Origin of the sequence: Microbacterium sp. BH-3-3-3, from assembly GCF_007679045.1 — a bacterium.
GTDB classification, from domain to species: Bacteria; Actinomycetota; Actinomycetes; order Actinomycetales; family Microbacteriaceae; genus Microbacterium; species Microbacterium algihabitans.
Window position 1 is genome coordinate 1 of record NZ_VEFS01000001.1, and the last position, 181,421, is coordinate 181,421.

General features: G+C 70.8%; 185 protein-coding genes and 1 tRNA gene. 71 read left to right on the plus strand and 115 right to left on the minus strand.

Annotated features, from left to right (window positions below):
- Positions 1-402 precede the first annotated feature (402 nt).
- Together FS769_RS16700 and rpsA are read right to left on the minus strand one after the other, a co-directional pair.
- Positions 403-576, minus strand: coding sequence for a hypothetical protein (locus FS769_RS16700; RefSeq protein ID WP_186325360.1), 174 nt, complete (start codon positions 574-576; stop codon positions 403-405).
- 104 nt (positions 577-680) lie between these two features.
- The gene (gene rpsA / locus FS769_RS00005) at positions 681-2,135 is read right to left on the minus strand and encodes a 30S ribosomal protein S1 (RefSeq protein ID WP_056227982.1); all 1,455 of its coding nucleotides are present in this window, start codon (positions 2,133-2,135) and stop codon (positions 681-683) included.
- 461 nt (positions 2,136-2,596) lie between these two features.
- On the opposite strand from rpsA, the gene FS769_RS00010 reads away from it, so the two are divergent.
- Positions 2,597-3,631 (plus strand): lytic transglycosylase domain-containing protein, encoded by a 1,035-nt coding sequence (locus tag FS769_RS00010; protein ID WP_186325361.1) that lies wholly within the window; start codon positions 2,597-2,599, stop codon positions 3,629-3,631.
- A 4-nt stretch (positions 3,632-3,635) separates the two neighbouring features.
- On the opposite strand, the gene FS769_RS00015 is transcribed toward FS769_RS00010, so the two are convergent.
- The gene (locus FS769_RS00015) at positions 3,636-6,632 is read right to left on the minus strand and encodes a DEAD/DEAH box helicase family protein (protein ID WP_144827728.1); all 2,997 of its coding nucleotides are present in this window, start codon (positions 6,630-6,632) and stop codon (positions 3,636-3,638) included.
- A 60-nt stretch (positions 6,633-6,692) separates the two neighbouring features.
- Between FS769_RS00015 and FS769_RS00020 the strand changes: the two genes are divergently transcribed.
- Entirely contained in the window at positions 6,693-7,814 is a 1,122-nt protein-coding gene (locus tag FS769_RS00020) for a hypothetical protein (protein WP_144827731.1), read from the plus strand.
- Positions 7,815-7,863: 49 nt separating this feature from the next.
- On the opposite strand, the gene FS769_RS00025 is transcribed toward FS769_RS00020, so the two are convergent.
- The 9 genes from FS769_RS00025 to FS769_RS00065 all read right to left on the minus strand — a co-directional run bounded on the left by FS769_RS00025 (position 7,864) and on the right by FS769_RS00065 (position 16,657).
- Positions 7,864-9,561, minus strand: coding sequence for an AarF/ABC1/UbiB kinase family protein (locus FS769_RS00025; protein ID WP_144827734.1), 1,698 nt, complete (start codon positions 9,559-9,561; stop codon positions 7,864-7,866).
- A gap of 52 nt (positions 9,562-9,613) precedes the next feature.
- Complete coding sequence (locus FS769_RS00030) at positions 9,614-10,192, minus strand: PadR family transcriptional regulator (RefSeq protein ID WP_144827737.1); 579 nt, start codon at positions 10,190-10,192, stop codon at positions 9,614-9,616.
- A 174-nt stretch (positions 10,193-10,366) separates the two neighbouring features.
- A complete protein-coding gene (locus tag FS769_RS00035; protein ID WP_260979647.1) occupies positions 10,367-11,356 on the minus strand; it encodes a phospholipase in 990 nt (329 codons plus the stop codon).
- Positions 11,357-11,665: 309 nt separating this feature from the next.
- The gene (gene pgi / locus FS769_RS00040; protein ID WP_144827740.1) at positions 11,666-13,366 is read right to left on the minus strand and encodes a glucose-6-phosphate isomerase; all 1,701 of its coding nucleotides are present in this window, start codon (positions 13,364-13,366) and stop codon (positions 11,666-11,668) included.
- Between the two features lie 42 nt (positions 13,367-13,408).
- Positions 13,409-14,110 (minus strand): CoA pyrophosphatase, encoded by a 702-nt coding sequence (locus FS769_RS00045; RefSeq protein ID WP_144827743.1) that lies wholly within the window; start codon positions 14,108-14,110, stop codon positions 13,409-13,411.
- A gap of 9 nt (positions 14,111-14,119) precedes the next feature.
- The gene (locus FS769_RS00050; protein ID WP_186325362.1) at positions 14,120-14,623 is read right to left on the minus strand and encodes a Sec-independent protein translocase TatB; all 504 of its coding nucleotides are present in this window, start codon (positions 14,621-14,623) and stop codon (positions 14,120-14,122) included.
- Positions 14,611-15,420 carry a twin-arginine translocase subunit TatC gene (gene tatC, locus FS769_RS00055; RefSeq protein WP_260979648.1) on the minus strand — a complete coding sequence of 270 codons (810 nt, stop codon included), beginning with the start codon at positions 15,418-15,420 and terminating at the stop codon, positions 14,611-14,613. Before tatC ends, FS769_RS00050 begins: the two co-directional genes overlap by 13 nt.
- Positions 15,417-15,650 (minus strand): twin-arginine translocase TatA/TatE family subunit, encoded by a 234-nt coding sequence (gene tatA / locus FS769_RS00060; RefSeq protein WP_144827746.1) that lies wholly within the window; start codon positions 15,648-15,650, stop codon positions 15,417-15,419. The genes tatC and tatA overlap by 4 nt, the downstream gene beginning before the upstream one ends.
- Before the next feature lie 26 nt (positions 15,651-15,676).
- Positions 15,677-16,657 carry a 3,4-dioxygenase subunit beta gene (locus tag FS769_RS00065; protein WP_144827749.1) on the minus strand — a complete coding sequence of 327 codons (981 nt, stop codon included), beginning with the start codon at positions 16,655-16,657 and terminating at the stop codon, positions 15,677-15,679.
- Positions 16,658-16,843: 186 nt separating this feature from the next.
- On the opposite strand from FS769_RS00065, the gene FS769_RS00070 reads away from it, so the two are divergent.
- The 3 genes from FS769_RS00070 to FS769_RS00080 are packed head-to-tail and all read left to right on the plus strand — an operon-like array spanning position 16,844 to position 18,773.
- Positions 16,844-17,134 carry a hypothetical protein gene (locus tag FS769_RS00070; RefSeq protein WP_260979649.1) on the plus strand — a complete coding sequence of 97 codons (291 nt, stop codon included), beginning with the start codon at positions 16,844-16,846 and terminating at the stop codon, positions 17,132-17,134.
- On the plus strand, positions 17,131-17,808 hold the full coding sequence (locus tag FS769_RS00075; RefSeq protein ID WP_144827755.1) for a response regulator transcription factor: 678 nt from the start codon (positions 17,131-17,133) through the stop codon (positions 17,806-17,808). Before FS769_RS00070 ends, FS769_RS00075 begins: the two co-directional genes overlap by 4 nt.
- Entirely contained in the window at positions 17,805-18,773 is a 969-nt protein-coding gene (locus tag FS769_RS00080; RefSeq protein WP_144827758.1) for a HAMP domain-containing sensor histidine kinase, read from the plus strand. The genes FS769_RS00075 and FS769_RS00080 overlap by 4 nt, the downstream gene beginning before the upstream one ends.
- Before the next feature lie 10 nt (positions 18,774-18,783).
- Here the strand turns inward: FS769_RS00080 and FS769_RS00085 are convergent, their stop codons facing one another.
- From FS769_RS00085 to FS769_RS00105, 5 genes are all read right to left on the minus strand, one after another.
- Positions 18,784-19,569 carry an FAD:protein FMN transferase gene (locus FS769_RS00085; RefSeq protein ID WP_144827761.1) on the minus strand — a complete coding sequence of 262 codons (786 nt, stop codon included), beginning with the start codon at positions 19,567-19,569 and terminating at the stop codon, positions 18,784-18,786.
- A complete protein-coding gene (locus FS769_RS00090; RefSeq protein WP_144827764.1) occupies positions 19,566-20,078 on the minus strand; it encodes an FMN-binding protein in 513 nt (170 codons plus the stop codon). Before FS769_RS00090 ends, FS769_RS00085 begins: the two co-directional genes overlap by 4 nt.
- Positions 20,079-20,088: 10 nt before the next feature.
- On the minus strand, positions 20,089-21,519 hold the full coding sequence (locus FS769_RS00095) for a ferredoxin reductase family protein (RefSeq protein ID WP_144827767.1): 1,431 nt from the start codon (positions 21,517-21,519) through the stop codon (positions 20,089-20,091).
- A 116-nt stretch (positions 21,520-21,635) separates the two neighbouring features.
- Positions 21,636-22,010 carry a VOC family protein gene (locus tag FS769_RS00100; RefSeq protein WP_144827770.1) on the minus strand — a complete coding sequence of 125 codons (375 nt, stop codon included), beginning with the start codon at positions 22,008-22,010 and terminating at the stop codon, positions 21,636-21,638.
- A 93-nt stretch (positions 22,011-22,103) separates the two neighbouring features.
- The gene (locus FS769_RS00105; protein ID WP_144827773.1) at positions 22,104-22,799 is read right to left on the minus strand and encodes a YafY family protein; all 696 of its coding nucleotides are present in this window, start codon (positions 22,797-22,799) and stop codon (positions 22,104-22,106) included.
- 89 nt (positions 22,800-22,888) lie between these two features.
- Here FS769_RS00105 and FS769_RS00110 point away from each other — a divergent pair, with 89 nt between their 5' ends.
- The 3 genes from FS769_RS00110 to FS769_RS00120 are packed head-to-tail and all read left to right on the plus strand — an operon-like array spanning position 22,889 to position 25,531.
- A complete protein-coding gene (locus FS769_RS00110) occupies positions 22,889-23,251 on the plus strand; it encodes a metalloregulator ArsR/SmtB family transcription factor (RefSeq protein ID WP_260979650.1) in 363 nt (120 codons plus the stop codon).
- Complete coding sequence (locus FS769_RS00115; protein WP_144827776.1) at positions 23,248-24,324, plus strand: cation diffusion facilitator family transporter; 1,077 nt, start codon at positions 23,248-23,250, stop codon at positions 24,322-24,324. Before FS769_RS00110 ends, FS769_RS00115 begins: the two co-directional genes overlap by 4 nt.
- Positions 24,308-25,531 (plus strand): MFS transporter, encoded by a 1,224-nt coding sequence (locus FS769_RS00120; protein WP_144827779.1) that lies wholly within the window; start codon positions 24,308-24,310, stop codon positions 25,529-25,531. Before FS769_RS00115 ends, FS769_RS00120 begins: the two co-directional genes overlap by 17 nt.
- A 73-nt stretch (positions 25,532-25,604) precedes the next feature.
- Here the strand turns inward: FS769_RS00120 and FS769_RS00125 are convergent, their stop codons facing one another.
- On the minus strand, positions 25,605-26,432 hold the full coding sequence (locus FS769_RS00125) for an SDR family NAD(P)-dependent oxidoreductase (protein ID WP_144827781.1): 828 nt from the start codon (positions 26,430-26,432) through the stop codon (positions 25,605-25,607).
- Between the two features lie 189 nt (positions 26,433-26,621).
- Here FS769_RS00125 and msrB point away from each other — a divergent pair, with 189 nt between their 5' ends.
- Both msrB and msrA read left to right on the plus strand, forming a co-directional pair.
- Entirely contained in the window at positions 26,622-27,080 is a 459-nt protein-coding gene (msrB, locus tag FS769_RS00130; protein ID WP_144781908.1) for a peptide-methionine (R)-S-oxide reductase MsrB, read from the plus strand.
- A gap of 53 nt (positions 27,081-27,133) precedes the next feature.
- Complete coding sequence (gene msrA / locus FS769_RS00135) at positions 27,134-27,688, plus strand: peptide-methionine (S)-S-oxide reductase MsrA (RefSeq protein ID WP_144784491.1); 555 nt, start codon at positions 27,134-27,136, stop codon at positions 27,686-27,688.
- A 46-nt stretch (positions 27,689-27,734) separates the two neighbouring features.
- Here the strand turns inward: msrA and FS769_RS00140 are convergent, their stop codons facing one another.
- From FS769_RS00140 to FS769_RS00150, 3 genes are read right to left on the minus strand one after another with little or no spacing between them, the layout of a single operon-like run.
- Entirely contained in the window at positions 27,735-28,262 is a 528-nt protein-coding gene (locus FS769_RS00140; protein WP_260979651.1) for a GNAT family N-acetyltransferase, read from the minus strand.
- The gene (locus FS769_RS00145) at positions 28,229-29,524 is read right to left on the minus strand and encodes an FAD-dependent oxidoreductase (protein WP_144827784.1); all 1,296 of its coding nucleotides are present in this window, start codon (positions 29,522-29,524) and stop codon (positions 28,229-28,231) included. The genes FS769_RS00140 and FS769_RS00145 overlap by 34 nt, the downstream gene beginning before the upstream one ends.
- Complete coding sequence (locus FS769_RS00150; protein WP_144827787.1) at positions 29,521-29,928, minus strand: arsenate reductase ArsC; 408 nt, start codon at positions 29,926-29,928, stop codon at positions 29,521-29,523. The genes FS769_RS00145 and FS769_RS00150 overlap by 4 nt, the downstream gene beginning before the upstream one ends.
- Positions 29,929-30,028: 100 nt before the next feature.
- Here FS769_RS00150 and FS769_RS00155 point away from each other — a divergent pair, with 100 nt between their 5' ends.
- Positions 30,029-30,379, plus strand: coding sequence for a helix-turn-helix transcriptional regulator (locus tag FS769_RS00155; RefSeq protein ID WP_144784495.1), 351 nt, complete (start codon positions 30,029-30,031; stop codon positions 30,377-30,379).
- A 49-nt stretch (positions 30,380-30,428) separates the two neighbouring features.
- Positions 30,429-31,664 carry an NAD(P)/FAD-dependent oxidoreductase gene (locus tag FS769_RS00160; protein WP_144827790.1) on the plus strand — a complete coding sequence of 412 codons (1,236 nt, stop codon included), beginning with the start codon at positions 30,429-30,431 and terminating at the stop codon, positions 31,662-31,664.
- Between the two features lie 155 nt (positions 31,665-31,819).
- On the opposite strand, the gene FS769_RS00165 is transcribed toward FS769_RS00160, so the two are convergent.
- Genes FS769_RS00165 through FS769_RS00175 form a run of 3 tightly spaced genes read right to left on the minus strand, consistent with a single transcriptional unit; the run spans position 31,820 to position 34,009 of the window.
- Complete coding sequence (locus FS769_RS00165; protein ID WP_144827793.1) at positions 31,820-32,320, minus strand: GNAT family N-acetyltransferase; 501 nt, start codon at positions 32,318-32,320, stop codon at positions 31,820-31,822.
- Positions 32,317-33,270: a dipeptidase gene (locus tag FS769_RS00170; protein WP_144827796.1), complete on the minus strand. Its 954-nt coding sequence runs from the start codon at positions 33,268-33,270 to the stop codon at positions 32,317-32,319. The genes FS769_RS00165 and FS769_RS00170 overlap by 4 nt, the downstream gene beginning before the upstream one ends.
- A gap of 1 nt (position 33,271) precedes the next feature.
- Complete coding sequence (locus FS769_RS00175) at positions 33,272-34,009, minus strand: sulfurtransferase (protein WP_144827799.1); 738 nt, start codon at positions 34,007-34,009, stop codon at positions 33,272-33,274.
- A gap of 116 nt (positions 34,010-34,125) precedes the next feature.
- Between FS769_RS00175 and FS769_RS00180 the strand changes: the two genes are divergently transcribed.
- The 3 genes from FS769_RS00180 to FS769_RS00190 are packed head-to-tail and all read left to right on the plus strand — an operon-like array spanning position 34,126 to position 36,324.
- Complete coding sequence (locus FS769_RS00180) at positions 34,126-34,893, plus strand: glycosyltransferase family A protein (RefSeq protein ID WP_144827802.1); 768 nt, start codon at positions 34,126-34,128, stop codon at positions 34,891-34,893.
- The gene (locus FS769_RS00185) at positions 34,890-35,723 is read left to right on the plus strand and encodes an endonuclease/exonuclease/phosphatase family protein (protein ID WP_144827805.1); all 834 of its coding nucleotides are present in this window, start codon (positions 34,890-34,892) and stop codon (positions 35,721-35,723) included. The genes FS769_RS00180 and FS769_RS00185 overlap by 4 nt, the downstream gene beginning before the upstream one ends.
- Positions 35,724-35,748: 25 nt before the next feature.
- Complete coding sequence (locus FS769_RS00190) at positions 35,749-36,324, plus strand: hypothetical protein (protein ID WP_260979652.1); 576 nt, start codon at positions 35,749-35,751, stop codon at positions 36,322-36,324.
- 175 nt (positions 36,325-36,499) lie between these two features.
- On the opposite strand, the gene FS769_RS00195 is transcribed toward FS769_RS00190, so the two are convergent.
- Positions 36,500-36,754, minus strand: coding sequence for a hypothetical protein (locus tag FS769_RS00195; RefSeq protein WP_144827811.1), 255 nt, complete (start codon positions 36,752-36,754; stop codon positions 36,500-36,502).
- A gap of 80 nt (positions 36,755-36,834) precedes the next feature.
- Positions 36,835-37,329 carry a VanZ family protein gene (locus tag FS769_RS00200; RefSeq protein ID WP_186325364.1) on the minus strand — a complete coding sequence of 165 codons (495 nt, stop codon included), beginning with the start codon at positions 37,327-37,329 and terminating at the stop codon, positions 36,835-36,837.
- Between the two features lie 179 nt (positions 37,330-37,508).
- Between FS769_RS00200 and FS769_RS00205 the strand changes: the two genes are divergently transcribed.
- Positions 37,509-37,724, plus strand: a complete 216-nt coding sequence (locus tag FS769_RS00205) for a DUF2945 domain-containing protein (protein WP_144827817.1) — start codon at positions 37,509-37,511, stop codon at positions 37,722-37,724.
- Positions 37,725-38,116: 392 nt separating this feature from the next.
- Here FS769_RS00205 and FS769_RS00210 read toward each other — a convergent pair whose 3' ends face one another.
- Together FS769_RS00210 and FS769_RS17215 are read right to left on the minus strand one after the other, a co-directional pair.
- The gene (locus FS769_RS00210) at positions 38,117-39,556 is read right to left on the minus strand and encodes a cryptochrome/photolyase family protein (protein WP_144827820.1); all 1,440 of its coding nucleotides are present in this window, start codon (positions 39,554-39,556) and stop codon (positions 38,117-38,119) included.
- Positions 39,553-39,708 carry a DUF2256 domain-containing protein gene (locus FS769_RS17215; RefSeq protein WP_144827823.1) on the minus strand — a complete coding sequence of 52 codons (156 nt, stop codon included), beginning with the start codon at positions 39,706-39,708 and terminating at the stop codon, positions 39,553-39,555. The genes FS769_RS00210 and FS769_RS17215 overlap by 4 nt, the downstream gene beginning before the upstream one ends.
- A gap of 111 nt (positions 39,709-39,819) precedes the next feature.
- Here FS769_RS17215 and FS769_RS16995 point away from each other — a divergent pair, with 111 nt between their 5' ends.
- A complete protein-coding gene (locus FS769_RS16995) occupies positions 39,820-39,951 on the plus strand; it encodes a hypothetical protein (protein WP_260979653.1) in 132 nt (43 codons plus the stop codon).
- A gap of 38 nt (positions 39,952-39,989) precedes the next feature.
- Here FS769_RS16995 and FS769_RS00220 read toward each other — a convergent pair whose 3' ends face one another.
- Positions 39,990-40,481: a pyridoxamine 5'-phosphate oxidase family protein gene (locus tag FS769_RS00220; protein ID WP_144827826.1), complete on the minus strand. Its 492-nt coding sequence runs from the start codon at positions 40,479-40,481 to the stop codon at positions 39,990-39,992.
- 54 nt (positions 40,482-40,535) lie between these two features.
- Complete coding sequence (locus FS769_RS00225; RefSeq protein ID WP_144827829.1) at positions 40,536-40,874, minus strand: biopolymer transporter Tol; 339 nt, start codon at positions 40,872-40,874, stop codon at positions 40,536-40,538.
- 229 nt (positions 40,875-41,103) lie between these two features.
- Between FS769_RS00225 and FS769_RS00230 the strand changes: the two genes are divergently transcribed.
- From FS769_RS00230 to FS769_RS00240, 3 genes are all read left to right on the plus strand, one after another.
- Positions 41,104-41,388: a hypothetical protein gene (locus tag FS769_RS00230; RefSeq protein ID WP_144827832.1), complete on the plus strand. Its 285-nt coding sequence runs from the start codon at positions 41,104-41,106 to the stop codon at positions 41,386-41,388.
- A 16-nt stretch (positions 41,389-41,404) separates the two neighbouring features.
- A complete protein-coding gene (locus tag FS769_RS00235; protein WP_094733682.1) occupies positions 41,405-41,608 on the plus strand; it encodes a cold-shock protein in 204 nt (67 codons plus the stop codon).
- 218 nt (positions 41,609-41,826) lie between these two features.
- Positions 41,827-43,011 carry an acyl-CoA desaturase gene (locus FS769_RS00240; RefSeq protein ID WP_144827835.1) on the plus strand — a complete coding sequence of 395 codons (1,185 nt, stop codon included), beginning with the start codon at positions 41,827-41,829 and terminating at the stop codon, positions 43,009-43,011.
- A gap of 47 nt (positions 43,012-43,058) precedes the next feature.
- Here FS769_RS00240 and FS769_RS00245 read toward each other — a convergent pair whose 3' ends face one another.
- Both FS769_RS00245 and FS769_RS00250 read right to left on the minus strand, forming a co-directional pair.
- Complete coding sequence (locus tag FS769_RS00245) at positions 43,059-43,664, minus strand: M15 family metallopeptidase (protein WP_144827837.1); 606 nt, start codon at positions 43,662-43,664, stop codon at positions 43,059-43,061.
- 80 nt (positions 43,665-43,744) lie between these two features.
- Positions 43,745-44,248 (minus strand): metallophosphoesterase family protein, encoded by a 504-nt coding sequence (locus tag FS769_RS00250; RefSeq protein WP_144827839.1) that lies wholly within the window; start codon positions 44,246-44,248, stop codon positions 43,745-43,747.
- 78 nt (positions 44,249-44,326) lie between these two features.
- Here FS769_RS00250 and FS769_RS00255 point away from each other — a divergent pair, with 78 nt between their 5' ends.
- Positions 44,327-44,995 (plus strand): response regulator transcription factor, encoded by a 669-nt coding sequence (locus tag FS769_RS00255; RefSeq protein ID WP_144827842.1) that lies wholly within the window; start codon positions 44,327-44,329, stop codon positions 44,993-44,995.
- Positions 44,988-46,070, plus strand: coding sequence for a HAMP domain-containing sensor histidine kinase (locus tag FS769_RS00260; RefSeq protein WP_144827845.1), 1,083 nt, complete (start codon positions 44,988-44,990; stop codon positions 46,068-46,070). Before FS769_RS00255 ends, FS769_RS00260 begins: the two co-directional genes overlap by 8 nt.
- Before the next feature lie 116 nt (positions 46,071-46,186).
- On the opposite strand, the gene FS769_RS00265 is transcribed toward FS769_RS00260, so the two are convergent.
- Positions 46,187-46,612 carry a VanZ family protein gene (locus FS769_RS00265; RefSeq protein WP_186325365.1) on the minus strand — a complete coding sequence of 142 codons (426 nt, stop codon included), beginning with the start codon at positions 46,610-46,612 and terminating at the stop codon, positions 46,187-46,189.
- A gap of 111 nt (positions 46,613-46,723) precedes the next feature.
- On the opposite strand from FS769_RS00265, the gene FS769_RS17000 reads away from it, so the two are divergent.
- Entirely contained in the window at positions 46,724-47,107 is a 384-nt protein-coding gene (locus tag FS769_RS17000; RefSeq protein WP_186325366.1) for a DUF3054 domain-containing protein, read from the plus strand.
- 36 nt (positions 47,108-47,143) lie between these two features.
- Here the strand turns inward: FS769_RS17000 and FS769_RS00275 are convergent, their stop codons facing one another.
- Positions 47,144-47,656 (minus strand): glycine cleavage system protein R, encoded by a 513-nt coding sequence (locus FS769_RS00275; protein ID WP_144827851.1) that lies wholly within the window; start codon positions 47,654-47,656, stop codon positions 47,144-47,146.
- A 64-nt stretch (positions 47,657-47,720) separates the two neighbouring features.
- Between FS769_RS00275 and FS769_RS00280 the strand changes: the two genes are divergently transcribed.
- Positions 47,721-47,999 carry a DUF6412 domain-containing protein gene (locus tag FS769_RS00280; protein WP_144827854.1) on the plus strand — a complete coding sequence of 93 codons (279 nt, stop codon included), beginning with the start codon at positions 47,721-47,723 and terminating at the stop codon, positions 47,997-47,999.
- A 115-nt stretch (positions 48,000-48,114) separates the two neighbouring features.
- A complete protein-coding gene (locus FS769_RS00285) occupies positions 48,115-48,846 on the plus strand; it encodes a membrane protein insertase YidC (RefSeq protein WP_144827856.1) in 732 nt (243 codons plus the stop codon).
- On the opposite strand, the gene FS769_RS00290 is transcribed toward FS769_RS00285, so the two are convergent.
- The 3 genes from FS769_RS00290 to FS769_RS00300 all read right to left on the minus strand — a co-directional run bounded on the left by FS769_RS00290 (position 48,818) and on the right by FS769_RS00300 (position 50,816).
- Complete coding sequence (locus FS769_RS00290; RefSeq protein ID WP_144827859.1) at positions 48,818-50,095, minus strand: MFS transporter; 1,278 nt, start codon at positions 50,093-50,095, stop codon at positions 48,818-48,820. The two genes, FS769_RS00285 and FS769_RS00290, sit on opposite strands and share 29 nt — an antisense overlap.
- A 125-nt stretch (positions 50,096-50,220) precedes the next feature.
- Positions 50,221-50,436, minus strand: coding sequence for an SCO4848 family membrane protein (locus FS769_RS00295; protein WP_144827862.1), 216 nt, complete (start codon positions 50,434-50,436; stop codon positions 50,221-50,223).
- A gap of 38 nt (positions 50,437-50,474) precedes the next feature.
- Positions 50,475-50,816: a TraR/DksA C4-type zinc finger protein gene (locus FS769_RS00300; RefSeq protein WP_144827864.1), complete on the minus strand. Its 342-nt coding sequence runs from the start codon at positions 50,814-50,816 to the stop codon at positions 50,475-50,477.
- 52 nt (positions 50,817-50,868) lie between these two features.
- On the opposite strand from FS769_RS00300, the gene FS769_RS00305 reads away from it, so the two are divergent.
- The gene (locus FS769_RS00305; RefSeq protein ID WP_144827867.1) at positions 50,869-51,228 is read left to right on the plus strand and encodes a DUF2834 domain-containing protein; all 360 of its coding nucleotides are present in this window, start codon (positions 50,869-50,871) and stop codon (positions 51,226-51,228) included.
- Positions 51,229-51,302: 74 nt separating this feature from the next.
- Here the strand turns inward: FS769_RS00305 and FS769_RS00310 are convergent, their stop codons facing one another.
- Positions 51,303-52,163: an SDR family oxidoreductase gene (locus FS769_RS00310; RefSeq protein WP_144827870.1), complete on the minus strand. Its 861-nt coding sequence runs from the start codon at positions 52,161-52,163 to the stop codon at positions 51,303-51,305.
- Between the two features lie 93 nt (positions 52,164-52,256).
- On the opposite strand from FS769_RS00310, the gene FS769_RS00315 reads away from it, so the two are divergent.
- The 3 genes from FS769_RS00315 to FS769_RS00325 all read left to right on the plus strand — a co-directional run bounded on the left by FS769_RS00315 (position 52,257) and on the right by FS769_RS00325 (position 54,473).
- Positions 52,257-52,625: a helix-turn-helix domain-containing protein gene (locus FS769_RS00315; protein WP_144827872.1), complete on the plus strand. Its 369-nt coding sequence runs from the start codon at positions 52,257-52,259 to the stop codon at positions 52,623-52,625.
- Between the two features lie 2 nt (positions 52,626-52,627).
- Entirely contained in the window at positions 52,628-53,683 is a 1,056-nt protein-coding gene (locus FS769_RS00320; protein WP_260979654.1) for an aromatic acid exporter family protein, read from the plus strand.
- 130 nt (positions 53,684-53,813) lie between these two features.
- Positions 53,814-54,473, plus strand: coding sequence for an LON peptidase substrate-binding domain-containing protein (locus FS769_RS00325; RefSeq protein WP_144827875.1), 660 nt, complete (start codon positions 53,814-53,816; stop codon positions 54,471-54,473).
- An 11-nt stretch (positions 54,474-54,484) separates the two neighbouring features.
- Here the strand turns inward: FS769_RS00325 and FS769_RS00330 are convergent, their stop codons facing one another.
- Genes FS769_RS00330 through FS769_RS17155 form a run of 3 tightly spaced genes read right to left on the minus strand, consistent with a single transcriptional unit; the run spans position 54,485 to position 56,815 of the window.
- The gene (locus FS769_RS00330; RefSeq protein WP_144827878.1) at positions 54,485-55,261 is read right to left on the minus strand and encodes an isocitrate lyase/phosphoenolpyruvate mutase family protein; all 777 of its coding nucleotides are present in this window, start codon (positions 55,259-55,261) and stop codon (positions 54,485-54,487) included.
- Positions 55,258-55,932, minus strand: coding sequence for an SDR family oxidoreductase (locus FS769_RS00335; RefSeq protein ID WP_144827880.1), 675 nt, complete (start codon positions 55,930-55,932; stop codon positions 55,258-55,260). The genes FS769_RS00330 and FS769_RS00335 overlap by 4 nt, the downstream gene beginning before the upstream one ends.
- Position 55,933: 1 nt before the next feature.
- On the minus strand, positions 55,934-56,815 hold the full coding sequence (locus FS769_RS17155) for a TIGR03618 family F420-dependent PPOX class oxidoreductase (RefSeq protein WP_313959264.1): 882 nt from the start codon (positions 56,813-56,815) through the stop codon (positions 55,934-55,936).
- Between the two features lie 49 nt (positions 56,816-56,864).
- On the opposite strand from FS769_RS17155, the gene FS769_RS00350 reads away from it, so the two are divergent.
- Positions 56,865-57,776, plus strand: a complete 912-nt coding sequence (locus tag FS769_RS00350; RefSeq protein WP_144827883.1) for a 5'-3' exonuclease — start codon at positions 56,865-56,867, stop codon at positions 57,774-57,776.
- A 3-nt stretch (positions 57,777-57,779) separates the two neighbouring features.
- On the opposite strand, the gene FS769_RS00355 is transcribed toward FS769_RS00350, so the two are convergent.
- Entirely contained in the window at positions 57,780-58,772 is a 993-nt protein-coding gene (locus tag FS769_RS00355; protein WP_144827886.1) for a PHP domain-containing protein, read from the minus strand.
- Between the two features lie 3 nt (positions 58,773-58,775).
- Positions 58,776-59,837 (minus strand): anthranilate phosphoribosyltransferase, encoded by a 1,062-nt coding sequence (gene trpD, locus FS769_RS00360; RefSeq protein WP_144827888.1) that lies wholly within the window; start codon positions 59,835-59,837, stop codon positions 58,776-58,778.
- 181 nt (positions 59,838-60,018) lie between these two features.
- On the opposite strand from trpD, the gene FS769_RS00365 reads away from it, so the two are divergent.
- The 7 genes from FS769_RS00365 to FS769_RS00395 all read left to right on the plus strand — a co-directional run bounded on the left by FS769_RS00365 (position 60,019) and on the right by FS769_RS00395 (position 66,629).
- The gene (locus FS769_RS00365) at positions 60,019-60,654 is read left to right on the plus strand and encodes a heme-copper oxidase subunit III (RefSeq protein ID WP_144827891.1); all 636 of its coding nucleotides are present in this window, start codon (positions 60,019-60,021) and stop codon (positions 60,652-60,654) included.
- Positions 60,655-60,669: 15 nt separating this feature from the next.
- A complete protein-coding gene (locus tag FS769_RS00370) occupies positions 60,670-61,482 on the plus strand; it encodes a c-type cytochrome (protein WP_144827894.1) in 813 nt (270 codons plus the stop codon).
- 39 nt (positions 61,483-61,521) lie between these two features.
- Entirely contained in the window at positions 61,522-62,580 is a 1,059-nt protein-coding gene (locus FS769_RS00375) for a ubiquinol-cytochrome c reductase iron-sulfur subunit (protein ID WP_144827897.1), read from the plus strand.
- The gene (locus FS769_RS00380) at positions 62,577-64,421 is read left to right on the plus strand and encodes a cytochrome bc complex cytochrome b subunit (RefSeq protein ID WP_144827899.1); all 1,845 of its coding nucleotides are present in this window, start codon (positions 62,577-62,579) and stop codon (positions 64,419-64,421) included. Before FS769_RS00375 ends, FS769_RS00380 begins: the two co-directional genes overlap by 4 nt.
- A gap of 143 nt (positions 64,422-64,564) precedes the next feature.
- Positions 64,565-64,972, plus strand: a complete 408-nt coding sequence (locus FS769_RS00385) for a rhodanese-like domain-containing protein (protein WP_144827902.1) — start codon at positions 64,565-64,567, stop codon at positions 64,970-64,972.
- 38 nt (positions 64,973-65,010) lie between these two features.
- A complete protein-coding gene (locus FS769_RS00390; RefSeq protein ID WP_144827905.1) occupies positions 65,011-65,961 on the plus strand; it encodes an alpha/beta fold hydrolase in 951 nt (316 codons plus the stop codon).
- Positions 65,962-66,068: 107 nt separating this feature from the next.
- Positions 66,069-66,629 (plus strand): SdpI family protein, encoded by a 561-nt coding sequence (locus tag FS769_RS00395; protein WP_144827908.1) that lies wholly within the window; start codon positions 66,069-66,071, stop codon positions 66,627-66,629.
- Between the two features lie 67 nt (positions 66,630-66,696).
- Here the strand turns inward: FS769_RS00395 and FS769_RS00400 are convergent, their stop codons facing one another.
- From FS769_RS00400 to FS769_RS00425, 6 genes are all read right to left on the minus strand, one after another.
- On the minus strand, positions 66,697-67,488 hold the full coding sequence (locus FS769_RS00400) for a PP2C family serine/threonine-protein phosphatase (protein ID WP_144827911.1): 792 nt from the start codon (positions 67,486-67,488) through the stop codon (positions 66,697-66,699).
- 4 nt (positions 67,489-67,492) lie between these two features.
- Positions 67,493-67,909 (minus strand): cytochrome c oxidase subunit 4, encoded by a 417-nt coding sequence (locus FS769_RS00405; RefSeq protein ID WP_144827913.1) that lies wholly within the window; start codon positions 67,907-67,909, stop codon positions 67,493-67,495.
- A 4-nt stretch (positions 67,910-67,913) separates the two neighbouring features.
- Positions 67,914-69,677: a cytochrome c oxidase subunit I gene (gene ctaD / locus FS769_RS00410; RefSeq protein ID WP_144827916.1), complete on the minus strand. Its 1,764-nt coding sequence runs from the start codon at positions 69,675-69,677 to the stop codon at positions 67,914-67,916.
- Positions 69,678-69,679: 2 nt separating this feature from the next.
- Positions 69,680-70,564 carry a cytochrome c oxidase subunit II gene (gene coxB, locus FS769_RS00415; RefSeq protein WP_144827919.1) on the minus strand — a complete coding sequence of 295 codons (885 nt, stop codon included), beginning with the start codon at positions 70,562-70,564 and terminating at the stop codon, positions 69,680-69,682.
- A 165-nt stretch (positions 70,565-70,729) separates the two neighbouring features.
- On the minus strand, positions 70,730-71,095 hold the full coding sequence (gene erpA / locus FS769_RS00420; RefSeq protein ID WP_056227791.1) for an iron-sulfur cluster insertion protein ErpA: 366 nt from the start codon (positions 71,093-71,095) through the stop codon (positions 70,730-70,732).
- Between the two features lie 72 nt (positions 71,096-71,167).
- Positions 71,168-72,562, minus strand: a complete 1,395-nt coding sequence (locus FS769_RS00425) for a dipeptidase (protein WP_144827923.1) — start codon at positions 72,560-72,562, stop codon at positions 71,168-71,170.
- Between the two features lie 46 nt (positions 72,563-72,608).
- Between FS769_RS00425 and FS769_RS00430 the strand changes: the two genes are divergently transcribed.
- Positions 72,609-73,181: a DUF3043 domain-containing protein gene (locus FS769_RS00430; protein WP_144827925.1), complete on the plus strand. Its 573-nt coding sequence runs from the start codon at positions 72,609-72,611 to the stop codon at positions 73,179-73,181.
- Positions 73,182-73,375: 194 nt separating this feature from the next.
- On the opposite strand, the gene FS769_RS00435 is transcribed toward FS769_RS00430, so the two are convergent.
- The 24 genes from FS769_RS00435 to FS769_RS00550 all read right to left on the minus strand — a co-directional run bounded on the left by FS769_RS00435 (position 73,376) and on the right by FS769_RS00550 (position 100,481).
- The gene (locus FS769_RS00435; protein WP_144827927.1) at positions 73,376-74,401 is read right to left on the minus strand and encodes a quinone-dependent dihydroorotate dehydrogenase; all 1,026 of its coding nucleotides are present in this window, start codon (positions 74,399-74,401) and stop codon (positions 73,376-73,378) included.
- Positions 74,402-74,411: 10 nt separating this feature from the next.
- Positions 74,412-74,924: a transcriptional regulator NrdR gene (gene nrdR, locus FS769_RS00440; RefSeq protein WP_144827930.1), complete on the minus strand. Its 513-nt coding sequence runs from the start codon at positions 74,922-74,924 to the stop codon at positions 74,412-74,414.
- 12 nt (positions 74,925-74,936) lie between these two features.
- Entirely contained in the window at positions 74,937-76,238 is a 1,302-nt protein-coding gene (gene hisD / locus FS769_RS00445) for a histidinol dehydrogenase (protein ID WP_144827934.1), read from the minus strand.
- A 211-nt stretch (positions 76,239-76,449) separates the two neighbouring features.
- Positions 76,450-77,790 carry a hypothetical protein gene (locus FS769_RS17005; RefSeq protein ID WP_260979655.1) on the minus strand — a complete coding sequence of 447 codons (1,341 nt, stop codon included), beginning with the start codon at positions 77,788-77,790 and terminating at the stop codon, positions 76,450-76,452.
- A gap of 107 nt (positions 77,791-77,897) precedes the next feature.
- Positions 77,898-81,362 carry a DNA polymerase III subunit alpha gene (dnaE, locus tag FS769_RS00455; protein WP_396652410.1) on the minus strand — a complete coding sequence of 1,155 codons (3,465 nt, stop codon included), beginning with the start codon at positions 81,360-81,362 and terminating at the stop codon, positions 77,898-77,900.
- 184 nt (positions 81,363-81,546) lie between these two features.
- Complete coding sequence (locus tag FS769_RS00460; protein WP_144827940.1) at positions 81,547-82,470, minus strand: RluA family pseudouridine synthase; 924 nt, start codon at positions 82,468-82,470, stop codon at positions 81,547-81,549.
- 1 nt (position 82,471) lies between these two features.
- Positions 82,472-83,056 carry a signal peptidase II gene (gene lspA, locus FS769_RS00465; protein ID WP_144827943.1) on the minus strand — a complete coding sequence of 195 codons (585 nt, stop codon included), beginning with the start codon at positions 83,054-83,056 and terminating at the stop codon, positions 82,472-82,474.
- 9 nt (positions 83,057-83,065) lie between these two features.
- Positions 83,066-83,698: a DivIVA domain-containing protein gene (locus FS769_RS00470; RefSeq protein ID WP_144827946.1), complete on the minus strand. Its 633-nt coding sequence runs from the start codon at positions 83,696-83,698 to the stop codon at positions 83,066-83,068.
- A gap of 134 nt (positions 83,699-83,832) precedes the next feature.
- A complete protein-coding gene (locus FS769_RS00475; RefSeq protein ID WP_144827949.1) occupies positions 83,833-84,135 on the minus strand; it encodes a YggT family protein in 303 nt (100 codons plus the stop codon).
- A gap of 2 nt (positions 84,136-84,137) precedes the next feature.
- Positions 84,138-84,608, minus strand: a complete 471-nt coding sequence (locus tag FS769_RS00480) for a cell division protein SepF (protein WP_144827952.1) — start codon at positions 84,606-84,608, stop codon at positions 84,138-84,140.
- A 31-nt stretch (positions 84,609-84,639) separates the two neighbouring features.
- Positions 84,640-85,326, minus strand: coding sequence for a YggS family pyridoxal phosphate-dependent enzyme (locus tag FS769_RS00485; RefSeq protein ID WP_144827954.1), 687 nt, complete (start codon positions 85,324-85,326; stop codon positions 84,640-84,642).
- Between the two features lie 66 nt (positions 85,327-85,392).
- Positions 85,393-86,580 (minus strand): cell division protein FtsZ, encoded by a 1,188-nt coding sequence (ftsZ, locus tag FS769_RS00490; protein WP_144827957.1) that lies wholly within the window; start codon positions 86,578-86,580, stop codon positions 85,393-85,395.
- A 151-nt stretch (positions 86,581-86,731) separates the two neighbouring features.
- Positions 86,732-87,658, minus strand: coding sequence for an FtsQ-type POTRA domain-containing protein (locus tag FS769_RS00495; RefSeq protein ID WP_144827960.1), 927 nt, complete (start codon positions 87,656-87,658; stop codon positions 86,732-86,734).
- Between the two features lie 2 nt (positions 87,659-87,660).
- Positions 87,661-89,067: a UDP-N-acetylmuramate--L-alanine ligase gene (gene murC, locus FS769_RS00500; RefSeq protein ID WP_144827963.1), complete on the minus strand. Its 1,407-nt coding sequence runs from the start codon at positions 89,065-89,067 to the stop codon at positions 87,661-87,663.
- 238 nt (positions 89,068-89,305) lie between these two features.
- Positions 89,306-90,379 (minus strand): glycosyltransferase, encoded by a 1,074-nt coding sequence (locus FS769_RS00505; RefSeq protein WP_144827966.1) that lies wholly within the window; start codon positions 90,377-90,379, stop codon positions 89,306-89,308.
- Positions 90,380-90,465: 86 nt separating this feature from the next.
- Positions 90,466-91,716, minus strand: a complete 1,251-nt coding sequence (gene ftsW / locus FS769_RS00510; RefSeq protein ID WP_144827969.1) for a putative lipid II flippase FtsW — start codon at positions 91,714-91,716, stop codon at positions 90,466-90,468.
- A gap of 10 nt (positions 91,717-91,726) precedes the next feature.
- Positions 91,727-93,244, minus strand: coding sequence for a UDP-N-acetylmuramoyl-L-alanine--D-glutamate ligase (gene murD, locus FS769_RS00515; RefSeq protein ID WP_144827972.1), 1,518 nt, complete (start codon positions 93,242-93,244; stop codon positions 91,727-91,729).
- Positions 93,241-94,347, minus strand: coding sequence for a phospho-N-acetylmuramoyl-pentapeptide-transferase (gene mraY / locus FS769_RS00520; protein WP_144827974.1), 1,107 nt, complete (start codon positions 94,345-94,347; stop codon positions 93,241-93,243). Before mraY ends, murD begins: the two co-directional genes overlap by 4 nt.
- Positions 94,344-95,756 (minus strand): UDP-N-acetylmuramoyl-tripeptide--D-alanyl-D-alanine ligase, encoded by a 1,413-nt coding sequence (gene murF / locus FS769_RS00525; protein WP_144827977.1) that lies wholly within the window; start codon positions 95,754-95,756, stop codon positions 94,344-94,346. Before murF ends, mraY begins: the two co-directional genes overlap by 4 nt.
- 64 nt (positions 95,757-95,820) lie before the next feature.
- Entirely contained in the window at positions 95,821-97,620 is a 1,800-nt protein-coding gene (locus FS769_RS00530; RefSeq protein WP_144827980.1) for a penicillin-binding protein 2, read from the minus strand.
- 5 nt (positions 97,621-97,625) lie between these two features.
- On the minus strand, positions 97,626-98,255 hold the full coding sequence (locus tag FS769_RS00535; RefSeq protein WP_144827983.1) for a hypothetical protein: 630 nt from the start codon (positions 98,253-98,255) through the stop codon (positions 97,626-97,628).
- Positions 98,252-99,205, minus strand: a complete 954-nt coding sequence (gene rsmH, locus FS769_RS00540; RefSeq protein ID WP_186325367.1) for a 16S rRNA (cytosine(1402)-N(4))-methyltransferase RsmH — start codon at positions 99,203-99,205, stop codon at positions 98,252-98,254. Before rsmH ends, FS769_RS00535 begins: the two co-directional genes overlap by 4 nt.
- Positions 99,206-99,303: 98 nt before the next feature.
- Complete coding sequence (mraZ, locus tag FS769_RS00545; protein ID WP_013583202.1) at positions 99,304-99,735, minus strand: division/cell wall cluster transcriptional repressor MraZ; 432 nt, start codon at positions 99,733-99,735, stop codon at positions 99,304-99,306.
- A gap of 365 nt (positions 99,736-100,100) precedes the next feature.
- Positions 100,101-100,481 (minus strand): DUF3040 domain-containing protein, encoded by a 381-nt coding sequence (locus tag FS769_RS00550; protein ID WP_144827989.1) that lies wholly within the window; start codon positions 100,479-100,481, stop codon positions 100,101-100,103.
- 64 nt (positions 100,482-100,545) lie between these two features.
- Between FS769_RS00550 and FS769_RS00555 the strand changes: the two genes are divergently transcribed.
- Entirely contained in the window at positions 100,546-101,628 is a 1,083-nt protein-coding gene (locus FS769_RS00555) for a polyprenyl synthetase family protein (protein ID WP_144827992.1), read from the plus strand.
- A 68-nt stretch (positions 101,629-101,696) separates the two neighbouring features.
- On the opposite strand, the gene FS769_RS00560 is transcribed toward FS769_RS00555, so the two are convergent.
- The gene (locus FS769_RS00560) at positions 101,697-102,041 is read right to left on the minus strand and encodes an Rv2175c family DNA-binding protein (RefSeq protein WP_144827995.1); all 345 of its coding nucleotides are present in this window, start codon (positions 102,039-102,041) and stop codon (positions 101,697-101,699) included.
- A 136-nt stretch (positions 102,042-102,177) separates the two neighbouring features.
- Between FS769_RS00560 and FS769_RS00565 the strand changes: the two genes are divergently transcribed.
- Together FS769_RS00565 and pknB are read left to right on the plus strand one after the other, a co-directional pair.
- Entirely contained in the window at positions 102,178-103,173 is a 996-nt protein-coding gene (locus tag FS769_RS00565; RefSeq protein ID WP_144827999.1) for a LysM peptidoglycan-binding domain-containing protein, read from the plus strand.
- Positions 103,174-103,245: 72 nt separating this feature from the next.
- Positions 103,246-105,195: a Stk1 family PASTA domain-containing Ser/Thr kinase gene (gene pknB / locus FS769_RS00570; RefSeq protein ID WP_144828001.1), complete on the plus strand. Its 1,950-nt coding sequence runs from the start codon at positions 103,246-103,248 to the stop codon at positions 105,193-105,195.
- Between the two features lie 137 nt (positions 105,196-105,332).
- On the opposite strand, the gene FS769_RS00575 is transcribed toward pknB, so the two are convergent.
- From FS769_RS00575 to FS769_RS00585, 3 genes are read right to left on the minus strand one after another with little or no spacing between them, the layout of a single operon-like run.
- Positions 105,333-106,670 (minus strand): class II 3-deoxy-7-phosphoheptulonate synthase, encoded by a 1,338-nt coding sequence (locus FS769_RS00575; RefSeq protein WP_144828004.1) that lies wholly within the window; start codon positions 106,668-106,670, stop codon positions 105,333-105,335.
- Between the two features lie 9 nt (positions 106,671-106,679).
- Positions 106,680-107,393: a 1-acyl-sn-glycerol-3-phosphate acyltransferase gene (locus FS769_RS00580; RefSeq protein WP_144828007.1), complete on the minus strand. Its 714-nt coding sequence runs from the start codon at positions 107,391-107,393 to the stop codon at positions 106,680-106,682.
- A 2-nt stretch (positions 107,394-107,395) separates the two neighbouring features.
- Positions 107,396-108,331, minus strand: coding sequence for an ROK family glucokinase (locus tag FS769_RS00585; RefSeq protein WP_144828010.1), 936 nt, complete (start codon positions 108,329-108,331; stop codon positions 107,396-107,398).
- A gap of 156 nt (positions 108,332-108,487) precedes the next feature.
- On the opposite strand from FS769_RS00585, the gene FS769_RS00590 reads away from it, so the two are divergent.
- Positions 108,488-110,314: a long-chain fatty acid--CoA ligase gene (locus FS769_RS00590; protein WP_144828013.1), complete on the plus strand. Its 1,827-nt coding sequence runs from the start codon at positions 108,488-108,490 to the stop codon at positions 110,312-110,314.
- Positions 110,315-110,617: 303 nt separating this feature from the next.
- Here the strand turns inward: FS769_RS00590 and def are convergent, their stop codons facing one another.
- The 3 genes from def to FS769_RS00605 are packed head-to-tail and all read right to left on the minus strand — an operon-like array spanning position 110,618 to position 117,136.
- Positions 110,618-111,109: a peptide deformylase gene (gene def / locus FS769_RS00595; RefSeq protein WP_144828016.1), complete on the minus strand. Its 492-nt coding sequence runs from the start codon at positions 111,107-111,109 to the stop codon at positions 110,618-110,620.
- Complete coding sequence (locus FS769_RS16940) at positions 111,106-113,682, minus strand: hypothetical protein (protein WP_260979656.1); 2,577 nt, start codon at positions 113,680-113,682, stop codon at positions 111,106-111,108. The genes def and FS769_RS16940 overlap by 4 nt, the downstream gene beginning before the upstream one ends.
- Before the next feature lie 46 nt (positions 113,683-113,728).
- Entirely contained in the window at positions 113,729-117,136 is a 3,408-nt protein-coding gene (locus FS769_RS00605) for a pyruvate carboxylase (protein ID WP_144828018.1), read from the minus strand.
- A gap of 68 nt (positions 117,137-117,204) precedes the next feature.
- Between FS769_RS00605 and FS769_RS00610 the strand changes: the two genes are divergently transcribed.
- The gene (locus tag FS769_RS00610; RefSeq protein ID WP_144781970.1) at positions 117,205-118,017 is read left to right on the plus strand and encodes a ParA family protein; all 813 of its coding nucleotides are present in this window, start codon (positions 117,205-117,207) and stop codon (positions 118,015-118,017) included.
- Positions 118,018-118,375: 358 nt separating this feature from the next.
- On the opposite strand, the gene FS769_RS00615 is transcribed toward FS769_RS00610, so the two are convergent.
- From FS769_RS00615 to FS769_RS00625, 3 genes are all read right to left on the minus strand, one after another.
- Positions 118,376-118,921 (minus strand): MerR family transcriptional regulator, encoded by a 546-nt coding sequence (locus tag FS769_RS00615; protein ID WP_136587758.1) that lies wholly within the window; start codon positions 118,919-118,921, stop codon positions 118,376-118,378.
- Positions 118,922-119,015: 94 nt separating this feature from the next.
- On the minus strand, positions 119,016-119,702 hold the full coding sequence (locus FS769_RS00620) for a MerR family transcriptional regulator (protein ID WP_144828021.1): 687 nt from the start codon (positions 119,700-119,702) through the stop codon (positions 119,016-119,018).
- Positions 119,702-120,190 carry an FHA domain-containing protein gene (locus FS769_RS00625; RefSeq protein WP_144828024.1) on the minus strand — a complete coding sequence of 163 codons (489 nt, stop codon included), beginning with the start codon at positions 120,188-120,190 and terminating at the stop codon, positions 119,702-119,704. Before FS769_RS00625 ends, FS769_RS00620 begins: the two co-directional genes overlap by 1 nt.
- A 294-nt stretch (positions 120,191-120,484) precedes the next feature.
- On the opposite strand from FS769_RS00625, the gene FS769_RS00630 reads away from it, so the two are divergent.
- Both FS769_RS00630 and lpdA read left to right on the plus strand, forming a co-directional pair.
- Entirely contained in the window at positions 120,485-121,147 is a 663-nt protein-coding gene (locus tag FS769_RS00630; RefSeq protein ID WP_260979657.1) for a copper resistance CopC family protein, read from the plus strand.
- Positions 121,148-121,156: 9 nt separating this feature from the next.
- On the plus strand, positions 121,157-122,554 hold the full coding sequence (gene lpdA, locus FS769_RS00635) for a dihydrolipoyl dehydrogenase (RefSeq protein WP_144828027.1): 1,398 nt from the start codon (positions 121,157-121,159) through the stop codon (positions 122,552-122,554).
- Between the two features lie 251 nt (positions 122,555-122,805).
- Here the strand turns inward: lpdA and FS769_RS00640 are convergent, their stop codons facing one another.
- Together FS769_RS00640 and FS769_RS00645 are read right to left on the minus strand one after the other, a co-directional pair.
- Positions 122,806-123,465, minus strand: coding sequence for a CYTH domain-containing protein (locus tag FS769_RS00640; RefSeq protein WP_144828031.1), 660 nt, complete (start codon positions 123,463-123,465; stop codon positions 122,806-122,808).
- Complete coding sequence (locus FS769_RS00645) at positions 123,462-123,689, minus strand: response regulator (RefSeq protein ID WP_144828034.1); 228 nt, start codon at positions 123,687-123,689, stop codon at positions 123,462-123,464. Before FS769_RS00645 ends, FS769_RS00640 begins: the two co-directional genes overlap by 4 nt.
- A 68-nt stretch (positions 123,690-123,757) precedes the next feature.
- On the opposite strand from FS769_RS00645, the gene FS769_RS00650 reads away from it, so the two are divergent.
- Complete coding sequence (locus tag FS769_RS00650) at positions 123,758-124,513, plus strand: glutamine amidotransferase (protein WP_144828037.1); 756 nt, start codon at positions 123,758-123,760, stop codon at positions 124,511-124,513.
- A gap of 22 nt (positions 124,514-124,535) precedes the next feature.
- Here the strand turns inward: FS769_RS00650 and FS769_RS00655 are convergent, their stop codons facing one another.
- The 6 genes from FS769_RS00655 to FS769_RS00680 all read right to left on the minus strand — a co-directional run bounded on the left by FS769_RS00655 (position 124,536) and on the right by FS769_RS00680 (position 128,179).
- The gene (locus FS769_RS00655) at positions 124,536-125,258 is read right to left on the minus strand and encodes an NAD(P)H-hydrate epimerase (protein WP_144828040.1); all 723 of its coding nucleotides are present in this window, start codon (positions 125,256-125,258) and stop codon (positions 124,536-124,538) included.
- On the minus strand, positions 125,251-126,309 hold the full coding sequence (locus FS769_RS00660; RefSeq protein ID WP_144828043.1) for a YihY/virulence factor BrkB family protein: 1,059 nt from the start codon (positions 126,307-126,309) through the stop codon (positions 125,251-125,253). The genes FS769_RS00655 and FS769_RS00660 overlap by 8 nt, the downstream gene beginning before the upstream one ends.
- 80 nt (positions 126,310-126,389) lie before the next feature.
- Positions 126,390-126,845, minus strand: a complete 456-nt coding sequence (locus FS769_RS00665; protein ID WP_186325368.1) for a prepilin peptidase — start codon at positions 126,843-126,845, stop codon at positions 126,390-126,392.
- 12 nt (positions 126,846-126,857) lie between these two features.
- Complete coding sequence (locus tag FS769_RS00670) at positions 126,858-127,154, minus strand: DUF1905 domain-containing protein (protein ID WP_144828049.1); 297 nt, start codon at positions 127,152-127,154, stop codon at positions 126,858-126,860.
- 48 nt (positions 127,155-127,202) lie between these two features.
- Entirely contained in the window at positions 127,203-127,616 is a 414-nt protein-coding gene (locus FS769_RS00675) for a DUF2809 domain-containing protein (protein ID WP_144828053.1), read from the minus strand.
- Positions 127,613-128,179 (minus strand): mismatch-specific DNA-glycosylase, encoded by a 567-nt coding sequence (locus tag FS769_RS00680; protein WP_144828055.1) that lies wholly within the window; start codon positions 128,177-128,179, stop codon positions 127,613-127,615. The genes FS769_RS00675 and FS769_RS00680 overlap by 4 nt, the downstream gene beginning before the upstream one ends.
- A gap of 57 nt (positions 128,180-128,236) precedes the next feature.
- Here FS769_RS00680 and FS769_RS00685 point away from each other — a divergent pair, with 57 nt between their 5' ends.
- Positions 128,237-129,028: an alpha/beta fold hydrolase gene (locus FS769_RS00685; protein WP_144828057.1), complete on the plus strand. Its 792-nt coding sequence runs from the start codon at positions 128,237-128,239 to the stop codon at positions 129,026-129,028.
- A 15-nt stretch (positions 129,029-129,043) separates the two neighbouring features.
- On the opposite strand, the gene FS769_RS00690 is transcribed toward FS769_RS00685, so the two are convergent.
- Together FS769_RS00690 and FS769_RS00695 are read right to left on the minus strand one after the other, a co-directional pair.
- A complete protein-coding gene (locus FS769_RS00690) occupies positions 129,044-131,035 on the minus strand; it encodes a glycosyltransferase family 39 protein (RefSeq protein WP_144828060.1) in 1,992 nt (663 codons plus the stop codon).
- A gap of 148 nt (positions 131,036-131,183) precedes the next feature.
- Positions 131,184-132,830, minus strand: coding sequence for a cellulase family glycosylhydrolase (locus tag FS769_RS00695; protein WP_144831696.1), 1,647 nt, complete (start codon positions 132,828-132,830; stop codon positions 131,184-131,186).
- Positions 132,831-133,054: 224 nt separating this feature from the next.
- Here FS769_RS00695 and FS769_RS00700 point away from each other — a divergent pair, with 224 nt between their 5' ends.
- The 4 genes from FS769_RS00700 to FS769_RS00715 all read left to right on the plus strand — a co-directional run bounded on the left by FS769_RS00700 (position 133,055) and on the right by FS769_RS00715 (position 138,734).
- Positions 133,055-133,525, plus strand: coding sequence for an Lrp/AsnC family transcriptional regulator (locus FS769_RS00700; protein WP_144828063.1), 471 nt, complete (start codon positions 133,055-133,057; stop codon positions 133,523-133,525).
- Positions 133,522-134,916: an aspartate aminotransferase family protein gene (locus tag FS769_RS00705; protein ID WP_144828065.1), complete on the plus strand. Its 1,395-nt coding sequence runs from the start codon at positions 133,522-133,524 to the stop codon at positions 134,914-134,916. The genes FS769_RS00700 and FS769_RS00705 overlap by 4 nt, the downstream gene beginning before the upstream one ends.
- A gap of 86 nt (positions 134,917-135,002) precedes the next feature.
- Positions 135,003-136,505, plus strand: a complete 1,503-nt coding sequence (locus FS769_RS00710; protein WP_260979658.1) for an APC family permease — start codon at positions 135,003-135,005, stop codon at positions 136,503-136,505.
- Between the two features lie 249 nt (positions 136,506-136,754).
- Positions 136,755-138,734, plus strand: coding sequence for a glycosyltransferase family 39 protein (locus tag FS769_RS00715; protein WP_144828068.1), 1,980 nt, complete (start codon positions 136,755-136,757; stop codon positions 138,732-138,734).
- A 12-nt stretch (positions 138,735-138,746) separates the two neighbouring features.
- Here FS769_RS00715 and FS769_RS00720 read toward each other — a convergent pair whose 3' ends face one another.
- Genes FS769_RS00720 through FS769_RS00740 form a run of 5 tightly spaced genes read right to left on the minus strand, consistent with a single transcriptional unit; the run spans position 138,747 to position 146,504 of the window.
- Positions 138,747-140,309: a S8 family peptidase gene (locus tag FS769_RS00720; RefSeq protein WP_144828071.1), complete on the minus strand. Its 1,563-nt coding sequence runs from the start codon at positions 140,307-140,309 to the stop codon at positions 138,747-138,749.
- 46 nt (positions 140,310-140,355) lie between these two features.
- Positions 140,356-141,909, minus strand: coding sequence for a S8 family peptidase (locus FS769_RS00725; RefSeq protein WP_144828075.1), 1,554 nt, complete (start codon positions 141,907-141,909; stop codon positions 140,356-140,358).
- 13 nt (positions 141,910-141,922) lie between these two features.
- Positions 141,923-143,509: a S8 family peptidase gene (locus FS769_RS00730; RefSeq protein ID WP_144828078.1), complete on the minus strand. Its 1,587-nt coding sequence runs from the start codon at positions 143,507-143,509 to the stop codon at positions 141,923-141,925.
- A gap of 17 nt (positions 143,510-143,526) precedes the next feature.
- Entirely contained in the window at positions 143,527-145,155 is a 1,629-nt protein-coding gene (locus FS769_RS00735) for a S8 family peptidase (RefSeq protein ID WP_144828081.1), read from the minus strand.
- Positions 145,149-146,504: a hypothetical protein gene (locus FS769_RS00740; protein ID WP_144828083.1), complete on the minus strand. Its 1,356-nt coding sequence runs from the start codon at positions 146,502-146,504 to the stop codon at positions 145,149-145,151. Before FS769_RS00740 ends, FS769_RS00735 begins: the two co-directional genes overlap by 7 nt.
- A 275-nt stretch (positions 146,505-146,779) precedes the next feature.
- On the opposite strand from FS769_RS00740, the gene FS769_RS00745 reads away from it, so the two are divergent.
- The 10 genes from FS769_RS00745 to FS769_RS00790 all read left to right on the plus strand — a co-directional run bounded on the left by FS769_RS00745 (position 146,780) and on the right by FS769_RS00790 (position 160,427).
- Entirely contained in the window at positions 146,780-148,255 is a 1,476-nt protein-coding gene (locus FS769_RS00745) for a DUF3375 domain-containing protein (RefSeq protein ID WP_144828086.1), read from the plus strand.
- On the plus strand, positions 148,248-148,949 hold the full coding sequence (locus FS769_RS00750; RefSeq protein WP_144828090.1) for a DUF4194 domain-containing protein: 702 nt from the start codon (positions 148,248-148,250) through the stop codon (positions 148,947-148,949). Before FS769_RS00745 ends, FS769_RS00750 begins: the two co-directional genes overlap by 8 nt.
- Entirely contained in the window at positions 148,946-152,293 is a 3,348-nt protein-coding gene (locus FS769_RS00755; protein WP_144828093.1) for an ATP-binding protein, read from the plus strand. The genes FS769_RS00750 and FS769_RS00755 overlap by 4 nt, the downstream gene beginning before the upstream one ends.
- 274 nt (positions 152,294-152,567) lie before the next feature.
- Positions 152,568-154,343, plus strand: a complete 1,776-nt coding sequence (locus FS769_RS00760) for a Na+/H+ antiporter (protein ID WP_144828097.1) — start codon at positions 152,568-152,570, stop codon at positions 154,341-154,343.
- 144 nt (positions 154,344-154,487) lie between these two features.
- Positions 154,488-155,462 carry an alpha/beta hydrolase gene (locus tag FS769_RS00765; RefSeq protein ID WP_260979659.1) on the plus strand — a complete coding sequence of 325 codons (975 nt, stop codon included), beginning with the start codon at positions 154,488-154,490 and terminating at the stop codon, positions 155,460-155,462.
- A 38-nt stretch (positions 155,463-155,500) separates the two neighbouring features.
- The gene (locus tag FS769_RS00770; RefSeq protein WP_144828100.1) at positions 155,501-156,448 is read left to right on the plus strand and encodes a hypothetical protein; all 948 of its coding nucleotides are present in this window, start codon (positions 155,501-155,503) and stop codon (positions 156,446-156,448) included.
- 173 nt (positions 156,449-156,621) lie between these two features.
- The gene (locus FS769_RS00775; RefSeq protein ID WP_144828103.1) at positions 156,622-157,542 is read left to right on the plus strand and encodes an ABC transporter substrate-binding protein; all 921 of its coding nucleotides are present in this window, start codon (positions 156,622-156,624) and stop codon (positions 157,540-157,542) included.
- Positions 157,539-158,579, plus strand: coding sequence for an iron ABC transporter permease (locus FS769_RS00780; RefSeq protein ID WP_144828106.1), 1,041 nt, complete (start codon positions 157,539-157,541; stop codon positions 158,577-158,579). Before FS769_RS00775 ends, FS769_RS00780 begins: the two co-directional genes overlap by 4 nt.
- A complete protein-coding gene (locus tag FS769_RS00785) occupies positions 158,576-159,607 on the plus strand; it encodes an iron chelate uptake ABC transporter family permease subunit (protein ID WP_144828109.1) in 1,032 nt (343 codons plus the stop codon). Before FS769_RS00780 ends, FS769_RS00785 begins: the two co-directional genes overlap by 4 nt.
- Positions 159,600-160,427 carry a siderophore-interacting protein gene (locus FS769_RS00790; RefSeq protein WP_222123884.1) on the plus strand — a complete coding sequence of 276 codons (828 nt, stop codon included), beginning with the start codon at positions 159,600-159,602 and terminating at the stop codon, positions 160,425-160,427. The genes FS769_RS00785 and FS769_RS00790 overlap by 8 nt, the downstream gene beginning before the upstream one ends.
- Before the next feature lie 12 nt (positions 160,428-160,439).
- Here FS769_RS00790 and FS769_RS00795 read toward each other — a convergent pair whose 3' ends face one another.
- Both FS769_RS00795 and FS769_RS00800 read right to left on the minus strand, forming a co-directional pair.
- Positions 160,440-160,835 (minus strand): ribonuclease inhibitor, encoded by a 396-nt coding sequence (locus tag FS769_RS00795; protein ID WP_144828110.1) that lies wholly within the window; start codon positions 160,833-160,835, stop codon positions 160,440-160,442.
- Entirely contained in the window at positions 160,832-161,623 is a 792-nt protein-coding gene (locus tag FS769_RS00800; protein ID WP_144828113.1) for an AraC family transcriptional regulator, read from the minus strand. Before FS769_RS00800 ends, FS769_RS00795 begins: the two co-directional genes overlap by 4 nt.
- Positions 161,624-161,720: 97 nt before the next feature.
- On the opposite strand from FS769_RS00800, the gene FS769_RS00805 reads away from it, so the two are divergent.
- Complete coding sequence (locus tag FS769_RS00805) at positions 161,721-162,107, plus strand: DUF2000 domain-containing protein (RefSeq protein WP_144831708.1); 387 nt, start codon at positions 161,721-161,723, stop codon at positions 162,105-162,107.
- 7 nt (positions 162,108-162,114) lie between these two features.
- Here FS769_RS00805 and FS769_RS00810 read toward each other — a convergent pair whose 3' ends face one another.
- Positions 162,115-162,780, minus strand: coding sequence for a response regulator transcription factor (locus FS769_RS00810; RefSeq protein WP_144828116.1), 666 nt, complete (start codon positions 162,778-162,780; stop codon positions 162,115-162,117).
- On the minus strand, positions 162,777-163,970 hold the full coding sequence (locus tag FS769_RS00815) for a histidine kinase (RefSeq protein WP_186325369.1): 1,194 nt from the start codon (positions 163,968-163,970) through the stop codon (positions 162,777-162,779). Before FS769_RS00815 ends, FS769_RS00810 begins: the two co-directional genes overlap by 4 nt.
- 132 nt (positions 163,971-164,102) lie before the next feature.
- Here FS769_RS00815 and FS769_RS00820 point away from each other — a divergent pair, with 132 nt between their 5' ends.
- The 3 genes from FS769_RS00820 (at position 164,103) to FS769_RS00830 (ending at position 166,708) form a co-directional block, all read left to right on the plus strand.
- Entirely contained in the window at positions 164,103-164,810 is a 708-nt protein-coding gene (locus tag FS769_RS00820) for an ABC transporter ATP-binding protein (protein ID WP_144828121.1), read from the plus strand.
- Positions 164,807-166,111, plus strand: a complete 1,305-nt coding sequence (locus FS769_RS00825) for an ABC transporter permease (RefSeq protein ID WP_144828124.1) — start codon at positions 164,807-164,809, stop codon at positions 166,109-166,111. Before FS769_RS00820 ends, FS769_RS00825 begins: the two co-directional genes overlap by 4 nt.
- A 402-nt stretch (positions 166,112-166,513) precedes the next feature.
- On the plus strand, positions 166,514-166,708 hold the full coding sequence (locus FS769_RS00830) for an alternative tryptophan synthase beta-subunit (protein ID WP_230704428.1): 195 nt from the start codon (positions 166,514-166,516) through the stop codon (positions 166,706-166,708).
- Positions 166,709-166,715: 7 nt separating this feature from the next.
- On the opposite strand, the gene FS769_RS00835 is transcribed toward FS769_RS00830, so the two are convergent.
- Positions 166,716-167,063 (minus strand): YnfA family protein, encoded by a 348-nt coding sequence (locus tag FS769_RS00835; protein ID WP_144828131.1) that lies wholly within the window; start codon positions 167,061-167,063, stop codon positions 166,716-166,718.
- Between the two features lie 133 nt (positions 167,064-167,196).
- Here FS769_RS00835 and FS769_RS00840 point away from each other — a divergent pair, with 133 nt between their 5' ends.
- The gene (locus FS769_RS00840) at positions 167,197-167,436 is read left to right on the plus strand and encodes an alternative tryptophan synthase beta-subunit (RefSeq protein ID WP_144828133.1); all 240 of its coding nucleotides are present in this window, start codon (positions 167,197-167,199) and stop codon (positions 167,434-167,436) included.
- 97 nt (positions 167,437-167,533) lie between these two features.
- Here the strand turns inward: FS769_RS00840 and FS769_RS00845 are convergent, their stop codons facing one another.
- Together FS769_RS00845 and FS769_RS00850 are read right to left on the minus strand one after the other, a co-directional pair.
- The gene (locus FS769_RS00845) at positions 167,534-168,640 is read right to left on the minus strand and encodes an acyl-CoA desaturase (protein ID WP_186325370.1); all 1,107 of its coding nucleotides are present in this window, start codon (positions 168,638-168,640) and stop codon (positions 167,534-167,536) included.
- A 216-nt stretch (positions 168,641-168,856) separates the two neighbouring features.
- Positions 168,857-169,564, minus strand: a complete 708-nt coding sequence (locus tag FS769_RS00850) for a hypothetical protein (protein ID WP_144828137.1) — start codon at positions 169,562-169,564, stop codon at positions 168,857-168,859.
- A gap of 127 nt (positions 169,565-169,691) precedes the next feature.
- On the opposite strand from FS769_RS00850, the gene FS769_RS00855 reads away from it, so the two are divergent.
- A complete protein-coding gene (locus tag FS769_RS00855; protein ID WP_144828139.1) occupies positions 169,692-170,306 on the plus strand; it encodes a hypothetical protein in 615 nt (204 codons plus the stop codon).
- A 22-nt stretch (positions 170,307-170,328) separates the two neighbouring features.
- A complete protein-coding gene (locus FS769_RS00860; RefSeq protein ID WP_144828142.1) occupies positions 170,329-170,598 on the plus strand; it encodes a hypothetical protein in 270 nt (89 codons plus the stop codon).
- Between the two features lie 100 nt (positions 170,599-170,698).
- On the opposite strand, the gene FS769_RS00865 is transcribed toward FS769_RS00860, so the two are convergent.
- Positions 170,699-170,772 (minus strand) — tRNA-Pro (locus FS769_RS00865).
- Between the two features lie 123 nt (positions 170,773-170,895).
- Between FS769_RS00865 and FS769_RS00870 the strand changes: the two genes are divergently transcribed.
- Both FS769_RS00870 and FS769_RS00875 read left to right on the plus strand, forming a co-directional pair.
- The gene (locus tag FS769_RS00870) at positions 170,896-171,474 is read left to right on the plus strand and encodes a GNAT family N-acetyltransferase (protein ID WP_144828145.1); all 579 of its coding nucleotides are present in this window, start codon (positions 170,896-170,898) and stop codon (positions 171,472-171,474) included.
- A 42-nt stretch (positions 171,475-171,516) separates the two neighbouring features.
- Positions 171,517-171,900: an RNA-binding S4 domain-containing protein gene (locus FS769_RS00875; protein WP_144828148.1), complete on the plus strand. Its 384-nt coding sequence runs from the start codon at positions 171,517-171,519 to the stop codon at positions 171,898-171,900.
- A gap of 542 nt (positions 171,901-172,442) precedes the next feature.
- Here FS769_RS00875 and FS769_RS00880 read toward each other — a convergent pair.
- Positions 172,443-173,345 (minus strand): NUDIX hydrolase, encoded by a 903-nt coding sequence (locus FS769_RS00880; RefSeq protein WP_144828151.1) that lies wholly within the window; start codon positions 173,343-173,345, stop codon positions 172,443-172,445.
- A gap of 86 nt (positions 173,346-173,431) precedes the next feature.
- Between FS769_RS00880 and FS769_RS00885 the strand changes: the two genes are divergently transcribed.
- Positions 173,432-173,845 carry a GNAT family N-acetyltransferase gene (locus FS769_RS00885; protein WP_144828154.1) on the plus strand — a complete coding sequence of 138 codons (414 nt, stop codon included), beginning with the start codon at positions 173,432-173,434 and terminating at the stop codon, positions 173,843-173,845.
- Positions 173,846-174,135: 290 nt separating this feature from the next.
- Here FS769_RS00885 and FS769_RS00890 read toward each other — a convergent pair whose 3' ends face one another.
- The 8 genes from FS769_RS00890 to FS769_RS00925 all read right to left on the minus strand — a co-directional run bounded on the left by FS769_RS00890 (position 174,136) and on the right by FS769_RS00925 (position 181,127).
- Complete coding sequence (locus FS769_RS00890; protein WP_144828157.1) at positions 174,136-174,582, minus strand: DUF805 domain-containing protein; 447 nt, start codon at positions 174,580-174,582, stop codon at positions 174,136-174,138.
- A 105-nt stretch (positions 174,583-174,687) separates the two neighbouring features.
- A complete protein-coding gene (locus tag FS769_RS00895; RefSeq protein WP_144828161.1) occupies positions 174,688-175,125 on the minus strand; it encodes a DUF805 domain-containing protein in 438 nt (145 codons plus the stop codon).
- A gap of 339 nt (positions 175,126-175,464) precedes the next feature.
- Positions 175,465-176,988, minus strand: a complete 1,524-nt coding sequence (gene der, locus FS769_RS00900; RefSeq protein WP_144828164.1) for a ribosome biogenesis GTPase Der — start codon at positions 176,986-176,988, stop codon at positions 175,465-175,467.
- Positions 176,978-177,736 carry a (d)CMP kinase gene (gene cmk / locus FS769_RS00905; protein ID WP_260979661.1) on the minus strand — a complete coding sequence of 253 codons (759 nt, stop codon included), beginning with the start codon at positions 177,734-177,736 and terminating at the stop codon, positions 176,978-176,980. The genes der and cmk overlap by 11 nt, the downstream gene beginning before the upstream one ends.
- The gene (locus tag FS769_RS00910) at positions 177,729-178,862 is read right to left on the minus strand and encodes a prephenate dehydrogenase (protein WP_144828167.1); all 1,134 of its coding nucleotides are present in this window, start codon (positions 178,860-178,862) and stop codon (positions 177,729-177,731) included. The genes cmk and FS769_RS00910 overlap by 8 nt, the downstream gene beginning before the upstream one ends.
- A 54-nt stretch (positions 178,863-178,916) precedes the next feature.
- Positions 178,917-179,753 carry a pseudouridine synthase gene (locus FS769_RS00915; protein ID WP_260979662.1) on the minus strand — a complete coding sequence of 279 codons (837 nt, stop codon included), beginning with the start codon at positions 179,751-179,753 and terminating at the stop codon, positions 178,917-178,919.
- A complete protein-coding gene (scpB, locus tag FS769_RS00920) occupies positions 179,750-180,376 on the minus strand; it encodes an SMC-Scp complex subunit ScpB (protein ID WP_144828170.1) in 627 nt (208 codons plus the stop codon). The genes FS769_RS00915 and scpB overlap by 4 nt, the downstream gene beginning before the upstream one ends.
- On the minus strand, positions 180,366-181,127 hold the full coding sequence (locus FS769_RS00925; RefSeq protein WP_144831716.1) for a ScpA family protein: 762 nt from the start codon (positions 181,125-181,127) through the stop codon (positions 180,366-180,368). Before FS769_RS00925 ends, scpB begins: the two co-directional genes overlap by 11 nt.
- Positions 181,128-181,421: the final 294 nt, after the last annotated feature.

Consider the following 181,421-nt stretch of genomic DNA (forward strand, 5'->3'; position numbering starts at 1 on the left):
AGTGCACGCTGTTGAGTTCTCAAGGAACGGACGCACCCACAGGAAACAGTCTTCCGACCTACCCGTGAGGCAGTTCACTACCTTCACCGGCCACTCAGCACTCGATTCCGCAGTGGGACCTCACGGAGAGATCAACCTCGGGAACCGGTCGAATGGCCAGAACCAAAACCTTACACCATTCGGTGGGGTTCTGGGTGGTTCACCGCGTGAGAGGGAGCGTGGCCTTCCGGCCTTCCCGCTCTCCCCTGTGGGGCGAACAAGTAATAAGTTACGCGCGAGGCGGCGACCCGTCGAATCCGGGCGCCTCCCGGGCGTGTCGGGGGCGTGGAACCGCGGAATCCTGCGGAAACGACGAAGGGCTCGAGCGACGGTGTCGTCGCCCGAGCCCTTCCGCGTCGCCGGTCAGGCGGCGAGGTGCACCGGCGCCACCGCGGACGCCGCCTCGGAGAAGCCGCCGTAGAACTCGATGCCCCCGAAGAACATCGCGCCGATCACGAGGGCGAAGACGAACAGGATCGAGAGGAACAGCACGGCGACGCCGGCGAGGGTGATGAGAAGCGGAAGTCGAGAGGCCATGACTCCATCTTGCCCTGCTCCCCCACCTCGCGCGGGGGATTGCGCCCGGAAACGACCGAAGGCCGGCACCTCCGAAGAGGTACCGGCCTTCGATACGGGACGGATCAGCGGCCGGAGAGCTTCTCGCGAAGCGCAGCCAGCGACTCGTCGTCGGCGAGGGTGCCCTGGGCGGGCGTCTCCGACGAGAACGATCCACCGAACGAACCGGCGTCCGTCGGGTTGGCGGCCTCGGCCTCGAGGGCCTTGGCGACGGCAGCCTTGTGGGCTTCCCAGCGACCCTGAGCAGCGGCGTACTCCTGCTCCCAGGCCTCGCGCTGAGTGTCGAAGCCCTCGAGCCACGCACCCGACTCGGGGTCGAAGCCCTCGGGGTACTTGTACTCGCCACGCTCGTCGTACTCGGTCGCCATGCCGTAGAGGGCCGGGTCGAACTCGGTGCCGTTGGGGTCGACCGACTCGTTGGCCTGCTTGAGCGACAGCGAGATGCGGCGACGCTCGAGGTCGATGTCGATGATCTTGACGAAGACCTCTTCGCCGACCGACACGACCTGCTCGGCGAGCTCGACGTGCTTGCCCGACAGCTCGGAGATGTGCACGAGGCCCTCGATGCCGTCGGCCACGCGGACGAACGCACCGAAGGGAACGAGCTTGGTGACCTTGCCCGGCGCGATCTGACCGATCGCGTGGGTACGGGCGAACACCTGCCACGGGTCTTCCTGCGTCGCCTTGAGCGAGAGCGACACGCGCTCGCGATCGAGGTCGACCTCGAGGATCTCGACGGTGACCTCCTGGCCCACCTCGACGACCTCGGAGGCGTGCTCGATGTGCTTCCAGGAGAGCTCGGAGACGTGGACGAGACCGTCGACGCCACCCAGGTCGACGAACGCACCGAAGTTGACGATCGACGAGACCGTGCCCTTGCGGACCTGGCCCTTGTGGAGGTTGTTGAGGAACGTGGTGCGCGACTCGGACTGCGTCTGCTCGAGCAGGGCGCGGCGCGACAGCACGACGTTGTTGCGGTTCTTGTCGAGCTCGAGGATCTTGGCCTCGATCTCCTGGCCGAGGTACGGCGTGAGGTCGCGGACGCGGCGCAGCTCGATGAGCGACGCCGGGAGGAAGCCGCGGAGGCCGATGTCGACGATGAGACCACCCTTGACGACCTCGATCACGGAACCGGTGACAACACCGTCGTTCTCCTTGATCTTCTCGACGTCGCCCCACGCACGCTCGTACTGCGCGCGCTTCTTGGACAGGATGAGGCGGCCTTCCTTGTCCTCCTTCTGGAGAACGAGGGCCTCGACGTGGTCGCCGACGTTGACGACCTCGTTGGGGTCGACGTCGTGCTTGATCGAGAGCTCGCGGGAGGGGATGACACCCTCGGTCTTGTAGCCGACGTCGAGGAGGACCTCGTCGCGGTCGATCTTCACGACGGTGCCCTCGATGAGGTCTCCGTCGTTGAAGAACTTGAGCGTCTTCTCGACCGCGGCCAGGAAGTCTTCGGCCGAGCCGATGTCGTTGATCGCGACCTGCTTGGTAGCCGGGGCGGTCGTTGCGGTAGTCATGTAGTGGGTTGTCCTAGTTGGGTGTGGTGTCGGGCTCCGACTCCTGTGCCAGTGGTCCGGCGGACCATGGCCTTCGGGCATTCGGCCGCCCATGGGCGAACGAATACCGCGAGTCGAAGCGAAGCGGATTTGTTCGTGCGATGCCACGGGCTCACTCGGGAAACGAGCAGAGCCATACGTGTGACACCTCAGTTTAGCGCACCGACCGTCCGCCCCGCTCCGTGGGCCGGCGTGACCGGCTCTGCGAGTCGCCTGAGTCGGCGCACGCGGGGCGAACGGCATCCGGAGGCCGGGAAACGGCGTGATCGATTCGCCCCGGATCGGCACTTTTCTCGGGCCGATCGAGAGCGTTACGCCCAGGTGGCATCCAGACTGCCGTGCCAGGCTCCCGATTTCGTACCCGCCGTGCGCGGGCCGGACGGTGACACCCGCACCGTCCTCCCTCACGTGAAACCGGTTCTATGCGCTCTGATTCGACGCCCCCTACCAATCGTCGCGCCCGTCGCCTGGCCACCCGTCGCACCCGTCGTCGTCCTGTGACGGCCATGGGCGCCCTCGTGGTCGGAGTCGTCGCGGCAGCGGCCCTCACCGGCACCGTCCCGGCGGCGACGGCCTCCCCCGCCGACCTGTCGACCGCCACCTTCTCGCTCGCCTCGGCGACCACCCCCGTCGCCCTCGCGGCCTCCGCCGGACCCGAGATCTCCGAAGCGCGCGCGGCCACCGCCGCCGCCTCGACCTCTCTCGGCGCCGCCACGCAGGTGCAGGGCGACATCGCGGCATCCGGTCTCGACATCGGCCAGCCCGCCACCGTCGACACCACGGCCCTCGAGGCCGCGACTGACCGTCTCGAGAAGGCGTACGTGCTGCCCGAGACCTTCCTGCCCGCGCTCACTGAGAACGTCACCGCCGCCTCGGCGACGGTCGATCAGCGCGTGTCGGAGCTGCGCGGCGGCCTCGACGCCGCCGTCGCCAAGAAGGCCGAAGAGGAAGCCGCCGCCGAGAAGGCGCGCCAGGAGGCCGAAGCGGCCGCTGCCGCAGCCGCCGCGGAGAAGGCCGCCGCCGAGCAGCAGGCCGCCAAGAGATCCAGCAGCTCCAACAGCGGAAGCAGCAGCAGCAGCAACAAGAGCAGTGGGGGCGGCGGCACGTCGTCGGCTCCCCCGGCCTCGAGCGGCGGCGGATCGGGTGACAACAGCCCCGCCGGTGCCCAGGCGACCGCCCGCGGCATGCTCGCCGGGTGGGGATGGGGCGACGACCAGTTCAGCTGCCTCGTCTCGCTCTGGAACAAGGAGTCGGGCTGGAACTACAAGGCCTACAACGCCGGCAGCGGCGCCACGGGCATTCCGCAGGCCCTTCCCGGCAGCAAGATGGCGTCGGCCGGCGCCGACTGGCAGACCAACGCCGCCACGCAGATCGCCTGGGGCTTCGGCTACATCTCGGGCCGCTACGGCACCCCCTGCGCCGCGTGGGGCCACTCGCAGTCGGTCGGCTGGTACTGACCCGTCAGTCCCAGCGCATCACGGAGCGCGCCGCCTCGGAGAATCCTCCGGAGCGGCGCGCTTCGCTCATGAGGGCGAGGTGTTCGACTCCTGAGACCTCGCGGAGGGCTGCGGGACCGACCTGCGTCCGCCACAGCGCGGCGAAGCGCACGGCGTCGTCGCGTCGACGACCGATCTCGGCGGGGACGGCCACGAAGGTGCGGGCACGACCGCGCCCGGCCCGGCCCAGCACCGCGCGCACCAGGAACGGCCCTGCGCCGCGATCGATCTCGAGGACGAACCGCGGGGAGCGGATCGGCGCGGTGAGCTCCTCGAGCGCTGCGGCCAGCGTGCGCTGAGCCGGCACCGGCGCGCTCGGCACGCGGATCCGGGCTCGCACGCGAGCGCCCTCGAGCGGCTCGGTCTCGACGATCGGGCGATCTGGCACCGGGGCGACCCGGCCGGCGGCGACGAGGGCGTCCCACACCACGCCCGCGATGCGGCGGAGCGTCTCGGGGGCGTCGTTCACCTGACGACGCGTGCGGACCCAGGCGCGGCCGAACGGGACGGCGGCGACAGCCCCGCACAGCGCGACGAGCGCGGCGACGGGCGAGCCCACCGGGTGCGGCAGGAGCACCGCCGCCCCCAGCCCCAGCACGACCAGCGCAACCGCGGCGCCCAGGCTCGACCCGAGCGCCCGCGCGGCGACGACCGAGGTCGAGAACGCCGGGGCCCCGCGCGGACGTTCGATGACGGATGCTGCTTCTTCGCGGTCGACGTAGGGCGTGCCGACGCGCCACTCGGCACGCGTCTGCGCCCGCGGCGGCACGGCGTCGAGACCGGAGAGGGGCGCGTGCGAAGCGCCGGCGGTCTTCTCGCGCACCGCGTCGAGAGCCCGCCGGCGCTCCGCCCCCAGCGCCGCGCCGATTCCGCGGACCACCTCGGTGGGTCTGTCGACGTCGAGCCCCCAGAGGCGAGCGTGCTTGCGGGTCAGGCGAGCGGCATCCGGCTGCGCCTGCAACGACGACGAGGGAGGCAGCATCGCGGTGATCGTCCAGTTGTGCGCGACCTTCTCGGGCCACGCGGGGTCGAGGCGAAGGGTGCGCCCGCGCAGCTGCTGCGTCGCCGACGCCGTGGCCACCGCCGTCAGGTCGATCAGCGTGTTGACCGCGGGGCAGTCCCACCCCTCGCCGAAGAGGCCCCGCGTGCCGACGACGACATCAACGGCTCCCGAGGCGAGCAGTCGCGCCGCCGCGCGGACGATGCCCGCCCCTGCGATCCCCCGCACCTCGAGGGCGGCGGGGTCGTCGTCGCAGGGCGCTGTGGTCGCCTCGACCCCCAGCTCGGCGGAGAGGACCGGCAGGAGGACATCGGCGTCGACGGCCGCGATGCGCACCGTCGACGAGGTGACCAGCACGACTCGCAGGCCCTGGGTCGCGGCATCCGTGATCACGACCGAGAACGTGCGCACGGCGCCCGCGCTGCCGAGCAGACCCCCGTGCGTGTTGCCGTGGGTGACGAAGTCGGTCACGACGAGGGCCCGCAGACGCGTGCCCAGCTCGGCGCGCTCGCGGGCGAGCACGTCGCAGGCTCCGCGGTCCTTCGCGAGCGACGACGACAGCACCGTGTCGATCGCGTCGCGGGACCGGCGCACTCCCCGGTCGGTCAAGGCGTATCCGAAGTCGGCGAGCAGGCGCTTCAGCCGCTGCCAATCGGGTTCGCGCGAGGGGTCGGGCAGTACGTGTTCGAGGGCGTAGCGCCCGATCAGACGCACCGTCTCGTCGGTCGAGGGGGCGCGTCGCGCGACGGCGGGCATCCGCGCGACCACCGGATGGCCGGGCGCGGTGAGCGCGAGCATCGCGGCGGCGGCCTCGGCGCCCGCGAAATCGGCCGCGAACGCCAGGGCGAGGCGGCGGTCGATCGCGGCGGCTTCGGCATCGCTGTCGTCCGGGGCGGCTGCGGGCGGAGGCGCGAGCGGGCCGGAGGGCGTCTCCGCGGCGGTGTGCGCAGGCGTACCCGCCGACGGGGGATCGAGGGGCGCCGCGGGCGCCTCGGGGGGCTGCAGGGCGCGGAGCAGGAAGTCGCGGCCCTCGCCGACCGAGAAGGTCGTGTGCAGGGCCACCTGCAGCGCTTCGGCGTGGGCACCGAGGAACGCCTGCTCCTCGGCGGTGGGGGCGACGACGTGCACGAGATCGCGGTACGGCGCGAGGTCGCCCTCGCGCACCACCGCCGGGACCGGGACCTCCAGGTCGACGTCTCCGAGCAGCGAGACGTAGTTGTCGTACTCGTCGGCGTCGTCGGGCGAAGGAAGCGTCGCGGTCAGACCGATCACGAGCGGGGCGCGCCCCGCCGCGCGGAGCCGCGCGAGCAGGGCGGCCACCACGAGCGCCCAGTGGTCGAGCAGGTGATGGCACTCGTCGAGGATCACCGTTTCGACCCCGACGTCGACGAGCCGATCGATCAGCTCACGGGCGTGCGGGTGCAGCGACGCCATGAGCGCCTCGGCGTCGTGTCGCGCGAGCGAGCGCCGTAGGGCACGGGAGCGGGACCGGATGCCGCGCCGGTGCGCGGGCGGGTTGCTCGACGCGAGCGCGTCGAGCCAGCGCTCGGCCTCGCCGGGCGTGCGCGCGTCGGCCTCCAGTTCGTCGAGCCAGCGCCGCCGGGCGAGACCGGCGAACGGGTCGGCGGAGTCGACGACGCTGATCGCCTGGTAGGTCAGCGCGGTGAGGACGGCCGGGGTCTCGGGGTCGTCGGAGACGGCGGCGGAGTCGGGCGCGAGCCCCCGGGCGGCCGAAACCCACTGCGCGCGGATCGCCGTGGTCGGGGCGAACACCACCGCGCGTCCGCCCCGGCGCATCGCCAGTAGCAGACCGAGCAGGGTCTTACCCGCCCCGGGCGGGGCGACGAGGTGCAGAGGCTCGCCGGCATCGACGTCGACGCGGTCGAGGGCATCGGCCTGGTACGCGCGGAGCGTCCCGTCGAACCGCCACGCCGACAGGGGACGCTGCGGATCGGTCGACACCGCGCCAGTCTAGGGAGGCGCTGCGCCGCGACACGGCGCAGGCCCGGAGAGGACGTGCACGTGGACCTGAGGTGGCTCGACGCCCCTGCCGACGAGGTGGCCGCCGCCCTGGCATCCGCCGCTCCCCGCCCCCGACCGGACTGGGTGCCCACGGGGCGCCAGGTGCTGCTGCACGTGAACAACACCGTGCTGCTGTGGGCGCTGTTCGTGGTCTTCTTCTCGATCGGGGTCGCGGTCGACGGTTACGGCGACGGGACCGTGGGCCCCCGCGAGGCCACCGCGTTCTGGTGGGCCGTCGGCGTCTTCGTCGTATGGTTCACCCTCACCGTCGCGCTCTGGCGCTGGTCTCTGCAGCCCCTCGCGACCCGCGCGCGGCTGCGGCAGGGGCGACGCGAGCTCACCGCGCTCGTCAACGGCTTCCGCCCCGAGGCGAGCGGACACGCGACCTTCGCCTCGCTGGTGACCGACCACAGCGTCGGTGTGCGGGAGTATCCGCGGTTCGTCGCGGCCGGCGCCGAGTTCGGGACCGTGCGGGCGCGGGCTCCGCGGGCGCGCCCGTGGCAGTACCTCCTCGTGCGGCTCGCCTCGCCGCTCCCCCACCTCGTGCTGGACTCCCGCCGCAACGACGGCTGGGGCGCGGGCCTTCCGGCCGCGGTCGCCCGTCATCAGCAACTCTCGCTCGAGGGCGACTTCGACCGGTCGTTCCGCACCTTCGCCCCCGACGGGTATGGCCCCGACGCGCTCTACGTGCTCACTCCCGACGTCATGGGCGCCCTCGTCGATCACGCGGCGGACTTCGACGTCGAGATGCGCGACGACACCGTTGTCTTCTTCCGGCAGCTCGACGCGGACTACACCCGCGCAGCCGACTGGGAGCGGGTGGATGCCGCGCTGACGCACGTCGTTCCGCGTCTCGCCGCGATCTCGCGCCGCTACGTCGACGAGCACGTGCCCGGGCAAGGGGCGGTGGAGATCTCCGCCGCCGCGCGCGAGGTCGCGACCTGGCGACCGCCGTCGCCACTGATCGGCCGCGACGGCAGACGCCTCGACGCCCGAACGCCCCAGACGGGACGGCTCCCGGTCATCGCGAAGATCACGTGGATCGTCGTGCGCACGGGGCTCTACGTCGTGCCGGGGGTCTTCGCGTTCGCCGGCTTCATGTCGATCGTCGACGGGCGCTGAGCCCGGCGGCATCCGGAACCGTCTTCACCCCCGCCGGCGCTGCCCCGGGTCAGAGGCCGTTGCGGCGAGCGACCCACCCCGCGAGCAGCGCGTGCGAGAGCGGCGCGATCGACACGATCATGAGGATCGTGCCCAGCACCGCCTGCTCGGCCTGCAGCAGCACGCCGCCGATGAGCAGGCCCGTGAACAGCACCGACGAGACGACCCGGCGCACCATGCGCTCGAGATCGCGCATGCGGCGCTCGATGCGCGGCGTCTGCACCGAGACCGAGCCGTCTTCGAAACGCGAGATGAGGTTGTCGGCGCGGCGCGGCAGGCGCGCGGTCACGGCGGCCACCGCTCCGACCTCGCGCACGAAGGCCTGGGCGGTGTTGCCGCTCTCTTCGCGGATGAGGCGCTGGGCGTAGGGCTCGACGGCGTCCCAGATGTTGAAGGCGGGGTCGAGCGCGCTGCACATGCCGCTGGTGAGCGACATCGCACGCACGATCAGCAGGAAGTTCTCGGGCAACTGGAACGGCAGCGATCGCACGACGTCGCCGAACTCGATCGCGAACGCGCGGAACTCGCGGGGATCGACCTCTTGCAGCTCGGCGAAGCCCATTCCGCCGAAGCGGGAGAACAGGCCCGTCATCGCGCGCTCCAGCTGCACGGTGTCGGCCGAGGGCAGCAGCACGCCGACATCGCGGATGCCGTCGACCAGACCCTTTCCGTCGCGCGAGGCCGCCGCGATGAGCACGCGGCGCAGCCCCCGGCGCAGGCTCGGCGGGACTTCGCCCATCATGCCGAAGTCGATGAAGGTGAAGCGCCAGGCCGGGGTGCCGGCGTCGGTCGTGCCCTCGAGGGGCGTGACGAAGACGTTTCCGGGGTGCGGGTCGGCGTGGAAGAAGCCGTCGTCGAACAGCTGGTCGAACATCACCCGCGCGAAGCGGGCGGCGACCTCGGAGGGGTCGATGCCGGCGGCGCGGAGGGCGTCGACGTCGTTGATCTTGATCGCGGTGACGTCTTGGAGGGTCAGCACACGACGGGTGGTGCGCTCCCACACGACCTCGGGCACGGCCACGCCGTCGGGTCCGCCGAAGTCGGCGGCGAAGCGCTCGGAGTTGGCCGCCTCGTGCAGATAGTCGATCTCTTCGAGGCTCGTGATCGCGAACTCCTCGACGAGCGAGGGCATGTCGACTCGGTCACGGACGAGGGCGACCTTGCTGAGCCACACCCCGACCTTGCGGAGGGCGCGAAGATCGACGTCGACGATCCGGTCGATGCCCGGCCGCTGGATCTTCAGCACGACAGCGCTCAACCCGGTCTCGGCCGCCAGGTCGTCGGTCAGCACGGCGCGGTGCGCCTGGCCCAGCGACGCCGCCGCGAGGGGCCGCTCGTCGACGCTCGCGAACGCACGCTCCAGCGGCATCCCGAGCTCTGCTTCGGCACGGGCGCGCATCTGCACGAACGGAACCGCGGGTACCTCGTCTTGCAGGCCCTCGAGCTGTTTCGTGATCGAGGGCGGCAGCACGTCGAGGCGCGACGACATGAATTGCCCGACCTTGATCATGAGACCGCCGAGGTCGACCGCGAGCACGTGGAAGCGCTGCGCGATGCGCTCGAGACGCCGGGTGCGGCCCCGGGCGGAGATCCACCCGAGGCCGAACCGCGGCAGGAACAGCTCGTACCACCACGCCTGCACGAGGTAGCGTGCGGCAAAACGCGTGATGCGGCGGTAACGGGCCTTCATGAGGGCGTCGTCGGTCATCGAATCTCCTGGATGCCGACGTGCGCCCCGCACGCGTCGAACGCGGTGAACCTCACCCCTGGGCGAGGATGGAGTAGAGCTTACGGCGCGCCTCTTCGAGGATCTCGACCGCTTGCGCGATCTGCTCCTTGTCGCCCGTGCGGCCGACCTGCGCCGCCGCCTGAGCCAGCTCGATACCGGCCTTGGGCAGCGCGGTCATGCGACCGCCGTCGCGGGATCCGGCCGACTCCCACGGCGCGGTGCGCTCGGTGGTCTCGTCGCCGGCCGCGGCGCGACCCTCGGCGGTGAGCGAGTAGGTCTTGCGACCGTTCGACTCCTCGGCCTGCACGAGACCCTCGTCGGTCAGCAGCTGCAGCGTGGGGTACACCGAGCCGGGGCTCGGCTTCCACGAGCCGCCGCTGCGGTCTTCGATCTCGCGGATGATCTGGTAGCCGTGCATCGGCTGCTCGAGCAGCAGCGAGAGCACGGCCGAACGCACGTCGCCCTTGTTCATGCGGGGCGTCGTCGAGGCCTTCTGCTCGAACTGCGTGCGCAGCTGTTCGAGACCCTCGAGGATGTTGGACATCGGCCAGCCGGGGGTGTTGTTGCCGCCGCGTCCGCCGAACGCGTCTCCCAGGAATGAACCACTCATGACGACCTCCTTCGCGCGGACCCGACCTGAGTCAGCGATACATAACGATATATCGCTGAACGCCCCTCGAGGCTGGGAATCGGCCCGCGATCGCTCGACGTCGAGGCACCGCCGAAACGAGCGCTGCGCTCCCCCGACGACGGGGAAGCGCAGCGTTCGTGCAGAGAAAAGGACTCAGTACCAGTTCATCGCCTGCGAGTGGCTCCAGGCACTGCAGGGAGCCCCGTAGGCGCGATCGATGTAGTCGAGACCCCACTGGATCTGCGTGGCGGCGTTGGTCTGCCAGTCGGCGCCGAAGGTCGCCATCTTGCTCCCGGGGAGCGACTGCGGGATGCCGGTGGCACCACCGTCATTGTTGTAGGCCTTGTAGTTCCAGCCCGACTCCTTGTTCCACAGCGACGACAAGCACGAGAACTGGTCGCTACCCCAGCCGTACTTCTGCGCCATGAACTGCTGGGCGTACGCCCGAGCACCGTCGGGGGTGTTGACGCGGGCGAGCGCGGCGGCGGCATCGGCCTTGGCCTGCGCTTCGGCGGCCGCGGCGGCCGCTGCCACGGCCTCCGCCTGACGCTGCGCCTCAGCCGCGGCATCCGCCGCCGCCTTCTCGGTCTTCGCCTGCTCGAGGCTGCCCTTGACCTCGGCGACACGGGCCGAGACGCGCTCGGCCTCGGTCTGCGCGTTCTGGCTGAGCGCGGGGACGAGCAGCACGGGCAGCATGTCGCGCGAGTCGAGGCGGGTGACCGCGTCTCGCAGGGCCGAGGTGTCGACCGTCGCGTCGCCGATCGAGAGCGGGAGGCCGGTCGCGGCGACGTCGGCCTGCACGGCCTCGGCATCCGACAACGTCGACTGCGCGTCGTCGAGAGCGGAGGTCGCGCCGGTCACGACGGCGTCGATCGTGGGGGCGTTCGCCACCGAGAGCGTCGCGGCCGGGGCGGGGAAGGTCGCGGCCGACGCGTCGGGCAACGACACCGGCGCGGCGAAGGCCAGACCCGTGGTGGCGACGAGGCCGAGGGCGAGACCCGCGCAGGTGGCGGCGGTGACGAGGGTGCGCCGGGCGCGGTTGACGTGAGTGATCTTGAGGTCGGAACGCAGCAAAAGTAATGGTCTTTCGTCGGGGGCACGCTCGTCGGGTTCGAGCGAGAGATGTGTCGTTCGGGTCGACACAAGTCCCCGAGTGTGGGGGCCGGTTCTGAGCGTTATCTCTTCGTTACCTGAAAGGCCCATGAAAGCGAGGCGCGTCGGGCGGGGTGCGCAGACACGCGGAAGACCGCGGAATCGGCATCCGTTCGCCCCCTGCGTTCACGGGCGAAGAAACAGCATCTGAGCTGGTCTTTCTCCGAGCCGACGACCCGCGCGGGGAACCTCCGGCCGACGCGGCACCCACGGGGCCGCGCGCCGCCGAAACGAAAGGGCCGATCCGGCGGAGAAAAATCCGCCGAATCGGCCCCGTGAGCCCCGGGGAGCCCCGATCTCTCAGCCGCGGTGGGCGCGGTAGTAGTCCAGCAGCGCGCGCGTCGAGGCATCCTGAGACGCCAGGGCGTCGGCGTCGCCCTCGATCGCGGGCGCGATCTGCAGGGCGAGCTGCTTGCCCAGCTCGACGCCCCACTGGTCGAAGGAGTTGATTCCCCAGATCGTGCCCTGCGTGAACACGATGTGCTCGTACAGCGCGATGAGCTGCCCCAGCACCGACGGGGTCAGCGACGGCGCGAAGATCGACGTCGTCGGGCGGTTGCCCGGGAACGTGCGCGCGGCGACGAGGGCTCCGGTCGTGCCCTCGGCCTCGACCTCTTCGGCCGTCTTGCCGAACGCGAGGGCCTTGGTCTGCGCGAGGAAGTTGGCCAGGAACAGCCCGTGCACATCGCGCCCGTCGTCGGCCAGCGGGTACGCGGGGTTGACGAAGGCGATGAAGTCGGCCGGGATCAGGCGCGTGCCCTGGTGGATGAGCTGGTAGAACGCGTGCTGACCGTTGGTGCCGGGCTCCCCCCAGAAGACCTCTCCGGTGTCGGTGGTGACGGGCGAGCCGTCCCACCGCACGGACTTGCCGTTCGACTCCATCGTGAGCTGCTGCAGGTACGCGGCGAAGCGGTGCAGTTGCTGGGCGTAGGGCAGCACGGCGTGCGACTGCGCGCCGAGGAAGTTCGTGTACCAGACGTTGAGGAGTCCCATCAGGACCGGCACGTTCTGTTCGAGCGGGGTGGATGCCACGTGCTCGTCGACCGTGTGGAACCCGGCCAGCAGCTCGCGGAAGACGTCGGGCCCGAGGGCGATCGCCAGCGACAGGCCGATGGCGGAGTCGACGGAGTAGCGCCCGCCCACCCAGTCCCAGAAACCGAACGCGTTGGTCGGGTCGATGCCGAACGCCTCGACCTTGTCGAGAGCGGTCGACACGGCGACGAAGTGGTGGGCCACGGCGTCGGTGCGGGCCTCGTCGGAGTCGGCGATCGCGCCCTTCTCGGCGAGCTGCGCCCACAGCCAGTCGCGCGCGAGGCGGGCGTTGGTCAGCGTCTCGAGGGTGGTGAACGTCTTCGACGCGACGATGAACAGCGTCGTCTCGGGGTCGAGGTCGGCGGTCTTCTGCGCGATGTCGGTGGGATCGATGTTCGACACGAACCGCGCGTGGATGCCGGCGTCGGCGTACGGGAGCAGAGCCTCGTAGACCATGACGGGGCCGAGGTCGCTGCCGCCGATGCCGATGTTGACGACGTGCGTGACCTTCTTGCCGGTGACGCCGCGCCACTCGCCCGAGCGCACACGGTCGGCGAAGGCGCTCAGCCGGTCGAGCACCTCGTGCACGTCGTGGTCGATCTGCTGACCGTCGACGACGAGTGCGGGCTCGGCGCCGGCCGGGCGGCGGAGGGCGGTGTGCAGCACGGCCCGGTCTTCGCTGGTGTTGAGGTGCACGCCGCGGAGCATGTCGGCGAAGCGCTCGCGCACGCCCGTCTCGTCGGCGAGCGCGAGGAGGGCCTCGAGCACCTCGGGGGTGACGAGGTTCTTCGACAGGTCGACGTGCAGGTCGCCCATCGTGCGGGTGAGGGTCGCGGCACGGTCGGCGTCGGCGGCGAACCAGCCGCGCAGGTCGGGCTCGAACCCGTCGCGCAGAGCGGTGAGGCGGGACCAGGCGGAGGTGGAGGTGGGGTCGATAGGCGCAGTCACAGACCCCACGCTAGCGAGCATCGGGCCGGCGCGCGGGCCGGATGACGAACACCGCGCGACGCGCTAGGCGCGCGCGGCCGACGGGGGCACCGGAAGGGCGATCTTGCGCGCGTCGTCCCACGGTTCGGTCCACCCGAGCCGGTCGAACAGGCCGTCGAGGAGCATCGCGGTGAAGCCCCAGACGGTCTGGGGTCCGCGCGGCGTCTCGAGCGAGAACGCGGGGCCGCGCCACTCGCGGCCGTCGCGGCGGATGACGGTGACCCCGCGCTGGTCGGGGTCGAGCAGGTCGGCGACGGGGGCGCGGAACACCTCGGCCGATTCGGCGGCGTCGACCGCGCGCACGGGCGTCGGGCGGGTCCACCACCCCAGCACCGGGGTCACCTCGTGACGGGAGAACGCCAGTGGGACGTTCTCGAGCGTCCCCAGCACGTCGACGCCGCTCGGGTCGAGCCCCGTCTCTTCTCGCGCTTCGCGCAGCGCCGCCGCCACGGCATCCGCGTCTTCGGGATCGAGCCGGCCACCGGGGAACGCGACCTGCCCGGGGTGGGCGCGCAGGGTGCTCGCTCGCGCGAGCAGGAGGACGTCGAGATCGCTCGGGACGGTGCTCGACGCCCGGCGGCTGGGCACCCCGTCGAGCACGCCGAAGAGGATGAGCACCGCCGCCGCCCGCGCCTCGCCCTCGACCGGCAGCGCCTGCAACGCCGGGGAGACGTCGCCGAGGCCGCGCGCGAGCAGGGCTTCGAGCTGGGCGCGGGGCGAGGACATGCCTCGAGGCTATGCCGTGACGCCGACCCGCGCGGTCGCTTCCCCGTCCGTGGCGGCCGGTGCATCGGAGGCGAGAGCGGCCGGCTCGGACGCGTCGGGCACCTCGATCCAGCGCGGGTGGGCGGAGCTTCCGACCCGCACGCGACGCATCGGGGCGCTCGGGGGCTCGGGCGTGACGGGACCGGCGGTGTCCGCGGCATCCGGAACCGACTGCTCGATCGGGACGGGGGCGGATGCCGTGTCGGCGGCGATCGCGATGGGCGGTGCCGCGAGGGCCTCGGCGATGATGCGACGCGGGTCGTACCGCCGGGGGTCGAGGGCGCGCCATTCGGTCACGTCGGCGGGGACCCCGAGCTCGGTCGCGGCGCGGTGCCGCGCGGCATCCACCGTTGCGCGAAGCCCTTTAAGGAGGGACGCGAGGCGCGCGACCACCGCGGGCAGGCGCTGCGGGCCGATGACCACCGCGGCGATGAGCCCCACGAGCAGGAGCTTCTCGAGAGTCAGGCCGAACATGAGGTCTCCTCCGACGCCGACGCCCGGGCGAGGGCGCGGTCGTGCAGGGCGGCGATCGCGAGCGCCGCGGCGTACAGAGCGGTCATCGGAACGGCGACGACGAACATCGACATCACATCGGCCGACGGCGTCGCGAGCGCGCTGAAGAGCACGATCGCCACGACCGCGTACCGCCAGCTGCGCGCGAGCGCGCGGGCCGAGACGATGCCCGCGAGATTCACCACCACCAGCACGACCGGCAGGACGAAGGCGAGGCCCGTCGCGATGACGATCTTCAGGGCGAAGTCGATGTAGGCGCCCGCGTCGAGGATCGTGGAGTCGTCGCTCGAGGCGAAGCCCGCCAGCACCGACACCATGTGCGGGAACAGCAGCAGTCCCGTCGCGCACCCGGCGGCGAACAGCGGAACCGCGGCCCCGACCGAGCCGAGGACGTACCGCCGCTCGCGCCGCGTGAGCCCCGGGAGCACGAACGCGAAGAGCTCGTACAGCCAGACCGGACTCGACAGGACGAATCCGGCGATCAGGGCCACGCGAAGGCGCAGGTCGAAGGCCCCGGTGACGCTGTCGAAGTTGAGGCTCGCGTTGCGCTCCGCCGCGATCTGCGCGATCGGGGCGCGGACCAGGTCCATCACCGGTTCGTACAGGAACCAGCCGGCGAGGGCGCAGACCGCGAGGGCGACCGCCGCCCGCACCGCCCGTCGCGTCGCCTCGTCGAGATGCGCCGCGACGGGCATGGCGGCCGACCGGGGAGCCTCGGCTCGAGGAGACGCGACGGTGGGAGCGGCGGCGGAGGTCACGGCGTGCTCGGGGGTGCGAGGACGGGTGCGGCGGACTCGGCCCGCGCCGGGGCCGGGGCCTGCGGGTCGGCTCCCGTCGCCTCGGCGCGGGAGTCACTCACCTCGGTCTTGAGGATGCGCACCGACTGACCGAGGCTGCGAGCGAGGGCGGGGAGCTTGGCGGCTCCGAAGATGAGGACGATGACCGCCAGCACGATCAGCGCGTGCCAGCCGGTGAGGTTCTGCAGCATGAGAGGGGTTCCTTTCGAGGGAGGGGTCAGCGCCCGCCGGGCGCACCGCCGGGCATCGCGCCCGCGGTCGGGGTGGTGGTGGTGTCGACGCGGACGCCGAGGGCGACCGTCCACCCGGTGGTGTTGTCGCCGGTGGCGGTGGCGAGCTCGAGGGCTCCCCCGTCGTCGCCGAAGACGTTGTCGCTCTCCAGCGACACCCGGGTGAGGTTGGATGCCGAGGACGGGTAGGCCGCGTCGGCGTAGACCACGTCGCAGGCGGCCTGCGGCAGGGCGACCTGCGAGGTGGCGATCGCGTTCGCGGCGTCGGTGATGGCATCCACATTCGGGTACACCTCGAAGTGGATGTGCGGCCACCGGCCGTCGTAGCAGCCGGGGAAGATCGAGGTGAACGACACGACGCCGTCGCTGCCGACCACCTGGACGCCGCGGAGGTAGCTCTCGTTCTCGATGCCCGAGGAGTACATCGAGTAGCGTCCCTGGTCGTCGCAGTGCCAGACGTAGACGGCGGCACCCGCGAAGGGCACGTCGCCGTTCGCGGAGTCGAAGATCGTGAGGTTCAGGGTCATCGGCACGCCCGTGGCCGTGGCTCCGCCGTCGAGGCTCGATCGGAGGTTGCTGCGGACGATGCCGGACTGCTCGAGGATGTCGGGGCCGTTCGAGCCGTCGCCCGGGTAGGGGCCGGCGGTCTCGTCGGGGATCTCGCCCGAGGGGAGGGCGGCGGCCGCGCTCGTCGCGATGGCGCTCGGGGTCGCGCTCGCCGTGGGCGTCGCGGTCGGGGTCGCCGTCGCGGCGGTCGTCGCGGCGCCGGAGGCCGACGGAGCGCACGCGGCCAGAGTGGCGGTGCCGGCGCCCAGCACGACGAGGCCCAGGATGCCGCGCCGCGAGACCAGCGTGCGGATGTCGAAGGGCGCGCCCTGGTCGACGACGGGTTCGTCGGCGCGGTCGAGCAGACGGCCTTCGTAGGCGGGGCCGTCGGGGGTCATCTGGGTGTCGGGGATTCTGCTCACGGTCTGCTCCATCGGTCGAGGCGGGTGTCGATGAAGCGACGATGACGCAGGGACCCTGCCCCCTCCCTCACCGAATCTATGGACCGGCTATGCGCGGCGGATCCGCCCGGGATCCACCGTCCCCGCCCCCGATGCACGTGTCAGGATGAACGAGGGAGGTACGCGATGCCCGGGACACTGCACGCCGTGACCCTCGTCGTGAACATGCCGATCACCAAGATCGACGCCCTCGACGCGATCGCCTTCGCCGCCGACGGGGGTGTCGACGGTGCGGGCACGATGAGCCCGCGCGTCTGGCTCGCCCCGCACGCGTGGGCCGAGGTCGAGATCCCCAAGTTCGCTGATCCCCCGCCGTTCGCGATCGACGTGTACTCCGACGTGTCGGGCGCGGTGGCGTGGGCGCAGGCCCGGCGCCTGTTCGACGCCCTCGAGCGCTTCGGCTGGAACGTGAGCCCGCCGCGCGCGGGCGTGCAGTGAGCGAGACCGCCGCGCCGCGGCCGCGTCTGCTCTACGTCGAGGACGACGCCGAGATCGCCGCGATGACGCTCGAGGTGCTCCGCGAGACCTACGACGTCGTGCACGAGGCCGACGGGCTGGCGGGTCGCGATCGGGCGCTGCGCGACAGCTTCGAGGTCATCCTGCTCGACCGCCGTCTTCCCGGCCGCGACGGCGCCGAGATCGTGCGCGACCTGCGCACCGCGCACATCACGACCCCCGTGCTGCTGCTCACGGCGCTGGGTGCCGTCGCCGACCGCGTCGAGGGACTGGATGCCGGCGCGAACGACTACCTGCTCAAGCCCTTCGACTTCGACGAGCTGCTCGCGCGGCTGCGGGCACTGCGGCGGGGGTTCCGTGCCGAGGGGCGTCGACGCGCGGTCGCCGACTGGACCTACCTCCCCGACACGGCCGTCGTCTATGGCCCCTCCGGCGAGCGCATCGCCCTCACCTCGACCGAGAACGCCGTGCTCGAACTGCTCACCCGCAGCCCCGACCACGTCTTCTCGCGCGAGGAGATCGCCCGCGGGGTGTTCTCGTCTCCGGATGCCGTGACCACCGTCGACACGTACGTGCACTACCTGCGCCGCAAGACGGCGACCGATCTGGTCGAGACCGTGCGCGGGCGCGGGTATCGGGCCGGGGCCGAGCGGTGAGCGCCGACGACGACCGGCGGGTCGTCCGCCGGGCCGCGCTACGGGTGGGCACGCTGGTCGCGGGCGCCTCGGCCGTCGCGATTGCCGTGGGGGTCGGCATCCTGATCTCGGTGCTCATCGCGCAGGCCCGCACCGAGGGCGGTGGTCGGCACGGCCCGGGCGGCGCCCCCGTGGGCGATCGGTTCGTGGTCGACCTCGACGACGTCCTGCCGTGGATCATCGGCCTGGGTCTGGTCGGGGTCGTGGTGCTCGGGCTGGTCGGCTGGGCCGCGGCCCGCTGGTCGGTGCGCCCGTTGGACGAGGCCCTGCGCCGCCAGCGCGCGTTCGTCTCGGATGCGAGCCACGAGCTGCGCACGCCCCTGACCGCCCTGACCAGTCGCATTCAGATCGTGCAGCGACGCCTGCACCGCGGCGAACCGGCCGACGACCCCCTCGATCAGTTGCGGCGCGATGCGCAGATCATGGACGACGTGCTGGCCGACATGCTGCTGACCGCCGAGGGCGAGGTACACACGGGAACCGCGCGGGTCGACGACAGCGTGCGGGCGGCGACGGCGGCGCTGGGGTCGCTCGCCGACGACGCGGGGGTGCACCTGCGCCCGGCCCGGCTGACGACCGCGACCGTCGCGGTGCCCGCGGTCACCGTCGTACGCATGTGCACCGCCCTGCTCGACAATGCCATCGGGCACACGCCCGCGGGCTCCACAGTCACGGTCACCGCCGACGCCGACGAGCGCGACGTCGTCATCCGCGTGGAGGACGGGGGAAGCGGCATCCGCGACGACGATCTGCCCCGCATCTTCGAACGCTTCGCACGCGGGGCGGAGTCGGGTCGGCGCCGGGGGTTCGGTCTCGGGCTGGCGCTCGTCCGCGAGGCGGCGACCCGCTACGGCGGCAGCATCGAGGTCGAGCGCACCTCTCCCACGGGCACGGTGTTCGCCCTGCGCCTCCCCCGCGCCCGCTGACCGCTCGGGCTCAGCCGACGAGCGCGTCGTGGAACGCCGACACCTCGACCCGGCCGGCGAAGCGGCGCGTGCGTCCGTGTTCCCAGACGATCCCGGATGCCAGGGGGGCCACCGGCATCCAGTCGAGGTCGTCGATCCCGGCGATGGCCGCCACCGTGGCCCAGGCGTCGGCGGTGGTGAGGTCGTCGGCGATGACCGTCGCGCTCACGGGACCCGCGAGGTGCACGCCCGTGCGCGGATCGACGAGGTGCGCGCCGCGCTCGGACGTGCCCGAGGTGGCCACGGCCCCGTCGACGACCTCGACCGTGGCCAGCAGCTCGCCCTCGTGGGTCGGGTGCGCGATGCCGATGCGCCACACGTGGTCGCTCGTCGCTGCCGTGCGCAAGCGCATGTCTCCCCCCACGTTGACGCCGACCGCCTCGATCTCGCCGTCGGCGAGCAGCTCGTCGAAAGCCCGGGTCGCGGCATCCGTCGACCATCCCTTCACGTACCCGGTCGGGTCGAACCAACCCCGCCAGTGCGCGTCGAAGCGGCCGCCGCTGCGCTCGCGCAGATCGCGGCACTGCGTGGCGACCTCGGCCACCCGCGGGTCGACGTCGCCGAGTTCGAGCCCCTCGTCGCGCAGCCGCGAGATGTCGGAGTCGTCGCGGTACGTCGAGAACACGCGCTCGTCATCGCGCAGGCGCGCCACGCACGCGGCGATCGCCCGCTCCACCCGGTCGGTGCGCTCGCCGATGACGGTGATCGAGGCGACCGTTCCCATCACGGGCTCGACGACCGTGAACGCCCCGGTCATGCGCGGGCCTGATCGAGGGCGGACTGCAGAGAGGTGCGGTACCCGGTGCTGGTGTAGGTGGCACCAGAGACCATGTCGACCTGGGCGCTCTGCGCCTGCACGGTCTCTTTCACCAGCACGGGCAGCGCGCGCGAGTTGATCTGCTGGTCGCGTCCGCTCTCGGAGGGGTACTGCGGCACCTGCACGTCGGCGATCGCGCCGCCCGACACGGTGATCTGCACCTGCACGGGACCGAAGCGGGTGTTCGCCGCCTGCCCGGTGTAGGTGCCGTCGGTGAGGCCGCTCGACGAGGTCTGCGCGCCCGAGGTCGAGCCGCTCGAGGTCGAACCGGAGGAGGCGGATGCCGAGGGGCTCGGCGTCGTCGCCGTGGTCTTCGGAACCGTGGCGACCCCCGACGAGGGGGCGTCGGCGAGCGCGCTCGTCGACTCGGGGACCGTCGAGGTGCGGTAGCTGAACAGCAGCACGAGGCCGGTGACGGTCGCCATGAGGGCGTAGACGATCTTCTTCATCGGAATCTCCTCAGACGGTGAAGGCTTCGAGGTGGACGCGCTCGGCGGGAACGCCGGCGCGGCGAAGGTCGGCGCGCACGGCATCCATCCACGGCTGGGGGCCGCAGAGGAACACGTCGGTGTCGGCGGGTCGTGGCGAGACGTAGCGGATGAGGTCGGCCCCCGCCCACTGCGCGTGAGAGGTCGGCAGCCACGACGAGGTGGTCGGTGCGCGACGGCCGGGCAGCGGCGCGTGACGCAGGCCGCGCTCCCGCACGAGGCGGTCGATCGCGTCGGCGCGCAGGGCGTCGGCGGCGGTGTGGTCGCGCACGATGAGCGTCGCCTCGCCCGGGGCCCAGTCGGCCTCTTCGAGCATCGCGACCAGCGGCGCGACACCCGCACCGGCGCCGATCATGAGCAGGTGTCCGCCGCGGCGCTCGTCGGCGGTCATCGTGCCGTACGGGCCCTCGATGAGCACGCGCGTACCGGGGCGGAGTGCGGCGAGGCGCTGCGTGCCGTCGCCGACGAAACGGGCCGAGATGACGAGCTCGCCGTCGGCCGGGTCGGTGGCGAGCGAGAAGGGGTGCCCGCGCGTCCAGCCCGCCCCATCGAGGAAGCGCCAGATGAAGAACTGTCCGCCGCGGGCCTTCAGCGCGTCGATCCGGCGCCCGGTCATGCGCACCGAGACGCCGCTCTGGCCGTCGCGTTCGACGGCGCTGACCCGGATGCCGTGGCGCAACGACTTCGTCAGCGGAAGCCCGAGGCGGAAGACGACGACCGTCGCCACGGTCACACCCCACATCGCCCACCAGTACACGGTGGCGGCGGGAGAGACGGTGAAGTCGGCGCCCGTCCACAGCATGTGCGGAATGGCGAGACCGACGCCGAGGTAGCCGTACAGGTGCAGCAGGTGCCACGACTCGTACCGCAGGCGCTTGCGAGCCTTGCGCACCGAGGTGACCACGACCAGCAGCAACAGGGCGGTGCCCGCGGTCGCCAACAGCATGCCCGGGTAGTCCCACACGAACTGCCACGCCTGCACCACGGGGTTGATGCCCGCCTGCACCGCGTAGCCGAGGATCTGCAGCCCGATGTGCGCCGCGAACAGCGCGAACGACCAGAATCCGACGATGCGGTGCATGCGGGTGATGCCGTCGCGGCCGAACCCCCGCTCGAACAGCGGCACGCGCGCCATCAGCAGCACCTGGTAGAAGAGCAGGTTCGCGGATGCCAGGCCCGCGGCGCGACCGAGGGAGTTCAGCGAGTCGGCTCCCCCGGCCAGCAGCGACTGCACTTCGCCGCCCGCGACCCACACGGCCACGACGACGAGGCTCGTCGCCCAGATGACGACGATCGCGGCGAGGTTCCACAGCGGACGGGTGTCCGGCCTTCTCCGCGAGACCTGGCGAGCGCGGCGCACGGCGGCGGCGGGCGGGGCGGCGAGGGCGGGTGCTGCGGTCATGCGCTCAGCGTGCCCGCGCGCTCCCCAGACGGCTCCAAGAATGGGGCGCCCGGGGGTGATGCATAGGGAACACGTAGATTGCGGCTTCGCTCGTTCAAAGAGCGGGCGCCGAGGCGTTACCTCGCGGCGGGCGGGCTGAACAGGTTGACGACGTTGCCGTCGGGGTCGCGGACCAGTGCGGATCGATTGCCCCACGGCATCGTGGTCGGTTCGAGGACGACGTCCTGTCGGGGCGTCTGGAGCACGGCGAACGCGGCGTCGACATCGTCGACCTCGAACTCGATGAACACCGATCGGTTGGCCGCGGGAACGAGAGCCCCGTTCAGCATCGCGACGGTGTCCGTGCTCGCGATCGCGAGGGTCGCGCCGGGACCGCGGAACTGGGCGAAGACGGGAGCGGGCCGTTCGGCCTGCTGGCCGGTGACGCGCTCGTAGAAGGCGACGAGGGCGTCGAGGTCAGCGGTCACGATGCGGATGGAGGCGAACGGCATGGGTTTCCTTCGGTGATGTCGACGGGATGAGAACCCCAGCCTCCCCCGGCATCGCGACACCGTCCTGTCGGTGTTTCGCGAAGTCCCGTGAGATCAGTCCTCGACGACCGACCGCAACCGTCCGTACGGGATCGCGAGGTCGGCGGCACGCAGAGCCCGCTGCGGGGGGCGCTCCTCGGTCACCTCGATCGACAGCATCCGGTCTCCCCGGAACGCCCGCACCCCGTCGCGCAGACGGCACCATGCGAGGAGGTACCACTGCCCGTCTTTGCCGATCGACCCCAGTGGTTCGACGTCGCGGCTCGACTCGGCACCCTCGGCGTCTTGATAGCGGATGCGCACGACGCGATCCGCGCGCAGGGCTGCGGCGAACTCGGCAGGCACGACGGCCTCGTCCTCGCTCTCGAGGACGTGCACGCGGGAGGCGAGCGCCCGGGCACGCGCGGCTTCCCCCTCCGGCATGACCGCCAGCATCTTGCGGGCCGCCGTGCGTGCGGACTGCCGGAACGGGCTGCGCCCAAGGGTTCCGAGCCCGATCAGCACCGCGAGCGCCTCGTCGAGGGTGAACCCCGCCGGCCCCAGCGTCGCGGACGCATCGATGACGTACCCGCCGGAGCGGCCGGGCTCCGCCCAGATCGGCACGCCCGCCTCCTGCAACGCCGACAGGTCCCTCTCGATGGTGCGCACCGACACCTCGAACCGCTCCGCCAGACGACGCGCACTGCGCGGTCGCGGCGAGACGGCCCGCAATTCCTCCACCAGGCCGTAGAGACGATCGGTGCGGTTCACGTCCCCATCATCCGGCACGTCTTCACGCGGATCCCTCCGGGCACGTCTCCTGGGTCCTCTCGCCGCGGCATCCGGGCTACTATTTTCGTGTGCACGTAGATAAGCAGATAAGCGGGCTCGGCCCGGATTCCGAGTACGTCGAGCTCGCCGTCGAGGTGTTCGCGATGCTCGCGGACGCCACCCGGGTGAAGATCATCCTCGCGCTGCGCAACGAGGGCGAAGCGAGCGTGAACCACCTCGCCGAGATGGTCGACAAGAGTGCGGCCGGGGTGTCGCAGCATCTCGCGAAGCTGCGCATGGCGCGAATGGTGTCGACCCGACGTGACGGCACGACGGTGTTCTACCGCTTGACCGACGAGCACGCGTCGGAACTCGTGATGGATGCCGTGAAGCAGGCCGAACACGTGCTGGGGCACCCGTCGCACCACACCGCGACGGAGGCCCTGTCATGACCGGGAACGTGCACCCGCACACGCACGGTCACGAGGACGGACACGCGCACGACCACGACCACGACCACGACCACGACCATCATCAGGACCATCATCACGACCACGCGCACGCGCACCCGCACGGAGGCGTGAAGGGCTTCCTGTACGACCTGTTCGTGCCGCACACCCACGACTCCGCCGACTCGATCGACGACGCGATGGAGGCCAGCACCGCCGGCATCCGGGCGCTGAAGATCAGTCTGCTGATCCTGCTGGCCACGACCGTTCTCCAGGCGATCGTCGTGGGTTTCACCGGGTCGGTCGCGCTGCTGGCCGACACGATCCACAACTTCGCCGACGCGCTCACCGCCGTGCCCCTGTGGATCGCGTTCGTTCTCGGCCGCCGGGTCGCCGATCGCCGCCACACCTACGGGTTCGGCCGCGCGGAAGACCTGGCCGGCATGTTCATCGTGTTCGTCGTCGCCCTCTCCGCCGTCGTGGCGGGGTGGCAGGCGATCGACCGGTTCGTGAATCCCCGCCCCATCGATTTCCCGTGGTTGCTCATCGCGGCCGGTCTGATCGGGTTCGCCGGCAACGAAGCGGTCGCAATCTACCGCATCCGCGTCGGGCGCAAGATTGGCTCCGCGGCGCTCGTGGCCGACGGCGTGCACGCTCGACTCGACGGATTCACGTCGCTGTCGGTCGTCCTGGGCGCGATCGGCGTGCTGCTCGGCTTCCCCCTCGCCGACCCCCTCATCGGCCTGTTGATCTCCGCGTCGATCATGGTCCTGCTCTGGGGCACGGTGAAGTCGATCGGTGCCCGCCTGATGGATGCCATCGACCCCGCCCTCGTGAACACCGCGGAGCACGCACTCGCCCGCACCGCGGGCGTCGAGGCGATCCGCGATCTGCGGCTGCGGTGGGTCGGACATCGCTTGACCGGCTCGGCCACCGTCGAGGTCGATACGACCGATCTGCACGCCGCCGAACACGTGGCCGCGCGCGCGGCCGCGGCCGTGCGCGCAGCCATCGGCAATGTCGACGTCTTCACCGTCACCCCCGCCTCCTCTGTCGCTCATGTCGCGCCGCACTGACTCCCGCGCCCCCCGCGATCCGCGGCTCGACCCCCGGCCCCGGCTGGGGCCGCTGTATCTCGCCGGCTTCACCACGGCGTTCGGAGCTCACGGCGTCGCCGCGGCGCTGGGAACCGAATCCGAGAACATCGGGCTCACCCTGTGGGGGCTCGGGCTCATCCTGGCGCTCTACGACATCGCCGAGGTCGTTCTGAAGCCCGTCTTCGGCGCCCTCAGCGACCGCATCGGCACCAAGCCGGTGATCGTCGGCGGACTCCTCGTGTTCGCCGCCGCCTCGGCGCTGGGGGTCTTCGCGGCCAGCCCTGCTCTGCTCGCCCTCGCGCGCCTCGCGCAGGGCGGCGCGGCTGCGGCCTTCTCCCCCGCGTCGTCGTCGGCCGTCGCTCGGATGGTCGGCCCCGGGCAAGCGGGTCGGTACTTCGGCAAGTACGGCTCGTGGAAGAGCCTCGGCTACGCCGGCGGGCCGCTCATTGGCGGAGCGCTCATCCTCTGGCTGGGGTTGCCGGCGCTCTTCGTCGTGCTCGCCGTGCTCGCCGCCGTCGCCGCGATCGCCACCGCGTGGCGCGTGCCCGCTCTCCCCGTGCTCCCCAAGCAGCGGGTCACCGTCGTCGAGCTGTTCCGACAGTCCACCGCACCGGCGTTCCTCGGACCGGTCACCCTCCTCGCCGTCGCCACCTCCACCCTCGGCATCGCGGTCGGGTTCTTCCCCCTCATCGGAGCCCAGCTGGGCCTGAACCCCATCGTGGGGATGGGCCTCGTCAGCGTCATCGCGGTCATCTCCGCCGCCGTCCAGCCGCGCATCGGTCGGCTGCACGACGAAGCCGCTCACCGGGCCGGTCCGCTGATGGCGGCAGGCTCCGTGGCACTGGTGTTGTCGCTCGTGCTCGCGGGGGCGATCCCGGCCCTTCCCATTCTGATCGTCGCGGCGGTACTCGTCGGAGCAGGGGTCGGCATCGTCACGCCCCTGGGCTTCGCCCGCCTGGCCGCCACCACCCCGCCCGATCGGATGGGCCGGACGATGGGCAGCGCCGAACTCGGGAGGGAGATCGGAGACGCCGGCGGCCCGATCCTCGTCGGCGCGGTCGCGGCCGCAGCGAGTCTTCCGCTCGCCCTCGTCGTCGTGTCGATCGCGACAGCGGCCTCGGCCGCGCTGGGGGCGACCTGGGCGGGACGAGGCACACCGGCCGCGGCCGAGGACGACCGAGGGTGACGCACCCGGGGGCGAGACCGGTCGCCTCGCCCCGGGTCGCGGGGTCGGGGCGGGAAACCGCCCGAGCCGCCGCTCAGTCGTCGAGACCGACCAGCGCTGCGCTCCGCTCCCACAGCACCTTCGCCACGGCCGGGTCGTCGGCGATGCGGTTGGTCTTCGCGGGCTTGTTGCTGGAGTAAAAACCGCCGCGCTCCCAGTCGACGCCGGGCTTCCCGAGCGCGAGCCAGGTCAGACGTGCGCCGCCCACGGCGGTCGAGGTCATGAGGCTCTTGGCGAGCGGGCCGCCGTAGAGGAACTTCCAGGGGCCGTCGCTCGACGATCCGAAGTTCGAGGCGATCACGCCCGGGTGGAACGCCACGGCCGACACCCCCTGGTCGCCGAAGCGCCGGTTGAGCTCCTTCGTGAACAGCACGTTCGCGAGCTTCGCGTTGCCGTAGGCCGCGGTGGAGGAGTAGCGCCGCTCGCCCTGCAGGTCGTTCAGGTCGAAACGCGGGAACAGCTTGGCCGCGGCGCTCGAGGTCTGGATGACCGAGGCGTCCGACTCGATGAGGCGCTCGCGCAGCAGGTTGGTGAGCAGGAACGGCGCGAGGTGGTTCACCTGGAACGTCGTCTCGTAGCCGTCCTTCGTCAGCGTGCGCTCGCCGAAGACGCCGCCGGCGTTGTTGGCGAGCACGTCGATGCGCGGGTATTTCTCGAGGAGGGATGCCGCGAGCTCCCGCACCTGCGCCAGGTCGCTGAAGTCGGCGACGAACGAGTCCACCCCCAGCGAGCGCGCGACGCGGGCGGTCTTGTCGGGGTTGCGGCCCACCACGACCACCTCTTCGCCCACCTGGGTGAGCTGCTTCGCCGATGCGGCGCCGATGCCGTCGCTGGCTCCGGTGATGACGATGGTGCGGGTCATGCGAACCTCCTGGGTCGAAGAGCGCCACGCTACTGCGGGCTCCGATGTGAACGTCAGGGCTTGCCCGTGGCATCCGGTCCCGAAAAGAACTCACAGCCCGCTCCCAGCCCCACGGGACCAAATCCGGCCGCCCCCGCGTTCTCCTCACTGACGCCCGACACAGGGCGACATGACGAAGGGATACGCACCGTGAGCACGGAGTACCGGAAGACGTCGGAGGCGCTCAGCCGCCTCACCGACCGCCAGTTCGCCGTCACGCAGGACGACGCCACCGAACCGCCGTTCCGCAACGAGTACTGGGACAACCACGAGGACGGCATCTACGTCGATGTCGTGTCGGGACAGCCGCTGTTCTCCTCGACCGACAAGTTCGAGAGCGGATCGGGCTGGCCGAGCTTCACCAAGCCCATCGACGACGCCGCCGTCGTGAACAAGACCGACCGCTCGCTGTGGATGACGCGCACCGAAGTGCGCTCGGCCGGAGCCGACAGCCACCTCGGACACCTGTTCGACGACGGCCCGCGCGACGCCGGCGGGCTGAGATACTGCATGAACTCGGCGGCGATGCGCTTCGTGCCCGTCAGCGAGCTCGAGGCCCAGGGGTACGGCGCGTACCTCCCCCTGTTCCGCGAAAGCCGAGCCTCATGAACCTCTTCTCTTTCCTCACCCGCAGCAGCGTCAACCGCAGAAGGAGCACCACCATGACCAGCGGATCCACCGACACCGGCGAGATCACCCGTCGCCCCGGCACCGAGACCGCCGTCCTCGCGGGCGGATGCTTCTGGGGCGTCGAAGACCTCATCCGCCGTCAGCCCGGCGTGCTCGACACGCGCGTCGGCTACACCGGCGGTCAGAACGACCACGCGACGTACCGCAACCACCCCGGTCACGCGGAGGCCGTCGAGATCGTCTTCGACCCCACGCAGACGTCGTACCGCGACATCCTGGCGTTCTTCTTCCAGATCCACGACCCGTCGACCCTGAACCGTCAAGGCAACGACATCGGCACGAGCTACCGCTCGGCGATCTTCCCCCTTTCGCCCGAGCAGGAGAAGGTCGCGCGCGACACGATCGCCGACGTCGACGCGTCGGGCATCTGGCCCGCGAAGGTCGTCACCACGATCGAGCCCGAGGCGCCCTTCTGGGAGGCCGAGCCCGAGCACCAGGACTACCTGATCCGCATCCCCAACGGCTACACGTGCCACTTCGTGCGTCCCGGTTGGGTGCTGCCCAAGCGCGAGCAAGCCTCCGCGTAAGCGTTAGGAGGGCCCGGATGCCATGGCATCCGGGCCCTTCGTCATGTCAGGCGACAGTGGGACTGCGTCTCTCGATCAGCACGGTGTCGCGCCAGATGCCGGCGACGTCGCGGGCGATGCGTTCGCGCACGCCGACGGTGCGGAATCCATGGTGCGCGTGCAGGGCGAGCGAGGCGTGGTTGTCGGCGAAGATCGACGACTGGATCGTCCAGACACCAGCGGCCTCCGTCGAGGCGATGAGGGCGTCGAGCAGCAGGTGACCGATCCCCCGGCCGCGGGCGTCGGCCTCGACGTAGACCGAGTGCTCCACGACTCCGCGGTAGACGGGGCGCGACGACACGGCGGCGACGGCCGCCCAACCTATGACCCGGTCGTCGCTCACGGCGACGAGCCGATGCGCGGCCAGCTTCGCCCCATCGAACTCCTCCCATGTCGCCGGGGGCGCCGTCTCGAAAGTCGCGTGACCGGTCGCGATGCCCTCCGCGTAGATGCGGTACACCTCCGGCCAGTCGGCCGCGGCGAGCGGGCGCAGCGACACGCTCACGCGCAGCAGGACCCCGCGTCGGTCGTGCACACGCCCGTCTCGGGCAGCACGAGATCGACCTGCCGTGCCCCCGCCCGGTCGCCGGCGAGTTCCGCCGCGATCGAGCGCACCTGCTCGTATCCGGTGAGCAGCAGGAACGTGGGCGCCCGCCCGTACGACTTCATGCCCGCGAGGTAGAAGTCGGGCTCGGGATGCGTCAGTTCGGCGACCCCGTGCGGCGGCACGGAGCCGCACGAGTGCAGGTTCGGGTCGATCAGCGGGGCGAGCGCCCGCGGTGCCTCGACGATCTCGTCGAGCCCCACGCGGATCTCGCGCAGCATCGTCAGGTCGGGACGGAATCCGGTGGCGTTGACGACCACGTCGACCTCGAGGGCGAACGTCTCACCCGCGCGGCGGCCGCTGACGCGCACGCCGTCGTCGCAGAGCCGCACGTCGTCGATCTCGAACGAGGCGATCTGCTCGACTGAACCATCGGCGACCAGGTCGTGGACCGCCGTGCCGAGGCGTCCGCGCGCGGCGAGGTCGTCGGCGGCGTCGGCGGCCAGACGCGCGGTGCCGTCGTTGCGCACCGCCCACGACACCCGCGTCGCCGGCTCGTCGCGCGCGAGGGCGGCGAGGGCGATCAGGGTGTTCGCCGCCGAGTGCCCCGCACCGACGACGAGCACGCGCCGACCGGCGAAGCGGTCGCGGTCGCGTCCGCGCACATCGGGGAGCGCCGTCGTCACGCGATCACCGAGGTCGTCGTGCGCGAGACCCGACGACAGCAGAGACCGCGGCGAGCTCGTGGTGCCGGAGGTGTCGATGACGGCGCGAGCCGTGGCATCCGCCACGCCCTCCTCCGTGTGCAGTCGCAGGACGAAGGGGGTGGCCGCCCGACCCACCGACCGCGTGCGGTCCATGCCCTGGCGGGCCACGGCCTCGACGCGCGTGCCGTACCGGATGACGGATGCCAGGGCGGCGGTGCGCGCGAGGGGTTCGAGGTAGCCGTCGACCAGCTCGTCTCCGGTGGGCAGGCCCTCGGCATCCGGAGCCGTCCACCCCTCGGCCTCGAGCAGGCGTCGCGCGGCGGCGTCGACGACGTAGCGCCACGGTGAGAAGAGACGGGTGTGCCCCCACGCGCGAACGGCCGCGCCGGCGGTGTCGCCCGCTTCGAAGACGACAACGGGCAGCCCGCGTTCGATGAGGTGCGCGGCGGCCGCCAGGCCGACGGGGCCGGCGCCGATGATCGCGATGGGCAGACCCGCGCGGCGATCGGCCACGGGACGCGGTGGGAAGGTGAGGGTCAGGCTCATGCGTCGATCCCGAGCTCGCGCAGCAGCGTGGTCACCCGCGACTTGATGTCGTCGCGGATCGGGCGCACCTCGTCGAGGCCTTTGCCCGCCGGGTCGGTCAGCTCCCAGTCTTCGTAGCGCTTGCCGGGGAAGATCGGGCACGCGTCTCCGCAGCCCATCGTGATGACCGCGTCAGAGGCACGCACATCGTCGGTGAGCAGCAGCTGCGGCACCTCGGCGCTGATGTCGATCCCCTCTTCGGCCATCGCGGCCACCGCCATGGGGTTGAGGGCGTCGCCGGGGGCGCTGCCGCCGGACAGCACGCGCACGCGGTCGCCGCCCAGGGTGCGGGCGTAGCCGGCGGCCATCTGCGAGCGGCCGGCGTTGTGCACGCAGACGAAGAGGATGGTGGCGGTGTCGGACATGGCGCTTCTTTCGGGTCGGGTCGAACGGGAACAGCATGACGCAACACATCGACGCTCGTCAATATTGACGTTCATCGATGTGAAGGCGATGATGGATGCCATGACCTCGACCATCGCCCTGCCCCTGCTCGACGCCCCCTGCTGCGTCTCGTCGGGCGACGCGGCGATGGCCCCGGCCGAAGCGGAGACGCTGGCGAAGACGCTCAAGGCGCTCGCCGATCCGGCGCGCCTGCGGATCGTGTCGATCATCGCCGCGCAAGACGCCGGCGCCACGTGCGCGTGCGACCTGCAGGAGCCTCTCGGCCTCTCGCAGCCCACGGTCTCGCATCACACGAAGGTGCTGGTGGATGCCGGCATCCTGACCCGCGAGAAGCGCGGCACCTGGGCGTACTTCTCGCTCGTGCCGGGCGCTCTCGACAGCGTCGCCGCGGCCATCGCGCCCCGTCGCTGACGCTCGCAACCCCCGCGTCCGCTCGCGTTCGCCTGCCTAGGCTCGCGGCATGAGCGAGTACGACGTCGTCGTGGTGGGAGCAGGGCTTGCCGGACTCCGCGCCGCGACCCGCCTGGCCGAGGCCGGGCGCGATGTCGTGGTGCTCGAGGCGAACGACGCGGTCGGCGGACGCGAGCGCACCGACATCGTCGACGGGTTCCGCCTCGACCTCGGCTTCCACGTGCTGAACCCGGCGTATCCGGCCGTGCGGCGCTGGGTCGACGTCGACGCCCTCGCGCTCCGGCGCTTTCCGGTCGCCGTCGGCGTGCGGCTCGACGACCGGGTCGCGCGGGTGGCGCATCCGCTGCGGCATCCGGGATCTCTTCCGACGACGTTGCGCTCGGGCCTGGTGCGGCCCGCCGACCTCGCGGCGCTGATCCGATGGGCCGCGCCGACGGTGCTCAACGCCCGGGCTGCCAAGAAGGGCCGCGACTTCTCGCTCGACGAGGGCTGGGACCGGGCGGGCCTGCGCGGCCCCCTCCGCGAGGCGGTGCTCGAGCCGTTCCTCGCCGGAGTGATCGCCGACGACCGACAGGAGACCTCCGACGCCTTCGTGCGCCTGCTCATCCGCAGTTTCGCGCTCGGGCGCCCGGGTGTCCCCGCCGCGGGGATCGGCGCCCTTCCCGCGCAGCTCGCCGACACCGCGCGGCGTGCGGGTGCCGGCATCCGCCTCTCGCACCGCGTCGTGTCGACCCGGCGGCGCGCGCACGGCTGGCACCTCGGGGTAGAGGGTCGGGATGCCGTGACCGCCCTCACCCTCGTGCTCGCGAGCGGCATCGACCACGCCCTCGACGCCCCGCACCCTCGCACGCGCGGGCTGCAGACGTGGTGGTTCGCCGCCGATGAGGCCCCCTCGGCCGATGCCGCCCTGCGCGTGGACGGACGCCGGCGCGGGCCGATCGTGAACACCGCGGTCATGACGAACACCGCCCCCACGTACGCCCCGCGCGGGCAGCACCTCATCCAGGCGACGTGCGTGCTGCCGTCCGACGCGACCGAGAACGACGTGCGGCGTCAGCTCGGTGAGGTGTGGGAGGCCGACACCCGGCCGTGGCGCCTGCTGCGGCGCGACGACATCGCCCACGCGCTCCCCATGCAGGATCCGCCGTTGCGCCTGCGCCGCCCCGTGCGGCTCGACGACGGCCGCTACCTCGCCGGCGACCACCGCGACACCGCGTCGATCCAGGGCGCACTGGTGTCGGGGCAGCGCGCCGCCGAGGCGGTGCTGGCCGACCTCGCGCGGTGAGCGGGCGGCGTCGCGACCCGTCTGAGACCGCGAGACGGCAACTCGCTGACAACCCCGTTGCAGCCTGACGCGGGTTCGTCAGCGAGATGCAGTCTCGGTGTCCGCGGCGCACGGTGCGCCCCGGCAATCCGCGGAGCCCGCACGCAGAGCCCGCGCTACCCCCGCGCCGCCAGCGCCGTCAGCGCCTCGCCCGTGACGCGGCGGGTCGTCCACTCCTCCATCGCCTCGGCGCCGAGCGCGCGGTAGAAGCCGATCGCGGGCTCGTTCCAGTCGAGCACCGTCCACTCCAGACGCGAGTAGCCCTTGTCGACGCACTCGGCGGCGAGCGCGGCCAGCAGGGCCACGCCGTAGCCGTTCGCACGGTACTGCTCGTGCACGTACAGGTCTTCGAGCCAGATGCCGTGGCGCCCGGTCCACGTCGAATAGGTGAGGAACCAGATCGCGATGGCCCGGATGCCGCCGTCGGGGCCCTCCACGACGAAGGCGAACGCGCGGGGGTCGTCGCCGAACAGCGTGGCGGTGAGCATCGCGGCGGTGTTGTCCACGGCATCCGGCTCGCGTTCGTAGTCGGCGAGCGCCTGGATGCACGCGAGGATGCCCTCTTCGTCGCCGGGGCGGGCGGGGCGCAGGACGGCGCCGTCTCTCAGGTCGGTCATGACAGGGGCTCCCAGCTCTCGGCCGCGACGCGGCGGAAGTTCCCGCCGAGCACCGCGGCGGCGTCGGTGTCGTTCCATCCTCGCGCCGCGAGCGCCGCTCCGATGCCGATGAAGGTCTCGGGCGGCATCCACTCCACGGGTCCCCACGCGGTGTAGCTGGAGTCGTAGAGCGCCGGGGTGTCGGCCAGGGCGATGCGGAACGTCTCCCAATCGAACGAGAAGTCGGTGCTGACCCCCACATGACGGATGCCGACGACCTCGACCGCGTATTCGATGTGGCGCACCATCGCCTCGAGGGTCGGGGTGTTCGGCCCGAGGAAGATGCCCACCCCGGTCACGCCCACCACTCCCCCGGTGTCGGCGACCGCGCGGGCTTGGTCGTCGGTGATGTTGCGGGGGTGATCCCACACGGCGCGCAGGTTCGAGTGGCTGAACACGACCGGCCGGGTCGACGCGGCGCACATGTCGAAGGTGGTGCGGGCGCCCACGTGCGAGCCATCGGGCACCATGCCGCGCGCGTTCATCTCGGCGACGAGGTCGCGGCCCCACGCGGTGAGTCCCTCGTCGACGGCGTCGAGGCATCCGCCGCCGGCGGCGTTGGCGTGGTTGTACACCGGTCCGAGGGTGCGCACGCCCTGCGTGACGAGCCGCGCGACGGCGTCGAGGTCGCCGCCGAGAGGGGCGATGTCTTCGAGGTCGAACACGACCGCGGTGTCTCCGGCCGCCGCGATCCGATCGACGTCGTCGACGGATGCCGCGAGCTCGAGCCCCTCGATTGACTCGACCTGGGCGCGGAAGGAACGGAGGACGGATGCCGCGACCTCGGGCCCATGCGGGGCGAAGCCGACGTTGAGCGAGACGAGCCCGCCCCCGGCCGGACGGTAACGGTGCAGTTCGCGGAGGTCGGCGGTCTCGACGAGCTCGGCGCACGCGTGCTGGTCCCAGAGCACGTCAGGCCCCGGCCCGTGCGGCGAGCTCCGCGTCGAGGGCCTCGCGCTCGTCGAACACGAACAGGTCGCCGTCCCAGTGCGCGCCGCCCTGCGCGGCGAACCACCCGAGGATCCCGCCCTCGAGCTGGTACGCCTCGACGCCCTCGTCGCGCAGATACAAAGCCGCCTTCTCGCAGCGGATGCCGCCGGTGCAGAAGCTCACCACGGTCTTGCCCTCGAGCTCGTCGCGGTGGGAGTCCGCGGCATCCGGAAACTGCGTGAACCTCTCGATGCGCCAATCCTTCGCGCCGGCGAAGGTGCCGTAGTCGACCTCGAAGGCGTTGCGCGTGTCGACGAGCACGACCTCGCGACCCGCGTCGTCGACGCCCGAATCGAGCCAGCGGCGCAGGGTGTCGGGGGTGACGGCGGGCGCTCGGCCGTCCTGCGGGCGCACCTCGGGCCGGTCCATGCGGATGATCTCGCGCTTGACCTTCACGAGCAGCTTGCCGAAGGGCACGGCATCCGACCAGCTCTCCTTGGTCTGCAGGGCGGCGAAACGCGCGTCGGCGCGCAGGGCGTCGACGAAGGTGCGCACCCCCGCGGGGTCGCCCGCGAGGAACAGGTTGATGCCCTCCTCCGCCAGCAGGATCGTCCCGCGCAGCCCCGCGGCCCCCGCCCGCTCGCGCAGGACGACCTGCAGGGCGGCCGGGTCGTCGATGCGCGCGAACAGGTACGCCGAGACGTTGAGGACGGATGCCATGACCTCCACGATACGAAAGCCGAGCGGTGTCAGCCGACGGCGCAGGCGTCAAGCCGGGAAACGCGGCGCGCGCATCGCCTAGCGTGAAAGCACTCGTCCCCGGGAGGACCCCCGCTGTGCCCACCCCCGCCGCACCCGCCTCGGCCACCGTCTCCGTCGTCATCCCCGTACGAAACGACGGCCCGCATCTTTGGTGTTGCCTACGCGCTCTCGCCGCGCAGACCCTCGCCCCCACCGAGATCGTCGTGGTCGACAACGACTCGAGCGATGACAGCGCCGCGATCGCCCGCGCCGCCGGGGCCCGCGTCGTCTTCTGCGGCGAGCGCGGCATCCCCGCCGCCGCGGCCGCCGGCTACGACGCCGCGCGCGGCGACCTGATCCTGCGACTCGACGCCGACAGTCTCCCCTCCCCGCAGTGGGTGCGGTCGATGGTCGACGCCCTCGCCGACCCCGAGACGGATGCCGTGACCGGCGGCGCCGTGTTCCACGACGGTCCTGCGCGGGGCCGTGTCGGCCTGGCGCGGGCCTTCCTCGGCACCTATGCCGCGTTCGCGACCCCCGCGCTCGGGCACGTTCCGCTGTGGGGCTCGAACATGGCGTTCCGCCGCAGCGCGTGGGAGGCGGTGCGCGGCGACGTGCACCTCGACCCCGAACTTCACGACGACCTCGATCTGGCGTACCACCTCGGCCGGGCCCACCGGATCCGCCGGGTGTCGGGCGAGCACATGCGCGTCTCGTCGCGCACGGTGGAGCCCGGCCGGTTCGTCCGGTGCTTCCGCCGCGGGGCGGGCACGGTGTTCGCGCACTGGCCGGGAGACGCGCCGCCCGTGCGCTGGTGGCGGCTCGCGCGCGAGCGCCGCGACGGGGCGGGGGCGCGGTCGTGACCGGCGTGCTGTTCGGCGAGGTCGACGCGCCCGACCTGCACGTGATGAGCTTCAACATCCGCCGACGGTTCGACCGCATCACCTGGCCGCCCGCCGACCGGTGGCCCCTGCGCAAGCAGCGCCTGCGCACCTTCCTCGAGGCCAACCGCCCGCACCTGCTCGGCACGCAGGAGGCGATGCCCGACCAGGCGCAGTGGGTGCAGTCCGCGCTCGGGTCGAACTACGGTCGCGTCGGGCTGGGCCGGGGTCCGCGCCTCGACGGCGAGGGCACTCCCCTGTTCTACGACCGCGACCGCCTCGAGGTCGAGAGCTGGGAGCAGGTCGCCCTCTCCGACACCCCGCACACCCCGGCATCCACCGGGTGGGGCAACACCATCCCGCGCATCGCCGTGATCGCCCAGATGCGCGACCGCGAGACCGATGCGCGCTTCACGTTCGTCAACACGCACTTCGACGCGTTCTCGCGCCGGGCCCGCCGTCGCTCGGCGACGTGGCTGCACGACCTCGTCGCCGCCCGCACCCGCCCGTTGCTGTTCACCGCCGATGTCAACGCCCACATCCGCTCGGCGGAGCTGTCCGACATGTTCGCCGACGGCCTGCTCGTCGACACGTGGTCGTACGCGCCGGCCCGCCGCACGGCGGAGTGGGGCACGTTCAACAACTACGCCAGCCCGCGCGTGGGCGCGCGCCGCATCGACGCCCTGCTCGCGACTCCCGACGTGGGAGTCCGCGCGGTCGGCATCGACCCGCGCCCGACCGGCACGCAGTGGCCCAGCGATCATCTGCCGGTGCAGGCGATCGTGCGCATCCATCCGGCGGCGACGCCGTGACGGGCGAATGCCGATGATCCGGGCGATGTACGCCAACCTCAAGCGGCCGCCGCGGTCGGTGGTCGAGTGGCTGGCCGATGTCGTGCGGGCCGTGGCGATCGTCGTCGTGATCGTCTCGCTGTTCACCCTGCCGTTCACCGACTTCGCCGTGCTGTCGATGTCGCTGCCGGCGGTGATGCTCTCGCGCATGATCGGCCTGCGTTCGGGACTCGATCTCGTCACGTGCGTCACCGTGTTCGTCGCCGCGGGAAGCAACGTCATCGACCTGTACCGCGCCTGGACCGGGTGGGACCTGATCGTCCACGCCGTCTGCACCGGTGTGCTTGCCGCCGTCGCCCTCGTTCTGCTCGACGACGCGCGCGTGATCGAGCCGACCGGCCGACGTCGCACGCCCATCGTCGTCGCCACGATGGCGGGCCTCGCCCTGAGCGCCGTGTGGGAGATGATCGAGTGGTTCGGCTACCGCTTCATCACCGACGCGATCTTCGTCACCTACGACGACACGATCGGCGACATGATCGCGGGAGGCGCGGGCGCGCTGCTGCTGGGCATCGTGGCATCCCGGTTCCGCCTGACGCGCGCTGATCGCGCGGCGCTGTAGGCGTCGCGGTCAGCGACCACGCGGCTCGCGCTGAGCTTTCTCTTTTCACCGCGAGACTGCATCTCGCTGACCAATTGGTTGCAGGGTGACGCCGATTTGTCAGCGAGATGCAGTCTCGCGGCCCAGAAGGCGACCGAGGCGGTTCAGCGAGCGCGCGACTCGGCGCCGGCGCGACTCACCGTCCCCGCGGCTCGCGCTCCGGCCCCGTCGTCGCCGCGATGACGGCACCGCCGACGACGAGCGCGACGGCGAGGAGCCCCACGAGACCCGGGAGGATGATCGTCGGGGCCTCGGGGGCCGCGCCGGGGTCGTCGATGAACGGGCCGATCTCATCGAGCCACGTGCCGTAGGCCGTACCCCACGCCAAGAGCAGCCCGATCATGAGCACGCCGATGCCCGCCGTCACGATCCCCCACACAGGTCCTCTCATGACGGCAGCCTCTCAGACGGTCGCCCCGATCCTCGGCATCCGGATGCCGTTTCGGCCGCCGTGCGAACGCGTGAATCCGTTCACGCGGAGACCGTCGCCCGCCGTCGACCCTCGATCCAGAGGATGACGAGCACCGCCCCCGCACCGAGCGCCGCACCGATCGTGTTCATGAGCCAGTCGTCGGTGTCGCACCGGCGACCGATGACGGGAGCGAGCGACTGAACGGTCTCTATGACCGCCGAGAGCGCCGACACCCCGGCGAAGACGAGCAGCGGATGCCGCGTCGCCACGCCGAAGAAGAGGGCGAGCGGAACCGTCATCGCGATGTTGGCCAGGGTGTCGATCCCCTGGAACGGCACGGAGAACTGCACCGTGCACCCGCCCGGCGCGGGCTCGCTCTCGGGCACCAGGGTGAGGGCGAGCACGGCGACGAGCGACAGCCCGGCCAGAACGAACAGCACGGAGCGGAGTCCGAGGCGGTGCAGCAACGACGCCACGACGGCCGCCGCGACGACGGCGACCCAGAACAGCACAGGAACGGCACGCGAGTACTCGACGAGGAGGGTCGCGATCACGCGGAGCTCCCTCATCTCTCTGGCGACGTGCGGGACGTCACGCCGGTGTGGTGGCGTTCGTCGTTCCCGGCCGTCCATCATCGCAGCGATCGCTCGCGACGCGCTCCGCTGCTGTCAATCCCCCGATGCACGCTCCCGCCGCTCGACACCATGAACCCACATCAACGGAAGGAAGCGTCATGTCGAAGGATCTGTCGAAGGGCGACCGCGTGAGCTGGGACACCCCGCAGGGCCGCACCCAGGGTGAGGTCGTGGAGAAGAAGACGAAGGACTTCCAGCACGACGGGCAGAAGTTCACGGCATCCGCCGACGACCCGGCCTACATCGTGAAGTCGGAGAAGACGGATGCCACCGCCGCCCACAAGGGCTCGGCGCTGAACAAGCTGAAGAGCTGAGCCAGGTCGCGGGGCCTCCCACCCAGGTCCCTGAGCCTGTCGGAGGGACCGGACCCCACGGGAGACCGGCGGCCCACCCAGGTCCCTGAGCTTGTCGAAGGGATCCACGGGAGACCGGCGGCCCACCCAGGTCCCTGAGCTTGTCGAAGGGATCCGCGGGAACCGGTGGCTTCGACAAGCTCAGCCACCTCCGAACCCAGGTCCCTGAGCCTGTCGAAGGGACCGCGACCCACGGGACTCGGTGACTTCGACAAGCTCAGCCACCTCCCACCACGAGACCGGTGGCTTCGACAAGCTCAGCCACCTCCGAACCCAGGTCCCTGAGCCCGTCGAAGGGACCGGAACCACCACGAGACCGGTGACTTCGACAAGCTCAGCCACCTCCGCCCGCGCTACCCCTGCGCGTCGCGCCGCTTGCGCATCTGCGCCAGCGCGAGGCTCAGCCGGTGGTTGCCGGCCAGCACGTCCTCGTGCCGTTCGAGGAACCCCCAGTACGCGTCGGTGAAGACCGAGTCCTTGGCCTCCTGCGCCGAGGGCCACCACGACCCCATCTTCTGCAGGTACGCGCCGCCCGAGACGTAGGGCTTGGTCGCGACGAACCCGCCGTCGGCGAACTGGCTCATGCCCATGACGTTGGGCACCATGACCCAGTCGTACGCGTCGACGAACAGCGCGAGGAACCAGTCGTTGACCTGTCGGGGCGCGTAGCCCTGCAGCAGGAACCAGTTGCCCAGCACCATCAGGCGCTCGATGTGGTGCGCGTAGCCCCACTCGTGCACGCGCTCGAGCACCGTGCGCACGGGGACCGGCAGGTCACTCGGCATCCGCTCACCCGAGTACCAGTACTTCTCGATCCTCTTCTCGAGGTGCAGCGCGTTGACGTGCTCGAGCTTCGGGTGCGCCCGGTACATGCCGCGCATGTACTCGCGCCACCCGATGACCTGACGGATGAACCCCTCGACGGATGCCAGGGGCGCATCCGTCCGCGTGGCTGCGGCGACCACTTCTTCGACGGTGAGCAGGCCGATGTTGAGCATCGGCGAGATGATCGCGTGGAAGAGGAACGGCTCGTCGGCCTTCATCGCGTCTTCGTAGCGGCCGAAGTCGTGCAGGCGCTCCGCGACGAAGACGTCGAGCCAGTCGCGGGAGTCCGCGGGAGTCACGGGGAGCCAGAAGTCGGCCGCGCTGCCGGGGTGCTCGGGGTAGCGCTCGTCGACCTCGGCGATCACCGTGCGAGTGGTCTCGTCGTGCTCGAGATGCGGCAGCGGGGGGATCTCGATCCCCTTCTTCGGCAGCGCCTTGCGGTTGTCCGCGTCGAAGTTCCAGCGCCGCCCCGCCGGCTTCCCGCCGTCCATCAGGATGCCGGTGCGCCGGCGCTGCCAGTGGTAGAAGTCCTCCATGAGCGGCGTCTGGTGCTCCGAGAACCAGGCGTCGACGTCGTCTTCGGGGGTGAGGAAGAGCCCGTCCGAGAGCACGTCGGTCTCGATGTCGTGCGCCTGGCAGATGCGAGCGATGCGCTCGTCGACGGGGCGGTTGGGGTCGCTCATCCACGTCAGCTCGGTGACCCGGTGCTTTTTGAGCAGCTTCTCGAGCCCGGCCTTGAAGGTGAGGTCGTCGTCGAGCGTGATGCGACGAACGGTCTTGCCCTCGGCCTCGAGGCGTGCGGCGGTGTGCCGCATCGCCGACACGAGCAGCACGATCTTGTGGCGGTGGTACGGGAGCTTGGCGAAGCGGGGCGCCGACTCGATGAAGAAGAACTCCTCGATGCCCTCGTCGGTGTACGCGGGATGCTCGTCGAACTGCTGCGTCGCGAGGATCAGGGCGGCCCTCATGCGTGGCGCCTCTGGGCGGCGGCTTTCGCGCGGCAGCCCCGCGAGCAGTAGAGCACCTGGTCCCACTGGTCGCGTCCGCTCCAGCGCTTGCGGTCGGTGAAGGGCCGTCCGCAGTAGGCGCAGGGTTTCGAGCGGACCTCGGGTCGTGACATGCCGTCATCGTCGCAAAGCGGGCATCCGGCATCCGGGGGCTTGCGCTGCACAGCACACCGGTGCGCGCAAGGCCCGCGCGCGGAGGCGGCGGATCGTGGTCGGGTGTCGGCATGGACACCACACACGACCGCAGCAACGACACCGCCGACGAGCCCGACGAGCTCGAGACGGCCGATGCGCCCGTCATCCCCGACACCACCGACGACGACGACGCGCCCGTCGACAATCCCTCGGGCGGGTGACCTCGCGGCACGGCGCGGCCGCGAGGTCCGCGCCGTGCTCAGTCGGTCAGGTCGAAGGTCTGCTTCTCGCCGCCGCGCGGCCGGTCGCCGGTGACCTTCGAGGTGACGAGGGCGATCGCGGTGGCGAGGCGTCCGCCGACGCTCCCCCAGTACTCGCCGGTGAGGGTCGAGACCTTCAAGAGGGTCACCCCGGGCGACTCGGGACCATCGGGGAACCATGCCTCCACCGTGGTCGACCACAGCTCCTTCAACTTCGCGAGGTCGTCGACCACCTCGGCCTCTCCCGCGAGCGACAGCCACGTGCCGTCGGTGCTGAACGACAGCCCGACCTTGGGGTCGCGCCGCACGTGTTCGACAGCCGAGGCGTGGGTGCCGACGATGAACCAGAGGTCGCCGTCCGACTCCTTCTCCTGCACGGTCAGCGGGTGCGCGTGCAGTGCGCCGTCTTCGGCGCGGGTGGTGACCATGGCGAAGCGGAACTTCTTGAGCAGATCGTTGAGCGTCTCGAGCTCGGTGGCGGTGGATGACATGGGGCTTCCCCTCGTTTCGTGGACCTTCAGCCCACCGCCTCCTCGCGTCCGGCGCTACGCGTTGACGCCGTCGTCGCCATCTGCTCTCGGCGGCGCGATCGCGTCGAGTTCGTCGAGTGCCTCTTCGGCGCGGCCCACGCGCGCCGCGACCTCGTCATCCCACCACCGGGGCCCGCGCTCCCCCAGCCCGTGCTTGGCCAGGCCCACCCGGCGCCGCGCGGCGGCGACCGCCTCGTCGTCGCCGGCCCGCTTCGCGGTGCCCACCGTCGACCGTGCGCGACCCAGGTGCGAGCGCAGGCGCTCAGCGATCTGCGCGGGCAGTGCGGGGTCGGTGCGACGCCACCGGCGTCCGTCGATCACCAGCCATCGGTCGTCGTCGTCTGCGGATGCCATGTGCCCAGTGCAGCGCAGCCACCGTCCCCGCGAAATCGCCCGGGCGTCTCGCAGACTTCCGTGCTACGGTGAGGTTATTCGTTCTGGGACTTGCTTCATCGACGCCCGCCTCATCGCTGAGATGCCGGGCGCACGGCGCCGAGCCGTTTACGAAGGCAATCCCTCCCTCAATCATCGCGTGCACCGCTTGATGGCATCCGCCACCGCATCGCACTCGCGGAAAGTTTCTGTGTCTCTGCTTCACCCTTCGCCACTCGCGTGGCGCCAGGCCGATCTCGACGTGTTCGTCGCGATGGCCGGATCCGACTACGCCGGTTTCGTCGGCGCGGCCACCTCGGGCTATGAAGCCCAGGGTCCGCTCGGCGAGAATCTCGGCGTCCACGCGTCCGTCGTGGCGGCTCAGGCCGCCGTCGACGGGCATCGCGTACGCGACACCTTCCCGGTGTTGCGGCGTCCCCGTCCGCTCCGCATGCGTCGGAGCGGCACCCACGGCCGCGTCTGCGGCCCAACATGAATAAAGGAAGAACACGATGGCCACTGGCACCGTGAAATGGTTCAACTCCGAAAAGGGCTACGGCTTCATCGCTCCCGATGACGGCTCGGCCGACCTCTTCGCGCACTTCAGCGCGATCCAGGGCAACGGCTTCAAGGAGCTCGCAGAGGCCCAGAAGGTCGAGTTCGACGCTGAGCAGGGCCCCAAGGGCATGCAGGCTGCGAACATTCGCCCCCTCTGAGCATCGCTCCGCACCGCGAGGGCCGGTGCGTCGCTGACGCGACGCGCCGGCCTTCGCCGTTCGAGGCGTGAGAGCCGGGTGCGTCGCTTCGGCGACGCCCCGGTTTTCGTTGTCTTTCCGCGGGTTTTCACGGTCGCGGACGAACGCTTGCGCTTCCGTTTCCCGTGAGCCTGCTGGACGTGTGCTCGTATGCCGAGCCCTCCATACATCGCCCGATAATGTGGGCCCGAGCCCGGGAAGCCGCCCTGGCTCGAGAACCCGGTCACCCCCGATCCGAGGAGCAGAGCATCGCTTCCACCATCGTCGAGTCCCGCCTCGGCCCCGTTCGTCAGACCTACTCCGGCACGAAGGAGTTCCCCCCGCTCACGAAGGCCTACACAGAGCTGTCTCAGGTCGTCCGTGAGAGCGGACTCCTCGTGCGCACGCCGGTCTTCTACTCCGTCGTCGCCGGAGCGATCGTGCTCGGCCTCGCCGGGTGCGTGACCGCCTTCATCCTGCTCGGCGACAGCTGGTTCCAGCTGATCGTCGCAGCGGTGCTCGGCATCCTGTTCACGCAGGTCGCCTTCCTCGCCCACGAGGCCGCGCACCGCCAGATCTTCGCCTCCGGTCCCGCCAACGACCGACTCGGGCTGCTCATCGGCAACGGCATCGTCGGCATGAGCCGCTCGTGGTGGGCGTCGAAGCACACGCGTCACCACGCCAACCCCAACCGCGTCGACAAAGACCCCGACATCGAGATCGACACGATCTCGTTCCTCGATGTCGACGCGGCCAAGGCCCGCGGCGTCCAGCGCTGGATCACCCAGCGCCAGGGCTACCTGTTCTTCCCCCTGCTGGCGTTCGAGGGCATCAACCTCTACGTCCTCGCCTTCCGCCACCTGTTCTCGCGCGGCGAGGTCAAGGGCCGCTGGGGCGAGATCGCGCTGCTGACGCTGCGTCACGCCCTCTTCATCGCACCGATCTTCATCTTCCTGCCGGTGGGTCTCGCGTTCGCGTTCTTCGGCGTCTCGGTCGCGGTCTTCGGCATCTACATGGGCGCGTCCTTCGCTCCCAACCACAAGGGCATGCCGATCATCGAGCCCGGAGCCAAGCTCGACTTCTTCAGCAAGCAGGTGCGCACCTCGCGCAACGTCTCCGGCGGCTGGTGGGCCACGTGGCTCATGGGCGGTCTGAACTACCAGATCGAGCACCACCTGTTCCCGAACATGCCGCGCCCGCACCTCAGCAAGGCCCGCGCCATCGTTCGCGAGCAGTGCGCGACGCTGGACGTCCCCTACGTCGAGACGACCCTGTTCCAGTCGTACGGCATCGTCATCGCGTACCTGAACCGCGTGGGCCTCGCCGCCCGCGACCCGTTCGACTGCCCGCTGACCTCCCCCACCCGGCAACTGAACGTCGAGTGAGATTGTTCGACGGCGCCGCACCCGCAAGGGGCGGCGCCGTCGTCGTTTCATCCCCGCGCGTCGGCGATCGGTTCGGGGCACTCGCCCCCGGCATCCGTCGCCTTCTCGAAGTGCCAGCGCTCGTTGGCGTAGGTCTGGCACAGGCCCCATTCGCGGCCGTGTTCGATGATCCACAGTTGCGCGTCGAGCGATCCGATGTCGACGGCGTTGCCCGTGACATGGCTCGAGCCCTCGGGTGAGGCGACGTACTGTCGCGCGATCGCCTCGGTGCCGTAGGTGCGGATCGCGTCGCCGAGCAGCCAGCGCTGGTAGTCGGCGCTGCGCCACCCGCTGGTGACGTCGAACACGATCCCGTCGTCCGCGGCCGCCGCCTGTGCGGAGCGCAGCGCCTCGCGCAGCTCGCCGTCGAGTCCGGTCATCGCCGGATGACGCTCGTCGTCGACCGTGAGCGGCGACTCGGCCGGGATCATGCCGTCGGCCTCGGCGGGGGCGAACGGCGCGTGGGCGGCGACCCCCGCCGCGAACGACGAGGCGGTGCTCGCCGCGAGCAGGGCGGCCAGCACGGTCAGGGCGAGGGCGATCGCGGCGGCGATCGCGAGCAGGGCGAGTCGCTGACGGGAGGGCGAAGGGACGAGGGATGCCGAAGGAGCCATGACCCCAGTCGAGCGGAGGCCGCGTTGCCACGGCGTATGGCCGCGACGATACGGCGGCGATAACCCGGTCGGGACGGCTCTCAGTCGCGCGAGACCTCGTGCAGCACGACGTCGCGCACCGCGCCGTCGTCGAGCGTCGCGGTCATCAGCGTGCACGCCGGCTGCCGTCGTCGGTCGGTCGGCGAACCGGGGTTGAGAAGGCGCAGTCCGTTCGGGGTCACCGTGTCCCACGGGATGTGACTGTGCCCGAACACGAGCAGGTCGGTGTCGGGGTACGCGGCATCCATCCTCTTGTCCCGTCCCGTCGCGGCCCCCGTCTCGTGCACCACCGCCAGCCGCACCCCGTCGATCTCCGTGCGGGCGACTTCGGGCAGACGCGAACGTAGGTCAACGCCGTCGTTGTTGCCCCACACCCCGAGCACGGGGCCGAGCGTTTCGAGTTCGTCGAGCACGCTCGCGCTCACCCAGTCGCCCGCGTGCACGATGAGGTCGACTCCGGATGCCGCGTGCCGGACCGCCTCGGGGAGCACGCGCGCCCGCTTCGGCACGTGCGTGTCGGCCACGAGGAGCAGTCTGGTCGCCATGCCCCCACGCTACCGACGCGGGTGGGGATGCGCGCCGGGCATACGTCGGCGATATGCCGCCCCGCCTACGATGACGGGATGCGCGTGCTGATCGTCGAGGACGAACCCTTCCTCGCCGAGGCGATCCGTGACGGCCTGCGCCTCGAAGCGATCGCCGCCGACATCGCCGGCGACGGCGACACCGCGCTCGAGCTGCTCGGGTACACCTCGTACGACGTGGTGGTACTCGACCGCGACATCCCGGGGCCGAACGGCGACGAGATCGCCCGGCACCTCAGCGCGCAGCCCGCCGCTCCGCGCGTGCTCATGCTGACCGCCGCCGACCGGCTCGACGACAAGGCGCGCGGTTTCGAGAGCGGCGCCGACGACTACCTGACCAAGCCCTTCGTGCTGCGCGAGCTCGTGATGCGCCTGCACGCCCTCGCCCGCCGCCCCGCGGCCTCGACCCCGCCGGTGCTCGAGCAGCACGGCATCCGTCTCGATCCCTTCCGCCGCGAGGTCTACCGCGACGGCAGATACGTCTCACTCACCCGCAAGCAGTTCGCGGTGCTGCAGGTGCTCATGGGCGCGGGCGGCGGGGTCGTCAGCGCCGAGACCCTGCTCGAGCGCGCGTGGGACGAGAACGCCGACCCGTTCACCAACGCGGTGCGCATCACGATCTCGACGCTGCGCAAGCGTCTCGGTGAGCCGTGGCTGATCCAGACGGTCGCGGGAGTGGGCTACCGCATGGGGCCGGCCGATGCGTGAGCGCGCCCCGGGTCTCTCGATCCGCCTCAAGCTCACGCTGAGCTACGCGGCGTTCGTCGTGATCGTGGGGATCGCGGTATTCGTCGTCGGGTTTCTCGTGCTGCGGTTCGTTCCCGACGGCAACCTGTACTCCGAGAGCGGGACGTTCACGCCCGGCCGGGGCGATCTGATCGACGTGTTCGTCCGCTACGCCTGGTACGCGGTGCTCGCCCTCGCCGTCATCGGCCTCGGCGGCGGGTGGGTCGTCTCGGGGCTCATGCTGCGGCCCCTGCACCGCATCACCGACGCCGCGCGCGCCGTGCGCGGCGGAGACCTCGCCCACCGCGTCGATCTGCCGGGGCGTCGCGACGAGCTGACCGAGCTCGCCGACACCTTCGACGCGATGCTCGCGCGGGTCGAGCTGACCCTCGACGAACAGCAGCGGTTCGCCGCCAACGCCTCGCACGAGCTGCGCACCCCGCACGCGACGATGCGCACGCTGCTCGAGGTGGCGCGCGCCGATCCCGACGGCATCGACCTCGAGCGCCTGCTGCACCGGCTCGACCTCACCAACGAACGCGCGATCCGTCTGACCGAGGCCCTCCTGGCCCTCGCCCGCTCGACCCGCGCGGGCGAGCTCTCGCGCGAGCCCGTCGACGTCGACGCCGTCATCGCCGCGGTCGCTGACGAAGCGCGCCCCGACGCCGACGCCGCGCGACTCGACCTCGCCGTGCTGCCGGGCACCGGCGGCATCGCGCGCGTCGACGAGACGTTGATGCGTCAGGCCGTCGCGAACCTCGTGCGCAACGCACTCGTACACAACATCGACGGCGGATGGGCGCGCGTGGCCGTGACCGGCCGCGACGACGAAGTGGTCGTCGACGTCGACAACTCGGGCGAGGTGCTCTCGCGAGAACTCGTCGCCACCCTGCCCGAGCCGTTCGTGCGGGGCGCGGGACGCACGCGCGGGCGCGCCGACGGCACGGGACTCGGGCTCGCCATCGTCGCCTCGATCGCCCGCGCGCACGGCGGGCACCTCGAGCTGTGGCCCGGCGAGGCCGGAGGGCTGCGCGCCCGCCTGCGCCTGCCGCGCTGACACCCCTCCGCTCGGCGGCGCGATCCCGTGTCGACCTCGCGCCGAGCAGCGGGCGCGAGACCGACGCGCCACTCGCCGCCTCGCGCCGATCAGCGGGCGCAAGGCCGACGCGCGGCTCAGCGCCGCGCGATCAGCCGGATCACGAGCACGACGACCGTCCCGATCAGGGCGCCGAGGGTGTTGGACGCCACGTCGTCGGCATCCGGAACCCGACCCGGGATCAGCGTCTGCGCGATCTCGACGGTGAGCGACACGGCGGCTCCCACGAGGACGGATGCCGGCGCCCACCGCAGCGGCAGCAGAAGGGCGACGGCGGCTCCCAGTGGAACGAAGAACAGGACGTTGAGCGCCACGTCGGCGCCCGCACCGAACAGCAGGGCGCTCCCCCACGGCGGGAGATGATCGAGGGCATCGAGCACCAGCGTCCGCGCCGGCCACGCGATCGTGCGCGGAGCGAGGGTCAGGGCGGCCACGGCGGCCAGCACGGCGCCGGCGACCCGCAGGCGCGGCGCGGAGAAGACGGAAGCGGATCGATCGGACACGGTGACCTCCAGGGTGCGGAGATCCCATCCCACCGACCCGCCTGTTGTCCCGACGTCTCGCGACCGCGATACACGGACGATACGTCGCCGCGCGGCGCGCAGAATGGAGGCGTGTCCTCTTCGCGTCGCTCCCCCGCCCTCGCCCTGCTCCTCGACGTCGTGCTGGTCGTCGTCTTCGCGGCGATCGGGAGGGCGACCCACGACGGCGACGTGCTGGGCCCGTTCGGTTCCGGACTCGCCACCACCGCGTGGCCCTTCGTCGCGGCGCTGCTGATCGGGTGGGCGGTCACGCGCGCGTGGCGCCGACCCACGACCCTGGTGCGCACCGGTCTGCCGGTGTGGGCGATCACCGTCGCGCTCGGCATGGTGCTGCGTGCGCTCAGCGGTCAGGGCGTGGCGGTGGCGTTCATCATCGTCGCGACGATCACCCTCGCGGTGTTCCTGCTCGGGTGGCGCGGCCTCGCGCGTCTCGCGGCGCGGCGGCGTCGGGCCTGACGCGCGTCGCCCGTCCGCGCGAGCGCCGCTTCGGCCTCAGTCGGCGAGCGTGACGTCGACCTGGATCTCGGCGGCGAGGCGCTCGAGCTCGGCCACCAGGTCGTCGACCTCGACGTCGGCGGCCACCGTCGCCGTGATCGACGCCTCGAACAGGCGCCCGCCGGCCATGGCGGCATCCGTCGTCTGCGTCGACATGCGCTCGATGCTCGCCCCGCGCGCGCTGAGCGCCGCCGACACCTCGCGGACGATGCCCGGCCGGTCGTTGCCGACCACGTCGAAGGTGACCGAGCGCGGCGCCGCGGCGGCGAGCGAGCCGCTGCCCGCGTGAACCGTGACGGTGAGGGTGCCCGCGAGCCCCTCGAGGGCGGCGCGCAGGTCGTCGGCGCGTTCGGGAGTCACCGACACCTCGACGATGCCGGCGAACGCTCCCGCCAGTTCGGCGAGTTCGCTGTTCTCCCAGTTGCCGCCGTGGGCGCCGACGATGTCGGCGACCGCGGACACGAGGCCCGCGCGGTCATCGCCGACGACGGTGAGGACGAGGGTGGTCATGGCGACAGCGTACCCACGGCCGCGCTGATACCGTGAGGTTTCCGACCCGACAGGAGGTGAGCGCATGATCGCGTCGATCATCGCGACCATCAACCTCCTGCTCGCGTTCGCCGAGCTGTCGCTCACCCCCGGTTCCGACGCCCCGCTGCTGGCTGTCGTGCTGGCCGCCGCGGTCGTCGTCACGGTCGCGGTCGTGCTGCTCGTCGTGCCCGGGCTCGTGGCATCCGCCCCTCGGCCCTCGCCGCGTCCGATCGACCCTTCCGCGCTGGTGGCGCAGAGCGATCCGGATGCCGCGGGGCACCCGCGCCCGCGCGCTCCGGGGCTCGCGATCCCGGTCGCGTAGCCCGCCGTCCGCCGCCCTCGCGGCATCCGGTGCCCTCACGCGACCACCGGTCGTTCGTGCGCGCTCGCGCCGGCGACCGGTCCTGCCGTGATCGCCGCACCGATTGGACGCCCCGTTGGACCTCTTCGCCTTCCCTCCCCTCGCCCTTCTGCTCGACCTGACCACCCGAGCCCTGCTCGCCCTCACCACCGCGCTCGAACCCGTCACCGCGGGGGCGGCCGCCGCTGTGGCGGTGGTCGTCGTGACGCTGCTCGTGCGCCTCGTGCTGATCCCGGTCGGGGTCTCGCAGGCCCGCGCCGAACAGACGCGTGCTCGTCTCGCTCCGCGCCTGCGCGCCCTGCAGCAGCGGTGGAAGGGCAACACCGAACGCCTGCAGCGCGAGACGATGCAGCTGTACCGCGACGAGGGGGCCTCGCCCGTGGCCGGATGCCTGCCCCTGCTGGCCCAGGCTCCCGTGGTGGGGCTGCTCTACGCCGTCTTCCTGCACCCGACCGTGGGCGGCCAGGCCAACGCCCTGCTCGCGCACGATCTGCTGGGCGCACCGCTCGGGCGGAGCCTCGTCGCCGCCGTCACGACCGGAACCGCGGATGCCGGGACCCTGGCGGTCTTCGCGGTGCTGGTGGCCGTCATCGTCGCCGCCGCCGAGCTGACCCGTCGTCTGCTGCGGCCGGCGGTCGACCCGGCCGCCCCCGCATGGACGACGCCCCTCTTCGGCGCGCTGCAGTTCACGACGGCGGTGGTGGCGCTGTTCGTGCCTCTGGCCGCCGCCCTCTACCTCACGGTGACGACGGTGTGGACGCTCGTGCAGCGGGTGGTGCTCAGGCGGCGCTACCCGCTGCCGGCGTGAGCGCCGAGCGGGCGTCCCACCGCTTCGACCACGACGCGTTCACCGCGGCCATCGCGAGCACCAGCACCGCGGCCGCGGCCGGGAAGAGCAGCGCGGTCTCCACCGAATCGTTCTCGGCGACCGCTCCGGTGACCGCCGACGACAGTGCCTGGGCGAGCGTGAGGGCCGACGCGAGGATCGTCATGGTCGAGGCGGTGCGCCCGCGCGGCGCGCGGTGCCCGGCAAGGCTGAACAGCGTCACCAGTGAGGGGCCGACGCCGATGCCCATCAGGCACAGCACCAGCGTCACCGTGGGCACCGATCCGCCGACCGAGTACGCCCCCGCCGACGCGGTGAGGATCACGGCGAACACGACCAGGCGCCAGCGCAGGGTGAACCGCTCGGGGATCACCGCGACGGCCAGTGCCAGCACGGCCGAGCCCACGCCCATGACGCCGTACAGCAACGCGCCCGCCTCGGGAGCGCCCTGCGCCTCCATGAACGCGGTCAGCGAGGTGAGGGTCGACCCGAAGAACAGCCCGACACCGAAGACGGCCGCCACCAGCACGAGCATGCGCGGGTGCAGCAGTTCGCGGAACGGCGCCATCGCGGTGCGCTCCGACCGCTCCGGAACCGCCCGCCCGGTGGGGTGCAGGGCGAAGGCCGTGACGAAGACGAAGCTCAACAGCGCGGCACCCGCGATCGGAGCCCACGGGGCGATGAGCGCCGCCAGCACACCGACCACGAACGGGCCGATCACGAAGGCCGTCTCGTCCGCCGCCGACTCGTACGCCATGGCCCGCGAGAAGGTGCGCTCGCGTCGCGTGGGGTGCACGCGATCGCCGATGAGGGCCATGACGCGACTGCGCGACATCGCCGCCGTCTGCGGGCCGGTGAGGCCGATCGCGGCGGCCGCCCCGAGCAGCAGCGCCTCGGAGCTCGCGGCCTGCACGACGAGGGGGAAGAGTGCGAGCAGGATGCCGTTCGCCAGGCCCACCGGCACGAGCACGCGCCGCTGTCCGAAGCGGTCGGCGAGGTCGCCGAGCACGGGGCCCGCGACGACGACGCCGAGGCCGACCGCGGCGGAGGTCAGGCCGCCGAGGGCGACCGAACCGCGCTCGGCGACGACGATGGCCAGCACCCCCACCGTCATCATCGCGAACGGCAGACGGGCGATGAAGGCGACGGGGAAGTACCAGAACCCCGTGTGGTGGATCAGGGAGCGGTGGGCGACGGCCGGGGAGGCGGGTGGGTGTGCGGGCGCAAACATGGAGCGGTCTCTCGGAGGCGATGGAACGTGCCGCCTTGCCGGGTCCGGTAGGTAGTTGCACAGCGTGCGGCGGGCGAACCCGCTCGACGATTCTACCGCGGGGCGCTGAAGAGCGCCCGGGAAGCTCAGCTCACGAGGGCGGCGATCGCCGCGATCACGGATGCCAGGGCCAGCACCAGCGCGACGGCGATGAGCACCGTGTGCACGATCAGGAACGGCGTCGGCTTTCCGGCGGCGTCCCGCGCGCGCGGGTCTTTCGCGATGCGCGGGTAGAAGCGGGGCCAGACGACGGCGTTGAACACGGCGTTGGCGAAGAGCAGCACGATCAGCAGGGGTTCCACGCCTCGAGCCTACGCGCGGGCTGCCTCTCGGCCGGCCGTCACGCGGCGCACGCGATGCACCGACGCGCGAACGGGCGCACCTCGAGCCGGGCGTCGGCGATCGGTCGACCGCACACCTCGCACACCCCGAAGGTCCCGGATGCCACGCGCTCGCGCGCCGCGCGGATCTCGGCCCGCTCCGCCTCGGCTCCACGTCGCAGCGCATCGACCTGCGCCCACTCCCCCGACAGCGTCGAGCCCTCGGGGTCGTGCTCGTCGTCGGCGGTGCCGTCGGCGCGGTCGTGGCGGAGGCTCTCCTCGTCGTCGTGCAACCGCGCGAGACGGTGCTCCACCTCGCGCTCGAGGTGGTCGAGCATGCGCCCCGCGGTCATGGCATCCATCCTTCGACGCTAGCCCCCACCGCCGACACCGGCACTGCGGCAGGATCGGCTCATGAGCGAGCTTCGACGACACTGGACCCCGACCGCTGTGGTGTTCCTCGCCCTCGCGGTCGCGGGACTCATCGGCACCTGGACCTTCAACGTCTTCGCGATCGTGCAGATGCGCGACTTCCTCGGAGACCTCGTCTCGAGCGGACCGGCGGTGTCGTCCATCACCGTCGACCTGCTGATCGTCGCCATCGCCGGAAGCGTGTTCATCATCGTCGAGGCGCGACGGCTCGGCATGCGCTTCGCATGGCTGTACATCGTGCTGTCGGGGATCACGGCGTTCGCGTTCACGTTCCCGCTGTTCCTCGCGATGCGCCAGCGGCACCTGACCGCGCGGCGGTCCTCCCCCACCCAGCCCGCGTGAGAGGTCACTTCGTGTCGCCTCGGCGGGGCTGCACGCGACAGAAGATGATGACCCCTCACGCGAGAGGGTCGGGCTTAGCGCGAGGCGAGACCCGCGCGCAGGCCCTCGACCAGCGGAGTCGTCGGGCGGCCGATGATGCGCGCGAGCGATCCGTCGGTCTCCGACAGTGCCCCGCGCGCGATCGCGTCGTCGATGCCCGCGACGAACGCCGCGGTCCCGGCGTCCAGCCCCGCGGCCTCGAGTCCGGCGGTGAGCTGCTCGAGCGAAACGCGCGTGTAGGTGACCGGGCGACCGAGCACCTCGGCGGCGGCGGCCGCGAGCTCGTCGTACGTCCACGCGACGTCTCCGCCGATCTCGATCGTCAGTCCCGCCAGGTCGTCGGTCGTCAGCGCGACGGCGGCGGCCTCGGCGTAGTCGCGACGGCTGGCGCTCGCCACCCGCGCGTCACCCACGGCGGCGACGATCTCGCCGGTGTCGGCGGCGCGCGCCACGGAGTCCAGGTAGTTCTCGGTGTACCAGTTGTTGCGCAGGATCGTGGCGCTCACGCCCGAGGCGGCGATCGCCTGCTCGGTGGCCTTGTGGTCGGCGCCGAGCGCGTAGTCCACCTCGTCGACGCGCGGGGCGCTGGTGTACACGAGACGCTCGATGCCGGCCGCGCGTGCGGCGTCGATGACGTTGCGGTGGCCCGAGACGCGGTCGGCGTCGGTGCCCGAGATGAGCAGCACGCGCGTGACGCCCTCGAGGGCGGCAGCGAGGGTCTCGGGGCGGGCGTAGTCGAGCTCGACCACATTCACGCCGTTGTCGGCGAGGTCGGCGGCCTTGGCCGGCGTGCGGACGCCGGCGACGATGTCGGATGCCGCGACGCCGCGCTCGCGCAGGGCGTCGACGACGAGGCGGCCGAGGTGGCCGGTGGCGGCGGTGACGAGAATGGTCATGGGGTGGTCCTTTCGACGGGTTCCCCCGGTGCAACCGCCCGCGCGGGAGCGCATTCCGGAATGCCGGTACCCACTTTCTGGTTAGGTACTTACATGAGCGTCAGTCTTAGCGATCTGCGGGGACGCAACCCCGAAATCTTCGCCGACGGGTGCCCCACCCGCACCGTGCTCGATCATGTGATGGGCAAGTGGGGCATCCTCGTGCTCGTCGCCCTGTCCGACGGGACGCAGCGGTGGGGAGCCCTCCGGCGCAATATCGCCGGGATCAGCGAGAAGATGCTCGCGAGCACCCTCAAGACGCTCGAGGCCGACGGGCTGGTCGCTCGCACCGCCTACCCCGAGGTGCCGCCGCGCGTCGAGTACGCGCTGACCGACCGCGGCCGCGACCTCATGACGCGCGTCATCCCCCTCATGGAGTGGGTCGCCGACAACGCCGACGACATTGTCGCGCGACGGAGTTGACCGTGCGCCTGCCGTCGACGCGCGCCATGCGCGACTCGCTCACCGTCCGCGCACCCCGACGCGTCCCGCTGCTGCAGGTGACGAAGTCGGCGATCGCGATCGTCGCGGCGTGGCTGATCGCCGGCTGGCTCGTGCAGGGGCCGCCGCCCATCTTCGCCGCCATCGCCGCCCTGCTCGTCGTGCAGCCGAGCATCAACCAGTCGTTCACGCGCGCCGTCGAGCGCAGCGTCGGGGTCATCGTCGGTGTCGTGATCGCCGCCCTGCTCGGGCTGGTCTTCGGGTCGCAGCCGTGGGTCGCGCTGCTGTCGGCCGGTGTCGCCCTCGTCGTGGCGTGGGCCGCGCGCATCTCGCCCGGCGCGACCAACCAGATCGCGATCAGCGCTCTGCTGGTGCTCGCCCTGGGCACCGCAACCCCCAACTACGCGCTCGACCGCGTGCTCGAGACCCTCATCGGCGCGGCGATCGGCATCGTCGTCAACGCCGTGCTCGTGCCGCCCGTGCTGGTTCCGAGCGCGCGCGAGAAGGTCGAGGTGCTCGGCCGCGAATTGGCCGAAGCGCTCGAGCGTCTCGCCGCGGCCCTCGAAACTCCGCAGACACCCGCCTCGCTCGAGGGGCTGCTGCTCGAAGCCCGCCTGCTGCGCCCCGTGCGCGACGCCGCGGCGACGGCGATCACCGACGCCACCGACTCTCTCGCCCTCAACCCGCGCAGCGGGAGGCACCGCAACGACCTCGTCGGGATGCGCGACCTGCTGGAGCGCTTCTCGCCCGTCGTCACGCAGACGATCGGCATGACCCGCGCCGTCTACGACGGCTACGAAGCCACGATCGCGGACGAACCCGCGGTGCGCGCGATCGCCGAGCAACTGCACCGCGCGGCCCACGACGTACGTCTCGCCTTCGCGGTGGATGCCGGCCCCGAGCGCCTCGTCGAAGAGGAGCCGGCACTGACCCGGCCCCTGCAGATCCAGACCCCCTCGACCGCGCACTGGGTGCTGGTGGGGTCGTTGCTGATGGACCTGCACCGCGTGCACGAGACACTGCGCGACGCCGCCGACTGACCGACGGAAACACGGCATCCGGATGCCGACACCCCGGCCGAACCGCGGACTCCCACCGCCGACGCCGCCGGCGCGCTGTGGATTCGCCGCACGCGGCCCGCGCCGCGCCCCGCGCTGGTTGACTGGGCGCATGGGTACCGCGATGTTCCCCCTCGGCGCCGTCCTCTTCCCGCACACGCCCCTGGCTCTGCGGATCTTCGAGGAACGCTACCTCGTGATGCTCGGTCGTCTGCTCGACGAGACCGACCCCTCGTTCGGCGTCGTTCTCATCGAACGCGGGACCGAGACGGGCGGCGGCGACCAGCGCTTCGCTCTGGGCACGATGGCCCAGCTCAGCCAGGTTGTGCCCCTCGCCGACCAGATGCAGGTCCTCGCGCACGGAACGCAGCGCTTCGAGATCGTCGAGTGGCTCGATGACGCGCCCTATCCCCGCGCCGACGTCCGGTCCCTGCCCGACCTCGAATGGAACGAGGCGCTTTCTCCTCTGCTCGACGAGGCCGAACGCATCGTGCGCCGCGTGCTCGGCAAGGCCCAGCAGTTCGGCGGCACGCGGTGGGACCCCGAGGTCGAACTCGCCGAAGAGCCGCTGCCGCGCGCATGGCAGGTGGCCGCGATCGCCCCGCTCGGCGAACTCGACCAGATGGAGCTGCTGCGTTCGAAGACGCTCGGCGGACTCCTGCGGGCGACGATCGATCTGACCCTCGCCGCCGAGCCTCTGCTCGGCGACCCCGTCCCCGACGGCGTGATCGTCGTCACCGACGACGACTCCACCCCCGGGGACGAGGACTGAGCGGCGCGGGCTCAGTTCAGCGCGCGCACCGACGAGGGGATCACGCCGTCGCCGTACAGGTCGATCGCGAGGTCCTGCAGAGCGGTCAGCGCCACGCGCTGGGTCTGCGGGCCGTACGAGATGCGGGCGACGCCGAGAGCCTCGTACTCCGCGGCCGTGAGCGCCCCGGGCACACCGATCACACTGAGCCGGCGCTCTCCGATGCCCTCCACGAGGCGTCGCGTCGTCTCGGCGTCGAGCAGCCCCGGGACGAACACCGAGGTGGCGCCCGCCGCGAGGAAGGCGCGGCCGCGCTCGACGGCATCCGCCACCTTGTCGTCGAGGGGCCGATCGGCACCCTTGAGGAACACGTCGGTGCGCGCGTTCAGCACGAACGGCACACCCTCCGCCTCACCGGCTGCGATGACCGCTTCGACGGCCGCGATGGCCTCGGCCAGCGGCTTGACGCGGTCCTCGACGTTCGCTCCGACGACTCCCACGCCGATCGCGCGCCGCGTGGTCTCGCCGGGGTTTCCGAAGCCCGAGTCGAGGTCGGCCGTGACGGGTACGTCGACGGCGGCGACGATGCGACCGACCATGTCGAGCATGACGTCGAGGGGGATGTTCTCGCCGTCCTCGTAGCCGAAGGTCGCGGCGATCGAGTGGCCGGCCGTGGCGAGCGCCTTGGTCTCGGGCAGCGCCGCGACGGCGGTGGCCGACACGACGTCCCAGATGTTGACGACCCGGAGGATCTCGGGAGCGGTGTGGAGCTGGGCGAAGGCCTGGGCCTTGTCACTGAGGGCGGTCATGCGTGGTCTCCTGTCGTGCGGGTCTCGTCGTCGACGATGGCCTCGGCGATCAGCGTGTCACCCGCACCGAAGCGGATGAAGCGACCGATCGTCGCGGGCTGGATCAGCACCGCGGCGGCGACGGCGGCGACGTCGGCGCGCGACACCTCGCCCTTGCCCTGCGGAGCCGTGGTGATGCGACCGGTCGGCGGGTCGAGCGTCAGCGTGCCGGGGCCGAGGATGGTCCAGTCGAGCTCGCTCGCGCGCAGGTGGTCGTCGGCCGCGAGCTTCGCGTCGGCGTAGGCGAAGAACGAGTCGTCGGGGTCGATGCCGTGGTCGGGGGTCGAACCGATCCACGACACCATGACGAAGCGACGCACGCCCGCCTGTGCGGCGGCGTCGACGGCCCGCTGCGCGGCGTCGCGGTCGACCGCGTACGTGCGCTCAGCGCTGCCGCCGCCCGCTCCGGCCGACCATACGATCGCGTCGGCGCCGGCGAACGCCTCGGCCATCTCGTCGACGTCGGCGCTTTCGACGTCGAGCACGAGGGGCGTGCCGCCCGCCTGCTCGATGTCGTCCTTCTGCTCGGGCTTGCGGATGACCGAGGTGGCCTCGTCTCCGCGGTCCGCCAGCAGACGCGCCAGGTGCAGGGCCACCTTGCCGTGGCCGCCGATGATCACAATTCGTTCCATGTCACTGTCCTCCGACTTTCTCGATCGACATCTTCAGGATCACGCGGTCGGCGCTGTCCGGTGGCGCCTCCTGTTCCGCGTTGCCGTAACGCTTTCCGAGGTGCACGTAGAACGCGCCCGTCGGATCGGGTTCGGCCTCGACGAGCCGCCCGCGCACTTCGATGTAGCGGTAGGGCTGCGCCGGGTCGAAGACCATCAGGCTCATCGAGGGGTTCTGCTGCAGGTTGCGGAACTTCTGCCGCGTGGTCGTGTGCGTGAACAGCAGGTGCTCGCCGTCGAAGTCGAACCACATCGGATTCACCTGCACCGTTCCGTCGGGACGGACGGTGCCGAGGCTTCCGTAGTTCGGGTTCTCGAGCAGGTCGCGGTGCGCGTCGGGGATCATGCGTGTCCTTTCGCCGAGGATCCGCTCACGACCGTACGCCGAACCTCCGACACGCCCGTTCGGGCTTGACGCCTCGCCCCGGGCCGCTCGTCCGCCGCGCTCGTCCACGTCGCCGTCGACGTACACCCAGCGGCCCGCTCGACGCACGAAGCGGCTGCGTTCGCGCAGTTCGCCGGCCTCGCTCCCGTGCCGCCAGCGCGCGCGGAAGCTCACCTCCGCGGCATCCGCCCCCTCCTCCGCCGACACGATGTCGAGGCCGATCCACCGGGTGCCGTCGCCGACCTCGATCTCGTCGGGACGGGTGCGCGGATGCCACGAGCGCGCGAGGTGGGCCGCATCGCCGACCGCGAAGGCGGTGTAGCGCGACCGCATCAACCGCTCGGCCCCGGGGGCCGGTTCTCCGTCGAGGAGGGGGCCGCAGTGCGTTCCGAATTCCCCCTCGCCGCAGGGGCACGCGTCGGTGGCGGAGGGGCGGACGGATGCCGAGCCGAAAGACATCCCGCCACTCTAGGTCGCGGTGTCGGACCCCCGTGCCAGGATCGGGGGTGTGACCGACCGCCTCATGCTCCTCGACACCGCGTCGCTGTACTTCCGCGCCTTCTACGGGGTGCCCGACAAGGTGAGGGCCCCCGACGGCACCTCGGTCAATGCGGCGCGGGGTCTGCTCGACATGATCGCCAAGCTCGTCACCACGTACGAGCCCACGCGCCTCGTCGCGTGCTGGGACGACGACTGGCGTCCCGCGTGGCGCGTCGACCTTCTCCCGAGTTACAAGGCGCACCGCGTCGTCGAGGCGGTCGCGACCGGACCCGACGTCGAAGAGGTGCCCGACCCGCTCGAGGCGCAGCTGCCGGTCATCCGCGCGGCGCTCGAGGTGCTCGGCATCCCGATCTCGGGGGCGAGCGACCACGAGGCCGACGACGTGATCGGCACCCTCGCGACCCGCGCCGATGTCCCGGTCGACATCGTCACGGGCGACCGCGACCTGTTCCAGCTCGTCGACGACGACCGGGGCATCCGCGTCGTGTACACGGCGCGCGGCATGAGCAACCTCGAGATCGTCGACGATGCGGCCGTCGTCTCCAAGTACGGGGTGCACGCCGCGCAGTACGCCGATTTCGCGGCTCTGCGAGGCGACCCCTCCGACGGACTCCCCGGTGTCGCCGGCATCGGCGAGAAGTCCGCGGCGTCGCTGCTCGCGGCCTGCGCGACCCTCGACGGCATCCGCGCGGCCGCCGCCGACGGCAGTGCCGGCACGCCCGCACAGCGCGCGAAGATCCTCGCCGCCTCCGACTACCTCGACGTCGCGCCGACGGTCGTGCGTGTCGCGCGCGATCTCGACCTCGCGCCCTTCGACGACCGCCTGCGTCCCGTCGACCACGACGGCGCGGTGGCGCTCGCCGACACGTGGAACCTCGGGTCCTCGATGACCCGCGTGCTCGCCGCGCTCCCGCGCTGAGCCTCAGCGGGTGCGCTCGAGCCACTCCCTCAGCTTCTCGAGCGGCCACGTCGTGACGATCCGGTCGACCGGAACCCCGAGCGCCTCGGCCCGTGCGGCCCCGTGGTCGAGCAGTGAGAGCTGTCCGGGCGCGTGCGCGTCGGAGTCGATGGAGAACAGGCACCCGGCCTCGATCGCCATCACCAGCAGCTCGTCGGGCGGATCCTGCCGCTCGGGTCGCGAGTTGATCTCGACCGCGACGCCCGACTCCGCGCACGCGGCGAACACGGCCGCCGCGTCGAACTCCGACGGAGGGCGCGTACCCCGCGCTCCCTCGACCAGCCGACCCGTGACGTGTCCCAGCACGTCGACCCGCGGATCCCCCGCCGCCGCCACCAGACGCTTCGTCATGGGGGCGCGGTCCATGCGCAGTTTCGAATGGGCGGATGCCACGACCACATCGAGCGCGTGCAGCAGCTCGTCCTCCTGGTCGAGCGCACCGTCGTCGAGGATGTCGACCTCGATGCCCGTCAGCAGTGTGAAGCCGTCGCCGCGGTGACCGCGAACGATCTCCATCTGCGCGCGCAGGCGTTCGGGCGACAGGCCGTTCGCCACCGTCAAGCGGGGCGAGTGGTCGGTGAGGGCGAGGTACTCGTGCCCCAGCCCGCGTGCGGCGTCGACCATCGCCTCGATCGGGGTGAGCCCGTCCGACCAGTCGCTGTGGCTGTGCAGGTCGCCGCGTAGGCGCGCGCGCAGCTCGGCTCCGCCGACGGGCGCCGCCTCGGCGCGGAGGGTCGCGAGACGCTCGGGCACCTCACCCGCGAGGGCCTGGGTGATGACCGCGTACGTCGAGTCGCCGATGCCCGCGCGTCGCCGGAGGGCAGGATCGCGGAGTTCGGCGTCGCTCAGCCCCTCGATCGCGGCGGCGGCGGTACGGAACGCCTTGCTCTTGTAGCGCGACGACCTTTCCCGCTCGAGCAGATACGCGATCTCGGTGAGGGCGTCGAGCGGGTTCACGATCTACTCCGCCAGAGCCTTCGACGTGTCGACCCAGGCGTCGAGCTTGGCCTCGGCGCGCCCGTCGTCGATCGCGGCGGCGGCGTCGGCCATCGCCTCGGCCAGGCGTTCGAGGATGGGCCGCTGCACCTGGGTCGCGTCGCGGAACAGGCGGAACGAGACCAGGCCCGCCGCCGCGTTCAACAGCACGATGTCGCGAACGGGACCCGACTCGCCGCCGAGCACGCGGCGCACGACGGTGGCGTTGTGGTCGGGCGTCCCGCCCAGGAGGTCGTCCATGTCGGCGAGAGGAAGACCGAGGTCGCGCGGATCGAGGTCGTGCTCGTGCACGTCGCCGCGGCTGATCTCCCACACGCGGCTGTGGCCGGTGGTGGTCAGCTCGTCGAGGCCGTCGTCGCCGCGGAACACCAGCGCGGTCGCGCCGCGGGTACGGAACACGCCCGTGATCAGCGGCACGCGGTCGAGGTGCGCGACGCCGACGGCGTTCGCTTCGGCGCGTGCGGGGTTGCACAGCGGCCCGAGGAAGTTGAAGACCGTCGGCACGCCCAGCTCCGAGCGCGTGGCGGCCGCGTGGCGGAAGCCGGGGTGGAACGCCGAGGCGAAGGCGAAGGTGATGCCCGTGCGGTCGAGGATCTCGGCGACCTTCTCGGGCGACAGCGTCAGCGCGATGCCCAACGACGACAACACGTCGGACGCTCCGGATGCCGAGCTCGCGGCGCGATTGCCGTGCTTGACGACGGGGACTCCGGATGCCGCGGCCACCACGGCCGCCATCGTCGAGATGTTGACGGTGCCGTAGCGGTCCCCGCCGGTACCGACGATGTCGAGCACGTCCGCGCGGACGGGGAGGGGCACCGCCGCTTCGAGGATGGCGTCGCGGAAGCCGACGATCTCCTCGACGGTCTCGCCCTTGGCGCGCAGCGCCATGAGGAATCCGGCCAATTGAGAGGGCGTCGCACGCCCCGCCATGACCTCGCGCATCGCCCACGTGGACTCCGACACGCTGAGGTCGTCGCCGGCGAGCAGCGAGGCGAGAAGATCGGGCCAGGTGAAGCGTTCCGCCATGCGGCAATCCTTTCACAGCGACCTGTCCTCGCGTGTCGCGTTCGAGCGGCGCGGACGGTCGCCGCGGAACACCCGTCGCACCGGGGATTATCCGCAGATTCTGAGGCTTCCCTAAGTCTCGACGATGGAATATCTCAAGTTGAGGATGGGAATATCCCGTCGCAGGATCGCGCATAATGGGATGGTGACGACCTCAGCGACGTATTCCCAGGCCGTGCGTGCCGTGAAGCGACCCGACCCGGTCGCCGTTGGCACCATCGTGTGGCTGGGCAGCGAGGTCATGTTCTTCGCCGGCCTGTTCGCGATCTACTTCACCCTGCGCAGCACCTCGGCCTCCCTGTGGGCTGACGAGACGCAGCTGCTCAACGTCCCCTTCGCGACCGTCAACACGATCATCCTCGTGTTGTCCTCGGTCACGTGCCAGATGGGCGTGTTCGCCGCCGAGAGGTACCAGCCGTACCGCACCGGTGCGCGGGCCGGCATCCTCAAGTGGGGCATGGTCGAGTGGTTCTACCTCACCTTCATCCTCGGCGCGGTCTTCGTGTCGGGCCAGGTGTGGGAGTACGCGACGCTGGTTGCCGAGGGCATGCCCATCAGCGCCAACCCCTACGCATCTGCCTTCTATCTCACCACCGGCTTCCACGCCCTGCACGTGACGGGTGGCCTCATCGCCTTCCTTCTCGTGATCGGCCGCGCGTACGCCGTGAAGAACTTCGGACGCAAAGAGATGACCACCTCGATCGTCGTGTCGTACTACTGGCACTTCGTCGACGTCGTCTGGATCGCCCTGTTCTTCGTCATCTACTTCCTCAAGTAAGAGAGCTGTACTCACATGGCACGCGAGAAGAAGACTCGTCGGGCGTCCGGGCGTCGTAGCCCCCTGGCCGCCGCCGCGCTGATCGGAATCGGACTCCTCCTCACCGGAGGCGTCTACGCCGGCGCATCGGCCGCGATGGCCGCCACCTCCGACACCCCCGTCAGCGAAGCCAACTCGGCGACGGCGGTCGAAGAGGGCCAGAAGCTGTTCCAGGCCAACTGCGCCACCTGCCACGGTCTCGACCTGCAGGGCAGCGACCAGGGTCCCTCGCTCTTCGGCGTCGGCGAGCTGTCGGTGCACTTCCAGGTCTCGACCGGCCGCATGCCCCTGCAGGCGCAGGGCCCGCAGGCTCCGGTCAAGCCGGTGCAGTTCACCGAAGAGCAGACCAACGCGATCGCCGCCTACGTGCAGTCCGCGGCCCCCGGTCCGTCGTACCCGTCGAACGAACTCCTCGACGGTGAGGGCGACCTGTCGCACGGTGCGGAGCTGTTCCGCATCAACTGCGCCATGTGCCACAACGTCGCCGGCGCCGGCGGCGCACTGACCGAGGGCAAGTACGCCCCCGACCTGCACAGCACGACCCCGGTCAACATCTACGCGGCAATGGTCACGGGCCCGCAGAACATGCCCGTCTTCAACGACCTCAACCTCACCCCCGAAGACAAGCGCGACGTCATCTCGTACCTGATGTACCTCCAGAAGACGGACTCCCCCGGCGGCTACGCCCTGGGCTCGCTCGGACCGGTGTCGGAGGGTCTGTTCATCTGGATCTTCGGAATCGGGGCGCTCATCGCCCTCACCGTCTGGATCACGGCGAAGTCCAACTGACCGTCGTCTTCGACATCACGTAAACGCACGAGGAGCACCATGGCACACGAGGACGACGCACTCGAGCACGAGAGGGCTTCCTGGAAGCCCGGCTCGGGCCTCGCCGTCGCGGTTCCGGACGCCGCGGCGAATCCGGGACTCCCCGGCCACCGTCAGCGCATGACGGACAAAGACCCGCAGGAGATGAAGCGCGCGGTCCGCACGGTCTACACGCTGTTCTACATCTCGGTCGCGGCGAGCATCTGGGCGAGCATCGCCTACATGATCTTCCCGATCGAGTCGGGGTCGATGATCGACATCCGGTACAACAACCTCTTCATCGGACTCGGCATCGCCTTCGCGCTGCTCGCAATCGGCATCGGCACCATCCACTGGGGCAAGTCGGTCATGTCCGACAAGGAGTTCATCGAAGACCGTCACGGCACGCGTGGTCGCGACGAGGTCCGCGAGGGCGCGGTCAACGTCTTCGTCGAGGCCGAGAAGGACTCCGGCTTCGGCCGTCGCGAGATCATCCGCAACTCGCTCTTCGCCGCTCTCGCGGCGTCGATCATCCCCGGCATCACCCTGTTCCGCGGTCTCGCCCCGCAGGACGTCGACCCGGTGACCGCGCTCAGCCACACCATGTGGAAGCAGGGCATGCGCCTGGCCCACGACCCCTCCGGTCGTCCCATCCGCGCCGCCGACGTCACCCTGGGTTCCGCGTTCCACGTCATCCCCGAAGAACTCGCCGGCCTGGGCCACGACGAGGGCTACCTCGAGGAGAAGGCCAAGGCGATCGTCCTGCTCATGCGCATGCAGCCCGAGCAGCTCAATCCCGAGACCAACAAGCTGGACTGGTCGTACGACGGCATCATCGCGTACTCGAAGGTCTGCACCCACGTCGGTTGCCCCGTGGCACTGTACGAGCAGCAGACCCACCACCTCCTGTGCCCCTGCCACCAGTCGCAGTTCGACGTCGCCAACGGCGCGGCCGTCATCTTCGGCCCGGCCGCCCGTCCTTTGCCGCAGCTCCCCATCACCGTCGACGCCGAGGGTTACCTCGTCGCTCAGAGTGACTTCCAGGAGCCCGTCGGCCCCAGCTTCTGGGAGCGCTCATGAGCACCGGTACCCATCCCACCGAAAACGTCGTCACCGAGCCGGCCGTCTACTCCGGTCCGCCGCAGGCGCCCGCCGGCCGTGACGGCAAGCCGCTCGGCGGCAAGTTCGTCGGTGCCGCCGCGAACTACCTCGACGAGCGCACGAGCATGTCGGGTCTGGTCAAGGAGCTGGGTCGCAAGATCTTCCCCGACCACTGGTCCTTCATGCTCGGCGAGATCGCTCTGTGGAGCTTCGTCGTCGTGCTCCTCTCGGGCACGTTCCTGACGTTCTTCTTCCAGGCCTCCATGGTCGAGACGCACTACAACGGTGCGTACGAGCCCATGCGCGGCATCGCGATGTCGGCCGCCATGGAGTCGGCGCTGCACATCTCGTTCGATCTGCGCGGCGGTCTGCTCGTGCGCCAGATCCACCACTGGGCGGCCCTCGTGTTCGTCGCCGGTATCGGCGTGCACATGCTGCGCGTGTTCTTCACCGGCGCGTTCCGCAAGCCCCGCGAGCTCAACTGGGTGGTCGGCTTCATCCTCTTCATCCTCGCGATGGCCGAGGGCTTCACCGGCTACTCCCTCCCCGACGACCTGCTCTCGGGCAACGGCCTCCGCATCATCGACGGCATGATCAAGGGCCTGCCGATCATCGGCACCTGGACCTCGTTCCTCCTCTTCGGTGGCGAGTTCCCGGGCACCGCGATCGTCGGACGCCTGTACACGCTGCACATCCTGCTGCTGCCCGCGATCCTCGTGGCGCTGCTGGCCGTGCACCTCATGCTGATGATCATCAACAAGCACACGCAGTTCGCCGGGCCCGCTCGCACGAACAGCAACGTCGTGGGCTACCCGATCCTCCCGGTGTACGCCTCCAAGATGGGTGGCTTCTTCTTCATCACGTTCGGTGTGATCGTCCTGATCGCCGCGCTCGTGACGATCAACCCGATCTGGAACTACGGCCCCTACGACCCGTCTCCGGTGTCGGCCGGTACCCAGCCCGACTGGTACATCGGCTTCGCCGACGGCATGCTGCGTCTGATCCCGCCGCACCTCGAGTTCGTCCTCTGGGACCGCACCTTCTCGTGGAACATCATCATCCCGGTGGGCGTGCTCGGACTGTTCATCGTTCTCGTGCTGGTCTACCCCTTCATCGAGGCGTGGGTCACGGGCGACAAGCGCGAGCACCACATCGCACAGCGTCCGCGCAACGCCGCGACGCGTACCGCGATCGGTGCGGCCGGCGTCACGTTCTACGCCGTCATGTGGGCTGCCGCCTCGTCGGACATCATCGCCACGCACTTCCACCTCACGATGGAGGGCGTCATCCACGCCCTGCAGGCGCTGCTCATCCTCGGGCCGATCCTGGCGTACTTCGTCACCAAGCGCATCTGCATCGCGCTGCAGAAGAAGGACCGCGAGATCGCTCTCCACGGCTACGAGTCGGGTCGCATCGTCCGCCTTCCCGGTGGCGAGTACATCGAGGTCCACCAGCCGGTCGACGAGTTCGAGCGCTGGAAGCTCGTGGACAACGAGACTTACGAGCCGCTGGTCGTGCGTCCCAACGACCAGGGTCAGATCCCCTGGCACGAGAACTTCCGTGCCTCGGTGTCGCGTTGGTTCTTCGAAGACCGTCTCGCTCCCCTCACGCAGGCGGAGCTCGACGCCGCGGTCGCCCACCAGCACCACGAGCTCGACCACATCGACCACGAAGAGGCCGACGAGATCGCCGGGGCGAACGCTCGCGCCGACGAAGACGGCCGTCCGCGCAACGCCATCGGCGAGCGTGTCGAGGTCGAGATCCCCGCTCCGAAGGGACTCGAGGAGCGCAACCGCCCCTCCGGTGACAAGAGCGAGTAACCACTCCGCATGAATGACGAGACCCCGGCGCTTCGGCACCGGGGTCTCGTCATTGTCGCGCAGGGGCGAAGTGGCAGAGATCGGTGCGCTCGTGGCATCCGGGGTCGTGGCTCCCCCTCTCAGCTCTGTCTAGCGTGAGGGTCATGTCAGACGCCGCCCTGTTCTTCTCCACCCGACTCGCCCACGAGACGGATCCCTCCGACGTGTACGCCGTGCAGAAGGCCGGAAAGCGCTTCGTGCTGGTCGACGTCCGGGGCGACGACGCATGGCAGCAGGGGCGCATCAGCGGCGCCGTGCACATGCCGTACCGCTCCATCCCCGACCGCGCGCCGAACGAGATCCCGATCGACATGCCGGTGGTCGTGTACTGCTGGAGCCCTGGGTGCAACGCGGGAGTGAAGGGCGCCCTCGCCTTCGCCCAGCTCGGGTACGAAGTGAGGGAGATGATCGGCGGCTACGAGTACTGGGTGCGCGAGGGACAGCCGTTCGAGAACGACGGAGGGCCCTGCGGCCGCGTCTTCGACCCGACGGTGATGGTCGTCCGCACCTGATCGTTAGGCTGTCGGGACGCGTCGCGAAGGAGTCCCGGATGCAGCATCCCCCGATCGAACCGTTCGCCTCAGGCCACCTCGAGCGCCCCGACGGCGCTCGTCTGTACTGGGAGACGTCGGGCAACCCGCAGGGGCGGCCGGCGCTCTATCTGCACGGAGGCCCGGGCGGTGGTCTCGGCAAGCGCGGCTATCGCCGTCGTTTCGATCCGGAGCTTCATCTGATCATCGGCATCGATCAGCGCGGGTGCGGCCTCAGCACGCCGTGGGCGAGCGACGACCTGTCGACACTCCGCTTCCAGACCATGACGCACCTCATCGACGACCTCGAGGCGGTGCGCGCCTTCCTCGGTGTCGAGCGATGGTTGCTGCACGGGGTGTCGTGGGGATCGACGCTCGCGCTCGCGTACGCACTCGAGCATCCCGACCGGGTGAGCGAGATCGTCAATCTCGCCGTCACCACGGGCCGGCGGTGGGAGATCGATTGGATCACTGACGGCATCGCACCGGTCTTCCCCGAGGCGCACGAGGCGCTCAGAGAACCGCTCGAGCCCGGAGAGCGCACCATCGAGGGGTACGCGCGGCTTCTGACGGATCCTCGCGAGGAGGTCCGCCGCGATGCCGCGGAACGGTGGGACGCCTGGGAGGTCGCGCACATGTCCCTCGGCCCCCTCGCCACACCAGGTCCGTTGCACGACGACGCCCGTCATCGACTCAACTTCGCCACCCTGACGTCCCACTATTGGGCCAACGACTGCTTCCTCCCTGGTGATCGGTCGGTGCTGTCACGCGCCCATGAGCTCGCCGGCATCCCCGGCGTCCTGGTGCACGGGCGCCGCGACATCAGCGGTCCCGTCGAGACGCCGTGGCGGCTCCACCGCGCGTGGCCCGGGAGCAGGCTCGAGATCGTCGAAGAAGACGGCCACGGGGGCCCTCGAAGCGCCGGACTGACTCAGAAGGCGATGGACGCGTTCGCGCGCGGCGACCGGTGAGCGACACCGACGACCCCGACCGCTCGCCGGACTGCTAGCGTGCGCTCGTGCTGGTCGGTGCTGGAATCATCGTGGTCGCGACGTTCGCGTCGGTTCTCCTGCTGTGACTGTGCGGGCGTGACGTCGTCCCTCGCAACCGCGTCGTCGGTATCCGGCTGCCAGCCCTTCTCGCGTCGGGTGCCGCCTGGCGGGCGGGGCATTCGGCCGCTGTCGGACCGGCCGGTGCCGGAGCTCTTGTCGGCGCGCTCGTGCTCGCCGTGTCAGCGCTCGGACGATCCGACTCCGTGCTGGAGCCCATTCTGGTCGTGATCGTCATGATCGGCGCCCTCGGGTGGGCCGCAGTCGTCGCCGTTCGCGCTGCGCGCCACGCTCCCTCCGGCCCAGAGCGCGAAGTGGTCGATCACACGGGTGACGCTCGACCACTGGCGTCGGTAGTCGTGTTCGTCGGCGATGACATCGGACGGGTTTTCGGCAGCATCGGACTCGGGAGTCTGACGGTGCTCACCGGTTCGTTCGCTCTCATGTGGATTTCCGCGGTGACCGCCGCAGAGACCCCGTCGACCTCCGTCTTCCTGCTGGTGCCGGTGGGACTGCTGATCGGCTCGCTCGTCTTCGTCCTCGCGACGATCCGGCCTCCGGGAGCGAGCGCGACAACGTCGTCCGAGTGACGAGGCGCAGCATCGTGCCCGAGGGTCGTGCCGAACGCGTGTCACCGCACGGCCGAGCCCGCGTCCGTCAGGCGGTCTCGACGTCTTCGGCGAACCACCGCGCGGCTGAGCCGAAGAAGATCGGGTCGACTCCGCTCGGCTCGTCGTCGTCGACGATGTCGCACACCACGACGGTGACGTTGTCGCGGGTCCCTGCTTCGAGGGCGAGAGCGACCGCAGACGCGGCAGCGGCGCGGGGATCCGAGGCCTCGGCGACGAGCCGAGCGACGTCCGCCTCGGGAACGTAGTCCGTCAGACCGTCGCTGCAGAGCACCCACCGATCACCGACGACCGGCGGACGCTCGGCGACCGAGACGACATCGCCCTCCGCACCCCCGAGAGAGGCGGTGATGATGTTCCGGCGCGGGTGCGCCTGCGCGGCCTCCGGCGGAATGATGCCGTGGTCGACGAGAGCCTGCACGTAGGAGTCGTCACGCGTCTCGCGCGTGAAGTCGCCATCGCGCAGCAGGTACGCACGCGAGTCGCCCGTGTGCGCGAGAAGGAGCTCGCCACCCGTGCTGAGGAAGAGCCCCGTGAAGGTGGTCGCCATCCCCTGCAGGGCGGGATCGCGCTCGACGTGAGCACGGATGTCCCAGTTCGCCTCGCGGATGCGAACGAGCAGACCATCGGCATCCATCCCGCCACCGCTGGTGGCGACGAGCCGATGAAGGAGAGCGGCGGAAGCAAGGTCTCCCGAAGGACCTCCCCCGACGCCATCTGCCACCGCCGCACCCCAGGACGCCGCGAAAGCGGCGTCCTGGTTGGTGGGACGGTGGGCGCCGGCGTCGGAGACGGCGGCCGCATTCAACCGAATGGGCACAGGATCAGCGCGCGAAGTACCCGCGGTAGTACTCGTACACCCAGCCGACGATCGCGATCGCGAACACGACGAAGCCCACGGGCACGAGCCAGCTGCCGACCGCGAGGCCGATCACCGCGATCGCAGCCGAACCGGCGAGGATGATGGGCCACCACGACCACGGGCTGAACTCGCCCATCTCGGGGTCGCCGTCATCGATGTCGGCCGTCAGCAGGTCTTCGGGCAGCTCACCGCGCTGCGACTTGTGCACGCGGCCGATGTAGAACGCGATCATTGACGACATCAGGCCGAGGAAGGCCAGAGCGACGGTGCCGACCCACTCGACCCCACCATGCTGGATGAGGCTCCAGACGGTGTAGACGGCCGAGATGAGGAAGGCGAAGACCGCGAGGATCCACCAGAGGTTGACGTTGGTACGCATGTTCTTACTTGACCTCTCCGGCTGCGTGATCCACGACGGGGGCGTCGGGGGCGTCCTTGGCCGGCCCCACACCGACCGGGATGCCGGCCTCGGGGTGGTTCAAGTCGAACGCGGGACGCTCGCTGCGGATACGCGGGATCGAGGTGAAGTTGTGACGCGGCGGCGGGCACGACGTCGCCCACTCGAGCGAAGCTCCGTAGCCCCACGGGTCGTCGACGGTCACTCGCGGCGCCTTGCGGGCCGTGATCCAGACGTTCAGCAGGAACGGGATCATCGAGGCGCCGAGGATCATCGAGCCCACCGTGGACAGCTGGTTCTCCCAGGTCCATCCATCGGCGGCCGCGTAGTCGGCGTAGCGACGGACCATGCCGTCGACACCCAACCAGTGCTGGATGAGGAAGGTCATGTGGAAGCCGACGAACAGCATCCAGAAGTGCACCATGCCCAGACGCTCGTTGAGCATCTTGCCGGTCCACTTCGGCCACCAGAAGTAGAAGCCCGCGAACATCGCGAACACGACGGTTCCGAAGACCACGTAGTGGAAGTGCGCCACGACGAAGTAGGAGTCGGAGAGGTGGAAGTCGAGCGGGGGCGACGCGAGGATGACACCGGTCAGACCACCGAAGACGAACGACACGAGGAAGCCGAGGGCGAACACCATCGGGGTCTCGAACGTCACCGAACCGCGCCAGAGGGTTCCGATCCAGTTGAAGATCTTCACACCGGTCGGCACCGCGATGAGCATCGTCATCAGGGCGAAGAACGGCAGGAGCACTCCACCCGTGACGTACATGTGGTGCGCCCACACCGCGACCGAGAGCGCCGCGATGGCGATGGTCGCGTAGACGAGGGTCTTGTATCCGAAGATCGGCTTGCGGCTGAACACCGGGAAGATCTCGGAGACGATGCCGAAGAACGGCAGCGCGATGATGTACACCTCGGGGTGACCGAAGAACCAGAACAGGTGCTGCCAGAGCAGGACGCCGCCGTTCTCAGGGCTGTAGATGTGCGAGCCCAGCACGCGGTCGGCGGCGGCGGCGAAGATCGCCGCGGCCAGCACGGGGAACGCGAGCAGGATCAGGATGCTCGTGATGAGCGTGTTCCACGAGAAGATCGGCATTCGCCACATGGTCATACCCGGGGCGCGCATCGTCAGGATCGTGGTGATGAAGTTGACCGCACCGAGGATCGTGCCGAAACCGCTGATGCCGAGACCTAGCATCCAGAGGTTTCCGCCGACGCCCGGAGAGAAGCTCGCATTCGCGAGGGGCTGATACGCGAACCAGCCGAAGCCGGCCGCACCCTGCGGGGTGAGGAAGCCCGACACCGCGATCGTGGAGCCGAAGAGGAACAGCCAGAAGGCGAAGGCGTTCAGACGCGGGAACGCCACGTCGGGCGCGCCGATCTGCAGCGGCAGCAGCGCGTTGGCGAAGCCGGCGAACAACGGCGTCGCGAACATCAGCAGCATGATCGTGCCGTGCATCGTGAACAGCTGGTTGTACTGCTCTTTGGTCGGGATGATCTGCATGCCGGGCTCGAAGAGCTCCGCACGGATGATCAGCGCCATGACGCCACCGAGCATGAAGAAGATGACGGAGGCGATCAGGTACATGTACCCGATCGTCTTGTGGTCGGTGGAGGTGATCCACTTGACGACCAGGTTGCCCTTCTGCTCGACACGCGAGGTGCTCAGCAGAGCGGCTTGACGCGGCGGGAGAGTCGTCGGGCGCGAAGGCCCTGTCCCCTGGAGCGGAAGCGTCGTGGCCATGATCACTCGTTCCCTTCGGCCGTACCGGTCGTCGTGAGGTTCTGCAGACGGGTCAGGTCGCTGATGTCGCCCGTGTTGCCGGCCTCACGGAGCGAGCCGAGGTATGCCTCGTACTCGTCGTCGCTGACGACCTTCACGTTGAAGAGCATCGCGGAGTGGTATTCACCGCAGAGCTCGGCGCACTTGCCCTCGTACGTGCCCTCACGGGTGGGCGTGAACGACCACTCGTTGTCACGACCGATGTACATGTCTTTCTTGTAGAGGAAGTCGATGATCCAGAAGGAGTGGATGACGTCGCGCGAGCGCAGGTCGATCTTCACCGTCTTGTTCACCGGCAGGTAGAGGGTGGGCACGTCCTGGAGGTCGTAACCGTCGGACGTGGCCTTGGCCTGCACACCCATGGAGTACACGGCGTCGGAGTTGTCCTCCTGCTCGCCGTTGTACTGGAAGTCCCACGCCCACTGCTTGCCGTAGGCGGTGATGGAGACGTCGGGGTCGTCGTACTGCGTCTCGAGCGTGTTCTGGTCACGCGCGGTGAACGCGAAGAACCCGACCACGAGGATCAGCGGGACGATCGTGTAGAAGATCTCGACCGGCATGTTGTAGCGCAGCTGCACCGGAAGACCGGACTGGCCCTTGCGGCGGCGGTACGCGATGACCGACCAGAGCATGAGGCCCCACGTGATGACGCCGACCGCGAGGAGCACGATCCAGGAGTTGACCCACAGACCGGCGACCATGTCGGTGTGGTTCGTGGCAGGCGTGCCGTCATCGACGAAGCCGGGCAGGAAGCCGTGGAGCTGAGTCGTGGTGCAGCCGGAGAGAGCGGCGACGGAGGCGATTCCGAGGGGAAGCGCTGCCCAGCGAAGGCGACGTTTGGAGGGCACAATGCACCTTTCCGGGTCGTGGATGTAGCTCTGACAGTCTAGGGCAACCTCTCACCACTCTCAGGCCATTCGTCCAGTGCCGAGACATCGAGAACCCCCGCTTTCCATAGGAGATTCCAGGAAAACGGGGGCCCTCGTGTCGGCGCCGTCGAACGGCGTCGGGAGTCAGTGGAAGCTGTCGCCGCAGGCGCAGGAGCCCTGGGCGTTGGGGTTGTCGATCGTGAACCCCTGCTCCGAGATCGTGTCCTTGAAGTCGATGTTCGCACCGTCGAGGTACGGCACGCTCATGTCGTCGACGATGACCTCGACGCCGTCGAAGTCGACGACCTTGTCGCCGTCGAGATAGCGCTCGTCGAAGTAGAGCTGGTAGATGAGGCCGGAGCATCCGCCGGGCTGGACGGCGACACGCAGGCGCAGGTCGTCGCGGCCCTCCTGGGAGAGAAGGCTCTTGACCTTGTCGGAGGCGGCCGCGGTCAGGCCCACGCCGTGCTCGCGGGTCTCGGCGGAGGACGACAGAGTGGTGTCGGTCATGGCGATGCCCTTCGGGTTGATCGGTCGCGGGGACGTCACGAGTCTACGCCCGTCGCGCCCCCGCGGATCCGTTCAGACCGTGCGGCCGTTCAGACGAGTGAGCAGCAGCGCCTCCGACACCAGCGCGTTGCGGAACGTGTCGAGGTGCAGCGACTCGTTCGGGCTGTGCGCACGCGCGTGAGGGTCTTCGACGCCGGTCACGAGGATCTGCGCCGACGGGAACTCGCGCACGAGGTCGGAGATGAAGGGGATCGAGCCGCCGATGCCGACGTCGACCGAGTCGACACCGTATCCGTCGGCGAAGGCCGCGCGGGCCTCCCCCACCGCCCATCCACTGGTGTCGACGAGGAAGGAGTCGCCGCAGTCGACGTCGGTGAACTCCAGCTGCGCACCGAACGGCGCGTGCGCGCGCAGGTGCTTCTCGACCGCCGCGAAGGCCTCTTCGGCATCCTGCCCCGGGGCGACCCGCGCGCTGATGACGACGCTCGTCTGCGGCGCCAACGTGTTCGACGCGGCCTCGACGGGCGTGGCATCCCAGCCGGTGATGGTGACCGAGGGCTTGTTCCAGATGCGGCTGAGGATCGAGTCGCGCCCGATCGGGCTGACGCCCTCGAGCAGGCCCGACTCCGCGCGCAGCGTCGCCTCGTCGTAGGCGGGGGTCTCGGCGTCGCGCACGGCGAGGCCTTCCACCGCGACCGCGCCGTCGTCGTCCCACAGGGTCGCGAGCAGCTTGACGGTGGCGAGCATGGCATCCGGAACCGCGCCGCCCATCATGCCCGAGTGCGATGCGTGCTCGAGGGTGCGGACGGTCAGGGTGAAGCGGGCGTTGCCACGCAGTGAGACGGTGAGCCCGGGCGTGCGCTCGTCCCAGTTGCCCGAGTCGGCCACGACGATCACGTCGGCGCGCAGCACGTCGGCGTTGTCGGCGAGGAACTGGGCGAACGAGCGCGAGCCGTACTCTTCTTCGCCCTCGATGAAGACGGCGATGCCGAGGTCGAGGTCGTCGCCGAGCACCTCGGCGACCGCGCGGATCGCGCCGACGTGCGCCATGATCCCGGCCTTGTCGTCGGCGGCGCCACGACCGTAGAGGCGACCGTCGCGGACGGTGGGCTCGAACGGCGGCGAGTCCCACAGCGCCTCGTCGCCCGGAGGCTGCACGTCGTGGTGGGCGTAGAGCAGCACGGTGGGCCGCCCGTTGCGCGCGGCGCGCGTGGCGAGGACGGCGGGCTGGCCGAACTCGTCGGTTCCGGGGATCGCGGCGCGCTTCACCTCGACCGAGTCGAAGACGCCGGTGCCCTCGAGGAGGGCGGCGACGGCATCCGCACTCTTCACGAGGGCCGACTGATCGAACGCCGGCCAGGCGATCGAGGGGATGCGCACGAGGGAGCCGAGGTCGGCCAGGGCGGAGGGGATGCCGGCGTCCGCTGCTTTTTGCACAGCGTCCTGCCGGGACAGGTCGAGGGTCATGCGGGTAATCTTAAATCTCCCGATCAGCGAAGCACCGAGGTTTCCCGTGGCCAAGTCCCCCGCCCCCGCCCCCAACGACACCCCCGTCGACCCGACGGTGAGTGGATTCGGCAAGGGCCGCGCCACCCCGTCGCGCGCCGAGCAGGAGGCCGCCCGCAAGCGTCCGCTGGTGCCCGACACGAAAGAGGCCAAGGCCCGCGCGCGTGCAGAGCTCGCCGCGCAGCGCGAGAAGGCCCGCATCGGCATGGCCGCCGGCGAGGAGAAGTACCTCCCGGTCCGCGACCGCGGCCCGCAGCGCCGGTTCGCGCGCGACTTCGTCGACGCCGGCTGGCACCTCGGCGAGGGCGTGATGCCCTTCATGGTGCTCGTGATCGTGGCGACGCTGATCCCCGTCGCGTTCTTCCAGTACTGGTCGTTCGTGGCGCTCTGGATCTTCATCCTCTTCGTCGTCGGCGACATGATCATCACCTCGATTCGCGTCAAGCGCGCGGCGAAGGAGAAGTTCGGCGAGACGCGTCTCGAGAAGGGCCTGGGCTGGTACGCCGCGATGCGCACCGTGCAGATGCGCTTCATGCGCCTGCCCAAGGCGCAGGTCAAGCGCGGACAGTACCCCGTCTGATCCGACGGATGTGACCGAGCGGCGTGCCTCCGGGCGCGCCGCTTCGTCGTTCGCGGGGTCGCTTCGCGCCACGCGCGTCGAGGCCCGCTCCCGCGTTGACCGTCCGAGACACGCCGTTCGACCCGACCGGGCGCGGCGTGTCGTGGACACTCGACGTGCGGTCGCGGAGCGACCGGGACGCGAAGCCCCGGAGGTCAGCGCCCGCGCGCGAGACCCCGGTTGATCTGGCGAGCCCAGAGCGGACCGCGGTACAGGAACCCGGTGTAGCCCTGCACGAGGGTGGCTCCGGCGTCGACGCGCTCCCGCACGTCGTCGGCCGTCTCCACTCCCCCGGCGGAGATGACGACGAATTCCGCGGGCACGGCCGCGCGCACGAGGCGCAGCACGTCGAGAGAACGCTGCTTCAGCGGTGCTCCCGAGAGTCCTCCCGCCCCGGCCGCCTCGACCGTCGCCGCCGGCGTGCGCAGCCCGGCCCGCTCGATGGTCGTGTTCGTGGCGATGAGGCCCGCGAGCCCCGTGTCGACGGCGAGCCGCGAGATCTGCTGCACCTCGTCGTCGGCGAGATCGGGCGCGATCTTGACCAACAGGGGCGTGCCGCCGGCGGCGTCCTTCACCGCGGTCAGCAGCGGGCGCAGCGTCTCAACCGCCTGCAGGCCGCGCAGGCCCGGAGTGTTCGGCGACGAGACGTTCACGACGAGGTAGTCGGCGAGCGGGGCGAGCAGGCGGGCGGAGCGGACGTAGTCGGTCGTGGCGTCGTCGACGGCGACCACGCGGCTCTTGCCGATGTTGACCCCGACGACCGGGCGACGTCGCGCTCGGCGCAGGCGCCGCAGGCGGGCGGCGGCGACGGCGGCTCCCTCGTTGTTGAAGCCCATCCGGTTGACGACGGCACGGTCGGCGACGAGCCGGAACAGACGGGGCTTGGGGTTACCGGGCTGCGGCAGGGCGGTGACGGTTCCCACCTCGACGTGACCGAATCCGAGCGCACCCAGGCCGCGGCCCATGGTGACGTTCTTGTCGAAGCCGGCCGCGACCCCGAACGGCGACTCGAAGGTCAGCCCGAGCGCGTGCACGCGCTGGTCGGGAGCCGGGGCGGTGAAACGACGCAGAACGGATGCCACCGGCTCGACACCCGCGACACGGATGACGAGGGCGCCCAGGTGATGGGCGAACTCGGGATCGAAGCGGGTGAGAACCGTGCGGAAGAGGAGGGGATACATCCCGGCCAGATTACTGGACGGTGTCGTGCTCGCTCGTCCGCTCCGCATCCGACTGCGCATCGGAATCCGTCCGGCCGGCGTGGTCGGCGCGGAGCTGGGCGATGGCCGCCTCGAAGTCCTCGAGCGAATCGAAGGCCTGATACACGCTCGCGAAGCGCAGGTACGCGACTTCGTCGAGTTCGCGAAGGGGGCCGAGGATCGAGAGGCCGATCTCGTTCGCCTCGATCTGCGACGATCCGGTCTGGCGAATGGCCTCTTCGACCTTCTGCGCGAGGACGGCGAGATCGGCATCCGTCACGGGACGCCCCTGGCACGCTTTGCGCGCACCCGACATGACCTTCTCGCGACTGAACGGCTCGACCACGCCCGAGCGCTTGATGACGTTCAGGCCCGCGGTCTCGACGGTCGAGAAGCGGCCACCGCACTTCGGGCACTGACGACGACGACGGATGCTGAGGCCGTCATCGCTCGTGCGGGAGTCGATGACCCGCGAGTCGGGGTTGCGGCAGAAAGGACAGTGCATGACGACTCCGGCCTACGCGTCGAACCGCGCGGTGACGGCCTCGCCGTGCGCGGGCAGAGCCTCGGCGTCGGCCAGGGTGACGATGGCCTCGTGCACGGCGGCGAGGGCCGCGCGGTCGTATTCGACGACCTGCTGAGGGCGGAGGAAGGTCGCGGCGGACAGCCCGGCGCCGTAGCGCGCCTGTCCCCCGGTGGGCAGCACGTGGTTGCTACCTGCGAGGTAGTCGCCGAGGCTGACCGGCGTGTACGGCCCGACGAACACGGCACCGGCGTTGACGAAGTCTTCGGGCCGGGGGTCGGCCAGGTGCAGTTCGAGGTGCTCCGGCGCGTACGCGTTGCTGAAGGCGGTGGCCTGCGCGATGTCGTCGACGAGCACGACCGCGGACTGCGGTCCGTGGAACGCGGCGGTGACGCGCTCGGTGTGGCGGGTGGCCTCGACCCGGGCGGGAAGCGCGGCGGCGACCGCGTCGGCCAGGGCGACCGAGTCGGTGACCAGGACCGCGGAGGCCTGTTCGTCGTGCTCGGCCTGGCTGACGAGGTCGGCCGCCACGAGGGCCGGAACCGCGCTGTCGTCGGCGACGACGAGGATCTCGGTGGCCCCCGCCTCGGAGTCGGTGCCCACGCGGCCGGCGACGGCGCGCTTGGCCGAGGCGACGAAGTTGTTGCCCGGCCCCGTGACGACGTCGACGGGGTCGAGTCCGATCTCGGCCACGCCGTAGGCGAAGGCGCCGATGGCCCCGGCGCCGCCCATCGCGTAGACCTCGGTGACGCCGAGCAGCTTGGCCGCGGCGAGGATGACGGGGTGCACGCGACCGCCGAACTCCGACTGCGGCGGGGAGGCGAGCGCGACCTCGCGCACCCCGGCGACCTGCGCGGGCACGACGTTCATCACCACGCTGGAGGGGTAGACGGCCTTGCCGCCCGGCACGTAGAGACCGACCCGGCGCACGGGCTGCCAGCGCTGCGTCACGCGCGCTCCCTCGCCGAGCTCCGTCACGACCGGGGCGGGCACCTGCGCCGCCGAGGCCCGACGCACGCGCGCGATCGCCTCGTCGAGGGCGGAACGGATGCCGGGATCGAGGTCGCGCAGCGCCTCGTCGAGGTGGTCGGCGGGAACCCGCAGGGCGTGGTCGGTGACCCGATCGAAGCGCGCAGCCTGCTCCCGAAGGGCTTCTTCGCCCCGACGGGCGACGTCGTCGACGAGTCGCGCGGCCGTGGCGAGGGCCTCGTCACGGGCGGCGTCGGCGCGGGGGACGACGGCGAGGAGCTCGGCCGGCGAGAGCACGCGGCCGCGGAGATCGATCGTGCGGAGCATGCGTCCAGGCTACCGGCCGCCCGCGGACGCCCTCGCGCGCCCGCGTGGGCTCGCAGCGTGTGCTCAGGCGCGCGGCGCGGCAGTCAGCTCGACGCCAGGAGGGCATCGAAGCCCACCGGGGAGGATGGTGGCACCGAGGTCGCCCCGCTCCGACCCGGGAACGACGAAAGGGGCCGCTGCGAGAAACGCAGCGACCCCTTTCGGGTCGGCCTCAGCCGCGGGTCACTCCCGAGACGTCGTGCAGGTAGCCGATGCGACCGTCGTCGTGGCGGACGACGAACGCCTCTCCGCGGTCCTCGATGACGAGGGCCCACGCGGTGGGTCCGATGCGGAAGATCGGCGTGCCGTAATCGTCGACCACGTCGCGCTCCTCGGGGACGAGCGCCCAGAACGCCTGCGCGTGCGGGTGCGCCTCGCGCTCGTCGCGCGCGTGCTCGTGGTGGTCGCGGTCGCTCGGCTGCTCCGAGAGCGCGGTGTGGGCGTCGCTGCTGCGACGCGCGTAGCCGGTGCGGTGCTCGTCGGCGTCGTGGTCGTCGCGCAGCGACGCGAACACGTCGGTGTCGTTGTCGTCGTGCGCGGCGGGCATCACGCTCGTGCGCGGGTGCGCCTCGGCCTCGGCGTGTGGCAGATCGGTCGAGCCCGTGTAGCTGCCGGGCGTCGGTGCGTCCTCGACGGGTGCCGGATGCGTCGTCGCCGCGGTGCGGGCCGGTCGCGGCGTACGCGGACGCGCGGTGACGGGGCGAATCGGGCGCGCGTTGCGGTGCGCGGCGACCTCTTCGCGGCCGCGGAAGTCGGCCGAGAACGGAGGAATGAACGGCGCGAAGACCGTGAGCACGACTCCGGCCAGGAGGAGCACCGCCTCGACCCAGATGACCCAGGAGCGCGTCCAGATGCCCGTCTCGTTGAACACGGCTACGGTGTCCCACACCCATGCGACCCAGACGAGGGCCGAGACCGTGAATGCGACGGAGGCGAACTGGTCGATGCCGAGCGATCCGACGCGGCGGATGCCCTGCGGCGACAGGCGACGCAGCACGAGGAGCCCCACCGCGACGGTGGGCAGCGCGACGGTCGGGATCCACCACAGCCCCGACAGCCAGACGTTCTGTCCGCCGATCAGCACCCCCGACGGCGAGTCGAGGATGTTCGTGCGGAAGAACGAGACGAAGAACGCCACGACCCAGATGCCCAGCAGGCTGACCTCGCGGATCGAGAACGGTCCGACGCCGTACTGCACGTCGCCCGAGGGGCGCTCACGGTCGCGGTCGTGCGCTGCGGCGTTGGCGTGAGACGCCGCGGGGACGGATGACACGGGGGTGTGCTCGGCACGCGAGGAGCGTGCGCTCGCGGCGGCCGCGTAGCCGGCCGAGGACGAGGAATCGTCGTCGAGCATGTCGCCGTCGGCGTCGGCCGAACGGGTGCCGGTGTGCGGGAAGGTGTCGCGTTCCGCGGCTTCGTGCGCGGAGACATCGGGGACGACGGGGGCGACGGTGTCGCGCTCGTCGGGGGCATCGGGAGACGTGACGCCGTCGTGGGGGTTCTGATCGGTCACGGTGGTCCTTTCGACAGAGGCGCCGAAGCGCCCGGTCATCCTAACCAGGTGGTCTACGGCATCCGCTGGGCTTGCGGCGGAAGCAGGAGGAAGAGGCGGCGGTGACCTCAGCCGAGGCAGTTGGGGCCGAGCAGGCCCTTGAGCTCTCCGAAGAGGTCGGCCGTCACGCGCACGGGCATCGGCACTTCGAAGACCTTCGCGGTGCCGCCCTTGTGAAGCTTGAGCTGCACCTCGGTCGAGCCGGCGTGGCGACGGAGCATCTGCGCGAGCTCGCCGACGAGCGCCTCGTTGGCCCGCTGCTCGGGGACGACCAGCGTGAGTCCCCCGGTCTCGTCGAGTCCTTCGAGATCGGGGGCGAAAGCGCTTTGGGCGTGCAGATTCAGCCCGTCGTCGCGACGAGACACGCGCCCGCGCACGACCATGATCGAGTCGGCGACCAGCGCCGGGGCGAACTCGGCGTAGGTCTTGCCCATGAACATCACGGTCACCTCGCCGTTGAAGTCCTCGACGGTGACCATGCCGTAGGGATTGCCGCTCTGTTTGGCGACGCGGTGCTGCACGCTCGTGAGCAGACCCGCCACGGTCACCTGATCGCCGTCCTGCACGTCTTCGGACGCCAGCAGATCGTGGATGGAGGTGGACGCGTGCTTCGCCAACGGCACCTCGAGACCCGCCAGAGGGTGGTCGGAGACGTAGAGGCCGAGCATCTCGCGCTCGAACGCGAGCTTGTCCTTCTTGGTCCACTCGGGTCGCTCGGGCACCTTGACGACCTGTTGCGGTTCGTCCCACAGCGAGTCGAAGTCGAAACCGACCTCGCCGTTCGCCTCGCGCTTCTTGTCGATCACGGCGCCCTCGCAGGCGTCTTCGTGCACCTCGATGAGCGCGCGGCGCGTGGACCCGAGTGAGTCGAACGCCCCCGCCTTGATGAGGGACTCCACGGTGCGCTTGTTCGCCGCGTGCGCGGGGACCTTCGCGAGGAAGTCGTGGAACGACGTGTACTTGGCGTCCTGCCGCGACGCGACGATCCCTTCGACGACGTTGGTGCCCACGTTGCGGACGGCGCCGAGGCCGAAGCGGATGTCTTCGCCGACGGCCGCGAAGTACCGGATCGACTCGTTGACGTCGGGCGGCAGCACTTTGATGCCCATGCGGCGGCACTCGTTGAGGTACACCGCCATCTTGTCTTTGGAGTCGCCCACGCTGGTGAGCAGGGCGGCCATGTACTCGGCCGGGTAATGCGCCTTGAGGTAGGCCGTCCAGTACGACACGAGACCGTAGGCCGCGGTGTGCGCCTTGTTGAAGGCGTAGTCGGCGAACGACTCGAGCACCTTCCACAGCGTCTGCTGTGCGACCTCGCCGAAGCCGCGCTCGGTCATGCCGCCGAAGAAGATCTCTTTCTGCTTGTCGAGCTCGCTCTTCTTCTTCTTGCCCATCGCGCGGCGCAGCAGGTCGGCCTGGCCGAGGGTGTATCCGGCGACGCGCTGGGCGACGGCCATCACCTGCTCCTGGTACACGATCAGGCCGTAGGTGGTGTCGAGGATGTCGGCCAGCGGCTCTTCGAGCTCGGGGTGGATCGGCTCGATCTCCTGCTGCTTGTTCTTTCGCAGCGCGTAGTTGATGTGCGAGTTCACGCCCATGGGGCCCGGGCGGTACAGCGCGAGCACCGCCGAGATGTCCTCGAAGTTGTCGGGGCGCATCAGGCGCAGGAGCGAGCGCATCGGCCCCCCGTCGAGCTGGAACACGCCCAGCGTGTCGCCGCGAGCGAGCAGTTCGTACGACGCGGGGTCGTCGAGCTCGAGCTCTTCGAGCACGAGGGGGTGGCCGCGGTTGGCTTCGATGTTGTCGAGCGCGTCGTTGATGATCGTGAGGTTGCGCAACCCCAGGAAGTCCATCTTGATCAGGCCGAGCGACTCGCAGGCCGGGTAGTCGAACTGCGTGACGATCTGACCGTCTTGCTCGCGGCGCATGATCGGGATGATGTCGATCAGCGGCTCGCTCGACATGATCACACCGGCCGCGTGCACGCCCCACTGGCGCTTGAGGTTCTCGAGACCGAGCGCGGTGTCGAACACCGTCTTCGCCTCGGCGTCGGTCTCGATGAGCGTGCGGAACTCGCTCGCCTCTTTGTAGCGCGGGTGCTCGGGGTTGAACATGCCGTCGAGCGGCATGTCTTTGCCCATCACCGCGGGCGGCATGGCCTTGGTGAGCTTGTCGCCCATGCTGAAGGGGAAGCCGAGCACGCGACCGGCGTCTTTCAGCGCCTGCTTGGCCTTGATGGTGCCGTACGTCACGATCTGCGCGACGCGCTCGTCGCCGTACTTCTCGGTGACGTACTGGATGACCTCGCCACGACGACGGTCGTCGAAGTCGACGTCGAAGTCGGGCATGGAGACGCGGTCGGGGTTGAGGAAGCGCTCGAAGATGAGACCGTGCTGCAGGGGGTCGAGATCGGTGATCTTCATCGCGTAGGCGACCATCGAGCCGGCGCCCGACCCGCGACCGGGTCCGACGCGGATGCCGTTGCGCTTGGCCCAGTTGATGAAGTCGGCGACGACGAGGAAGTAGCCCGGGAACCCCATCTGCAGGATGACGTCGGTCTCGTACTCGGCCTGCTTGCGCACGGCATCCGGGATGCCGTCGGGGTAGCGGTCGTTCAGGCCGTTCTCGACCTCTTTGATCATCCAGCTGCCCTCGGTCTCGCCCTCGGGGACGGGGAAGCGGGGCATGTAGTTGGCCGAGGTGTCGAACTCGACCTCGCAGCGCTCGGCGATCAGCAGGGTGTTGTCGCAGGCCTCGGGATGGTCGCGGAAGACCTGCCGCATCTCGGCGGGCGACTTGACGTAGTAGCCGTCTCCGTCGAACTTGAAGCGCTTCGGATCGTCGAGGGTCGAACCCGACTGCACGCAGAGCAGCGCCGCGTGGCTGGTCGCGTCGTGCTGGTGCGTGTAATGGAGGTCGTTCGTGCCGAGGAGCGGGATGTCGAGGTCTTTCGACAGCTTGAGCAGGTCGCTCATGACCCGGCGTTCGATCGACAGCCCGTGGTCCATGATCTCGGCGAAGTAGTTGTCTTTGCCGAAGATGTCCTGGAACTCCGCCGCGGCGGCGCGGGCGGCCTCGTACTGCCCGAGGCGCAGGCGCGTCTGCACCTCGCCCGAGGGGCAGCCGGTCGTCGCGATCAGGCCCTTGCTGTAGGTCTGCAGCAGTTCGCGGTCCATGCGGGGCTTGAAGTAGTAGCCCTCCATGCTCGCCTTGGACGACAGGCGGAACAGGTTGTGCATGCCCTGCGTCGTCTCGGACAGCAGGGTCATGTGGGTGTAGGCGCCCGAACCCGACACGTCGTCGCTCTGCTGCTCGGGGGTGCCCCAGCGCACGCGCGTCTTGTCGGAACGGTGGGTGCCGGGGGTGACGTAGGCCTCGATGCCGATGATCGGCTTGATGCCGGCGTCTTTCGCGGTCTTGTAGAACTCGTACGCCGCGAAGGTGTTGCCGTGGTCGGTCACGGCGATCGCGGGCATGCCCTGTGTGACGGCCTCTTGGACCATCGGACCGATGCGCGCCGCGCCGTCGAGCATCGAATACTCGCTGTGCACGTGAAGGTGAACGAAGGAGTCTGCTGCCACGGATCGAGTCTACGTTCGGCCTCCGACATCGGCCCCTCGATGTTCGCGGCGGACTCCCTGCTCGCGGGTGTTCACCGGGCGCGTCGGACGGCGCCGAGTCAGCGCCGGCGGCGTGTCGGCGCCGGTCGCGCCGGGATCAGACGCCGTCGCCGAGAAGGTCGAGCGCGTGCGCGAGGTCGGCCGGGTAGGGCGACTCGAACTCGACCCGCTCCCCCGTGCCCGGGTGCGCGAACGCCAGCCGATGCGCGTGCAGCCACTGGCGGGTGAGGCCGAGGCGCGCGGACAGCGTCGGGTCGGCGCCGTAGAGCGGATCGCCCGCGCACGGATGCCGGTGCGCGGCCATGTGCACGCGGATCTGGTGCGTGCGCCCGGTCTCGAGGTGGATCTCGAGCAGCGAGGCGCGCGGGAAGGCCTCGAGGGTCTCGTAGTGGGTGATCGAGTCCTTGCCGTCGGGGGTCACGGCGAACTTCCACGAGTGGTGCGGATGCCGTCCGATCGGCGCGTCGATGGTGCCGGCGAGAGGATCGGGGTGCCCCTGCACCACGGCGTGGTAGATCTTGTCGACCTCGCGCTCTTTGAACGCGCTCTTGAGGAGCGTGTAGGCGCGCTCGGTCTTGGCCACCACCATGAGACCGCTCGTGCCGGCGTCGAGCCGGTGCACGATGCCGCGACGCTCGGCCGGGCCGCTCGTGGCGATACGGAATCCGGCGGCGGCGAGGGCGCCGAGCACGGTCGGGCCCTCCCACCCCACGGAGGGGTGAGCGGCGACACCGGCGGGCTTGTCGACCACGACGATCTCGTCGTCGTCGTGCACGATGCCCAGGTCGGGCACCTCCACCGGAACGATCTCGGGGTCGCGCTTGGGCTCCCACTCGACGCTCAACCACGCGCCCGCGTGCAGGCGGTCGCGGCGGCCGGCGATGCGTCCGTCGACGCTCACTCCCCCGGCGTCTGCGACCTCCGCCGCGAACGTGCGCGAGAAGCCGAGCATCTTGGCCAGCGCCTGGTCGATGCGCGTTCCCTCGAGCCCGTCGGGGACGGGCAGGCTCCGCGACTCCATGTCAGCGGGTGCCCGGGTCGTGCGGCGCGGCGACGTCGTCGGACGCGTCGGCTTCGGCGGCGCGCGAGGCGCGGGTCTCGCGGGTGCCGTCGAGACGCAGGCCGAACAGCACGAGCAGCGCGACCGAGATCATCATCGTGACGATGAACATGTCGGCCACGTTGTAGATGGCGGGCATCATCCACGGCGTCGAGATGAAGTCGACGACGTGTCCGACCGGGAAGCCGGGCTCGCGCACGAGTCGGTCGGTCAGGTTGCCGAGCACGCCGCCCAGCAGGAGGCCGAGCACGACGGCCCACAGGCGCGAGCGCACGCGGCGGATGCCGAGGTAGATGATCACGCAGGCCACGACGGCCAGCGCGATGGTGAACAACCACGTGACGCTCTCGCCGAGCGAGAACGCCGCTCCGGGGTTGCGGACGAGGTAGAACTGCAGGAATTCGCCGATGATCGGCACGACGCGCTCAGCGGGGAGCGAGGCGATCGCGGCGGTCTTCGCCAACTGGTCGGCGGCCAGCACCAGTACCGCGAGGATCGCGATGATGATGCCGGCCGCCGCCGAACGCAGGGGTGATCGACTGCGCAAAGAGTCGGCCTACAGACCGATCGCCGACACCGGCGTCGAGCCCGAGGAAGACGCGTTGGTGTCGAGGTCGCGGAGCTGGCCCTCGATGTACGAACGCAGCTGCGAGCGGTAGTCGCGCTCGAAGTTGCGCAGCTCGGTGATGCGGGCCTCGAGGGTCACGCGCTCCTTCTCGAGACGCGAACGCTCTTCGCGGCCCTTCTGCTCGGCCTCGGCCACGATCGACGCGGCCTGCGCCTGCGCCTCGCCGATGAGCTGGTCGCGCTGGGCCTTGCCCTCGGCGACGTGCTCGTCGTGCAGACGCTGCGCGAGCTCGATGATGCCGGCGCTCTGCGCGGCGGGCTCGACGTCGGACGACGCGGGAGCCGAGACCGGGGCGGCGACGGGGGCCGGAGCGGCCTCTTCGACCTTGGGCTCCTCGGCCTTGGGCGCCTCGGCGACGGGGGCCTCGGTGGTGGCGGGGGCGGCCTCGCCCGACTCGTACGCCGCGAGCTTGGTCTTCAGCTCATCGTTCTCGGCGATGGTCTTGCGCCACTCCACGACGATCTCGTCGAGGAAGTCATCGACCTCATCGGGGTCGAAGCCCTCCTTGAAGCGAACGTGCTGGAACTGCTTGGTGACGACGTCATCGGGGGTCAGTGCCATGGTGTTTCCTCTTTCGAGAGCTCTGAATCGGAACTGTATGGGGGTGTCGCACCGGGGCGTACCGCTTCGGAACAGCATAGCCGCCGCCCTCCATCGGTGTCGAAGGGCACGGACGAAGGGCGGCGGTGAGGGCGTTACGCGGCCGCGAGGGACCGCGTGACGCCCAGCAGCAGGAAGCAGACGAACATGACGATCGCGAAACCGAAGTCGATCGCGATCCCCCCGATGCGCAGGGGTGGGACGACGCGACGGATCAGCTTGATGGGCGGATCGGTCACGGTGTAGACGATCTCGGCGATCACGAGGGTGGCGCCACGGGGACGCCACTCACGGTTGAACATCGGGATGTACTCGAGCACCAGGCGCGCGAGCAGGAACACGATGTAGACGAACAGGATCGCACTGAGGATGGAGCCGATGAGGCTCAGGACGGCCACTGTTACTGGGACGCGAAGGGCGCACCCTCGGGGTCGGCCTGCGCGATCGCACCGTCGCCGGACACGGCGATGTTCTCGGGAGAGAGCAGGAACACCTTGCTCGTCACCCGCTCGATGCGGCCGTACAGTCCGAGCGAGAGTCCGCTCGCGAAGTCGATCAAGCGACGCGCGTCGGCGTCGCTCATCTGCGACAGGTTGATGATGACCGGGATTCCCTCGCGGAAGTTCTCGGCGATCAGCTGCGCGTCGCGGTACTGCTTGGGGTGCACCGTGAGGATTTCGCTCACGGGTCCGACCGAGGGCTGGCGCACCACGGTGGGACGGTGCAGGGGGGTCACCGGCGCGGCCTTTTCGACCGGAGCTGCGGGCGCTGCCTGCTTGCGCGCGATGGGCTGCGGCGCGGTCTCCTCATAGGTCTCTTCCTCGTCGGCGAGGCCCAGGTACACCATGGTCTTCTTCAGGGGGTTCGACATCGCATCCTCCGTTCGCTCGTCTGGTTCGAGGCTACTGGCGCGCGGGTCTCGGGCCCGTGATTGCGGAGCCGATCCGCAGGTGTGTCGCGCCCATCTCGATCGCTTCGGGGAAGTCGCCGGTCATGCCGGCCGAGATCCACGTCGCGTCGCCCACGACCGCGCGTGTCGCGTCGGCGCAGCGACGGAGGCGCTCGAACGCCCGCGCGGGTTCTTCGTCGAGGGGGGCGACGGCCATCACGCCCCGCAGTCGCAGGCTCGACAGGCCCGCCACGTGCGTCGCGAGCGCAGAGACACCGTCGGGGTCGACCCCGCCGCGGCCCGGGTCGTCGGTCAGGTTGACCTGCACGAGCACGTCGAGGGGCGCGGCATCCGGATCCGCTGCGTGCAACGCGTCGGCGATGCGCGCGCGGTCGACCGAGTGCACGGCATCCGCCGACGCCCGCACCGCACGCGCTTTGTTCGTCTGCGCCTGGCCGATGAAGTGCCAGGTGAGATCCCGGATGCCGTCGAGCTCGGCGCGCTTGGCGGTGAGCTCCTGCTGCCGGTTCTCGCCGACGTGCCGCACGCCCAGCTCGTACAGGTCGGTAACCAGCGCGGCGGGGTGGAACTTCGTCACGACGATGCGGGTGATCTCGTCGAGGTCGCGTCCGGCCGCGCGGGCGGCGTCGCGGATGCGCTCGTCGACGGCGGCGAGGCGGTCGGCCAGGGCGTTGTCCATGAGGCTCCTTCGACGACGAGAGCGGGCCCGGTGAGACCGGACCCGCTCTCGTCGAGGCGGTCGTGCTTACTTGAGGAAGTCCGGAACGTCGAGGTCGTCGTCGGCGTAGCCGGCGTCGTACGAGGTCTCGGGCACGCGGGCGGTGACCGGCGCGGGCTCGGGGCGACGCTCGGGCGCACGCTCGGTCGAGCCCTTCTGCTCCTCGGCCGCGTCGAGGTCGCGCGCGACCTCTTCGGCGGGGATGACGGGGACGACCGGGGCGGATGCCGGGCGCTGGGCGCCGACCGCGTCGATGCGCAGCGAGGGCTCGCCGCCGTCGAAGCCGGCCGCGATCACGGTCACGCGCACCTCGTCGCCGAGGGTGTCGTCGATGACCGTACCGAAGATGATGTTGGCCTCGGGGTGAGCCGCTTCCTTCACCAGCTGGGCGGCGTCGTTGATCTCGAAGATGCCGAGGTTCGAGCCACCCTGGATCGACAGCAGCACGCCGTGCGCACCCTCGATCGAGGCCTCGAGCAGCGGCGACTCGACGGCGAGCTCGGCGGCCTTGATGGCGCGATCCGCCCCGCGGGACGAACCGATGCCCATGAGGGCGGAGCCGGCACCCTGCATGACCGACTTGACGTCGGCGAAGTCGAGGTTGATGAGACCGGGGGTCGTGATGAGGTCGGTGATGCCCTGGACACCGGCGAGCAGCACCTGGTCGGCCGTGGCGAACGCCTCGATCATCGAGATGCCGCGGTCGCTGATCTCGAGCAGGCGGTCGTTCGGGACGACGATGAGGGTGTCGACCTCTTCTTTCAGCCGGCCCACACCTGCCTCCGCCTGGCTCTGACGACGACGACCCTCGAACGAGAAGGGCTTGGTGACGACACCGATGGTCAGGGCGCCGATCGACTTGGCGATCTTGGCGACGACGGGAGCACCGCCGGTGCCCGTTCCGCCACCCTCACCCGCGGTGACGAAGACCATGTCGGCGCCGCGCAGGGCCTCTTCGATCTCTTCCGCGTGGTCCTCGGCGGCGCGTCGGCCGACCTCGGGGTCGGCGCCGGCACCCAGGCCGCGCGTCAGTTCACGACCGACGTCGAGCTTGACGTCGGCGTCGCTCATGAGCAGCGCCTGTGCGTCGGTGTTGATCGCGATGAACTCCACGCCGCGCAGGCCGAGCTCGATCATGCGATTGACGGCGTTGACGCCGCCCCCGCCCACACCGACGACCTTGATCACGGCGAGGTAGTTCTGGTTGTGGCTCATGCCGGCCTCCGTTTGTCCCCGAACCCGAAACTCTAAACCTCATGTTGAGGGTTAAAGAATTGCCCGGTATGCAATTCCTTAAGTTGAAGGTAGGTCGCCGCGCGCACGCCACGGGACCGACACGCGGAGTGTCGGAGGATCGCTTCGGATATCAGCGGACGACGCCGGCTTCGGGCGAGGTCACGTCGTACTCCTTGACGCGATCCGGCGGGCTCTTGGCCATCAACCGGTCGAGCACGATCGCCTTCTCGGCCGAACGGTCGGCACTCCCCCACACCACACGCGACCCGGTGGCGCCCAGGGTCAGCGTGACGTCGTCGGGGGTGGATGCCGACACCGCGGTCACCTGCGCGCGCACGGTGTCGGGGAGAGCCCGGACGACCCGGCCCGCCGCACGGAACGCCGCGGAGTCGGGACCGCCCGCGATATCGAGCACGGGCTGACCGGCCGGAGCCTCGGGCGTGGTCGACAGGGCGACCCCGGCGGCATCCACCACCGTGAAGCCCGCCGGACCCTGGATCGCCCCGATGGGCGTGCGCTCGACGATGCGCACCACCAGGTCGTGCGGAGGACGCGCTTCGAGCGTGTACGACTCCACGAGCGGGAAGCGCACGAGCGCGGCCTTGACCGCACTGTCGTCGACCATCGCGAGAGGAGTGCCGATCTGGCCGCTGAGCGCGTCGGTCACGGCGGCGACGTCGAGCGACGACGCGCCCTCGATGTCGATCTTCTCGACCGCGAACAGCGGGCTGTACGCCGCTCCGGCGGTGCCCAGCACCATCACCAGGAACGCCGCACCCACGCCGATCCACACGCGGCGACGACGGCGCTGGCGCACGGTGAACCGGCGCACCTCGGCCGAGAGGGCGCGCCGACGCGCTCTCGACGCGCGCCAGACGTCGCGCAGGCTCGCGCCCTCGGCATCCGGAACCCGCTCGTCGACGGGCGGAACCTCGGTGCGCGCGAGAGGGAGGATCGGAGCGGTCTCGTCGGCCGTCGGCGCGGCGACCGGCTCGCGCGGGGTCTTGGCCGGGCGAGCGGAGGCCGGAGTCGACGGCAGGGGCGAGGGCCGCTCCACGATCAGACCGCCGCGGCCTCGGTGCGCGACAGCGCGTCGAGCACCTGCGGGATGATCTGGTACACGTTGCCGCAGCCGAGGGTGATGACGTAGTCGCCCGGGCGGGCGATGCCGGCGGTGTAGTCGGCCGCCTGCTGCCAGTCGGGCACGTAGTGCACGTGCGCGGGGTCGGCGAACGCTCCGCTCACCAGCTCTCCCGTCACCCCGGGCACCGGGTCTTCGCGCGCGCCGTACACGTCGAGCATGACCGTGTGATCAGCGTGCGACTCGAGCACCTCGGCGAACTCGCGGTACATCTCCTGCGTGCGCGAGTACGTGTGGGGCTGCTGAATCGCGATGATGCGCCCCTCGCCCACGACGGTGCGGGCGGCGGAGAGGGCCGCGGCGACCTCGGTGGGGTGGTGCGCGTAGTCGTCGAAGACGCTGACCCCGTGCTGCACGCCGTGCAGCTCGAACCGGCGGACCGTGCCGCCGAAGCCCTCGACCGCGCGCGCGGCGTCGGCGAGGGAGTGCCCGAGCACGCGCAGCACGGCGACCGCGCCGGCGGCGTTGACCGCGTTGTGGGCGCCGGGCACGCGCAGCTGCACGTCGACGCTCTCGCCGTCGGCGGTGAGGGTGAAGGCGACGGGTCCGTCGGTGCGGATGCCGCTGAGGCGGACGTCGGCTGCGGCGTCCTCGCCGAACGTGACCACGTGCGCGTGTGTGATGCGCTCGCGCACCGACCGGGCGCCCGGGTCGTCGGCCGAGATGACGACGGCCTCGCGGGCGGCGTTCGCGAAACGGGCGAACGCGGCGTCGAACGCGTCGCGCGAGCCGTAGTGGTCGAGGTGGTCGGGGTCGACGTTCGTGATCAGCGCGACCGAGGTGTCGTAGAGCTCGAACGTGCCGTCGGACTCGTCGGCCTCGATCACCACGAGGTCGTCGGAGCCCGTGCCGCTGGAGGCACCCAGGTCGGCGATGACGCCGCCGTTGACGAAGGTCGGGTCGACCTCGAGGGCGCGGAGGGCCGTCACGATCATGCCGGTCGAGGTGGTCTTGCCGTGCGCACCCGCGACCGAGACGAGGCGGCGCCCGCCGATGAGCCAGTGCAGGGCCTGCGAGCGGTGGATCACGTGCAGCCCGCGCTCTTTGGCGGTGACGAACTCGGGGTTCTCGGGCCAGATCGCCCCGGTGTGTACGACGGTGTCGGCGTCGCCGAGATGAGCCGCGTCGTGACCGACGTGCACCGTCGCGCCGCGGGCGGCGAGGTCGCGCAGGGCCGCGCCGTCGGAGCGGTCGGAGCCGGAGACCCGGATGCCGCGGTCGAGGAACATGCGGGCGAGTCCGGACATGCCCGATCCCCCCACGCCGATGAAGTGCGCGGAGGTGATGGTCTCGGGGATGGGGAGGCTCAGGTCGGGTCTGATCATGGCGTAGCGAGTTTACGTCGCCGATCCTGCGCGTCGGCCTCGGCGCGCTGGCGGGCGGGGCGCCGGGTGATCCGGGGCGGCGGCGCGGTCGGGGCGGCCACCGTCCTGCGGAGTCGACCGTCGACACGCCGCGGGTCCCGCGTCCCGGGACGGCGTGTCGGGCGCGGAATCCGCAGGACGGCCGGGCCGGAGCGGACGGCGCCGGGGCGGACCGGGGACGGCGGGTGGGGTCAGGGGCTCAGCGCGCCAGGGCCTCGTCGACCAGGGCGATCACGTTCTCGGTACCGGTGCGGATGCCGGTGCGCGCGGCAGCGGCCCGCATGGCGTCGCGGCGCTCGTCGTCGGCGAGCAGCGGCACGATCTCGGCGCGCACCCGCTCCGGCGTGAGGTCGGCGTCGGCGATGAGCAGCGCCGCGCCCGCGCGCACGGCCGCGGCGGCGTTGAGGCTCTGCTCGCCGTTGCCGACCGCGTACGGCACGTAGACGGCGGGGATGCCGAGGGCATTGATCTCGCTGACGGTCGCCGCGCCCGAGCGCGACACCACGAAGTCGGCGAGGGCGAAGGCGAGGTCCATCCGGTCGACATAGCGCACGACGGCGTACCCCTCGACGCCCGGGTCGGGCAGGTCGGAGTTCTGGCCGGTGACGTGCAGCAGCTGCCATCCGGCGTCGAGCACGTCCTGCCACGCACCGCCGAACGCGGTGTTCAGTCGCAGCGCGCCGAGCGAACCGCCGAACACCAACAGAGTGCGCTTGGCCGCATCGAGTCCGAAGTGCGCGGCCGCCTCGGCGCGCAGAGCCTCGGCGTCGAGCTCGACGATCTCGCGACGCAGCGGCATCCCGACCTCGCGGGCGCCGCGCAGAGGGGTTCCGGCGAACGCGACGCCCACGCCCGCGGCCGACCGCGCGCCCAGCACGTTCGCCAGGCCCGGCTTCGCGTTCGCCTCGTGCACGACGAACGGCACGCGCTCGGCCCGCGCGGCGAGATACGCCGGCGCCGCCGCGTAGCCGCCGAAGCCCACCACGACGTCGATTCCGCGCTCGCGGATGAGGCGCCTCACGTGCGAGATCGCGCGCACGAAACGCATCGGGAACGCCGCCGCCGCCCGATCGGGGCGACGCGGGAAGGGCACCTTGGCGACCGTGAGCAGTTCGTAGCCACGCAGGGGCACAAGCCGCGCCTCGAGACCCTCCCGGGTGCCGAGCACCAGCACGTCGGCCGCGGCGTCGCGCGCGCGGAGGCCGTCGGCGACGGCCAGCAGGGGGTTCACGTGCCCGGCGGTACCGCCGCCGGCGAGGAGGTAAGTCGTCACCGTACGACCCTAACGAGGTCGCGGGGCGTTCCCGCCCGGGGCGCCCCGGCCACGTGAGCGGGTACGGGGGTGTCGCCGCGAAATGCTCAGCCGCGCGAGCGCGGGGCCGCCCCACGGCGCGGCGCTCGCGGCGCCGAGACGACCTCGGTGCGGCGATCGGGCAACGTGCGCGCGCACGACAGCAGCACGCCGCACGCGATCAGCACCGACAGCAGCGAGGTTCCGCCCTGCGACATGAACGGCAGGGGCACACCGAGCACGGGGAAGATGCGCAGCACGACGCCGATGTTGACGAGGGCCTGGCCGACGATCCACAGCGTGATCGCGCCGGCGATCATGCGCACGAAGGTGTCGTCGGTGCGACGGACGATGTGGAACGCGCCCACCGCGAAGATCGCGAACAGCAGCAGCACGACGATGCACCCGATGAGTCCGAGCTCCTCGCCGATGATGGCGAAGATGTAGTCGTTGGCGGCGGCAGGCAACCAGTCGTACTTCTCCTTCGAGTTGCCCAGGCCCAGACCGAACAGGCCGCCGCTCGCGAGCCCCCAGATGCCGTGCAGCGACTGGTAGCACGAGGTGTAGTAGCACGACGCGTCGTCGGGGTTGAACAGGCTCGCGATACGCGCCATGCGGTTCTCGCTGCCCACGGCCGAGGCGAGCACGACGGCGAGGGCGAGCACGGCAGGGATGACGAACATGCGCAGCTTGATGCCGGCGAAGAACAGCGCGCCGAGCACCACGAGCACGAGGATCATCACGGTGCCGAGGTCTTTTCCGCCGAGCACGGTGCCGATGACGAGCACGGAGACGGGCACGACGGGGATGAACACGTGCTTCCACGACGTCAGCAAGTGGCGCTTGCGGTACAGCACCGCGCCCATCCACAGCGCCAGGGCGAGCTTGAGGAACTCCGCGGGCTGGAACTGGAAGCCCGCGATGTTCACCCAGTTGCGGTTTCCGTACGAGGCGATACCGAGCCCGGGCACGTACACCAGCATCTGGAACGCCGTGGCGAAGATCAGCACGGGCCACGCCACGCGCTTCCAGAACTGCATCGGCATCCGGCTCAGGACGAACATGAGCGGGATGCCGACCACGGCGAAGATGCCCTGCTTGAGCACGTGGTCGAACGGCGTCTGACCGTTGTCGAGCGCCGAGGTCGCCGAGAGCACCATGACCAGGCCGAATCCGGTCAGCAGCAGGGCGGCGGAGGCGATGAGGAGGAACTCGCTCGGCACGGGGCGGAAGGCCCGGCCCAGCGAGACGCGGGCCGCGAGACCCGCGCGCGCGGGTTCGTCGGGGCTCTGCCGCGGACGAGGCGCCGTCGTGGTCACGCGTGTCCTCTCAGTCCTGCGGTCGTGATGCTCCGTCGTGGCCGGCGATCCAGGCCCGCACCGCGTCGGCGAATCGCGTGCCGCGGTCGGAGTAGGACGCGAACTGATCGAAGGATGCCGCCGCCGGAGCCAGGAGAACCGTGTCTCCGTCCCGCGCCACACCCGCCGCCAGTTCGACGACCTGCGCCATGACGTCTTCAGTCTCAGCGTGGTCGACCTCGAACAGCGGCACCGCCGGGGCGTGTCGCGCGAACGCCGCGACGATGTCATCGCGCTCGGTGCCGATCACGATGGCCGCGCGCACCGTCGCGCCGCGCGTGCGCACGAGGTCGCCGAGGTCGACGCCCTTGAGCAGCCCGCCCACGATCCACACGGCTCCGGGATACGCCGCCAGCGACGAGGCCGCGGCGTGCGGGTTGGTGGCCTTGGAGTCGTCGACCCACGTGACGCCCCGGTGGGCGCCGACGACCTGTATGCGGTGCGGGTCGAGGCGGAAGCGCTCGAGCGTGTCGAAGATGTGCGCCGGTGTCGCTCCGAGGGAGCGGGCGAGGGCGGATGCCGCGAGGATGTTCGCCACCATGTGCGGCGCCGCGAGACCCCGCTCGGCGAGGTCGGCGATCGTCGTGAGCTCGAGGGCCGAGGTCGCGCGCTCCTCGAGGAAGGCGCGGTCGACCAGGATGCCGTCGACCACACCGAGGTCGCTGGGGCCGGGCACGCCGAGGTCGAAGCCGATGGCGCGGGCGCCCTCGACGACCTCGGCGTCTTCGACCATCTCGCGGGTGGCGGCGTCGGCCTTGTTGTAGACGCAGGCCACGCGCGTGCGGGCGTAGACGCCGGCCTTCGCCGCGCGATACGCGTCGGCTCCGCCGTGCCACTCGAGATGGTCGTCGGCGAGGTTCAGGCATACCGCGGAGTGGGGCGAGAGCGCGTCGGCGCCGCTCTGACGGTTGAGGTACCAGAGCTGGTGGCTCGAGAGCTCGACGACGAAGACGTCGAAGCCGCTCGGGTCGCGCACCGCGTCGAGCACGGGCGTGCCGATGTTGCCAACGGGTACGGCGCGCATCCCCGCCGTCATCAGCATCTCGGCCGTGAGGCGCGTGGTGGTGGTCTTGCCGTTGGTGCCGGTGATGAGCACCCAGTCGGCGGGTCGGCCGTCGGCGCGCACGACCTTGTCGCGCACGCGCCATGCGAGCTCCACGTCGCCCCAGAGCGCGATGTCGTGCTCGAGGCTCCAGCGGATCACCGGGTGGTGGGGCGGGAAGCCGGGCGAGGCGACGACGACCTCGGGGGCGAAGGCGGTCAGCGCCTCGGGCACGGTGTCGAGCGACCCCTCGTGCAGCGCGACGCCGATCACCGGCAGCAGCCGGGCGTACTCGGCATCCGCCCGCTCGGTCACGACGAGCACCTCGGCGCCGAGCTCGGCGAGGGTGTCGGCGACCGAGAAGCCCGTGACCGACAGGCCCAGCACGGCGACGCGCAGGCCCTTCCAGTCGGCGTGCCAGCTGGTGAGGGTGGTGAGGTCGGTCATACGCGTGCAAGCCATTCGACGTAGAAGAATCCGATGCCCGAGACGGCGAGCAGGCCCGCGATGATCCACATGCGCACGACGATGGTGACCTCGGGCCACCCGCGCATCTCGAGGTGGTGGTGCAGGGGACTCATGAGGAACAGCCGCTTGCCCCGGGTGACCTTGAAGTAGGCCCGCTGCAGGATCACGGAGCCCGACGCGATGACGTAGACGCCCGCGATGAGCACGAGCAGGATCTCGGTGCGGGTGAGGATCGCCATGGCGGCGATGACGCCGCCGATCGCCATCGAGCCGCAGTCGCCCATGAAGACCTTGGCCTTGGGCGCGTTCCACCAGAGGAACCCGACCAGGGCGCCCACGAACGAGGCCGACACGATGGCGAGGTCGAAGGGATCGCGCACCGCGTAGCAGCCGGCCTGGACCGTCGGGTCGAGAGCCTCGGCGCACATCTGCTTGTTCTGCCAGAAGGCCATGAGGCTGTAGGCGCCCACGACGAAGATGCCCGAGCCCGCGGCCAGGCCGTCGAGGCCGTCGGCGACGTTGACGGAGTTGGATGCCGCCGTGCCGATGAACGAGATCCATGCCAGGTAGAGCAGCCAGCCGAGGATGGGGCCCAGGGCGAACAGCGAGAGCACCTGGATGTCGCGGAACACGGAGATGTACTCCGACGCCGGTGTCTGTCCGATGGCGTTGGGGAAGTTGAGGGCGACGATGGCGAAGGGCACGGCCACGATCACCTGGCCGGCGATCTTGCGCCACCCCGACAGTCCGAGGCTGTTCTGGTAGTGCACCTTCATGTAGTCGTCGATGAAGCCGACCACGCCGAAGCCGAGCATGAGCCACAGCACGAGCAGACCCGAGATCGTCGGCGGGTTGTTGCCGGCGAACGAGCCGATCAGGTAGCCGACGATCGTGCCGAGGATGAAGATCGTGCCGCCCATCGTGGGCGTGCCGCGCTTGGCCCCGTGCGAGGGGTTGTGCACGTTCTCGGGCGTGCGGATGACCTGGCCCCAGCCCCACTTGCGGAACCAGCGCAGGAACACGGGCGTGAGGAACAGGGTGAACGCCAGCGAGATCGCCGCCGCGGTCAGAAGTGATCTCACGCGAAGAGCTCCCCGAGTCGGTCGCCGAGGTGTCGCAGCCCGGCCGAGTTGGACGACTTCACCAGCACGCGGTCGCCGTCGCGCAGCTCGGTCGAGAGGTAGTCGAACGCGGCGTCGGCGTCGGCGAAGAACACCGCCTCGCCGTCCCACGAGCCCTGAGCGATCGCCTCGAGGTACATGCGGCGCGCCTCGGGCCCGATCACGACGATGCGCTGGATGCGCAGACGCACGGCGAGCAGGCCGACGCGGTCGTGCTCCTCGTCGGCGTACTCCCCCAGCTCGCTCATCGCGCCCAGCACGGCCACCGTGCGCTCGTCGGGGCCGGTGATCTGCGCGAGGGTGCGCAGGGCCGCGGCCATCGAGTCGGGGCTGGCGTTGTAGGCGTCGTTGATGATGCGCACGCGGTCGGAGCCGAGCGGCTGCATGCGCCAGCGCTCGGCGATCTCGACGGTCTCGAGGCGCGCGACCGCGTCGGCTGCGGACACGCCGAGGGCGGTGGCGGCGGCCAGGGCGGCGAGGGCGTTCATCACGTGGTGCTCACCGAGCACCCGCAGGGTGAGGGTGAAGGGTTCTCCGTCGACCAGCAGGTCGGCGCGGGTGCCGGATGCCGAGACCTCGACGTCGACCGCGCGCACCTCGGCCCGCTCGCCCCGGCCGAACCAGCGCACCTGCCGGCCGCGCTCGCGCGCGATCGGCTCCATCGCCGCGACGCGGGGATCGTCGGCGTTCAGCACGGCGAGGCCGCCCTCGCGGGTGGCCTTGACCAGCTCGCTCTTGGCGTGGAACGTCGATTCGATGCCGCCGAAGCCTCCGGCGTGGGCCATGCCCACCATCAGCACGACGCCGATGTCGGGGGTGACCAGGCCCGCGAGGCGCGCGATCGCGCCGGGGGCGCTGGCGCCGAACTCGCTCACGAGGTAGCGCGTGGCATCCGTCACCCGGAGCATCGTCAGCGGCGCGCCGACCTCGTTGTTGAACGAGGCGCGCGGGGCGACCGTCTCGCCCTCGCCCTCGAGGATGCGCGCGAGGAGGTTCTTGGTGGTCGTCTTGCCGTTGGAGCCCGTGATGCCGACGATCTTCAAGTCGCCGTGCGCGCGCACGCGCGCGACGACGTCGCGGGCCAGGTCGGCGAGGGCGGCCACGACGTCGGCGACGACGATCTGGCTCACCTCGGCCTCGACCTCGCGCTCGACGATCGCGAGAGCCGCTCCCCGCTCGACGGCGGTGCCGACGAACAGGTGCCCGTCGGTGGTCTCACCGGGCTTGGCGACGAAGATGTCGCCGCGCTCGATGAGGCGGGAGTCGGTGTCGACGAGCCCCGAGACCGTGGTGTCGGGGGTGTCGCCGGAGCGGACGACGAGGCGCCCGCCGAGCACGTCGGCGAGGTGGGAGAGGCTGGTGGAGATCATTGCTGTGCGGACGCCCTTTCCGTGTCGCATTCGTTACCGAGACGAGACCGGCGTCGGCGGTGTCTCAGCCGAACTTGGGCAGTTCGGGGGTCGTGGTTCCGGACGGAATCACGCGGTAGGTCTTGAGAACCTGCGTGAGGGCCTTCTGGAACGCGGGGGCGGTGGCCGCGGACGATTTTACCGTCCGCGGTTCGTCGAGGTTGACCTCGACCACGTACTGGGGGTCGTCGGCGGGGGCGAAACCGATCATCGTCGTGAAGTACGCGTCGCCCTTGTAGGCCCCGGTGGTGGGGTCGGTCTTCTCACCGGTACCGGTCTTGATGGCGATGCGGTAGCCGGGGATCGCGACCTGCTTGGCGAGGGTCCCCTGCGTGGCGACGTTCTCGAGCATGAGTCCGACCTGGTGCGCCGCGTCGGCCGAGACCACGCGCTCGCCCTGGGCGTCGGGCACGTCGGTGACGGTGCCGTCGGCCGCGGTGCAACCCTCGACGATCGAGAGCGGCATGCGCACTCCCCCGTTGGCGATGGTCTGGTACGCCCCGGCCAGCTGCGGCACGGTGACCGAGATGCCCTGGCCGAAGGTCGTGTTGTAGAAGGTCTGCTTGTCCCAGCCGGCGGGGTCGCGCATGATGCCGCCCGATTCGCCGGGGAACCCGACGGCGGTCTGCTGCGTGAGGCCGAACTTCTCGAGGTACGACACACGGGTGTCGAGCGGGATCATCTCGCCGAACTTCGAGATGCCGACGTTCGAGGAGTCGATGAGCACGCCCGTGAGGGTGTAGTTGTTCGCGGGGTGCGAGAACGAGTCCGAGACGCGCGAGCCGCCAGGGAGCGTCTCGCTCGACGACGCGGTCACGGTGGTGTCGGAGGTGAACGACCCGCTGTCCAGACCGATCGCGGCCGTGATGGCCTTCATCGTCGAACCCGGCTCGTTGGGGTTGCCGAAGGCCGCGCTGCCGCGGTCGTTCTCGGGCGTCGCGGTGGGGTCGTTGGGGTCGACCGAGGGGTACTCCGCGAGCGCGCGGATCTTGCCGGTCTTCGCCTCGACCACCGTGATGGTGCCCGACAGCGAGCCGGTGTTCTGCACCTGCTCGGCGATGAGCTGCTGGAGGTACCACTGCAGGTCGCGGTCGATCGTGAGCGTGAGCGTGCCGCCGTCGACGGCGGGCTGGGTGACGACCTCGGTGCCCGGAAGCACGACGCCGTCGCGGCTTTGCTGGAAGACGACCTTGCCGTTGCTCGAGGCCAGGCACGCGTTGTCGGCCCCCTCGAGGCCCGCGAGGGGCTGTCCGTCGCTGCCGACGAAGCCGAGCAGGTTGCCGGCGACCGCGCCGTCGGGGTACATGCGTCCGGCCTGCGGAGGGAAGCTGAGGAACGGCAGGTGCAGGTCGACCAGCGCGCGGTACTGCTCGGTCGAGACGCTCCGCGCGATCATGGCGTACCGCGAGTCGGGGTTCTCGGCCACGGCGTCGGTGACGATCTTCTCGACGTCGGAGGCCTCCTGGCCCGTGACCGCGGCGATCTGCGCGGCCAGCACGGGCCACGCGGTGGTGGTGCCGTCTTCGTCGTCGTCGTCGGTGCGGGTGGTGATGCCCTCGACCGCGAGCTTCGGGTCGATCTGTACGTCGTAGCGGTTGACGGCGGATGCCAGGGTGACGCCGTTCTCATCGACGATCGAGCCCCGCGAGCCGTACTCGGTGCGCGAGCTCTCGAGGCCCATCGCGAGCGAGTCGTCGACGTGGGTGCGTGCGTTGACGACCTGGATGTCGACCAGGCGCACCACGAAGGCGAGCAGGACGACGAGGACGATCGAGAGGGCGACGACGGTGCGACGCCGCGGGGACCGGGAGGTTGTCGTCGTCATGGCTCTCATCGTGTCGCGGGAGTCGGCAGACCGTCGCTGATCGACGGGGGTGTCGCGGATCCGGCGGGCGGGGTGGCCGCACCGGTCGTCGTCGTCCCGGCCGTGGCGTCGGCGGCGGGAGCCTCCGTCGCGGCGCCGTCCGCCGTCGTCGAGGCAGCGGGGTCGGTCACGAGCGGCACGCCGGCGATGAGCGCGTTGCGCACGGAACCGCGCCCCATGGCATCCACCGACGACACCGCGTCGGCGGGCTTGTCGGAGCCGATCACGGCCCCGTCGCTCAGGCGCAGGTAGGTCGGCGATTCGTCGATCACCATGCCGAGCGCGGCGGCGTTGGCGGCGAGGTACTGCGGCGACGCGAGCCCGGCGCTCTCGTCGTTCAGGATCTGCTTCTGGTACGTCAGGTCGCGCTGCTGCTGGGTGAGCGAGGCGATCTCGAACGAGCTCTGCGTGGTCAGGATGCCGAGACCCATCTGCACGAGCACGATCAGGAGGGCACCCGTGACCGCGATGACGCCGAAGAGGCGACGCGGGGCGCGGCGGCGGGCGGTCGCGGGGACGACGGTGAGCCGACGCTCGCGGACCGGCGTCGGGAAGTCGGGCAGGAAAGCCGCATCGATGGCCTGTGGTGCACTCATGCGTCCTCCTGGATTCGCTCGGCCGCCCGCAGGCGAACGGGGGTGGCGCGGGGGTTGACCGCGCGTTCTTCCTCGGATGCCAGCTCGGCACCGCGCACGAGGAGCGTGAACTTGGGCGCGTGCTCGGGCAGCTCGACCGGCAGGCCGCGAGGCGCGGTCGAGGTCGACGCGTCGGCGAACACGCGCTTGACCAGTCGGTCTTCGAGCGACTGGTACGACAGCACGACGATGCGGCCGCCGACGCCCAGCACGTTGAGAGCCGCGGGGATCGTGCGCTCGAGCACCGAGAGCTCGGCGTTGACCTCGATGCGCAGGGCCTGGAACACGCGCTTGGCCGGGTGACGCTCGCGCAGCACCGCCGCGGGCGTCGCCGCCTGCAATACGTCGACCAGCTGACCCGAGCGCTCGAGGGGAGCCTCGGCGCGGGCGGCGATGATGGCGCGGGCGTAGCGGCCGGCGAGCTTCTCTTCGCCGTACCGCTCGAAGATGCGGCGGAGGTCGCCCTCGCCGTAGGTGGCGAGTACCTCGGCGGCGGTCACGCCGGTGGTCTGGTCCATGCGCATGTCGAGCGGGGCGTCCTGCGCGTAGGCGAACCCGCGCGAGGCCTCGTCGAGCTGCAGCGACGACACGCCCAGGTCGAACAGGATGCCGTCGACCTTCGAGACGCCGGCGGATGCCACGGCCTCGGCGATGCCGTCGTAGACGGTGTGCACGAGGGTGACGCGGTCGCCGAAACGCTGGAGGCGCTCCCCCGCGATGCGCAGGGCGTCGGTGTCGCGGTCGAGGCCGATGAGTCGGGCCTCGGGGAAGCGCTCGAGGAAGGCCTCGGAGTGCCCGCCCATGCCGAGCGTGCCATCGACGAAGACGGATCCGGGCTTCTGCAGGGCGGGACCGAGCAGTTCGGCGCAGCGCTCGAGGAGAACGGGAGTGTGGATGTCGCGGATGTCCATGATGTCGGGGTCCGATCCTTCGGCTCTGATCCCCATCCGCTCGACCTGGCGCCGGGGAAGTGCGTCAGGGCGTGCGGCTGGGCATCACAGCCGGAGGGTCAGAACAGTCCCGGGATCACCTCCTGCTCCATCTCGGCGTACGTCTCTTCGTTGCTCTCGGCGTAGGTGTTCCAGGCCTCGGCGTCCCAGATCTCGGCGTGGGCTCCGACGCCGGTGACGACGAGCTCGCGCCCGAGGCCGGCGTAGGTGCGCAGCGCCGGCGGAACGGTGATGCGGTTCTGGCTGTCCGGCTTCTCGGCGCTGGCCCCCGAGAGGAACATGCGCAGGAAGTCGCGGGCCTGCTTATTGCTGAGCGGGGCCTCGCGGATCCGCTCGTGCACGCGCTCGAACTCCTCGGTGCTGAACACGTAGAGGCAGCGGTCCTGCCCGCGCGTGATCACCACTCCGGCGCCGAGATCGTCACGGAACTTCGCCGGCAGGATGACCCGACCCTTGTCGTCGAGCTTGGGTGTGTGCGTACCGAGCAGCATTCGGGCGTCCACCCCCTTCGTCCGGCCTGCGAAGTTTCCCCCACTTTACTCCACCGCCCTCCACTTTGCTATCGAAAACCCACTCTTCTCGCGATGGGCGTCGCCGTGTACTGTGTCCGGACGCTTGACCGCGCACGTCGAAGATCCGCGTGGTTCCGCGGTTCAGCGGGCTCAGCGGGCGGTGGCGCCACCGCGAGTGGAGCGAAAGGGAGGGAAAACGCGCCTCACCCTTCCTCCCCCCGCGGCTCGCCCCCTCGCGAGCGCGCCCCGTCGACGCGTCGGAAGATCGTTCCGGATGCCGCGCCCAGGGCACGAAAAAAAGCACCGGCTCCGAAGAGCCGGTGCTTCAAAAAATCTGCGAGGGATCAGCGCCCTTCGTTGCGGCGATCCCACCTGTCGTTCATGCGGTCCATGAAGGATCCGCCCGAGGCGCGCGCGGCGCGCGGCTTCGTCGAGCGGGGAGCGGACGCCACGGCGCCGCGCATCGGCGTCACCGCGAAGATCACACCACCCACCATGAGCAGGAAGCCGAGCACGCCGATCGCGATGCCGAGGACGCCCGTGTTGAAGCCGACGGACACGCCCACGACGAGGGCGCCGAGGCCGGCGAGCACGAGGATCGAACCGAGGACGATGTTGCGGTAGCTGAGGGCACGACTGGGGGCGGTCACGACGTCGGTGTCGTTACTCATGAGATGGCGTTCCATCTCATCCAGCAGACGCTGCTCCTGCTCTGACAGTGGCATGCATCCCCCTCTATTGTTCGTTGCGGACGATTCTACGCGCGGCGTGGATCACTAGGCTAGGCCCGTGCCGACCTCCCCGGAACCGATCGAAGCTGTTTCCCAGCGACTCGACAAGTTCCTCACTGAACAGCTATCGTACGCCTCCGCACTGGGCCCTGAGGCGGAATCCCTCACCCGTGCGGGCGCCTCCGCCCTGCGGGGAGGAAAGCGCCTGCGTGCGCGTTTCTGCCTCACGGGCTGGCGGTCCGCCGGCCGCTCGAGCGCCTCGTTCGACGACGCCGCACTCGCCGTGGCGACCTCGCTCGAGATCTTCCACGCCGCCGCCCTCGTGCACGACGACCTCGTCGACAACTCCGACACCCGCCGGGGGCAGCCCGCCGCCCACCGCGCCCTGCAGGCGGCCCACCGCGACGCCGGCTGGGCGGGCGACTCCGACGCCTTCGGCCGCTCGGGCGCGATCCTGCTCGGCGACCTGCTGGTGGCCTGGAGCGACGACCTGCTCGAAGAGGGGCTCGCCTCGAGCTCCCCCACGGCCGCGGCCACCCGTCGCGCGTACGCGCAGATGCGCCGCGACGTGACGATCGGGCAGTTCCTCGACGTCGCCGAAGAGTCGGCCTACACCGTCTACCTCGATGAGACGCACGCCGAGCGCGCGCTGCGCGTCGCCTCGTACAAGTCGGCGCGCTACAGCATCCAGCAGCCCCTGCTGATCGGGGCCTCGCTCGCTGGCGCCGACGACGGGCAGCTCGACGCCCTCGGCCGCTTCGGTCACGACGTCGGCATGGCCTTCCAGCTGCGCGACGACGTGCTCGGGGTCTTCGGCGACACCGCGATCACCGGCAAGCCCGTCGGCGACGATCTGCGCGAGGGCAAGCGCACGGTGCTCGTCGCCTACGCCCGCGAGGCGATGCCCGCCGACGAGCGCCACGCGATCGACGCGCTGCTCGGCGACCCGGCCCTCACCGCCGAGCAGATCGGCACGCTCCAGCGCGCCATCGTCGACAGCGGCGCCCTCGCGCGCACCGAGGAACTCATCGCCGACTACGCGCGGCGCGCCGACGACGCCCTCGACGGGGCGAGTCTGGCTGCCGGGGCGGTCGACGAACTGCGCGCGCTGGCGCGAGCGGCGACCGAGCGCACCGCCTGAGTCGAGACGCCTCGGCCGGAAGACCCGGCGACGGCGCCGCGGGGGCGAGCCCGCGGCATCCGGATCGATCAGGCGAGGGTCGCGGCGACCCGACGCACCTCGCTCTTGCGACCGGCCAGCAGCGCCTCGATCGGAGGCATGCCGATGGTCTCTTCGGGGCTGAGCAGCCAGTCGATGATCTCGTCGGAGTCGAAGCCGGCGTCGTGCAGCACGATGATCGTGCCGCGCAGCGAGGCCAGGGGACGCCCGTCGACGATGAACACCGACGGCACCTTCAAGACGCCGTCGCGACGCGTGCCCACCAGATACTGCTCGTCGAGCAGGCGGCGCACGCGCCCGTGGGCTTCGTCGAGCAGCTCCACCAGATCGGGGATGGTCAGCCAGTCGGTCGCGTAACGGGTGTTGTCGGTCACTGATTCACTATCTCACCCCGCGCGCTCATCAACCCCCATGCTCGCCTGTCACACGAGTCACATGCACCTCATTCGTTGACATCCACCCCACGGCATGGGACGGTGGCGGGCAGTCGGAAGAACGGAATCCCCCACCATGCGACGACTCACGCTGTCCCCCCTGCCCACCGAGACCCCCCGCCGCTCCCCCGCCGTCTGGCCCGCCGCGGTGGTCGGTTCGATCGCGCTCAGCCTGGTCGGCGAGCACGCCGCGCACGCGACCGCCCTTCTCACCCCGTCGAGCCTCGTGCCCCCGACGGGAGCGCTCGAACCGCGCTCCCTGGGCACCCCCGTACTCGCCGCCGCCCCCGCCGCGCTCACCTACGTCGTGCAGCCCGGCGACACCGTCTGGGGCATCGCCCGCGCCCACGGGCTCGACACCGCCTCCGTGCGCGCCGCCAACGGCATCGGCGCCGACAACGTCATCCGCCCGGGACAGGTGCTCGCGCTGACCGCCGCGCCGGCGGCATCCGCCCCCGCCCCCGAGAGCGCGCCCGTGGGAGCGACCGCCGAGGTGCGACCCGGAGACACCGTGTCGGCGATCGCCGCGCGCAACGGCGTGTCGATCGACGCCGTGCTGTCGGCGAACGGCCTGACCCGGGCCTCGATCATCTACCCGGGGCAGGTGCTGCAGATCCCCGCGGCCGGGCCCGCTCCCGCCTCTGTCGCGCCCGTCACCGCCCCGGGTCTCGACGCCGAGCAGTCCGAGAACGCCCGCCTGATCATCCGCATCGGCCGCGAGCTCGGCGTCTCGGACCGCGGGATCGTCATCGCTCTCGGCACCGCCATGCAGGAGTCGTGGCTGCGCAACCTCGACTGGGGCGACCGCGACTCGCTGGGACTGTTCCAGCAGCGTCCGAGCCAGGGCTGGGGCACGGCCGAGCAGATCCGCGACCGCGACCGCTCGACCCGCGTGTTCTTCGGCGGCTCGGCCGACCCCAACGGCGCCACGACGCGCGGCCTGCTCGACATCCCCGGCTGGGAGCAGCTGCCCTACGCCGACGCCGCTCAGGCCGTGCAGATCTCGGCCTACCCCGACCGGTACGCGCAGTGGGAGCAGCCCGCGACGACATGGCTCGCCGTTCTGGGCTGATCCCGCCTCGAATCCCCAGGTGAGGGTGAGCCGTTGCCCGGCCTCACAGGGGGCTCTCCGTAGACTCGACACGTGAGCACGAGTCAGCAGGCCGACCCGCTGATCGGCCGTCTCGTCGACGGCCGGTACCGGGTCCGCGCGCGCATCGCGCGCGGCGGCATGGCGACCGTGTACGTCGCGACCGACCTGCGCCTCGAGCGACGCGTCGCGCTGAAGGTCATGCACGGCCACCTCAGCGACGACACCGTGTTCCAGAGCCGGTTCATCCAGGAGGCCCGATCGGCCGCGCGCCTGAGCGATCCGCACGTGGTGAACGTGTTCGACCAGGGCCAGGACGGCGAGATGGCCTACCTGGTCATGGAGTACCTGCCGGGCATCACGCTGCGCGAGCTGCTGCGCGAGCACCGCCGCCTCACGGTCGATCAGACCCTGACGATCATGGATGCCATCCTGTCGGGCCTCGCGGCCGCCCACCGAGCCGGCATCGTGCACCGCGACGTGAAGCCCGAGAACGTGCTGCTGGCCGAAGACGGCCGCATCAAGATCGGCGACTTCGGCCTCGCCCGCGCGACGACGGCGAACACCGCCAGCGGCGCGCAGCTGATGGGCACGATCGCCTACCTCGCCCCCGAGCTGGTCACCCGCGGCACCGCCGACGCCCGCAGCGACATCTACTCGCTCGGCATCATGCTCTACGAGATGCTCACCGGCGAGCAGCCCTACAAAGGCGAGCAGCCGATGCAGATCGCCTACCAGCACGCCACCGACTCGGTCCCCCGCCCCAGCGCGAAGAACCCGTCGGTCCCCGAGCAGCTCGACGAGCTCGTGCTGTGGTCGACCGAGCGCGAGCCCGACGACCGCCCCCTCGATGCGGCCGCGATGCTCGAGCGTCTGCGCGCCGTCGAGAAGGAGCTGGGCCTGGCCCCGCAGGTGGCGCGCGCCGTCTCGGTCGGCAGCACCTCCCCCGCCTCGGCCGCCGAGTCGCGCGAGCTGACGAAGGTGCTCCCGCAGACCGCATCGCTTCCGCCGGTCCCCACGGAAGAGCCCGACAACGCGGCACGCTTGCGCGCCCGCACGCGCCGACGCACCGCCCGCGGGGCGTGGATCCTCGTGATCGTGCTGCTGCTCGCTGGCGGCGCCGGCTTCACCGGGTGGTACTTCGGTTCCGGTCCGGGCTCGATGGTGTCGGTGCCCGACGTGTCCGGCCGCAGCTTCGCCGACGCCGAGGCCCTGCTCGCGCAGCAGCAGCTGATCGCGCAGCAGCAGGACGTGAACGATCGCGAGATCCCCGCGGGCACGACCCTCGGCTCCGACCCCGACCCGGGATCACGCCTCGATAAGGACACGGTCGTCACCGTGCTCGTCTCGGCCGGTCCCGCCACGCACCAGATCCCCTCGCTCGCCGGGCTGAGCCTCGACGAGGCTCGCTCCGTCATGGAGCAGGCGTTCGTCGGCGTCGGCGACCCGGAGAGACAGTTCACGGATGCCGCCGACGGCACGGTCCTCAGCGCGTCGATCATCCCCCGCTCGGGCGGAGACGCTTTCGACTGCACGGGCGGCTGCACCGTCTACGAGGGCGACGCGTCGGCGTTCGTCACCTCGCTGGGTCCGATCCCCGACGTGACGGGCGACTCGCAGTCCCGTGCCCAGAACGCCCTCGAGGAGGTCGGACTCGACAGCTCGGTCACCGAGGAGTACAGCAACTCGGTGGCATCCGGAAACGTCATCCGCATGGGCGACCGCGACGGCGGCGGCAACTGGCGCCCCGGCGACACCGTTCCGCTGACGGTCTCGATCGGTCCCAAGCCGGTCGAGATCCCCGGCAACATCGTGGGCATGTCGATCCGCGAGGCGGTGACGACCCTGCAGGGTCTCGGCTTCGAGGTCAACGCGGGCATCGACGACGGCACCCTCCCCCTCGGGTTCAAGTACTGGGACATCTACAAGGTGCGCTCGACCAATCCGAAGGCCGGTACGACGGCTCCGCAGGGCTCGACCATCACGATCACGCCGACGCTGTAGTCGCACGCTTCGCCCTGACGCGGCACCGTTCGTGTCGCCGAGCGTTCACATGCCTCCACGCCCGCGTCGGCGGCATTCGGAAACGACGACGCCCCCGACCGCGTGGGTCGGGGGCGTCGTGTGTCGATGGACGCAAGTCAGCGCTTCTCGAGCTCCTCGGCCACGAGGAACGCCAGCTCGAGGCTCTGACGGTGGTTCAGGCGCGGGTCGCACAGGCTCTCGTAGCGCGTCGCGAGGGTGGCCTCGTCGATCATCTCGGACCCGCCCAGGCACTCGGTGACGTCGTCGCCGGTGAGCTCGACGTGGATGCCGCCGGGGTGCGTGCCCACCGAGCGGTGCGCCTCGAAGAAGCCGCGCACCTCGTCGACCACGTCGTCGAAGCGACGGGTCTTGTAGCCGGTGGGGGTGGTGATTCCGTTGCCGTGCATCGGGTCGGTGACCCACAGCGGCGTCGCGCCGGAGTCGCGCACGGCCTCGAGCAGCGGGGGCAGCGCGTCGCGGATCTTGCCGGCACCCATGCGCGTGATGAAGGTGAGGCGGCCCGGCTCGCGCTCGGGGTCGAGCTTGTCGATGAGCGCCAGCGCCGTGTCGGTCGTCGTGGTGGGGCCGAGCTTCACGCCGATGGGGTTGCGGATCTTCGAGAAGTAGTCGACGTGCGCGCCGTCGAGCTCGCGCGTGCGCTCACCGATCCACTGGAAGTGCGACGAGGTGTTGTACGGCAGGCCCGTGCGCGAGTCGATGCGCGTCATGGGGCGCTCGTAGTCCATGAGCAGGCCCTCGTGACCGGTGTAGAACTCGACGCGCGTGAGCTCGTCGAAGTCGGCGCCGGCGGCCTCCATGAACTTGATGGCGCGGTCGATCTCGGTCGCCATCGACTCGTACGCCTGGTTGGCGGGAGTGCTCGCGAAGCCCTTGTTCCAGCTGTGCACCTCGCGCAGGTCGGCGAAGCCACCCTGCGTGAAGGCGCGGATGAGGTTCAGGGTCGACGCGGCCGTGTGGTAGCCCTTGAGCAGGCGCGCGGGGTCGGCCTTTCGCGACTCCTCGGTGAAGTCGTAGCCGTTGACGATGTCGCCGCGGTACGCCGGCAGCGTCACGTCGCCGCGCGTCTCGACGTCGCTCGAGCGGGGCTTGGCGAACTGACCCGCCATGCGGCCCATCTTCACCACCGGCATCGAGGCGCCGTAGGTCAGCACGACGGCCATCTGGAGCACCGTCTTGATGCGGTTGCGGATCTGCTCGGCGGTCGCACCGGCGAACGTCTCGGCGCAGTCACCGCCCTGCAGGAGGAACGCCTGGCCGGCGGCGGCACGCGCGAGGCGGTCGCGGAGGATGTCGACCTCGCCGGCGAACACCAGCGGAGGAAGGGTCGCCAATTCTGCGGATGCCGCGGCCACAGCGGCCTCGTCATACCACTGGGGCTGCTGCTTGATGGGCAGGGTTCGCCAGTGGTCGAGGTCGTGGAGCTGCTGATTCACCCCTGAAGTCTAGTGGCGCGAGGTCGGCGCCTTCGCCGCCTGCGCGGTGGCCAGGCGGTCCTTCACGGTCGAGGCGTAGACGTCTTCGTACCGCTGCTCGCCGAGGCGCTGCAGGGCCACCATGATCTCGTCGGTGACCGAGCGCAGCACGTAGCGATCGCCCTCCATGCCCTCGAAGCGCGAGAAGTCGAGCGGCTCGCCGATCACGATGCCCACACGCCCCACGCGCGGCAGGCGCTGGCCGATGGGCATGACCGCTCCGGTGTCGACCATGACGACCGGCACGACCGGAACGCGGGCCTCGAGCGCCATGCGGGCGATGCCGGTGCGCCCGCGGTACAGGGTGCCGTCGGGGCTGCGCGTGCCCTCGGGGTAGATGCCGAGCAGCTCTCCGCGGCCGAGCACGCCGAGGCCGGTGTTGAGCGAGGCCTCCGACGCCTTGCCTCCCGAGCGGTCGATGGGCAGCTGACCCGTCGCGGTGAAGAACATGCGGGTCGCCCAGCCCTTGAGGCCCTTGCCGGTGAAGTAGTCGCTCTTGGCGAGGAACGCCATGCGGCGGTCGATCATGAGCGGCAGGAAGATCGAGTCCGAGAACGACAGGTGGTTGCTGGCGAGGATCGCCGCACCCTCGGTGGGGATGTTGCGCCGGCCCACCATCCACGGGCGGAACACGGCCTTGATGACCGGCCCGATCACCACGTACTTCATGAGCCAGTAGAACATCGTCAGCGCTCCTTCCCGGCGAGGTCTGCGACCCCGATGAGACCGGCGTCGTTGCCCAGGCGCGCGATCGCGAACTCCGCGACCGGACGTTCACCGTACCCCGGGAGCGAGGTCTCGTACGCGAGCTTCACCGGCACGAGCAGATCCGCGCCCAGCTGGGCGACACCGCCGCCGATCACGAAGAGCTCGGGGTCGAGCACGGCCTGGAACCCGCCGCACGCCTCACCCAGCGCCGTGGCCACGCGGCGCAGTGCCTCGACGGCGCCCGGGTCACCCGCGAGCACGAGGCGAGACACAGCCGGACCCGGGATCGCGCCCTTCTCGTCGCGGATCGCCGCGAGGGCCGCGCCGATGCCGCCCTCGTCGGCGATGGCGTTGGCCTCGCGCTGCAGGGCACGTCCCGAGGCGTACTGCTCGAGGCAGCCGTTCTGCCCGCACCCGCACGGGTGGCCGCCGCGCACGAAGCGCATGTGCCCCAGCTCAGCGCCGATGCCGTGGCCGCCGCGGAACAGCTCGCCGTCGGTGACGACGGCCCCGCCGACGCCCGTGCCCATCGTGAGCATGACCATGTCGCGCACGCCCTGGCCCGCGCCGAAGCGGTACTCGCCCCACCCGGCCGCGTTCGCGTCGTTCTCGATCGTGACGGGGGCGTTCAGGCGCTGCTCGAGGCGGGCACGCAGCGGCTCGTCGCGCCAGTCGATGTTGGGCGCGTAGATGACGGTGCTACGGTCGCGGCTGATGAAGCCCGCCGCGGCCACGCCGATCGCGTGGATCTCGTGCGCTCGACGCAGGTGGTCGGCCATGTCGACTACGGCGTCCACCAGGGCTGCAGGGTCGATGGGGGTGTCGACGCGGAGCTTCTCGATGATGGTGCCGTCGTCGTCGACGACGCCTCCCGCGATCTTCGTGCCCCCGATGTCGATGCCGACGTTGCGCACCGCGCTCCCTTCCGGGCCGACCGTGCGGCTCGGCCCGGAGAAGTCTAGCCATGCCGCGCGACCCGCATCGGAATGCGACGTCCTGGGGCCATGGCATCCGTGCGCATAGACTCGACAGACCCGCTCGACCTTTCTTCCGGTGCCAAAGGAGTTGCCGTGATCCAGTTCGACCTCCCCGCCGTCGTCGCCGCAGACCCGGATGCCAACGCATCCGACCTGCTTGCCGACCGTGTGCGTTCGACGCCCGACCGCCCCCTGTTCGCCATCCCCCACGCCGACGGATGGCGCGACATCACCGCCGCCGAGTTCGAGCGAGAAGTCGTCAAGCTCGCCAAGGGCTTCGTCGCCGCCGGCATCCAGCCGGGCGAGAAGGTGGGCTTCATCGCCCGCACCACCTACGACTGGACGCTGGTCGACTTCGCCCTCTTCTACGCCGGCGCCGTGATGGTGCCCGTGTACGAGACGAGCTCGCCGTCGCAGATCTCGTGGATCCTGTCGGACTCGGGCGCCATTGCCGTCGTCGTCGAGTCGGCCGACCACACCGCGCGCCTCGACGAGGTCCGCAGCGACCTCCCCCTCGTCCGCGAGGTCTGGGCCATGCACGAGGGCGCTCTCGACACCCTCGTCGCGAACGGCACGCACATCACCGACGAAGAGATCGAGCGCCGTCGTCACCTGGCCAAGGCCTCCGACATCGCGACGCTCATCTACACCTCGGGCTCCACCGGCCGCCCCAAGGGCTGCGTGCTGGTGCACAGCAACTTCGTCGAGCTCGCACGTAACTCCGCGAAGGCGCTGCACGAGGTCGTCGAGACCCCCGGCGCCTCGACGCTGCTGTTCATCACGACGGCGCACGTCTTCGCCCGCTTCATCTCGCTGCTCAACGTGCACGCGGGCGTGAAGACCGGCCACCAGCCCGACACCAAGCAGCTCCTGCCCGCGCTCGGCACGTTCCAGCCGACGTTCCTGCTGGCCGTGCCGCGCGTGTTCGAGAAGGTCTACAACTCCGCCGAGCAGAAGGCCGAGGCCGGCGGCAAGGGCAAGATCTTCCGCGCCGCCGCCGACACCGCGATCGAGCACTCGCAGCGCCTGCAGGACGGCAAGAAGATCTCGCTGGCGCTCAAGGTCAAGTTCGCCCTGTTCGACAAGCTCGTCTACTCGAAGCTGCGCGAGGCCATGGGCGGCCGCGTCGTCTACGCCGTGTCGGGCTCGGCCCCGCTCGGCCCGCGCCTGGGGCACTTCTTCCGCAGCCTCGGCGTCGTGATCCTCGAGGGCTACGGCCTGACCGAGACGACGGCCCCGGCCACGGTCAACCTCGCCACGAAGTCGAAGATCGGCACGGTCGGTCCGGTGCTCCCCGGCGTCGGGGTGCGCCTGGCCGACGACGGCGAGATCCAGGTGCGCGGCATCAACGTCTTCCGCGAGTACTGGCAGAATCCGGATGCCACGGCGGAGGCCTTCGACGGCGAGTGGTTCAAGACGGGCGACATCGGCGCCTTCGACAGCGACGGCTTCCTCGCGATCACCGGTCGCAAGAAGGAGATCATCGTGACCGCCGGCGGCAAGAACGTCGCCCCCGCCGCTCTCGAAGACCCCATCCGCGCGAACCCGATCGTAGGCCAGGTCGTGGTGGTCGGCGACCACAAGCCGTTCATCGCCGCCCTCATCACCCTCGACCCCGAGATGCTGCCCACGTGGCTGGCCAACAACGGCCTGCCCGCCGACATGACGCTCGAGCAGGCAGCACAGAACGAGAAGGTGCGCGCCGAGGTGCAGGGCGCGATCGACCGGGCCAACACGCGCGTCTCGCGCGCGGAGTCGATCCGCAAGTTCACGATCCTGCCGACCGAGTGGACCGAGGCCAGCGGCCACCTCACCCCGAAGATGAGCATCAAGCGCAACGTCATCACGTCGGACTTCGCCGACGACATCGAGGACATCTACGCCGTCCCGGTCAACACCACCAACGTCTCGCTGCCCTGACGCGCGGACGACGACGGCCCGGTCCCCTCGCGGGGCCGGGCCGTTTCGTTCTCGAGCGCACAGCCTCAGCGATCCGCACGACGTCAGTCCGGAACGAGGCACAATCACCGAGGTTGCGCGAATCGCGGAGGTTGTGTGCGCCCCGGGACACCGTCACCGATCGCACGCCCTCGTCGATCTGCACAACCTCGGCTCGGAAGGGTCGAAACCGACGGAGGTTGCGCGAATCGCGGAGGAAATGCGCGAGCGGAGACACACGAAGGGCCCGGATGCCGGCATCCGGGCCCTTCCGCAAAGATCAGGTCAGAACCAGTCGCTCTCGCGCACCTGGCGCATCGCCTCGCGGCGCGTCTCGGCGGGGAGCCGCGAAAGGTAGAGCATGCCGTCGAGGTGGTCGGTCTCGTGCTGGAGGGCCTGAGCGAGCAGCCCCTCCCCCTCGAGCACGACCTCTTCGCCGTCGAGGTCGATGCCCACGACCTTGGCCCACGGGTAGCGGATCGCGTCGTGCCACAGGCCGGGCACCGACAGGCAGCCCTCCCCCACGGCCTCGGGTTCACCGCGGGTCTCGATCAGCACGGGGTTCAGCACGTAGCCGATGTCGCCGTCGATGTTGTAGCTGAAGGCGCGCAGTCCCACGCCGATCTGCGGGGCGGCGACGCCCGCGCGGCCGGGCAGCTCCACGGTGTCGAGCAGGTCTTGCACCAAGGCGCGGATGCCGTCGTCGATCGTCTCGATGGGCGCACTCGTGGCGCGCAGGACGGGGTCGCCGAACAGGCGGATCGGGCGGACGGTCATGCGGCGGACACCGGGGCGCGCAGACCCTCCACCACGGCGGCGGCGAGCTCGCGCGCGGCCTGACGGGTCGAGGGCTGCAGGTCGCGGAAGGCGATGGCGCTTCCCGCGGCGATGCGCGCGTCGTACGGCATGCGGATCACGGTGCGCACCCGCGAGCGGAAGTGCGCCTCGAGCTCGCTCTCGCGCACCAGCGGCGTGCCGGGGCGCGAGTTGTTGAGCACGACGATCGCGTCGCGCACGCGCGCGGCGTAGCCGTTGGTCTCGAGCCAGGTCAGCGTCTCGGAGGCCAGTCGCGCCTCGTCGACCGACAGGCCCGCGACGATCACGAGAGTGTCGGCGAGCTCGAGGGTCGCCCCCATCACGGAGTGCACGATGCCGGTGCCCGTGTCGGTCAGCACGATCGAGTAGTAGTGCGCGGCGACGTCGGCGACCTGGCGGTAGTCGTCGTCGCTGAACGCCTCGGACACCCGGGGATCGGCATCGGATGCCAGCACGTCGAGCCGCGTCGCGTCACGCGCCACGATCGCCGAGACGTCGTTGAACCCGACCATCTCGTCGTGCGCGCGCACCAGGTCGCGCACGGTGCGGCCGTTGGGCCGACCGACGCGATCGGCCAGCGTGCCGCGGTCGGGGTTCGCGTCGACGGCGATGATGCGGTCGTCGCGGGCGTCGGCGAGAGCCATGCCGAGCAGCGACGTGACGGTCGTCTTGCCGACGCCGCCCTTGCGCGAGAGCACGGGCACGAAGCGCGCGCCGCCGGTCAACGGGGTCGAGATGCGGCGGTCGAGGTCTTTGCGCTGGCGCGCGCGACGACCGTCGCCGAGGTTGACCCGGCCTCCGGTCGCCGAGTAGACCAGCTGCTGCCAGGCGCCCTCGGGCTCGGGCCGCGCGATCTGACGCGGGTCGAGCAGGCGGTCGGCGGTCAGCAGGTCGGAGCTCTCGCGGGCATCGTCGATCTGCCCGATGCGCTTCGAGGTGAGCGTCACCTCGGGCGTCTGCGTGCGCACGCGTTCCATGGCGTGGGCGCGGTCGACGCGCGCGGCCTCGTCGGATCCGCGGGTGGCGTCGTCGGCCTGCTGGGCGCTGCGGCGCGTCAGGGGCACGGTGCCGATGACACCCGTCGCCGCCCGCTCGCGACGCGTCGTCACGGGGCCCGTCGAGGCGGGGGCCGTCGGGACGGAGCCCGTCGGGACGGTTCCGGTCGAAACCGGACCGGTCGAGGCGGCCGCGCGGGGGCCGGCGGCCGCGGCGACCGAGGCGGCGACGACCGAGGCCGCGACGCTCGGCGGGGCGACAGGACCGGTGGCGGGGGCTGTGGCCTCGTCCGACGCGCTCGGGGCTGCAGGTGCGGCGGGTGACGCCGCGGCCGGAAGCTCGGCGTCACTCGAGCCCGCGTCGGCGGGCTCTTCGACGGCGGGCTCGGCGCCGACAGGCTCGTCGACGTTGGGCTCGACCACGGCAGGTCCGTCGACGGCAGGGGTTTCAACGGCGGGTTCTTCGACGGCGGGCTCATCGAGCGCCGGCTCGTCGGAAGACGCCTCGTTGACGATGACGTCCTCCACCGCCGGCTCGTCGGCGATCGGGTCGTCAGCAATCGGCTCGTCAGCAGCCTGCTCGTCGGCGACCGGCTCCTCGACGAGCGTGTCCCCGACGAACGTGTCCCCGACGAACGTGTCGTCGGTGATCGACTCCTCAGCGGCAGGCTCGTCGGAAGACGATTCCGAAGAAGCGGTGAAATCACCCTCCACCTCGTGGAAGTCACCCGCCTCGAGCTCGTCCTCCGGGGAGGAAGCCTCTGCCTCCGCGTCCGCGGCGACAGGCTCCTCAGCGTCGCCGGCGTCGGCGTCGTCCTCCTCGACGGCGGTCTCGTCCGAGGGCTCGGCCACCTCGACGGCCGCGTCCTCCTCCGCGACGAACGACTCGCCCTCGGCATCGTCACGCGGGGCGGCGTGGTCGGCGTCGCCCTCCACGCCCTCGTGCCCGGCGTCATCGCCCACGATCGTCTCGTCCGACGCGGCATCCGTCTCGTCCGACTGCTCGGGGATCCACGGCGCGTGCGTGAGCGCCTCGTCGGCGGGCTCGGCGGCATCCGCTTCGAAGAGCTCGACGTCGTCGACGACCTCGGCGTCGTGCAGGTCGTCGGCGCGAGCGTCGTGCGAGAAGCCTTCGTGCTCGGGCTCGTCGACCAGCTCCGCCTCGTGCACGTCATCGTGCGTCACCGTGTCGGCGTCGCCCTCGGTCGACGAGGACTCCTCGCCGTCGTGGGGCTCGAGGATGATGTCGCCGGTGTCGAGCTGCTCGACCTCACGGTGGTCGGTCTCGTCGTCGTGCGGCTCGTAGACGTCGTGGGAGGTGATCAACGCGGGCAGGTCGACGTCGCCGACCGGGATCTCGTCCTCGATGACGTCGTCATCGAGATCATCGTCGTCAGCGGCCATCGGCAGGTCGACACTGACCTGTGCGATGTGTCCGCCGAGGATGGTGATGCTGGCAGTGTCGAGATTGCCGCCGTCGTCGAGAACGCCGTGCTCGGCGCTCTCGTCGTGGTTCGCATCGGTGCGGTCGGGGGTCACTGCAGTCTCCAAACGGGAAGAGGGCGCGAAAGCGCCCCCTCCCAGGCTACTGCGCTTGGCGGATTACCAGCAAAAGATCTCCTGCTTCCACCTGTTGTGTGGTACCGATCGCGACCCGCTCGACCACTCCCTCGACGGGGGCGGTGATGCCCGCCTCCATCTTCATGGCCTCGATCGAGGCGACGGCCTGACCGGCTGCGACGCGGTCGCCGACAGCGGCCTTCATCGTCACGACGCCCGAGAACGGCGCCGCCACCTGACCGGGCTTCGAGGTGTCGGCCTTCTCGGCCTGACGCGCCTCGACGTCAATCGACCGGTCGCGCACGAACACCGGACGCAGCTGACCGTTCAAGGTCGTCATGACCGTGCGCATGCCCTTGTCGTCGGCGTCGCCGACGGCTTCGAGGCCCACGAACAGCTGCACGCCGCGCTCGATCTCGACGGTGTGCTCGCCGCCGGCCTGCAGGCCGTAGAGGTAGTCGGCCGTGTCGAGCACGCTGAGATCGCCGAAGGTCGCGCGGGTCTCGAGGAAGGTGCGCGTGGGCCCCGGGAACAGCAGGGTGTTGAGGCGGGCGCGGCGCTCGGCCGACTCCCCCGCCAGCGCGGCGGCGTCGTCGTCGGTCAACGGGGTGACGCCGATCTTGGCCTCGCGTCCTGCGAGCACCTTCGAGCGGAACGGCTCCGGCCAGCCGCCCGGCAGGTCGCCGAGCTCTCCCGCCATGAACGACACGACCGAGTCGGGCACGTCGTACTTCTCGGGGTTCCGCTCGAAGTCGGCGGGGTCGGCCTTCACCGCGGCGAGGTGCAGCGCGAGGTCGCCCACCACCTTCGACGACGGCGTGACCTTGGGCACCCGGCCCAGGATGCGGTCGGCCGCGGCGTACATGTCCTCGATGAGCTCGAAGTCGTCGGCGAGGCCCAGCGCGATCGCCTGCTGCCGCAGGTTCGACAGCTGTCCGCCCGGGATCTCGTGATGGTACACGCGCCCCGTCGGACCGGCGAGTCCCGACTCGAACGGGCGGTACAGGTGGCGCACGGCCTCCCAGTACGGCTCGAGATCGCTCACGGCGCCGAGATCGAGGCCCGTGTCGCGATCGGTGTGCGCGAGCGCGGCGACGAGCGCCGACAGCGACGGCTGGCTCGTGGTTCCCGCCATGGGCGCCGACGCCGCGTCGACGGCATCCGCCCCCGCCGCCGAAGCGGCCAGCAGCGTCGCGAGCTGCCCGCCCGCGGTGTCGTGGGTGTGGACGTGCACCGGCAGGTCGAAGCGCTCGCGCAGCGCCGTCACGAGCTTCGCGGCGGCGGCCGGACGCAGCAGGCCCGCCATGTCTTTGATCGCGAGGACGTGGGCGCCCGCGTCGACGATCTGCTCGGCCAGGCCCAGGTAGTAGTCGAGCGTGTAGAGCTTCTCGGCCGGGTCGAGCAGGTCTCCGGTGTAGCAGACCGCGACCTCGGCGACCGCGGTGCCGGTGGCCAGCACGGCGTCGATCGCGGGGCGCATCTGCGACACGTCGTTGAGCGCGTCGAAGATGCGGAAGATATCGACTCCGGATGCCGCGGCCTCGGCCACGAACGCATCGGTGACCTCCGTGGGGTACGGGGTGTACCCGACGGTGTTGCGCCCGCGCAGCAGCATCTGGATCGCGACGTTCGGAAGGGCCTGGCGCAGCGCGTCGAGGCGCTCCCACGGGTCTTCGCCGAGGAAGCGCAGGGCGACGTCGTAGGTCGCCCCACCCCACGCCTCGACCGACAGCAGCTGCGGCGTCATGCGCGCGACGTACGGGGCGACCCGCACGAGGTCGCGCGTGCGCACGCGCGTGGCCAGCAATGACTGGTGGGCGTCGCGGAAGGTGGTCTCGGTGACGGCGAGGGCCGTCTGCTCGCGCAGGGCGCGGGCGAAGCCGACCGGGCCGAGCTCCTGCAGGCGCTGGCGCGAGCCCGCCGGAGCGGCATCCGCGAGATCGACGCGCGGAAGCTTGGCGGCGGGGTCGATCGACAGCGGGTTCTCGCCGTTCGGGCGGTTGACCGTGGTGTCGACGAGCCACGACAGGATCTTCGTGCCGCGGTCCTTCGACTCGCGCCCCTTCAGCAGCTCGGGACGCTCGTCGATGAACGACGTACTCAGGTCGCCCGCGACGAACGCCGGGTCGTCGAGCACGGCCTGCAGGAAGGGGATGTTCGTCGAGACGCCGCGGATGCGGAACTCCGCCAGGGCACGGCGGGCGCGGGCGACCGCGGCCGGGAAGTCGCGGCCGCGGCACGACAGCTTCGACAGCATGGAGTCGAAGTGCGGGCTGACCTGCGAGCCCGCGGCGGTCGTGCCGCCGTCGAGGCGGATGCCGGCGCCACCGGGCGAGCGATACGTGGTGATCTTGCCCGTGTCGGGGCGGAAGCCCTGCGTGGGGTCTTCGGTGGTGATGCGGCACTGCAGCGCCGCACCGCGCAGGTGGATGTCGTCCTGCTGCAGGTGCAGCTCGGCGAGGGTCGCGCCCGCGGCGATGCGCATCTGCGACTGCACGAGGTCGACGTCGGTGACCTCCTCGGTCACGGTGTGCTCGACCTGGATGCGGGGGTTCATCTCGATGAAGACGACTTCGCCCGTGCGGGGGCCGGCGGTTTCGAGAAGGAACTCGACGGTTCCGGCGTTCTGGTAGCCGATCGAGCGGGCGAAGGCCACGGCGTAGCGGTGCAGGTCCTGCCGCACGGTGTCGTCGAGGTTCGGCGCGGGCGCGATCTCGATGACCTTCTGGTGGCGACGCTGTACCGAGCAGTCGCGCTCGAACAGGTGCACGGTCTCGCCCGCGGCATCCGCGAGAATCTGCACCTCGACGTGACGCGGGCGCTGCACGGCCTGCTCGAGGAACATGCGGGGGTCGCCGAACGCGCTCTGCGCCTCGCGCATGGCCTCGGCCAGGGCCGGAGCGAGCTCGCCCTTCGACTCCACGCGGCGCATTCCGCGCCCGCCACCGCCGGCGACGGCCTTGGCGAAGATCGGGAAGCCGATCTCGTCGGCCTGCGCGAGCAGCTCGTCGATGTCGGCGGACGCCGGCGTCGAGCGCAGTACCGGCACTCCGGCCGAGATCGCGTGCTCCTTGGCCGTCACCTTGTTGCCCGCCATGGCGAGCACCTCGGCGGGCGGCCCGATGAAGGTGATGCCGTGGGCGGCGGCCTTCTCGGCGAGCTCCGGGTTTTCGGAGAGGAAGCCGTAGCCCGGGTAGATGGCATCCGCCCCGCACTCACGAGCCACGCGGATGATCTCGTCGACGTCGAGGTAGGCGCGCACGGGGTGTCCCCGCTCGCCGATCTGGTACGCCTCGTCCGCCTTCAGACGGTGCAGCGAGGCGCGATCTTCGTACGGGTAGACCGCGACGGTGCGCGCTCCGACCTCGTAGGCGGCACGGAACGCGCGAATCGCGATCTCTCCGCGATTGGCGACCAGGATTTTCGAGAACATGCGCACCTCACGTCAAGCTGGCGGAGCTGAATGTGCTCACAGCCTAGGGGACGGTAACGTGGACTCTCGTGCACGTACTCTCCGTCAGCTCTCTCAAAGGCGGGGTCGGCAAGACGACCGTGACACTCGGGCTGGCTTCCGCAGCCTTCGCACGTGGCGTTCGCACTCTCGTCGTCGACCTCGACCCTCAGTCCGACGTGTCGACCGGGATGGACATCCAGGTCGCCGGTCGGCTCAACATCGCCGATGTCCTGGCCAACCCCAAAGAGAAGGTCGTCCGACAGGCGATCACCTCGAGCGGGTGGGCCAAGGTGCACCCCGGCACCATCGACGTGCTGATCGGCAGCCCGTCGGCCATCAACTTCGACGGGCCGCACCCCAGCGTGCGCGACGTGTGGAAGCTCGAGGAAGCCCTCGCGACCATCGAGAGCGAGTACGACCTCGTGCTCATCGACTGCGCCCCCTCGCTCAACGCCCTCACGCGCACCGCGTGGGCCGCGAGCGACCGCGTCGTGGTCGTCACCGAGCCCGGCCTGTTCTCCGTCGCCGCTGCCGACCGCGCTCTGCGCGCGATCGAGGAGATCCGCCGCGGTCTCTCGCCGCGCCTGCAGCCCCTCGGCGTCGTGGTCAACCGCGTGCGCCCGCAGTCGATCGAGCACCAGTTCCGCATCAAAGAACTGCGCGACATGTTCGGCCCGCTCGTGCTCAACCCGCAGCTGCCCGAGCGCACCTCGCTCCAGCAGGCGCAGGGTGCCGCCAAGCCGCTGCACGTGTGGCCCGGCGACTCCGCGCAGGAACTCGCGGCCGACTTCGACGCGCTTCTCGACCGGATCGTGCGCACCGGCCGCATCCCGGTCGAGTCCGAGGCCCCGCAGGCCTGATCCTTTCCACGAAGACGCCGTCCCGCTGCCTCGCAGCCGGGCGGCGTCTCTCGTTCGCGCCCGGGCCACTGGCACGGACTCAGGTCCCTGAGCCTGTCGAAGGGCCCGGGACCCGCGTCCGCAAAAACACAGGTCCCTGAGCCTGCCGAAGGGCCCGGGACCCGCGTTCGTACGAACCCAGGTCCCTGCGCCTGCCGAAGGGCCCGGGACCCGCCGCGGACGAACCCAGGTCCCCGAGCCTGTCGAAGGGTCCGGGACCCGCCGCGGCACCGGTGGCTTCGACAAGCTCAGGGACCTCGAGCTCCACAAAGCAGAATCCCGGATGCCATGGCATCCGGGATCTCGAAGATGAAACGCGTCAGGCGGTGCGGGCGGCCCGGCGGGCGGCGAGCTCGTCGACGGCGTCGGGCGTCGCCTTCTCGAAGTCGACGAGCGTGGATTCGACCTCGCGCAGCACCTTGCCGACGGCGATGCCGAAGACGCCCTGACCGCGGCTGACGAGGTCGATGACCTCGTCGTTCGAGGTGCACAGGTAGACCGAGGCGCCATCGCTCATGAGGGTCGTTCCGGCGAGGTCGCGGATGCCGGCGGCGCGCAGCTGGTCGACCGCGGTGCGGATCTGCTGCAGCGAGATACCGGTGTCGAGCAGGCGCTTGACGAGCTTGAGCACGAGGATGTCGCGGAAGCCGTAGAGACGCTGCGACCCGGAGCCGCTCGCACCGCGGACCGTCGGGACGACGAGTTCGGTGCGGGCCCAGTAGTCGAGCTGGCGGTACGTGATCCCGGCGGCGCGAGCGGCGACCGCACCGCGGTAACCGGTGTCGTCGTCCATCTCGGGCAGACCGTCGGTGAAGAGGAGGTCGGTGGCGAACCGGGGTTCGCCGACTGCGTCGCCAGCGTTCATGCTCGCGCCCTCCTCATCTGTCGTTTCCTCCACGCTAGATCAGCGAGGGTCCCCCGGCAATGACATCCGCTCCGAGGGCCGCGGCGTGTCGCACTCAGGACAGGATCCGCTCCAGCGCCTCGCGCACGAACATGCCGCGGACCTCGTCGAGACGCGCCGCGAGCTCGGGAGCGAGCTCGTTCGCCTTCGCGCGCGACGAGGCGTCGGGGCGCCGCAGCAGGGCCGACAGAGCCGATTCGACGAGCGAGACCTCGCGCTCCGCACTCTGGCGCAGGGCGCGCACGTGACGCGGCTCGATGCCGTGGCGATCCAACGCCACGAGCGAGCGCAGCAGCGTCACCGTCTGCTCGGGATATGTGTCGGATGCCGTGATGACGCCGGTGCTGATCGCGTCGTTGAGCAGCTGCGGAGCGGAACCCGCGGCCGCCAGCAGCTCGTCGCGGCGGTAGCGGCGCGGCGTGTTCGTCATCGACGGGATCGACGTCGGCGGAGCGGGATTGCGGCCCGCGTCGAGCTCGGCGAGGTAGTCGCGGATCACGACGAGCGGCAGGTAGTGGTCGCGCTGCAGCGTGAGCGCCATGCGCAGGCGCTCGAGATCGGCGGGCGAGAACTTGCGGTAGCCCGACTCGGTGCGCGTGGGCGTGACGATGCCCTGCACCTCGAGGAAGCGCAGCTTGCTCGAGGTCAACGCCGGGAAGTCGGGGGTGAGGCGGGCGAGCACCTGGCCGATGCTGAGCAGCCCCGCAGCCGCCTGACGACTACGGGAGGGGGCTGCCGGCATCAGCGATCAGCCGCGGGCAGATCGACCGGCGAACCGAAGAAGTTGAGGCGGAACTTGCCGATGCGCACCTCGGAGCCGTTGACGAGCGCCGAACGATCGACCCGCTCGCCGTTGACGTAGCTGCCGTTGAGCGAGCGCTGGTCGACGATCTCGAACGAGGTGCCGGTGCGGGTGATCTCGGCGTGACGACGAGACACGGTCACGTCGTCGAAGAAGAGGTCGGCCTCGGGGTGACGTCCGACGGTGGTGACGTCAGTGTCGAGCAGGTAGCGGGCGCCGGTCGTCGGGCCGGAGCGGACGATCAGCAACGCGGCGCCGGAGGGCAGTGCGTCGATCGCCTCGAGCTCGGCCTCGCTGAGGTCGGCCCCGAAGGGGACGAACGACAGATCGGCGTCGTGGGTCTGGGTCGTGTCGTGCGCCCGGTCGTTCGCTGCGGCGTCGGCCGCGCGTCGGATGTCGTCGCGCTCGAATCGGCTGGTCTCGTCCACGGCTTCTCCTTCTGTTTCACCATAACCGATCGGTCGACGAGGGGGAGGTCGACCGATCTCGAGCGGGCCATGGCGATGCGTGTTTACGTCTCGATCCGTCGACACCGACACCGCGGTTCGGGCCGCGGAGACGACCGACGAGACACTCGAACCTATCGACCCGGGCGGGGCCGTGTCGAGTCTGCTTCACCCCGACACGCCCACGATCGCGAAAGCGCTCCCGAATCGGGGGCCGCGCATCGGCCGCAGCCCGCTCCCAGGCCCGGTGTCGGAGGTCGTCAGTAGGGTCGAGGAGTGACCTCTTCTCCGACCCCGCACCGCCGGGCCCGCCTGCCCCGCTGGACCGCCGCGCTGGCCGCCGGTCTGCTCGCCGCAGCCGCTCTGCTCGTGCCCGCTCTGCCCGCCGCCGCGCACGACGAGCTGGTCTCCACCGACCCCTCCGCCGACGCCGTGCTCGACGCCCTTCCCGCGCAGATCACCTTCACCTTCAGCGCCGACGTCCTCACCGACGCCGGGGCGACGGTCGTCGAGGTGAAGGACGCATCGGGGGCCTCGCTGGCCGATGGCGCGCCCGAGGTCTCGGGCACCACGGTCACGCAGTCGCTGGCGGGCGCGGCATCCGGAGCGGTCAGCGTCGTCTGGCGCGTCGTGTCGAGCGACGGCCACCCCATCAGCGGCGATTTCGCCTTCACGGTGCCGGCCGCAGCGCCCACCCCCTCGGCGACTCCCACGACGACCACCCCCGCAGTGAGCCCGACCCCGTCTGCGACGTCCGCACCGAGCGCTGATCCGACCTCGAGCGCGACCGCGGCACCGGTCGACGAGGCTTCCGCACCCTCTCCCCTGCCCTGGATCCTGCTCGCGGTGATCCTCGTGATCGTGGCCGGGGTGCTGGTCTACGTCTTCGCCTCCCGCAGCGGCCGCAAGACCGCCGGTGGCGGCACCGCCGGGCGATAGGCTGGAACCATGCCTCATTACGATCTGGTCATTCTTGGTGCGGGTCCCGGCGGGTACGTCGCCGCCGTCCGCGGCGCACAGCTCGGACTGTCGGTCGCGATCGTCGAAGAGAAGTACTGGGGCGGTGTGTGCCTTAACGTGGGCTGCATCCCCTCCAAGGCCCTCCTGCGCAACGCCGACCTCGCGCACACGTTCCACGCGAAGGCCGACCTGTTCGGCATCTCGGGTGACGTCACCTTCGACTTCGGCAAGGCGTTCGACCGCTCGCGCAGCGTCGCCGCCGGCCACGTCAAGGGCATCCACTACCTGATGAAGAAGAACAAGGTCACCGAGTACGAGGGCCGCGGCTTCTTCGCCGACGACCACACGATCGACGTGACCAAGACCGACGGCTCCAAGGAGCAGGTCACGTTCGACAACGTCATCATCGCCACGGGTTCGACCGTGCGCCTCCTCCCCGGCGTCACCCTGTCGGAGAACGTCGTCACCTACGAGGAGCAGATCCTCACCCGCGAGCTCCCCGAGTCGATCGTCATCGTCGGCGCCGGCGCCATCGGCATGGAGTTCGCGTACGTCATGACGAACTACGGCGTGAAGGTCACGATCATCGAGTTCCTCGACCGTGCACTGCCGAACGAAGACGCCGAGGTCTCGAAGGAGATCCAGAAGCAGTACAAGGGCTACGGCGTCGACATCCTCACCTCGACCAAGGTCGAGTCGGTCACCGACCACGGCGACAAGGTCACCGTCGCCTACACGGCGAAGGACGGCTCGCAGAGCTCGATCGACGCCGACCGCGTGCTCATGTCGATCGGCTTCGCCCCCAAGGTCGACGGCTTCGGTCTCGAGAACACCGGCGTCAAGCTGACCGAGCGCGGCGCCATCGAGATCGACGACCACATGCGCACCAACGTGCCGCACATCTACTCGATCGGCGACGTCACCGCCAAGCTGCAGCTGGCCCACGTGGCCGAAGCGCAGGGCGTCGTGGCCGCCGAGACCATCGCCGGCGCCGAGACGCAGACGCTGGGCGACTACCGCAACATGCCCCGCGCCACCTTCTGCAACCCGCAGGTCGCCTCGTTCGGCCTCACCGAGCAGCAGGCGCGCGACGCCGGTCACGACATCAAGGTCGCGAAGTTCCCCTTCTCGGCCAACGGCAAGGCCAACGGCCTCGGCGAGCCCGTCGGCTTCGTCAAGCTCGTCGCCGACGCCGAGACGCTCGAGCTCATCGGCGGCCACCTCATCGGCCCCGACGTGTCGGAGCTGCTGCCCGAGCTGACCCTCGCGCAGAAGTGGGACCTCACCGCTCTCGAGGCCGCACGCAACGTGCACACCCACCCGACGCTGTCGGAAGGCCTGCAGGAGGCCTTCCACGGCCTCACCGGCCACATGATCAACCTCTGATCAGCTGATCGACGAAAGGCCCGCCCGGTTCGCCCGGGCGGGCCTTTCGTGATCTCGAGGGTCTGGGCTGCGGCCGTGACGTCGTTCGCGGCGCGAGGAACACCGCGAGACTGCATCTCGCTGACAACTCTGCGTCACGCTGCAACGAACTCGTCAGCGAGATGCAGTCTCGGCGTCAGGAGCGCCCGCGAGAGCGAACCCGGGGGCTTTGCGCGGGCTCAGTGCCCCAGAGTGCCGGCTCACGCGCGGGCTCAGTGCCCCAGAGCGCGGCCGAGCTTCGATCCGGATGCCGCGGGGCGGCCCCCGGCGGCGGCCACGGCCGCGTCGACCGCGGCGAAGAACTCCGCGCGCCCGGCATCGTCGGAGGGGCCGGCGGGGCCGAGCTCCACCTCCCACTCGCGCCAGGACGAGTCGACACCGCGTCGCTCGTCACGGGCCTGCACCCGGTCGTCGACGAACTCCGCGACGAGGGCGCCCTCGGCATCCGTCAACGCGTACGCGGTGCGCTGGTTGCGCACGCGCGCGAGCGGGAGGAACGGCGGTCGCGCCCACGCGGAGACGGCTTCTTGGATCCCAGCCGGAACGACGGGATCGGCGTCGTCGTCGGCCACCTCGCCGAGCGGCCACTGGGTCTCGCGTCGCCCACCGCCCTCGCGGGGGCCCTTCACGTGCCAGCCCTCGTCGGGCCCGCCGCGACGGCGGCGCACCGCGATGCCCTTGCGGGACAGATCGTGGTGCGCCGTGTCGACGTAGCGGGCGTCGAGGTCGCGCGGTTCGGGCTCCCCGACACTCACCACACCCGGCAGCGCCGACCAATCGGGAAGGGGCGTGTCGTCATCGACGTCGTACTTCGACTCGATCTCGACGTTCGAGGCCCCGGATGCCGAGCCGCCCGAGGGGCCTGCGCTCAATCGTCGCGTCCGTCGGCGTCGGGGTTGATGTCTTCGGTCTCTTCGGCGAACACGAAGACCGCCTGCGTGGGGCCGTCGGAGTCGCCCGTGTTCTCGAGACCGCCGTCGCGGCGGTAGACGAGCTGACCCTCGCTGTAGGGCATGATCAGCGTGTCGTCGGACTCGTTGTCGAGGGGAAGGACCTGCCCGTCGAGCGGGCCTCCGGAAAGTCGTGCGATAGCCATGACCTCAGCGTAGACGGCGCCCTCCGTGCGGGCCGGTGACTTGACAGGGCTCGCCTAGAATCGCTCGGGTGACGACGACCGACCTGCCCGGAGATCGCCCGTTCGTCCTGCTGGCCACGCGCGCGGAGGACCGCCCGGCCGACGAGGAGTACGCGCTCTTCCTGCGGTATACGGGCCTCCCACCCGAACGGCTGCGCCGCATCCGTCTCGAACGCGATGCCCTCCCCGCGCTCGATCTCGACGAGGTGTCGGGCATCCTCGTCGGCGGAAGCCCCTTCAACGCCTCCGACCCGTTCGAGCGCAAGTCGGCGGTGCAGCGCCGAGTCGAGGCCGAGATGGCCGCCCTGGTCGACGAGGTGGTCGCTCGCGACCTGCCTTTCTTGGGCGCGTGCTACGGCGTCGGCACTCTCGGGACGCACCTCGGAGCCCCCATCGACGGCACCTTCGCCGAACCCATCAGCGTCGTCGACGTGACCCTCACCGAGGCGGGGCGCGCCGATCCGCTCGCCGCGGGCCTGCCCTCGACCTTCTCCGCCTTCGTCGGCCACAAAGAGGCGATCAGCGCCCTCCCGCCCGAGGCGGTGTTGCTGGGGTCGTCGCCGACGTGCCCGGTGCAGATGTTCCGTCTCGGATCCCATGTGTATGCGACGCAGTTCCATCCCGAGCTCGACGTCGACGGCATCGTCACGCGTATCCACGCCTACGCGGAGTACGGCTACTTCGCCTCCGACGAGCTCGACCTCACCCTCTCGGCAGTGCGCCGCGCCCCCGTGACGGAACCGTCGCGGATGCTGCGCACGTTCGTCGAGCGCTACGCCCGCTGACCTCGGCGGCTCGGCGCTGACCTCAGCGCACGCGCACCGTCGAGCGTGCGAGCACGATCGGCGCGGTGACCGCGGGGTGCGCGAGCCGCAGGTACGGCTCGAGCCCGAGGTCGACCAGGTGCACGCTCCCCGCCAGCTCGGGACCGCGCCCGCGCACGAGGCCGGCCTTGACCGCGCCGAAGGTGACGGTGACATCGGCGGCGAGCACGGCGGCATCCGCCGTCCCGTCATCGGGGTCGAGGCCGCTGGGCAGATCGACGGCGACGATGCGGGGACGAGCGTCGAGCGCGAGGATCTTCTCGACGAGCGCACGGGCGCTGCCACGCAGCCGCCGGTCGGCGAGACGGCCGATGCCGAGGATCCCGTCGACCACGACGCGGTAGTCGGCGATCCGCGCGCACGCGTCGGTTCCCGAGCACTCGCGCACACCCGCGGCGACAGCCGCGTCGAGCGCCGCGCGATGCACGCGGTCGCGCACGAGCACGACGTCGACCGAGGCTCCCGCGCGGGCCAACTCGGCCGCGGCGTACAGGGCGTCTCCGCCGTTGTCACCCGCGCCCGCGAGGACGAGCACCGGCCCCGGATGGGCCGCGAGCTCGTCGGAGACCACGTCGGCCAGAGCCGCCGCCGCATGGCGCATCAGGGGCACGCCCTGCTCGAGCAGCGGCTTCTCGGCGGCGCGCACGGCGTCGGCCGTATAGGCCGGTGTGCGCTCGGCCGCGAGCGGGGCCGCGCGCTCAGACATGCGACTTCGCCTCCGCAGCGCTCTCGCGCTCGGCGGCGGCGGGATCGCTCTTCGCGAGCGTCTCGCGCTCCTTCTTCTCGGCCTCGCGCGCCGCGTCGAGCTCACCGGTCGCCGCGCGCACGGCCTTCTCGGCCCGGCGCACGCGGAACTGGGTGAGGGTCGACGCACCGTACTTCGCGCGGACGCGGTCGAGATCCTCCTCGGTGGCCACTGTGATGTAGGCCCCGGCGATGAGGATCACCTGGCTCGACAGGTTGAGCCACAGCAGCAACGCGATGAGCGAGGCGAACGTCGTCAGGAGGGGGTTGCTGGTGGCGCCGCCGACGAACAGTCCCGACAGCTGCTGCAGGACGACCAGCCCGACACCGCCCAGGAGGGCTCCGCGCAGGAGCGTGCTTCGACGCGTCTTCACTCCCGACAGCGCCGCGAAGGCCACGGCCACCGCGGCGGTGTCGAGCACCAGCACGACCGCGGTCGAGAGCAGCCACGTCAGCACCGCCGAGACCCAGGAGTCGGCGGAGATCCCCAGCAGCTCGCGCACGAAGGTGAGCCCCGCGGTGGCGAGGAAGGTCACGATCGCCGCACCCACCAGCGCGACGCCGATGCCGAGCGCGACGAGGAGGTTGCGCACGATCACGAGGATCGGCAGCGTGTCGTCGGTGGTCACCCCGGCGATCTGCCGGAACGCCGAACGCAGCGACCCGATGGCGCCGATGGCTGCACCCAGCAGACCGAGGATCGCGATGATCCCGGCGATCGTGAATTCGGGTGCCTTGATTCCGTCGAGCTGGAGCAGCCCGTTGGGGCCCACGAGACCCGGCACGACGCTGTTGACGGAACGCTCGAGGGCGGCGATCCCGTCGGGGTTGCCGGCGAGCCACACGGTCGCGAACGAGAAGCCCAGCAGCACCGCGGCGAAGAGGCTGAAGAGGGTGCGGTAGGTGACGCTGTCGGCCAGCATCGGACCACGCGCTCCCGAGTAGACGAGGAAGGCGCGCACGAGGCGGAGCGACAGAGCCCACGCCGTGACGCGACGGATGAGGTCGGCCATGTGGTCAGGGTATCCGCGCGAGACGCCTCGCACCGCGGGGCTTGACCGATCCGGGGCGGCGCGACAGTCTGCGCCGCCCCTCACAGCGCCGCCCGCACCAGCGACCACCCCGCCCCGAGCACCAGGACGGGCCCGAAGGCCACCTCGGCCCGGCGCCCTGCCGCCGCCCACGCCGCGATGCCCGCTGCGGCTCCGCCCGCGAAGGCGACGAAGAGGGCGGATGCCACGGCGCCCGGGCCGAACCAGCCCAGCGTCGCGCCGACGAGGGCGGCGAGCTTGACGTCTCCCCCGCCGAACGCCGCGGGGCGGGCGAGGTGCAGCACGAGACAGACGCCGAAGGCGGCGAGCGCTCCCCCGGCCACCGCGACCGCCCGGCCGGGTTGGCCGAGCACGCCCGCGGCGACCGCCATCAGCGTGAGCACCGCGATCGTCGCGGGGAGGACGACGACGTCGGGGATCCGATGGGTGCGCGCGTCGATCGCGGCGAGCACGACACCGGCCACGCCGAAGACCGACAGCGCGAGCAGGAGTGCCACCGGCATCCGGGGTCAGGCGTCGAGCACGAACAGACCGACGCGCACGATCGCCCCCGGATCGATGCCCTCGGCCTCGCGCACCGCACGCTTGAGCGGCAGCACGTACATGTCACTCGCCTGCGGGAAGATCGACGTGCGCCAGGTCGTCGCCCCGATGGTCGCGTCGACGCGCACTCCCCCGAAGCCCCGGCGGAAGGTCTGCGCCTCGCGGATCTCCTCGCTCAGCTCGGGCGGTACGGCCACGAAGTACCAGTCGCTGTCGGAACGGGCCTCCCACCGGAACACGTCGCCCTCGAAGTCGACGATCACGACACTGCCCTCGGCATCCGGAACCTCCTCGGTGATGTGGCGGTCACGTTACCCGGGTGCTCCGACACCCGTGCGCGTCGTCCCCCTGGGGAGAAGCCGCGACACCGCGATGTCGACCGCGACGGCGACCGCCACCGCGCACACGTAGACGACGAGGTCGCGTGCATCGAACCCGGTGCCCAGCAGCAGCGCCACCGGCGGCACGCGCTCGGCCAGGGCGAGCGGCACCCCGGTCAGCTGCAGCAGTTCGACGCCCACGCACCACAGCGCGGCGGCCCCGGCGAGCGCGAAGCGCGGAGCGCGCGGGAAAAGCAGGACGAGTCCGGTGAAGGCGGCCACCGCATAGAGCGCGTCGCCCGCGACGTCGGTCGCCGTCGACCCGGGCAGAGCCTTGTGCACGAGCAGCCCCGCGGCGATGACGGCGGCGAGCGCGACGAGGGCCGCGAGACGACGCCGCCTCACGCGAGGATCCCCGCCGCCCGCGCAGGTTCGGCGTAGGCGCGGGCGAGCGAGTCGACGGTGTCGTGGGCGTTGAGCCCGCTCGGATTCGGCAGCACCCAGGTCGGCACTCCGGCGATCGCCTCGTCCTGTCGCCCCGCCGCGGCCTTGGGGCGGCCGAAGCCCTGCCGGTACGCGGTGAGGCCGACCACGGCGACGGCGCGCGGGCTCCACGCGGCGACCCGGTCGACGAGAGCTGCGGCACCCTCGCGCAGTTCGCCGCGCGACAGCTCGTCGGCGCGGGCCGTCGCGCGGGCCACGAGATTGCTCACCCCCACCCCCGCGTCGAAGATCAGCCGGCGGTCGTCATCGCCGAGCGGCTCGGAGTACGCGGGCAACCGCGGGAGGATGCCCGCCTTCACCAGCGCGGGCCAGAACCGGTTTCCGGGTCGCGCGAAGGGGGTGCCGGTGGCCGCGGTCCACAGGCCGGGGTTGATGCCGACGAACAGCAGGCGGACGCCCGGCTCGACGAGGTCGGGCCGCGTGGCATCCCGGAACGACTCGAGCTCGGCGCGCGTATATCCCATGAGACCACTATGACCACTACCTCGGGACGACCCTGGGCGTCTGCCAGGATCGGAGGAATGGATGCCGTGCCCGCCCTCACCGAGATCCCTCCCGCGCAGTTCGTCATCGTCGGCGACAACGTGCGCCTGGCCACCTACTCGTGGGGCGATGTCGAGGCCGATCCGGTGCTGTGCGTGCACGGCTTCGGCTCGAGCACCCGCGACAACTGGGTCAACACGGGCTGGGTGCGCGACCTGCTGCGTGCGGGTTACCGCGTGATCGCGGTCGACCAGCGCGGTCACGGCGCGAGCGAGAAGCCCTACGACGCCGCGTCGTACACGATGCCCACGCTCGTCTCCGACCTGGTGGCGGTGCTCGACACCTACCTCGTCGACCAGGTGCGCTACCTCGGCTACTCGCTCGGCGGCCGCGTGGGCTGGCAGCTCGCCGTCGACGCCCCCGAGCACGTCGAGCGGGCGGTGCTCGGCGGGATTCCCGACGGTCGTCCCCTCGCTCGTCTGCGGGTCGATCAGGCGCGCGCGTTCCTGGATCACGGTGAGCCGGTTCAGGATGCCACGACCCTGCGCTACGTCTCGCTCGCCGAGCGCGTGCCGGGCAACGACCTGCGGGCCCTGGTCGCGATCGCCGAGGGCATGCGCCTGGGCGAGACCGACCCCGACCCCTCGTCGCCCCCGCAGCAGCCGGTGCTCATCGCAACCGGCACCGACGACCCCATCCACGACCAGTCGGCGCACCTCGCGGGCCTGCTCCCCCGCGGCGAGTTCGCCGACATCCCGAAGCGGCACCACGTCAACGCGCCGGGCTCGCGGGCGTTCCGCGAGGCGGGCCTGGAGTTCCTCGGCCGCTGACGCGTTCGCGCGACCTCAGGCGCAGTCGTACACGGTCGAGGGAGCCGAGCTGTCGGTCGCGCAGTGCTGCGTGACCCAGTCGCGGATCTGCGCCGAGCTCGACGTCGTCGACGCGGACGACCCCGGGGCACCCGACCCGCGCTGCTCGCCGCCGATGACATAGCGCACCTCACCCGACTGCACCATCGAGACGAACGCGTCGAGGGTGGGCACGGCATCCGTGCCGTTGAAGCCGCCGATGGGCAGGAACGACCCGCCGTCCGAGGCGACGATCAGCTGCGCGGCCGACTGCGCCCCGAAGGTCGCGGCGAGGTACGTGCCGCCGGTGCTGTGCGACTCAAGCCACGACAGCAGAGCCGTATCGGCGCCCGTGCTACCGGAGCCCGGGAAGGCCGCGCCGCCGTCGCGCGTGCGGCCCTGTCCCGTGCCGCCCTGCGCGAGGCCCTGACCGGATCGGCCCTGCCCCGCCCCGAAGCCCTGACCCGTGCCCGAGCCCGGCGCGGTGCCCGACCCGGGCGCGCCGCCCAAGCCCTGCCCCGGAGCCTGTCCGGCGCCCGGCGCTCCGCCCCCGAAGCCGGCGCGGCCGAAGCCTCCGCCCGAGACCTCCGACACGCCCCCGGCGACGGGGTTGATGGAATTGGGGTGGGCGATCGTGACCGCCGACCACACCGCCGGGGTCAGCAGCAGCCCGATCATCAGCGCCGAGGTCACGAGCAGCCGGGATCCGCGATGCAGCACCAGCAGCACGATCGCGGCGGCGGCGGCGAGGGCCTGCACGATCGACACCGGGACGCTGTACCCGCCCATGGCGATACCGATGCCCAGCGCCGTCGCCCCGGCCGCGCCGACGATCACCACCTGGGGCCAGGTCTTGCCGGCGCGATGCGCGACGGCCAGCGCGGTCGCCACCGTCAGCGCGAGAGGAACGGCGAGGGCCGCGGTGTAGAACTGGTGCATCCCGGCGACCGCCGAGAACATCGCCGCGAACGTCGCCGTCCACACCGTCAGTAGCACGGTCAGCGGCCGCGAGAACCGCAGCACCCACAGCACGACGATCGCCACCAGCGCGGCCGGGACAAGCCACGCGATCTGCCCGGCCAGCTGCGCGTTGAACAGGCGCAGCACTCCGGGGTCGCCCGAGAACGGCGGGGTGAACGACTCGAACGAGCCGATGTCGGCGGTCGCCGAGAAGCGCCCCAGACCGTTGTAGCCGAAGACCATCTCCCACGGGTTGTTCGACAGGGTGCTGCCGACGTAGGGGCGGCTCCCCGCCGGGATGAGCGAGACGATGGCCACCCACCACAGCGAGGCCGCAGCGCTCACCGCACCCGCGACGAGGAGGTGCCCGAGGCGCCGCGCCCACGACTGCCGCGTGAACAGGTAGGCGGCGGCCAGCGCCGGCCACACCGCCCACGCCTCGAGCATGTAGAACTGGAACGACAGTCCCACCAGCGCCCCCGCCGCGACCAGCCAGCCGAGGCTGCGCTGCTCGACGGCCCGCACCGCCGCCCACGCGGTGAGCGAGAGCCCGAGAACGAAGAAGGCCTCGGGCTGGTTCGAGCGGGCCACCGCCACGAGGATCGGCGTGACCGCCACGACCGCCCCGGCGATGAGGCCCGCGCGCACCCCCGCGAGTCGGCGAGCGGTGACGGCGGTCACGAGGGCCGCACCGACGGCGGCGAGGGCGTTCGGCAGGATCACGGCCCACGCCGAGTAGCCGAACACGCGCACGAACAGCGCCGGGATCCAGAACGAGCCGGGGATCTTGTCGAGCGTGACAGTGCCCGCCGGGTCGACGGCGCCGAAGAAGAAGTTCGACCAGCTCCTGCTCATCGACAGCGCGATCGAGGCGTAGTACTCGCTCGGTGCTCCCGCCCACACCTGCCACCCGGTCAGCACCAGGGCGCCGAGGCCGATGGCGAGCAGGCCGAGGGTCCAGCCGCCGGGGCGGCGCAGGGCCGGGAGGGCGGGGGCGGCGGCGGACGATGCGGGCAGAGTGGCGGTCACCGGCGCATCGTAGGCAGGCGCTCCCTCACCGCGGCCTAGCGGTTCTTATGCGTGACTGATGAGTGGCGGCCGCGGCATCCGGAGAAGAAGGGTCCGGATGCCGACTCCCCGGGCATCCGCGCCGGTCACGTTCTCGCGTTCAGGCGGTTCAGGAGGCCGAGACGGAGAGCTTCGGAGCCTTCGGCGCCGCGGTGGCCGAGGCCTGCAACCCGACCCGCACGCTCTGTCCGGCGCCCAGGGCCGCGGCCCAGTCGCTGCCGGTGCAGGTGACCTTCGTGCCGCTGACCGCGCAGCTCATGCCCCAGGCGCTGGTGACGGCCGTGGTGCCGGGGGCGTCGAACGACACGGTCCAGCGCTTCACCGCTCCCGAGGCCGTCAGCGACAGCTCGGCGACGTAGCCCTCGCCCCACGCGCTCTGCGGGATCCAGGTCGCGGCCAGGCCCGGGCTCGCGGTCGGCTTGGGGGTGGTGCTCGCGGTCGGCTTGGGCGTCGCGCTTGCGCTCGGCTTCGGCGTCGCGCTGGCCGTCGGCTTGGGCGTGGTGCTCGGCTTGGGCGTCGCGCTCGCGGTCGGCTTCGGCGTCGTGCTCGGCTTGGGCGTCGGACTGGGCGTCGGGCTCGGTGCCGGTGTCTTCACCGGCGTGAGGATCGGCGCGAGAGCCGCCAGCTTCGCTTTCTGCGGCGTCTTCCAGTCATCGGTGACCAGGCCGCCCGTGTCGCCGCTGTTGGGATTGAACGACCAGTACGCGTAGCTGATCTTCGTCTTCGCGAGGTAGCCGACGAGGGACTTCAGCCACGCCTTGTCGCTCGCGGTCTCGTATTTCGTGCCGAACTCGCCGAGCAGCACGGGCGCCGTGTTGGTGCGCACGAGGTAGCCCCAGTTCGCGTCCCACAGCGACTCGAGGTTCGCGGGGTAGTTCGGCGCCGAGAACCACGACTGCTGGTGCACGGTGGCCGGGTAGTCGTGGGGCGAGTAGACGACGCGGTTCTTCACCGTGAGCGAGACGGGAGCCGCGCCCGCGTCCTTCAGGCCGCCGCCCCACCAGGTGCTCGAGCCGTCGTTCTGGCGTTCGACGCCCTCGACGATGATGAGCAGTTTGGGGTTCACCGCGAGCACCGCATTGCCCGCACGCGTGGCGGCGGCCCGCCAGTCGCGCTTCGGGTCGCCGCAGTTCCAGCAGGCGGGGCCGTGGGGTTCGTTGTGCAGGTCGACGCCGATGACGGTGGAGTCGCTCTTGTAGCGCGCCGCGAGCATCTTCCAGTCGTCGATCCACCGCTTCTCGCTGTACTGCGCGGTGTACCAGAGCTCGCTCTGCGCGCCCGAGTCGGGCCGGTGCCGGTCGAGGATCACCGACAGCCCGTGCGCCTTCGCGCGGGCGATGAAGGCGTCCATGAGCTTCAGCGGAGACAGTGTGGCCAGCTGCGGGTTGACGTAGCTGTTGATCGAGTTCGACGACTTCGCCGCGAGGCACTCGTTCGAGAAGGGCAGGCGGATGGTGGTGAAGCCCATGCGCGCGATCTGGTCGAGCCCGTCGTCGAGCGAGATCGACCACAAGCCGTGCGGCGCGCAGTTCGAGGTCTCCATGCCGAACCAGGCGACGGCCTTGATCGTGTAGGGCGTTCCGGATGCCGTGACGATGCTCGCTCCGCGCGTCGACAACCAGCCCGGAAGGGTGGCGGCGGAGGCGGCCGGAGCGGCGACGACCCCGGATGCCAGGAGCACCAGCGCCACCGTGATCGCGGAAACACGGCGCGCCGATCGTCGCAGTGTCGCCCACCGCGCGCGCCATCCGGACATCGGCACCCCCGCGGTCATCGTAGCGGTGCCCGGCGCCGCCCCGCGCACGCGCGAAACGCCGGCATCCCGGCATCCGGCCCCCTGCTCTGACCCGCACGGGACCGCCTCGCGCGATTCGGCGTCGCCGCGTCCGCGATCAGCGACGGTTTCCGTCGTGTTTCCGCGTGTGAAATGTCGAGATCACCATTGATACACCTGACAATCCGCTGATACCGTCGCCGATCATGACTCCTCCGATCGAGCGCAGCGCCGTGCTCGACGACGTCTCGAAGGCGATCGTCGAACAGCTGCAGGAAGACGGGCGCCGGTCGTACGCCGAGATCGGCAAAGCCGTCGGTCTCAGCGAGACGGCCACGCGCCAGCGCGTGCAGAAGCTGCAAGAGGCCGGTGTCCTGCAGATCGTCGCCGTCACCGACCCGCTCCAGCTCGGTTTCGCCCGCCAGGCGATGATCGGCGTGCGCGTGTCGGGAGACACCCGCGTGGTCGCCGGGGCCATGAGCGAGATCCCGGGCGTCACCTACGTGGTGTCGACGGCCGGCTCGTTCGACCTGCTCGTCGAGATCGTCTGCGAGAGCGACGACGACCTCATCGACGTGCTCAACGACCGCATCCGGTCGTTGCCCGACGTCGTCTCGACCGAGACGTTCGTCTATCTCAAGCTCCACCGTCAGCTCTACAACTGGGGAACGCGATGACTCTTATCGAAACCGACCAGCATGCCGACCTCCAGGCCAAGGCCCGCGACCACCTCTGGATGCACTTCTCCCGTCAGTCGACGATGACCGACGGTCCCGGGGTGCCGATCATCGTCAAGGGCGAGGGCCACCACATCTGGGATGCCCGGGGCAAGAAGTACATCGACGGGCTCGCGGGCCTGTTCGTGGTGAACGCCGGCCACGGACGGCGCCGCATCGCGCAGGCTGCGGCGAAGCAGGCGGAGGAGCTCGCGTTCTTCCCCCTGTGGTCGTACGCGCACCCCGCGGCCATCGAGCTCGCCGAGCGCCTGGCGAACCTCGCACCGGGCGATCTGAACCACGTCTTCTTCTCCACCGGCGGCGGAGAGGCCGTCGAAACCGCGTTCAAGCTCGCGAAGCAGTACTGGAAGACGCAGGGCAAGCCCACCAAGCACAAGGTCATCTCGCGCGCGATCGCCTACCACGGCACCACGCAGGGCGCCCTGGCGATCACGGGCCTGCCGGTGATGAAGCACATGTTCGAGCCGGTCACCCCGGGCGGATTCCGCGTGCCCAACACCAACTACTACCGCGCCGCCGAGTCGGGCTTCGGCGGCGGCACCCCCGAGGAGTTCGGCCTGTGGGCCGCCGACCGCATCGAGCAGATGATCCAGTTCGAGGGCCCCGAGACCGTCGCCGCCGTCTTCCTCGAGCCCGTGCAGAACGCCGGCGGGTGCTTCCCCGCCCCGGCCGGCTACTTCCAGCGCGTCCGCGAGATCTGCGACAAGTACGACGTGCTGCTGGTCTCCGACGAGGTCATCTGCGCGTTCGGCCGGCTCGGCCACTACTTCGGCGCCTCGGCCTACGACTACCAGCCCGACATGATCACCTTCGCCAAGGCCGTGACCAGCGGGTACTCCCCGCTCGGCGGCACGATCATCAGCGACCGCATCTACGAGCCTTTCGCCCACGGCGACGCGAGCTTCCCCCACGGCTACACCTTCGGCGGACACCCGGTGTCGGCGGCGGTCGCGCTCGAGAATCTCGACGTGTTCGAAGAAGAGGGCCTGCTCGAGAACGTGCGCACGAACTCCCCCGTCTTCCGCTCCACGCTCGAGCAGCTGCTCGACCTGCCGATCGTCGGCGACGTGCGCGGCGACGGGTACTTCTTCGGCATCGAGCTCGTCAAAGACAAGGCGACCAAAGAGACCTTCGACGACGACGAGTCCGAGCGCCTGCTGCGCGGATTCCTCTCGAAGGCCCTGTTCGACGCGGGCCTGTACTGCCGCGCCGACGACCGGGGCGACCCCGTCATCCAGCTCGCGCCCCCGCTCACCCTCGGCCCCGCGGAGTTCACCGAGATCGAGCAGATCCTGCGCTCGGTGTTGACCGAGGCCTGGACCCGCCTCTGACCTGTTCCGGATGCCGGCGGCACCACGTCGGCATCCGGTCCCTCCCGGCGCTACCCGCGCCGACTCCCCCGCTCCCACCCCGAGCGGTGCTCCGCCCGCTGTACCCCGACATCAGCCCCACGGACGCGACGCCCGATCGCGCACCGCACCCTCTAGGAGGAGCCACGAACGACAACCTCGCCGCCACGACGGCCGCACCCCACTCGGGAGCGAAACTCGCCCGCACCCTCGGACTCTGGTCGATCGTCGGCCTGGGCCTCGGATACATGACCCCCACCGTCGTCTTCGACACCTTCGGCCTCGTCGCCGAGAAGACGAACAACGTCGTTCCGGCCGCCTACGCGGTCGCCCTCGTCGTGCTCGTCTTCACCGCCGTCAGCTACGGCAAGATGGTCCGCGTCATCCCGAGCGCAGGCTCGGCGTACACCTACGCCCGCGAGTCGATCCACCCCGGCGTCGGCTTCGTCGTGGGGTGGACCGCCCTGATCGACTACATGCTGCTGCCCATGGTGAACGCGTTGATCCTGCGCAGCTACATGGAGGCGCTCTTCCCCGACGTGCCCGGCTTCATCTGGGTGATCGTCTTCACCGCCGGCGTGACGGGCGTGATCTACCTGACGATGCGCGGCACCTCGAACGTCAACATGATCCTGCTGGTGTTCTCGATCCTCGTCATGACCGTATTCGTCGTGATGGTCGTGGTGCAGCTCGTCGGCGGCGCCGGCGCCGGAACGCCGGTCTCGATCGCCCCCTTCGCCCACAGCGAGGTGCAGTTCGGCGCCGTGTTGGCCGGAGCCACCGTCGTGTGCTTCTCGTTCATCGGCTTCGACGCGGTTTCGATGTACTCCGAAGAGGCCAAGACGCCGAAGATCATGCCGCGCGCGATCCTGCTGACCCTCGTCGCCGGTGGTGTCATCTTCCTCATCGCGGCCTACGTCACGCAGCTGCGCTTCCCCGACTCGACGGCCTTCCCGCAGGAGGCGATCGAAGACAGCACCCTGCCCGAGATCGGCGTGCAGGTCGGCGGCCCGGTGCTGCAGGCGGTGCTCACCGCCGCCGGCTTCGCGGCGACGCTCGCGTCGTGGCTCGCCTCGCACGCCTCGGTCTCGCGCATGCTCATGGTGATGGGGCGCAACAACGTGCTGCCGCGCCGGATCTTCGGCTTCATCAACCCCAAGACCCACACGCCGACCTTCTCGATCGTCATCGTGGGTCTGGTGAGCCTGCTCGCGATCGCGTTCACGCTCGAGCAGATCGCGGCGTACATCAACTACGGAGCACTCGTGGCGTTCACCTTCGTGAACATCTCGGTCATCGCGTGGTTCGCGGTGCGCCAGGGACGCCGCAGGACCCCGGCCGACATCCTCAGCTACATCGTCATGCCGACGATCGGCATGCTGCTGACCGGTCTGCTGTGGGTCAACCTCGACATGCACGCCCTGATCGGCGGTCTCATCTGGACCGGCATCGGCGTGGTCTACCTGCTCGTGCTGACCCGCGGATTCCGCCGCCCGATCGCCTCGTTCGACGAGAACGAGCCGGTCACCGGCTTCAACAAGACCGTGCCGGGGCCCCGCTCCGAGATCTGACCCGCCCGCGCGCAGGCCGCGGCATCGCTCTCCGGATGCCGCGGCCTCCGCGCGTCCGGCCGTGATCAGGGCAGGTTCCGGATGCCGCGACCCGTCACCTCACGCGGGCTCCGGCGACCGTCATCCAGCGCTCGGGCCGACCCACCGAGACCGCGCCCGACAGCTCGTCCCGCGCGCCATGCCCAACCCACAGCGCTCTCATATCCGGCTGATATCCGCCACCGTCCTGAACGCGCGACCCTGTGCATCGTGACCCCTGCCCTGCCTCTCGCGCGCTGGTGGCGCGAGCCGTGGTGGGCGCGCCTCTCGCTCGTGGTGATCGTCGCGGTCTTCGTCGTGCTCACCTGCTGGAATCTCTCGCGCGGCGGCGACTTCTCGTTCTACGAGGCCGCCGCGCGGTCGATGTCGCAGTCGTGGCGCGCGCTGTTCTTCGGCGCGTTCGACCCGGCGGCCACGGTCACCCTCGACAAGCTCAGTGGCTTCGCGGTGCCGCAGGCGCTCAGCATCCGCGTCTTCGGCATGTCGATCTCGGCCGTCGCCCTGCCGCAGGTGATCGAGGGCGTGATCACGGTCGTCGCGTGCGCGGTGATCGCGCTGCGCTGGGGAGGACGCGGTGCGGGTCTGGTCGCCGCCGCGGCCGCAGCGTCGACCCCGATCTTCGTGTCGATGTTCGCGCACCCGATGGAAGACGGCCTGCTGACGATGTCGCTCGCGGTGGCGGTGGTGTGGTGGCAGCGTGCGATGCTCACCGCGCGCTGGTGGCCGCTGCTGATCGCGGCCCTGTTCGTCGGCATCGGCTTCCAGGCGAAGATGATGTCGGCGTGGTTCGTGCTGCCGGCCCTCGTGGTGGCGACACTCGTCGCGATACCCGACCGGCGGAGTGCGCTCTCGCGCGCGGGCGTGGTGACCGCGGTGTCGGTGGTGACCTCGGTGGCCTGGATGGTGGTCTTCGCCCTGGTACCGGCGGGCAGCCGCCCCTACGTCGACGGGTCGACCGACGACGACATCTTCGCCATGGTGTTCGGCTACAACGGGCTGAATCGTCTCGCCCCCGGCGCCTACCCGGGATCGGTCGGTTCGTCGGGCGGCGCGGGGGGCCTGGGCTCGACGCTGTCGAGCATCGTGCACGCTCTCACCGCCCCCGCCTCGACGGGTCAGCACGGCAGCCTCCCCACCCTGTCGAAGCTCGTCGAACTGCCGCTGGTGACGCAGATCGGGTGGCTCTACCCCGCGGCCCTCGCCGGCATCGTGCTGGGGTTCTGGCGCTACCGGCGCCGCGGCCGCGTGATGACGGCTGCTCATCGACTGCGCTTCGCCGTCGTCGTCGCAGCGTCGGTCTGGCTCGCGACGGCGGCCGCCGTGCTGACGTTCACGCGCGTGCCGCACACGGCGTACGTCGCGTCGTTGGGCGTCCCGATGGTGCTGCTGACCGCCGTCGCCTGGCGCGAGGGCGTCCGGCTGCTGCGCGCGCGCACCCTCGCCCCGCGGCTCGTCCTCCCCGCCGTCGTCGTCGCGCAGGCGGCGTGGTGGGTCTGGCTCATCGCGCAGGCACTGCTTCCGACCGTGCTGCTGATCCCCGCGATCGTCGTCGGCACCGCCGGTCTGCTGATGGGGCTCGTCGCGGCGTTGCGTGGGCGCAGCGCCCCCCGGCCGCTGCGACGAGCCGCTCCCCTCGCTCTGGCCGTCGCGCTGCTATGCCTGCCGGTCGCCACGAGTCTGCAGGTGCTCGACGACGCCCGCGACGGCAGCGGTGGCGACGCGTACGTGGGCGTCACGGCGGTCGGCGGCAACAGGAACGAGGTCTTCACGGTGTCGGCCCCGGCGCCGTGGGGCGGTCATCCTTCGCTGACGCCCGCGCTGGCCCAGCTCGTGTCGCTCGCGCAGAAGCACGGCGGCGGTGCCGACGGAACGCCGCTGTTCGTCACCGATTCGTGGGCGATCTCGGCGCAGATCATCGATGCGACCGGTGCGAGCGTGCTCACCGACGGCGGCTACAGCGGACACGTGCCGGTCTTCACCGCCGATCAGCTCGCCGCGATGGTGACGGCCGGTCGCGTGCACCTCTTCGCCGTGGCCTACGGAGCACCCGAGGGCGATCCCGTGCGCGAGGTGGCGACCGGCCCCGACTGCCGCACCCTCACGACGGTGACCTTCGCCCCCGCGAAAGAGGCCGGCGACGGTCGACCCGCGTCGAAGGCGACGGGAGTCACCCTCTACGAATGCCGGTGACGCCGCTCGCGATCAGGGGACGGATGCCGTGACGGTCGCCGGCGTGACGGAGGCCCCCGAGGGCATCCGCGCCGACCCCGAGATGCTCACCGTGTACGCGTGCCCGGAGACCCGGTTCGTGAAAACGGTGGACGAGCGCGAACCGGAGACGGTCACGGGATAGGAGCGACCCGTCGTCGTATCGGTCACCGTCACCGCGAACGAGGTGAAGGTGCCGATGCCGTTGGTCGTCCACGACAGCTTCGTGCCCGCGCTCACGGTGCTCGCCGTCAGCGCGGTGATCTTCGGCTCGGCGGGGATCACTGCGAGCAGGTCGGTGGTGTTCGCCGGCATGTTCCCGACGTGCCCGCGTGCCCCGGTGTTCGCGAAGGACTGCGAGACGTCGGCGGCCTTCCACGTCGGGTGCTCCTGCAGCAGGCGGGCGGCGAGGCCGGCGACGTGGGGGCTCGACAGCGAGGTGCCGCTGGCGAGGCCCGATCCCCCGTCCTTCGAGGTCGAGGTGATGCTGCCGCCCGGGGCGAGCACGTCGACGCACGGACCCCGGTTGCTCATATAGAGGAAGTCGCCCGCCGGCTCGGTCGCCCCCACCGCGATCACTTTCGGCGCCCGCGCGGGCGAGACGGTGCACGCGTCGACCTGGTCGTTGCCGACGGCCGCCACGACGACGAAGCCCTTGTCGACGAGGGCACTGGAGGCGTTGTCGAGGGTGTCCCACTCCGGGGTGCCGAGGCTCAGGTTGACGACCGCCTTCTGCCCCGAGAAGTTGTCGGAGATCCAGCCGAGGGCGGCGATGACGTCCCAGCCGTTGCCCTCTCCGTAGCAGCCGAACACCCGCACCGGCACGATCCGCGCCTGCTTGGCGACGCCGTAGGTCGAGCTGCCGACCACGCCCGCCACCATCGTGCCGTGGCCCTGGCAGTCGGTGGTGCCCCGGCCGTCGTTCATGAAGTCCTTGCCCGCCGCGGCGTCGACGCGGCCGCCGAAGTCGGGATGATCGGCCCACACACCGGTGTCGACGACGAACACCGTCGTGCCGGCGCCGGTGGAGTCGTAGAGGTAGTGCTGGTCCTGAGCACCGGCGACGTTGTCGACCGCGTCGATCCCCCATGACCCCACGGGCGACTGATCGGCTGCCACGCGCACCACGGGGTTCGGGGTGACCCGCGCGTCGGGGAGCGCTTCGCGCACGGCGTCGGATGCCGCGACCGGAACCGCCGCGTAGAACTCGTCGCCGAGGGTCACCTGGCCCGCGGCCGTGACCCCGGGGATCGCGAGCACCTGTTCGCGCTGGTCGGCCGGCACCGTCACGATGTCATACGAGAGCTTGATCTGCTGACGCTCGGCGTCGGTGGCATCCGCGGGGATCGGGAAGTCGTCGACCACCGCCTCCGAGGGAGGCGTCGCGTCGCTCGTCGGAGCAGGGTCGACGGCGAGGCTCGCGGCGGTGGCCGGGAGGGCGTCCGCCCCGCCCGGTGCGGACACCGCCACGACGATGCCGGCGCCGAGCAGAAGCCCTCCGGCCAGTCCGAGGGCGCCCCACCGGCGGAGTCGATCGAGAGCGGTGCGGTCGGTCACGGGGTCTCCTAGAGGGTGTTCGAGTGGGCGCGGTGCGGGACGGGGGTCAGCGCCCGGCGACCGTCAGGGGGTCGGTCGTGACGAGGGCGCCGGACGGCATGCGCGCCGAACCGGTGAGGGTGATCGTGTAGGCGTGCCCGCTCACGACGTCGGTGAAGACCGTGGACGAGCGCAGCGCCGAGACGGTGACCGGATAGGAACGGCCCGCCGTGGTGTCCGTCACCTCGAGCGAGAACGTCGTGAAGGTGCCGATGCCGTTGGTCGTCCACGACAGGGCGATGCCGGAGGCGGCTGCGGTCGCGGTGAGGGATTTCACGCGCGGCACGCCGGGAACGGCGGCGACCTGGTTGACGGTGTTCGAAGGGACGCCGGTGATGTGCCCCGTCGCGGCAGAGGTGCCGAAGTACTGCAGCACGTCGGCGGTCTTCCACGTCGGATGCTCCTGCAGCAGCCGCGCGACGAGACCGGCGACGTGGGGGCTGGCCATCGAGGTGCCGCTGTCGACCGCCACCTGAGAGCCGATCCAGGTGGAGGTGATGTCGCTCCCCGGGGCGAGGATCTTCACGCAGGGGCCGGTGTTGCTGTACCACGCGAAGGCGTTGTCGTCGGCGTAGGCCCCGGTGGTGATCGCCTTCGCCGCACTCGCCGGCGAGGACGTGCACGCGTCCTTGGCGTCGTTCCCCGCGGCCGCCGCGATGACGAATCCCCGGTCGCTCAGCGCATTGACGTAGGCGTCGACGTACGAGAACGTCGGCATGCCCAGGCTCATGTTGATGACCGACTGCGTCCCGGTCGGATAGGTGCGGTAGATCCAGTCGAGAGCCCGCAGGATGTCGTAGCCCGACCCCTGACCCTGGCACCCGAACACCCGCACCGGGATGATGCGGACCTCTTTCGCCACCCCGTACGTGGTGCTGCCGATCGTCCCCGCGACGTGCGTGCCGTGGCCGAAGCAGTCCTCCGTGCCGTTCCCGTCGCCGACGAAGTCCTTGCCCGCGGCCGCATCGACCCGGCCTCCGAAGTCGGGATGCGTCGACTGCACCCCGCTGTCGATGACGAAGGCTGTGACACCCGCCCCGGTGGAGTCGTACAGGTAGTGGTCGTCGTGGGCGGAGGCGGTGTTGTCGACGACGTCGAGACCCCACGAGGGAACGGGTGTCTCGTCGCTCGCGACGGTGACCACCGGGTTCGGCGCGACGATCGCGTCGGGAACGCTCGCCCGCACCAGGTCGGCGGACGACGCCGGCACCGCCACGACGAAGGTGTCGCCCACGGTGACCGGTGCGACGGCGGACACCCCGGGAACCGAGAGCACCTCGTCGCGCTGGTCGACGGGGACGGCGACGATGTCGTACGAGAGCTTGATCTGCTCGCGCTCGGCGTCGGTGGCATCCGCCGGGATGGGGAAGTCGTCGATGACCGCCGACGACCCCTCGGGCTGCGGCGCCGGTGCGAAGGTCGCTGCGCGCGCCCCGTCGGGTGCCGCCGAGACGGGCCCCCACCACGCGGTCGCGGTGACGGCGCCGACGAGGGCGAGGCCCGCGGCCACGGCCGCGATGACGCCGCGTCGGCGTGGGGTGGAACGGTGACGATCGATCATGCGCTCTCTTCTGTCACGGACCGGTCGCGGTCACCGGGTCGGCGGTCAGTTCGACGCCCGACGGCATGCGCGCCGCGCCGGTGATGCTCACGCTGTAGGCGTGCCCGCTCTGCGTGGCGGTGAACACCGTCGACGATCGCCCGCCCGACACGGTGACGGGGTGAGTGCGACCCGTCGTGGTGTCGGTGACGGTGATCGAGAACGACGTGAAGGTGCCGACGCCGTTGGTCGTCCAGGTCAGCGACATGCCGCTCGCCGCGGTGCCGGTCGTCAGCGACGTGATCCGCGGGACCATCGGGATCGCGGCGGTGAAATTCACCGTGTCGGCCGGCACGTTCGAGATGTGTCCGGCCGCGGCGGGGGTGTTCAGGAACGCCAGAACGTCGGCGGTGGTCCAGGTCGGGTGCTGCTCGAGCAGACGCGCGGCGAGCCCGGAGACGTGCGGCGTGGCCATCGAGGTGCCGGTGGCGTACGCGATGGCCCCCTGGATCGGGATCGTCGCGATGTTGTCGCCGGGCGCGAGGGTCTTCACGCACTTGCCGTAGTTGCTGTACGAGCTGTAGCTGCGCTGCTCGTTGAAGGCGCCGACGGTGATGACGCTCTCGGCCGCCGCCGGCGACTGCGTGCAGGCGTCGCGGCTGTTGTTGCCCGCGCTCACGACGACGACGAAACCGTGCGTGGCGGCGTAGTTCACCATGGTGTTCAACGTCGCCCACCGGCCCATGCCGAGGCTCATGTTGATGACCATGCGGTCGGGCGGGTAGGTGTCGACGATCCACTTCACCGCGTTCACGAAGTCGTAGGCCAGCCCACCGCCCGTGCATCCGAAGACGCGGACGGGAACGATCTTGGCCTGTTTCGCCACGCCGTAGGTGGTGCTGCCCACGGTGCCGGCCACGGCCGTGCCGTGCCCCGAGCAGTCGTCGGTGCCGTTACCGTCGTTGATGAAGTCGCGCCCCATCGAGGTGTCGACGCGCCCGCCGAAGTCGGCGTTCGACCCTCGTACACCGCTGTCGATGACGAAGACCGTGGTGCCCGCACCCGTCGCGTCGTACAGGTAGTGGTCGTCCTGTGCGGCGTCGGAGTTGTCGACCACGTCGAGACCCCACGAGCGGACGGGCGTCTGGTCTCCGTCGGGCGTGACCTCGCTGTTCGGCTCGATCTCGGCATCCGGAAACTGCGCCCGTACGAGCTCGGTCTGCGCGTGCGGCACGGCGGCCATGAAGGTGTCGCCGAAGGTCATCGGGCCGGCGAGCGTGATGCCCGGCAGCGCCGCCAGGGCGTCCTTGTCGGCGAGCGGCACCGTGACGATGTCGAACGACGACTTGATCTGCAGGCGCTCCTCATCGGTGGCGTCGGCGGGGACGCCGAACTGCGCCGACCACGACGGCGCGTCCTCGGCAGGGGCGGGGGCAGCAACAGCGACCTGGGGCTCGGCGGCGCTGTCGCCGGGAACGGGTGAGATCGACGAAGCAACGGAACTTCCCGCCGAGGACGACGACATCACTGCCGCGGTGACGCCGCCCGATGCGAGCAGAGTGATGACGAGGCCGAAGGACCACGCCCGTCGAGAACGGGAGGGGAGGGTGACGAACGACATGAATGGCCCTCCCGAGGTCAGGGACCGGTGGCCGTGACCGGGTCGGTCGTCACCGAGGCGCCCGAGGAGAGCGTCGCCGTGCCGATGATCTTGATCGAGTAGGCGTGGCCCGGGATGACGTTCGTGAAGACCGTCGATGCCTTGGTGCCCGACACGGTCACCGGGTAGGCGAGCCCCGTCGCGGTGTCGGTGACGGTGAGCGAGAAGGCGGTGAAGGTTCCGACGCCGTTGGTCGTCCACGACAGCCCGATGCCGGCTGAGGCGGTGCTCGTCGTCAACGAGGTGACCTGCGGTTGCGCAGCCGCCACAGGGATGGTCGCGATCAGGTTCACGGTGTTGGCCGGCATGTTGCCGAGGCGGCCGGTCGAGGCGGCCGTGTTGAAGGAGTTCAACACGTCGGACCCGACCCACGACGGGTGCGCTTGCAGCAGGCGCGCCGCGAGGCCCGACACGTGCGGCGCCGCCATCGACGTTCCGCTGGCGGTTGCCGTCCCGCTGTTGAGATAGGTGGAGGTGATCTCCCCACCCGGGGCGACGACCTTCACGCACGGGCCGGTGTTGCTGTAGCCGCTGTAGTTGAGCGCCTTGGTGTAATACCCCACCGTGATGACCGACGACGTCGAACCGGGGGACGAGTTGCAGGCATCCTCGGACTCGTTGCCCGCGGCCGCGATCACGACGAAACCGCGACTGTTCGCGAACGATGCCGTGTTGTTGATCGGGAAGTACTTGGGCACGCTCAGGCTCATGTTGATGACCATCTGACTGGGCCATCGGTTGTTGTCGGTGATCCAGTTGAGGGCGTAATAGACGTCCATCGCAGAGCCGGTTCCGGAGCAGCCGAACACTCGCACCGGAATGATGCGGGTTTTCTTGGCCACGCCGTAGGTGGTGCTGCCGACGATTCCGGCCACGTGGGTGCCGTGGCCGAGGCAGTCTTCGGTGCCGCGACCGTCGTTGATGAAGTCCTTCCCTGCAGCCACGTCGACGCGGCCCCCGAAATCGGGATGGTTCGACTGCACGCCGCTGTCCATCACGAAGACCGTCGTGCCGGTTCCGTCGTTGTCGTAGCGGTAGTGACCGTCCTGCGCCCCGCCGGCGTTGTCAACGGAGTCGAGCCCCCACGACGGGACGGGGGTCTGATCGGCTTCGACCTTGGCGACCTCGTTCGGCTCGACCACGGCATCCGGAATGCTCGCCCTCACGAGGTCGGACTGCTCGCGCAGGACCGCCACCGACAGAGTGTCATCGCGCACGACCGGTGCGACGGCCTCGACGCCGGGAAGCGAGAACAGAGCGTCGCGCTGACTGAGCGGAACCGTGATGAGGTCGTACGCCAGCTTGGCCTGCAGGCGTTGGTCGTCGGTCGCATCGGCGGGGAGTTGGACGGCGTGGACCCACTCGTCGGCCGCCGCGACGCCCGACCCCTCGGTGGCGGTGGACGGATCGGATGACTCGGAAACCGAGGGAGTGCTCGACGGCGCCGGGCCGGCCGCCGCCGCAGCGGCGGGGGCGGAGTGGTCGGCTGCGGGCCATACGGCGAGCGTCACTCCCCCGGCGACGAGCAGCGCGCCGGTCAGGCCGACGGCCACCCATCGCAGAGCGCCGCGCGGACCGTGACGTCGGGAGGGATCGACGCTCAGCACGACGAGCTCGACACGGTGAACGGGACGGTGACCTTGTTCGAGCCGAAGGCCGCCGGACCCGCCGCGCCGTAAGCCGAGACCGAGCTCGCGACGCCCCCCGAGACGTCTTGGTAGATCGTTCCGTTCGACGCGAAGAAGTCGGCGCCGAGCGGCGTGCTGCCGGTCGGCACGTTGGTCGCCGTGCGCACGCTGTTGCCCGAGACCATGAAGAGGGCCGCCTCGCCGGTGCTCGTGCGACGGACCGGCAGCAACCGCTCGCCCGAGTAGTAGGGGTTCGGTGTGAGCGTCCCGAACGCGGCGATCCCGGATGCCACGATGCCGGTCCCGTAGGCGCTGGTGCCGTCCCAGCTGACGCGGTAGATGTTCCCGGAGGAGAGGAAGAGGTCGTCGGCGATCGGCGTCGCGCCACCGCCCGGACCGTTCGCCGTGCCGTACTCGGGCGCGGTACGCACGTCGTTGTTCGGCAGGCGCAGGATGCGGGGTGAGCCGACACTCGAGCGATACGGCAGGAAGAAGGTGCTCGACGAGCCGCTGCCCGCGTCGTGCGAGATGAGCTGACCCGCCTCGGCGACGTCGGTGGCCACGGCAGCGCCACCCCGGTAGATCGAGGAGCCCGAGAGGAAGAGGTCGGCGGCGAGGGGGGTCGCTCCCGACGGCGTACCGCTGACGGTGGTCAACGTGCCCGCGCTCGTGCTGAACACCGCCGCCGAGCCGTCGTCGCGCCGCACCGGCAGCAGGAAGGTCGCGTTGCCCGAGGGCGACTCGACCAGCCGACCCACGGCCGCGATGCCGGTGGCCACGGCCCCGGTGCCCGACTTGTAGAGCACGCCGCCCGCGAGGAAGTAGTCCTGGCCGACGGGGGTCGACCCGGTGGGGACGCTCGTCGCGTCGGCGAGGCCGCTCGGCGAAGTGAGGATACGGGCATCGGTTGCCGTCAGCGAGGCCGAGGCGCTCGTGGCGCCCGACGACGACGCCGACAGCGTGCCGGTGGCTCCGTTGCCGGGCACGTGGATCGTGCCGCACGACACCGAGCCGTCTGAGCCGGTCACGACGGTCGCGGACGTGCCGCCCCCGTCGAAGGTGTATCCGCCGGACAGCTGCAGAGCGATGCTGACCCCGGCCGCGGCCGCGGCGCCGTTCGCCGCCTTGACGACGGCGGTGGTGATCGTGCCGCAGGTCACGCCGGAGTACGACGCCGCCGAGAACGAGAGCGTCTTGCCCGAGGCGGCGAAGGCGGGGGTCGCGGCGACCAAGGCCACCGCGGGCACCGCCCACGCGGCACCGTGCAGGATGACGCGGCGAGTGGGGTGGGCGGGGAGGTGGAGCGGGCGATCGACGGAGTGTCGCACAGGTCGTCCTTCCTGACGGGCCGGTGGGCGTCACGGCTGAGGACCCACGACGTGCGGGTGACATTTCCCTATGCGTCGGCGAGGGACGCGCTGGGAGCGCGGTTCGCGACGGGGGGTGAAGGCCGGGGCCGACGGCATCCGGTCGCCGTTCCGCGCGGATCGCATCGCGCAGACGACCGCGCGGGCGATCCGCGTGCGGGGCTCGTGCTCACCCGTGCTCTCACCTGCCCGGCGCTCGCCGGGGCACGCCGCGCGCCCCCGGTAGACTTCAGCCAGTGAGCAGAACCCGAGCCGAAGCCGCGTACCTGCGCTCGGCGACCGCGTTCAAGAACCCCACGCTCGACCTGCTGCACGGGCGCTTCGCCCCCTTCGTCGTCGCCGTCCTGTCGGTCGTCTTCACCCCCGACCGCCCCGCCGTCGCGGTCGCCGACGCGCACGTCGAGGTCGCCGAGGCGATCGAAGAGCTGCGGGCCGCCGGCATCGACACCGACGACGATCGACGTATCCCCGCCGGTACCGCGCGCGAGATCTGCCGCGGATGGGTGCGCGTGGGCTGGCTCGGCCTGCAGATCGAAGACGACGTCGAGGTCTACCGCCTCTCCGCCCACGCCGTGGGCGCCCTCGAGATCGCCGGGCGTGCCGGCGGCGGCCGTGCCCGTGTCTCGCGCTCGCGCGTGCGGACGCTGCTCGACGCCGTCGATCGGCTCGCGCGCGACGCCGAGAGCGATCCCGCCCGCCGCCGAGAGGCCCTGCTCGAGGAGCGGGCCGCCCTGGACGCCGAGATCGCGGCTCTCGACGAGGGCGTGGTCGAGCCTCTCGACGACGACCACCTGCTCGAAGAGGCCGAGAACGTCATCCACCTCGCACGCGAGCTGCCCGCCGACTTCTCGCGCGTCGCCGAGTCGATCGCCGCGATGCAGCGCGACGTGGTCGCCGAGCTGCGACGCGACGTGCGCCCCACCGGCGAAGTGCTGCGCGAATACCTCGAGCGCGGCCGACAGGTGATGCAGGCGACCCCCGAGGGGCGCGCGTTCCAGGGCGCACTGCGCCTGATCGGCGACCCCGAGAACATCGACGACCTCACCGACCAGCTGCACGCCGTACTCACCCAGCCGTTCTCGCGCCTGATGACGCCCGAGCAGCGCGGCGAGCTCGACGCGATCGCGCGGCGCGTCGAGGCCGGCGTGCAGGAGGTGCTCACCGCCCAGCGACGCGCCTCGCACGTCATCACCGCGCAGGTGCGCACGCACGACCCGATCCGCGACCGACAGGTCGACGACCTGCTGCGCGGCGTCATGGCGGGCCTTCACCGCTGGAGCCAGACCCGCTCTCCCGGCCGCGTCGAGCCCGTGCGGACGCTCCCCCTCGCCGACATCGGGCACCTGCGTCGATCCCTCAGCGACGTGCGTCCTCCCGGGGCGCCGGAGCCCTTGGCATCCGGCGACTCCGACGTCGAGTTCGTCGACGCCGACACGCGCGCGTGGGGCGGCCCGCACTACGCCGAGCTCGAGCAGTACGTCGCATCGCTCGGCGACGGCTTCGACCTCGCGACCGCCTTCGCGGGAGCGGATGCCGAGACGCGACGCCCCGTCGACCTCGTGGGACTGCTCGAGATCGTGCACCGCGCCGGCCTCGTCGAGCATGACGACGTCTCGATCGTCGAGGCCGTGCGCCCCGACGGCACGACCCGACGCTTCGCCTTCGGGGCGGTCTCCGCCCAGCTCCACACAGAAACGGATGCCGATGACTGACGTCGACGCTCCCTCCGGCGGGGACGACAGCCCCGCGTTCATCGCCCCGGTCGCGATGGAGAACGACCCCGACGCGCTGTTCGCGGGCGACCGCGGCACGCTCGACGCCGCCGTGCGGCGCGTGCTCGTGCGCATTCTGCAGCGGCGCTTCCTCGTCGCCGAGAACTCCCCTGCCGAGTGGAAGCTGCTTCTCGAGCACCAGCAGATGATCGAGTCGCGCCTGAACGACCTGTTCGTGCGGCTCGTCGTCGACCACGCCCGCGGCGTCGCCTACAAGGAGCAGGTGCGCAGCGACGAGCTCGACGTGCCGATCCTGCTGAAGGACGAGGCGTATTCGCGCGCCGAGACGCTGGTGCTCGTCTACCTGCGCACGGTGTTCCAGCGCGAGACGACCGCCGGCACGGCATCCGCCCGCGTCGACGTCGAAGAGGTCGAGCAGACGGTGCTCACCTACTTCAGCGAGAGCGACGGCACCCGCGCGAGCCAGCAGCGCGCGGTGCGCACCGCGATCGCGCGCCTCGACCGCGAGGGCATCATCGAGGAGGAGTCCGAGGGGCGCTACCGCATCGGGCCGCTCATCGAGATCGTGCTCAGCGCCGAGGTGCTGCGCGACCTGCAGCGGTGGTTGGAGGAGCAGGTGACGGATGCCGCGGCATCCGCCCCCGCCGACGCCCTCGAGGAGGAACTCGTATGACCATGCTCGAGACGCTGTTCGGGCTGATCCCCGCCGCCTCGCGCGGGCAGCAGTGGGTCGCCGAAGACCTGCAGCTGATCAACTGGGGCGGGTACGACGGCACGCACCGCGTGCGCTTCGCGCCGACCGCGACGCTGCTGTGCGGCGGATCGGGCTCGGGCAAGTCCACGCTCATGGACGCGTACGTCGCGCTGATGATGCCGCACACGACCCCCTTCAACGGCGCCTCAAACGGCGCGGTCGTCGGGCGCCCGCGCGGGCAGGAGCAGCGCAACATCCTCTCGTACGGCCGCGGCAAGCTCGACGAGTCGCGCACCGACGAGGGCACGAAGGTGCGGGTGCTGCGCGGTGACGGGGTCGACACGTGGACCGCGATCGGCATGACCTGGGCCGATCACGACGGCGCGCGCTTCACGGCGGTGCGGGCCTGGTACTTCCCCGCCGCCGCCCGCACCCTCGACGACGCCGTCAAGGTGCGCGCGACCGTGCACGGGGCGTTCGATCTGCGCCAGCTCGAGCGCGCGGCGCAGAGCCACCTCTCCGACTCCGCGGTGCGGGCCACCGGCCTCGACACCCTCGCGACCGACCGCGAGTTCTCGGCGCGACTGCACACGGTGCTCGGCATCGGCGCGGCGGGAGCGGGCGCGAAGGCGATGAGCCTGCTCGCGCGCATCCAGGCCGGGCAGCAGATCACCACCGTCGACGACCTGTACAAGCGCATGGTGCTCGAAGAGCCCGAGACGCTCTCCGTCGCCGACGCGGTCGTCACGCACTTCGACGGGCTCGAATCGACGCGCACGCGCATGCTCGAGGCCCGCCAGCAAGTGCGGGCCCTGCAGCCGATCCGCGGCATGAAGACGCGCATCGACGACGCCGCCGAGCGCCTGCGCCTGATCGACGCGCTCGGACGCTTCGGCGACCCCGAGTCGCGCGCCTCGCTCTGGCGCGCGCAGCGCCGGGTCGACCTGCTCGAAGCGGTCGAGGCCGAGCTGCGCGACCGCACGCACGCCACCGACGCGCTGGTTCGCGAGCGCCAGGCCCTCGCCGACGCGGCCGAGGCCGAACGCGAAGGCCTCGGCGACGTGCTGCGCGCGGCCGGCGGCGACCGCCTCGACGCGGCGCAGCGCGAGCTGCGGACCCTCGAGCGGCGCCTGGCCGGCATGCAGCGCGACCGCGAGCGGTTCGAGGCGGCCCTCGCCGTGCTCTCGGTCGAGGCCACCACCGAGAAGCAGTTCGCCGCGCTCGTCGCCGAGGCGCGTCGCACGCTCGCCGACACGGATGCCAAGAGCGCCGTGCGCGACGCCTTCGTCGCCGCCAGCAGCCGGCACACCGACCTGCGCCAGCAGCTCGCGGCTCTCGAGGCCGAGCACCGGCGCACGCAGACCCGCGACGACAACATCCCCCCGCGCCTGCACGAGGCGCGCGAGGCGCTGGCCGCGGCCGCGGGACTCACCGCCGCCGAGCTGCCCTTCGTGGCCGAGCTCGTCGACGTGCGCACCGAGTTCGAGCCGTGGCGCGGGGCGTTCACCCTCGCCCTGGGCGGTTTCGCGACGACGCTGCTCGTCGACGCCGCGCACCTGGCCTCGTTCCGCTCCGCGATCGACGGTGTACGCCTCGGCGAGCGTCTGCGCTTCGAGGGCGTGCCGACCGACCTGTCCGAGCGCGGCGCACTGGACCCGGCGACCCTGCCCGGACGCCTGGAGTTCCGTTCCTCCCCCTTCACCGGCTGGCTGCAGGACCGCCTCGAGCAGCAGTTCTCCTTCGTGTGCGTGGATGCCGCGGCGGAGCTCTCGCAGCACCGCATGGCGCTCACGATCTCGGGCCAGACGAGCCAGGGCGCCCACGGCGCCCACGGCGGGTCGGCGCGACAAAGCATCCTCGGCTTCTCGTCGCGCGTGCGCCTGACCGAGCTCGGCGAGCAGATCGTCACCGTGCGACGCGACCTGACCTCGGCCAAGGCCGCGGTCGACGAGGCCGCCGCCGCCCTCGACGCCTTCGACGACCGGCGCGGCGCCCTCGAGAAGATCGCGGATCTGTCGTGGGACCAGGTCGACGTGGCATCCGTCGAACGCGATCTCGACCGCTGGAACGAAACGGTCGTCGAGGTCACCGCGGGGAACCCCCGCATCGCCGAACTGCAGGAGCAGATCTCGGGCGCGAAGGCCCGCGTCGCGCGCCTGCGCGAAGAGATCGGCGGGGCCAAGACCGAGCAGCAGGCCCTCGCCGCACGCTGGGCCGAGATCACCGACGACGTGGATGCCGCACAGATTTTGCTCGAACGGGCCGAAGACCGCGAGATGACGCTCACCGACGACGAGGTCGCGTACCTCGACGGGTTGTTCGTGGCGCCCTCCGGCGAGGACGTCTCGCCCTCGCAGCGGCTCGCGCGGTTCGACGCGGCCCTGGAGTCGGCGTCGAAGCGGCTGCTCGAGGAGCAGCGCGCGGCGCAGGAGACGTGGAGCGACCAGCGCGAGAGCCTCCGCCGCACGATGACCGCGTTCACCGACCGGTGGCCCAGCCCCAACCTGCTCGCGGACCCCGACGAGGCGCTCTGCGACTTCGAGCGGATCCTCAGCGAGCTCGAGGCCAGCGGCCTGCACGAGCTCGAGGCCGAGTGGCGCGACTCCTTGCTGCGCCTCTCGGGCAACGACCTCACGAGCCTCGACTCCGCGCTCACGCGCGCGCTGCGCGAGATCCGCGAGCGCATCGCCCCGATCAACGACATCATGCAGGACCTCCCGTTCTACGACGACGAGCACCGCCTGCAGATCGTGCCGCGCGAGAGCCAGTCGGAGGTGCGCAAGCGGTTCCGCCGCGAGTTGCGCGACGTGCGCGCGGCGATCGACGCGGCCTCCTCCGACGAGGAGCGCGAGGCCGTGTACGGGCGCATGGCGCGGTTGATCAACCGCATCCGCCCCACCGCCCCCGACTTCGCCGACCTCGTCGACGTGCGCAACCACGTGCGCGTCAGCGCCGAGCGCTTCCGCGCCGACACCGGCGAGCACGTGGCGCTGTACGACCACATCGGCGAGAAGTCGGGCGGCGAATCGCAGGAGCTCATCGCCTTCATCGTCGGTGCCGCCCTGCGCTACCAGCTCGGTGACGCCGGGTCGGAGCGCCCGCGCTACGCCCCCGTCTTCCTCGACGAAGCGCTCATCAAGGCCGACGCGCACTTCACCAAGCGCGCGATCGGAGCCTGGCGCGGCCTCGGATTCCAGCTCGTCATCGGCGCGCCGAACGACAAGTACAGCGCGATCGAGCCGCACGTCGACGTCGAGTACGACATCCTCAAGGACACCCGCGGGCGCTCGTGGGCGAAGGCGAAGGTGGCGCTGCCGGCGTGAGCCGTGGCGCAGCCTCAGCGGATCGGACAACCTCAGTCGGGATGGGGGTATCGCGGCTGAGGGTGCGCGGATCGCGGAGGTTGTGAGGCGAGCACTTTTTGGCGCGCCTCAGACACCCTCCGCAATCAGCGCAACCTCAGCGGAAATCCGGGGGTCGCGGCTGAAGATGCGCGGATCTCGGAGGGTGTGAATCGGGCCGGCGGAAATGCCACCCTCGGGAATGTCCGCGACCCTCTCTACGCTGTGCTCAGGGGCACGGCGGAAGGTGGCAGGCATGCAAGGACTCGAGATCACGGTTCTGCTGGGATTGGCGATGCTCGTGGGCACCGTCCTGGCTCCCCGATTGCGCGTCGCGACACCGCTCGTGCTGCTCGTCATCGGCCTCGCGCTCGGCTTCATCCCCGAGCTGCGCCAGATCGAGCTTCCGCCCGAGACGGTGCTGTTGCTGTTCCTGCCCGTCATGCTGTTCCGCGAGGCGTGGACGACCTCCTTGCGGTCGGTGCGCCGTTCGCTGCGCTACATCATCCCGATGAGCACGTTGCTCGTGGTGGCATCCGCGTTCGCCGTCGCCGGGGTCGCGACCTGGATGGGTGTGCCGTGGGAGGCCGCTCTCGTGCTGGGCGCCGCGGTCGCCCCGCCCGACGCCACGGCCGTCGCCGCCCTCGGCCGACTGCTGCCCGCCAAGACCTTCATGAAGCTCAAGGCCGAGAGCTTGACGAACGACGGCACCGCCCTCGTGCTCTACGCGATCGCCGTCGCGCTGCTGCTCGGCGACCAGATCACCCCTCTGCAGATCACCGGCATGGTGCTGCTGTCGTACCTCGGCGGAGCCGCCGCGGGCATCGCCGTGGCCGCCGCGGCGTTCTTCGCCCTGCGGCGCATGCAGTCGACCCTGACGATCAACCTCACGATGGTGCTGGTTCCGTTCGTGTCGTTCCTCATCGCCGAGATCATCGACGCCTCGGGCGTGCTCGCCGTCGTGTTCGCCGGCCTCATCATGGCGTGGGTGTCGCCGCGCATCACCACGGCCATGTCGAGAAGGGCGGCGGATGCCACCTGGCCCTTCGGCGTCTACCTCCTCAACGGCGCCCTCTTCGTGCTCATCGGGCTCGAGGTGCAGCTCGTGCTGCACGAGATCTCAGGGTCGGAGATCGGCATCCTGCTCCTGGTGACCGTGGCCGCCTGGATCGCCCTGTTCGTCGTGCGCTACCTGTTCCAATGGCTGTTCTCGCCGTTCTCGCGTCCCGCCGCCGGATCGTCGCGGTCGCTGCGGCATCGATCGCGCATCGTGAGCACCGTGGCCGGGTTCCGCGGAGCCGTGTCGCTCGCCATCGCCCTGTCGGTGCCGGTCACCACGGCCGCGGGCGACCCGGTGGCCGGTCGTGACGCGATCGTGTTCGTCACGGCGGGTGTCATCGTGCTCACCCTGCTCGTGCAGGGGCCGCTGCTGCCGGCGGTCATCAAGTGGGCGAAGCTCCCCAACGACGACGCCGCGATCGAGGAGTACGAACTCGCCGAACGCGCGATCTCGGGGGCTGCTCTCTCGGCCCTCGACGACCTCGCGGTCGAGCACGGCATCAGCGACCGGGTCCGTGACCGTGCGCGGCGCGAAGGGTACGAACGTTTGGAGCTCGCCAACGCGCGCGCCGTCGCCCGCCAGCGGGCGATCGAGGAGCGTGGCCTCGCCGAGCTCGACGCCTCGTTCGACGACGACAGCTCGGCGACGGGGCCGCTCCCGCCCGAGGCGCCCGAGTCCGACAAGCGCAACGCCGACCGCGCCTCGTCGGGCACCGACGACGAGGGCACGGCCTTCACCGGGCCGCTGCAGATGATCGCCGTGAGCGACGACATCGACGTGACGCAGCGCTCGCCTCTGCTGCGGCACAAAGAGGCGCAGCGGCTGCGGCTCGCGATCCTCGACCGCAAGCGCGAGGTGCTGTTGCGCCTGCGCCGCGAAGGCACGATCGACGACCTCGTCGCGCGCAAGATCCTCGCCGGTCTCGACCTGGAGGAGATCCGCACGCGGGGGCTCGAAAAGGCGAGCGAGTAGCCGCGGCGGGGCGACCGAACCCCGCTCCCGCCACCCGGCGGCATCCGCCCGCGATTCTCCCGCCGTCCGGCGGGGACGCACAGCGCACGTGGAGCCGCATGATCGAAGCGGACGCGACGTGGCGTCCCCGACGAAGGAGTCACCGTGACCGCCCCCGGCATCCTGCCCCGCCCGCCCTTCGACCCCGAGCTCGCCCCCATGCTCGAGGTGATCAGCCAGATGCTTCCGTCCACCCTGACGGCCGAGATGCTGCCCGCGATGCGCGCCGGTTCCCTGCCCGGTCTGCCCACTCGCGCCGAGATCCTCGAGTCGGCGCAGCTGCAGTCGCGCGACGTGACGATACCCGGGTTCGAGGGGGCCGACATCGTCGTTTCGGTCATCGAGGCGAAGGGGCGCACCGGAACCGGACCCGGCATCTTCCACACCCACGGCGGCGGAATGATCATGGGCGACAGGTTCACGGCCGTCGAGGCCTTCGCGGAGTGGATCCACCGCTACAACGCCGTGGTCGTCAGCGTCGAGTACCGGCTCGCCCCCGAATTCCCCGATCCCTACCCCGTCGAGGACTGCTACGCGGGGCTCGTGTGGACGGCCGAGAACGCCGACCGGCTCGGCATCGAGAGCGAGCGTCTGCTGATCGCCGGCGGCAGCGCCGGCGGGGGTCTCGCCGCGGGTGTCGCCCTGCTCGCCCGCGACAGGCGGGGACCCCACCTCGTCGGGCAGATGCTGATGTACCCGATGCTCGACGACCGCGATGCGACGGTCTCGACGCACCAGATCGACGGCGTCGGGGTGTGGGACCGCGGCAGCAACCTGCTGGGCTGGAACTCCCTGCTCGGCGAACGCCGGGGCACCGACGACGTCTCGATCTACGCCGCGCCCGCGCGGGCCACCGACCTGTCGAACCTGCCCCCGGCGTTCATCGACTGCGGGAGCGCGGAGGTGTTCCGCGACGAGGACGTCGCCTACGCCTCGGCCATCTGGGCGGCCGGTGGGCAGGCTGAGTTGCACGTCTGGCCGGGCGCGTTCCACGCCTTCGAGGGTTTCGCGCCGCAGGCCGCCCTCTCGCACGACGCCGTCGACGCGCGCGATCGCTGGATCCGCCGCCTGCTCGGCTGAGCCGCGGTCTTAGGCTGGGCGCGACGAAGGAGTGACCCATGCAGGAGCTCGCGGGACGACTGAGGGTGCTCGACCCGGCAGCGAGCGAGTCGGTGAAGATCATCGGATACTTCGACTCGCTCGTTGCGGGCGGCGCGGGTGCCGAGTCGGTCGTGCGGGCAGCGGCGATCCTGAGCGGCGTGCCCGCGGGCGCACGGGTGCGTGGCCGTCTCATCGGCGTCGATGCGGACGGCGGGCGGACCGCACCGCGAGAGCCCGAGGGGGCGGATGCCGCCGACGCGCCGCGCGTGTGGCTCGAGCGCCCCGACGGCGCCGGCCTGAACGACGCCATGATCATCGACCGCGCGCAGGTCGCCCTCTCGATCATCGTCGCGCGCGCCGACCCGACGATGAGCGCGGTCGAACGCGTGATCGACCCGACGGCCTCGCGAGTGGATCGCGAGGCCGCCGCCCACCGCCTGCGCCTGAGCGGTGCCGTGCGCGTCGTGGCGGCCCCGCCCACCTCCCGCCACGTGCTCACGGCTTCGACCGTGCTCGCCACGAACGAGGGGGCGGTGTGGATCGGTCTCGGCGACGTCGTGCCGCCGGACGGACCCGTCGGAACGAGCGTCGCGCGCGACCTCGACGATCTCCCCCGCGCCTGCGCCGATGCGCGTCTCGCGCTGCGCCTCGCCGATGATCGACACCGGGTGGTGGATGCCGCCGAGCTCGGTGTGCTGATCATGCTGGCGCGATCGTTCGAGGCGTCGGCGCCGCGGCATCCGGATGTCGAAGCACTCGACGCCCTCGATGCCCGGGCGCTCGAGGCCCTCGACGTGGTGGTCGACAGCGAGAGCATCCGCGCGGCCGCGACGCGTCTGTCGATGCACCACAGCAGCCTGCAGTCGCGCCACGAGACGTGGACGCGCCAGCTCGGGTACGACCCGCTGAGCCCGCGGGGACGCGCCCGCTTCCTCGCGGCGCGATTACTGCAGCGGCTGGCCTAGGCGCCACCGCGGCGAAGCCCTCGCCGCCTTCGCGAGGCCCCGACGGGCCGGGCGCGAATGCCGAAGCGCACGCGTGGCGATGAGCGGGCGATGTGCGCCGTTCTTCGAGTCTAGTAAGGTAACCCTTGCCTAACTCGAAGCCACGGCATCCCCTCCCGAAAGGACATCTCGCCATGCCCTCGCGCGCCTCCTCCCGCCTCGCCCTCGCCACCGTCACCGGGCTCGCCCTCGTGCTCTCCGGGTGCGCCGGTGGTGCGGCATCCGCCCCCGATGCCACCGCCGCCACGCACGACGTCGCGCACGCCCGCGGCACCACCACGGTGACCGATGCTCCCCAGCGCGTCGTCACGCTCGAGCCTCTCGAGCTCGACACCGCGGTCGCGGTCGGCATCACCCCGGTCGGCACGGCCGTGGCGAACATGGTCAACGGGGTGCCCAGCTACCTCGGCGTCGAGGGGGTCGCTCCCGTCGGCACCGTCAGCGAGCCCGACCTCGAAGCGATCGCGGCGCTGCAGCCCGACCTGATCCTCGGCACCGAGTCCCGCCACTCCGCCCTCTACGACCAGCTCAGTGCGATCGCCCCGACGGTTTTCATCGCCACGCAGGCGGACCCCTGGCGCGACAACGCGGCACTCATCGGCGAGGCCCTCGGCCGCGAAGACGAGGTGAAGAAGGCGGTGGATGCCGTGGACACCCGCTGCGACGAGATCGAGGCGGCGCACCAGCTCGCGGGGAAGACCGCCGAGATGATCCGCCCGCGCGATGAGACGACCCTGAGCCTGTACGGTCGGGTCTCGTTCGCCGGCAGCCTGCTGGAGTGCGTCGGCTACACGATCCCCGACCACGAGTGGGAGGACGGACTGCAGGCCGACATCTCGCCCGAGAACATCGCGAGCGCCACCGCCGACGCCGTCTTCGTCACCACCACCGACGTGACCGACCGCTCGACGATCCCGGCGGCCATCGTCCAGAACGCAGCGGCCTTCCCCGTCGTGACGCTGGTCGACAACAGCACCTGGGTCGCGGGCGTCGGGCCCAAGGGCGCACAGTCGGTGCTCGACGACATCGAGACCTTCCTCGCCTCGGCGAAATGACGTCTGCGCCCGTGCAGGCGGCGGCCCCCGCCCGCCCCGCGCGCCTCGGCAGGACCGCCGCCGGCACCCTCGTGCTGGCAGCGGTCTTCGCCGTCGCCGTCGCCCTGTCGCTCATGATGGGCGCCAACCCGCTCCCCCTGTCGGCGGTCTGGGCCTCGCTCACGGGCGCCGGCACCCCCGACACCGACTTCGTGGTGCAAGGGCTCCGGGTCCCGCGGACGATCGCGGGGGTCGTCGCGGGAGCGGCCCTGGGCGTGGCGGGAGCGCTCATGCAGTCGTTCTCGCGCAATCCGCTCGCCGACCCGGGCGTGCTGGGCGTCAACGCGGGGGCGGCGTTCGCCGTCGCCCTCACCGTCGCGGTCTTCGGCATCCAGAACTCGCTCCTGCTGGTGTGGCCGGCGTTCCTCGGGGCGCTGGTCGTGACCGTCGCGGTCGCGCTCGTCGGATCGGCCGGGCGCGGTCGGGCCGACCCGATCCGCCTCGTGCTCGCGGGAGTCGCCGTGGGTGCCGTGCTCTCGGGCATCACCTCGGGGCTCATGCTGAGCGACCCCGACGCCTTCGACACGATGCGCGGCTGGAACGCCGGATCGCTCCTCGGCCGCGGGCTCGAGGTCATCCTGCCGGTCGCTCCGTTCGTCGCCCTCGGTCTGCTCGTGGCGTTCGGCCTCGGGCGCGGGCTCAACGCGATCGCCCTGGGCGACGATCTCGCGCAGGCGCAGGGCGTGCGTGTCGGCCGAGTGCGCGTGGCATCCATCGCCGCCGTCACCGTTCTCGCGGGGGCCGCGACCGCCCTGGTCGGACCCCTGTCGTTCGTGGGACTGATGGTGCCGCACGTCGCCCGCTGGATCGCCGGCCCCGATCAGCGCCTCATCCTGCCGCTGAGCGCCCTCGCCGCCCCGATCGTCGTGTTGCTGGCCGACGTCCTCGGCCGCGTGATCATCGCGCCCGCCGAGGTTCCCGCCGGGATCGTCACCGCGTTCGTCGGCGCCCCCGTGCTCATCGCCCTCGCGCGTCGACGCAGGGCGGCGGCGCTGTGACCATCGTCGCTCTTTCCCCGCGTCTCGCGCGGGGCGGTGTCCGCCTGCGCCCGCGCAGCGTCGTGGTCGGAGCCGCCACCCTCGCCGCGATCCTGACCCTCGCGGTGCTGTCGCTGGGGTGGGGCACCTACCCCGTGGCTCCGGATGCCGTGGTCCGCGCGCTCCTCGGAGGCGGGACGCCCCTCGACACCACCGTCGTCGTCGGGTGGCGACTGCCCCGCGTGCTCGCGGCGGTCGCCCTCGGCGCGCTGCTGGCGATCGCGGGGGCGCTGTTTCAGACGGTGACGCGCAATCCCCTCGCGAGCCCCGACATCCTGGGCCTGTCGAACGGCGCGTTCACCGGCATGCTGATCGCCCTGGTGCTCGTGTCGCCGTCGTGGCCCGCGCGGGCCGCGGGTTCGCTGGTCGGCTGCCTCGCGGCATCCGTCGTCATCTGGCTGCTGTCGTATCGCGGAGGGATCCAGGGGTTCCGTCTCATCGTCGTCGGCATCGGCGTCTCGGCGATGCTGGCCTCGCTCAACACGTGGATGCTGCTGCACGTCGAGCTCGAGACCGCGATGTTCGCCTCGGCCTGGGGACACGGCTCGCTCAACGGCGTCACCGGCGACGCTCTCGGCGGTGTGCTGCTGATCGCCGCGCCCGTCGCCCTCGCCGCCTTCGCGCTCGTGCCCGCCCTGCGCCAGCTCGAGCTCGGCGACGACCTCGCCACCGCTACGGGCGTGCGCCCGCACCTCGTGCGCAGCCTCGCCCTGTTGATCGGTGTGGTGCTGGTCGCGGGCGCCACCGCGATCGCCGGCCCGATCGCGTTCGTGGCGCTCGCTGCCCCGCAGATCGCCCGGCGCCTCGCGCGCTCGCCCTCACTGTCGCTCACGCTCTCTGGACTCGTCGGGGCGCTGCTGCTCCTGGCCTCCGACGCCGTCGCGCAGCATCTGCTGCCGGTCACCCTTCCCGTCGGCGTCGTCACCGTCTCGGTCGGCGGCGCGTACCTCATCGTCATGATCGTCTCGGAGATCCGCCGCCGTGCCTGACACCCCCCACCTGCTCGCGCGCCCCTGGGCCTACAGCGCGTTCCCCGTGGCCGTTCGTGCCCGCCGAGCGCTCTCGCCGCACTTCCTGCGCCTCACCTTCGGCGGCGAGACGTTGCGGCACTTCGCCCCGTGGGGTGCGGACCAGCGCATCAAACTCGTGCTCCCGCTGCCCGGCGGCGGCCTCGCCGACTTCGGTCTGCTCGCCGAGCCGACGCCCCACCCCTCCGACTGGTACGCCCGCTGGAAGGCCCTGCCGGTCGACGAGCGCAACGTCCTGCGCACGTACACCCCCGCCGCGATCCGGCCCGAGGCCGGCGAGATCGACGTCGACTTCTACCTGCACTCCCCCGAGGGCCCCGCCTCGCGCTGGGCGCGCACCGCGGAGATCGGCGAGACGCTCGTCATCACGGGCCCCGATGCGCGCAACGGGTGGACGGGGTACGGCATCCACTGGCAGCCGCCCGCACTCGGCACCTTTCTGCTCGTCGCCGACGAGACGGCGATCCCCGCGGTCCGCAACATCGCCGCCGCCCTCCCGGCGCAGGCGCAGGGGGTCGCGATCGTCGAGATCGGCGATGCCGCCGACGACGTCACCGTGTCGGCGCTGGGCGACCAGGTCGACGTGCGCGTCGTCGGACGCGGCGAGACAGAGGCGGCCGTCCGCGCGTGGGGCTCGACGGAGGTCGATTACGCCTGGCTGGCCGGGGAGTCGGGTGTGGTGACCGCGGCGCGGCGCGTGCTGGTCCGCGAGCTCGGCGTCGCGCGCGAACGGGTGTCGTTCCTCGGGTACTGGCGCGAGGGCGGAGCGCTCGTCGACTGAGGCCCGTCGCGCTCAGGCGAGCACGAGCTCGATGTTGCGATGATCGCGGAACACCCGCAGCACCAGCTCGAAGTACGTCTCGCCGCGACCGGCGTCGAGCGCGTCGAGCGCACGCTGCGCGGGAGGTGCGGCGTACACCTCGGGGCGTTCCAGCTTCGCGCGGTAGTACTCCCGCGTGGTCTCGACGCCGAGCGCCCCGCGCGCGACCTCGGCGTCGCGCCACACCACCCGCACCGGCTCGGCCCCGCGCAGATCGCCGAAGCCGCCGTACAGCAGGTCGTCGAGCGCATCGAGGCTCTCGCCCAGGGTCCAGTCCTCGTCGGGCATGAAGACGCGGTTCAGTTCGACGTAGAGCGACGCGATGCCGTGCACCGCCGCTCCGTCGATCTCGAAGGTCGGCCGGGTCATGGCATCCGTCCACCCGACGTCGCGAAGGCCGCGGGGGTCACGCCCAGCACCCGCCGGAAGTGTCGCGTCAGGTGCGACTGATCGTGGAAGCCGGCGCGCACGGCCGCCTCGGCGGGGCGCACGCCGTCGACGAGCAATCGGCGTGCCGTGTCGACGCGACGCGTCACGAGGTAGCGATGCGGAGCGATGCCGTAGGTCTGCGAGAACACCCGGACGAGATGGCTAGGGTGCGCATTCAGTTCGCGCGCCGCGTCGGCGAGGGTGAACGACTCGCTGGTGCGGTCGTCGAGCAGCGCGCGCAGGCGGCGGGCGAGCGGGGCGTCCGCGGCCGCAGCGATCCCCGACCCAGCGTGGGCGAGCACGGCCTCGCGCACCGCGAGCAGCCAGTGCTCGGCGGCGAGTGCGTCTCCCGGATGCCGCAAGGCGGCGTGCACGCGCCGTGCCGCGGTCATGGCCTGCGGGTCGGCCAGGGTCGGGCGCCGCGCGATCCGCGCCGCCGTCTCACTCGAGAGCCACTCCCCACCGAGGTACAGCACGCGCTTGCGGTAGCCCTCGCCCGCGCGGGCGGAGCGTCCGTCGTGCGGGATGCCCGGCGGCAGCACCGTCACCGCGGACGGAGCCGCGTAATAGGCGCCTCCGTCGAGCGCGTACGAGACGACTCCGCGGTCGACGAGCATGACGGCCCAGTCGTCGTGCGTGTGCACCGGGTAGGCGTGGTCGAGCTCGGCGTGGTAGCTCTCACGAAGCAGCGGCACCTCGGGATGCCATGCCCGCACGCGATCGACCATGTGAGAAACGTACAAGACCCCACCGACACCGCCGCCCGATGCTGAAGGGGTGAGTGAAGAGAACACCGTCCCCCTGTTCGACACCAAGGTGATCGTGATGCTGCGCGACGACCTCGCCCCCTGGCAGGAGCTGAACGTCACCGCGTTCCTCATGTCGGGGATCGCCACGAGCGCGCCAGATCTGGTCGGCGACCCGTATCTCGACGCCGACGGCACGACGTACCTGCCGATGCTGCGGCAGCCGGTGATCGTCTTGAGCGGTGACGCCGAGACGCTGACGAGGGCGCGAGCCAAGGCGGCCGCGCGCGACGACGTCGCCCTCGCCGTCTACACGCGCGAGCTCTTCGCCACGTCCCACGATGCGGCGAACCGCGCGGCCGTGGCCGCGGTCGCGGCATCCGATCTCGATCTCGTCGGCATCGCGATGCGCGGCCCGCGCAACGCCGTCGACCGCATGGCGAAAGGCGCCACCGCCCACGCGTGACGGGAGTTCACTCCCCCGGAACGAGCAGCCCGCTCTCGTAGGCCGCGATCACCAGCTGCGCGCGGTCGTGGGCGCCGAGCTTGAGCATCGTGTTCTTCACGTGGGTCTTCGCGGTGTGCGGCGAGATGAACAGCGCGGCCGCGACCTCGTCGTTCGACCGGCCGCGCGCAACATGAAGCAGCACCTCTCGCTCGCGCTCGGTCAGCATTGCCAGCGACGGGGCGTCCCGCGGGGCCGCCGGCTCGACGCGGCGCACGTACCTCTCGATCATCGCCCGGGTCGCCACCGGCGACAGCAGGGCGCCGCCGTCGTCGACGGCGAGCACCGCGTGCACGATCTCGTCGGGCTCGGCTCCCTTGCCGATGAAGCCGCTGGCCCCCGCCCGCAGGGCCGCGACGACGTAGTCGTCTTCCTCGAACGTGGTGAGGATGAGCACGCGCGTCTCGGCGAGGGCGGGGTCGGTGCAGATGAGACGAGTGGCCTCGATGCCGTCCAGGCGCGGCATGCGGATGTCGCACACCACCACGTCGGGCCGCAGCGATGCGGCGAGCGCGACCGCTTCTTCTCCGTCGACGGCTTCGCCCACCACTTCGATGCCGGGCGCGGCATCGAGAAGGTCGCGCACGGCCGTGCGGATGAGGGCTTGGTCGTCGACCACGAGCACGCGGGTCATCGGACACCTCCGGGGGTGACGGCGAGGGGAAGACGCGCGGCGAGACGGTAGCCGCCGGGGGCGAGCCCGGCATCGAGGTGACCGCCCACCGACTCGACGCGTTCGCGCAGACCGACGAGGCCGAAGCCGGAGGGAGACGCGGTCTCGGGCGTGCGGTCGAGGGGGTTGGTGACCACGATCTCGATCTCGTCGCCGTCGCGGCGCAGCAGCACGTGCGCGCGACGCGCGGTGCCGTGCTTGAGGGCGTTGGTCAGTCCCTCTTGCACGACGCGGTAGGCGACGATGTCGACCGAGAGGGGCAGCGCGTCGGCCGGGTCGTCGCGGTCGAGCTCATCGCGGACGACGACGTCCCACCCCGCGACACGCACCGACTCCACGACGTCTGCGAGGCGCGCGAGGCCGGGCTGCTCGCGCGGAGCGGATTCGTCGGGCGCGCGCAGCACGGTGAGCAGGGATCCGATCTCGCTGAGCACGTCGCGCGAGGCGGTGCGGATGGTCGCCAGCGCCTCGCGGGCGCGCTCGGGCCGCGTCTCGAGCGTCGACGACGCCACTCCCGCGTTCAGGCTGATGACCGAGATGCGGTGCGCGACGGCGTCGTGCAGGTCGCGGGCGATGCGCAGACGTTCCTCGGTGACCCGGCGCCGGGCCTCGGCCTCGCGCGTCTGCTCGGCGCGGCGGGCGCGTTCGATCACGGCCTCGACGTAAGCGCGGCGGGAGCGGGCGGCGTCGCCCAGCGCGCCCGCGAGCGTCACCATGAGCCCGACCTGGAGAAAGCGGGTGTCGAGCCCCGTCGTGAGCTCGATCACGATGCTCACCCCGACCAGGCCCACCACCGCCGGGATCGCCACCGGGGCGGCCTCGCGCCGTGTGAGCCGGTCGGCCATGCCGTAGGAGGCGATCACCATCGACAGCGCGACCCCGGGCAGCAGCGTGCCGAGCACGAGCGCGGTGACGTACAGCGCGATGCACGCCAGCAGCACCGTGCGCGGCCAGCGCCGCCGCAACGGCAGCAGCAGCGCGGGCACGATCGCGATCGCGTAGACGAGCGGGCTCGACGGGCGCAGCTCGGGGAACGGCACGGGGGCGAAGACCGGCGCGATCACGAGGATCGCGGCGACGACGTCGAGCAGCCACGCGCGACCGGCCGGGATCAGACGCGGCGCGGAGTCCGTCGTCGGGTCGGGTCGCATCGTCCCAGTCTGACGCGCACGCGAGCGTCTGACCATCGCCCGCTCGGGGCAGACGAGATCTCCCCCCACCGGGGTATGCCCGCACCCCCGCTGAGCGACGCGGCGGCGAGCCCGCGCGACGACAGTGGAGCCATGACCACCGAACCTCCTCCCCCGCTCTTCTCCGTCGTGGACCTGCACAAGTCGTACGGCCGCGGCTCGGCGCGCTTCGACGCGCTGCGCGGAGTGTCGCTCGACATCCGACGCGGCGAGAGCATCGCGATCGTCGGCAAGAGCGGCTCGGGCAAATCCACCCTCATGCACCTGCTCGCCCTCATGGACGCCCCCACCACCGGCTCGGTGGTCTTGGAGGGGACGGATGCGGCGACCCTCCGCGGTCGTCGACTGAACCGCACCCGCAACAAGACGTTCGGCTTCGTGTTCCAGCAGTTCTTCCTCACCCCGAGCGCCTCGGTACTCGACAACGTCGTGCTGCCGCTGAAGATCGCCGGGGTCGGCCGGGCCGAGCGCAAGCGTCGGGGACTGGCGGCCCTGGCCGAGCTCGACATGCAGGACAAGGCGAAGAACAAGGCCACGGCCCTCTCGGGCGGCCAGAAGCAGCGCGCGGTCATCGCCCGCGCCCTCGTCAACGACCCGCAGGTGATCTTCGCCGACGAGCCCACGGGCAATCTCGACACCGCCACCGGCGCCGTCGTCGAAGACATCTTGTTCCGCCTCAACCGCGAGCACGGCATCACCCTCATCGTCGTCACGCACGACGAAGACCTCGCCGCGCGCTGCGATCGCCGCGTACAGATCCGCGACGGCGTGATCGTCGCCGAAGAACGGAGTGCGGCATGAAGACCACCGACCTCGTCGCCACCGCGGCGGCCAACACGTTCCGCTCGAAGACCCGCACGATCCTGACCGTCCTCGCGATCTTCGTCGGCGCGTTCACCCTCACCCTGACAAACGGGCTCGGCACGGGCATCAACCGGTTCATCGACGACACGGTCTCGGCGATCGGTGCCGGCGACGTGCTCACGGTGACGAAGACGAGCACGAGCGATGCGGCATCCGGAGCCCCTCAGAAATACGACCCCGACTCGGTCGCCGGCGGCACCACGAACCCCGGTCGACCGGGCGCGAGCACGGCCGTCTCGGCGCTGACGGATGCCGACATCTCGACCATCGAGGGCCTGTCGGGCATCGAGCGGGTCGTCCCCGCGAAGGCCGTGAAGATCGACTTCGTGCAGTACGACGGAGGGCAGCCCTACGTCGCGTCGGCGGGCTCGCTGATCAGCGGTCAGACCCCGCAGCTGGCGGCCGGAACGGCGCCCGACGGTTCGAGCACGACCCTGCAGACGGCGATCCCCGAGTCGCTCGTCTCGCCGCTCGGGTTCTCGAGCGCCGATGACGCGGTCGGGGCCACCCTCACCGTCGCCGTGTCGGATCCGGTGCGCACCCCGCACCTGGTCGAGGCGACGATCACCGGCGTGACGGAGGGCGCCTTCGCCAACGCCACCTCCCTCACCACCAATCCCGCCCTCGAAGACGCCCTGTTCGCCGCGCAGAACACCGGCGTGCCCTCCGACCAGCTCGACCGGTACGCCAGCGCGAGCGCCTTCGTGTCGCCGACGGCCACCGCGGCGCAGATCGACGAGATCAAGACGACGCTCACGGATGCCGGATACACCGGCCAGACCGTTTCGGACCAGCTGGGCACCTTCAAGGCCGTGATCGACGGCATCGTGCTCGTGCTGAACGCGTTCGCCGTGATCGCGTTGCTGGCGGCGAGCTTCGGCATCGTCAACACCCTGCTGATGTCGGTGCAGGAGCGCACCCGTGAGATCGGGCTGATGAAGGCGATGGGCATGGGCAGCGGGCGGGTGTTCTCGCTCTTCAGCCTCGAAGCGGTGTTCCTGGGATTGCTCGGCAGCTTCATCGGCGCCGCGGTGGCGATCGCGGTCGGCACCGCGGTGAGCGCACAGCTCGGTCAGAGCCTGTTCAGCGACCTGCCGGGGCTGCAGCTGATCGCGTTCGATCCGACGTCGATCCTGGTTACGACGGTGGCGATCATGGCGATCGCGTTCCTGGCCGGCAGTCTCCCCGCGGCACGGGCTGCCCGGGCGGATCCGGTCGAGTCGCTCCGCTACGAGTGACCGCAGTTCCGCGAACGCAAGAGGGCCGGATGCCATGGCATCCGGCCCTCTCGTATCGAACCCCTTAGCGGAGGTTCCGGACGACTACTCGCCGCCGTTGATGACCGACAGATACGACCCGAAGGGACGTGCGGTGTCGGAGGCGGCGAAGTCGTCGGCGATGCCCTCGTGAGGCGCGTTGTCGTTCTGCATGGATCGAGTGTGGCTGACCTGCCTGGAGCGGAAACGGTCCTTGACAGGAACGGGAAAGTACGCCTAGCTAACTACTCATCAGTCGAGACGTTGAATGTCTGCGTCCGGCAATCGATACCCAGATTACGCATAGGGAAAATATCGGTACTACTGGTCTTTCGAGGACTACGGTTCCCTCGAAGGGGGTAGACCGTGACCAAACCTCGCACTGTGACACATGTGTACTCGCTCGGCGGCGGCTGGGAGAAGACCTCCCACGAGACCTTGACCCCGGAGGTGGCCGAAGAACTGCGCCATCAGGGATTCACCATGGTGCGCGCGCGACGCGGCATGTTCGACACCCGCGAGATCTCGCTCCGCGACTATCCGCCGCAGCGCGCGGGCGCACCGACCGTTCCGAGCTGACCGCGCGTCAGGTGCCGGCCGTGTCCGCCGACGGGGCGAACACGATGATCGCCGCCCCCACCAGGGCGACGGCCGAGCCGACGTAGTCCCACGTCGTCGGCTTGAACCCGTCGACGACGATGCCCCACGCCAGCGATCCCGCGACGAACACCCCGCCGTAGGCTGCGAGCACCCGGCCGAACTGCGCGTCGGGCTGCAGCGCCGCGATGAATCCGTACGCCCCCAGCGCGACGATGCCCAGAAGCGCGAGCCACCATCCGCGGTTCTCGCGCACGGCCTGCCAGATCAGCCACGCTCCCCCGATTTCGGCCACGGCGGCGAGCAGGAAGAGGACGATGATGCGTGCGGTTGTCACCCGACCATTGTCGGCGACGCGCGATCGGCCCTACACCACCGAACGGGGGACAGACAGCGCGCCGGAGCCGGCGTAAGGTTGGCCACCCCGCTCCAACGACGTGGCCCCGAGGGGTTTTCGTCAGGAGGACACCATGACTCGACCGCGTACCGCCACTCACGCCTATCGCATTCCGGGCGGCTGGCAGAAGGTCCCGCACCACCCGCTCACCGCGGATTTCGCGCGCGACCTCCGCGGCCAGGGCTTCACGATTGTGCGAGCCCGACGCGGGTGGAACGACTCGCGGGAGCTGTCGCTGACGCAGTACGCCGCGGATCCGGCATCCGGAACCTCCACCTGGGTGGACTCCGAGCTGAAGCCGTTCAGCGGCTGACCACTCGGCTCGACCATCTCGCAGCGGGGCTCCATCGGTAACGCCGGAGGGGCCCCGCTCTGTGCGAGGCCCCTCCGGGGTGGTGGATCAGAGAACGTCAGGCGCGAGCGGCCGCCGAGGTCATCGGGCACTCGAACGGGTCGCGGGCCGCGAGACCCACCCGGTTGAGGTACTGGATGACGATGCCGTACGACTGCAGCAGCGTGGTCTCGACGTAGGGGACGTTGAGCGTCTGGCTGTGCTCCTTGACGATCGCGCGGGCCTTGCTGAGGTGCGGGCGCGGCATGTTCGGGAACAGGTGGTGCTCGATCTGGTAGTTCAGGCCACCCATGAGCCACGTGGCCCACCAGCCGCCGGTGATGTTGCGCGAGGTGCGCACCTGCTTGCTGAAGAAGTCGAGCTTCGCGTCGGGAGCGATGACGGCCATGCCCTTGTGGTTCGGGGCGAACGAGGCGCCCATGTACAGCCCGAACACGGCGAGCTGCACGCCGACGAAGGCGAAGGCCATGCCGAGCGGCAGGAAGACGAATACCGGAGCGACGAAGATCGCGAAGCGGAGGGCGATGAGGCCGAGCTCGGTCCAGCGACCCTTGACCGGCTCCTTCGAGAACAGGTGGCGCAGACCGATGAAGTGGAGGTTGGCACCCTCGAGCGTGAGCAGGGGGAAGAACGCCCAGCCCTGGCGCTGCGTGATCCAGCGCTGCAGGCCGCGCGCCTTGGCGGCGTCGACCTCGATGAACGAGATCGTGTCGATCTCGATGTCGGGGTCTTTGCCCACGCGGTTGGGGTTGGCGTGGTGGCGGGTGTGCTTCGAGGTCCACCACGACAGGCTCATGCCGACGACGCCGGCAGCGAGCCACAGCGCCAGACGGTCATTGGCCTTGCCCGAGGCGAAGATCTGCTTGTGCGCGGCCTCGTGGGCGAGGAACGCCACCTGGGTGAGCAGAATGCCGAGCGCCGCGGCGATGAGCAGCTGGAACCAGCTGTCGCCGAGCAGGATGAAACCAGTGACGCAGCCGGCGAAGCCGAGGGTGAGCACGGCCCCGACCATCGCGTAGAAGCGGCGGGCGCGGACCAGCAGGCCCGTTTCGCGCACGACCTGCGAGAGCTCGGTGTAGGCCTTCGCCATGGGCGGGAAGTCCGTCGTCCCCTTGTAGGTCTGACGGATCGGCCCCATCCGGGACTCGATGACGGGTGCAGCCATTGCGTGCTCCTCGGGTGGGGGTGACCGTAGCGGCCCGAAGCCGAAGGCGGATGCCGAGGACTTGTTCGCGACGCTACTGGGGGCGTATGCGCGATCGCGAATACTTCGCGGTGCCGAGCCCCGGAATCACGCGGGTCGTGGCTGTGAACAGGGGCGATTGCCCAGGCGATTGCCAGGCTGGGGCCGCTTGGGGGTCGTATTCCGGGGCGGCGACGCTCAGTCGCGCAGGACGTATGCGGTGACGCTCGGCGAGAGCTGGCGGGCGTCGAAGCGACCGAGAACGATGTTGTTCATCTTGGTCGTGTCGGGCTGCCCGATGACCACCCATGTGTCGTCGCTCGCCTGGGCCGTGACGTCGGCGGCACCGCACTGCGCCGTCGTCTGATTGCCGCCGGTATTCGTCTGCACCACGGCCAGGCACACTTCGTCGGGCTGGTCGGGCTGGCGCCCGATGTAGATCACACTGTCGTCCAAGAAGGCGACGTAGCGAACGGTGTCGGCATCCAACAACCCCATGGCCTCCGGAATGGGGAATTTGTCTTCGCCCGTCGCGGCGTATCGCAGCTCCGGGATGTCCGCCGCGCTGCGCAGCGTCGGCAGGGTCGTTCCGATGACGATCCCTGCCAGCAGGCCCAGAGCGAGCGCAGCAGTGGTGAGGATCGCAATGCGTCGTCTGCTCAGGCCGCGCCCGGTATTCGCGGGGCGGAGCTCGGACTCCGGGTCGGGGTCGGGCTCGGGGTCGGACTCGGGGTCGGGGTCTCGATCCGCGGGCGCCTCCCCGCGGGCCGTCGTCCGCGCGCGGTGTTCGAGCTCCTGCAGTCGCTCGACGTGCTCGTCTGTGAGCGGAGGCTGCGCGTCCGCACCCCGGCCGTAGGCGCGGGCGCGCAAAACCGTCAGTTCCTCGTGTTCTGCGGCGGTGAGCATGCGTCCACTCTGCCGCACCGGGTCACGCCGATCCGGGAGACGCTGCGAGGCGTTACCCCAACAGCGCGTGGACCCGCTGGCGCAACGCCGCTGTCGCCTCCTGGCGCGAACGCCCCGCCCCATCCTCGTGAAGGAGGTCGACGGCGACCTCGACGAGGATTGCGGTGCTGAGGAAGAGGTCGGCCGCGACGACACCCTGCCCGTCATCGCACGGGTGTCGCGAAGCGCGGATGGCCGCCGCGGGAGTGCCGAAGCGCTCGCGCACCGCCGCACGCTCTTCGGGCGTCGCGTCCCAGAAAGGTCGTCCTGTTGCCGCGGCCCGATCGATCACGTTGATCAGGAACTCACGAGCGTCTGTCTGTGCCACGTCGATTGTTCGTGGCGGCGGGGCGGGTGGATGGTGGGGCGTCCTACTGGTTTCGCAGCCGCCTACGCGGCCGCGTCGCCGGGGGTCAATGGCTGGACTTACCGCGCACGCGACCTGTTGGCTGGGGACATGGGGATGACGAATGCCGAGGTGAAGCGGATCGTGCTTCCGACCGTTCCGCTCTCCGCGTTGACGGTCGTCGCGTTCGTGCTCGCGGTGAACGGGCTATGGGTCCTCGCGGTCATCGTCATCGCTGTGGCCGTTGCCTCCCTCATCTGGTCGGTGCGACGCGAGCGGAACCGCGACGCCGACGAGGCGCTCGCGCGTGCCGCTCGCTACGAGGCGGCCGAGCGGGATCAGGACCCGGTCTCGTGATCTCGTTCATGGATGCGACCTCGTGAACGCCGAGGATCGCGCGGCGGCTCTCCGTCGCCTCGACGAGGTCGAGGACCAACTGCTCCGGTCCACCATGAGCCTGGCCCGCTGGGACCCCGGTGCGCACGTGTGGCGGGAGGAACTGGATGCCGAACAGGCGCGCTTTCGCGAACAACTCGGCCTCCCGCCGGCCCCGGGCGCCGGCGCCACGAGCAGCAGGGCCGAGTGGGTCATGCTGATCGCGTCGTGCGTCGCGATCGTGACGGTCCTCGCGCTGCTCAACCTGGGGTGACACGAAGCGGGACGTTCGGCGGACCATGCGTGCGCTTGCCGCGCGCTTCGCGCGTGAAACGACGAAGGGCCGGAATCCCGAAGGATTCCGGCCCGATCTGTCGGGATGACAGGATTTGAACCTGCGACCCCTTGACCCCCAGTCAAGTGCGCTACCAAGCTGCGCCACATCCCGTTACCCGCGAGCGGGCAACTCCCCTATATTAGCCCCTCGCCGACAGTGCCGCGAACCAGCGCACGGCCCGGGCGTGTGGCCGCCCCCTTGTCGATGTCGGACCCCCTCGCTACGGTCGCCGACATGACGATCGAGATCCTGCCCGCGACCTCCGACCGCTTCGACGACGCCGAGGTCGCGCTCGACAGCGGCGATGGTCCCGGATGCCAGTGCCAATGGTGGCTGCTCACCAACGCGGAGTTCGAGAAGAACTCCCGCGAGCAGCTCACCGAACGCTTCCGCACCGAGATGCAGGGCGAGCGGCCCCCTGGGCTCATCGCCTATGTCGACGGAGAACCGGCAGGATGGGTGCGCGTCGGCCTCCGCACCGATCAGGCGCGACTCCTGCGCACCCGCGACGTGACGACCTCCACGGCCGAGCCGCTCGACGCCGACGACGTGTGGGCGGTGTCGTGCTTCGTCATCCGCACGGCCCACCGCGGTCAGGGGTTGATGAAGAAGCTGCTGGATGCCGCGGTCACGACCGCCCGCGACGCCGGGGCACGAGTCGTCGAGGCGTACCCCCTCGACCCCGCCGTCTCGAAAAGGTCGGCAAACCAGCTGTACCGCGGCACGGTGTCGGTGTTCGAGGACGCCGGCTTCGACGTCGTCGATCGACCCAAGCCGGATCGCGCGCTCGTCTCCTTAGCGCTGCGCGACTGACCGCCCGACCTACGATGGAGGTTCGCCCACCGAGGATCTGACATGACCGATGCCCCCACCACCGCGCGCGTCGACGCGTGGCTCTGGGCCGTGCGCGTCTACAAGACCCGGTCCGCGGCGACGACCGCGTGCCGCGCCGGTCACGTGCGCGTCAACGGCGAACGGGCCAAGGCCGCGCAGCCGGTGCGGCCGGGCGATGAGTTGCGGGTGCGTATCCAGGGCTTCGACCGCATCCTCGTGGTGAAGAAGACGATCGCGAAACGCGTCGGCGCTGCCCTGGTCGCGGAGTCCGTCGACGATCGCACTCCCCCGCCGCCGTCGAAGGAGAGCATGCCGTTCGTGCCCGTGCGCGATCGCGGTGCCGGACGCCCCACGAAGCGCGACCGGCGTGACATCGAGAAGCTGCGTGGCCGCGAGCTCGACTGATCGCAGGGACCGGGGGCTTCGACAAGCTCAGCCACCTCCCCACCTGCCCGCGGTAACTCAGGTCCCTGAGCCTGTCGAAGGGGCCGGAGGCTTCCACAAGCTCAGCCACCTCCCCACCTGCCCGCAGTAACCCAGGTCCCTGAGCCTGTCGAAGGGCCGGAGGCTTCGACAAGCTCAGCCACCTCCCCACCTGCCCGCAGTAACCCAGGTCCCTGAGCCTGTCGAAGGGCCGGAGGCTTCGACAAGCTCAGCCACCTCACCGACCCGCGGTAACCCAGGTCCCTGAGCCTGTCGAAGGGCCGGAGGCCTCGACAAGCTCAGCCACCTCACCGACCCGCGGTAACCCAGGTCCCTGAGCCTGTCGAAGGGACCGGAGGCTTCGACAAGCTCAGCCACCTCCCCACCTGCCCGCAGTAACCCAGGTCCCTGAGCCTGTCGAAGGGCCGGAGGCTTCGACAAGCTCAGCCACCTCCCCACCCGCGCGCGGTAACCCACGTCCCTGCGCCTGTCGAAGGGCAGCCACCTCCCGACCCGCGCGCGGGTCAGTCGAGCTGCTCCAGCAACCAGCGCGCGCCGTGGACGACCGCGCCGAGCTCCTCGACGCGCGTCGCGAGCTCTCGGTCGCTCGTCACGACGACGACCGGTCGGTGCTGAGCGACCAGCTCGCGAACAACGGTCACGATCTCGTCGTCGCCCTCGCCCGGCGCGTGCCGCACATCAATCGCGGGTGCGACAGGCTCCGCCGACCGGGCCTGGCCCTCGAGCACGGCCGTGACCGACGGAAACCAGCGCGTCGCGGAAAGCCCGAGTGCCTCGGCATCCACTCCCCGCTCGGCGAGTCGCGAGACCTTGGTGACGATGCGGGTGGCGGCGCCGGCGCGGTCTTTCCACCAGCCGTCGGGCACCGCGCCCATCACGTTCGCGACGTCGACGACGATCGCGGGTCGCGAGGCGAGGGCCGCGCGCAGAGCCGGCCACGAGTCCGCGAAACCCGGATGCAACGGCAGGCCGTCGACCCGATCGACCGGAACCCACTCGAGCGCGACGCTCTCGGGGTCGCTGATCACCGGTTCGAACGGCGTCGCGACGTCGGCGACCAGCGTGGAATACGACCAGATGCCGAGGTCGAGCACGCTCTCGAAGCGCGGGCTCACGGCATCCGCCGGAACTCCCGCCTCTTCACCCGACTCGCGCAGCGCCCCGTCACGGGCGGACTCGCCCTCGTGACGGGCACCGCCGGGCAGCGCCCAGGTGTCGCCGAAGTGACTCCACGACACGCGGTGCTGCAGCAGCACGCCGCGGACGGGATCGAGGGCCAGCAGACCCGCAGCGCCGAAGCGGCCCCAGTACTTCTCGCCGGTGGGCGCGACGACCCACGCATCGCCGGGGTCACGGGGCCCGTGCGGACGCCGCGGTTCGCCCGGGGCGGGAGGCTGGATCGTCATCCCCTCCAGCCTGGCACACCCGCCGCGCCGCAGCTCCGCCGCGCGTCACATCGCGCCTCGAACGCCGCCGCCGCGACACTGGAGGCGTGGACTACGACCTCGACGACGACCCCGAACGCATCGACCGCGACGCGGTGTGGACGTGGCTGAGCACCGAGGCCTACTGGGGCCGCTGGCGCACGCGGGCCGACGTCGAGGCGCAGCTCGACAGCGCATGGCGCGTCGTCGCCGCCTACCACCGCGAGAGCGGTCGGCTCGTGGGCTTCGCACGCGCGATCTCCGACGGAGTGGGCTTCGCCTACCTCGCCGACGTCTTCGTGGTCGAGGAACACCGCGGTCACGGCCTGGGCAAGGCGATCGTCTCGCGCATGATCGACGAGGGTCCTGGCCCGCACTTCCGCTGGACGCTGTTCACGAGCGACGCCCACGGCCTCTATCGTCAGTTCGGTTTCGCCGAGCCCGATCGCACCGCGCTGGTGCGCCCCGCGGCTCCGGCTTAAGCCTGCCGAGGCCCCCGGTGCGGCCGCACAGGACGCGCGAGACTGCATCTCGCTGACGAACCCGCGACAACCTGCGACGGTTTCGTCAGCGAGATGCAGTCTCGGCGAACCCCGGCGGGCGAACCCCGGCGAGCGAACCCCGCACGCGCGACACCCCGGCCACCGAACCCCTCACCCTCGACACCCCGGGCGCCGCGACCCCGCGACAGCCCGCCGCCACGGCATCCGCCCCCTCCCCAATGACGAACGCCCCGACTCCACGCGGGAGACGGGGCGTTCGCTCGACGGGCTCAGGCGTCGAAACGCGCGCCCTGCGGGTCGGACGGCATGAGCTCGAACACCAGCAGGACGATCCCGCCGACGAACGGAACGAAGGCGATGAGCATCCACAACGCGCTGCGGTTGCTGTCGTGCAGGCGGCGCGCGATCAGGGCGAGGTGCGGCACGATCGTCGCGAGGCCCCAGAGGAACAGCACGATCAGGAACACGAGGCCGAGGCCGCTCGGCGGCACCGGGTTGCCCGCGGCGTCGACGCCGCCGCCACCGCCCGTGATCAGCGCGAGCATGCTGAGCACGAACGAGATCACGGCGTTGGCGAGGATCCACCACCAGAACTCGCTGCGGCTGGCCCGCCCGGTGAAGGTGGCGTACTTCTTGAAGAAGCGCTGGACGGCGGCTCCGATCGGCGCGCCGTAGTACGGCTGGCTGAGCGGAACGGCGGAAGAAGCAGCGGTCATGTGTGTCCCCCTGACACGATGGCGAGTGCAATGCACGCCGATGAGGTCACCGGCGCGAGTGAACCCTATCGACTCGGTCGGTCGCGCGAGGGCACCTTGCGCCGGTCAGCGGTCGAAACGCGCTCCCCCGGGGCGCGATGCCTGCACCGTGAAGACGAGCAGGATCACCGGTCCGATCAGCGGGATCAGCCCGATGAAGATCCAGAATCCGCTGCGATCCGTGTCATGCAGGCGCCGCACGAGCACCGCCAGCGTCGGCACGATCGTCGCGAGGGCCCACACCAGCCAGATCAACCCGAGGATCACCCCGAGCGGACCGGTGACGGTCATCGAGCCGTCGGCTTCGACGCGGATGCCGTCGGTCAGCGTGGGCAGCGCGTTCAGCACCGTGCCCACGACGGCGGCGGTCAGCACCCACCACCAGTACTCGCTGCGGCTCGCGCGCCCGCGGAAGGTCGCGTACTTCGCGAAGACGCGGCGGATCGCGGCGCCCAACGGAGCGCCGTAGTACGGCTGGTCGAGGGGCGGCGCGACGGTGGTCATGTGGTCTCCCGGCAAGAAGAGGGCGGATGCCACGGCGGCGCCGTCGCGAGAGCACTGTATCGACCACCCGGTCGGGTGCGGGCCCGCTTGCGCCGGTGCGGCGCGCTAGCTCCACGGCCCGGCGCGCGCCGGCTCCACGGCCCGGCGAGCGGTCGAGACTGCATCTCGCTGACGAACCGGTGTCAGGCTGCGCCCGGCTTGTCAGCGAGATGCAGTCTCGCGAGAAGTCCCGGCCCGCAGACCCGCCCGCACGCGGGGTCACGACGGCGCGACCGGCATCCCTCCGCACGCGAAAGCGCCCCGCCCCACGACGGGGACGGGGCGCTCGCGACGCGTGACTCAGCGCTGGCGCTTCTCGCGGATGCGCATGTTGAGCACGATCGGGGTGCCCTCGAAGCCGTAGATCTCGCGCAGGCGTCGCTGGATGAACCGGCGGTAGCCCGGGTCGAGGAACCCGGTCGTGAACAGCACGAATGTCGGCGGACGCGTGGCCGCCTGCGTGCCGAACAGGATGCGCGGCTGCTTGCCTCCGCGCAGCGGGTGCGGGTGCTCGGCGACGAGCTCCGACAGGAAGGCGTTGAACTTTCCGGTCGGAATGCGGGTGTCCCACGACTCGAGTGCCTGCTCGAGGGCGGGCACGAGCTTGTCGAGGTGGCGACCCGTGCGGGCCGAGATGTTCACGCGCGGGGCCCACGCGACGTGCGCGAGGTCTTGCTCGATCTCACGCTCGAGGTAACGGCGACGGTCCTGGTTCTCCATGTCGTCGTCGCTCAGGCGATCCCACTTGTTGAACGCCAGCACGAGCGCGCGACCCGACTCGAGCACGAGGTCGATGATGTTGAGGTCCTGCACGCTGATCGGCTGCGACACGTCGAGCACGACGACGGCGACCTCCGACTTCTCCAGCGCGGTCGAGGTGCGCAGCGACGCGTAGAAGTCGGCGCCCTGCGACAGGTGCACACGGCGACGGATGCCGGCGGTGTCGACGAGCGTCCAGAGCTTGCCCCCGAGCTCCACGACCTCGTCAACCGGGTCGCGGGTGGTGCCCGCGAGCTCGTTGACGACGACGCGCTCTTCACCGGCGGCCTTGTTCAGCAGCGACGACTTGCCCACGTTCGGGCGACCGAGGATCGCGACGCGGCGGGGGCCGCCGATCTCGTACTTGGCGACGGCCGAGACCTCGGGCAGCACCTTCATGATCTCGTCGAGCAGGTCGGCGACACCGCGACCGTGAATGGCCGAGACGGGGTGCGGCTCGCCGAGCCCGAGGTTCCACAGGGCCGTGGCCTCGGGCTCCTGGCGCGCGTCGTCGACCTTGTTGGCGATGAGGAACACCGGCTTGCCGCTCTTGCGCAGCAGCTTCACGACGTGCTCGTCGGTCGAGGTCGCCCCCACCGTGGCATCCACCACGAACAGCACGATGTCGGCGAGGTCGATCGCGACCTCGGCCTGTGCGGCCACCGAGCGGTCGATGCCCTTCGCGTCGGGCTCCCACCCGCCGGTGTCGACCAGCGAGAAGCGGCGGTCGAGCCACTCGGCCTTGTAGGTCACGCGGTCGCGGGTGACACCGGGGGTGTCCTCGACGACGGCCTCGCGCCGGCCCAGGATGCGGTTCACCAGCGCCGACTTGCCGACGTTCGGGCGACCGACGATCGCGACCACCGGCAGCGCCGGCAGGAACTCGATCTCTCCGTCACCCGACGCCAGGCCCGCGAGCAGCTCGGCGTCGTCCTCATCGAGGTCGAAGTCGGCCAGGCCCGCGCGCAGCGCTTCGGCCCGCTGTTCGGCGAGCACCTCGTCGAGGTTCTCCATCTTTTCGGCGAGCTGGTCGGGCCCGCCTTCGTACTCGTCTTCAACGCCCATCGCGGGCTCCCATCGTGGAGTCGACGACGTTGAACACGGCGTCGACGGTCTGTTCGAAATCGAGGTGGGTCGAATCGACGACCTCGACGCCGGGGGCGGCGGTGAGGAAGTCGACGACCGTGGAATCGGCGGCGTCGCGCTTGTGCAGCGCAGCGGCCACCTTGGCGGCGTCCTGGTCGGTGAGCTCGGCGCTGCGGCGCGCGGCGCGCACCTCGGGGGCGGCCGTCAGCAGAACGCGCACGGGGGCGTCGGGAAAGACCACCGTGGTGATGTCGCGGCCCTCGACGACGACACCCTGAAGAGCGGCGGATGCCACGAGCCGGCGGAACAGCTGGTTCACGGCCTGACGCACGGCGCCCACGCGGGCGACCCCGCTGACGGCGTCGGTCACGCGCGGCTCGCGGATCGCGGTCGTCACGTCGACGCCGCCGACGCGCACCCAGCGGTCGGTGGTGTCGAGCGAGATCGCGTAGTCGAAGTCGCCGAACACCTCGAGCACCGCGGTGGCGTCGGAGGTGTCGACCCCGTGCTCGAGGGCGTGCCAGGCGAGGGCGCGGTAGGCGGCGCCGGTGTCGAGGAATCCGTAGCCGAGGCGGGCCGCCGTCGCCTTCGAGACGCTCGACTTGCCGCTGCCGGCGGGACCGTCGATCGCGACGACGACGGGGGCGGATGCCGAGCCCTCGGCGGGGGCCGCGAAGCCCGGCGCGGCGAGGCCGGGGCGGAAGAGGGCGGGGGTCGGATCAGTCATGGGTGGTGCTCGCAATCCGCCATCCGCGCTGCTCGAGCCCGTCGACGGCTCGGCGGACGGCGTCGGGGACGACGCTGATCTCGGCCAGACCGAAGGGAGCCCCCGGTGAGTGCTCGAGACGCAGGTCTTCGACGTTCACGTCGAGGTCGCCGAGTTCGCCGAACAGGCGTCCCAGCTGGCCGGAGGTGTCGTCGATCATGACGACGAAAGTATCGAAGCGGCGGTTCTGACCGTGCTTGCCGGGCAGGCGCTCGACGCCCTCGTTGCCGCGGCGGATGGTGTCGGCCACCGCGCGACGGGCGCCGGGGGCGTCGGGGTCGCGCAGCGCTGCGGCCACCTCGGTGAGGTCGGACGCGAGCTCGTCGAGCACGGCGACCACGGGGGCCGCGTTCGCTCCGAGGATCTGCACCCAGAGTTCGGGAGCGGATGCCGCGATGCGCGTCGTGTCGCGCACGCCCTGGCCCGCGAGACGGAGCGATCCGTCGGGGGCCGTGACGAAGCGACCGGCGAGCAGGCTCGCCACCAACTGCGGCACGTGCGACATGAGCGCCACGGACTCGTCGTGCTCTTCGGGCGTCATCTCGAGGAGCGTCGCCCCGAGGTCGAGGGCGAGGCCTTCGACGAGCGAGAGGTCGTAGGCCGAGGTCTCGCCGTCGCGGCAGACGACCCACGGGCGGCCGACAAAGATGTCGGCGCGGGCCGAGATCGCTCCCCCGCGCTCGCGCCCGGCCATGGGGTGCGAGCCGATGTAGTGCGTGAGATCGACCCCTCGTTCGCGAAGGTTGCGCAACGGTTCGAGCTTCACGCTCGCGACGTCGGTGACCACGGCATCCGGATGCGATTCGAGTTCGCGCTGCACGACGTCGGCCGTCACGTCGGGCGGCACGGCCACCACGATCAGCGAGGGCTCGTCGTCGGGGCGCTCGGCGCGACCGGCGCCGTAGTCGATCGCGAGGCGCAGCTGCGAGGGAGACGCGTCGACGAGCACGACGTCGACACCGCGGGCGGTCAGCGCGTGGCCGATGCTGGCACCGAGCAGACCCGAGCCGACGATGCGGACGGTGCCGCTCGTGCGGGTCGCCAAAGGCCCGGCCGCGCGCGCGGACGTTCCGTTCGGTTCGCTCATCGGGTCTCCTGCTGCCCTGGGCGACGCCTCACGCGCCGCGGGCGCCCGCGAGACTCACTCGGCCGGATCGGCCGGAGCGCTGTCGGACGTGCGCGACAGCGTGAGAAGGGCACCGCGTTCTACTGTAGTCAATTCGCGCGCCTTCCCCACCGGGAGAGTTCCCAGGTGCAGCGGCCCGAACTGCCGACGCACGAGTTCGATCACCGGGTGACCGACCTCGGCGAGCATGCGCCGCACGATGCGGTTCTTGCCCGAGTGCAGGGTCAGCTCGACCAGGCTCTCTCCCCGCGAGGCGTCGAGCAGGCGCGCCTTGTCGGCCGCGATGCGTCCGTCTTCGAGGTCGACGCCCCGGATCAGGCGCTGGATGGTCTGCGGGAGCACCTGCCCCTCGACCTTGGCGATGTACACCTTCGTGACCCCGAACGAGGGGTGCGCGAGGACGTGGGCGAGGTCGCCGTCGTTGGTCAGCACGAGCAGGCCGCTCGTGTCGGCATCCAGTCGCCCGACGTTGTAGAGCCGCTCGTCCCACTCCTGCGTGAACTGACGCAGGTCGGGGCGGCCGCGGTCGTCGTTCATCGAGCTGACCACCCCGGTGGGCTTGTTGAGGATGACGTAGCGCTTCGACTCGTCGAGCTGAATGGCCGTGCCGTCGACGTCGACCAGGTCGGTCTCGGGGTGGATGCGGCGACCGAGCTCGGTGACGACGAGGCCGTTCACGCGCACACGGCCCTCGACGATCATCTGCTCGGCGACGCGGCGCGAGGCCACTCCGCGGTTGGCCAGCACCTTCTGCAGGCGGATGCCGTCATCGCTCGCGGAACCCGCGCCCTCGGTCGCCGTGCCGTCACTCAATGAGCCCCCGGTCGCTGAGCCTGTCGAAGCGTCGCTCATTTCAGTACCTCTCCGTCGAATCCGTCTGAGCCGTCGTCGAGCAACGGCGAGATGTGCGGCAGCTCGTCGAGCGAGTTGATGCCGAGGTTGACCAGCAGCTGGTCGGTGGTTCCGTAGTGGATCGCGCCCGTGTCGGGGTCGGTGAACACCTCGGTGATCAAGCCGCGGGCAAGCAGGGTGCGGACGACCGAGTCGACGTTGACCGCGCGGATCGACGCCACCTGCCCCCGGGTCACGGGCTGCTTGTAGGCGATCACGGCGAGCGTTTCGAGCGCTGCCTGCGACAGCCGCGAGGGCGCCTGGGTGTTGACGAACTCCCCCACCACGTCGTCGTACTCCTCGCGCACGTAGAGGCGCCACCCCCCGCCGACCTCGCGCAGCTCGAAGCCGCGGACCGGTCCCCCGGTCTGACCGTCGTAGTCGGCCACGAGCGTCTCGACGGCCTGTCGAACGGCCGGCACGGGCGCACCGACGGCGGCGGAGAGGCTCACGAGGCTCTGCGGTTCGTCGAGGATCAGCAGGATCGCCTCGAGGCGACGGGCGACGGATGCCGTGTCGCTCGGGCGCTGTGCGGGGATCGGGGCCTGCGCGGGGGCGGTGTCGATCACGGTGTCATCGGTCATAGTCGGCTCCCAGGGCGGCGAGGTTCTCTTCCGACCACCTCTCGGCGGTCCAACGGAGTGTGAGTTCGCCGAGCGGTTCGAGCTGCTCGAACGACAGGGCGGCGTGGCGGTACAGCTCGAGGATCGCGAGGAACCGCGCGACGACGACCCCCGTCTCGGTGACGCCGGCGACGAGGTCGCGGAAGTTCAGCGTGCCCGCGGAGCGCAGCAGCGTCACCACGATCGCCGCCTGTTCGCGGATGCTGATGAGGGGCGCGTGCAGGTGGTCGAGCCCCACCGTCGGGATCTCCTTCGGCGCGAAGGCGACCACCGCGAGCGCGGCGAAATCGTCGGCGCTGAGCGTCCACTTCAGCTCCGGCACCGCACTGCGGTACTTCTCGTCGAGCTGCACGTTGCGCGTGTGCCGCTTGTCTTCGCGCTGCAGGCAGCGCGCGAACCACGCCGAGACCTCCTTGAAGGCCCGGTACTGCAGCAGACGCGCGAAGAGCAGGTCGCGCGCTTCGAGCAGCGCCACCGACTCGGCATCCACCAACTCGCCCTGCGGCAGCAGACCCGCGATCTTCATGTCGAGCAGGGTCGCGGCCACCACCAGGAACTCCGACGCCTCGTCGAGGTCGCCGTCGGGTCCCATGGCGCGCAGATACGAGATGAACTCGTCGGTCACGCGGCTGAGCGACACCTCGGTCACGTCGAGCTCGGCGCGCGAGATGAGGGTCAGCAGCAGGTCGAACGGCCCGTCGAAATCGGGCAGCGAGACGCGGAACCCGGCGGGGGCGTCGTCCGCGAGGCGGCTGAGCTCGTCGGAGCCACCGGTCGCCGGGGGATCGCTTGCGAGGTGGCTGAGCTTGTCGAAGCCACCGGGCGCGAGGGGGCCGGACCCTTCGACAAGCTCAGGGGCCTCCGTTGCGAGGGGGCTGAGCTTGTCGGAGCCACCGGGCGCGCGGGGGCCGGGCCCTTCGACACGCTCAGGGACCTCCGTTGCGAGGGGGCTGAGCTTGTCAGAGCCACCGGGCGCGCGGGTCCCGGGCCCTTCGACAAGCTCAGG

Bases quoted from the DNA above. Each gene is read 5' to 3' on its own strand.
- FS769_RS00875 (WP_144828148.1), top strand. From the start codon at position 171,517: ATGACCGATGCCCCCACCACCGCGCGCGTCGACGCGTGGCTCTGGGCC.
- murF (WP_144827977.1), bottom strand. From the start codon at position 95,756: ATGATCTCCACCAGCCTCTCCCACCTCGCCGACGTGCTCGGCGGGCGC.
- FS769_RS00725 (WP_144828075.1), bottom strand. From the start codon at position 141,909: ATGATCGATCGTCACCGTTCCACCCCACGCCGACGCGGCGTCATCGCG.
- FS769_RS00425 (WP_144827923.1), bottom strand. From the start codon at position 72,562: ATGACCCTCGACCTGTCCCGGCAGGACGCTGTGCAAAAAGCAGCGGAC.
- FS769_RS00815 (WP_186325369.1), bottom strand. From the start codon at position 163,970: ATGCGACCCGACCCGACGACGGACTCCGCGCCGCGTCTGATCCCGGCC.
- FS769_RS16995 (WP_260979653.1), top strand. From the start codon at position 39,820: ATGGACACCACACACGACCGCAGCAACGACACCGCCGACGAGCCCGAC.
- FS769_RS00150 (WP_144827787.1), bottom strand. From the start codon at position 29,928: ATGTCCGACACCGCCACCATCCTCTTCGTCTGCGTGCACAACGCCGGC.
- FS769_RS00210 (WP_144827820.1), bottom strand. From the start codon at position 39,556: ATGAGGGCCGCCCTGATCCTCGCGACGCAGCAGTTCGACGAGCATCCC.
- FS769_RS00770 (WP_144828100.1), top strand. From the start codon at position 155,501: ATGCAGGAGCTCGCGGGACGACTGAGGGTGCTCGACCCGGCAGCGAGC.
- FS769_RS00175 (WP_144827799.1), bottom strand. From the start codon at position 34,009: ATGGCATCCGTCCTCAACGTCTCGGCGTACCTGTTCGCGCGCATCGAC.
- FS769_RS00165 (WP_144827793.1), bottom strand. From the start codon at position 32,320: ATGACCGACCTGAGAGACGGCGCCGTCCTGCGCCCCGCCCGCCCCGGC.
- FS769_RS00275 (WP_144827851.1), bottom strand. From the start codon at position 47,656: ATGACCACCCTCGTCCTCACCGTCGTCGGCGATGACCGCGCGGGCCTC.
- ctaD (WP_144827916.1), bottom strand. From the start codon at position 69,677: ATGGCCACGACGCTTCCGCTCCAGGGGACAGGGCCTTCGCGCCCGACG.
- FS769_RS00385 (WP_144827902.1), top strand. From the start codon at position 64,565: ATGTCAGACGCCGCCCTGTTCTTCTCCACCCGACTCGCCCACGAGACG.
- FS769_RS00335 (WP_144827880.1), bottom strand. From the start codon at position 55,932: ATGGAACGAATTGTGATCATCGGCGGCCACGGCAAGGTGGCCCTGCAC.
- FS769_RS00255 (WP_144827842.1), top strand. From the start codon at position 44,327: ATGCGCGTGCTGATCGTCGAGGACGAACCCTTCCTCGCCGAGGCGATC.
- FS769_RS00145 (WP_144827784.1), bottom strand. From the start codon at position 29,524: ATGAGCCTGACCCTCACCTTCCCACCGCGTCCCGTGGCCGATCGCCGC.
- FS769_RS00115 (WP_144827776.1), top strand. From the start codon at position 23,248: ATGACCGGGAACGTGCACCCGCACACGCACGGTCACGAGGACGGACAC.
- FS769_RS00245 (WP_144827837.1), bottom strand. From the start codon at position 43,664: ATGGCTCCTTCGGCATCCCTCGTCCCTTCGCCCTCCCGTCAGCGACTC.
- FS769_RS00100 (WP_144827770.1), bottom strand. From the start codon at position 22,010: ATGCCGTTCGCCTCCATCCGCATCGTGACCGCTGACCTCGACGCCCTC.
- def (WP_144828016.1), bottom strand. From the start codon at position 111,109: ATGACCGTCCGCCCGATCCGCCTGTTCGGCGACCCCGTCCTGCGCGCC.
- FS769_RS00755 (WP_144828093.1), top strand. From the start codon at position 148,946: ATGACCATGCTCGAGACGCTGTTCGGGCTGATCCCCGCCGCCTCGCGC.
- FS769_RS00305 (WP_144827867.1), top strand. From the start codon at position 50,869: ATGAGCGAGCTTCGACGACACTGGACCCCGACCGCTGTGGTGTTCCTC.
- FS769_RS00310 (WP_144827870.1), bottom strand. From the start codon at position 52,163: ATGACCATTCTCGTCACCGCCGCCACCGGCCACCTCGGCCGCCTCGTC.
- FS769_RS00840 (WP_144828133.1), top strand. From the start codon at position 167,197: ATGACTCGACCGCGTACCGCCACTCACGCCTATCGCATTCCGGGCGGC.
- FS769_RS00480 (WP_144827952.1), bottom strand. From the start codon at position 84,608: ATGTCGAACCCCCTGAAGAAGACCATGGTGTACCTGGGCCTCGCCGAC.
- FS769_RS00680 (WP_144828055.1), bottom strand. From the start codon at position 128,179: ATGGGATATACGCGCGCCGAGCTCGAGTCGTTCCGGGATGCCACGCGG.
- FS769_RS00205 (WP_144827817.1), top strand. From the start codon at position 37,509: ATGTCGAAGGATCTGTCGAAGGGCGACCGCGTGAGCTGGGACACCCCG.
- FS769_RS00565 (WP_144827999.1), top strand. From the start codon at position 102,178: ATGCGACGACTCACGCTGTCCCCCCTGCCCACCGAGACCCCCCGCCGC.
- FS769_RS00220 (WP_144827826.1), bottom strand. From the start codon at position 40,481: ATGTCATCCACCGCCACCGAGCTCGAGACGCTCAACGATCTGCTCAAG.
- trpD (WP_144827888.1), bottom strand. From the start codon at position 59,837: ATGGCGGAACGCTTCACCTGGCCCGATCTTCTCGCCTCGCTGCTCGCC.
- FS769_RS00870 (WP_144828145.1), top strand. From the start codon at position 170,896: ATGACGATCGAGATCCTGCCCGCGACCTCCGACCGCTTCGACGACGCC.
- FS769_RS00250 (WP_144827839.1), bottom strand. From the start codon at position 44,248: ATGGCGACCAGACTGCTCCTCGTGGCCGACACGCACGTGCCGAAGCGG.
- murD (WP_144827972.1), bottom strand. From the start codon at position 93,244: ATGACCGACCTCACCACCCTCACCAGCTGGCACGCCGACTGGAAGGGC.
- FS769_RS00045 (WP_144827743.1), bottom strand. From the start codon at position 14,110: ATGTCCTCGCCCCGCGCCCAGCTCGAAGCCCTGCTCGCGCGCGGCCTC.
- mraZ (WP_013583202.1), bottom strand. From the start codon at position 99,735: ATGCTGCTCGGTACGCACACACCCAAGCTCGACGACAAGGGTCGGGTC.
- hisD (WP_144827934.1), bottom strand. From the start codon at position 76,238: ATGCTCCGCACGATCGATCTCCGCGGCCGCGTGCTCTCGCCGGCCGAG.
- FS769_RS00120 (WP_144827779.1), top strand. From the start codon at position 24,308: ATGTCGCGCCGCACTGACTCCCGCGCCCCCCGCGATCCGCGGCTCGAC.
- pgi (WP_144827740.1), bottom strand. From the start codon at position 13,366: ATGCTCGCTAGCGTGGGGTCTGTGACTGCGCCTATCGACCCCACCTCC.
- FS769_RS00750 (WP_144828090.1), top strand. From the start codon at position 148,248: ATGACTGACGTCGACGCTCCCTCCGGCGGGGACGACAGCCCCGCGTTC.
- dnaE (WP_396652410.1), bottom strand. From the start codon at position 81,362: ATGCTCGACGGCGCGGCGCGCATCGGTCCGATGGTCCAAGAGGCCGTC.
- rsmH (WP_186325367.1), bottom strand. From the start codon at position 99,205: ATGGACATCCGCGACATCCACACTCCCGTTCTCCTCGAGCGCTGCGCC.
- nrdR (WP_144827930.1), bottom strand. From the start codon at position 74,924: ATGCACTGTCCTTTCTGCCGCAACCCCGACTCGCGGGTCATCGACTCC.
- FS769_RS00025 (WP_144827734.1), bottom strand. From the start codon at position 9,561: ATGACCGACGACGCCCTCATGAAGGCCCGTTACCGCCGCATCACGCGT.
- rpsA (WP_056227982.1), bottom strand. From the start codon at position 2,135: ATGACTACCGCAACGACCGCCCCGGCTACCAAGCAGGTCGCGATCAAC.
- msrA (WP_144784491.1), top strand. From the start codon at position 27,134: ATGACCAGCGGATCCACCGACACCGGCGAGATCACCCGTCGCCCCGGC.
- cmk (WP_260979661.1), bottom strand. From the start codon at position 177,736: ATGACTGATCCGACCCCCGCCCTCTTCCGCCCCGGCCTCGCCGCGCCG.
- FS769_RS00370 (WP_144827894.1), top strand. From the start codon at position 60,670: ATGGCACGCGAGAAGAAGACTCGTCGGGCGTCCGGGCGTCGTAGCCCC.
- FS769_RS00620 (WP_144828021.1), bottom strand. From the start codon at position 119,702: ATGCCGGCAGCCCCCTCCCGTAGTCGTCAGGCGGCTGCGGGGCTGCTC.
- FS769_RS00010 (WP_186325361.1), top strand. From the start codon at position 2,597: ATGCGCTCTGATTCGACGCCCCCTACCAATCGTCGCGCCCGTCGCCTG.
- FS769_RS17215 (WP_144827823.1), bottom strand. From the start codon at position 39,708: ATGTCACGACCCGAGGTCCGCTCGAAACCCTGCGCCTACTGCGGACGG.
- FS769_RS00235 (WP_094733682.1), top strand. From the start codon at position 41,405: ATGGCCACTGGCACCGTGAAATGGTTCAACTCCGAAAAGGGCTACGGC.
- ftsZ (WP_144827957.1), bottom strand. From the start codon at position 86,580: ATGAGCCACAACCAGAACTACCTCGCCGTGATCAAGGTCGTCGGTGTG.
- FS769_RS00845 (WP_186325370.1), bottom strand. From the start codon at position 168,640: ATGGCTGCACCCGTCATCGAGTCCCGGATGGGGCCGATCCGTCAGACC.
- erpA (WP_056227791.1), bottom strand. From the start codon at position 71,095: ATGACCGACACCACTCTGTCGTCCTCCGCCGAGACCCGCGAGCACGGC.
- FS769_RS00225 (WP_144827829.1), bottom strand. From the start codon at position 40,874: ATGGCATCCGCAGACGACGACGACCGATGGCTGGTGATCGACGGACGC.
- FS769_RS00195 (WP_144827811.1), bottom strand. From the start codon at position 36,754: ATGAGAGGACCTGTGTGGGGGATCGTGACGGCGGGCATCGGCGTGCTC.
- FS769_RS00085 (WP_144827761.1), bottom strand. From the start codon at position 19,569: ATGACCGGGGCGTTCACGGTCGTCGAGCCCGTGATGGGAACGGTCGCC.
- tatA (WP_144827746.1), bottom strand. From the start codon at position 15,650: ATGCTGCAGAACCTCACCGGCTGGCACGCGCTGATCGTGCTGGCGGTC.
- FS769_RS00825 (WP_144828124.1), top strand. From the start codon at position 164,807: ATGAAGACCACCGACCTCGTCGCCACCGCGGCGGCCAACACGTTCCGC.
- lpdA (WP_144828027.1), top strand. From the start codon at position 121,157: ATGCCTCATTACGATCTGGTCATTCTTGGTGCGGGTCCCGGCGGGTAC.
- FS769_RS00380 (WP_144827899.1), top strand. From the start codon at position 62,577: ATGAGCACCGGTACCCATCCCACCGAAAACGTCGTCACCGAGCCGGCC.
- FS769_RS00655 (WP_144828040.1), bottom strand. From the start codon at position 125,258: ATGTCTGAGCGCGCGGCCCCGCTCGCGGCCGAGCGCACACCGGCCTAT.
- FS769_RS00775 (WP_144828103.1), top strand. From the start codon at position 156,622: ATGCCCTCGCGCGCCTCCTCCCGCCTCGCCCTCGCCACCGTCACCGGG.
- FS769_RS00730 (WP_144828078.1), bottom strand. From the start codon at position 143,509: ATGTCGTTCGTCACCCTCCCCTCCCGTTCTCGACGGGCGTGGTCCTTC.
- FS769_RS00685 (WP_144828057.1), top strand. From the start codon at position 128,237: ATGGATGCCGTGCCCGCCCTCACCGAGATCCCTCCCGCGCAGTTCGTC.
- FS769_RS00910 (WP_144828167.1), bottom strand. From the start codon at position 178,862: ATGAGCGAACCGAACGGAACGTCCGCGCGCGCGGCCGGGCCTTTGGCG.
- FS769_RS00325 (WP_144827875.1), top strand. From the start codon at position 53,814: ATGGGTACCGCGATGTTCCCCCTCGGCGCCGTCCTCTTCCCGCACACG.
- FS769_RS00880 (WP_144828151.1), bottom strand. From the start codon at position 173,345: ATGACGATCCAGCCTCCCGCCCCGGGCGAACCGCGGCGTCCGCACGGG.
- FS769_RS00390 (WP_144827905.1), top strand. From the start codon at position 65,011: ATGCAGCATCCCCCGATCGAACCGTTCGCCTCAGGCCACCTCGAGCGC.
- FS769_RS00485 (WP_144827954.1), bottom strand. From the start codon at position 85,326: ATGGACAACGCCCTGGCCGACCGCCTCGCCGCCGTCGACGAGCGCATC.
- FS769_RS00550 (WP_144827989.1), bottom strand. From the start codon at position 100,481: ATGCCACTGTCAGAGCAGGAGCAGCGTCTGCTGGATGAGATGGAACGC.
- FS769_RS00605 (WP_144828018.1), bottom strand. From the start codon at position 117,136: ATGTTCTCGAAAATCCTGGTCGCCAATCGCGGAGAGATCGCGATTCGC.
- FS769_RS00850 (WP_144828137.1), bottom strand. From the start codon at position 169,564: ATGCTCACCGCCGCAGAACACGAGGAACTGACGGTTTTGCGCGCCCGC.
- FS769_RS00915 (WP_260979662.1), bottom strand. From the start codon at position 179,753: ATGAGCGACGCTTCGACAGGCTCAGCGACCGGGGGCTCATTGAGTGAC.
- FS769_RS00805 (WP_144831708.1), top strand. From the start codon at position 161,721: ATGCTGCGCGACGACCTCGCCCCCTGGCAGGAGCTGAACGTCACCGCG.
- FS769_RS00705 (WP_144828065.1), top strand. From the start codon at position 133,522: ATGACTCTTATCGAAACCGACCAGCATGCCGACCTCCAGGCCAAGGCC.
- FS769_RS00820 (WP_144828121.1), top strand. From the start codon at position 164,103: ATGACCACCGAACCTCCTCCCCCGCTCTTCTCCGTCGTGGACCTGCAC.
- FS769_RS00125 (WP_144827781.1), bottom strand. From the start codon at position 26,432: ATGACCCGCACCATCGTCATCACCGGAGCCAGCGACGGCATCGGCGCC.
- FS769_RS00695 (WP_144831696.1), bottom strand. From the start codon at position 132,830: ATGTCCGGATGGCGCGCGCGGTGGGCGACACTGCGACGATCGGCGCGC.
- FS769_RS00460 (WP_144827940.1), bottom strand. From the start codon at position 82,470: ATGGAGTCGCGGAGCCTGCCCGTCCCCGACGGGCTCGAGGGAACGCGC.
- FS769_RS16700 (WP_186325360.1), bottom strand. From the start codon at position 576: ATGGCCTCTCGACTTCCGCTTCTCATCACCCTCGCCGGCGTCGCCGTG.
- FS769_RS00700 (WP_144828063.1), top strand. From the start codon at position 133,055: ATGACTCCTCCGATCGAGCGCAGCGCCGTGCTCGACGACGTCTCGAAG.
- FS769_RS00895 (WP_144828161.1), bottom strand. From the start codon at position 175,125: ATGACCACCGTCGCGCCGCCCCTCGACCAGCCGTACTACGGCGCTCCG.
- FS769_RS00890 (WP_144828157.1), bottom strand. From the start codon at position 174,582: ATGACCGCTGCTTCTTCCGCCGTTCCGCTCAGCCAGCCGTACTACGGC.
- FS769_RS00315 (WP_144827872.1), top strand. From the start codon at position 52,257: ATGAGCGTCAGTCTTAGCGATCTGCGGGGACGCAACCCCGAAATCTTC.
- FS769_RS00780 (WP_144828106.1), top strand. From the start codon at position 157,539: ATGACGTCTGCGCCCGTGCAGGCGGCGGCCCCCGCCCGCCCCGCGCGC.
- FS769_RS00300 (WP_144827864.1), bottom strand. From the start codon at position 50,816: ATGGATGCCATGACCGCGGGGCGCATGCTCGACCACCTCGAGCGCGAG.
- FS769_RS00810 (WP_144828116.1), bottom strand. From the start codon at position 162,780: ATGACCCGCGTGCTCGTGGTCGACGACCAAGCCCTCATCCGCACGGCC.
- FS769_RS00435 (WP_144827927.1), bottom strand. From the start codon at position 74,401: ATGTATCCCCTCCTCTTCCGCACGGTTCTCACCCGCTTCGATCCCGAG.
- der (WP_144828164.1), bottom strand. From the start codon at position 176,988: ATGGGCGTTGAAGACGAGTACGAAGGCGGGCCCGACCAGCTCGCCGAA.
- FS769_RS00365 (WP_144827891.1), top strand. From the start codon at position 60,019: ATGGTGACGACCTCAGCGACGTATTCCCAGGCCGTGCGTGCCGTGAAG.
- FS769_RS00660 (WP_144828043.1), bottom strand. From the start codon at position 126,309: ATGGCCGACCTCATCCGTCGCGTCACGGCGTGGGCTCTGTCGCTCCGC.
- FS769_RS00580 (WP_144828007.1), bottom strand. From the start codon at position 107,393: ATGTTCTACTGGCTCATGAAGTACGTGGTGATCGGGCCGGTCATCAAG.
- FS769_RS00030 (WP_144827737.1), bottom strand. From the start codon at position 10,192: ATGAGTGGTTCATTCCTGGGAGACGCGTTCGGCGGACGCGGCGGCAAC.
- FS769_RS00375 (WP_144827897.1), top strand. From the start codon at position 61,522: ATGGCACACGAGGACGACGCACTCGAGCACGAGAGGGCTTCCTGGAAG.
- murC (WP_144827963.1), bottom strand. From the start codon at position 89,067: ATGATCAGACCCGACCTGAGCCTCCCCATCCCCGAGACCATCACCTCC.
- FS769_RS00290 (WP_144827859.1), bottom strand. From the start codon at position 50,095: ATGTTTGCGCCCGCACACCCACCCGCCTCCCCGGCCGTCGCCCACCGC.
- FS769_RS00160 (WP_144827790.1), top strand. From the start codon at position 30,429: ATGAGCGAGTACGACGTCGTCGTGGTGGGAGCAGGGCTTGCCGGACTC.
- FS769_RS00470 (WP_144827946.1), bottom strand. From the start codon at position 83,698: ATGGCACTGACCCCCGATGACGTCGTCACCAAGCAGTTCCAGCACGTT.
- FS769_RS00095 (WP_144827767.1), bottom strand. From the start codon at position 21,519: ATGACCGCAGCACCCGCCCTCGCCGCCCCGCCCGCCGCCGCCGTGCGC.
- FS769_RS00530 (WP_144827980.1), bottom strand. From the start codon at position 97,620: ATGACGACGACAACCTCCCGGTCCCCGCGGCGTCGCACCGTCGTCGCC.
- FS769_RS00260 (WP_144827845.1), top strand. From the start codon at position 44,988: ATGCGTGAGCGCGCCCCGGGTCTCTCGATCCGCCTCAAGCTCACGCTG.
- FS769_RS00645 (WP_144828034.1), bottom strand. From the start codon at position 123,689: ATGGCTATCGCACGACTTTCCGGAGGCCCGCTCGACGGGCAGGTCCTT.
- FS769_RS00615 (WP_136587758.1), bottom strand. From the start codon at position 118,921: ATGAACGCTGGCGACGCAGTCGGCGAACCCCGGTTCGCCACCGACCTC.
- scpB (WP_144828170.1), bottom strand. From the start codon at position 180,376: ATGACCGATGACACCGTGATCGACACCGCCCCCGCGCAGGCCCCGATC.
- FS769_RS00050 (WP_186325362.1), bottom strand. From the start codon at position 14,623: ATGTTCGGCCTGACTCTCGAGAAGCTCCTGCTCGTGGGGCTCATCGCC.
- FS769_RS00240 (WP_144827835.1), top strand. From the start codon at position 41,827: ATGTGGGCCCGAGCCCGGGAAGCCGCCCTGGCTCGAGAACCCGGTCAC.
- FS769_RS00155 (WP_144784495.1), top strand. From the start codon at position 30,029: ATGACCTCGACCATCGCCCTGCCCCTGCTCGACGCCCCCTGCTGCGTC.
- FS769_RS00190 (WP_260979652.1), top strand. From the start codon at position 35,749: ATGTACGCCAACCTCAAGCGGCCGCCGCGGTCGGTGGTCGAGTGGCTG.
- FS769_RS17155 (WP_313959264.1), bottom strand. From the start codon at position 56,815: ATGTCTTTCGGCTCGGCATCCGTCCGCCCCTCCGCCACCGACGCGTGC.
- FS769_RS00535 (WP_144827983.1), bottom strand. From the start codon at position 98,255: ATGAGTGCACCACAGGCCATCGATGCGGCTTTCCTGCCCGACTTCCCG.
- FS769_RS00090 (WP_144827764.1), bottom strand. From the start codon at position 20,078: ATGAAGAAGATCGTCTACGCCCTCATGGCGACCGTCACCGGCCTCGTG.
- FS769_RS00760 (WP_144828097.1), top strand. From the start codon at position 152,568: ATGCAAGGACTCGAGATCACGGTTCTGCTGGGATTGGCGATGCTCGTG.
- FS769_RS00405 (WP_144827913.1), bottom strand. From the start codon at position 67,909: ATGCGTACCAACGTCAACCTCTGGTGGATCCTCGCGGTCTTCGCCTTC.
- FS769_RS00280 (WP_144827854.1), top strand. From the start codon at position 47,721: ATGATCGCGTCGATCATCGCGACCATCAACCTCCTGCTCGCGTTCGCC.
- FS769_RS00330 (WP_144827878.1), bottom strand. From the start codon at position 55,261: ATGACCGCCCTCAGTGACAAGGCCCAGGCCTTCGCCCAGCTCCACACC.
- FS769_RS00795 (WP_144828110.1), bottom strand. From the start codon at position 160,835: ATGACCCGGCCGACCTTCGAGATCGACGGAGCGGCGGTGCACGGCATC.
- FS769_RS00800 (WP_144828113.1), bottom strand. From the start codon at position 161,623: ATGGTCGATCGCGTGCGGGCATGGCATCCCGAGGTGCCGCTGCTTCGT.